Genomic DNA, 166,934 nt, shown 5'->3' with positions numbered 1-166,934 from the left:
GTGCTGATGGCGAAGCTGCTGAACCTGTGCAGTAAGAACAAAATCAACCCGCTTATCGGTTCGGCGGGGGTGTCGGCAGTGCCGATGGCGGCACGCGTATCGAACAAAGTGGGGCTGGCATCAGACCCGCAGAACTTCCTGCTGATGCACGCGATGGGGCCGAACGTGGCGGGGGGTATCGGTTCGGCCATTGCGGCGGGCGTGATGCTCAAGTACGTGCTGGCGATGTAAATCTGTTCCTTTCCCGGAGGCGGCGCGTTGCGCCTGTCCGGGCTACCGAATTGCATGGATCTGTAGCCCGGACAGATGCGCAGCATCGCCTCCGGGAATGTCCCATAAGGAGACTTTGATGAATGAAACCATAGCATTTCGTCCGGAAGGCCGGGCGTCGACAAAAGATGTGGTTGTCAATTATACGCTGGCGTCACTGGACGAGCTTGAACAACTGCACCCGGCGCTGAATCTGCTGGCGCACCCGTCAATCGTCCGTGGCAGCCATGATTTCTTTGTCCGTTGTTATGACGCGGGCGTACAGCATGCGCAGGCCGGGGCGGCTGAAACGGTAGCGGTTTTGCCTGATTCGCTGTCACAAGAACGGCAAAGGAGCGGGCTGCTGTGTGCCGCAGCAGGTCGTCTGGATGCCCTGCGCCAGCCGCTGACGCACAATCGTTTATGTGACCTGGCCAGTCAGTTCTGTGCTGGCATGGCAGATGTTGACAGCGAAACCCGCAGCGGTTTTTATACCGTGCGCAGCATATCGCTGCCGGTTTACCGGCGGCTGTTGCGGGATCAACATTCTCACAGTGTCTGCCTGCAGCAGGCTCTGCTGCACCTGCTGGCCTGGAAGAGCGATTCTCCCTGGGCGCGGCAGCAGGCGCAGCGGCTGCTCTGGCAGGGCGGCGTGCTGGGCGATAAAGGTGAGTTTGCGCTTATGACGCTGGATGATGAACTGCGGGAGCGCCAGATTGGGTGGCCCGGGCTGTGGTCGCTGCTGGCCGTCACCGGGTTTCTGGCGAAATTCCCTGCCGGACCGATATTTGCTGACTGAAAAATGAGGACTGCTGACAATTATCTGTGGTGTTGGCATTTCTGCGAGAGGCAGCTAGCGCTTTGCCTGACTTACGAAACGAGAATATCAACAGATTACGTACTTTTTGTAGGTCCGTGGTTGGAACATTGCCACCTGGTTACATTTTGTCAGCAGCCTCAAGCGTGGATGGCTCCACGCTTTTTTTGTCTATAGAAAACCCCCAGCCAGGCCCTGTCTCTTGATCAGGAGGTCTGATCAAGAGACAGGGCTATGCCGGAGGATATTTATTGGAAACCGATGAGATAGCCCACCGTGTCATCAATCGAAATATAAATAAATATATAACGAAATAATTCGGCGCTATAATTCTCCTCTGATTAATAACGTAGCCCGAACCATGACCTGTCAGGACAAATCACTTTTAGCCCCCGGTCTCGCTTCCACGCCCGTCATTCCGCGCTATCGCCAGATCATACGCAAACGGGCCGTGCTCATGTTAGCTATTGCGCTGGCGATGATGGCTTCACTGATGGTGGATGTAACCTGTGGGTCTTCTGGTTTACCGCTCAGTGCGCTGTGGCAGGCGCTTTTCCAGCCGGAAAAGGTGAATGCGGGCATACACGTTATTGTCTGGGATATTCGTTTACCCTATGCCCTGATGGCCCTACTGGTGGGCATGGCGTTAGGGTTAGCGGGCGCCGAAATGCAAACCATTTTAAATAATCCGCTGGCGACGCCGTTTACCCTCGGCGTATCGTCCGCAGCGGCTTTTGGCGCTGCGCTGGCGATTGTGTTGGGGATCGGTATTCCCGGTATTCCTGCCGCCTGGTTTATCCCGGCCAATGCGTTCATCTTTGCGCTTTTATCCGCGTTACTCCTGGACGGTATTACCCGTTGGACAGGCGTCGCCGCATCCGGAGTGGTGTTGTTCGGTATTGCGCTGGTATTCACCTTTAACGCGTTGGTCGCCATTATGCAGTTTGTGGCTGATGAAGATACGCTGCAGGGGCTGGTATTCTGGACGATGGGGAGCCTGGTCCGCGCGTCGTGGGAAAAATTGGGCGTACTGGCCGTGGTGTTTATTGCTGTGCTTTTTTGCGCGTTACGAAGCGCCTGGCAACTCACGGCATTACGTCTGGGCGAAGAGAGGGCGATGAGCTTTGGGATTCATGTCCGCCGTTTACGCCTGCTGTCATTGTTGCGTATCAGCTTGTTATCAGCGCTGGCGGTAGCTTTCGTCGGGCCGATTGGTTTTATTGGTCTCGTTGCGCCGCACATTGCGCGAATACTGTTGGGGGAAGATCACCGTTTCTACCTTCCGGGCAGCGTGCTGATAGGCGGGCTGGTGTTATCGCTGGCCTCTATTGCGGCGAAAAATAGTATTCCGGGCGTCATGGTGCCGGTGGGGATTGTCACCTCGCTGGTCGGGGTTCCGTTCTTTTTAAGCATTGTATTGCGACATCGGGGGAGTCTCTGATGCGCGGGTTAATGCTCCGCTCATTTAGCGCCGGCTATTCCACTCAGCCGGTTATTGCAGATCTCAACGTTCCCTTACTGCCGCGCGGGAAAATTACCATTTTGCTGGGGCCGAACGGCTGTGGTAAATCGACGTTACTACGTTCGCTGGCCGGGCTGAATAACGCCGACGGCGAGGCGCTGCTTGATGGCGAAGATCTCATGTCGTTATCGTTTGCCGAGCGGGCGCAGAAAGTTGTATTTTTGCCGCAGTCATTACCGCAGGGTGTACATCTGCATGTACTGGAGTCGATTATCGTGGTACTACGGGCATCAGGCGGCAGAGACAATGCGCAGGGCAGATCGCAGATACTGGCTATCCTTGAGCAATTGGGCATAACGCATCTGGCGTTGCAGTATCTCGACCAGCTTTCCGGCGGTCAGCGGCAGTTAGTGGGTCTGGCGCAATCGCTGATTCGTCGCCCTGAACTTCTGTTGCTGGATGAGCCGCTCAGCGCGCTGGATTTAAACTATCAGTTTCACGTAATGGATCTCGTGCGTCGGGATACCCAGGCGCAAAATAGGGTAACGATAGTCGTGGCGCATGACATTAATATTGCACTGCGTCATGGTGACCATGTCCTGATGCTAAAAGACGGCAGGCTGGTCGCCAGCGGCGCGCCGGAGACGGTGATTACTGCGGAGCGTCTGGCTGAAGTGTACCGGGTACGAGGACGCGTGGAGCGCTGTTCGCAGGGGAAATTGCAGGTGGTGCTGGACGGCGTGATCGCTGTTTAAGACATATTGCCTGATGGCGCTGCGCTTATCCGGCCTACCCATTGCTCGTAGGCCGGATAAGGCAGTTATACCGCCATCCGGCAAAGGTGATTACTTCGCTTTACCCTGATTCGCCACGGCAGCCGCTTTCGCAGCGATTTCGTCAGCGTTGCCCAGATAGTAATGTTTGAGCGGCTTGAAGTTTTCGTCGAACTCATACACCAGCGGCACGCCGGTCGGGATGTTTAACTCAAGAATCTCATCTTCACTCATGTTATCCAGGTATTTCACCAGCGCACGCAATGAGTTACCGTGAGCGGCGATGATCACGCGCTCACCGCTCTTCATACGCGGCAGGATGGTGTCGTTCCAGTAAGGAATAACGCGGTCGATGGTCAGCGCCAGACTTTCGGTCAACGGCAGCTCTTTCTCGCTCAGTTTGGCATAACGTGGATCGTGACCCGGATAACGCTCATCATCTTTAGTCAGTTCCGGCGGCGTCACGGCAAAACCGCGGCGCCACTGTTTAACCTGCTCGTCACCATATTTTTCTGCCGTTTCCGCTTTATTCAGCCCCTGCAACGCACCATAGTGACGTTCATTGAGTTTCCAGGATTTTTCCACCGGCAGCCACGCCTGATCCAGTTCATCCAGTACGTTCCACAGCGTATGGATAGCGCGTTTCAGTACGGAAGTGTAGGCAAAATCAAAGCTGAAACCTTCTTCTTTTAGCAGTTTACCCGCTGCTTTTGCTTCGCTTACGCCTTTTTCAGACAGGTCAACATCATACCAGCCGGTGAAACGGTTCTCTTTGTTCCATTGACTTTCACCGTGACGTACCAGAACCAGCTTAGTTACAGCCATACTCTCACTCCTATAAATCATATGTAATGATAATGATTCTCATTATATTGCCGCGAGGTGTTGGCGGCAATGCTTACGCATAACCATAGCGAAAATAGTGGCGCAGTGTAAGGTTCTTGTGAACTCAGAGTTGCGATTTTGTCTTTAAGTGGTGGAGGTTTGAGCAGGGCAATGGCGCGTAGGCCCGATAAGCTTGCGTCATCGGGCATGTAGCGGCATATCGTTAGAACGGAATAAACTGATACTCGGTCAGGCTGGCGTACTCCTCGCCAGGGCGAAGGATACAGTCAGGCTGCGGCCATTCAGGATGATTCGGGCTGTCCGGCAGCAGTTCGCTTTCCAGCGCCAGCCCTTGCCAGTCGGCATAAGGTTCCGGCCCGCGGGAAGGTGTACCCGCCAGATAATTGCCGGAATAAAACTGTAACGCCGGGGCGGTGGTGTAAACCATCATTTGTAGCTTTCCATCCTGTGACCACAGACGGGCCGCCGGCTTTTTGCCATCACCCTGCGTCTGTAGCAGGAAAGCATGATCGTAGCCTTTAACCTTGCGCTGATCGTCATCGGCGAGAAATTCACTGGCAATGACTTTTGGCATCCGGAAGTCAAACGAGGTATTGGCTACCGATTTTAGCCCCTGGCGTGGAATACCGGATTCATCTACCGGCAGATACTCATCCGCCAGAATTTGCAGCTTATGCTGGCGCACGTCGGTCCGATCGCCGTCCAGATTAAAATAGACGTGGTTGGTCAAATTCACCGGACAGGGCTTATCGACCGTTGCCCGGTAAGTGATGGAGATTCTATTGTCATCGGTCAGACGATATTGCGCCGTGGCGCACAGATGGCCAGGAAAGCCCTGGTCGCCGTCATCAGAGGTGAGCGCGAATAATACCTGGCGATCGTTCTGGTTCACAATTTGCCAGCGGCGCTTGTCAAAGCCTTCCGGTCCGCCGTGTAGCTGGTTCTCGCCCTGGCTTGGGCTTAACTGTACGGTTTCGCCGGCAAACGTATAGCGGCTATTGGCGATACGGTTCGCGTAACGGCCAATAGAGGCGCCGAGGAACGACGTCTGTTCAGGGTAGTGTTCCGGGCTGGCGCAGCCCAGCAATGCTTCCCGAACGCTGCCGTCAGACAGCGGAATACGGGCGGAAAGAAGAGTGGCTCCCCAGTCCATCAGCGTTACCACCATCCCTGCGCTGTTGCGCAGGGTTAGCAGGCGGTACGGTTGACCATCGGGGGCCAGTGCGGGCGTTTCATTTAGCACTGTCCTGCTCCTTGTGACGGTTTGCATACATAAAAGGTTTCTTTGATTCCGGTTTTCGCTTCGTACTGTTGCGCAACGGCCTGCCGAACAGCGGGAACCAGATCTTCCGGGATCAGCGCGACAACACAGCCGCCAAAGCCGCCGCCGGTCATGCGCACGCCGCCTTGATCGCCGATGGTCGCTTTGACGATGTCTACCAGCGTGTCTATCTGCGGGACGGTAATTTCGAAATCATCGCGCATTGAGGCATGGGACTCCGCCATCAGTTGGCCCATACGTTGCAAATCACCTTTCTCCAGCGCGCTTGCCGCTTCAATGGTGCGCGCATTTTCGCTCAATACATGGCGAACGCGTTTTGCGACTACCGGGTCCAGTTCGCTGGCAACGGCATTGAACGCCTCAAGGCTGACATCGCGCAGGGCCGGCTGCTGGAAGAAACGGGCGCCGGTTTCGCACTGTTCACGGCGGGTATTATACTCGCTGCCCACCAGCGTGCGCTTAAAGTTACTATTGATGATCACCACGGCGACACCTTTCGGCATGGAAACCGCTTTGGCGCCGAGCGTACGGCAATCAATCAGCAACGCATGATCTTTTTTGCCGAGCGCAGAGATGAGCTGATCCATAATGCCGCAGTTACAGCCGACAAACTGGTTCTCGGCCTCTTGTCCGTTGAGCGCAATTTGCGCGCCGTCCAGCGGCAGGTGATAAAGCTGCTGGAAGACGGTGCCCACCGCCACTTCCAGCGAGGCGGAGGAGCTTAACCCGGCGCCCTGCGGCACATTGCCGCTGATGACCATATCCACGCCGCCAAACGCGTTGTTACGCTGTTGCAGGTGTTTCACTACGCCGCGCACATAGTTAGACCACTGCTGGCTATCGTGGGTCACGATCGGCGCATCCAGTGAAAATTCGTCCACCTGATTGTCGTAATCGGCGGCAATCACCCGTACGGTACGATCGTCGCGCGGCGCACAGCTAATTACGGTCTGGTAATCGATAGCGCAGGGCAGAACAAAACCATCATTGTAATCAGTGTGCTCGCCGATCAGATTGACGCGGCCTGGCGCCTGAATCGTGTGGGTGGCAGGGTAGCCGAAAATTTCAGCAAACAGCGCGCGCGTTTTCTCTTTCAGATTCATTTTTATACTCCGGATTCGCGAAAATGGATGTCGCTGACCGCGCGCAGGCGTTCAGCTGCTTGTTCTGCGGTTAAATCACGCTGGGTTTCCGCCAGCATTTCATAGCCGACCATAAATTTACGGACGGTCGCAGAGCGCAGCAGCGGCGGGTAAAAGTGTGCGTGCAACTGCCAGTGTGCGTTTTCTTCACCGTTAAACGGCGCGCCGTGCCAGCCCATTGAGTAGGGGAAGGAACACTGAAACAGGTTGTCATAACGACTGGTCAGCTTTTTCAACGCCAGCGCCAGAGAGTCGCGCTGCTCGTCGCTTAAATCGGTAATGCGCAGGACATGCGTTTTGGGTAACAGTAGCGTTTCGAACGGCCACGCCGCCCAGTAAGGCACCACCGCCAGCCAGTGTTCGGTTTCGACCACGGTGCGGCTGCCGTCCGCCAGTTCTCGCTGGACATAATCCACCAGCATTGGCGAGCGCTGCTCGGCGAAGTAGGCTTTTTGTAAACGATCTTCGCGTTCGGCCTCATTCGGCAGGAAGCTGTTGGCCCAGACCTGTCCATGCGGATGCGGGTTCGAACAGCCCATCGCCGCGCCTTTATTTTCAAAGACCTGCACCCACGGATAGGTTTTGCCTAACTCGGCGGTCTGCGTCTGCCAGGTTCTGACGATTTCCGTCAGCGCGGGCAGGCTCAACTCCGGCAGCGTTTTACTGTGATCGGGAGAAAAGCAGATCACGCGGCTGGTGCCGCGCGCGCTCTGACAGCGCATCAGCGGATCGTGGCTGTCCGGCGCATCCGGCGTATCGGCCATCAGCGCCGCGAAATCGTTAGTAAAGACGTAAGTCCCTTTGTAATCGGGATTTTTATCGCCGGTGACACGCGTATTGCCCGCACACAGGAAGCAGTCCGGATCGTGGGCCGGCAGCATTTGCTGAGACGGCGTTTCCTGCGCCCCCTGCCAGGGGCGTTTTGCGCGATGCGGCGAAACCAGAACCCACTGGCCGGTAAGCGGGTTATAACGGCGATGCGGATGATCGATGGGATTAAATGGGGTCATAACAACGTCCTTAATCTGGGTATCCCTGCGGATGGCGTGACTGCCAGTGCCAGGTGTCCTGCGCCATTTCGTCAAGCGTGCGGGTGACGTGCCAGTTCAGCTCGCGATCGGCTTTGCTGGCATCCGCCCAATACGCCGGGAGATCGCCGTCGCGACGCGGCGCGAAGTGGTAATTAATGGGTTTACCGCAGGCTTTACTAAAGGCGTTGACCACATCCAGGACGCTACTGCCGACACCCGCGCCGAGGTTATAAATATGTACGCCGGATTTGTCCGCCAGTTTTTCCATTGCCACGACGTGCCCGTCGGCTAAGTCCATAACGTGAATGTAATCGCGTACGCCGGTGCCATCCTCGGTCGGGTAATCATTGCCGAAAACGGCGAGCGATTCGCGACGACCCACGGCGACCTGGGCGATATAGGGCATCAGGTTATTCGGAATACCTTGCGGATCTTCTCCCATGTCGCCCGACGGGTGCGCGCCGACCGGGTTGAAATAACGCAGCAGCGCAATACTCCACTCCGGCTGGGCTTTTTGCAGATCGGTGAGGATCTGTTCTACCATCAATTTACTTTTGCCGTAGGGGCTTTGCGGCGTGCCGGTAGGAAAACTTTCGACGTAAGGAATTTTGGGCTGATCGCCATAAACGGTGGCGGAGGAGCTAAAAATAAGGTTTTTAACGTTGGCCGCACGCATGGCGCTGACCAACCGCAGCGTACCGTTGACGTTGTTGTCATAGTACTCCAGCGGCCTGGCGACCGATTCGCCGACGGCTTTCAGGCCGGCAAAGTGAATCACGGTATCAATCGCGTGATCGTGCAGAATTTCGGTTATAAGCGCTTCGTTGCGAATATCGCCTTCGACAAAGGTCGGGTGCTTACCGCCCAGACGTTCAATAACGGGCAGCACGCTGCGCTTGCTGTTGCAGAGGTTATCGAGGATGACGACGTCATGACCATTTTGCAGCAATTGTACGCAGGTATGACTTCCAATGTAACCGCTACCACCTGTAACCAATACTCTCATAATTCGCTCCGTTAAGCCTATGGTATGGAATAACCATAGCATAACAAAGATGCGAAAAGTGTGACATGTAATAAATTAGTGGAATCGTTTACACACTGGTGATTTTACGCATTTATATCAATTAAATGATTACAAATCATCTGGCTTGAGAATGCTTCTGCTTTTTATCCGAAAAAAAGGCGCGTTACGCGCCTGGGAATGAAACGGACGGGGCAGGAGCTGTCAGTCTTTTTTACGCGAGAGTAGCTTCCTGGCGAGCGCCCCGACAGCGACGACGCCGATAGCGGTCACTTTCCAGAATTTAAGTAACGCGATACCGAGCATAGCAAGCAGCCCTACTTTCTTGGCCGCGATACCGCCAATCAGCGCGGCGAGCCCATACTCCGCTATTTTGTCCGTTGATTCGTTGAAGTCAGCGTAGCGTTGTCCCGGGTTGAACTTGACGGAACTGAGAATTCTTTTCGCCAGAGGGATTTCGTGGTCAACAGAACCTCTGTCGGTCACCAGATTTAAAGAAAAATAGCCTTCACGTCCCAGCAGATAGGTGTTGTAGTTCACGCCTTGTTCATTCAGTGGTTCGTTGGTGCCGATATCCTGGATGGCGGCGGACCAGATCAGACGATGATTGGTTGCATCGTAGGTAGGCTTCTCGATCCAGCCAATAATTTCTATCGGCTCAATGCCTTTTGCAATACGATCTTTATTCGCTTCTTTTGTGCCTTTGCGCAGGTTATCCATTAATTCATCGGCATCCCAGTTTTTTGCATCATCATCTTTTACATAACCAGAATCATCATATTCGATAGAAATAAATCCATTCATTTCCTTTTTAAATACGAGACCGTAAAAATATTCATCGTCAACATAGTTACCAATTTCACGCATAAATACCGCCGCTTCTTTTGCGGGTATCCAGGTAAATCCTTCCGGCAGATTAAGCGTGGCTTTATCACCTAAACTAATCTTTGTCGGACCCGCAACGGCGGCGCGACTCATGCCTTCAACAGCGACCTCAACGGCGGTTTTACGCGCTTCCTGCGCAGCGGTCGGCTTTTGCTCAGCATAACTGCCGGGGCAAAATAACATGGCTGCCAGTAAAAATAGTATTATTTGTGGAAAACGAAAAGCCATAATGAATCCCTTATATTCACATACGACATCATTGTCGAAAATTTCAGGATTATTATGACAATGAGGCGGTCAGCGATTCAAGAGATAGTAAGCTTATCGACCGTTATTATTATTCTTAATAAAAGGAGAGTGGTTCCAGAATGGCGCGCGGCGCCATTCTGATAATACATTTAATTATTGCATCGTCCGGAAACGTACTTATAACGTTCGCCCTCTGGTACAAATTCCAGCCGGTGGGTAATACAGGCAGGCGCATCCTCTGCATGATGGGAAACGAACAGCAGTTGGGTCTCTCCCTGGCGAATTAATACATCTACAAAACGGCGTACCAGTTGGCGGTTCAGCGGGTCCAACCCTTGCAGCGGCTCATCCAGAATCAACACTGTCGGATGCTTAACCAGCGCGCGCACGATCAGCGCCAGCCGCTGCTGTCCCCAGGAGAGACTGTGGAAGGGGGCATCCGCCGTACGCTTATCGATTCCCAGAATATCCAGCCACTGTTGCGCCAGTTTTCGTTGCCTGTCTGAAACGGCCTGGTAAATGCCGATAGAATCGAAATAGCCGGAGAGAATGACATTGCGCACCGTGGTACTGACGCGGTAATCCAGATGTAAACTGCTGCTGACGTAGCCGATATGTTTTTTGATATCCCAGATTGTTTCGCCGCTTCCTCGCCGCCGCCCGAACAGCGTAAGATCGTTGCTGTAGCCTTGCGGATGATCGCCAGTAATAAGGCTAAGCAACGTAGACTTACCCGCTCCGTTAGGACCGACGATCTGCCAGTGTTCGCCCGGATTGACTCGCCAGCTTAGGTGGTGGAGGATAGGGCGATCGTTATACGAGACTACGCCATCGTTAAGTACGATCCGTGGTTCGCCATCGGGTAACGCATGGCGGGCGGAAGGTTCGTCCGGTTCGGGTAATTGTACGTCGGTCAGACGCTCGCTGTGCGCGAGTTGAGCAACCAACGCCCGTTGCAGCAACTCCGCCGTCGTTCCGGTCTCCGCCAGCGTACAGTCGGCAAGCACGCCGGCAAACTGCACGAAGTCCGGGATTTCATCAAAACGGTTGAGTACCAGTGCCAGGGTCATACCCGCCTGGTTCAACGCCGTCAGGCGTTGCGCCAGTTGTTGACGGGCGGTCACGTCAAGTCCGTCGAACGGTTCATCAAGGATTAATAACTCCGGCTCAGACATCAGCGCCTGACACAGCAGCGCTTTTCGCGTCTCGCCGGTAGAAAGGTATTTAAAACGCCTGTCGAGTAAAGCGGAAATGCCGAACTGCTGCGCCAGCATCGCACAGCGGGCAGGATGGTGAACTTCATCCTGAATAATTTCCGCGGTAGTGCGCCCGGTATCGTCTTCGCCAGGACTGAGCATATCGGTGTTATTACGTTGCCACTCATCGCTGACCAGCTTTTGCAATTGTTCAAAGGACAGACGAGTAATGCGGGTAAACCGACACTGGCGCTCGCCTGTTAATAACGGCAGTTCGCCCGCCAGCGCGCGGGCGAGCGCCGACTTCCCGCTCCCGTTAGCCCCAACGAATGCCCAGCTATCGCCCGCATTGAGCGTCAGCGAATCCAGATGAAGTGTTTTTGTATCGCTCAGACGAAACGTGCCTTGCGAAATTTGCAACGATGACATTTTGCATCCCATTTTTTGCAGCGATGAATGACAGGGATACGTCTTTCGGCAACGGATGTCAATGTGCTTAGCACAACGTTGCAATAATCACTCTGTCCGCATTAAACCAGGCAATCACGTCATCGCCTTCCTTTAACGTGGCGGCATCTGAAGTCGGTATCGTGGCGCACAGCGTCTGGCCGTCCGGCAGCGCCATCAACACTTCACACTGTTCCGCGCCGCGCTCGATATGGCTGATCGTTCCCGACAACTGATTGTCAGCGGCGCGCGCAACGGCTGCATCCCGGGTAATGCCAACCCACGGCGCTTTTAGCAGGATCAGCACTTCTTTACCTTCCTCCAGGCCGAGACGCTCGCCGCTTTGCGCCGTCAGCGCGACTTTGAGCCGCGTTTTGCCGTCGGCCAGCAGCACATCGACATGCTGTTGCACCTGATCGCGATCGCGGGCGGTAATGGTGCCGAACCACTGATTTCGGGCGCTGGTTTGCAGTGAAAAGCGGGAAATAGCGGCCAGCAGACTGTCAAGCGGCAGGGCGTCATCGTCGCTTAACACATCGAACGCTTTTTGCTGAATTTGGCCCAGCAAATCGTAAAGCTGGATCAGACGCTGACCATAGCGGGTTAATACCGCGCCGCCGCCGCCTTTGCCGCCCGTTGCGCGCTCAACCAGCATATGTTCGCTAAGCTGGTTCATGTCGTTTATCGCATCCCAGGCGCTCTTATAGCTGATTCCCGCGTCTTTCGCGCCCTGACTAATAGAGCCGGAAAGCGCAATGTGTTTCAGCAGAGAGATACGTCGGGGATCGGCAAAAAGCTTTTGCTGAAGTTTCAGGGTAAGAAGGATTTCGGCCTGCATAACCAGCTCCTGGTAAAAAGACTATTGTGACTGAAAAGCGCGTCAGCGCAAAGCCGACCGCACAAAAGGGGAGTGCTTTTCTGTGTGATGCGGTTAAAATACAAAAAGGACTATATCTGGAGTTGCCCATGTTAGAGTTATTAAAAAGTCTGGTATTCGCCGTCATCATGGTACCGGTAGTGATGGCCATCATCCTCGGTCTGATTTACGGTCTGGGTGAGGTGTTCAACATTTTTTCCGGTATCGGTCAGAAAGACCAGTCCAGACAGAACCGCTGATTTCCCCAAACGCCCGCTCAGTCGGGCGTTTTTGTTTACTCAAGATCCTGCTTTTCCTGCCGATATTTTCTGTGTTTAATCGTTAATGGGTATGAATAACCGCTGGGAAACCCCTGAGATTATCGTTATATTGTCGTTTACATAACGAAACGCACAAGGAGTTACAGATGGCGCATTCCTGGTTACGCCTGGTCGCAGGGGCGACATTATCTTTCGTCATCGCTGGTCATGCGCTGGCGGATGAAGGCAAGATCACCGTATTTGCCGCCGCGTCGCTAACGAACGCGATGCAAGACATTGCGGCAGAATATAAAAAAGAGAAAAATGTGGATGTGGTCTCCTCATTCGCCTCCTCTTCAACGCTGGCGCGCCAGATAGAAGCGGGCGCGCCGGCGGATCTCTTCATCTCTGCTGACCAGAAATGGATGGATTACGCAGCCGATAAAAAAGCGGTGGATACCACGACGCGCGAAACATTGCTTGGCAATAGCCTGGTGGTGGTGGCGCCGAAAGCCAGCGAGCAGAAACCGTTTACCATCGACAACAAAACGGACTGGATTCGTCTGCTGAACGGCGGGCGTCTGGCGGTGGGCGATCCGCAACACGTACCGGCGGGAATTTATGCCAAAGAAGCGCTGCAAAAGTTGGGCGCATGGCAAACGCTTGAACCGAAACTGGCGCCGGGCGAGGATGTGCGCGGCGCGTTGGCGCTGGTCGAACGTAACGAAGCGCCTTTGGGCATTGTATACGGTTCTGATGCGGTCGCCAGCAAGGGGGTCAACGTGGTGGCGACGTTCCCGGAAGATTCACATAAAAAAGTGGAATACCCCATCGCTATCGTGGAGGGGCATAAAAATGCGACCGTCAGCGCGTTCTATGATTACCTGAAAGGACCGCAGGCCTCGGCAATCTTTAAACGTTATGGATTTACGACGAAGTAATGATACTGACCGATCCAGAATGGCAGGCTGTCCTTCTTAGCCTGAAAGTGTCTTCCCTGGCCGTGCTGTTTAGCCTGCCGTTTGGGATCTTTTTTGCCTGGTTACTGGTACGATGCCGGTTTCCGGGCAAAGCCTTACTTGATAGCGTCCTGCATCTGCCGCTGGTGCTGCCGCCGGTGGTGGTCGGCTATCTGCTGCTGGTGTCGATGGGGCGACGCGGGTTTATTGGCCAGTGGCTGTATGACTGGTTCGGTCTCACGTTTGCCTTTAGCTGGCGCGGCGCCGTGCTGGCGGCGGCGGTGATGTCCTTCCCGCTGATGGTGCGGGCCATTCGGCTGGCGCTGGAGGGGGTGGATATCAAGCTTGAACAGGCCGCCAGAACGCTGGGCGCCGGGCGCTGGCGCGTTTTTCTGACTATCACCTTACCGCTTACCCTGCCGGGCATTATTGTCGGTACGGTGCTGGCGTTTGCCCGTTCGCTTGGCGAATTTGGCGCGACCATTACCTTTGTTTCTAATATTCCGGGCGAAACCCGCACCATACCTTCCGCCATGTATACCTTGATCCAGACGCCGGGCGGGGAGAGCGCGGCGGCGAGGCTGTGCGTGATTTCGATTGTATTAGCGCTGATTTCGCTGTTGATTTCTGAATGGCTGGCGCGGATTAGCCGTGAACGGACGGGGCGCTAACCATGCTGGAGCTTAATTTTTCCCAGACGCTGGGAACGCACTGTTTAACCCTCAACGAAACGCTGCCAGCCAGTGGGATCACGGCTATCTTTGGCGTCTCCGGCGCGGGAAAAACCTCGCTGATTAATGCCATCAGCGGTTTGACTCGCCCGCAAAAAGGACGCATCGCGCTGAATGGCCGGGTGTTGCATGACGCGGAAAACGGTATCTGTTTAACGCCGGAAAAGCGCCGCATCGGTTATGTTTTCCAGGATGCGCGCCTGTTCCCCCATTACAAAGTACGCGGCAATTTGCGCTACGGCATGGCGAAAAGCATGACCGGTCAGTTTGATAAGCTGGTGTCGCTGCTGGGAATTGAAGCGTTGCTTGATCGCCTGCCGGGGAGCTTGTCCGGCGGAGAAAAACAGCGCGTAGCGATAGGCCGGGCATTGCTCACCGCCCCGGAGTTGCTGCTGTTGGACGAACCGTTGGCCTCGCTGGATATCCCGCGTAAACGCGAATTACTGCCGTACCTGCAACGGCTGGCGCGGGAAATCAATATTCCCATGCTGTATGTCAGCCATTCTCTCGATGAAATTCTCCACCTGGCGGATAAAGTCATGGTGCTGGAGGATGGACAGGTTAAAGCGTTTGGCCCGCTGGAGGAGGTCTGGGGAAGCAGCGTTATGCACCCGTGGCTGCCGAAAGAGCAACAGAGCAGTATTCTGAAAGTCAGCGTGCTGGAGCATCACCCGCATTATGCCATGACCGCTTTGGCGCTTGGCGACCAGCACCTGTGGGTAAATAAACTCAATCAGCCGCTGCAATCCACACTGCGTATTCGTATACAGGCGTCGGATGTCTCGCTGGTACTACAGCCGCCGCAGCAGACCAGTATCCGCAACGTATTGCGGGCAAAAGTGGCGAATTGCTATGACGATAACGGGCAGGTGGAAGTCCAGCTTGAGATAGGCGGCAGAACGCTGTGGGCGCGAATAAGCCCGTGGGCCAGGGATGAGCTGAATATCAAGCCTGGCCTGTGGCTTTACGCGCAGGTGAAAAGCGTTTCTATCACCGCCTGACTATAGCAGGTGGGTGTAAATAAATTTGGCGATGCTATCGGTAGTGTTATCGCCGATCACAACGTCAGCGCGCGCTTTCACCGCATCATCGGCGTTGCCCATCGCAACGCCGGTACCTGCCGCCTCCAGCATACTGATGTCGTTGTAGTTATCGCCGAAAGCGATCACATTCTTCATTGACCCTCCCTGCGCTTCTATCCACTGGGTAAGGCGCTTGCCTTTACTGTTGCCTTTGCGCGCGATATCCACCTGATCGTGCCATGACCATTCGCACTCCAGGCCAAGCGCCTGTTCAACATGCTGACCGAACCGCTGTAGCCTGGGAATATCTTCATCGGTAAGCGCAAACTTCCACACGGCATTCACGTCGCGCGCCGCCTGCGCTAACGAAGAGACCTGTGTAAAGGTCGGACGTTGCTCCGGCGGCAAGGTCTGCGCCCACCGGGAGGTACGCACGACGTGACCGGTTGGGTGTTCGTAAAGCATAGCGTCATCAACATACATCAGGCCGTGAATCTGATGCTCATCCAGTAAATCAATCAACTGCAACGCCTTATCCACGGGCATAGGATCGGCATCCAGGACAGTTTTAGCTTGATAATCATACAAATAGGTGCCGTTGCAGCAAATAGCAGGTGTTTCCAGCGCCAGCGCCTGATAAAAAGGATGAATAGCAACGTGATGGCGACCCGTGACAATGATAAGTTGAAAGCCCGCCTCTTTGGCGCGTGATAGCGCGTCAAGCGAGGAGGGGAGTAAGGTTTTATGCGGGGTTAATAACGTTCCGTCTAAATCGAGGGCAATCACGCGTGCAGTCATAATTTTTTCCAGATTAAGAGTAATAATTCCGTCTGTCGGCATGGTACACCGGGACGGTAAGCAGACAAAATTCTGCGTCTGAATTCAGCATTCGCCGTCAAAAGCGACTACGTTAAGCTGTGTCCTGTTATTGCAGCTACATGCCATATGCAAAGGAGTACTCATGAAACAAACAGTCTATACCGCCAGCCCTGAGAGTCAGCAAATTCACGTCTGGAGCCTGAACCACGAAGGGACGCTGACGCTGGTGCAGGTCGTGGATGTGCCCGGTCAGGTTCAGCCGATGGTGGTCAGTCCGGATAAACGCTACCTCTATGTCGGCGTGCGCCCGGAGTTTCGTGTCCTGGCGTATCGTATTGCGCCGGATGATGGCGCGCTGACGTTTGCCGCCGAATCCGCCCTGCCGGGTAGCCCGACCCATATTTCTACCGATCATCATGGTCGTTTTGTCTTTGTCGGATCGTATAACGCCGGTAATGTCAGCGTGACGCGCTTACAGGATGGCCTGCCGGTTGAGCTGGTGGATGTGGTGGAGGGGCTGGACGGCTGCCACTCGGCAAATATTACGCCGGATAACCGTACCCTGTGGGTGCCTGCGCTAAAACAGGATCGCATTTGTCTGTTTACGCTAAGCGATGACGGCCATCTGGTGGCCCAGGAGCCGGCGGAAGTAAATACAGTTGAAGGGGCAGGCCCGCGTCATATGGTCTTCCACCCGAATCGACAATATGCGTATTGCGTCAATGAACTGAACAGTTCGGTGGATGTCTGGCAGCTTAAAAATCCGCATGGCGAGATAGAGTGCGTACAAACCCTGGATATGATGCCCGCCGATTTTTCCGATACCCGCTGGGCGGCGGATATTCATATTACGCCGGATGGACGGCATCTGTATGCCTGTGACCGTACCGCCAGTCTGATTACCGTCTTTAGTGTCTCCGAAGACGGCAGCGTACTGAGCGTTGAAGGCTTCCAGCCGACGGAAGCCCAACCGCGCGGCTTTAATATCGACAATAGCGGAAAATACCTGATTGCTGCGGGTCAAAAATCACATCATATCGCGGTCTATGAAATTACGGGCACTCAGGGGTTGCTGACGGAAAAAGGCCGTTATGCCGTCGGCCAGGGGCCAATGTGGGTTGTGGTGAACGCGTACTAAAGCGCTGTGTGCCGGAGGGCGGCGGGCTGGAGCTCACCAGGGCAGGATGCCTGATTAATTTCGATAAACATCGCTTGCAGTAAAACCACGGGCCGCCACATCTGCTGCGGCGGCCCGTTTATAAGCCTGAACCGGAACGGCGATTACTGCTTAGGTTCCGCCACCACTTTACTGCCTACACCGCGGTTGTTGTATTCCCACATGCGGTTGTAGTTAGTGTCGTTCAGATTACGCTGCACCTCGTCTTTGTCATCCACGGTCCCCGTATTTCCGGCAAACGGACGTTTCGAGATGACCGCGTCGGCCCACGGTTTGGCAACGTTGAAGCCCTCGTTAATCACGCTGTCGCGGATCACTACCTGACCGTTGGTGTTGGCGTCGACATCCAGCGAGCGGCCAAGCTGCGCAACGCCATCGCCGGAGGCGTTAAAGCGGCTGTTGATCGCCAAAAAGCCATAGTAAATATTGGACAGCGTCGCCGGGGCGAAGACGTAGGCTTCCTGCTGTGTGCGGGAGTTGACGACCTGGAAGTTGGTGTTATCGAACACCACGGCGCCGCGTCCGGAAACCATATCCACATCGCCTTCAATATAGCTGTTCGTCACCAGCGTACGCGGCTGGCGATCGGTTTGCAGACGGTTCTGCACGCCGCTGTTGGTCACAAAGAAGGTGTTCTGGCGGCCAAGGATATTGACCTTGTTAATCTGGACTTTGTCGCCATCGGTACGCAACGCCACCGCCGGATGGTTTCCGGCATCGACGCTGTCGCCTAGCGTGTTCTCGATGGTCAGATTTTGTAGCTGCAGACCGTTATTCTGCGACCAGAACGCGGCAGAACACATTACACCGATCGTCGCGGCGTGTTTGCTTTGGCAGTTATCGAACATATACCAGGCGGGTTTACCAGGCATATATTTCCCGCCGGGATTCACCGCGCGGCGCCAGTCAGCGACACTCATTTCACCATCAATCGCCATCCCAATTTTCACATCGATCGGTTTTTCACCGGTCCCGTACAGGGTCAGACTTCCCGGCGCGGCGGGAACATACACGGTCCCCTGATAGTCGCCCGGCATAATAGCAATGTACTGGCGTTTGTTCGTGCGTTTAACCATTGCCGCATCGACCGCGGCCTGAATCGAGGTGTGCGTAACGCCTGGCGTACCTGCCGGCCCCACCACAAAGTCAGGCTGTGCGGGCAGGGTAATCGGCGACGGCGACCACGGGGCGGTATTCGGCGTCAGGGAGGCAAAATAGCGCGCCGCAACGAAGTTTTTCGCTTCATTTGCCGACAGAATGGGGCGCGAGGCGGTGCCAGTCGCGGTTTGATCGGAAGGGATCTGATCGGGTGGCGTAGAGCTACAGGCGCTCAGCGTCACGCCAAAAGCCAGTGCCAGCGCCAGACGGGAAACCGATAATGTATTCACAGGTTGCTCCGGGCTTGAAAAAGTTAAATGACATCCATTGAAGCCTGCTTTTTTATACTAAGTTGAACGAAACGGGAAGGCGAAAAGGTAAAAAGTTCCTTTTCAGGCCGGAAACACCTGTAGCATCAGATAGTTTTATCACAATTAAGCAACAACTTTCGCGCTTTGAGTTGACAATCCGGAGCAGAAAGAAAATAAATGTCTATACAACTCATGACAGGCAAGAGAGCGACAGGAATGCGGCAACTTTTACCGGGCGATACTGTCTGGCGAAACATCAGGCTGGCGACAATGGACCCGCAGCGGCAAGCCCCGTACGGACTGGTGGATAACCAGGCGCTGATTGTACGCGAAGGGCATATTTGCGATATCGTGCCAGAGACGCAGCTTCCTGTCAGTGGGGACAATATCCATGATATGCAGGGACGACTGGTAACCCCGGGACTTATCGATTGCCACACGCATCTGGTGTTTGCCGGTAACCGCGCCGCAGAGTGGGAGCAGCGGCTTAACGGCGCGTCATACCAGCATATTAGCGCTCAGGGCGGCGGCATTAACGCGACGGTATCAGCAACCCGCGCCTGTGCAGAAGAGACGCTCTACCTGCTGGCGCGCGAACGCATGATGCGCCTTGCCAGCGAAGGCGTTACGCTGCTGGAGATTAAATCCGGCTATGGTCTGGAGCTGGCGACAGAAGAAAAGCTGTTGCGCGTCGCTGCAAAACTTGCTGCCGAAAACGCTATCGACATTAGCCCCACGCTATTGGCCGCTCATGCTACGCCAGCGGAGTATCGTGACGACCCGGACGGCTACATCACTTTGGTCTGCGAGACGATGATTCCGCAGCTCTGGCAAAAAGGGTTATTTGATGCGGTAGACCTCTTTTGCGAGAGCGTCGGCTTTAATGTGGCGCAGAGTGAGCGCGTGTTGCAGACGGCGAAGGCGTTAGGTATTCCCGTTAAAGGCCATGTTGAGCAGCTTTCGCTGTTGGGCGGCGCGCAGCTGGTGAGTCGTTATCAGGGTTTATCGGCGGATCATATCGAATATCTTGATGAAACGGGCGTCGCGGCGATGCGTGACGGCGGTACTGTCGGCGTATTATTGCCCGGCGCGTTTTATTTTCTGCGCGAGACGCAGCGCCCGCCGGTAGAACTGCTGCGCCGCTATCAGGTGCCTGTCGCCGTCGCCAGCGATTTCAATCCCGGCACCAGCCCGTTTTGCAGTTTGCATCTGGCGATGAATATGGCCTGCGTACAGTTTGGTCTGACGCCGGAAGAGGCATGGGCGGGCGTTACGCGCCATGCCGCTCGCGCGCTGGGAAGACAGGCGACGCATGGGCAGATCAGGGCCGGCTACCGGGCGGATTTTGTGGTGTGGGATGCTGAACAGCCGGTAGAGATTGTGTATGAGCCGGGGCGTAACCCTTTATATCAGCGGGTATACAGAGGACAAATCTCATGACGCAATGGTATCCGGCTTCTCCGGCGCTCTGGCAGGGGCGCGATGACAGTATAGAAGCGCCGGATGCGCGGCGTCTGTTTCAGACCGTCACGCGCAGCGAGACCTTTTCCCCCGAAAACTGGCAGCAAAAGATCGCGTTAATGGGATTTGCCTGCGACGAGGGGGTAAAACGCAATGCAGGGCGTCCCGGCGCGGCAGGCGGCCCGGACGCGTTGCGTAAAGCGCTGGCGAATATGGCCAGCCACCAGGGACATGAACGGCTGGTGGATTTAGGCAATTGGGTTGCGCCGACGCCCGATTTGGAAGGCGCGCAGCAGGCCTTGCGCGATGCGGTAAGCCGCTGTCTGCGGGCCGGGATGCGCACGCTGGTACTGGGCGGCGGGCATGAAACCGCGTTTGGACACGGCGCGGGGGTGCTGGACGCGTTTGCGCAGGAAAGCGTAGGGATCATTAATCTTGATGCGCATCTGGATCTCCGTCAGACCGACCGGGCAACATCCGGGACGCCGTTTCGTCAACTGGCGCAGCTATGCGACGCGCAGAGCCGCGCGTTTCATTATGCCTGTTTCGGCGTGAGCCGTGCGGCGAATACGCAGGCGTTGTGGCGGGAAGCGCAGTGGCGGAATGTTACCGTGATGGAGGATCTGGACTGCCATGACGCGCTGGCGCAGATGGCGCAGTTTATCGACAAGGTGGATAAAATTTATCTGACTATCGATCTCGACGTATTGCCTGTCTGGGAAATGCCGGCCGTCTCCGCTCCCGCAGCGCTGGGCGTGCCGCTGATACAGGTTCTGCGTTTAATTGAGCCGGTTTGCCGCAGCGGAAAATTACAGGCGGCGGATCTGGTTGAATTTAATCCACGCTTTGATGAAGATGGCGCAGCGGCGCGCGTGGCGGCGCGGCTTGGCTGGCAAATCGCGCACTGGTGGCGTTAATCTGTCATCCGGAAAACACTATCCGCATAAGGAAGGCTTCACGCATGTATTCATCCCGCTCCCGTTCTGCGCCTGCGCCTTTTTACGAAACGGTGAAACAGGACATCTGTAAAAAAATAGCCGGCGGCGTCTGGCAGCCGCACGATCGCATTCCGTCGGAAGCAGAACTGGTCGCCCAGTATGGCTTTAGCCGAATGACCATCAATCGGGCGCTGCGTGAGCTGACGGATGAAGGGTGGCTGGTGCGTTTACAGGGCGTGGGGACGTTTGTCGCCGAACCGAAAGGCCAGTCCGCGCTGTTTGAAGTCCGCAGTATCGCCGAGGAGATTGCCGCCCGCCGTCATCAGCATCGTTGTGAGGTGCTCACGCTGGAGCGCGTGCGGGCAAACGCCATCCAGGCCAGCGCTCTCAACGTCAATGAGAGCGATGTCATTTTCCATTCCATCATGGTGCATTATGAAAACGATCTGCCGGTACAAATTGAAGATCGCTGCGTGAATGCGGATATTGCCGTGGATTACCTGACGCAGGATTACAGTCAGACCACGCCGCACGCTTATTTGTCGCGGATCGCGCCGCTAACGGAAGGGGAACATATTGTGGAGGCGGTGCGCGCCACGGCGCAAGAGTGCGCGTGGTTAACTATCAAAGAGCATGAGCCTTGTCTGCTCATTCGTCGTACAACCTGGTCCGCGTCGCGGATTGTTTCTCACGCCCGCTTACTTTTCCCCGGGTCGCGCTACCGGCTACAGGGACGATTTATCTCCTGAGCGGACTGCTGCCGGAAAACGTGATTGCTGACACAATATAACAAAATTGTATCATTTTTGTTAATTCTATTCTTGTGCTTACTTGTATAGACAAGTATATGTCTGATTCTTATCTGTGGGTCTGCGGCGGTGCCTGATAGTGGCGTTTTAGCGTTATTTGGCGATAGCAGACCGATAATAATGAGGAGTCATTGCTATGCCTGAAAGCAAGTATCGTCAGCAGACTATCCGCGCGCCCAGAGGCACGGTATTAACGGCGAAAAGCTGGCTGACAGAAGCCCCGCTGCGGATGTTAATGAATAATCTCGATCCTGACGTGGCGGAAAATCCGCATGAGCTGGTGGTCTACGGCGGGATTGGTCGCGCCGCGCGCAACTGGGAATGCTATGACGCTATTGTTGATGCGCTCACCCGGCTGGAGGCGGACGAAACGTTGCTTATTCAGTCTGGCAAACCGGTCGGCGTATTTAAAACGCACGACAACGCGCCGCGGGTATTAATCGCCAACTCCAACCTGGTTCCCCACTGGGCGACATGGGAACACTTTAACGAACTGGATGCGAAAGGGCTGGCGATGTACGGTCAGATGACGGCCGGAAGCTGGATCTATATCGGCAGTCAGGGAATCGTGCAGGGAACATACGAAACCTTTGTCGAGGCGGGGCGTCAGCACTATAACGGCACGCTGGCGGGACGCTGGGTGCTGACTGCCGGGCTGGGCGGCATGGGCGGCGCGCAACCGCTAGCCGCGACGCTGGCCGGAGCGTGTTCGCTGACGATTGAATGCCAGCAAAGCCGTATCGATTTTCGTCTGCGTACTCGTTACGTGGATGAGCAGGCCGCCACGCTGGATGACGCGCTGGCCCGCATTACGCGCTACACCCGCGAGGGGAAAGCCGTGTCCGTCGCCCTGTGCGCGAACGCGGCGGATATCCTGCCGGAACTGGTTAATCGCGGCGTGCGCCCGGACCTGGTGACCGATCAGACCAGCGCCCACGATCCGCTACATGGCTATTTACCCTCCGGCTGGCGCTGGGAGGAGTATCAGAAAAACGCGCAATCCGATCCCCACGGGACGATGCAGGCAGCGAAACGTTCCATGGCGGCGCATGTTCGGGCGATGCTGGCGTTCAGTAAAATGGGCGTGCCGACCTTTGACTATGGCAACAATATTCGTCAGATGGCGAAAGAGATGGGGGTGGAAAACGCCTTTGATTTTCCGGGATTTGTGCCAGCCTATATTCGTCCGCTGTTCTGCCGTGGCATCGGGCCGTTTCGCTGGGTGGCGCTGTCCGGCGATCCGCAGGATATCTATAAAACCGATGCCAAAGTCAAAGAGATAGTGGCTGAGGATAAACATCTGCATCACTGGCTGGATATGGCGCGCGAGCGCATTCATTTTCAGGGGTTACCGGCGCGTATCTGCTGGGTAGGCCTGGAGTGGCGGCAAAAACTGGGGCTGGCGTTCAACGAAATGGTGCGTTGCGGCGAGGTATCCGCGCCCATTGTGATTGGCCGCGATCACCTGGATTCCGGCTCTGTCGCCAGCCCTAACCGTGAAACCGAAGCGATGCGCGACGGTTCCGACGCGGTTTCCGACTGGCCGCTGTTAAATGCGTTGCTGAATACCGCCAGCGGGGCGACATGGGTATCGCTCCATCATGGCGGCGGGGTGGGAATGGGGTTTTCGCAACACGCCGGTATGGTGATTGTCTGTGATGGCACTGACGAGGCCGCCGCGCGTATTCGCCGCGTGTTACACAACGATCCGGCGACGGGCGTCATGCGCCATGCCGATGCCGGATATGATCTCGCGGTGGAATGCGCTGTTGAGCAAGGTCTGAATTTACCGATGGTTGCGGCGACGCAGGGGAAAGGCTGATATGAACACCATGACACTCACTCCGGGGCAGTTAAGTCTCTCTCAACTGTACGATATCTGGCGTCATCCGGTACAGCTTCGGCTGGACGCCAGCGCCATTGACGGCATTAACGCCAGCGTCGCGTGCGTCAATGATATCGTTGCCGAAGGGCGTACCGCCTACGGCATCAACACCGGTTTCGGCCTGCTGGCGCAGACGCGCATCGCTGATGAAGACTTGCAAAATCTACAGCGATCGTTGGTGCTGTCTCACGCCGCGGGCGTAGGCGACCCACTGGATGACGCGATGGTGCGTCTGATCATGGTATTGAAAATCAATAGCCTGGCGCGCGGGTTTTCCGGGATTCGGTTGAGCGTGATAGAAGCGCTCATCGCTCTGGTGAATGCCGGCGTGTATCCGCTGATTCCGGCAAAAGGCTCGGTTGGCGCGTCGGGCGACTTAGCGCCGCTGGCGCATCTGTCGCTGACGCTGCTTGGCGAAGGAAAAGCGCGCTGGCAGGGCGAATGGCTTCCGGCGCAGACGGCGCTAAAAAAGGCCGGACTGGAGCCTGTCGCGTTGGCGGCCAAAGAGGGGCTGGCGCTGCTTAACGGCACCCAGGCATCAACGGCCTTCGCGCTGCGCGGTTTGTTTGAGGCACAGGAGTTATTTGCCTCCGCCGTTGTCTGCGGCGCGCTGACTACCGAAGCCGTACTGGGATCGCGCCGTCCTTTTGATGCGCGCATTCATGCCGCGCGCGGACAACAGGGGCAAATTGACGTCGCGCGGTTGTTCCGGCACCTGCTGACCGATACCAGCGCCATTGCTGAATCACATCACCACTGTCATAAAGTTCAGGACCCGTATTCCCTTCGCTGCCAGGCGCAGGTAATGGGCGCTTGTCTGACCCAGTTACGTCAGACGAAAGAGGTACTGCTGGCTGAGGCCAACGCGGTATCCGATAATCCGCTGGTCTTTGCCGATGCGGGGGAGGTGATCTCCGGCGGTAACTTCCATGCTGAACCGGTTGCCATGGCGGCGGATAATCTGGCGCTGGCGATAGCGGAAATCGGCGCGCTATCGGAGCGGCGCATCGCGCTGATGATGGATAAACATATGTCGCAGTTACCGCCGTTCCTGGTGAAAAATGGCGGCGTTAATTCCGGTTTTATGATTGCCCAGGTCACCGCCGCGGCGCTCGCCAGCGAGAATAAAGCGCTGGCGCACCCGCACAGCGTGGATAGCCTGCCGACCTCGGCGAATCAGGAAGATCATGTCTCAATGGCCCCGGCGGCAGGGCGGCGACTCTGGGAAATGGCGGCGAATACCCGCGGCATCATTGCCGTGGAGTGGCTGGCGGCCTGTCAGGGGATAGATTTACGGGAAGGGTTAACCTCCAGCCCGTTACTGGAACAGGCGCGGCAGACACTGCGCGAGCGGGTGGCGCACTATACGCAGGATCGTTTTTTCGCACCCGATATTGAGTGTGCGACGGCGCTGCTGGCGCAAGGCGCGTTACAGCGTCTGGTGCCGGACTTTATGTGAATGCTGCCGGATGGCGCGGCGCTTATTCGGCTTACCCAACCCGTTGGTAGGGTAAGACGTTTACGCCGCCATCCGGCACAGCGTTTAACTGAACATCGCCGTGATCGAGGCGCTGGCGAGCGAATGGAAATGCACGTTAAAGCCGACCATCGCGCCGCTGGCGTCTTCATCAACGTCAAGACGCTCGACGTCCAGCGCGTGAACCGTAAAGATATAGCGGTGCGTTTCCCCTTTAGGCGGCGCCGCGCCGCCGTAGCCCGCTTTACCGAAATCGGTACGCGTCTGAATGACGCCGTCTGGTACGGCCACCAGGCCTGAGCCGAACCCCTGGGTCAGTACGCGCGTATCCGCCGGGAGGTTCACCACCACCCAGTGCCACCAGCCGGAGCCGGTCGGCGCGTCGGGATCGTAACAGGTCACGACAAAACTTTTGGTGCCCATCGGCACGTCGTCCCAGGCCAGATGCGGCGAAATATTATCGCCATCATAGCCCATACCGTTAAAAACGTGGCGATGAGGAAGTTTATCTCCATCGCGCAAATCGTTGCTGATAAGTTTCATGCGCTCTCCTTTTGACTCACCAGAAGTGTAGCCAGAAGCAGCATCGCTTACCGCTGATTAATGGCTAAAAAATGTTTCATTGTGTACCGCGTCATTGACCGCCTGGGTCAAACGGCGCAGTTGATCCGGACGAATAATGTAGGGCGGCATCAGGTAGATTAGCTTGCCGAACGGCCTGATCCAGACGCCTTGCCCGACGAAGAAGCGTTGAAGCGCCGCCATATTGACCGTGTGCGTGGTTTCAACCACCCCAATCGCGCCCAACACCCGCACATCCGCCACCCAGGGCGAACTTTGCGCGGGGGCTAACTCAGCTCGTAACTGAGACTCGATAGACGCCACCTGCTGACGCCATTCGCCGCTTTCCAGCAGCGTCAGGCTGGCGCAAGCGACGGCGCAGGCCAGCGGATTCCCCATAAACGTCGGGCCATGCATAAAACACCCCGCCTCGCCGTTGCTAATAGTCTCTGCAACCTGGCGTGTCGTGAGCGTTGCCGAGAGGGTCATGGTGCCGCCGGTTAAGGCTTTGCCGAGACACAAAATATCCGGCGCGATCCCGGCGTGCTCGCAGGCGAACAGTTTGCCGGTACGGCCAAACCCGGTGGCTATTTCATCGGCAATCAGCAGAATGCCTTCGCGATCGCACATGTTACGAATACGCCTGAGCCATTGTGGATGATATATGCGCATCCCGCCCGCGCCCTGAACGATAGGTTCCAGAATCACGGCGGCTATTTCATGGCGATGCGCGGCCATCAGGCGGGCAAATGGCGCGATGTCGCTTTCATCCCATTCGCCATCCATCCGGCTTTGCGGCGCCGGCGCGAACAGATTTTCCGGCAGATAGCCTTTCCACAAGCTGTGCATGGAGTTATCCGGATCGCACACCGACATCGCGCCGAACGTGTCGCCATGATAACCGTGGCGAAACGTCAGAAAACGCTGACGCGATTCGCCCCGCGCCTGCCAGTATTGCAGCGCCATCTTCATGGCCACTTCCACCGACACCGAACCGGAGTCGGCCAGAAAGACACACTCCAGCGGCTCAGGCGTTATCGCGACCAGCTTACGGCACAGATTCACCGCAGGTTGATGGGTTATGCCGCCGAACATGACATGCGACATGGCGTCAATTTGCGCTTTCATCGCCGCGTTCAATTGCGGGTGGTTATAACCATGAATGGCCGCCCACCAGGAGGACATCCCCTCAATCAGGCGTTTGCCCGAGGCGAGAACCAGCTCGCAGCCTTCGGCCCGCTCAACGGGATATACCGGCAGCGGCGAGGTCATGGAAGTGTAAGGATGCCAAATATGGCGTTTATCGAAGGCCAGATCGTCCGTTGTCATAATCGACTTGTAAACCAAATTAAAAAGATTTAGGTTTACGAGTCTACACCATATCAAAAACAAACAACATATTTTGGAGAAGCCCGATGGCTCGCCACCCACGCTGGACACTGTCGCAAGTAACCGAATTATTTGAAAAACCACTGCTGGAATTGCTGTTTGAAGCGCAGCAAATTCATCGCCAGCATTTCGATCCGCAGCAGGTACAGGTTAGTACGCTGCTGTCGATCAAAACCGGCGCCTGCCCGGAGGATTGTAAATACTGCCCGCAGAGCTCGCGCTATAAAACCGGGCTGGAAGCCGAGCGTTTAATGGAAGTAGAGCAGGTACTGGACTCCGCCCGTAAAGCGAAAAACGCTGGTTCGACCCGCTTCTGTATGGGGGCGGCCTGGAGGAATCCGCATGAACGCGATATGCCTTATCTGGAGAAGATTGTACAGGGCGTCAAAGCGATGGGGCTGGAAACCTGTATGACGCTCGGCATGTTGAACGAAAGCCAGGCGCAGCGTCTGGCTAACGCCGGGCTGGATTACTACAACCACAACCTCGATACCTCGCCGGAGTTTTACGGCAATATCATCACTACCCGTACCTATCAGGAGCGCCTCGACACGCTGGAAAAAGTCCGTGAAGCAGGGATTAAAGTGTGCTCCGGCGGCATTGTGGGTCTGGGCGAAACGGTTACCGATCGCGCCGGACTGTTGTTGCAGTTGGCGAACCTGCCGACACCGCCGGAAAGCGTGCCAATCAACATGCTGGTGAAGGTAAAAGGCACGCCGCTTGCGGATAACGATGACGTGGATGCGTTTGATTTTATTCGTACTATCGCCGTGGCGCGCATCATGATGCCGACCTCATACGTGCGTCTTTCCGCAGGGCGTGAACAGATGAACGAGCAGACCCAGGCGATGTGCTTTATGGCCGGGGCGAACTCGATTTTCTATGGCTGCAAATTGTTAACTACGCCAAATCCGGCAGAGGACAAGGATCTGCAGTTATTCCGTAAGCTGGGGCTGAATCCGCAGCAGACCAGGGTGCTGGCTGGCGATAACGAGCAGCAGCAACGTCTGGAGCAGACGCTGATGACGCCTGACACCGATGATTATTACAACGCGGCAGCCTTATGAGTTGGCAACAACGCGTCGACGATGCGCTGACGGCGCGTCGGGCGACGGATACGTTGCGCCGCCGCTATGTGGTATCGCAGGGTGCCGGACGCTGGCTGGTAGCGAACGGGCGACAGTATCTTAACTTCTCCAGCAATGATTACCTCGGCTTAAGTCAACACCCGCAGATTATTCGCGCCTGGCAACAGGCAGCGACGCGTTTTGGCGTCGGCAGCGGCGGGTCGGGTCATATCAGCGGTTATTCCGTGGCGCACCGGGCGTTAGAGGAGGAACTGGCGCAATGGTTAGGATATCCACGCGCGCTGCTGTTTATCTCTGGCTTTGCGGCGAATCAGGCGGTCATTACCGCCTTAATGAAAAAAAATGACCGGATTGTGGCCGACAGGTTGAGTCATGCTTCCCTGCTGGAGGCCGCTAATCTGAGTCCGGCGCAGCTTCGCCGCTTTATCCATAACGATACGCAGCATCTGTCGCGTTTACTGCAATCGCCCTGCGTGGGTCAGCAACTGGTGGTGACAGAAGGTGTATACAGCATGGACGGCGACAGCGCGCCGCTGGCGGAAATCCAGCACATTGCCCGCAGGCATCATGCCTGGCTGTTGGTTGATGATGCGCACGGCATCGGCGTGACTGGCGATGAGGGGCGGGGCACCTGCTGGCAACGGGGGGTGAAGCCTGAGTTGCTGGTGGTGACTTTCGGTAAGGGGTTTGGCGTCAGCGGCGCAGCGGTACTCTGCTCGGAAAGCGTCGCGGATTATCTGCTGCAATTTGCCCGTCATCTGGTTTACAGCACCAGTATGCCGCCCGCCCAGGCGCAGGCGTTAAGCGCCTCGCTGGCGGTGATCCGTAGCGATGAAGGTGGTGAACGGCGCGAAAAACTCGCCGCTCTGGTTCAGCGCTTTCGGGCCGGCGTTAACGCGTCCCGATTTACGCTACTGAATGCCCATAGCGCCATCCAGCCGTTAATCGTGGGCGATAACAGCCGTGCATTGCGCCTGGCGGAGGCGCTGCGTCAACAAGGATGCTGGGCGACGGCGATTCGCCCGCCGACGGTGCCTGTCGGCACGGCGCGCCTGCGCTTAACGTTAACGCAGGCGCATGAAGCGTGTGATATCGACCGTCTGCTGGAGGTGCTGCATGGCGCAGGTGAATAAGCAGGCTATTGCGGCGGCGTTTGGCCGGGCCGCATCGCAATATGAACAGCACGCCTCTTTGCAGCAACACAGCGCGGATGCGCTGCTGACGCTGTTGACAGGCCGCCAGTTTGCCAGTGTGTTGGACGCAGGCTGCGGCCCCGGACGTATGAGTCGTTACTGGCGAGAGCGGGGGAGCGAAGTGACCGCCCTGGATCTTTCGCTGCCGATGCTGCAACAGGCTCGCGATCGTCAGGCGGCGCATCACTATTTGCTGGCGGATATCGAAGCGATTCCCCATGACGCCGAAGTTTTTGACCTGGCCTGGAGCAACCTGGCGGTCCAGTGGTGTGGCGATTTACGCGATGCGTTGAGCGAGTTGTATCGGGTTGTACGGCCCGGCGGCGTGGTGGCGTTTACCACCTTGTGCCAGGGGTCGTTGCCGGAGCTGCGTCAGGCATGGCAGGCCGTCGATAATCGCGCTCACGCGAATAGCTTTTTGCCGGAAGAGGCCATTGACCACGCGCTGCGCGGCTGGCGGGCGTTTCGTCATACTCAGGCGATGACATTGTGGTTTGAGGATGCCCTGAGCGCAATGCGCTCGCTTAAAGGCATTGGCGCCACCCATCTTCATGAAGGGCGGGAGTCGGATGTATTAACCCGCGCCCGGCTTAGACAGATTCAACTGGCATGGCCGCAGCGGCAGGGGAAATATCCGCTGACGTACCATCTTTTTATGGGAGTGATTGAACGTGACTAAACGCTATTTTGTGACCGGTACTGATACTGAAGTCGGTAAAACGGTCGCCAGTTGCGCCTTATTGCAGGCCGCAACGCAGTTAGGTTATCAAACCGTAGGCTATAAGCCCGTCGCTTCCGGCAGCGAAATGACAACCGACGGGCTACGCAATAGCGATGCCCTGGCCTTGCAGCGTAACAGCAGCCTGCCGCAACCTTATTCCGCTATCAATCCTTATACTTTTGCCGAGCCTACCTCTCCCCACATCGTTAGCGCCGACGAAGGCCGGGCGATAGACGCGGCGGTGTTATCACGCGGATTGCGAACGCTGGAGGCGCAGGCAGACTGGGTGTTGACAGAAGGGGCGGGCGGCTGGTTTACACCGCTCTCTGCCACGCTGACGTTTGCCGACTGGGTACAGACGGAACAGCTGCCGGTGATTCTGGTTGTTGGCGTCAAGCTGGGCTGTATTAATCACGCCATGCTGACGGCGCTGGCGGTAGAACAGGCCGGATTACCACTTGTCGGATGGATAGCCAACGACATACAGCCGCCAGGCGCGCGTCATGGTGAATATCTCGCGACGCTTCGCCGCGTCATACCGGCCCCGCTGTTAGGGGAAATCCCGTGGCTGGGCATTTCTCCATCGCAGGCGGCGACAGGACAGTATCTGGACCTTAGCCCCCTGGAACGCGCCTGACCGCGCTTAAAAACCGCCTTCTTGCAGGATCTGACGATCCTGCTGTTCTTTCGCCAGACCCTCCTGACGTCGCCATGCTAAAAATGTGCAAAATGTGAGCGTCTACGCCTCAATTTTTCCCTTCTCGTTAGCCAATAATCTGCCAAAAATAGCGATAATTTTTTTTTCTCGCCCGGCGAAAACGTCAAGGGCTGATTTTGCCAGGCGGCAGGGGATACGGGCTGGAAGCAGTTATCCACTATTCCTGTGGATAACCTTGTGTATTAGAGTTAGAAAACACAACGTAAGCGAGAGGCGACGCGGCCTGCGACTAAATTGGCGCGAAAGACGGCTTGAGAAAATATCCCTTTTCAGACAGCAAGTTATATAAAATCAATGGTTGTAAAGGAAGGGAGATACGTTGACATAAAACTTTCATCATCCGACTTGACAAATGTTAAAAAAGACTCTGGTCTGGGGATAACCAGCACACTGCTGGAATTTTACCCCGCGACTGTCTATGTTTTACCTCTAAATAGCGTGGGGTATCTGCCGATAGCCATTATACACTGGAGTGTTACTGTTTTTTCATCCAGTATTTTTTATTGGCAATATTCACCGTCGAGAGTAAAATTACATCCCTGCCCGCTCACTCCTTCAGGTAGCCGCTCATGAGTAAACCGTTCAAACTGAATTCCGCTTTTAAACCTTCTGGCGATCAGCCGGACGCTATACGTCGTCTGGAAGAGGGGCTGGAGGACGGGCTGGCGCATCAGACGTTATTGGGCGTGACCGGCTCCGGGAAGACATTCACCATTGCCAACGTCATTGCGGACTTGCAGCGGCCAACGATGGTGCTTGCGCCCAATAAAACCCTGGCGGCGCAGCTCTACGGCGAAATGAAAGAGTTTTTCCCGGAAAACGCGGTGGAGTATTTCGTCTCCTACTATGACTACTATCAGCCGGAAGCGTATGTGCCAAGTTCGGATACGTTTATCGAAAAAGACGCTTCGGTAAACGAACATATTGAGCAAATGCGGTTGTCGGCAACGAAAGCGTTGCTTGAGCGACGCGATGTCGTGGTGGTGGCTTCCGTGTCCGCGATTTACGGTCTGGGCGATCCGGATCTCTACCTGAAAATGATGCTGCATCTGACGGTGGGAATGCTGATTGACCAGCGCGCGATTTTGCGTCGGCTGGCGGAATTGCAATACACCCGTAACGATCAAGCTTTTCAGCGTGGTACCTTTCGCGTGCGCGGCGAAGTGATCGACATCTTCCCGGCTGAATCTGACGACATCGCGCTACGCGTTGAGCTGTTTGATGAAGAAGTGGAACGCCTGTCGCTGTTCGACCCGTTAACCGGGCAGGTAGAGTCAACGGTGCCACGTTATACTATTTATCCCAAAACGCACTACGTGACGCCGCGCGAGCGTATTCTGCAGGCGATGGAAGAGATAAAAGATGAGCTGGCGGACAGGCGTAAGGTCTTGCTGGCAAATAATAAGCTGCTTGAAGAGCAGCGATTAAGCCAGCGCACGCAGTTCGATTTAGAGATGATGAACGAGCTGGGCTACTGCTCAGGCATTGAAAACTATTCCCGCTTTCTGTCGGGCCGCGGGCCGGGCGAACCGCCGCCAACCTTGTTCGATTATCTGCCCGCCGACGGACTGCTGGTGGTGGATGAGTCTCATGTCACCATCCCGCAGATAGGCGGCATGTACCGCGGCGACCGGGCGCGCAAAGAGACGCTGGTCGAGTATGGCTTCCGTCTGCCTTCGGCGCTGGATAACCGTCCGCTGAAGTTTGAGGAGTTTGAAGCCTTAGCGCCGCAAACTATCTATGTTTCCGCCACGCCCGGCAACTATGAGCTGGAAAAATCTGGTGATGAGGTGGTGGATCAGGTCGTGCGACCGACCGGGCTGCTGGACCCGATTATTGAAGTGCGTCCGGTGGCGACCCAGGTGGACGATCTGCTGTCCGAAATTCGTCAGCGTGCGGCCATTAATGAGCGTGTCCTTGTCACTACGCTTACCAAACGGATGGCGGAAGATTTGACCGAATATCTGGAAGAGCACGGCGAGCGCGTGCGTTACCTGCACTCAGATATTGATACCGTGGAGCGCATGGAAATCATCCGCGATTTGCGTCTGGGCGAGTTTGACGTTCTGGTGGGGATTAACCTGCTGCGCGAAGGGCTGGATATGCCGGAAGTCTCGCTGGTGGCGATTCTGGACGCCGATAAAGAGGGCTTCCTGCGCTCCGAGCGCTCCCTGATTCAGACCATAGGGCGCGCGGCGCGTAACGTTAACGGTAAAGCGATTCTGTATGGCGATAAAATCACGCCGTCGATGGCGAAGGCGATTGGCGAAACCGAGCGACGTCGCGAGAAGCAGCAGAAGTACAACGAAGAGCACGGTATCACTCCGCAGGGGCTGAACAAAAAAGTGGTCGACATCCTGGCGCTGGGGCAGAACATTGCGAAAACCAAAGCGAAGGGGAAAGGCAAGGGCCGTTCTACGGCAAAAGCCGGAATTGTCGAACTGGATATGACGCCGAAAGCGTTGCAGCAGAAAATTCATGAACTGGAAGGGCAAATGATGCAGCACGCGCAAAATCTGGAGTTTGAAGAAGCCGCGCAAATTCGCGACCAGTTGCACCAGTTACGCGAGTTGTTTATCGCGGCGTCCTGACAATGTGTCGATCTCCAGCGAGTCATCGTTACCATGGCTCGCTTTTGAGAATTTCAGTGCAATAGTAAGGGCTAAGTCAGTCAGGAATGAAAAACAGTGACAGGCTTTGACTAACGGGATTGTCGAAAAACTCAAAACATCAATGGGGTAGCTAGTTTAATCACAACTGAAGAAAATTAGCGTTGAGGCTGAACCCAACGCTAATTTTCCCTCTCTCCTCGGCTATGAAAAAAAACGCCCCGTATTATCGGTATAGCTATCCTTATGATCGTCATTTTAATCTTATATGAGTTCGTTGAAAGCGTGTCATGGCAACAGATTACATCATTCTACTTAAAAAAGAGGTGATGGAAGCGCGAGCATCTATAAGTCAAGCGCTGCAAATACTGAATGATTTGTCCGAAATAATGACGACTGTGACCTCTTATTTAAAGTTGAGAATATCCTTATCTGTTACTTTAGGTTACGTTCAGATCAGGTAGGGAAAATATGTTTAATATTACTAATATACAATCTACGGCAAGGCATCAAAGTATTAGCAATGAGGCCTCAACAGAGGTGCCTTTAAAAGAAGAGATATGGAATAAAATAAGTGCCTTTTTCTCTTCAGAACATCAGGTTGAAGCACAAAACTGCATCGCTTATCTTTGTCATCCACCTGAAACCGCCTCGCCAGAAGAGATCAAAAGCAAGTTTGAATGTTTAAGGATGTTAGCTTTCCCGGCGTATGCGGATAATATTCAGTATAGTAGAGGAGGGGCAGACCAATACTGTATTTTGAGTGAAAATAGTCAGGAAATTCTGTCTATAGTTTTTAATACAGAGGGCTATACCGTTGAGGGAGGGGGAAAGTCAGTCACCTATACCCGTGTGACAGAAAGCGAGCAGGCGAGTAGCGCTTCCGGCTCCAAAGATGCTGTGAATTATGAGTTAATCTGGTCTGAGTGGGTAAAAGAGGCGCCAGCGAAAGAGGCAGCAAATCGTGAAGAAGCCGTACAACGGATGCGTGACTGCCTGAAAAATAATAAGACGGAACTTCGTCTGAAAATATTAGGACTTACCACTATACCTGCCTATATTCCTGAGCAGATAACTACTCTGATACTCGATAACAATGAACTGAAAAGTTTGCCGGAAAATTTACAGGGAAATATAAAGACCCTGTATGCCAACAGTAATCAGCTAACCAGTATCCCTGCCACGTTACCGGATACCATACAGGAAATGGAGCTGAGCATTAACCGTATTACTGAATTGCCGGAACGTTTGCCTTCAGCGCTTCAATCGCTGGATCTTTTCCATAATAAAATTAGTTGTTTACCTGAAAATCTACCTGAGGAACTTCGGTACCTGAGCGTTTATGATAACAGCATAAGGACACTGCCAGCACATCTTCCGTCAGGGATTACCCATTTAAATGTGCAGAGTAATTCGTTAACCGCTTTGCCTGAAACATTGCCGCCGGGCCTGAAGACTCTGGAGGCCGGCGAAAATGCCTTAACCAGTCTGCCCGCATCGTTACCACCAGAATTACAGGTCCTGGATGTAAGTAAAAATCAGATTACGGTTCTGCCTGAAACACTACCTCCCACGATAACAACGCTGGATGTTTCCCGTAACGCATTGACTAATCTACCGGAAAACCTCCCGGCGGCATTACAAATAATGCAGGCCTCTCGCAATAACCTGGTCCGTCTCCCGGAGTCGTTACCCCATTTTCGTGGTGAAGGACCTCAACCTACAAGAATAATCGTAGAATATAATCCTTTTTCAGAACGAACAATACAGAATATGCAGCGGCTAATGTCCTCTGTAGATTATCAGGGACCCCGGGTATTGTTTGCCATGGGCGACTTTTCAATTGTTCGGGTAACTCGACCACTGCATCAAGCTGTCCAGGGGTGGCTAACCAATCTCGAGGAGGAAGACGTCAACCAATGGCGGGCGTTTGAGACGGAAGTAAACGCGGCAGCCTTCAGCATGTTTCTGGATCGTCTTAGCGATACGCAGAACACCCGACACCCGGATTTTAAGGAACAAGTCTCCGCCTGGCTAATGCGCCTGGCTGAAGATAGCGCACTAAGAGAAACCGCATTTATTATAGCGATGGGTGCAACGATAAGCTGTGAAGATCGGGTCACACTGGCATACCACCAAATGCAGGAAGCGACGTTGGTTCATGATGCTGAAAGAGGCGCCTTTGATAGCCACTTAGCGGAACTGATTATGGCGGGGCGTGAAATCTTTCGGCTGGAGCAAATAGAATCGCTCGCCAGAGAAAAGGTAAAACGGCTGTTTTTTATTGACGAAGTCGAAGTATTTCTGGGTTTTCAGAATCAGTTACGAGAGTCGCTGTCGCTGACAACAATGACCCAGGATATGCGATTTTATAACGTTTCGGGTATCACTGAGTCTGACCTGGACGAGGCGGAAATAAGGATAAAAATTGCTGAAAATAGGGATTTTCACAAATGGTTTGCGCTGTGGGGGCCGTGGCATAAAGTGCTGGAGCGTATAGCGCCAGAAGAGTGGCGTGAAATGATGGCCAAAAGGGCTGAGTGTATTGAAACGGATGAGTATCAGAGCCGGGTCAATGCTGAACTGGAAGCGTTAGGAATAGCAGGTGATCCTGACGCAGAGCGCATGGCTGGAATGCGGATAATGGAAGAGATCAATCAGACCCTCTTTACTGAGATCATGGAGAATATATTGCTGAAAAAAGAGGTGAGCTCGCTCATGAGCGCCTACTGGTGATAGCTGAACGCAGTTTATCAGAAGAGGGAGAGAGCCTGTTTACCCTTCGGTGTAAACAGGCTTCTGATAAGCGCAGCGTCGTCGGTAAACGGGCTTAACCCAACGCCTGTAGCGCTTTTTCCAGCGCATTGTGTAATAACTGACGATCGTGGCGATAGGGGATATCGCTGGCCTCCAGCACTTCCTGAATCACCAGCCGATCGTTCACCGCACTGACGTCAACTCGCGGCCCAACCACTACTGCGTCAATGACTTTTTTGCCAATATATTGCTCCATCATCGCCAGCTTATCGACCAGCGTTAAACTGGCGGCGGGCAGACTCAGTTCGCGACCCAGATTGCCGATATACACCATTGGCGCTGGGGTGCGCCGCAGCGCCTGCGCCAGTTCATCCAGCAGCAGGCAAGGCATCAGGCTGGTATAAAAACTGCCAGGGCCAATCAGAATCAGATCCGCGTCATTAATGGCCTGTACCGCTTCCCGCGTCGCCGGAACGTTTGGCGTTAACATGATCTCCTGCGGCGGCGTCGCTAACTGATCGATATTCACCTCGCCATAAATCTCATGCCCCTGATCGTCAATCGCCATCAGATCTACCGGTAGCTCCGACATCGGGATCAGTTGCGCGTCCACTTTAAGCAGATTACGAATTAAATTAATCGCTTCCAGAGGCCGCACGCTCAGGTGATCTAACGCCTTTAACATCAAATTTCCGAGGTTATGACCAGAAAGTTCGCCATTACCGCCAAAACGGTACTCAAACATAGCGGATGCGACGCTGGGTTCGGTAATTAACTGATTCAGACAGTTGCGCATATCGCCCCAGGCGATCCCGCCTTCCGAGCGGCGAATACGGCCAGTTGACCCCCCGTTATCTGTGGTAGTCACAATGCCGGTCAGGCGCGAACCTAATGAAGAAAGCGAGGAGAGGACGCGTCCTAATCCATGCCCTCCGCCGAGGGCAACGACACGATCAAGGTCAGCCAGCGTACGATTGCGCATAAAAATTCCTGAAGTCAAATAAGCAGCGCTACAGTAGCGCAAGTCGCGGGTTTTCAGCAATTAGCCGACCGGCTAAAAGACAATTAATTATTCCCGACTACCCCTTTATAGCGAGGGCGTTACCACGGCTAAATGATATATATCAATGTAAAAGTGTGATTTTCACGTATTCTGTCGCTAAATAGCACGATCATATCGCTATGTATATGTTTATATAGCGAAAGCGTGATGGCGAAATTGTCATTTACACGCTAGTATCGGCGTAACCACAGTAAACACTCTAGCCTCTGCACCTGGGTCATTTTTGATATGGTGCTTTGGCCGTGACAACGTTTAACGTTTGCCACCAGGGCGCAGGAAGAAATGACTCCGCCTCCCGTATTTGGAAAGGTGTACATGGCTTCACAACTTACCGATGCTTTCGCGCGTAAGTTTTACTACTTGCGTTTGTCGATTACCGATGTGTGTAACTTTCGTTGCACCTACTGCCTGCCGGATGGCTACAAACCTGGCGGCGTCACTAACAACGGTTTCCTTACCGTCGATGAAATTCGTCGCGTTACGCGCGCTTTTGCCAGTCTTGGCACGGAGAAGGTGCGTCTTACCGGCGGCGAGCCTTCATTACGCCGCGATTTTACCGACATCATTGCCGCCGTGGGTGAAAATGATGCTATTCGCCAGATTGCGGTGACCACTAACGGTTATCGACTGGCGCGCGATGCCGCGAACTGGCGCGAAGCGGGGCTGACGGGCGTCAATGTTAGCGTTGATAGTCTGGATGCGCGTCAGTTCCATACGATTACCGGTCAGGACAAATTCCGCCAGGTGATGGCGGGCATCGATGCCGCCTTTGACGCCGGTTTCGAAAAGGTGAAAGTCAACACCGTGCTGATGCGCGACGTGAATCACCATCAGTTGGATACCTTCCTTGCCTGGATTCAGCCTCGCCCCATTCAGCTACGCTTCATTGAACTTATGGAGACGGGCGAGGGGAGCGATCTCTTCCGCAAACATCATATTTCGGGTCAGGTATTACGCGACGAGCTGATTAAGCGCGGCTGGATCCACCAGCTCCGCCAGCGTAGCGATGGCCCGGCGCAGGTTTTTTGTCATCCCGATTACGCCGGTGAGATCGGTCTCATTATGCCGTACGAAAAAGATTTCTGCGCCACCTGTAACCGCCTGCGTGTTTCGTCCGTCGGTAAGCTGCATTTATGTCTGTTTGGCGACGGCGGCGTGAGTTTACGCGACCTGTTACAGGATGACGCGCAGCAATACGCGCTTGAGAAACGTATTTCCGACGCGTTGCGGGAGAAAAAGCAGACCCATTTCCTTCACCAGAGCAATACTGGTATTACGCAAAATTTATCTTACATTGGCGGTTAATCCTTAATAAGGAGATTTCAGATGAGTCAGGTCAGCGCTGAATTTATCCCGACCCGCATCGCTATTCTTACTGTTTCCAGCCGACGCGGCGAAGAAGACGACACCTCCGGTCATTATCTGCGTGATTCGGCGCAGGAGGCCGGGCATGAAGTGGTGGCGAAAGCCATCGTTAAAGAGAACCGTTACGCGATTCGCGCCCAGGTTTCCGCCTGGATCGCCAGTGATGAGGTGCAGGTCGTATTGATAACTGGCGGGACCGGTTTGACCGAAGGCGATCAGGCGCCGGAAGCGCTGTTGCCGCTGTTCGATCGTGAAGTGGAAGGATTTGGCGAAGTGTTTCGCATGCTCTCGTTTGAAGAGATCGGCACCGCAACTCTGCAGTCGCGCGCGGTAGCTGGCGTGGCGAATAACACCTTGATTTTCGCCATGCCGGGCTCCACAAAAGCGTGCAGAACCGCATGGGAGAATATCATTGCGCCGCAGCTGGATGCCCGTACACGCCCATGTAATTTTCACCCTCATTTAAAGAAATAACGATGTCGCAATTAACCCATATAAACGCCGCAGGTGAAGCGCACATGGTGGACGTTTCCGCGAAAGCGGAAACCGTTCGTGAAGCGCGGGCGGAAGCATTCGTTACCATGCGTAGTGAAACGCTGGCGATGATTGTTGATGGCAAACACCACAAGGGCGATGTTTTCGCCACCGCCCGAATTGCCGGTATTCAGGCCGCCAAACGCACCTGGGAGCTGATCCCGCTGTGCCACCCGCTACTGCTAAGTAAAGTGGAGATTCAGCTTCAGGCCGAGCCGGAGCATAACCGCGTACGTATTGAGTCTCTGTGCCGTCTGACCGGTAAAACCGGCGTCGAAATGGAAGCGTTAACTGCGGCGTCCGTCGCGGCGTTAACCATCTACGACATGTGTAAAGCGGTACAAAAAGATATGGTAATTGGTCCGGTGCGCCTGCTGGCGAAAAGCGGCGGCAAATCGGGGGATTTTAAGGTGGATGCGCATGATTAAGGTGCTTTTCTTCGCCCAGGTTCGCGAGCTTACAGGAACTGACGCGCTGGATCTTCCAGCAGATTTTTCCACCGTTGAGTCGCTGCGACAGCATCTGACGACAAAGAGCGATCGTTGGGCGCTGGCGCTGGAAGATGGCAAGCTGTTGGCGGCGGTCAACCAGACGCTGGTAAGTTTTGACCATCCGCTGACGGCGGGCGATGAAGTGGCGTTTTTCCCGCCAGTCACGGGGGGCTAACATGCACGAAACGCGAATTGTAGTCGGCCCTGCGCCGTTTAGCGTCGGGGAGGAATATTCCTGGCTGGCGGCGCGCGACGAAGACGGCGCGGTCGTCACCTTTACCGGAAAAGTGCGCAATCATAACCTGGGCGATAGCGTTAAGGCGCTGACGCTGGAGCATTATCCCGGCATGACTGAGAAAGCTCTGGCGGAGATCGTCGCAAAGGCGCGTTCCCGCTGGCCGCTGGGGCGGGTCACGGTGATTCATCGCGTTGGCGAATTATGGCCGGGCGATGAGATTGTGTTTGTCGGCGTCACCAGCGCGCACCGCAGTAGCGCGTTCGACGCCGGTCAGTTCATTATGGATTATCTGAAAACCCGTGCGCCGTTCTGGAAGCGTGAAGCCACGCCGGAAGGCGATCGCTGGGTCGAAGCGCGCGACAGCGACCAGCAGTTGGCGAAACGTTGGTAGCAGAATGTGATACGCTTTAGGGTATCATTTCCACACAGGAGTTCATCATGGACAGATTTCCACGATCTGATTCAATAGTGCAGGCGCGGTCCGGCCTGCAGACCTATATGGCGCAAGTGTATGGCTGGATGACGGTCGGACTGTTACTGACCGCGTTTATCGCGTGGTATGCGGCTAATACGCCAGCCGTCATGATGTTTGTCTTTTCCAGTAAGATCACCTTCTTTGGCTTAATTATTGCCCAGCTTGCGCTGGTGTTTGTTCTGTCGGGACTGGTGCATAAACTTAGCGCCGGAATGGCGACGACGCTGTTTATGCTCTATTCGGCGCTAACCGGATTGACGTTATCCAGTATTTTTATCGTTTACACCTACTCCTCTATCGCCAGCACGTTTGTGGTGACGGGGGGAATGTTTGGCGCCATGAGCCTGTACGGGTACACCACTAAACGCGATCTTAGCGGTTTCGGCAACATGCTGTTTATGGCGCTTATTGGTATCGTTCTGGCGTCGCTGGTCAATTTCTGGCTGAAGAGTGAAGCGCTGATGTGGGCGGTAACCTATATCGGGGTGGTGGTGTTTGTCGGTCTGACCGCCTATGACACGCAGAAACTGAAAAATATCGGCGAGCAAATAGATACCCGCGATAGCGCTAATCTGCGTAAATATTCGATTCTCGGCGCGTTAACGCTGTACCTGGACTTTATCAACCTGTTCCTGATGTTACTGCGTATTTTTGGTAATCGCCGCTAATTATAGCGATCTCTTAAAATCCTGGCCCTGCGCCAGGATTTTTTTTAGGACTTTATTTAGGGCGAAACAGCATAAATATCTTAGAAATGTTTTCCTGCGCTTGCCATTCTTATCACCGTGATCATGTGAAGAGTGATAAATGACAAGTGGGACCTCTGGCTGCAATACGTATACGGCAAATAGCATTTATTCCCGCGACAATGTTATCCCTTACCTATTGGTATACTGCGTTGGGACTATGGTGTACCGCCGGCATTATATGGTTAACGTTGTATACTCATTTTTTGATAACTCACGTTCAACCTGTTGTTGTTTTGTGGATATCAGCACTTTTGCTTGGCCTGGGGTATGGGGCCGTTACCTGTGTTTTCCGCTTTGGCACTGTTGTCGTAACGTTGATATATATTGCCATCATTACACTTACCGGCGTGTCATTAGCTTACCTTTTCTCAGGTGGCGCGACCATTTTCGTGATTGTTGGAATCATGTTTAGTCTTAATGCCTTATTTATTTTCTACCTGAATATCAGTTCTGGTCTATTCAGGCCGTTAATTTTTATGGCGGTAAGCGGGATCATCGCTGCGATAGTTGTCAATAGCCTGGTGGCCAGTAGCACTCTGGTCTGGATAGTCAGTGTGCTGACGGTATTAGTATGGACATTGATTACAGCACTAGAAAAATCGACACTTCATGGTTATGCCCGCATGTTATACCACAGCGAGTTTTCATCCCTGCCTCGTTGCGCTTTATTTGGCGCGCTGACGCTTTACCTTGGTATTATTAATGCTGTGGTTACGCTGTGTCGTTATATCATTTTGATGATTCTGGAAATACTATTATCTTTCAGGCCGTAGGCGTTGCAGGTTTTTTATTCAGGTTGGTGATGATGGGTATAATGAGTAAATTATGTGGCAAACAATTTTGGTTAGCGTTTTGTGAAGCTAAAGACGTCACTCGCGCCATTAAAAATGGCGGCGAGGATTTTAATAAGAAATGCCCACCAGCGCTGATTTCTCATTTCATTACCGGATTGTCATGGGAACATTCATTACCCAATCCTGCGCCTGTTTGCGCGTTTAGTTTTATGCTTCTTGTGGGAGGTGTGTGTAGTGCGCATTTTGCTTTCGATAAGTTTATCCTGTATTGGCCGCTAAATATAATCATTTATTTTGGCAGTGCTATAGGTATGATGCTATGTGTTATGGCTGAGGTATGGCTTATTGCCAAGGGTTATATCCTGGGGTTGCGCCTCTGCGTTTTACTGTTTTTGTTAAATATTATGCTCTGCGGTACTGGATTATTTGACGTGTTGTGCCATCAAAATAGCGAACTAAAGAGTGATCTGGTTATCGCGATTATTATGGTTGTGCTTTGCCGCTGGGTGATGAATGGCGAAACGTTTACGATGATGATTCGTTTCTGCCTGGGGCGTCGATTAGTGCGAGTCGCATTACAAAAATATCTCACCTCACAGACAAGGAAATGATAAGCCCATGAACCTGATGACGTGGCTAACAGGAAAAACACTGGCGGAGCTGGTGAAAAAAGGGCAGTTGATCCCGCCAGAAATTAAGTTACCTGTGTATCCGGCCAGCCACTACAAAAAAAACTGGTATGAACAAGGTATTCCTCACGGAGGCGTTATTGGGCTTACGGCGATTATGATGACCATGACATGGATCGTCAGTATAAACATGGTTATTGCGCAGTTTGAGCTGCACAATAAAAAGCATCTGGAGCTGGTCTTCTTCCTGGCCGTGGGCTATATCGCTTTTCTTACCCCGTCAAATCAGCTCCTGCTTAAAGGAAGAATGAGCGGGGTCATTATTTACCGCTATGCGCTATTGCTGGCCATTATTTCCGTTACGTTGGCAACGTTCTGTACCCTGTCATCAGTATTCATGGGCGAGTTTCACGAAGTGCTCCTGCTGCTGTTTAGCTGGTCATTGCTGCTTTTTTCCCGCTTACAGATGAATACGTCTTTTTTCTCAGCATATGTTTATTTTTACCGGATAAAACGCGTTGTGCTGGAAAGCGAAAACGCGTCTGCTTAAATTTATTTCGCCATCGCCCGCTCGTTTTTCGCCCGCAGCTTCTTCGCCCGGCTCTCCAGGATCAGGTAGCACACCAGCGCCAGCAACAGGGGAATAAAATAGTAAAGCACACGGTACGCGAGCAGGGCGGCGATAATCGTGCCTTGCGACGTATGTTCGCCCGCCAGCAACGCAAGGAATACGGCCTCCAGCACGCCGATGCCTGCCGGAATATGCACGATGACGCCCGCGATACTGCTCACCAGCAGTACGCCCAGCACAAAGAAATAGTTCACATCCTGACCCATCAGCAGCCAGATAATGGCGCCCATCGCCATCCAGTTCGCGCTGGAGATCGCCATCTGCGCCAGCGCGAATTTCCATGACGGCAGCACCAGTTTCTGCCCTTTAATCGTCATATGCCGCCGCTTCGCAAAGGCGCAAAACCACAGATAGACCGCGATAATCAACAATAAAACGATACCGAGAATACGTAGCGTGCCTTCATCGATATACCAGTGGTCGGGAAGCTGGACAATGCCGAAGGTAAAAATGATTCCACCAAGCAGAATATAGCCCAGCCAGTTAGTGGTAATGCTGAGTGAGAAAATACGCGTGATAGTACTGCCGGGCAACCCGAGGCGAGAGTATAGTCGGTAACGCATCCCGATCCCGCCGACCCAGGTGCTGAGCGTCAGGTTAAAGGCATAGCAGACGAACGATACCAACATCACCTGTCGCTTCGCCAGTTTATGGCCGCAATAAAGCCGTCCAAGCAGGTCGTAGCAGCCGTACAGAAGATAGCTAACGATCACCAGTCCCACAGCGCTTAAAAGCGCCGTGCGGTTATAGTCGCGGATGACGGTCCAGACATCGCCCCAGTCGACCTTTTTAGCATAAACCACCAGCAGAACGACGACCGCAATAAAAAACAGCCAGGTCAGCACTTTTTTAGCCAGCCGCCAGCGCGGATGCGATTTAGCCATTAGGGCTTCACTCCTGTATTTTCTGGATCAACGCGATCCTGGGTTTCCATTTCTGGCTGGGCAGGCGGGGGAACCTGCGCCAGATGCGGGGTATGCGCCGGTAGCCAGCCGACCAGCGCCGGGAAATGACGTAAAAAGTGGAACGCCAGCACGCTTTTGGTCAGGTTCCACCAGGTGCGTTTCGGCAGCATAGACTCATCGACCTGCTTACAATCGTTCACGATGATGCCTTGTAAGTTATCGCGCAGGGTCTGGTTAAAAGTACGATCGTGAATGATCAGGTTAGCTTCAAGGTTAAGCGACAGGCTGAGCGGATCGAGATTACTCGACCCTACCGTGGCCCAGTGATCGTCCATCAGCGCCACTTTGCCATGCAGCGGACGTCGTCGGTATTCATAAACCTGCACGCCGCCCTTCACCAGATAGTTATAGAGCAACCGCGCGCCGACTTTGACTATCGGCATGTCTGGTTCCCCCTGGACAATCAGTTTTACGCTCACGCCACGGCGGGCGGCTTTACGCATTGCGTGGAGCAAGCGATAGCCGGGGAAAAAATAGGCGTTAGCGATAATCACTTCACGCTTTGCCTGGGTCAGCATTTTCAGATAATGACGTTCGATATCGTCGCGGTGCTCTTCATTATCCCGCCAGACAAACAGCGCCTGCGCTTCGCCGGGGTGACGGTTTTCTTCAGCCTGGTGATGGCGCTTCCACCAGCGGCGCGCGGGGCTTTGCCCCGGCAGATTCTCGACTTCGAATTGCAGGATATCGGCCACTACAGGCCCTTCGACCCGTACCGCGTAGTCTTGTTTCGCCTGCGGGCCGTAATCCGACATATGTTCGGCGGAGTAGTTAATGCCGCCGACAAAGGCAATACGATCATCAATCACCACAATTTTGCGGTGCATTCGGCGGAAGATATTGGTTCGCAACCCCAGTAGACGCGGGCGGGGGTCGTAATAGCGAAAAATCACGCCTGCTGAGGTCAATTCGCCGACAAACGCGTCGCTGAGATCGGGAGAGCCGTAGCCGTCGAGTAATACTTCGGCTTTTACGCCGCGCTGTGCGGCTTTTAGCAGAGCGGCATGGAGTTTTTTACCCACCTCATCTTCAAACAAGATAAAGGTTTCCAGAATGATTTTTTGCTGTGCCTGAGCGATAGCCTCAAACACGGCAGGATAGAACTGGTCGCCGTTTTCCAGTAGCTGAATTTGATTACCTTCACGCCAGCCGCATTTCATAGATGGATCTCCGCGCTAAGGGGGGCATGGTCTGATAAATGTCGCCAGTTCCGCAGCGGTAGCGCCGTAGGAGAACTGGCGTTCGCATTCTTGACGTAAATACGATCGAGTCGCAGCAGCGGCATACTCACCGGGAATGTGCGCGCCGGTCGGCCATGGGCACGGGTGAATATCTCCTCCAGCCCGGCCGCGTTTAACGGCGGGCCGGCCTTTTGCCGCCAGTCATTAAAGTCTCCGGCCACCAGCACCGGTTCTGATTCCGGCAAGGCATTCACCCATCCCGCCAGCATGGTTAACTGTGCCTGGCGGTGGCTCTCCCGCAGGCCGAGATGTACGCACATGACGTGGATAGGGCGGTTGAGCATGGGCGGCGTAATGCGGCAATAGAGCACGCCGCGTTTTTCGCTACCGCCGACCGAGACGTCGCGATTTTCATAATGTTCAATGGGATAGCGAGAAAGAACCGCGTTACCGTGGTGGCCTTCCGGATAGACCGCATTGCGGCCATAGGCGAAATCGCTCCACATGGTGTCGGCTAAAAATTCATAGTGGGTAGTGTCCGGCCAGTTTTCGATATGCAGCGGATGCACTTCGTGCGCGCCCATCACTTCTTGCAGACAGACGATATCGGCGCCGACCGTTCTGACGGCGTCGCGCAGCTCCGGCAGGATGAAGCGTTTATTAAAGGCGGTAAAACCTTTGTGCGTATTAATTGTGAGCACTTTGAATGAAAAATTTCGCGTGTGTTGAGTCATTTTCTTCCTGTCCGCGTCACTATCCTGATTGAAATAGTGTAGTCGTCGTCACAAAAAGATGCGGTCTTACGGAATTTTCCGTAAAGTTCGGTACTCTGAATAATGAGAGAAAAATGCTTCAGGAGAAAAGCCATGAAGTGGCAACAACGCGTTCGTGTCGCAACCGGCCTCGGTTGTTGGCAGATTATGTTGCATTTACTGGTAGTGGCGATGCTGGTAATAGGCTGGATGAGCGGCACATTAGTGCGCGTCGGCCTGGGATTATGCGTGCTTTATGGCGTGACGGTACTGCTGATGCTGGCGTTGCAGCGCCATCATGAGCAACGCTGGCGCGATGTGGCGGATGTGCTGGAAGAGCTGACTACCACCTGGTACTTCGGCACCGCGCTGATTGTCCTCTGGCTGCTATCCCGCGTATTGCAAAACAATGTCTTACTGGCGCTGGCGGGGCTGGCTATCCTGGCCGGGCCCGCCGTGGTCTCGCTACTGGCGAAAGATAAAAAGCTACATCACTTTGCGTCTAAACATCGCATACGCCGCTGAACCCGTGGTGGCCGCTATCACCAGTAGCGGCCACAAACTTCCCCAGACAATCCCCAGACTCGCGTCCTTAAGATAAATTTGCTTGGTAATATCAGTAAAGTGGCGGATAGGGTTTATCCACGTCAGGTTTTGCAGCCAGACCGGCATGTTTTCCACCGGCGAGACATAACCCGAGAGCAGAATCGCCGGCATCATAAAGACAAAGACGCCGATAAACGCCTGCTGTTGCGTGGCGCAAAGCGATGATATCAGCAAGCCAAAGCCTACCAGCGACAGCCCGTAAATCACCATCGTGAAATAAAACAGCGCTAATGAACCGGCGAAGGGAATTTGGTATGCCCAAATGCCGATAGCTAGCACGATCGTGGCCTGGAAGGTCGCGACAATCAGCGCCGGCACCGCTTTGCCGACGAAAATCTGCCAGGTGGTGAGCGGAGAGACCAGCAGCTGATCCAGAGTGCCTTGTTCACGCTCGCGGGCGACGGACAGCGAAGTGACGATCATCACGCCGATAGTGGTGATCATGGCGATCAGCGAGGGCACCACAAACCACTTGTAGTCCAGATTCGGGTTATACCAGTTGCGTACCACCAGTTCGCTATTGTTGGGCTTTGGCTTGCCGTCCATCAGTGTCTGCTGATACTCCTTGACGATCTGTTGCAGATAATTGGCGGCAATTTGCGCGCTGTTGGAGTTACGTCCATCAAGAATGAGTTGCATCGGCGCAGGCTGGAAGGTATCCAGATTCCGCGAGAAATCCGCCGGGAAGCGTACCAGCAGCAGCGCTTTTTGCGTATCGATAGTCGGCTGGATCTCCTGCGGACTGTTCAGCAATAGCACATGGGTAAACGCTTTCGCGCGGGCAAAGCGCTGGGTAAGTTCTACCGAATGTTTGCCGTTATCTTCGTTATAGATGGCGATAGTCGCGTTAGTGACTTCAAGCGTCGCGGCGAACGGAAACAGGATGACCTGAATCAGCACCGGCAGAATCAGGATCGCGCGCGTTTGCGGTTCGCGTAAAAGCGATTGCAGTTCTTTGCGAATTAACGTCCATAAACGATGAAACATGCCCGTCCTCTCAGTCCAGTTTGCAGGCCTGATAAGCAAAGCGTATCAGGCATAATACCGGATGGCGGCGTGAACGCCTTATCCGGCCTACGACGACAATTATCCATACACATAGTTAATCCAGCCGTCGTTTGGTTTTTAGCCACGTCAGGCCAATAAACATCACCGCCGAGGCGATTAAAAACAGTACGTTAACGCCTAACACGACCGGAATATTGCCGGCCAGAAACAGACTTTGCAGGGTGCTAACAAAATAGCGCGCCGGAATAATATAGGTCACCGCGCGGATCACCGCAGGCATACTGTCTATCTGGAAGATAAACCCGGACAGCATAATCGAGGGTAAAAAGGCGGCGTTCAGCGCCACCTGCGCGGCGTTAAACTGGTTGCGAGTGATGGTGGAAATCAACAGCCCCATCCCCAGCGTACTCAGTAAAAACAGACTGGTGATGATAAACAGAATCACCAGCGAACCGCGATACGGCACGCCGAGAATAAACACCGATACCAGCATACAGAGCAGCATCGCCAGCATACCGAGAAAGTAATAGGGAATAAGCTTACACAGCAGCAGTTCAACACGCGTCACTTCGGTTGAGAGCAGCGCCTCCATCGTGCCGCGCTCCCATTCGCGGGCAACGACCAGCGAGGTGAGGATTGCGCCAATTACCGTCATGATAATGGTCACCGCCCCGGGAATGATAAAATGCTGACTGATCGCCGCCGGGTTAAACCAGTAGCGCGTCTGGACGTCGATGAGCGGTTCAAAGGTGTCGCCGCGATCTTCCGCCCGCTGCTGTTGCCAGATTTGCCAGATGCCTTCCACATAACCCTGAACGAAGTTGGCGGTGTTTGGCTCGCTGCCGTCGGTAATCACCTGAATCGGCGCGCTGTCACCGTCGCGCACCATTTGCTGCGCGAAATCCACCGGAATCACCACCAGTCCGCGAATGCGTCCGGCCTGCATTTTTTCAATTAATTCATGGCGGTTATCGCTAATGGTCGCGTCGATATAGGGTGAACCGGTCATCGCATGAGTGAAATCCAGCGCCTCCTGGCTTTGTTGTTCAAGCAGAATCCCCACCCGCAGTTTGCTGGAGTCGAGGTTAATGCCGTAACCAAAAATAAACAGCAACAGCAGCGGGATCACCACCGCAATCAGCCAGCTACTGGGATCGCGCACGATCTGGCGCGTCTCTTTGACGCACAACGCACGCACGCGGCGCCAGGAGAGAGACTTACTCATGCGTATGCTCCTTATCCCAGTCATTGATGAGAGTGATAAAGGCCTGCTCCATCGTTGGATCGGCCTGTTGCTCATCGGCGGCCTGCGCTTTGAGATCGTCCGGCGTACCGCTGGCGATAAGCTTCCCGCGATAAACCAGTCCGATGCGATCGCAATATTCCGCCTCATCCATAAAGTGGGTCGTCACCATTACCGTGACCCCTTTTTCCACCATGCTATTAATGTGCAGCCAAAATTCACGGCGGGTGAGGGGATCAACCCCGGACGTTGGTTCATCAAGGAATAAAATATCCGGTTCGTGCATCAGCGAGCAGGCCAGCGCCAGTCGCTGTTTAAAGCCCAGCGGCAGCGCATCGGTGGGATGCGACGCGATGCTTTTCAGACCAAACGCTTCACTCATGCGCTGAATTTTTTCATTTTGCGCGCGGCCCCGCAAACCGTAGACGCCGGAGAAAAAACGCAGGTTCTGCTCAACCGTCAGGTTGCCGTAAAGCGAAAATTTTTGCGCCATATAGCCCAGATGCTGACGGGCTTTGCCGGAGCTGACTTTCAGATCCATATCCAGCACCAGCGCCTTGCCGGACGTCGGCACCAGCAGGCCGCACATCATTTTAAAGGTGGTTGATTTACCCGCGCCGTTCGGGCCGAGCAGGCCAAAAATCTCGCCGCGCTGTACGACGAAATTAACATGGTCCGTGGCCGCGAAATCGCCAAATTTTTTCGTCAGTTCCTGCGCTTCAATCACCGTTTCGCCGGCAGTGCCTTCAACCGTATGCAGGATTGAACCCAGCGGAGACTCCGAGGTTCCCGCTCCGCCAAGCAGATCGATAAACGCATCTTCGAAACGCGGCGCGGTCTCATTGAGGGTGATTTCCGGCATCCCTTCGGCCTGACGAATATCTGCTGCGGTCGCCTCTTTTTTCAGGATCAGGCGTACCGAACGTCCCTGAATCATGCCGTCGCTCACCTGCGGCAGTCTGAGCGCTCTCTGTAGTAACTTACGGTTGTTTTCCTGTGGACTGCTCATCAGAAAGCTACGACCGGCCATCGTTTGCGTCAGCGCTTTAGGTTCGCCCTGATAGAGCAGCTCGCCTTCATTCATCAGCAGCACATCGCGGCACTGTTCGGCTTCGTCGAGGTAGGAGGTGCTCCAGAGGATTAGCATCCCGTCGCCCGCCAGCTCGTGGACCATCTGCCACAACTCGCGCCGTGAAATCGGGTCAACGCCAACGCCCGGTTCATCCAACAGCAGCACTTTCGGTTCGCCGACCAGCGTACAGGCCAGCCCCAGTTTTTGCTTCATCCCGCCGGACAATTTCCCCGCCAGACGGCCAGTGAAAGGGCCGAGGGCGGTAAACTCCAACAAACGGGCAAAGGTCTTTTCCCGTATCTCGCCGGTAACGCTGCGTAAATCGGCATAGAGATTAAGGTTCTCCATGACGGTAAGATCTTCATACAGACCGAATTTCTGCGGCATATAGCCCAGAACCGCGTGCAGCTCGCTGTCGTTTTGTATCGGGTCGAAGCCCAATACTGACGCGTTGCCGCCATCGGCTTTGAGCAGGCCCGCCAGCATACGCATCAGCGTGGTTTTTCCTGCGCCGTCCGGCCCTACCAGCCCGGTGACATAACCGGAATGAATGGTACAGTCGAGCGGCGCGACGGCGGGTTTATCCATTCCCGCAAAGCGCTTCGTCAGACCGTGCAGCGTAATAACGGCCTCACTCATGCCGTGCCTCGTCATTAAATTTCACCGTGACTGGCATCCCCTGGCGTAACGCATCGTCCGCATCGGTGACGATAATGCGCAGGCGATAGACGAGATCGGTACGCAGATCCGGCGTTTCGACGGTTTTCGGCGTAAATTCCGCGGTGGGCGAAACGAAACCAATCTTGCCGTGGTAAGGTTTGTCAGGACGACCGTCGGTATACAACAGAATGTCGCGCCCCGGTTGCGTCTGACTGAGGTTGCGTTCATCGACATAGGCGCGCACCCAGACGGGGCGGGTCAGCGAGAGCGTTAATACCGTGCTGCCGGCGTTCAGCATACTGCCAGGCTCGACCGCGCGGGTGAGCAAGGTTCCGTTGGCAGGCGCGATAAGCGTGGTGTCCTGCAAATCAAGCTGCGCCTGCGCCAGTTGGGCCTTTGCCTGTTCCAGGCTGGCTTTCGCCTGGGCGATATCCTGTTCACGATTACCGGTACGGTACTGGCTCAGTTTATCCTGCGCGGACTTCAGCGTCGCCTGCGCCTGATCGCGCGATGAGCGGGCGTTTTCCAGATCGTTAGCGGAAATGGTGCGGCTTTTCCACAATCCTTGCTGACGGTTATAAAAGTTTTGCGCGTAGTCATAGGCGGCTTGCGCCTGTCTGACGGCGGCGGCGGCCTGGGCTATCTCTTCATCGCGATAGCCTGCCAGCATCAAATCATATTGCGCCTGCGCGACCGACACGCCAGCTTTCGCCTGCATTAGCGCGTTTTCGTATGGCGCGTGATCCAGTTCGCCGAGCACCTGTCCGGCTTTGATGGCATCGCCTTCATCAACATTCAGCGACGCCAGCCTGCCGCCGACGCGAAAGCTGATATTGACGGTACGGATATCGACATTACCGTATAGCGTCAGCCCATCGTCCTGCCGACTTTGATACCACCAGGTTCCACCGGCAATCACAGCGACGATCGCTGCGATTGCCAGTCCGATAACGACAGGTTTTTTCATCAGTCCAGACTCCTTTGCGTTAAACCGTGCAGAATAAGATCGATGTGGCAGGTTACCGTCTGGTAAATCAGCTCCGCTTTTTCTTCATCAAACTGCGGCCAGCCGGTACGTAACAGAATAGTTTCTTTGCCGAGACGGAACGCCAGCACTTCGCCCAGTAAGGCATGGGTATGCAAAATCATGCGCGTATCATTGGCGTCGCAGCCGGTATAAGCGGCAACCAATCTTGTCAGATGGGTGTGCAACGGATCGATAACCTGTTCATGGACCAATTGATAGGCCGACGTGGGAGAGAGCTGCTCGCGTGAAATAAATTTGCTCAGGTTAACGGTGTCTTCCTGCGTCAGCAGCATAATCATGTTCTTGCAGGCGAGCAGAATGAGTTCGCGTATGGCGTCCCGGTCAGGGGCAGGCTGGCTAAACAGACGTTCCGCTTTTTCAGCATGGGGGCGAAATTTTTCGCCAAGAAAATCGGCAATCCACTGGGCGCAGGCGAGGTATAAATCCTCTTTTGAGCCGAAATAGTAAGTAATGGCGGCAATATTTTGCCCCGCCAGCGCGGCGATATCGCGCGTGGTGGCATGGAGGCCATACTCGCCAAACTGCGCCAGTGCGGCGGCAATGAGCTGACTTTTCGCCTGCTCGCCCTTGGTGGTCGTGGTGGAAATATTCATCACACGCCCTAAGTCTTAATCAATCGATTGATTAACTTTAGGCGCACATTTCAGGTTTGTCTACCGCCAGCTATTAGATCTGAAATCCTTCGCGGCTTAGCTCTTTGGAAACCCAATTAAAGAATATCCTCACTTTCTCTTTTTGTTCATTGTGGTGTGGCAAAACGAAGTGGTGAGCGTTAACCGGCATACTCACGTCAGTCGTAAAAACGGGCGCCAGGTGGCGTTGGCTAACGCTTTGTCCGGCCAGTAAATTGCTTTCAAGAATAATACCCATGCCCATGCGTGCAGCCTCAATGCTCATATAGGAGCGGTCAAAATTAAAAATAAAGTTTTTATTCCAGCCGCGAACCTTATGCCAGGACAGCCAGTTGCTCCAGTTGATCAGCGTGCTATCTGAATGAATAAGATCGCAACCCAGTAAATCTTCAATGTTTTGAATGCTATGACTCGCTAAATAAGTCGATGATGTATAGGGGAGCATACGTTCATTTTTTATGGTTTTGACGACCAGCGTCGGCCATTGTGAAAGGCCGTGGCGGATATCGATATCGATATTATCACGGGAGAACTGAATACTTTCGTAAGAACAGGTCAGGCTAATTTTAAGCTCAGGCCAGGCCTGGCGAAATTTATTCAGACGGGGCATCAACCATAGTAATCCAAAACTCGGTGCTGAATGTATGCGTAAATAATCCTGGTGAATATCATTTATGACCTGGTTGGTAGCCTGTCCAATAATGTTTAACGCCCCCGAAACCTCTTTTAAATATTTTTCACCAATCGCGGTCAATACGACGCCTTTACTGCTGCGCGAAAAAAGTTTCTTTCCCAGATACTGTTCCAGACTGGCTATCTGATGGCTTACCGCGGAGGCCGTAACATTGAGATTTTCAGCTGCCAGATTCAGGCTGTTGGTATCAGCCACTTCAATGAATGCCTGGATATTGCGTAAAGATGGCACAGGCAAGCTTTTATTCTGTAGTGGCTGGTTCATGATTATCTCCGGTGAATGGAATGATGATCGCCCAATTTTATTACCCCAGGAAGTAAATTCAGCGGTTACTCCCCTAATACCTGGTCAGCTTAACATAGGCGAAAAATAAGTTATGGGGTAATTCGTGATGAAGTTAACAGTTTTATCTGCCATTTCTGTCGGTCAAGCTGATTCGACAATAATTTGAATCCAGTCACGAAGCAAATTTTCCTCATTCATAATTGAGGTTTTTTGAATACCGTTTCTTTTGGGGATTGTTATATTGCAACCACAGGCCTGATAACAAGGCGCGATGCGGTAAGGTTCGCGAAAAAAATATATACCCAAAATAATTCGAGTTGCTTAAAGGCGGCAAGGGAGTGAGTCCCCAGGAGCATAGATAACTATGTGACTGGGGTGAGCGACAAATCTGCCGGGAGCAGATTTGAACGTCGCGTGCGACGGCCCGTCAGGGCGAGGCCCATGGATGGGCCGAGTATCCGTAGCCAACACATAAGCAACTTGAAGTATGAAGGGTATAAACAATAATGAGGATACCCTATGTCACGTATAGATACTGTAGTCTGTACTGACGCCAGGAAGACAAAATATCGTTTGGTGGTTTTGACGATGATTTTCCTGGTGTATGCAATAAATTACGCCGACAGAACCAATATCGGCGCGGTGCTGCCGTTTATCATTGATGAGTTTCATATCAACAACTTTGAAGCCGGAGCCATCGCCAGTATGTTTTTCCTTGGCTACGCGGTAAGCCAGATCCCGGCAGGTTTTTTTATCGCCAAACGCGGCACGCGGGGGTTAGTTTCACTATCAATTTTCGGCTTTTCCGCTTTCACCTGGCTGATGGGCACGGTAAGTTCGGTGTTTAGCCTGAAGATGGTGCGACTGGGACTGGGGCTTAGCGAAGGACCATGCCCGGTGGGGCTGGCTTCAACGATTAATAACTGGTTCCCGCCGAAAGAGAAAGCCACGGCAACCGGCGTTTATATCGCGGCCACCATGTTTGCGCCGATTATCGTGCCGCCGTTGGCGGTGTGGATTGCGGTCACCTGGGGCTGGCGGTGGGTCTTTTTCTCCTTTGCGATCCCGGGGATCGTGGCGGCGATTGCCTGGTATTTACTGGTTAAGTCAAAACCTTCAGAGAGCGGATTTGTTTCGCAAAGTGAGCTGGAGGAGATTAATGCCGGGCGTGATATCCATAAAAACACCGTACGGGAAAATATATTAATTGCCGATCGTTTCACTTTGCTGGATAAAATTATTCGGGTGAAAAAAATGGCGCCTATCGATACGGCAAAAGGATTATTCACCTCCAAAAATATCCTCGGTGACTGCCTGGCCTATTTTATGATGGTTAGCGTGCTGTACGGCTTATTAACCTGGATTCCGCTCTATTTAGTAAAAGAGCGCGGTTTTGATGTCATGAGTATGGGGTTTGTAGCCAGTATGCCGTGCATCGGTGGGTTTATTGGCGCGATTGGCGGCGGATGGATTTCGGATAAAGTATTAGGCCGTCGTCGTAAGCCAACGATGATGTTTACCGCTATTTCTACCGTGGTCATGATGTTAATTATGCTGAATATTCCGGCAAGCACCTGGGCGGTATGTGTTGGGTTATTCTTCGTCGGTTTATGCCTGAATATTGGCTGGCCCGCATTCACAGCATACGGTATGGCGGTTTCGGACACGAAAACTTATCCCATTGCCTCTTCTATTATCAATAGCGGCGGCAACCTCGGCGGGTTTGTCGCTCCGATGGCTGCGGGTTTTTTACTTGATAAGACCGGCAGCTTTAATTCTGTATTTACCTATTTCGGTATCTGCGCAGCAATTGGTCTGGTGGTTATTCTCTTCCTCGATGAGCCACAATAACGGAAATATATCCTGTTAATTAATATGACGTAATGTCATGGAGTGAAAATATGTTATTAAAAGATAAAGTCGCCATTATTACTGGCGCGGCCTCCGCACGCGGTTTGGGTTTTGCTACCGCGAAATTATTTGCTGAAAACGGCGCTAAAGTGGTCATTATCGACCTCAATGGCGAAGCCAGTGAAGCCGCGGCTGCGGCATTAGGCGAAGGTCATCTCGGGCTGGCGGCAAACGTCGCTGACGAAGTTCAGGTTCAGGCGGCAATTGAACAGATCATGGCTAAATATGGTCGGGTCGATGTACTGGTGAATAACGCCGGTATTACTCAGCCGCTGAAGCTAATGGACATTAAGCGCGCTAATTATGACGCGGTGCTTGACGTCAGCCTGCGCGGCACGCTGTTGATGTCACAGGCGGTTATCCCGGTCATGAGAGCGCAAAAATCCGGCAGCATTGTCTGCATCTCCTCCGTTTCCGCCCAGCGCGGCGGCGGTATCTTCGGCGGCCCACACTACAGCGCGGCAAAAGCCGGCGTGCTCGGTCTGGCGCGGGCGATGGCGCGTGAGCTTGGCCCCGATAACGTCCGCGTAAACTGCATCACTCCGGGGCTGATTCAGACTGACATCACCGCCGGTAAGCTGACCGATGAAATGACGGCCAACATCCTTGCCGGGATCCCGATGAACCGCCTGGGCGATGCGGTAGACATCGCGCGCGCCGCGCTGTTCCTGGGAAGCGATCTCGCGTCCTACTCCACCGGTATCACCCTGGATGTTAACGGCGGCATGTTAATTCACTAAGCGAGGCAATGAGATGAAGATGACCGAATCACAAAAAGTCGCCGCGGCGGCGTGGCGCATCCGCCGCTACGCCCTGCAAATGGGGGAAGTTCAGGGACAGGGCTATATCGGCCAGGCTCTGGGCTATGCCGATGTGCTGGCAACCGCGTTCAGCCACGCGATGACCTACCGTCCGGAAGACCCTGAGTGGGAAGGGCGCGACCGCTTCCTGCTTTCTCACGGCCATTACGCTATCGCCTACTATGCGGCGCTGCTGGAAGCGGGAATTATCCCGGAAGAGGAGCTGGAAACCTACGGTTCCGACGACAGCCGCCTGCCGATGTCGGGGATGGCGACCTACACGCCGGGGATGGAGATGTCCGGTGGTTCGCTGGGGCAGGGGCTGTCCATTGCCGTAGGAATGGCGCTCGGGCTGAAGCAAAAGAGCAGCACGTCCTGGGTTTATAACTCTATGTCGGATGGGGAGCTGGACGAAGGTTCAACCTGGGAAGCGGCGATGTCGGCAGCCCACTATGGCCTGACTAACTTGATTAACATCGTTGATGTCAACAAACAGCAGGCGGACGGCGATTCGCGCAAAATCCTCGGCTTTGAGCCGCTGCATGAAAAATGGGCCGCTTTCGGCTGGTACGTACAGCGCGTGGACGGTAACGATCTGGCCGCGGTGATTGCCGCCTTCGACAACGCGAAAAGTCATACCGGCAACCAGCCGCGGGTCATTCTCTGCGACACGTTGATGGGTAAAGGAGTGCCGTTCCTCGAAACCCGCGATAAGAACCATTTTATTCGCGTCGATGCTGACGAGTGGCAAAAAGCGATTGCGGTGCTGGACGCTAACAAACCGGAAGGAGTGCTGTAATGAGCCAGAGTAAACCACGTTTAAAAACGTCCGCGATGATTGCTTCTATCGCCGATGAAGGCCAGGCGACGATCCCTGCGCCGTTTGGCGTCGCGCTGTCAAAACTGGCGGCGCAGCGCCCGGAAATCGTCGGTATGACCGCGGACCTGTCAAAATATACCGATCTACATATTTTCGCCCAGGCTTTCCCGGATCGCTTTTTCCAGATGGGAATGGCGGAACAGCTGCTGATGGGCGCGGCGGGGGGCATGGCGAAAGAGGGATTTATTCCCTTCGCTACCACCTACGCTGCGTTTGCCACCCGTCGCGCCTATGATTTTATCCATCAGGTGATCGCCGAAGAGCATCTGAACGTGAAGATCTGCGCAGCGCTGCCGGGCCTGACGACGGGTTATGGCCCAAGCCACCAGGCAACCGAAGATCTGGCGATTATGCGCGGCATTCCCGGCATGGTTATCGTCGATCCTTGCGATGCGCTGGAGATAGAGCAGGCGGTACCGGCAATTGCTGACCATAACGGCCCGGTGTATATGCGCCTGCTGCGCGGTAAGGTGCCGCTGGTGCTGGATAAGTACGACTATCAGTTTGAGCTGGGCAAGGCGAAACTGCTGGAGGACGGCAATGATGTGCTGATTATCTCTTCCGGGCTGATGACCATGCGCGCTCTGGAGGCGGTTGAAAAGCTACGCGCCGATAATATCAGCGTGGCCGTACTGCACGTGCCGACAATCAAGCCGCTTGATGAAAAAGCGATTATTGAGCAGGCGTCGAAGCCCGGTCGCCTGGTGATGACCGCGGAAAACCATACCTCGGTCGGCGGGTTGGGGGAGGCGGTTGCCGCACTGCTGATGCGCAAAGGCGTACGCTGCGAGCTGGATACCGTTGGTTTACCTGACGAGTTTCTGCTGGCCGGCGCGCTGCCGACCCTGCACGATCGCTACGGCATCTCCACCGCGATGATGGTAGAAAAAATTAAGCATCGTCTGCGTTAATGACTTTCGCCGCCGCGTTCTGCGGCGGCGCTTCTCTGTTTCCGCTCGAGGTTTCCATGTCGATTAATTCCATTGAAGAATTAAACGCGCTGGTTGCGCGCGTCAAAAAAGCCCAGCGTCAGTACGCGAGTTTCACGCAACAACAGGTAGACAAAATCTTCCGCGCCGCCGCTCTGGCCGCCGCTGATGCCCGCATTCCGCTGGCCAAAATGGCGGTCGCCGAGTCTGGTATGGGCATCGTGGAAGACAAAGTGATTAAAAACCACTTCGCTTCCGAATATATCTATAACGCCTATAAAGATGAAAAGACCTGCGGCGTGCTGTCAGAAGACGACACTTTCGGGACCATTACGATTGCTGAACCTGTCGGTATTATTTGCGGCATCGTTCCGACAACCAACCCGACCTCTACCGCGATTTTCAAGTCGCTGATTAGCCTGAAGACCCGTAACGCCATCATCTTTTCTCCGCATCCGCGCGCTAAAGAAGCAACCAACAAAGCGGCAGACATCGTTCTGCAAGCGGCTATCGCTGCCGGCGCGCCGAAAGATCTGATTGGCTGGATCGATCAACCTTCCGTAGAACTGTCTAACGCATTGATGCACCACCCGGATATTAACCTGATCCTCGCGACGGGTGGTCCAGGCATGGTTAAAGCAGCATACAGCTCCGGCAAACCGGCTATCGGCGTAGGCGCAGGTAACACTCCGGTAGTGATTGATGAAACTGCTGACATTAAACGCGCTGTGGCGTCAATCCTGATGTCGAAAACCTTCGATAACGGCGTAATCTGTGCTTCTGAACAGTCTGTTGTCGTTGTTGATTCCGTCTATGATGCCGTTCGCGAGCGTTTTGCGAAATGCGGCGCGGTGATTCTGAATAAAAAAGAGAGGAAAGCTGTAGGCGGAGTATTGCTCAAAAATGGGGCGCTGAACGCGGCAATTGTCGGCCAGTCAGCGGCTACAATCGCAGAGATTGCCGGCATTTTTGTGCCTGAAAACAGCAAGGTTCTGATAGGGGAGGTGAGTGCAACGGACGCCTCTGAGCCTTTCGCTCACGAAAAACTCTCTCCGACGCTCGCCATGTACCGAGCAAAAGATTTTGCCGATGCGGTAGATAAAGCGGAGCAACTGGTCGCAATGGGCGGTATCGGTCATACCTCCTGCCTGTACACTGACCAGGATAACCAGCCAGAACGCGTTGCTTACTTCGGTCAGATGATGAAAACCGCGCGTATCCTGATCAACACCCCGGCCTCTCAGGGGGGTATCGGCGACCTGTACAACTTCAAACTCGCACCTTCCCTGACGTTGGGTTGTGGTTCCTGGGGTGGTAACTCCATCTCTGAAAACGTTGGTCCGAAACACCTGATCAACAAGAAAACCGTTGCTAAGCGAGCTGAAAACATGTTGTGGCACAAACTTCCGAAATCTATCTACTTCCGCCGTGGCTCTTTGCCCATCGCGCTGGATGAAGTGATTACTGATGGCCACAAACGTGCGCTCATCGTGACTGACCGCTTCCTGTTCAACAACGGCTACGCAGACCAGATCACCTCTGTGCTGAAAGCGGCTGGCGTTGAAACCGAAGTCTTCTTCGAAGTTGAAGCCGACCCGACGCTTTCCGTTGTTCGCAAAGGCGCTGAGCTGGCTAACTCCTTCAAACCGGACGTAATCATCGCGCTGGGCGGCGGTTCCCCGATGGACGCCGCGAAAATCATGTGGGTCATGTACGAACATCCGGAAACTCACTTCGAAGAACTGGCGCTGCGCTTTATGGACATCCGTAAACGTATCTACAAGTTCCCGAAAATGGGCGTGAAAGCGAAAATGATCGCCGTCACCACCACTTCCGGTACCGGTTCTGAAGTCACACCGTTTGCGGTTGTGACCGACGATGCAACCGGTCAGAAATATCCGCTGGCTGACTATGCCCTGACCCCGGATATGGCGATTGTCGATGCCAACCTGGTGATGGATATGCCGAAGTCCCTGTGTGCGTTCGGTGGTCTGGATGCGGTAACTCACGCCCTGGAAGCTTACGTTTCCGTACTGGCTTCTGAGTTCTCTGACGGTCAGGCTCTGCAGGCTCTGAAACTGCTGAAAGAAAACCTGCCGGCGTCTTACCACGAAGGGTCTAAGAACCCGGTTGCGCGTGAACGTGTTCACAGTGCAGCGACTATCGCCGGTATCGCGTTTGCCAACGCCTTCCTCGGTGTATGTCACTCCATGGCGCACAAACTGGGCTCTCAGTTCCACATTCCGCACGGTCTGGCGAACGCCCTGCTGATTTGTAACGTTATCCGCTACAACGCGAATGACAACCCGACCAAGCAGACCGCTTTCAGCCAGTACGATCGTCCGCAGGCACGCCGTCGTTACGCTGAAATTGCTGACCACCTGGGCCTGAGCACGCCGGGCGATCGTACCGCCGCTAAGATTGAAAAACTGCTGGCATGGCTGGAAAGCATTAAAGCTGAGCTGGGCATTCCTAAGTCTATCCGTGAAGCAGGCGTGCAGGAAGCTGACTTCCTGGCACACGTTGACAAACTGTCTGAAGATGCCTTCGATGACCAGTGCACCGGCGCTAACCCGCGTTATCCGCTGGTATCGGAACTGCGCCAACTGCTGTTGGCAAGTTTCTACGGCGAGGCGTTTGCTGAACAATAACGCATGGATCCCCGTCGCGGGGCGTCATTTTCCCCGCGGCTCACCGTAAGGATAATTTATGCGCCGCATCACAAAAACTGCTACACTCCGCCCCTTCATGACATTGTGGTTTTTGTCATTCCAAATTTGAGCATCTCCCTGAAAACTACACCGGCAACGGTCGGGGCGGTCCGGAGTAGTTATGTCTTTTGATTCCCTGGGATTAAACCCTGATATCCTGCGCGCCATTGCCGAGCAGGGTTACCGTGAACCTACCCCTATTCAGCAACAGGCGATTCCCGCCGTGCTGGAAGGCCGCGATCTGATGGCCAGCGCTCAGACCGGAACCGGTAAAACGGCGGGTTTTACCCTGCCATTGTTGCAGCATCTGATTACCCATCAGCCGCACGCTAAAGGTCGTCGCCCGGTGCGCGCGTTGATCCTCACGCCAACCCGCGAGCTGGCGGCGCAAATTGGCGAAAACGTCAGAGATTACAGTAAATATCTCAACATTCGCTCGCTGGTGGTATTTGGCGGCGTAAGCATCAATCCGCAGATGATGAAACTACGCGGCGGCGTGGATGTGCTGGTGGCGACGCCGGGACGTCTGCTCGACCTGGAACATCAAAATGCCGTGAAGCTGGATCAGATTGAGATTCTGGTACTGGATGAAGCCGACCGTATGCTGGATATGGGCTTCATTCACGACATTCGTCGCGTGCTGGCGAAACTGCCGGCGAAGCGTCAGAATCTGCTGTTCTCCGCCACGTTCTCCGACGACATCAAAGCGCTCGCCGAAAAGCTGTTGCGCAACCCGCTGGAAATCGAAGTGGCGCGCCGCAACACGGCCTCAGAGCAGGTGACGCAGCACGTGCACTTTGTCGATAAAAAACGCAAACGTGAACTGTTGTCGCAGATGATTGGCCAGGGCAACTGGCAGCAGGTGTTGGTCTTCACCCGCACCAAGCATGGCGCGAACCATCTGGCGGAACAGCTTAATAAAGACGGCATTCGCAGCGCGGCGATCCACGGTAATAAATCGCAGGGCGCACGTACCCGCGCGCTGGCCGATTTTAAATCCGGCGATATTCGCGTGCTGGTGGCGACGGATATTGCGGCGCGTGGTCTGGATATTGAAGAGCTGCCGCACGTGGTCAACTATGAACTGCCGAACGTGCCGGAAGATTATGTACACCGTATTGGCCGTACCGGTCGCGCGGCGGCAACTGGCGAGGCGCTGTCGCTGGTCTGTGTTGACGAGCATAAACTGTTGCGTGATATCGAAAAATTGCTGAAAAAAGAGATCCCACGCATTACGACGCCGGGCTATGAGCCGGACCCGTCGATTAAAGCGGAGCCGATTCAGAATGGCCATCAGCAGCGCGGCGGCGGCGGCGGTCGTGGACGCGGACAAAATCAGGGGGGAGCGGGGCGCAGTCAGCAGCCGCGACGTCAGGATAGTGGGGCAGCGAAGGCGAAATCAAAACCGCGCACAGACGAGGGGAAACCCGCTGGCGACAAAGCACGTCCGCCGCGTCGCCCGCGCAGAATCACGCCTGCCCAGTAAATTTTATCCGGCAACATGCCCGGTAGCGCGACGCTTACCGGGCCTACGGACTATGCAAATACGTAGGCCCGATAAGGTGCTTGCACCGCCATCCGGCAAAATACACATCGCGTTGCGAGCCGCCTTCCAGAACCGGTAAAAAAGGTACTTCCCGCCCCTGAAATGTGACACAATAGTGGCTGTTTATACAGTACTTCAGGTTTTCTCATGGCATTGACCGCTGCGCTGAAAGCGCAAATCGCCGCCTGGTATAAGGCGCTTCAGGACCAGATTCCCGACTTTATTCCCCGTGCGCCGCAGCGGCAGATGATTGCTGACGTCGCCAGAACACTGGCCGGGGAAGAAGGGAGACATCTGGCTATTGAAGCGCCGACCGGCGTCGGGAAAACCCTCTCCTATCTTATTCCCGGTATCGCCATTGCTCGGGAAGAGCAAAAAACACTGGTGGTCAGTACCGCTAACGTGGCGTTACAGGATCAGATCTTTAGCAAGGATTTGCCGCTGCTACGAAAAATCATCCCCGATCTGCGCTTTACCGCCGCCTTTGGCCGCGGGCGTTACGTGTGTCCGCGAAACCTGGCGGCGCTCGCCAGTAGCGAGCCTACGCAGCAGGATCTGCTCGCCTTTCTTGATGATGAACTGACGCCTAACAACCAGGAAGAGCAAAAGCGCTGCGCCAGGCTGAAAGGGGATCTTGACGGTTACAAATGGGATGGTCTGCGGGATCATACCGACATTGCTATTGACGACGATCTGTGGCGGCGATTAAGTACCGATAAAGCCAGTTGTCTGAACCGCAACTGTCACTATTACCGCGAATGTCCATTCTTTGTCGCCCGACGTGAAATACAGGAAGCGGAAGTCGTGGTGGCGAATCACGCGCTGGTAATGGCGGCGATGGAAAGTGAAGCCGTACTGCCGGAACCAAAGCATCTGCTGTTGGTACTGGATGAAGGTCATCATCTGCCCGATGTCGCTCGCGATGCGCTGGAGATGAGCGCGGAAATTACCGCCTCCTGGTATCGCTTGCAACTGGATCTGTTCAGCAAACTGGTGGCGACCTGCATGGAGCAATTTCGCCCTAAAACCACGCCGCCGTTAGCGAACCCTGAGCGACTTAACGCCCATTGCGAGGAGGTATACGAACTGATCGCCTCGCTCAATGCCATTCTTAATCTGTATATGCCCGCAGCGCAGGAGGCGGAGCACCGTTTTGCAATGGGCGAGTTGCCTGATGAGGTCATGGAAATCTGCCAGCGACTGGCGAAGCTGACCGAGACGCTGCGTGGGCTGGCGGAATCCTTTCTCAACGATCTCAGCGAAAAAACCGGGTCGCACGATATTGTGCGTTTGCATCGGGTGATTTTACAGATGAACCGGGCGCTGGGAATGTTCGAGGCGCAAAGTAAATTATGGCGGCTGGCTTCGATGGCGCAGTCTTCAGGCGCGCCGGTGTCCAAATGGGCGACGCGTGAAATACGCGAAGGGCAACTCCACGTCTGGTTCCATTGTGTCGGTATCCGCGTCAGCGATCAGCTGGAAAGATTGTTATGGCGCAGCGTACCGCACATTATTGTCACCTCGGCGACACTGCGCTCGCTCAATAGCTTTTCGCGCCTGCAGGAAATGAGCGGCTTAAAAGAAAAAGCCGGCGACCGCTTTGTGGCGCTGGATTCGCCGTTTAATCATGTGGAACAGGGGAAACTGGTGATTCCTCAAATGCGCTACGAACCCACTATTGATAACGAAGAGCAGCATATTGCCGAAATGGCAGCCTATTTTCGTGAGCAACTGGAGAGCAAAAAACATCATGGTATGCTGGTACTGTTCGCCAGCGGGCGGGCGATGCAGCGTTTTCTGGAGCATGTCGCTGATGTGCGCTTACTCCTCCTGGTCCAGGGCGACCAGCCGCGTTACCGGCTGGTGGAGCTGCACCGTAAACGGGTGGAGAGCGGCGAACGCAGCGTGCTGGTTGGACTTCAGTCTTTTGCCGAAGGGCTGGATCTTAAAGGCGAGCTGCTGACGCAGGTCCATATCCATAAAATTGCCTTCCCGCCGATCGACAGCCCGGTCGTGATCACCGAAGGCGAATGGCTAAAAAGCCTGAATCGTTATCCGTTTGAGGTACAAAGTTTACCAAGCGCGTCTTTTAATTTAATTCAGCAGGTAGGGCGATTGATCCGTAGCCACGCCTGTCGGGGAGAAGTGGTCATTTATGATAAGCGTTTGTTGACCAAAAACTACGGACAGCGTTTACTGAATGCCTTACCTGTTTTTCCGATAGAGCAGCCTGCCGTGCCAGACGTTATAGTAAAACCAAAAGCAAAACCTGCACGCCGCCGACGGCGTTAATGCTGTGAGCACACTTCAAGGAGCTTTCAATGGATTATCGCAAGATCATCAAAGAGATCGGGCGAGGTAAAAATCACGCCCGCGATCTGGATCTGGATACCGCGCGCGGTTTGTATACCCGAATGCTGAATGGCGACATCCCCGACCTGGAAATGGGCAGTATATTGATGGCGCTGCGTATTAAAGGCGAAGGCGAAGCCGAAATGCTGGGCTTTTATGAGGCCATGCAGAATCATACCATCAAACTGACACCGCCCGCAGATAGGCCGTTGCCGGTCGTTATTCCCAGCTATAACGGCGCGCGTAAACAGGCGAATTTAACGCCGCTGCTGGCTATCCTGCTGCATAAATTGGGCTTCCCAGTCGTAGTACACGGCGTCAGTGAAGATCCGACCCGCGTACTGACGGAAACTATATTTGAGCTGATGGGGATTATCCCCACCCTACACGGTGGACAAGCGCAGGCCAAACTGGACGGGCGCCAGCCGGTGTTTATCCCGGTGAGCGCGCTCTGCCCGCCGCTGGAAAAACAGCTGGCGATGCGCTGGCGGATGGGCGTGCGTAACAGCGCGCATTCACTGGCCAAGCTGGCGACGCCATTTGCTGAGGATGCCGCGCTGCGTTTATCAAGCGTTTCTCATCCTGAATATGTTCCGCGTGTGGCGACCTTTTTTAGCCGCATTGGCGGGCGGGCTTTGCTGATGCATGGTACCGAAGGCGAAGTCTATGCCAACCCGCAACGCTGTCCGCAAATCAGCCTGATTGATAGCCGCGGCGTGCAGGTACTGCATGAGCGCCAGAGCGACACGTACGACGAGCCGCTTTCACTGCCTGCGACTAAAGATCCTGAAATCACCGCGCGCTGGATTGAGCGCTGCCTTGCCGGCCACGAGCCGGTGCCGCAATCATTAAAAACGCAAATGGCCTGTTGTCTGGTTGCGACGGGAGAGGCGGCGACGTTAGAAGACGGGCTTGCGCGCGTCGAACAGGCTTTTAGCGAATAAAAAAAGCCCGTCCAGTGGCGGACGGGCAAATAAGGGTAACAAACAGGGTTAATGAGGGTTGGAGCAGTGGGTCTGTTAGCAAACAGACGAGGGTAATACCCGTCAGAATTCAAACAACAGCGATGTTACAGCCTGAAATCTGGCGGGCAGGTAAATTATTTATAAATCACCGCAGTGCCGCTCATTTTGTCATTACCTACGGCGGAGGTGATGTTATAAGCGCTTGCGCCAGCAGCGGCGGCTTTTTCAGCCAGTTTAGCTTCCAGGCCATCCAGCGTGGTGGCGCCATCGGCAGACACTACGCCGATTTTATGCAGGTTTTGCGTCTGAGACGCGCTAACCGGTTCTGCGGCAAAAGCGCCAAAAGAAAGGGTGGAAAGCGCGATGGCTGCAACAGCATATTTAATGGTTTTCATGATTAATCTCTCGCAGGTTATTCTGTTTATGGGACGATGTTCCGTCGATGTGATGAGTATCACGGTTTTTTGCGAAAGATAAAATCGAATAGAATTGACTGCCTTGCTCAAAATTTTTGAATGACAAATAACCTATTGATTATTAATTAATTCAACGGTTGAATTTACCTTTCTTGTCATCTGGCTTTACAGAGTCGAGGTTAACGGCACATTCTGCGACGCAGAACGCTAAAAAGCATGAGCGTAAAGGAATGGATAATACTGGCGGTTTCGGTAAAGAAAAGTCAGCGTAACTGGCTGTCTTTTGAACCTCTACGATTATATCCTGAAAATGTTGCGTTATGTAAATCTTTCTCCTGTTGGCAGGCTATGCATAACCGAACGCCCGGCACGGCTTTACGCCGCGCTTCAGGGATAGGATCGCCGCAAGATTCGCATTCATCGCGACTTTCGCCGTGGGGAAGTTCGCCGCGAGCGCGGGCAACGGCATCTTCAATGGTATTGTTGATTTGTTCATTCACTGCGTCGTCATTTGCCCAGCCGGATGCCATCACGCTCTCCTGATTTTAGGGTACCTGAGGTTAAGTGTAGCGCCGTCAGGCGAAAAAATCGCATCGCGCGATCTTTTCAGACCATGAGCAGAGCCAATGTCATTCAGATATCCGATCAAACGAGCGAGGCAGGGAATTCGCGGTGGTATATTTACCCCGTGGCGTTATACGGGTATCTTACGCCGCTGCTAAAAGGAGAATGCCATGTCCGCCCAGAAACCGGGGTTACACCCGCGCAACCGCCATCAACACCGTTATGATCTCGCCGCACTGTGTCAGACCACGCCGGAATTGACGTCCTTTCTTATCCGCACGCCCGCCGGTGAACAGAGCGTTGATTTTGCTAATCCGCAAGCGGTAAAAGCGCTCAATAAGGCGTTGCTGGCGCATTTTTATGCCGTTACACACTGGGACATTCCGCCAGGGTTTTTATGTCCGCCGGTGCCTGGTCGTGCGGATTATATCCATCATCTGGCGGATCTGCTTGGCGAAACGACAGGGAGTATTCCGGCGCAGGCAACTATTCTGGACGTGGGGGTGGGCGCCAATTGTATTTATCCGCTTATCGGCGTACATGAATATGGCTGGCGATTTACCGGTAGTGAAGTCAGCGACGCAGCGATGTCCAGCGCGCAGGCTATCATTCAGGCTAATACGGGGTTAAGCCGCGCCATTCGTCTGCGTCGGCAAAAAGATCCGGCGGCCATTTTTACCGGTATTATTCATAAAAATGAATTTTATGACGCAACGCTTTGTAACCCGCCTTTTCACGACTCCGCCGCCGCAGCCCGCGCGGGCAGCGAGCGTAAGCGCCGCAATTTGGGGCAGAATAAAGATGATGCGCTGAACTTTGGCGGTCAACAGCAGGAGCTATGGTGCGAAGGCGGCGAAGTCGCCTTTATTAAAAAAATGATTGCTGAAAGCCAATCCTTCCGCCGTCAGGTGTTGTGGTTTACGACGTTGGTGTCGCGCGGCGAGAATTTACCGCCGCTTTACCGGGCGTTGACGGAGGCTGGCGCGGTGAAAGTGGTGAAAAAAGAGATGGCCCAGGGGCAAAAGCAAAGCCGCTTTATTGCCTGGACCTTTATGGATGACGACCAGCGTCGCCGTTTTATCACCCGTAAACGCTAAATCGTCGGTTCGCGCGGCGGCAGTGAATCAGGCGGCGGGGCGCCGGCGGGGGCGGGCAGAACCTGATACGTTTGCACCGGCGCGCGCACATTAGCCAGATCAAAATGCTTTTTCACCTGGCTATCAAGGGCAAAACGCACCGTCCACTGCTTGAGCGGTAGCGTGGTGAACGACACGCGTAAAGTAAACGCCGTGTTCGTTAAACCGACAATACCGGCGAACGTGGGTTCGCCGATAATCAGCCCGCGAATATCCTCCGTCTCCATCAGCGCCGTTACCGCGTCTTTCAGCGCCTGATTCGCTTTATCCGCATCCTCATGGCGATCCACGTCATAGTTGGCGACAACAGAGCCGATACCGCGCACAAAGTTGGCGAAAGTGGTGATCGAGGACCACGGGATAATATGGTATGCCCCGGTATCCTGCCGCACGCCGACGGAACGAATCGACATTCTTTCGACCGTCCCCGTCAGCGGGCCTATGGTGACTAAGTCGCCGGTATTCATCCCGTTTTCAAACTGAATAAAGACGCCGGTAATAATATCTTTCACCAGGGTTTGCGAACCGAAAGAGATAGCCAGACCTAACGCCCCCGCGCCAGCCAGCAATGGCGCGATATTGACGCCGATTTCCGATAACACGATCATGATGGTTATGGTACTGATAATCACTGCCAGCGCATTGCGGAACAGCGTCAGCAGCGTGCGCGTGCGGGCGCTGGGTAGCGGGCGGCCATGAATATCGGAGGCCAGGCGATTCTCAATCAGACTGGCGAGAATCGTCCATCCCACGGCGGAGAAGAATAAGATTAACGCGATACGGATGAGGATATCGACCATCTTTTCCCCCGCGCCATAATGTAGCCAGTGCCAGAAATCGAATAATCCCCAGGCGTTGAGCAACAGCATAACGGCGACGCAGACGGTCAAAAAGCGTGCGACTTTTAGCGCCGAGGAGAGCCAGCCGTTAAGCCGCTTTTGTAATTCCGGGTAATTGCGCTGCGTATGGGGCGACAGGGTGATGGTTTTCGCTATCCAGCGGGTAAACATACCGGAGATAAACGCCGCGATGCCAATAATCGCCAGACTGCGCACGGTCGCGCCCATCATAAACTTCAGACTATTGCCTGGGTCGAATAACGAGAAGAAAAACAGCACGATAAAGTAGGCGCTGGCCAGCCAGTGCCACACCAGCGCAAAGGCGCGGATAAACAGGCTGAAAAAGGCTAATGATCGTTCCGCCAGGCTTAATAAATGTTGCGTAATCTCCGCTTTGTTTTTAAAGATCAGGTACAGCGCCCAGATGGTGATGCAGAGCATGATCGCCACATTAGCCATCGCGCCAACCTGAACATTCACCTGGTTGGAAATAATCGGAACGGCAACAATCAGCCCGTAGCCAATCAAACTGCTAAGGGAACTCATACGGCGATTCCAGTAACGCGCTGCCGCATCCTGAATTGCGAATGGGCGTAATTCCGGTACATTAGGGCAAAAGATAAGCCGCAGAATCGCTTTAAAGAACTCTATCAGCGCGAAGGCATTCAGGAACAGGCTTTGCTGAAAAGCGATAGTTCGACTTCCGGCATGGAAATTATCACTGAGCATCTGACCGATAAATAAGGTGAGCGCCAGTAGCAGGAGGTCGATAATAAACGCGCCGGCGATCATCGCCGGGAGCTGTAACCAGTTGCTGCGTTCACGGTTTTTCTTGCGCGCCCACAGGCCCATTTTTCGATATAACGGCAGGGCGCAAAGCCGTATCACGCTATAAAAACCAAATACCGCGACGGCCAGAAATAAAAAGTGGGTTAACGCGTTGGTGAAGGTTTGAGAGTTAAACGGCTTGTGCGGCGCATCGGTGATGTTGCGATAAAGCTGGGCGAAACGGGTAGCGAAAGCATCGCCGTACTGACGGGTAACGGTGGTGACGTTCTCCAGTACCGTTTTTTCATCTTTGGCCGCAGGCGGCGCAAGCGCTGGCGCCGGCTCGGTCGGCGGCGTGGTTGAGGCTTCGCGGAGTTGCGCTATTAATTCGTTACGTGAAGCCTCGTTCTCCAGTACGTCAGCCAGGGCCGCATAGGCCGCTTTTTTTTGTTCAGGACTGGGCTCTGGCGCTGCTTGCTGGCTGGTTGATGTCCCCGTGGTCACGCCGGGTATGGCGACCGCATGGGCAGGCGTGCCCAGTAGACAAAAAAGGATGAACAGGGTCCACCGCATGACTCCCCCAGTGAGAAAAGAGACGCAAAACACTAAGTATAGATGGCGCAGGGGAGGGAAGATGAAATGGGACTATTCCATGATGCCCTTCCTGCCGCAGGGCAGGAAGGGCGATATCTCAGGAGACGTGCTGTAAAAATTCCTGTAAACGTGGGCTTGGCGGGTTTTCGATCAACGCCTGCGGACTGCCATCTTCGGCAATACGGCCTTTATCGATGAAAATCAGCCGTGAGGCGACTTTTTCGGCAAAGCCGATTTCGTGAGTCACAATGACCATGGTCATGCCTTCTTCCGCCAGATCCTGCATGACTTTCAGCACTTCATGGCGCAGTTCAGGATCCAGAGCGGAGGTTGGCTCGTCAAAGAGCATCATTTTCGGCTTCACTGCCAGCGCTCGGGCAATGGCGACGCGCTGTTGTTGACCGCCGGAAAGCTCGGAGGGGTAGTGGTGCGCCCGTTCCGCCAGTCCAACTTTCGCTAATAGTGCTTTCGCCTGTTTTTCCGCTTCTTCTTTCTTTACGCCGCGTACGCGCAGAGGACCGAACATTACGTTTTCGAGCGCGGTCAGATGCGGGAACAGATAAAACTGTTGAAACACCATGCCGGCTTCCTGGCGAATCAGCCGTTCGTCTACTTTAGGATCGTTGACTTTCAGACCATCGACAATCAGATCGCCGGAGGTGATCTCTTCCAGTTTATTGATACAGCGTAATAACGTGGATTTACCCGAACCGGAAGGGCCGATAATCACAACCACTTCGCCCTGACGGATGTTTAAATCAATGTTATGCAGCACCTGGGTGGGGCCAAAGTGCTTGGAGACGTTTTTAAATTCAATCACAGGATTTTCATCCTTCTTTCAAGACGACGCAAAATAAAGCTCAGCACCAGCGTAATGATCAAATAGAAGACGGCCACGGCGCTCCAGATTTCCAGGGCGCGAAAGTTACCGGCAATAATTTCCTGGCCCTGACGGGTCAGCTCGGCTACGCCGATAACAATAAACAACGAGGTGTCTTTGATGCTAATGATCCACTGGTTGCCCAGCGGCGGCAGCATACGGCGCAGAGCAAGCGGTAAAATAACATGGCGGATGGTTTCCCGGCGAGAAAGGCCCAGCGCCAGACCCGCTTCGCGAAAACCTTTGTGAATGGATAGTACTGCGCCACGAGTAATTTCCGCGATATAAGCGCCGGAGTTAATCATAATTGTCACGACCGCTGCGCTGAACGGATCAATACGCAAATCATTAAATGCCATCGGCAGGGCAAAGTAGATAAACATGACCTGGACAACGATGGGCGTGCCGCGAATAATTTCAATGAAAACCAGGGCGATGTGGTTAGCGAACCAGCCGCCAAACGTACGGGCAAAACCTGCCGCCAGTCCAATAACCAGGCCGCCAGCCAGACCGAGGACCGAGATCCACAGGGTCATTTTAGCGCCCTCAAGCAAAAGCGGAATGGCGGGCCAGATGGCGCTCCAGTCAAACTGCATATGTCGTTCCTGTTACCGTGGTGTAAATAGTCAAATGCTCTATCCGGCGCGGAAATGGCGGAAAGTGTCTTATCCGTCACGGAAAGAGCTGTAGGCCCGGTGAGCGTCCTCACTACCGGGCCACAAGCCAACATCAGGTCGTTTTATTTAGGTTCTGTACCGAACCATTTTTTGTAGATTTCGTTATAGGTGCCATTCTCACGCAGCGTTTTCAGCGCGCCGTTGACTTTCTCGCGCAGTTCATCGCTGCCTTTCGGGAAGGCAACTCCGTATTGCTGTGCTTCCAGCGATTCGCCTACCGCCTTGAACTGGCCGTTGCCTGCGGTTTTGATAAAGTACAGGATGTTCGGCGTATCGTGCAGAACGGCGTCTGCGCGGTTGGTGCCTAATTCCATGTACGCGTTATCAATGTTCGGGAACTGACGCAGGTCTTTGGTTTTGATATTCGCTTTCGCGTAATCCACCGACCCGGTTCCGCTCTTCACGGCAACGACTTTGCCATCGAGGTCTTTAACGCTTTTAATATCGTTATTGTTGGCTTTCACCATCACGAGCAGACCGCTTTTGTAATAGCCATCGGAAAAGTCGATCGCTTTTTTACGCTCGTCCGTAATCGTAATACCCGCCAGCGCCAGATCGATATTTTTGGTTTGTAATGCCGGAATAATGCCGCTGAAATCCATCGGTTTCAGGGTGTAGTCCAGCTTCAGTTCTTTCGCGATAGCGTCCCACAGATCAACATCAAAACCGACGTATTTGTCGCCCTGTTTAAATTCAAACGGAACGAACGCCGTATCGGTTGCCACAACGAGTTTCTTATCCGCAGCGTGCGAAGACACCGCAAAAGCCAGGGTAAGTGCAGCCAGTGAAACTTTTAATAGAGACTTCATAGCATTTCCTTTTCTATCCACGGGGCGATCCCCTGCGAGAACATGTAGCGTAATGAAAAAATCATGCCAATTATGTAACTCATTGTTTTAACAGAAGCGTGAAACATTCCTGTGCACAATAAGTCGGGCAAAACCAGTATGCCGCACCGTTTTGGGGCACTGATTTAGTGCATGAATAACAAAGTAGAGATACAGGGTCTATTTAGCGTAAAAATCGTTGTTAAAACAATCTTTAATTAACGATTGTGTGATGTAATTATTACAAATAATTCACTTTTGTCGGAGGGGAGTACAAGACGTGTGCACTATTTAAGTGCAAAACCCCTGTGCCAGGCAGGGGTATAGGGATGACTTATATACCTGTGTACATCAAGTTGCAGGTGCGTTCGCTTCAGTGACGACGGAAGTCAGGCTTCTGCGGATTCGCTGCGTTTGTACCTTCCTGCAACTCGAAGTATTCAGGGTAGAGATAGATTTATTCGATGTTGGATTCGATAAACCACAGGAATTTATCGAGGTCGCGTGATGCGGCGGTAAAGATATCGGCAGTGTCTTCATCTTTGGCTTCACCGATAGCTTTGCGAACATCATTAGCGACAACAGCGTAGCGATCGGCCAGTTCTTTTAAGTGATCCTGCACGTTATGGATGTCGAGCGGATAGCTTTTCAGTGGAGTTTTGCTGTTGATAACTTGCGTGGTGCCTAACGCCACACCGCCAAGCTGTACGGCGCGCTCGGCCATAGTATCCAGATGATCGGTCAGTGCGGTACGGAAGCCATCCAGCATCTCATGAACGGCAATAAAGTTAGCACCGCGCATGTTCCAGTGGGCCTGTTTCGTGATAAGCGACAGGTCAATGAACTGGATCACCTGACGATTAAGCAACTCAACCGTCGCTTTTTTATCGCTCTCTGATACATCGTTACGGGTATAAAGCAGATTAGACGCTTTTGTTTTTACCAGTTTAGCGGTACTCATAATCTCATATCCTCTTGATGTTTGTGTCCCAGGTAATTAACGAAAATAAGTATAGCACCGGTTTTTAACTTTGCTTTTTTGAATTTACCTATCACTTTAATAGTACAGACAAGATTTAATATTTATTTTGATTAAAAATCAATTGGTTAGTCGGGTTTGCTGTTTGGCGGGTAATAATTCTCATTTTAATGTAAAAAATGAGAAAAAATATGACAAAAAATGACGAAGTAATAGCGCGATAATAAAAGGTGAATAACGAGGTGATATTCTGCATGATTATGCACATCATGCAGAATAAAAAACTATTTTACGTCAACTTGTTTAATTTGCGGTTCGCGGCGAATCGTTAGGGTAGATCCCATTGAAGCGGCAATGATGGCGCACAGGGCCAGGATTTGTATGCCCGTAAGCGTTTCGCCCAGAAAAATCATCCCGGAAACGGCGGCCAGCGCGGGTTCCATGCTCATCAGCGTACCGAAGGTGCGGGTTGGCAGGCGCGTCAGCGCAATCATTTCCAGTGAATAAGGCAGCGCCGTAGAAAGCACAGCGACCGCTAACCCTAAGGGAAGAATCGACCAGTGCCATAGCGCGTCGCCAGCCTGAACTGCGCCAATCGGCACGAAAATGATGGCGGCAATCAGCGAGCCTACCGCCACCGTGGCCGGACCATGTTCCGCGCCTGCTCGCTGGCCGGTAAGAATATAGACAGCCCAACAGGCGCCAGCGCCGAGCGCTAACGCGGCCCCGGTAAGATCGACGTGAGACATATCTTGCCCTAATGGCAGCAGGAACCAGAGCCCAAGCACAGCCAGTACGACCCAAATAAAATCTACCGGCCGCCGGGATGAAAACAGCGCGACCGCCAGAGGACCGGTAAATTCCAGCGCGACCGCAATACCCAACGGCACCGTCTGAATCGACAGATAGAATAGATAGTTCATCCCGCCCAGCGACAGACCATAAAACAGTAAAGGCAGCCGCTGCTCTTTGGCAAAACGCAAACGCCAGGGTTTGAAAAAGGCGATAAGGATAAGCGTTCCCAACGCCAGACGAAGCGCCGTTACGCCCGGCGCGCCGACAAGAGGAAATAACGATTTCGCCAGTGAAGCGCCACTCTGAATAGAGGACATGGCAATGAGCAAAACCAAAATGGGCAACCAGACTGGTAGTTTACGTGTTGACCCCGGCATCCTTTCTCCTGTCAAAAAATGTCAGTACGAGTAAAGGTGGCAGTGTAATGGAAATTCCCCGCGGCGGTTGAGGATTCGTTGAAAAAAAATTTCCAGGATTCCATAAAATGAACTTAAATTGATGGATAAATAGACTGTTAGTTTAGGAATAATCTGGATGAATGTATCGCGCCACACGCGCATTATTGATGCAATCAGTCGAAAAAATGATGTTAATTGAATAAGATAGCGCGTTATGGAAACGTTCTGTTACATGAAAGGCGCCCTTAGACACCGTGAATTGCAAAGAGTTTCCCATTAATTTTTGATATATTTAAAACTTAGGACTTACTTGAAGCACATTTGAGGTGGTTATGAAAAAAATTGCATGTCTTTCAGCACTGGCCGCTGTTCTGGCTTTTTCCGCAGGTACTGCAGTAGCTGCTACTTCTACCGTTACCGGTGGTTACGCTCAGAGCGACGCGCAGGGCGTAGCGAATAAAATGAGCGGTTTCAACCTGAAGTATCGTTACGAGCAGGACGACAACCCGCTGGGCGTAATCGGTTCCTTCACCTACACCGAAAAAGATCGTACTAACGGTGCGGGCGATTACAACAAAGGTCAGTACTACGGCATCACTGCCGGCCCGGCTTACCGTCTGAACGATTGGGCGAGCATCTACGGTGTAGTCGGTGTGGGTTACGGTAAATTCCAGACGACCGATTACCCAACCTACAAACATGACACCAGCGATTATGGCTTCTCCTATGGCGCTGGTCTGCAATTCAACCCGATGGAAAATGTTGCTCTGGACTTCTCTTACGAGCAGAGCCGTATTCGTAGCGTTGACGTTGGCACCTGGATTGCTGGCGTAGGTTACCGCTTCTAATCACGTCGGTGAAAATGAAAAATCCGCCTTTCGGGGCGGATTTTTTTTGCCTGAAACGTGCATTATTTTAGTGAAAAAATATCGCTGCCCAGATGGTTATAGTCCACTTTCTGTAATTTGAAATTGGTGATATAAACGGGCCCGGCTTTCTGTTCCGAAATAAATCGATAGCGATTTTTGATCTCTTTAGCGCTAATTCCTGTCCATTGCGAGAAAAAACTCAGGAAATCGTTCGCGGAACGGCGAGCTTTAATGATCCGATGCGCTTTACTGTCGCTGGATAGCACCATAAACGGCACCTGGAAGTTTTGCTGGAATTTGTCGTCATGCGCCAGGTACTGTACCGCTTTGCCGCGCTCTTTAAACGCCAGCCCGTGATCGGAGAAATAGACGAGCGAAAAACTGTCGCCGCTATGACGAAGCTGAGTATAGAGCTGACGGAGCAAATCGTCGGTTTGCGTCATGGTGTATAAATAACAAGACGTCTCTTTCGACTGGACAAACGTCGCGTATTTTCCCTGAGTACGGTCGCAGGCCTGGGGATGCGATCCCATTAAATGCAACACAATCAACTGCGGTTGCGTGCGTTCTGTCGCCAATACCTGCGCCGTCATGGTTAACAGCGCGTCGTCGCGAGTATTTTGATCCGCTTCAAAATCGCCGTTTTTCAGGAAATGCGCTTCATCGGCGCGTTTGGCGATACTGGCGATGGCCGTGTCGTATTCGCCAATTTGCCCCTGATTGGAAAACCACCATGTCTGAAAACCGGCGCGGTTAGCCAGCGTGACGAAGTTATCCTGATACTGCGGTTTGTTATCCACCACGCGATTGAGCGTTAAACCAAGCGATTTTTGCGTTGAGCCGCTGGCGGCGATGTAATCCATAAAGAAGTCGCCATTCACATGGCTGGCGAAGGGGGTATTATCCCAGTGGCCGCCGAAAGCGCCCATGGCATCCCGTCGCGCGCTTTCACCAATCACCACGACATAGATGTGATATCTGGGTTTCACCGCAGTAACCGTCCAGCTATCTTTTATGCCGGATAGCTGCGCCATACGGTGCTGCTCTTCAATGACTTCGTTGTTATTGACGATAACGTCTTTGGCGAAGCGAAAAACCGGATAGCCGGTATCAATAACCTTAAAAACGCCGCCCCACGCCAGATTTTGTACCGGCGCGACGAAAAATGCCGCGACGCTAATCAGCAGGCACAGGCTGTCGAGGCTATTCCAGCGCGGCTTGACCTCTTCTTTTCGGCGGCGAAGCGCAATAATACCCAGCGCAAAAATAAAAAGTCCGGTCAGGTAGCTATACCACGGGAAGATGGTCAGGATTTCGCTCGACTCTTCCATATTGGTGGAGTGCAGCGCCAGCAGCGTATTAAAGTTCGGCGCGCCGTAAGCCTGGCCAAAGGGAAAATAGCAAGCAGCTACCAGCGAACAGATGCCGAGCAGCGCTTTTTGTCCGCGGGGCAGGTAGCGCCAGAGCAACAGCAACAGGCAGGTAAACGCCGCGGTATAAAGCAGGCTAAAGGGATAGCCGAGCGCGAGGTTAATCAGCAGCGACTGTAAAAAGTAGAGGCCCGCCCACGGGCTTACCGCCCGACGACGGGCGAGAAGTGAATCGATAAGGGTTGAATTCATATGCCACTATTGCAAAAACGCCATGTGCTAACCCTGGCGCGAAGGGTCATTACCTGCCTGATTATGCGTAAAAAAGGTATTGGGTTCGCAACGGCGAGTCGCAAAATATTCAGGGCTGCCAGAAGATAGAGCGTGCGGGTAAGAAGGTCAACCGCCGGAAAGAAAATGTTTTGCGAAGAGAATAGCAAAACCACAAAAAAACAGGGGAAATGGGCGCCATTTCCGTTGAGGATGCAAAATAAAGCGGCGTACCGCACCGCCGCGTTATTTCGTGGAAGGGTTATCCTGTTCCGGTTTGCCGTTGATCATATCGCACAACATAGAGAGCAGCATTAACCGGACTTTAAAGGGAGAGTGACTGAACACGCGTATACACCTCTTAAATTCGTTCATATAAACCTCCTGATGTTTCTATCCCATCGATCCGTGAGGGATGTCTGCATTACATACAGATATAGCACAGGCTATGTTTTATAGCTATTGCTAAAACGTTAATTTTTTGTGCCCGGACAACTCTGGTTTACAATGAGCGCTCTGTCAGCTGACGCGTTAACGCGTCACAGAAACGAGGAAGCAAAATGGGTCGTCGCGCAGGTACGCCAACAACAAAAAAAGTGACGCAATTGGTGAACGTAGAAGAACACGTTGAAGGATTTCGTCAGGTCAGAGAGGCGCATCGCCGTGAGTTGATAGACGATTACGTTGAGCTGATTTCCGATTTAATTATTGAGGTAGGGGAAGCGCGTCAGGTGGATATGGCGGCTCGGCTCGGCGTCTCCCAGCCAACTGTGGCCAAAATGCTTAAGCGCCTGGCATCGTTAGGATTTATTCAAATGATCCCCTGGCGCGGCGTTTTTCTGACGCCGGAAGGGGAGAAGCTGGCGCAGGAAAGCCGCGAGCGGCACCAAATTGTCGAAAATTTTTTACTGGTATTAGGCGTAAGTCCGGAGATCGCGCGTCGTGATGCGGAAGGGATGGAACACCATGTCAGCCAGGAGACATTGGATGCCTTTTTGGCCTTCACGCAACAGCATGGAACATCTGCAGAATGAGTCTGGCCTTTTTACGGGCGCTGCGGCGTGACCGTTTTTTTCAGTTGTTGATCATTGTGGGGATGGCGTTAAGCCTGTTTGTTCCTTTTGCGCCCCGCGCCTGGCCTGGCGCGATTGACTGGCACACCATTATTACCCTCAGTGGGTTAATGTTGCTCACTAAAGGCGTTGAGCTGAGCGGCTATTTTGATGTGCTGGGACGCAAGATGACGCGCCGATTTCATACCGAGCGGCAACTGGCGATGTTCCTGGTGCTGGCTGCGGCGGCGCTGTCGACCTTTCTGACAAACGATGTCGCGCTGTTTATCGTTGTGCCGCTGACGATAACGTTAAAAAAACTGTGCGCGATTCCGGTCAACCGATTGATTATTTTTGAAGCGTTGGCGGTGAACGCCGGTTCGCTGCTGACGCCTGTCGGTAATCCGCAAAATATTCTGTTGTGGGGACGCTCCGGCTTAACCTTTGCTGAATTTAGCGGGCAAATGGCGCCGCTTGCCGTCATGATGATGCTGACGTTACTGCTCCTGTGCTGGTTTTGTTTTCCGGGTAGGGCGTTACAGTATCATACCGGTACGCGTTCGCCGCAGTGGCAGCCCCGTCTGGTGTGGAGTTGCCTGGCATTATATGTCGTTTTTCTTACCGCGCTGGAGCTCAGGCAAGAGTTATGGGGACTGGTGTTGGTGGCGGCTGGGTTTATTGTGCTGGCGCGCAGGGTGATAGTCAGCGTGGACTGGACGCTGCTGCTGGTATTTATGGCGATGTTTATTGATGTCCATCTGCTAACGCAATTGCCGGCGTTGCAGGGCGTTTTCAACCAGGTTGGCGCACTGTCTCACCTGGGGCTTTGGCTAACCGCTATCGGCCTGTCGCAGGTTATCAGTAATGTGCCCAGTACCATTCTCCTGCTGAACTATGTACCGGCCTCGACGTTGCTGGCGTGGGCGGTGAATATCGGCGGGTTTGGTCTGCTGCCGGGGTCGCTGGCAAATCTTATTGCTTTACGGATGGCGAACGATCGCCGAATCTGGTGGCGATTTCATTTCTATTCGCTGCCGATGCTGGCATGGGCGGCGCTGGTGGGATATGGATTATTGCAACTGATGCCGTAAGAGAAGCCCGATAGTGTCTATCGGGCTTCGCAGGCAGAGTCTGTCAGTTCAGACGAACCGGCATCCCGGAACGATCCTGAACTGCCTGTTGTACGACGGTCTGATCAACGTCAGGCTCGTTGGTGACGGCCAGGATACTCTTATTAAGCGTGATCGGCACCGCTTCCTTACCTTCAAACTGCGCTTCCGTCGTTGACAGCGGGTTATGCACCTCAATGTAACGGCTACCGTCCGGCTCGGTGGTGGCTTTTACCGGTTCATCGATAAACTGCACGCGGGTACCGACCGGCACATTTTCAAACAGGAATTTGATATCGTCGTTGCGCAGACGCACGCAGCCGTGGCTCACGCGAAGCCCGATGCCGAAGTTGGCGTTGGTGCCGTGAATAGCATACAGGCGACCGATGTACAGCGCGTACAGGCCCATCGGGTTATCCGGGCCCGCAGGTACGACGGCAGGCAGCGGCTCGCCGGCGGCGCGATATTCAGCGTGCATTTTTGCCGTAGGCGTCCAGGTCGGACCGGCTTTTTTACGTTCAACTTTGGTCGTCCAGTTGATAGGCGTGTCTTTACCTAACTGACCGATCCCAATCGGCAGGACGATAACGGTGTTTGTGCCTTTCGGGTAGTAATAGAGGCGCATTTCCGCGCTATTGATGATAATGCCTTCGTGTACGGTATCCGGCAGGATCAGCTGCTGCGGAATATTCAGCACGGTACCGCCCTTCGGCAGGAAGGTATCCACGCCAGGGTTGGCTTCCAGCATGTTGGAGAGCCCCATCTGGTACTCCGCGGCAAAATACTCCAGCGGCTGGGTATTGCCCTCCGGAACGGTGATGACCTGATTTTGCCCAATTAAACGGCTACCATCGGTAGGCAGCGGGTAAGTGACTGCTGAGGCTGTTTTACAAAAACCAACTACAGCGAAAGCCGCCGCGAAAAGCGTTGTTAATTTCATATTCATGTTATGCGAGATTCTGTGCCAAGCAGGCTAGTAGGTTGAGAATTCTGTCATGTTGGGAGCGCATTATAGGTGCATTCCAGTAAACAGGGAATTCAGATGTGTACGAAATCACGTTTTTTTCCCTTACGGTTCAGTGTAGCCCTTTGTACAGGGCGCGATCTTATTTCAGACTTGTGGCATAATAAGCGGTTTGTCACATCTTTTTTCAGGATAAGCCTGTGTTAGTTTCCAGCAACGTTACCATGCAGTTCGGCAGTAAGCCGCTGTTCGAAAACATTTCCGTCAAATTTGGCGGCGGCAACCGTTACGGCCTGATTGGCGCCAACGGTAGCGGAAAGTCCACTTTTATGAAAATCCTCGGCGGCGACCTGGAGCCGACGCTGGGCAATGTTTCCCTCGATCCGAATGAGCGCATCGGTAAGCTGCGTCAGGACCAGTTCGCTTTTGAAACATTCACCGTACTTGATACTGTCATTATGGGGCATGGCGAACTGTGGGAAGTCAAGCAGGAGCGCGACCGTATCTACGCCTTGCCGGAAATGAGCGAAGAAGACGGCTATAAAGTCGCCGATCTGGAAGTAAAATACGGCGAGATGGACGGTTATTCCGCTGAGGCGCGCGCGGGCGAACTGCTGTTGGGGGTGGGCATCCCGCTGGAGCAGCATTACGGTCTGATGAGTGAAGTCGCGCCAGGCTGGAAATTGCGTGTGCTGCTGGCGCAGGCGTTATTCTCTAATCCGGACATCCTGTTGCTCGACGAACCGACCAACAACCTGGATATTGATACTATCCGTTGGCTGGAGCAGGTGCTGAACGAGCGCGATAGCACGATGATCATCATTTCGCACGACCGTCACTTCCTGAACATGGTTTGTACGCATATGGCGGATCTGGATTACGGCGACTTGCGCGTCTATCCGGGTAACTATGATGAGTATATGACGGCGGCGACCCAGGCGCGTGAACGTCTGTTGGCCGATAATGCGAAGAAAAAAGCGCAAATTGCCGAGCTGCAATCTTTTGTTAGCCGTTTTAGCGCCAATGCCTCTAAATCGCGTCAGGCAACGTCGCGCGCGCGGCAGATTGATAAAATCAAGCTGGAAGAGGTGAAAGCCTCCAGCCGTCAGAACCCGTTCATCCGTTTTGAGCAGGATAAAAAACTGTTCCGTAACGCTCTGGAAGTGGAGGCGCTGACGAAAGGTTTTGATAACGGTCCGCTGTTTAAAAATGTCAATTTGCTGCTCGAAGTCGGCGAGAAGCTGGCGGTACTCGGCACCAATGGCGTGGGTAAATCTACGCTGCTGAAGACGCTGGTTGGCGATCTGGACGCCGATCACGGCACCGTTAAATGGTCGGAAAACGCGCGTATTGGTTACTACGCGCAGGACCACGAATATGAATTCGAAAATGACCTGACGGTGTTTGAATGGATGAGTCAGTGGAAGCAGGAAGGCGACGACGAGCAGGCAGTGCGCAGTATTCTGGGCCGCCTGTTATTTAGCCAGGATGATATCAAAAAGCCTGCGAAAGTCCTCTCCGGTGGCGAGAAGGGCCGTATGCTGTTCGGCAAACTGATGATGCAAAAGCCGAATATCCTGATCATGGACGAACCGACTAACCACCTGGATATGGAGTCGATCGAATCGCTGAATATGGCGCTGGAGCTGTATCAGGGCACGCTGATCTTTGTTTCGCACGACCGTGAGTTCGTCAGCTCGCTGGCAACCCGCGTCATTGAAATTACGCCGGAGCGCGTGGTGGACTTCAGCGGCAACTACGACGATTATTTGCGTAGTAAAGGGATTGAAAGTTAAACACTGACGCCCGGTAGCGCTGTGCTTACCGGGCCTACGTATCCTGGCCGTAGGTTCGGTAAGACGGGTGCGCCCAGGCAAAGGGCACACCGCAGGTGAGCGGGAAGGGCGGTACGACCGTCAAACGTCCATACCTAATGCCCGCTTGCCGTGAATATTCAGATCGCGCAGCGTGAAGCGCCCTTCCCAGGTGGTTTCATAGTCCTCGCGCGGGAAATCGCCCGGTGATGCGCCTGTCTCCAGCGCCGCTTTCACCTTACGCGCATAGGCCAGATTTTTCTCACACATTGGCGCGGCAGGAATGTACATCACATTGCCCCAGCCCTGCTGATTTTCGACGGGGGCGACGGAGTGGATGACATCGCAATGCCACCACACGGAATCCCCGGCTTCCAGCGGCGGAATGCTGGTTAACGCCGCCATCAGTAAAGGATGCCACTGTTCAGAAATCGGCAGCACCCGGCCCGGCGCGACGCCGCATAATTCATCTTCCGGGACATCATCCAGCAGCGGGCGCAGCAGAATATACGCCATCGCCTCCGGGATAGGGACGACATGAAGCAACCCCTGACCGGGCAGCATATCGGAGAGCGCGGTCCAGCCCTGGAAGGTGCGAAATACCGAGCATTTTGTGGTGTTATCCACCGTGTACTCTTCAACGTCGGTACGGTGCGCCGCATTCCACGGATCGTACTGCTCGACGTTGCCGTTAAACACGCTGGCGAATACCTGCTGATAGGCTGGCAGCAGCCAGCGTTCCAGCGCGCCGGAGTCGGTATGCGCTCCCAGTCCTTTGGATGTGGTGCCCGGCGGGCGGCGACGGATGCGATCCGGGTAAATGATGCTGATATCCGGATTAAACCATCGCTTGCCGTCGTGCTCTACCTGCCACAGACGGTTGAGGAACGACTGCGCCAGCGCCATCTCTTCACTTTGGCGGGCCTGCATTTGCGCCTGCGACCAGTAGACAGGATAGATTTCAGGCCGGGAGGCGCTCAGCGTACCGAAAAAATTATCCCCCGGTCCTTTATACACCTCGTCAAAATGGTTCTTGTCCAGATAGTCGAGCATCGACTGGTCCCATGCCAGCGCCTGTTCGCGTGGAAAATGACCTTTAATCACCGCGCACCCGCGGCGCTTAACCTCGGCGCGGGTGGCATCGCTAATGTTGCCCATCGCCAGTTCGCTAAAAGGGATAATTGGCCATACCGGCTGCCCCTGCGCCTTCAGATCGTTAATTTCCGCCACCCGGGCTGCTATGGTGGCGCTCAAACGGTCGAACACCGCCTGTACGTCGCCGATTTGCGCGCGTAGCGCCTGCTTCATCTGACGAATGGCCGCTTTTGGGCCGGCGGGCAGCGTTTCGTGGGTAAAAGGAGTCGTCATATCAACCTCATCATCTTTCGTTCGAAAGTAAAGTTAGTTACATCTGATACTTTAAGTTAAAATAAGGTTAATGCAAGTTTAAAATATTGCAGGAGCGCACAAGGAGAGAAGCGAGAGGAAAACGTAAGGTGGCCAGGACGCCTTAATGTCTTATGCGGCTATTCCTTTCGTTCAGCCACTTTTCATTCGAAATAAATTTGTGGTTCTGCTCACATTGTTATTAAAATGTTTCTGGTCGCAGTTACAGCCAGGAGCTTAAGTATGACCGTTAACGTTGTCGTTACAGATATGGACGGCACTTTTCTCGACGATGCCAAGCAGTACGATCGTGTACGCTTCATGGCGCAATACCAGGAACTGAAAAAACGTAATATCGAATTTGTGGTCGCCAGCGGTAATCAGTACTACCAGTTGATCTCCTTCTTCCCCGAGCTGAAAGACGAAATTTCCTTTGTCGCAGAAAATGGCGCGCTGGTGTATGAACATGGCAAGCAGTTGTTTCACGGGGAGCTAACCCGGCATGAATCGCGGATTGTGATTGGCGAACTGCTGAAGGATAAGCAGCTTAACTTCGTCGCCTGCGGTCTGAAAAGCGCTTATGTCAGCAAAAACGCTCCCGAGACTTTCGTGGCGCTGATGGCCAAACATTATCACCGCCTGCAGCCGGTAAACGATTATCACGACATTGACGATATCCTGTTTAAGTTCTCCCTGAATTTGCCCGATGAACAAATTCCGCTGGTTATCGACAAACTGCACGTATCTCTGGATGGCATCATGAAGCCCGTCACCAGTGGCTTCGGTTTTATCGACCTGATTATCCCGGGACTGCATAAAGCGAATGGCATCAGTCGTCTGTTAAAGCGCTGGAACAGGTCGCCACAGAATGTCGTCGCCATTGGCGACAGCGGTAATGATGCGGAAATGTTGAAAATGGCGCATTACTCTTTTGCCATGGGCAATGCCGCAGACAATATCAAAGCGCTTTCACGTTATCACACTGATGATAATAACCATCAAGGCGCGCTCAACGTCATTCAGGCCGTGCTTGACGGCACCGATCCCTTCTGATTAACAGGCCTGCGTAGGCCTGTTAAGCGTAGCGCCATCAGGCAGTTCGGACATATTGCCGATGGCGCCAGGGCAAATTACAGCATATGTTCGGTACGGGCGATGATATCGTCCTGCGCATCCGGCGACAGCGCGGTGAAGAAGGCGGAGTAGCCTGCCACACGCACGACCAGATCGCGGTACTGATCCGGATGTTTTTTCGCATCCAGCAGCGTTTCGCGTGACACGATGTTGTACTGAATATGCCAGCCTTTATGCACCTCAAAGAACGTCCGTAGCAGAACCATCAGTTTCTGTTTGTCGGATTCGTTTTCCAGCGTCGTTGGGTTCAGTTTCTGATTGAGCAGCACGCCGCCGAGAATGGAACCGGTAGGTAATTTGCCTACGGAACCGATCACCGCCGTCGGGCCGAGATGATCCGTACCTGATGCAGGGCTTGCGCCTTCCGCCAGCGGTGTATGCGCTTTGCGACCATCCGGGGTAGCCATAGTCGCGGCGCCAAATGGCACGTTTGCTGAGATAGAGGACGTACCGGCGTAATAGTTGCCGCCCACAGGGCCACGACCATAGCGCGGGTTATGGTATTGCTTCAGCTCATCAATATAGGTCTGATAAGCGCGCGCCAGCAGGGTATCGACACTGTCATCGTCGTTACCGTACTTCGGCGCGCCGTTAATCAGACGCTGGCGCAGCTGCTCATGGGTCAGCCCGTCAAAGTCATCGGCCAGCGCGGCGGCAAGCTGCTGTTGACCGATAACGCCCTGTTCGAAGACCAGTTTTTTCACGGCGGCGAGGCTGTTGCCCAGGTTGGCGATACCGACCTGCAGACCGGATACCCAGTCATATTTTGCGCCGCCTTGCTTGATACTCTTCGCGCGTTCAATACAGTCGTCTACCAGCGCTGAGCACAGAATATCGTGGACGTTCTCTTCCAGCATGGTGTCGACCACATACTCAATTTCGATCGATTTGCGCGTGTAGTAGCGAATTTGGGTATCCCAGGCGGCCATCACTTCGTCAAAATTGTTAAAGTTGCCTGCGGAGAGCGCCTTTTCCTGCGGCAGAAATACCTTGCCGCTGGTGGCGTCGCGACCGCCTTCCAGCGCCGCCAGCATGACGCGGGCGAAGTTAATAAAGCTCATGCCGGTGCAGCGATAACCCCATTTCCCGCCGACGGCGGTTTCGATACAGCCGATCGCCGCGTAATCGTAAGCGTCCTGCGGTTCGATCCCCAACTTGATAAATTCCGGGATGACGATTTCATCATTGTTAAACGCCGGCATCCCAAAGCCGCAGCGGATGACCTGGACGCAGGCGTCAAGGAAATCGTTACTCATTCCGGCGTGATAACGCACACTGAGGTTGGGCTGGGTAGAACGCAGACGTCCGCAGGACTCCAGAATGGCGTAAGACAGTGGATTCACTGCGTCCATTGGCTGACCGTTGATGAGATTCTGACCGCCAATGGTGACGTTTTGATACAGCGGGCTGCCCGCGGAGGCTTTAGAGTGCGAACCGGAGCGGATCTTGTTTACTTCCAGCAGTTTCAGCCAGCAGCTGTGCAGCAGTTCAATGGCGTGCTCACGATCCAGCGTCTGGTTTAGTTCGACATCGCGACGATAATAGGGGTAAAGATACTGGTCCATACGACCAAATGACACCGAGTGACCGTTAGACTCAATTTGTAGAATCAGCTGGATGAAGTAGCACAATTGCAGTGCTTGCCAGAAGGTCTGCGGCGGTTGGTGGGCGATCACCTCGCAGTTTTCGGCGATGGTAAGTAGCTCTTTACGACGGCTTTCACGGGACTCTTCGCCTGCCATCTGGCGCGCCAGCGCGGCAAAGCGCGTGATGTGCTGGCTTACCGCATCCAGCACAATATCAATCGCCTTCAGGAACTGCTCGCCATGCAGATCTTCCAGCACGGTAAGGTTGATGCGTGAGCGGCGCTCGGCGACTTTATCGCGCAGGCCATCAAGCCCTTTTTCCAGCAGCAGCGGGAAGTTCACCGCCAGGTGCGCGTCACCGGAAGTCATATTACCTTCGGCTTTGATAATGCCAGTCGCCAGAAGCCCTTTTTGTTCATCGGTAAACATGCCGTAGCAGCGATCCTGGACGGTTTGACCGCGCCACCACGGACAGACGTCGTGCAGAATACGTTTGTTTTCTTCACTTACGGAAAAACCTGCGCCGGGCCGGTCTGCCAGGTCGTCGATCTCTTTTTCAATCCACGAGACGGTATATTCCGGGAAAATCGGCGCGGCGCGGACTTCACTTGCCTGGTTGCCGACGATCAGTTCATCGTGTTTTATCCAGATAGTGCGTTCCGCCAGGTGATGGGCCAGCGCCAGCGCGCGGCGTACCGGAATCGGTTTATCCAGATGCTGCTGATACATTTCGGTATAATGCTGCGCGCGCTCGGTACAGACCGGCGGTTTCACGATATGTACCAGCGCGGTTTTGTGCGCCTTAATGCGGTCACTGAGCGTGTCCAGTTTCAGTTGGGTCATGATAATTATCCTCGTAGGGTCGCGGTTAAACCTTTTTGGCAGGCGTACTTCTGGGCAAAATCAAGTAACGCCGGCGCATCCAGTGGTTTATCCGGGGCATGATAGGGCTGACTGAGTAAGTGGTATTTATTGATGCCCAGCGTGTGGTAGGGCAGAAAATGAATTTCCCCGACGTGCAGTTCGTCGGCGGCAAAGTCGGTAATGGCTTTAATGGTCTCCTCATCGGCATTAAATCCCTGAATCAGCGGGACGCGAATCACCATTTTTTTGCCCGCGGCGGCGAGTTTCCTGAGATTTTCCAGCACCCGCGAGGCGCTGCCATCGGTCCACTGCTTAAACGGCCCGTCGGCGACATGCTTCAAATCAGCCAGAAACAGATCGATATAAGGCAGTGAGGGCGCAATGTATTTCCATGGAACATGCAGACAGGTCTCAACCGCTGTATGAATACCGGCGTCATGGCTGGCTTTAAACAGCTCTGCCGCCAGTTCCGGCTGCATAAACGGTTCGCCGCCGGAAAGCGTAAGACCGCCGCCGCTGCGATCGTAAAAAGGTTTATCGCGCAGTACCGTCGCCATGATCTCATCCACGCTTTTTATTTCGCCGCACACGGTTAACGCCTGTGTGGGGCAGCAATGCGCCAGGACTGAAAAATGGGCGTCGGTCAGTTTCTCGCGATGGATGAGCAGGCCGTTTAGCGCGCGCTCAATGACGTCCGGCGCGGCTTGCGCGCACAGGTCGCATCCTTCGAGACACAGCCGCGCGTCGTATAACAGATCCTGAGCGCGGGCGCGGCTTTCCGGGTTCTGGCACCAGCGACAGCCCAACGAACAGCCTTTGAGAAATACTACGGTACGGATACCGGGGCCATCGTGGGTAGAATAGCGCTGAATATTGAAGATCATAAACGGCCTCTCTTATTTCATATAAAGATTAAATTACTTTCGAATGAAAGTTATCTTGATGTGCGTCAACGAATGGAGAGGTTCTGACAAAGAGGCGTTAAATGAGGTACAACATCACGGTTTGAGGTTGTGGTATGGCGTTTAAGATGATGCCGCGCTGCTTGAGCCGATCGTCAGTCGGAGCTTGGGTAAGCTGCCTTTGCGTCTGATGACAGTAATTATCTGTTGATACAGCACGGCCATAAACCGTGCTTCGGTATGTTTATCCGTAAAGTGGCTACTGTCCGCAGACTTCACAGCCGGGGTTACGCATCAACTTCATTTCGCGGAACTGACAGGTCATCGCATCGTACATGACGATTTTTCCGCTGGCAGGCTGACCGTAATGCGCCAGCAGCTTAATGGCCTCCATTGCCTGTAGCGAACCGATCACGCCAATCAGCGGCGCCATCACCCCAGCTTCTACACAGGTCAGAGCGTTTTCGCCAAACAGACGGCTCAGGCAGCGGTAACAGGGTTCGTTTTCCCGATACGTAAAGACGGTAACTTGTCCTTCCATACGAATGGCCGCGCCGGAGATTAGCGGCACTTTCGCGGTATAGCATCCGGCGTTAAGTTGATTACGTACGCTAACGTTATCAGTACAGTCCAGTACCAGCGAATGCCCGGCAATCAGGCTGGTCATAGCGTCGTCGTCCAGCCGCGCGTTAACGGGCGTAATGGTAATATGCGGGTTGATTCGCGCCAGCGCGTCGCGGGCGGACTTAACCTTTGGCTGCCCGACCGTGGCGTCGCTGTGCAAGGTTTGACGCTGGAGATTGGAAACGGAAACGGTATCAAAATCGAGTAGCGTCAGTTGCCCGACGCCAGCGCCGGCCAGATACTGCGTTGCCGCGCAGCCGAGTCCGCCCAGCCCGACCACTAATACCCGCGCATCTTTTAACGCTTCCTGCCCTTCAAAATCGAAGCCGCGCAGAATAATTTGTCGGTTATAGCGCAGCATCTCCTGGTCGCTAAGTTCCGCCATTACAGGCCTCCGAACAGAGCATTAAACGGCTCGACTTCCACCCATTCTCCCGGCTCAACATTGCCGCGTTCACGCTCCAGCACAATAAAGCAGTTGCCCAGACTAAACGAGCTGAAAATATGTGAACCCTGGTGTCCGGTGGTCGTGACCTCCAGTTCGCCGTTGGCGCTACGTTGCAGGATGCCGCGCTGGAAATCGAGACGCCCCGGCGTTTTCTTCAGGCGAGATGTTGTGCGTACACGCTGGCGCGGCGGCACAGCGCTTGCCGTATTGCCGCCAAGCTTCGCCAGTAAGGGCTGAACCAGTTGATAAAACGTGAGCGCCGCAGAGACTGGATTCCCCGGCAGGCCACAGAACCAGCTATTACTGAGCTTGCCGAAGGCAAACGGTTTGCCTGGCTTGATAGCCAGCTTCCAGAAGGCGATTTCGCCCAGCTCCTCAAGGATGGTTTTGGTATAGTCCGCTTCACCAACCGAGACGCCGCCGGAGCTTATCACTACATCGGCCTGGCTGTCGGCGTCGATAAATGCGGCGCGAAGCTTACCAGGATCGTCAGGAATAATGCCTAAATTGATCACTTCGCAGCCAAGCTGTTGCAGCATCAAATGTATAGTTAGACGGTTAGTGTCATAAATTTGTCCCGCCTCCAGCGGCTGGCCCGGAAGCTGGAGCTCGTCGCCGGTCGAGAACAGCGCTACGCGCACTTTACGTACAACCTGCGCATCGGCAATTCCCAGCGACGCCAGCACCGGCAGTTCGGCAGTAGTCAGGCGCGTACCGGCCGGAAAGACCACCGCATCCTGGCGAATATCCTCGCCGCGGCGGCGGATGTTTTGTCCGCAACGAACATCGGCGGTAAAACGCACGCCGTCATCGGTTTGTTCCGTCTGCTCTTGCATAACTACCGCCTCGCAACCTGTCGGCACCGGGGCGCCGGTCATAATGCGAATGCAGGTGCCCGCAGGCCACTCTCCCTGGTAAGGCTGACCGGCAAATGCTTTGCCGGCGACGGGCAGCGGCTTATCGGCGGACAAATCCGCCATACGTACCGCATAACCATCCATAGCTGAATTATCAAAGCCGGGGACATCGAGGGGAGAAACGATATCGGTCGCCAGGATGCGGCCAAAGCAGTTCACCAGCGGCAACGTTTCTACAGCGGTGAGCGGGGTTATACGTGAAAGCATCTGGGTCAGCGCCGTTTCAAGCGGCATTAATCCGGCGGAAAATTCCATGAACATACTCCTGCGAGGCAAAATCGAATCCGGCTATTATGTCAGAAAACAGTGGCGGGCAGTATGCTACCTCGGTCTTAGAGACGGCCTTGCGCCTTTACATACCTTACGCATCTTTCTATATTCAAAAATCGAATGAATAACTCACAACAATTCTGATAGTTATAGTAAAAGTTGTGTGCCACCGTAATGGACCCTAAAAATGAATAAAGCAGTGATTGCGATTCACGGCGGCGCAGGCGCGATTGCTCGCGCGCAAATGAGCCATGAGCAGGAGCTACGCTATATCCAGGCGTTGTCAGAGATTGTTGAAAGCGGGCAAAAGATGCTGGAAGCGGGTGACAGCGCGCTTGATGTAGTGACGGAAGCGGTGCGTCTGCTGGAAGCGTGTCCGCTCTTCAATGCGGGTATCGGCGCGGTCTATACCCGAGACGGGACTCATGAACTGGATGCCTGCGTGATGGACGGCAATACCCTGAAAGCCGGAGCCGTCGCGGGCGTGAGTCATGTTCGCCATCCTGTGCTCGCCGCCAGGCTGGTGATGGAGCGCAGCCCGCATGTACTCATGGTGGGGGAAGGGGCGGAAAACTTTGCCTTTTCACAGGGGATGGCGCGCGTTTCGCCGGATATCTTTTCCACCCCGGCGCGTTACGAGCAATTGCTGGCGGCGCGTGCGGCGGGCGAAATGGCGCTCGATCACAGCGGCGCGCCGCTGGACGAAACGAAAAAAATGGGTACAGTCGGCGCGGTGGCGCGGGATAAATTCGGCAATCTGGCGGCGGCAACGTCTACCGGCGGGATGACCAATAAATTGCCCGGGCGCGTCGGCGACAGCCCGCTGGTCGGCGCCGGGTGTTATGCCAACAACGCCAGCGTCGCCGTTTCCTGTACCGGAACGGGAGAGGTCTTTATTCGCACGCTCGCGGCTTACGATATCGCCGCATTGATGGAATATGGCGGACTCAGCCTTGCCGACGCCTGTGAGCGCGTGGTGATGGAAAAATTACCGGCGCTGGGCGGCAGCGGTGGATTAATCGCCGTTGATCACGAAGGTAATGTCGCGTTGCCGTTTAACAGCGAAGGGATGTATCGCGCCTGGGGATATGCCGGGGATACGCCTACCACAGGAATTTACCGGGAATAAGGAGCCGCAGGTGCCGCACAGCGATGAACTGGATAGCCGCGATGTTCTGTCCGTCAGTGGCCTGAATATCGCGTTTCACCACGAAGGGCAACAGGTAGACGCCGTGCGTAATGTGTCATTACGCCTGAAGCGTGGAGAGACTCTGGCGATTGTCGGCGAGTCGGGCTCGGGAAAATCGGTGACGGCGCTGGCGTTAATGCGGCTGATTGAGCAGTCGGGCGCGAACGTGCGCTGCGGCGAAATGCTGTTGCGTCGGCGTAATCGCCAGGTGATTGAGCTGTCTGAGCAGAGTGACGCGCAGATGCGGCGTGTGCGCGGCGCGGATATCGCCATGATTTTCCAGGAGCCAATGACCTCGCTCAACCCGGTATTTACCGTTGGCGAGCAAATTGCCGAATCTATTCGTTTGCATCAGGGCGCCAGCCACGAAGAGGCGCTGGCGGAAGCGAAACGTATGCTCGATCAGGTACGGATCCCGGAGTCGCAGGCGATTTTATCGCGTTATCCGCATCAGCTTTCCGGCGGGATGCGCCAGCGAGTCATGATCGCGATGGCGCTATCCTGCCGTCCGGCGGTATTGATTGCCGATGAACCCACCACGGCGCTGGATGTCACTATCCAGGCGCAAATTCTGCAACTTATCAAAGTGTTGCAGCAAGAGATGTCGATGGGCGTGATTTTTATCACCCACGACATGGGCGTCGTGGCGGATATTGCCGATCGCGTGCTGGTGATGTATCAAGGCGAGGCCGTGGAAACCGGCAGCGTAGAGCAGATTTTCCATGCGCCGACGCATCCTTATACCCAAACGTTGCTGGCCGCCGTCCCTCAGCTTGGCGCGATGCGCGGCCACTCGCTGCCACGCCGTTTCCCGTTGATTTCCGCTGACGAACCGGCCCTTTATGAATCGCAGATTGAGCAAGACACGGTGGTGGAAGGCGAGCCTATTCTTCAGGTTCGGGGGCTGGTGACGCGATTCCCGCTGCGTAGCGGTCTCTTTAACCGCATTACGCGTGAAGTTCATGCCGTTGAGAATATCAGTTTCGATCTCTGGCCGGGCGAAACGCTATCGCTGGTGGGCGAGTCCGGTAGCGGAAAATCGACGACCGGACGCGCGCTGCTGCGGTTGGTTGAATCCCGGCAGGGGGAGATTATCTTTAACGGCCAGCGTATTGACACGCTGTCTGCGGGTAAACTCCAGCCGTTGCGCCGCGATATTCAATGTATTTTCCAGGACCCTTACGCCTCGCTCGACCCGCGCCAGACCGTGGGGTATTCCATTATGGAACCTTTACGGATTCATGGCCTGGGGCAGGGGGACGCTGCGGCAAAGCGCGTGGCCTGGTTGCTTGAGCGTGTCGGATTACGTCCTGAACATGCCTGGCGTTATCCGCATGAGTTTTCCGGCGGTCAACGTCAGCGCATCTGCATAGCTCGCGCGCTGGCATTGAATCCTAAAGTGATTATTGCTGATGAGGCGGTCTCCGCGCTGGATGTTTCCGTTCGCGGACAGATTATTAATTTACTGCTTGATTTACAACGGGAAATGGGGATCGCCTACCTGTTTATTTCGCATGATATGGCGGTCGTGGAGCGAATTAGCCATCGCGTGGCGGTGATGTATCTTGGTCAAATTGTTGAAATGGGGCCGCGGCGCGCCGTTTTTGAAAATCCGCAGCATCCTTATACGCGTAAATTGATGGCGGCGGTGCCGGTTGCTGATCCCTCCAGACACCGGCCGCGGCGCGTTCTGCTATCAGATGATATACCCAGCAATATTCATAAACGTGGCGAAGAGACGCCCGCCGTTTCATTACAGTTGGTCGGGCCGGGACATTATGTTGCGCGGCCGCTGCAGGATAATGCGCTCTCGCGCTTATAACATTCAGACAGGCAGGGTTTCAGGAGAACAACATGACGCAATTTATTACGCATAAATGGCTGGCGGCGCTGGGACTGGCCTCATCCATTGCGGCTTTTCCGGCCCTGGCGGCCAAAGATGTGGTGGTGGCGGTAGGGTCTAATTTCACCACGCTCGATCCGTATGACGCCAACGATACACTCTCGCAGGCGGTGGCGAAGTCATTTTATCAGGGGCTGTTTGGCCTGGATAAAGACATGAAGGTAAAAAACGTCCTGGCGAAAGGCTATACCGTTTCTGATGACGGTCTGACCTACACCATTACCCTACGGCAGGGGGTGAAATTTCAGGACGGCGCGGATTTTGATGCGGCGGCGGTGAAAGCGAATCTCGATCGCGCCAGCAATCCGGATAACCACCTCAAGCGTTATAACCTGTATAAAAATATCGCAAAAACGGAGGTCGTCGATCCGGCAACGGTAAAAATTACCCTGAAACAGCCGTTCTCCGCTTTCATTAATATTCTGGCGCACCCGGCGACGGCGATGATCTCGCCGCAAGCGCTGGAAAAATATGGCAAGGATATTGGTTTTCATCCGGTCGGTACCGGTCCATACCAGCTTGAAACCTGGAATCAGACCGACTTTGTCAAAGTGAAGAAGTTCGCCGGTTACTGGCAGCAGGGCTTACCCAAGCTGGATTCTATTACCTGGCGTCCGGTTACTGACAACAATACCCGCGCGGCGATGCTGCAAACCGGCGAAGCGCAATTTGCTTTTCCTATCCCTTATGAGCAGGCCGCGTTACTGGCGAAAAATAAAAACCTCGAACTGGTCGCCAGCCCGTCCATTATGCAGCGTTATATCAGTATGAATGTGACGCAGAAGCCGTTTGATAATCCTAAGGTGCGTGAGGCGTTGAATTACGCTATCAATCGTCAGGCGCTGGTTAAAGTGGCGTTTGCCGGATACGCCACGCCGGCGACGGGCGTGGTGCCGCCGTCGATAGCCTATGCGCAAAGCTATCAGCCGTGGCCCTATGATCCGGCTAAAGCGCGCGAACTGTTGAAAGAGGCGGGGTATCCAGACGGTTTCAGTACCACGCTGTGGTCATCGCACAACCATAGCACCGCGCAAAAAGTGTTGCAGTTTACCCAACAGCAACTGGCGCAGATTGGCGTTAAAGCCCGGATAACCGCGATGGACGCCGGCCAGCGCGCCGCGGAAGTCGAGGGCAAAGGGCAAAAAGAGAGCGGCGTGCGAATGTTCTATACAGGCTGGTCGGCGTCGACGGGCGAAGCTGACTGGGCGTTATCGCCGCTCTTCGCATCACAAAACTGGCCGCCGACGCAGTTTAATACCGCTTTTTACAGCAACAAGCAGGTCGACAGCGATTTGGCGGCGGCCTTAAAGACCAACGATCCGCAGGAGAAAACACGATTGTACAAAGAGGCGCAGGATATTATCTGGAAAGAGTCGCCCTGGATACCGTTGGTGGTGGAGAAATTGGTTTCTGCGCACAGTAAAAATTTGACCGGTTTCTGGATTATGCCGGATACCGGTTTCAGCTTTGACGATGCGGATTTGAAGTAAGTAATGCGATGGGGCTGGATGGCGCGCGCGTTGTCCGCCATCCGGTAAAAGGTTCGTGTGATGCTTAACTATGTTCTCAAGCGCCTGCTGGGATTAATTCCTACGCTGTTGATTGTGGCAGTGCTGGTGTTTTTATTTGTTCATTTGTTGCCCGGCGACCCGGCGCGGCTGATAGCCGGACCGGAAGCCGACGCGCAGGTGATCGCGCTGGTTCATCAGCAGCTGGGGCTTGATCAGCCGCTTCATGTCCAGTTTTGGCATTACATCACCCATGTTTTACAAGGCGATTTCGGGACGTCAATGGTTTCCCGCCGCCCGGTTTCTGAGGAGATCGCCAGCCGCTTTTTGCCGACGCTGTGGCTGACGATAACCAGTATGATATGGGCGGTGCTGTTTGGCATGGCGATCGGCATCGCCGCCGCCGTGTGGCGTAATCGCTGGCCTGACCGGGTAGGAATGACGCTTGCCGTGACCGGCATTTCTTTCCCGGCTTTTGCGCTGGGAATGTTGTTAATGCAGATTTTTTCCGTGGATCTGGGCTGGCTACCGACCGTGGGGGCGGATAGCTGGCAACATTATATTTTACCCTCCCTGACGCTTGGTGCGGCGGTGGCATCAGTCATGGCGCGTTTTACGCGCTCCTCGTTTGTCGATGTGCTGAGCGAGGATTACATGAGGACCGCGCGGGCGAAAGGCGTCAGTGAAACGTGGGTGGTGTTAAAACATGGCCTGCGCAATGCAATGATCCCGGTCGTCACCATGATGGGACTGCAATTTGGCTTCCTGCTTGGCGGATCGATCGTCGTTGAAAAAGTGTTTAACTGGCCGGGGCTTGGGCGATTACTGGTCGACTCCGTCGACATGCGCGACTACCCCGTGATTCAGGCGGAAGTGCTGCTGTTTTCTCTGGAATTTATTCTTATCAACTTAGTGGTGGATGTCCTCTATGCCGCCATTAATCCGGCTATCAGGTATAAGTAAGGATGCGATTATTTAACTGGCGCCGTCAGGCGATTTTACATGCTATGCCGGTGGTAAAACCCGACCAGATACGCACGCCGTGGCGGGAGTTCTGGCGTCGTTTTCGCCGCCAGCATGTCGCGTTGGTCGCCGGGGGATTCGTACTGGCGTTAATTCTGGTGGCGATTTTTGCCCGTTGGCTGACGCCCTACGATGCGGAAAACTATTTTGACTACGATAGCCTGAACAATGGCCCCTCTTTGCAGCACTGGTTTGGCGTTGACTCGCTGGGAAGAGACATCTTTAGCCGGGTTCTCGTTGGGGCGCAGATCTCACTGGCGGCGGGCGTGTTCGCGGTATTTATCGGCGCGATAATCGGTACGGTGTTGGGATTGCTGGCGGGATATTATGAAGGCTGGTGGGATCGTTTTATTATGCGCATTTGCGATGTGCTGTTCGCCTTCCCCGGCATTTTGCTGGCGATTGCCGTTGTGGCGGTGTTAGGCAGCGGTATTGCTAATGTGATCGTTGCGGTGGCGATTTTCTCTATTCCGGCGTTTGCTCGTCTGGTGCGCGGAAATACCCTGGTCTTAAAACAGCAGACGTTTATTGAGTCTGCCCGCAGTATCGGCGCCAGCGACACGACGATTTTGTTTAGCCATATATTGCCGGGAACGGTCTCGTCAATTGTGGTTTTCTTTACGATGCGTATCGGTACGTCAATTATTTCCGCGGCAAGCCTGTCATTTCTCGGATTAGGCGCGCAGCCGCCAACGCCGGAGTGGGGAGCGATGCTCAATGAAGCGCGGGCGGATATGGTCATCGCGCCGCACGTAGCGCTCTTCCCGGCGGTGGCGATTTTCCTGACTGTGCTGGCGTTTAACCTGTTAGGCGACGGGTTGCGCGATGCGCTGGACCCGAAGATTAAGGGGTAAGCCAGCCCGGTGGCGTTGACGCCTGGCGGGCCTGGAACGGTCTCGCCAGGCGGGATAACACATCCGGCACCCGCGCCGGGGGAGGTGGCGTTAAACCCGACTGCCCCACAAATCATATTCGTCGGCGTTTTCCACTTTCACGCGCACGATATCGCCCGGCTTGACGTTGGTTTCGCCGTTCAAATAGACCGCGCCGTCAATTTCCGGCGCATCCGCCATGCTACGCCCGATAGCGCCTTCTTCGTCAACCTCATCAACGATCACCAGAATTTCGCGGCCCACTTTTTCCTGCAAGCGCTCAGCGGAGATTTGCTGTTGCAGTTGCATAAAGCGGTTCCAGCGCTCTTCTTTCACCTCTTCCGGCACCTGATCCGGCAGCTCATTCGCGCCTGCGCCTTCCACCGGGCTGTACTTGAAGCAGCCTACACGATCGAGGCGCGCCTCTTTCAGGAAGTCGAGCAGCATCTGGAAGTCTTCTTCCGTTTCGCCGGGGAAGCCGACAATAAAGGTGGAGCGTAGGGTCAGTTCCGGGCAGATTTCGCGCCACTGCTTAATGCGCGCCAGCTGGCGGTCAACGGAACCAGGACGTTTCATCAGTTTAAGAATCCGCGGGCTGGCATGTTGCAGCGGAATGTCCAGATAAGGCAGGATTTTGCCTTCCGCCATTAGCGGAATCACATCATCAACGTGTGGGTAGGGGTAGACGTAGTGCAGACGTGTCCAGACGCCCAGTTTTGATAACTGTTCGCACAGGCTCACCATACTGGTTTTCACCGGTTCGCCATTATGGAATCCGGTGCGGTGCTTCACATCTACGCCGTAGGCGGAGGTATCTTGCGAAATCACCAGAATCTCTTTGACCCCGGCATCAACCAGACGTTTCGCTTCGCTTAATACGTCGCCAATCGGACGGCTGACCAGATCCCCGCGCATCGACGGGATGATGCAGAACGTGCAGCGGTGATTACAGCCTTCAGAAATTTTCAGATACGCATAATGGCGCGGCGTCAGTTTTACACCCTGTTCCGGTACGAGGCTTAAAAATGGATTGTGCTTCGGCTTCGGTACGTAATGATGTACGTGCTGCAGAACTTGCTCATAGCTATGCGGCCCGGTGATTTCCAGTACTTTCGGATGCACTTCGCGGATCTGATCTTCTTTTGCGCCCAGGCAGCCGGTGACGATTACCTTACCGTTTTCGTTCAGCGCTTCGCCAATGGCTTCCAGCGACTCTTGTACCGCGCTGTCAATAAAGCCACAGGTATTAACGATAACCATATCCGCATCGTCATAGCGTGGCACAACGTCATAGCCTTCGGTACGCAGCTCAGTCAGGATGCGTTCCGAATCAACGAGGTTTTTCGGACAGCCCAGGGAAACGAAGCCGATCTTTGGCTGGTGGGTTACATTACTCATAGCTTAAAAAGTGTTCATTTATTGGAATGGTCAGGGCAGGGATTCTACAGATATCCGAACAAAAATTGTATCGCAATCTCATCGGGAGCGGCGGCATCAACCGTTGTGGTTATCAGCAAAAGGTGAAAAAGGGCAATTCTAAGAAAATTCTTGATCTCTGACACCCATTTGTCTAAAAAACGACCATACTATTAAGTTGAACCCTGGTAGAAAAGAGGAGGAAAAAAGGTATGGTCGTTGACAGACTGAGAACCGATCTTCTCAACAAGCTGATAAACGCGCGTATCGATCTTGCCGCTTATCTGCAATTGCGAAAAGCGAAGGGGTATATGTCAGTCAGCGAAAGTGACTCTCTGCGTGACAATTTTTTTGAACTGAATCGCGAGCTCCACGATCAATCCTTACGGCAGGGACTGCATCTCGATCAGGAAGAGTGGAACGCGCTGCGCCGTGCCGAAGGCGCGCTTGCAGCCGCCGCCGTTTGTTTAATGAGCGGACACCATGATTGTCCGACCTTTATTGCCGTCAACGCAGATAAACTTGAAAACTGTCTGACAACTTTGACGCTGAGTATTCAGAGTCTGAAAGCACATTCACCGCTTACACAGGTCTGAACAAGGGGAGGCGACTCCTGAGGAATCCCCAGCAAACCAAGACAGGCATAGTGTTATGTGATCTAATTGATTGCGCTAACACTTTCAAGGAAATCATCACTATGCCTGCTCGTTCATTATGCCAAAAATCCTTTAAAAATATACTGGAGCCTTTGCACCTTTACCGCCGTCAATCTCTGATTGAGGCTACCAGTGTAGTGATTAACGGTGCATCTCTTACACTTATTCAGTATTGGGCGTGATTTGTCAGGAGTAGCATCGGTCAGGCACAAGATAAAACGTATCGATCGACTTCGGGGAAAGTCTCACTTGCAGAATGAAGTTTCAGATACTTTTTCAGCGTGTTACTAAAAAATCACGGAGGGAATGACCCGGGTTGTCATGCTCTCCTATATGCCAGCCTGTTTTCCGCCAAAGGTGACTAAATTCGGTTCACCAGACAATCGTTGATGTTCTTAGGGAACGGTATAGTCGAATTCACTCCTGAAACAGGTACGGAATGTCGGCCGTTTACTATTCTGAAACGTTATTTATATCAAATAATTAAATTTTATTTTTATCTTTGTTATTGTAACAATAAATTACATGTTTCTTTCTGTTATCAGCGAACCTGAACCAATTTTAATGGGGGGTTAGATAAAAGCTAATTCAGAAAATTATTTTTTTAAGATATATTGAATTATCAGATGCTCCATTCAAATGAGAGACGAGAATGCAAACGTTAGAACGGTTTTTTCTTTTCGTTACGGGGGACCAACCTGAACGATTTGAAAAAGCAAATAGCAGTTGTGCTGATAGCGTAATCCTTGATTTAGAAAATGCGGTGTCATCTGAGAAAAAAATAATTGCCAGAGAAAATGCTCTGAATTTCATGAGTAATGATGAAAAAGTACTGATTGCTGTACGTGCAAAAATTGTAATAACTTCACGCCTGGCTGGATCATATCCTTCTGTTGACGGTATCACAACTGAATTTATGAAAAACGAGTTGACAATACAAAATGCTATTCACTCCTGTAAAATGGGGTTCAGTGGCAAGGTATGTATTCACCCTCCACAAATTTCACATGTAAACAGAGCATTCAGCTATTTAAAACAAGAAATCGAGTGGGTTCCCCAGATTATGCGACTGGCTCAATATCCCCATGGAGCGTTCAGTCATGAAGGGCAAATGGTGGATAAACCGTTACTGGAAAAAGCAAAAAGGATTTTGGCTCATAGCATTTAGTAAATATATGAAGGAGTCACCAATGAAAGCTTTAGTTTGTGTAAAACAAGTTGTCGATCATAACGTTAGAATTAGAATAAAGCGAGATCATTCTGATGTTGATATTTCTGATTCAAAACTCAGTATCAATCCATTTGATGAAATTGCAGTTGAAGAAGCAGTACGTTTAAAAGAACGGGGATTAATCAGTGAGGTTGTTGTAGTGTCTATAGGAAACACAGGTGTAGGGGATGTATTGCGTACAGCACTGGCAGCAGGGGCAGACAGGGCAATACACATATTAACAAAAAACTCTCTTACACCACTAATTGTGGCCAAAACTATCACCGCTATTACCCGGAATGAAAAACCCGATATTATATTATTAGGCAAGCAAGCTATTGACGATGATTGTAATCAGGTAGGCCAAATGCTGGCAGCATTACTCGATCTTCCCCAAGCCACTAATGTTAGTAAAATTACTATTTCTGATAATTCATTAACTGCTGTTCGTGAGGTTGATGGAGGATTAGAAACGTTAAATTTATCCCTGCCTGCAGTACTCACTACAGATCTACGTCTGAATACACCGAGGAATATCAGCTTGCCGAATGTTATTAAAGCCAAAAAGAAACCTGTTAAGGAGATAGATTTCGATTCACTTGGTATTAACCCGTCATCCAGATTGACTATTATTAAAGTTGATGAGCCAGCAAGAAGGAAAGCAGGCATAATCGTTCCAGATATTAACACGCTGCTAGATAAATTAAAAAACGAAGAAAAAGTAATTTAAGGAGGAAAATATGGCTTCTTTAGTTATTGCTGAACATAACGGCAATACTCTTTTACCTTCAACACTCAGTACTATCACTGCGGCAAAAGCCATTAATAGTGATATAGATATACTTATGTTAGGATATGGTATAGAAAGTATTGCAGTTAAAGCCAGTCATATTCAGGGGATATCCACTGTATTTGTTGCTGACAGCCCACTATTCGAACACCTTCTGGCAGAGAATGTGGAAAAACAGATCAGCTATTTTTTGAATAGTGGGAAAAATCATTATCAGTCCATTCTTTTTCCTGCAAGCTCTTTTGGAAAAAACTGTGCGCCACGCTTAGCAGCAAAACTTGATGTATCTCAGATTAGTGATATTACGCGTGTCATTGATCAACATACCTTTGAACGTCCAATCTATGCGGGTAACGCTATTGCCACAGTACACAGTGATGATGAATATAAAGTGATAACTGTTCGTCCTACCTCATTTGCGGCTGCGGTTGCGGAAGATGAGGGAAAAGCCCCCATTGAATTTACAGAGGTTGTTCTTGGTTCAGATCAGGTAAAATTTATTAGCCAACATGTTAATAAAAGTAACCGTCCAGACTTACAATCCGCCAGAGTTGTAGTATCAGGTGGACGAGGAGTAGGAAGTGCACAGGCATTCAAAGAACTTGTTGATAACCTGGCAGATAAATTAGGCGCTGCCGTGGGGGCAAGCCGGGCTGCTGTAGATGCTGGTTATGCACCAAATGATTATCAGATTGGCCAGACCGGAAAAATCGTTGCGCCTCAACTTTATATTGCTCTGGGAATTTCTGGCGCCATACAACATCTTGCCGGGATGAAAGAGTCAGGCGTCATTGTCGCTATTAATAAGGATCCTGACGCTCCTATCTTTTCTATTGCGGATTATGGTTTGGTAGCTGATATTTTCAAAGCTGTACCTGAACTTATCGATAAATTATAAATCATATTTTTTCCTCCTTAAAGGTAACTTTTATGCAATATACTGATATTCAAATTTGGCAGCCTGGCATTCTGCGCAACACCGATTATCTTAACCCCGGTCCCGCTAAGCTGCTGGCCGCCACTCTGGATAAAGACATCAAAATCTTTAAAGAGGGGGGGCGTTCTGCCAGAATTATGGCACTGGCTCTATTTTCTTCCTGTCGACCGCCAGTCAGATCTATCTGCTGATGGTCATCCGATAAAAGGTCATTTTCTACCCCCTGTTGGCGCTGGTTTATTGAGGAAAAAATTATGAAAAGTATTGAAAAGGATAAATATCAGGATATTCGTCATGCGGTTCGTTCATTATGTAGTGAATTTGATGATAAATATCACCGTAAGATAGATGAAGCAAAAGCCTATCCTGAAGAGTTTGTTAATAAACTAACCAAAGCTGGTTGGCTGGCTGCGCTCATCCCGGAGGAATTTGGAGGGTCAGGGCTTGGTTTAACTGAAGCATCTATTATCATGGAAGAGATCAATAGATCGGGTGGAAACTCTGGAGCCTGCCATGGTCAGATGTATAACATGAATACGTTGTTACGTCATGGATCCGATAAACAGAAAGAATTCTGGCTGCCACGGATAGCTACTGGTGAATGGCGCCTGCAGTCGATGGGCGTCACAGAACCCACAGCAGGTACAGATACCACCAGAATTAAAACTACAGCTATAAAAAGAGAAGACCGGTATGTGATAAACGGACAAAAAGTCTGGATTTCACGTGTTCAACATTCAGACTGGATGATTCTTCTGGTTCGAACTACTCCGCTTGCAAATGTAAAACGTAAATCCGAAGGGATGTCTATTTTCATGGTTGATATTAAAGAAGCTATGAAAAATGGAATGACAGTACGACCTATTCCCAATATGGTCAATCATGAAACCAACGAGCTCTTTTTTGACAACCTGGAAATTCCCGAAGAAAATCTTATTGGTGAAGAGGGTATGGGTTTTCATTACATACTTGATGGTTTAAATGCAGAGCGTACCTTGATTGCGGCAGAATGTATAGGCGATGGATATTGGTTTATGGATCGTGTTACCCGCTATACCTGCGAGCGTGAGGTTTTTGGTCGTCCCATTGGTCAGAACCAGGGGGTGCAGTTTCCTATTGCAGAAGCATTTATTGCAGTGGAAGCGGCTAATCTGATGCGTTTTAAAGCGTGCGAGCTTTTTGATCAGCATCTTGATTGTGGAGCACAGGCTAATATGGCGAAATACCTTGCTGCGAAAGCCAGCTGGGAAGCAGCCAATGCCTGCCTGCAATTTCATGGTGGATATGGTTTTGCCTGTGAGTATGATATCGAACGAAAGTTTAGAGAAACACGTTTATATCAGGTTGCTCCCATATCTACCAACCTGATCCTGAGCTATATCGCTGAGCATGTGCTGGAGATGCCACGTTCATTCTGATGTCAAATCAATTGGAAAAATATTATGAAACAGTTACCTCTGTCCGGAGTCATTATAGTCTCGATTGAACATGTCATTGCCGATCCCTTCTGTACCCGACAGTTGGCTGATTATTTCTCGCGGGTAACTATAATAGAATGCCAAGAAAATAGGGACTTTTCCTGCAATTATGATGAACGGCTTAAAATGATTTGTGTATATTCTTTTTCATCTGAGGGAGAAAGATAAATATAAATGTTATGGAATGCTTCATCATCACCGACATTTTTTTATAGTTGATAACTGGCTATATAGTCTTATAGGCACCTTTTTCTAAGGTTGAACATTCCTATACCATTTCATCTGTTTTATCACTATGATATTTATTTCATTGGTTACAATATGAATGCAATTTTATTTACATAATATAGCTGTTCCTACGGTGCTGAAAAATTAAGGAGTTAATAATGAACGATACACTTTCTAATACCCAGCAATCACGTGAGACAATAGAATGTGATGTTCTTATTGTGGGAGCAGGACCCGCCGGATTATCTGCAGCTCTTAAACTTAAATTACAGGCAAATGACGCAGGAAAAGAACTGTCCATTATCGTCCTTGATAAAGGAGCTGAGCCTGGTTCTCATATTCTCAGTGGGGCAGTCATGGATCCCCGAGCGCTGAATGAACTAATTCCTGATTGGCAGGAAAGAGGCGCACCCATTAAACAGCCTGTTACTCAGGATAAATTACTGTTACTGACGAATGAAAAATGTATTAATTTGCCGGATGCATTGATTCCTGATAATTTTCGCAACCATGGAAACTTTATCGTAAGCCTCGGTAATCTCATTAAATGGCTCGCCGGTCAGGCAGAAACGTCAGGCGTGGATATTTATGCAGGCTTTTCGGCAACTGAGATACTGTATGATCAGGATACTAACATTATCGGTGTAGTAACTGGTGATATGGGACGTCATCGGGATGGCAGCAAGAAAGAGGGGTTCCTGAGTGGAATAGAAATTCTGGCAAAATATACAATTTTTGCCGAAGGGGCCCGCGGTAGTCTGGCTAAAGAACTGATCAAAAAATTTCATCTTGATACAGGCAAAGCACCCCAGAGTTTTAGCATAGGCATAAAAGAGTTGTGGGAGGTTCCATCAGACCAGTCCCATCCGGGGCTTGTAATTCACACCACAGGTTGGCCTCTGGATAAAGAGTCGTTCGGGGGTGGGTTTCTCTATCATCTTAATGATAATAAAATTGCACTAGGTTTGGTTGTGGGACTTGATTATTCTAATCCCTGGTTAAGCCCTTTTCAGGAAATGCAGCGCCTGAAAACACACCCTTCTATACGCAAATACATTGACCGGGGTAAGCGTATTGGTTATGGCGCAAGAGCAATCAATAACGGCGGGATTGCGTCTATGCCTGATCCCTGTTTACCTGGTGGTCTGCTGATTGGTTGTAATGCCGGTACGCTCAATGCAAGTAGAATCAAGGGCATCCATACAGCTATCAAAAGTGGCATGATAGCGGCTGACGCTATATTTAATGCTTTGCTGGACAACAGGAAAAACGACATACTGACAGAATATCAAACATTACTGCGACAGAGCTGGCTTTGGCAGGAACTGGAAAATGGTAGTAATTTCAAACCCTGGTTTAAAAAAGGGCGTGTGATAGGTTTTATCATGACTGGCATTGAGCATTGGCTGCTTCCCCGAATGGGTATAAAAAAAATCCCCTGGCGTGTAAAAAATAACCGACCGGACAATATCACTCTGCAACCGGCCAACAAAAGCCAGAAAAAACTGTACGACAAACCTGACGGTAAACTGACGTTTGATATTTTGTCATCCGTCTATCTCAGTAACACCTGGCATGATGACGACCAGCCAGTACATTTGAAAATCAGTGATCAGAATATCCCTATATCAATTAATCTGGATATTTATGGTGGCCCCGAAGAACGATATTGCCCTGCCGGAGTATATGAATTTTTACAGGATAGTGAAACACAAAATATGCGTCTGCAAATAAATTCACAGAACTGTATTCACTGTAAAGTTTGTGACATTAAAGATCCTAAACAAAATATAACCTGGACTACGCCTGAAGGTGGCAACGGACCAAATTATACAGGGATGTAACGCTATCACTCATTCTGAGCTGTGAGCATAGTAACCAGTTTTTGTGTGAAGCCGGGTAATTTGTCAAAGCTTCTGGCGCAGATTTGTAATTTTCTTAATGACCAAAATTCATCAAGATCAATAATCGAAAATTCATGCAACTGACGCAAACGGGATGCAGCAGAGTGAGGCATTATACCAATGCCCACTTTTGCTTCAACCATACGGCAAAATGTTTCAAAGTTGCCGACCTGTATTCTAATTTTCAGTTTAGATGGTACTAGTTCTGCCTTTTTTCGGATAAATTCAAACATTCCTGTCCCTTCAGGCAGGCTGATTTGTTCATATTGAATTAATTCATGAAAGGTCACGCTTTTTCTGTCAGCAAAGGGATGGTCTGTCGCGGTGATAAGCACTAGCCTATCAGTACGGAACGGCAGTATTTCAAGATTATCTGTTGTAATATTACCAGCAACAATTCCGAGATCAGTTTTCCCCTCAATAACAGAACGTACAATTTCCGGACTTGGATACTCCCTGAGATCAATATTCACATCGTTATATAGTGTAAGGAAATGGCTCAACAACGGGGGGAGATACTCTGCAATAGCAGTTATACTGGAAAATATTCTGACATGTCCTTTGATGCCTTTAACATGCTCCTGCATATCGCTACGTAACATTTCTATCTGATTCACAATAAGGCTGGCGTGGTGTTTAAATGTTTCACCAGCAGAGGATAACGTTATCCCCTTGCTACTACGATACAGCAATCTCAGATTGATACTCTGTTCAAGATTACGTATACGCACGCTACCAGATGCGGCAGACATGTAAGTTTTTTCCGCTCCACGTGTTAAGCTCCCTTCTTCACTGATAGCAAGGAATAATTTTAAATCTTTTATATCAAAGTGCATCGTTGTGGCTCATAATTAACGTATAATACAGTGTGCTGCTTTTTTATAGACTCAGTCAGACTGAGTATTTCGGCCTATCCGAATTCCTGTCACGTCGAGATAACTACAAAATGTAGGCTGACGGTGTCACCGCCCTACCATGATCCGGGGCGGATCTGGTAGGACGCTGGTGACCGCTGACAGGGGGTCAGGTCAGACATATTGTCGGAACCGTTGTAACGTAGATGCTAATACCTGCTCCCCGTGGTCATCAGGTTAACCCGTTTACAGCGGTTTTTTCAGCCCCGGCAGATTTATCATAAACTGATCACCGTAAATATGTGGAATCAGCCAAGTAAAGAACAGATTGGCAAACGCCACCACAAACAATGATACGCCTCCATAGGTCAATAAAGCGCATACAAAAATAATCATCGGCATGGCTTTGTTCTGGCCCACCATACAGGTCACAGCACTGACAATTGAGTAGTAAAAACCAGCAAATTCAATCAGCTTGCCAAATACTGCACCCAGCAGAAAGACAGGAAAATAAAGTTTTACAAAACCGATCAACTTATCCATAAATATATCACTGAAAACCGGGGCGACCGTCACTGGACGGGTGAACAGAACTGCGCCAAGTGCTACCAGCGGAGCAAAAAGGATCACACTGTAACCACGATAAGCGACCAGCATCAGTAATGAATACATTCATTGTCTTATCTCGCTTGCATGACTACCCATTTTATCCATATTATGCAACAGCTTGTGTCATATTTTTCTGATCTCCATTTTAGATCAGACAGGCTATTACTCAGGGATTCCGGCGCGAAGAATGGAACATACTCTAAAAAGTACTTGGCGGATTCAAGTCGGTATCACTCCGTTAATAATCTTTATTCTCGACCCGCTGCATGTTGATTTTACGGTTAAACGCCGTTCTCTTATTCATCGCAGGAGTAAACCATCATGACATGCAGTGAAATCCCCAGAAAACGATCATGTATTCAATCGGTGATTATCGTTTCGAATATCGACTTTTATCGCAGGATTTATGATGGCTAAAGTCGATGTGAAATGCCCGTTTTGCGCGCAAACGGCATCCGTTAAAAAGTATGGTCCGGGGAGTGCAGGGCACCAGCATTACCGCTGTCAGGCATGTTGCCGCAGCTTTCAGGTCGACTATGAATACCGCGCCTGTCAGCCCGGCATGAAAGAGCAGGTTGTTGATCTTGCCATGTACAATGCCGGTATTCGTAATCCGCAGGGACTGGCAGTCAATCCCTGGAGCGGCGCGCTATGGCTGCATGAACACGGTCTGCGCGGTGGCGATGAAATTAACATACCGAAAAAAGGCAAAAATTATGGCTGGCCGCTGGCCACATGGGGCGTCAACTATAGTGGTCTGAAAGTGCCGGAAACCAAAGGTGAAATTGTCGAAGGAACGGAGCAGTCGGTTTACTACTGGAAGGATTCTCCGGCAATTAGCGGGATGGCCTTTATATCAGCGACGTTTTTGTGCCGTGACGGCATAAACTGTTTATCGGCGCGCTAAAAGATAAAGAGGTTATTGTGATGCGCGTCAATGGCAATACGGTGACGGAAGAAGACTGTATTTTGAGTGACAGAAAGCAACGTATCTACGATGTGCATGTCGGACCTGACGGCTACTTATATGTGTTAACCGATGAGTCCGACGGGCAGTTACTCAAGGTAAGTCCTGCAGCCACGCGTTAGGTCACCGGGATCATCACCACTTTGCGAAAAGCTGGGCGCTCGGTAAGCTGCTGATACCAGCGCTCCAGATTCGGGCGCGGCGTCCATTTCAGACCCACGTTCAGCAGGTTATAGACGAAAGGCGCAATAGCGATATCGCCGGTGCCAAAGTTATCCCCTGAGAACCACGGCTGGTGGGCCAGCGCATCATCAAGAAGCGCAAACAGGCTATCACACTTTTCGATACCGGCTTCAATTGCCGCCTGGTCGCGTTTTTCCGGCGGGGTTCTGACCAGTCCCATCAGGATCACACGGTGCGCCGGGCTTAACGTTTGATTCGCCCAGTCCATCCATTTTTCGCCCTCCGCACGCCGCGCCGGATTATCAACCCATAGCCGGTTCTGGCCGTATTGCGCCGCCAAATAGCGGACAATGGCATTGGATTCCCACAATAACAGGTCGGTTTCATCATCTTTAAGCAGCGGCACCAGCCCATTAGGATTCATCGCCAGATAGTCGGCATCCTGGTTAACGCCGAATTTTCCGCCTGCCAGAATTTGATCGTATGGCAGTTCCAGCTCTTCAAGCGTCCACAACACTTTTTTAACATTAGTCGAGTTGTTCCGGCCCCACAGCGTAATCATATTAACCCCTTCCGTTTTATCAGGATGATGACAGTAATCGGCCTACCGTGAGATAAACCTAACATTTACACAATGGTCTGTAAAAAAATCGTTATGAAGGAAGCGTAACGGGATGTTATTGCATAAACTTTAAAAACTTTACCAAGTTACGGTTTCTTTAACGTCGTGAGTGCGTTATTACTCACCGCACTTATTACACGGTGGTGTGACGTGTGTTTTTGGAATGGATACTCGGGTGGTACTATGACGCAATACGCTTCTTCCCTTCGTAGCCTCGCGGCAGGTTCGGTTCTCTTATTCCTTTTCGCTTCGCCTGTAAAGGCAGAGGAACAAACGATCGCGCCGCCGGGCGTTGATGCGCGAGCCTGGATCTTAATGGATTACGCCAGCGGTAAAGTACTGGCGGAAGGCAACGCCGATGAGAAACTCGACCCTGCCAGTTTGACAAAAATTATGACCAGCTACGTGGTGGGCCAGGCGCTGAAGGCAGGGAAAATCAAGCTGACCGATATGGTGACGGTGGGCAAAGATGCCTGGGCGACGGGGAACCCGGCGCTACGTGGGTCGTCGGTGATGTTTCTGAAGCCAGGCGATCAGGTGTCGGTTGCGGATCTTAATAAAGGCATCATCATTCAGTCAGGTAACGATGCCTGTATCGCGCTTGCCGACTACGTCGCCGGAAGCCAGGAGTCCTTTATCGGCCTGATGAACGCCTATGCGAAACGATTGGGGTTAACCAATACAACCTTCCAGACGGTACACGGTCTTGATGCGCCAGGGCAGTTCAGTACCGCTCGCGATATGGCGTTGCTCGGCAAGGCCTTGATTCACGATGTGCCTGACGAATACGCCATTCATAAAGAAAAAGAATTTACTTTTAATAATATTCGTCAACCGAACCGCAACCGCCTGTTGTGGAGCACCAATCTGCATGTCGACGGCATGAAAACGGGGACAACGGCTGGCGCTGGGTATAACCTTGTCGCCTCCGCCACTCAGGGCGATATGCGCCTGATCTCTGTCGTGCTGGGGGCGAAAACGGACCGTATTCGTTTTAATGAGTCAGAAAAACTGCTGACCTGGGGTTTCCGCTTCTTTGAAACGGTCACGCCGATTAAACCTGACGCGACATTCGTGACGCAGCGGGTCTGGTTTGGCGATAAGCGTGAGGTCAATTTGGGGGCGGGCGATGCGGGGTCTGTGACGATTCCGCGTGGGCAGCTTAAAAACCTGAAGGCCAGCTTTACGTTGAACGAACCACAGCTCACGGCGCCGTTGAAGAAAGGGCAGGTTGTCGGCACCATCGATTTCCAGCTTAACGGAAAATCCATTGAGCAACGCCCGTTAATGGTGATGGAAAACGTCGAGGAGGGGGGATTTTTCAGCCGGATGTGGGATTTTGTGCTGATGAAACTCCATCAGTGGTTTGGCAGTTGGTTCTCGTAAAATAACTCCGTTGCCGGGTGCGCGTCGCATCCGGCAAACCTGCGGTTAATACATCAGAGTAATTTGTTGCGCTTTAGCGTAGGCCACAAAGGCCTCATCGGGACGGCGGTCGCTGATAATCGTATCAAAGCGTGATAATTCCCCCATCCGCGCCGGACGTACCTTGCCGAATTTACTGTGATCCACCACCAGTACATGGCTCTGTGCCATTGTCATGGCCCAATGTTTTACCGGCAGCTCTTCCAGATTAAAGCAGGTAGCGCCTTTACTGGTATGAACGCCGGCGGCGGAATAAAACGCGATATCCGGACAAATATTGTTTAACGTTTCATGGAAATCAAGCGGTTTGAAAATGGCGTTGCTGGCGTGAAACTCCCCGCCGCTGAGGATAGCGCGGCAATGGGGTTTGTCCTGCAGCGCCAGAAAGGTATTAAGTGAATAGCACACCGCCGTAAAGGGAAGGTCATTATCAATGGCTTCAATGATCCACGGCGTGGTGGTGCCGCAGTCAATAAATACCGTCTGATGCGCTTGTACCAGGCCCGCAGCCAACTGAGCGGCTCGGCGTTTTTCTTCCACCAGACGAGATTTTTGATCGCTTAACAGATAATGACTGGCGCTGCGGGGCTCCAGTACGATATAGCCGCCCAGCAACACGACAGGCGCGCTTTTATGGTTCAGGTCGCGACGAATGGTCATTTCAGAGACGCCCAACAGGGTCGCGGCTTCTTTTAGATGAAGTTTATCGCTGCGTTTTAAGGCCTGCAGCAATTGACCAATACGCTCGTCGCGTCGCGTTTCCATAGTTCCCCTGGAGAGTTAAATAAGCGCTCCGCACCATACAGAGCGCTTAATATTACTCTTTTTTTCGCTGGTTAGTCACGTACCCAGCCTTTTCGAATGGGCAATGCGAAACAGAAACGGTAACAACGTTGCAGCGCCTGGTAGAGCGGCGCGCCGTACCATTGCCAGATCAGCTGTGCGCTCAGGCAGCCAAGCATCGCTACCAGCAGCGCGCCAATCATATCTAACGGCCAGTGTACGCCGAGATAGACGCGCGACCAGGCGATGGTCATGGCTATCGCCATCATCACGATGCCTGACCAGAGGCGGTGCCAGAACAAAAACGCCAGCGCAAAGGTAAAAATCACCGTACCGTGATCGCTGGGGAACGAGTCATCGGCGGCATGATGCAGGAAGTTATAGCCGATATGATCGACAAACGGACGGTCATGCGGGAAAAGGTGTCCCATTGTCCAGGAGACCGCCAGACTGATAATCAGCGCGATGCCGATTTTAACGATCAGCTGGCGCTGGGCGCAGACCCGATCGCGGGGTCCCCACAGCCAGAGTACAACGGCTAAGAGCGGGACGATGTTGATGACATCTTTGGCGATAAAGATAGCGAGCGAAATTATCCACTGCGCGGAATCAGGCGTGGCGTTAATAAAATAAAACAGCGAGTTGTTAAGGTTTTCCAGCATAACATCCAGGCTCGGAGCAATGAAATCAAAAGGGATAGCCAGCTCATCCCCGTGCAAACTGAGCATAAATGCAGCGTAACAGGGAGGAAAAGCAGTATTGTCTTATTTGGCGGCAACATGAAGAGATTTAAGACAATGGCATAAAATAACGTTGATGATAACGGCGCAAACTTAAATTAACCTTAAAGTACGCAAGCGCTAAGCGGCTTTCTGTAAAAATGTGCGCTATTTCCCTTGCAGCCTCATAATTCGCTATCTCAGTTCCCCGACTTTCATTACACTCTGCGCGGTTTTTATTGGCGAAGAGATGGTATGCAGAATCGTTTACAATCAGGCGGCAGGCTGGGACGTCAGGCGCTGCTTTTTCCTCTCTGTCTGGTGCTGTACGAGTTTTCTACTTATATTGGCAACGACATGATCCAGCCGGGTATGCTGGCGGTGGTTGAGCAGTATCAGGCGGGCCTGGACTGGGTTCCGACGTCCATGACCGCTTATCTGGCGGGCGGTATGTTCTTACAGTGGCTGCTTGGCCCGTTGTCTGACCGGATTGGCCGTCGTCCCGTGATGCTGGCAGGCGTCGTGTGGTTTATTATCACCTGCCTGGCGACGTTACTGGCGAAAAACATCGAACAATTTACCTTCCTGCGTTTTTTGCAAGGGATTAGCCTGTGTTTTATCGGCGCTGTAGGGTATGCCGCGATTCAGGAATCCTTTGAGGAAGCGGTGTGTATAAAAATTACCGCGCTGATGGCGAACGTGGCGTTAATCGCGCCGCTACTGGGACCACTGGTTGGGGCGGCATGGGTGCATGTTCTGCCGTGGGAGGGGATGTTTATTTTATTTGCCGCACTGGCCGCTATCGCCTTTTTCGGGCTACAGCGCGCAATGCCGGAGACCGCCACGCGGCGGGGCGAAACGCTGTCATTTAAGGCGCTGGGCCGTGACTATCGGCTGGTGATAAAAAACCGGCGGTTCGTCGCAGGGGCGTTAGCGCTGGGATTTGTCAGCCTGCCGCTGTTGGCCTGGATTGCGCAGTCGCCGATTATCATCATTAGCGGCGAACAGCTCAGCAGCTATGAATATGGTCTGCTGCAGGTGCCCGTTTTTGGCGCGCTCATTGCCGGTAATCTGGTGTTGGCGCGTTTAACCTCCCGACGTACGGTTCGCTCGCTGATCGTGATGGGCGGCTGGCCTATCGTCGCGGGGCTGATCATCGCCGCGGCGGCGACGGTGGTTTCATCCCATGCTTATTTATGGATGACGGCGGGATTAAGCGTATACGCTTTTGGCATTGGGCTGGCGAATGCCGGACTGGTGCGTCTGACGCTCTTCTCCAGCGATATGAGTAAAGGAACGGTCTCGGCGGCGATGGGAATGCTACAAATGCTGATTTTTACCGTTGGCATTGAAGTAAGTAAACACGCCTGGTTAAGTGGCGGCAATGGGCTATTTAGCCTGTTTAATCTGGCAAACGGTATTCTTTGGCTACTGCTGATGCTGGTCTTCTTAAAAGATAAGCGGACGGGGAATTTGCAAACAGTCTGAGAGAGCGGCTACGCCTGATAAGCTTTCTGTTATCAGGCGTAGAGAGGCATCCGCTAGACGTTGAACGGCGGCTCGTTGTTTAATACGCTGTCGATGATATCCAGCACGCCTTCCTGATTGTTCGATCCGGCGCGGTATTTCGCCGCCGCCGCGACCGCTTCGCTGGCGTGCGACATGGCAAAACTAAACCCGGCCTGACGCAGCATCTCAATATCGTTGCCGCCGTCGCCGAATACCACCACTTCACTATCATGAATGCCCCAGCGCTGCTGTAACAGACGCAGGCCGTTGGCTTTATGCACGCCGGGAATTATTAAATCAATACTGCCATAGCCGGTATGAACGGGGACCATGATATCGCCAATAGCGTCGTGCAGTGCCGCCTGTACTTCCGGTATCCGATCATCGGTAATATTAAGGCCGAATTTGAAAAAGATATCGTTGATATTATTAAAATTATCCACAAACTCCAGACGATGATAATACATTGCCGCAACGGCTTTTAACGCATCGTCGTAGCGTTTCAGCGTGTAGGCGCTGTTTTTTCCACAGGCGATGATCTCCACATCGGCGCGTGTGAGCAGGTGTTCGACAACCGCCTGGAAGTCGGCTTTTGTCAGCTCGCCGTTAAAAATATCCTCGCCTTCGCTGACCACCCAGCCGCCGTTTTCCGCGACAAAAGCGATTTCGTGCGCAATTTCCGGAAAGAACGAGATTAACTGGTAATACTGGTTGCCGCTGGCCACGACAAAGCGAATGCCTTGCCGCTTCATTTGTTGGTACTGCGCCATAAACCGGTCACGGTTATAGGTTTTTTGATCGCTCAGAAACGTGCCGTCCATGTCGACGGCGATTAATTTAATACTCATGCGTTATGCTCCATCACCGGTTGCGGAGTCGATACAGGTTTGGCGACGGCCTTCGCCACCAGCGCCGCCAGAATAACCAGCGCCAGCACAACCATCATGGCGCTGCGTAATCCATAGTGCTCTCCCAGATAGCCCAACAGCGGCGGCCCGACCAAAAACGCCAGATAGCCGGTCGTGGCGACAACGCTCACACGCGTCGGCGCGTCGGGACCGGTATCGCTGGCGGCGGAAATGGTCAGCGGGAAGCCGAGCGAAGCGCCCAAGCCCCAAAGAATGACCGAGACGCCGGCAACCCAGTCGCTATCGACAAAAATAATCAGGCCAATGCCCAACGCTCCCATCAACGCGCTGGCGCGAACAACCGTCACCCGGCTATAGCGGTCAATAAACCAGCCGCCGGTAAAGCGGCCAACGGTCATACCAAGCGTGAAACCGGCGTAGATCAGAGAGCCGGAGGTTGGGCTAAAACCGTGTCCGTCTACCATCAGTAGCGGTAGCCAGTCATTCGCAGATCCTTCGGCGAATGCCATTGCCAGCACCACCACGCCAATAAGCAAAAGCTGGATGTCCCGATAAAAAGGTAATCCTTTTTCCTGAAGGTGAGCATCTTCCGATGCGTTTTTACCCGTACCGTCAGGGATCGCCCGAATGGCGATGAAAATGGGCGCGATCGCCACGGCAGCCGCGAGGATGATATGGATGTTAGCCGGGACGCTTAATGCGGTTAACGCCATGCCGACACCAGCGCCCGCCAGCGTGCCGAAACTGTAAAAACCATGCATCATCGGCAGAACGGTTTTATTCAGCTCGCGTTCGACCGCCGCGCCTTCGACATTAATCGCCACTTCGGCGGCGCCAAAACTGGCGCCGAAAACGGCTAATCCAAGGGCAAAAATCAGCGGCGAGGCGCACCACAGCGCGACGCTAAGAATAACCATCCCGCCTACTGCGCAGGTCATCGTCGTGCGAATAACCTTCCGGGTGCCAAATCGTTTCACCAGCCAGGCGGAACAAAGAATACCGCTCATTGAACCGATAGAAAGCCCGAATAAGACCGCCCCCATTTCCGCGGTAGAGACGGAAAGAATATCCCGAATAGCAGGCGTTCGGGTTGCCCAGGAGGCCATCAGCAGTCCGGGTAAAAAGAAGAACATAAACAGCGCCCAGGTACGGCGTTTTAAGGCGTTACGTGAGGAGAGGACGGTCATAGCGTCAGGCCAGAAAATAGAAGCGAGAGGTAAACATTAGCAAGCTTGTGTACATTTGTACATATCATCGTCATACTTCATTGTGCAGACAGTTTTTACTGTCTGTTTTTTCAGCGTAAGCGGCAGGCTACTATCGCCTGCATCCTGAATGAGATGTGGAACTCATCATGAAAGAAAATGCCGTAAGACGCGCCAATGATCCTAAGCGACGGGAAAAAATAATTCAGGCCACACTGGAAGCGGTAAAGACCTATGGCGTTCATGCCGTGACGCACCGGAAAATCGCCGCTATCGCTCAGGTGCCGCTTGGCTCGATGACCTACTATTTTGCCGGTATGGATGCGTTATTGAGTGAAGCTTTTACACTTTTCACCGAGAACATGTCGCGTCAATACCAGGACTTTTTTGCGCAGGTGACGGATGCGGAGGGGGCGTGCCAGGCGATAACGGAAATGATTTACGGCTCGCAGGTTACGACGCCGGATAATATGGCGTTAATGTATCAGTTATATGCCTATGCCAGCGATAAGCCGGCGTTAAAAATAGTCATGCAAAACTGGATGCAGCGTAGCCAGAATACGCTGGCGCAGTGGTTTGACGCACAGACCGCCCGAGCGCTGGATGCGTTTATCGAGGGGATGACGCTGCATTTTGTAACGGATCGAACGCCGCTGGCGCGTGAAGCGATTTTACAGATGGTAAAGCGAATCGCCGGAGTGTCAATGTCGTGTCACTCTGCGTTGGGCAACAAAAAACCCACCAACCTTGAACCGAAATGGCGGGGTTGATGGGCTCCACAAAATGGGGACATCAAAGAAAAGCAGTGGCAATAGGTATGACTGATGCTTTAACGAAAAGTTCGACCTATTGGCAAAATTTTTTCACTTAAAGGCAAACTTCAGTTTTATCCTAATCCCGGCCAGATGATGACAATAAGTGTCCCCGCCAGCGTTAGCAGAACGTTGGCGATGGCGTAAGTCCCCGCATAACCCAGCGCTGGAATATTGCTGCGTGCCGTATCGCTAATGATTTCCATCGCCGGGGCGCAGGTACGCGCGCCCATCATGGCGCCGAACAGCAGCGCCCGGTTCATGCGCAGCACATAAGCGCCAAACAAGAAGCAGATCACCACCGGTACCAGGCTGACGACAAGCCCGGCGATCAGCATTTGTCCGCCGACCGCGCCCAGACCGTTGCTGATACCGCTGCCGGCGCTTAAACCAACGCCTGCCATAAATACCATCAAGCCGAATTCTTTCACCATGTTAAGCGCGCCCTGCGGAATATAACCAAAGGTAGGATGGTTAGCGCGCAGGAAACCGAGCATGATCCCGGCGAACAGCAATCCGGCCGCGTTGCCGATGCCGAAACTAAAATTGCTGAACTGGAAGGTAATCATCCCGATCATTAACCCGATGATAAAAAAAGCGCAGAAGGCGAGCAGGTCCGTCACCTGGCTATGGATCGAAATAAAACCAATGCGATCGGCGATGGTTTTTACGCGTCTGGCGTCGCCGCTCACCTGTAACACGTCGCCTTTATTCAGCACAACGTTATCGTCGATAGGCATTTCGATCTGGCTGCGGATGACGCGGTTAAGGAAGCAGCCATGATCGGTCAGCTTGAGCTGAGCGAGGCGGCGACCGACCGCATTGTGGTTTTTCACCACAATTTCCTCCGTCACGATGCGCATATCAAGCAGATCGCGATCAAACACTTCCTTACCATTACGAAAGCTGGGATCGAGCCTGGCGTGCGCGTCCGGATAGCCGACCAGCGCAATCTCATCGCCCATTTGCAGCACCGCATCGCCATCCGGGTTCGCCAGAATACCGTTACGACGAATACGTTCGATATAGCAGCCTGTCTGGCGGTAAATACCCAGCTCGCGCAGGTTTTTGCCGTCAGTCCAGGCCACCAGTTCCGGACCAACCCGATAGGCGCGGATAACCGGCAAATAAACCTTGCGATTAGCATCGGTATCCAGACCGCGCTCGCGGGCAATTTGCTGGGCGCTGGTTTGCAAATCCTGATGCTGTAGTTTAGGCAAGTAGCGCGCGCCCACGATCAGACTGACCAAGCCAATCAGATAGGTCAGGGCATAGCCCAGGCTCAGATTATCAAGAGCGGAGGAGAGTTGCGTGCTGGCGATGCCGGAATGTCGCAGGGTATCGCCTGCGCCAACCAGCACGGGCGTGGATGTCATTGAGCCGGCCAGCATACCGGCCGTCAGGCCGATATCCCAGCCGAATAGCTTACCAAGGCCTAAGGCGATTAGCAGAGCGCTACCGACCATGACCAGGGCAAGCATCAGATAATTTTTACCGTCGCGAAAAAAAATCGAAAAAAAGTTGGGGCCAGCCTCGACGCCGACACAAAAAATAAACAGCATAAATCCCAGATTTAGCGCGTCGGTGTTAATACTGAAGTGTTGCTGCCCTAATAATAGAGAGACCACTAAAACGCCAATGGAATTACCAAGTTGGACTGAACCCAGACGTAACTTGCCAAGACACAGGCCAAGAGCCAGGACCACAAATAATAACAGGATGTAATTCCCATTTAACAAATCTGCGACGTTTATATTCACGGAGACTAACTTCTTGTTTACGAGTAAGCTGTTGAAAGAAATGGTAATTTACGCTACTGTTTTTATCATGAATTAAGGGTGCAATCGTATTGCATACAGCATCCAAATAAAAACAACACAACAATATATCCTGCTAGTTTAATCTTATTGCGTACTAACGGCTATAAGAATCGTGCAGGTGTGTTTTTGGCATGGAATGCCACATGACTTTATCTGACTGGATGCCTCACGGCGGAAAGCGTGTTCGATAGAGAGTGTCAGGAGGAACGATTGAAACATAAACACGGGTGGGCAAGCGTTGTCTGCTGCTTTGTACTCTTTATTGTGGTGTGTCTTTCATTAACTATGCATGTACAAGGCGCTTTTCGCGCGGCAGGGCATCCTGAGATTGGACTGTTATTTTTTACGTTGCCTGGTGCGGTGGCCAGTTTTTGTTCTCACCGGCGCGAGGTGATCCGACCGCTGATCGGGGCGATGCTGGCGGCGCCGTTTTGCCTGGTGTTAATGCGCGTGGTATTTATGCCTACCCGATCGTTTTGGCAAGAACTGGCGTGGTTATTTAGCGCCGTATTCTGGTGTGCGTTAGGCGCGCTCTGCTATTTGTTTATTAGCAGCCTGTTTAGCCACCGGCGAAAAAAACGCCGATAGCGCCCTCCGGTAGAGGGCGTTGCCAGAGCAATCAGGCGAAAAGATTCAGATTTTCTTTTGCCCATGCTTCAAAATCCGTACAGCCGCCGATATGTTTTTGATCGACAAAAATCTGCGGTACGGTTTCTACAGGTTTACCTACGGTTTTTTCCAAATCCGCTTTAGTAATGCCTTCAGCATGGATATCAATATAGCGGTAGTTGAAATCGTCGCGTTCTTTGCTCAGTTTTTCCGCCAACTCTTTTGCACGCACGCAATAAGGGCACCCTGGACGGCCAAAAATAACAGTAAACATATCTCTCCTCGAACATAAAGCCAGACGGCGAACAGGTGTTATCATGCCGCGATTTACGGCAGATGAAAAGCAGGTTACGCCTGTTCCTTTGATAACCCAGGGCTATATCTGTTAAGCACGCCGGACCAGAACGTTCTACACTGTGCGTCAGTTAACCGGGAGGCTTGATATGCGCACGATTGGCGTGTTACCCAAAAGCGTACTGATACTGGAATACCTCGGTATGATTTTGCTGGCGCTTGCTCTGCTATCGCTTAATCATTACCTTACGCTGCCCGCGCCGTTCAATACGCCGCTGGCTGGCGTATTGATGGTTTTCCTCGGCGTCGTGTTGATCCTCCCCGCCGCGGTGGCGATGATGTGGCGTATTGCGCAGTTACTGGCGCCGCAGTTGATGAAACGTCCACCCGACATTTCTTCCCGTTCAGATAGAGAAAAGCATAATGAGTCCGACCATTGAACTTCTTTGTGGCCATCGTTCTATTCGCCATTTCACCGATGAACCCGTGACTGACGCGCAGCGAGAGGCCATTATTGCCGCCGCGCGCAGCACGTCCAGTTCCAGTTTTTTACAGTGCAGTTCTATTATCCGTATTACCGATCGGGCGCTGCGCGAGGCGTTAGTGCCCCTGACGGGCGGGCAAAAGCATGTGGCGCAGGCCGCTGAGTTCTGGGTATTTTGCGCCGATTTTAATCGTCATTTGCAGATCTGTCCTGACGCGCAGTTGGGGCTTGCCGAACAACTGCTGCTCGGTGTCGTCGATACGGCGATGATGGGGCAAAATGCGCTGACGGCGGCGGAATCACTGGGGTTAGGCGGCGTGTATATCGGCGGCATCCGTAATAATATTGAATCTGTTACCGAACTATTAAAATTGCCGAAGCATGTATTGCCGCTCTTTGGCCTGTGTTTGGGATGGCCTGCGGATAATCCGGATCTGAAACCGCGCCTGCCTGCCGAGCTTGTGGTTCATGAGAACCAGTATCAACCGCTTGATGAAAAGCTGCTGGCGCGCTATGACGAGCAGTTGGCTGAGTATTATCTGACCCGCGGCAGTAATACGCGACGCGATACCTGGAGCGATCATATCCGTCGCACCCTGATTAAAGAAAATCGCCCATTTATCCTTGAATATTTGCATAAACAGGGCTGGGCGACGCGCTAAAACCTGCGGGCCAGTGTATGATACGCGAGCTTTTCAGGGTTTTCAGCGAGGTGCAGGGTGAAAATTGCCATATTGTCCAGGGATGGAACGCTCTATTCTTGCAAACGTCTGCGCGAAGCGGCGATGCGGCGCGGCCATCTGGTCGAGATACTCGATCCTCTTTCCTGCTATATGAATATTAATCCGGCAGCGTCGTCGATCCATTACAAGGGGCGTCGTCTGCCCCATTTTGACGCCGTTATTCCCCGTATTGGTTCGGCCATTACCTTTTATGGTACCGCTGCGCTACGTCAGTTTGAGCTACTGGGTAGCTATCCGCTGAATGAATCCGTCGCTATTACCCGCGCGCGCGATAAGCTGCGATCGCTACAACTTCTGGCGCGCCAGGGGATCGATCTTCCCATTACCGGGATCGCCCATTCGCCGGATGATACCAGCGATCTTATTAAGATGGTTGGCGGGGCGCCGCTGGTCGTGAAGCTGGTAGAAGGCACGCAAGGGATCGGCGTGGTATTGGCGGAGACGCGTCAGGCTGCTGAAAGCGTTATTGATGCGTTTCGGGGGCTCAATGCCCATATCCTGGTTCAGGAATACATTGCCGAAGCTAAAGGATGCGATATTCGTTGTCTGGTCGTCGGCAATGAGGTTGTGGCGGCGATTGAGCGGTGCGCGAAAGCCGGTGATTTTCGCTCCAATCTTCATCGTGGCGGGGTGGCCAGCATCGCGACGATCACGCCCCGTGAACGGGATATCGCCATCAAAGCCGCACAGACGCTGGGGCTGGATGTGGCGGGTGTCGATATTTTACGCGCCGCGCGCGGGCCGCTGGTGATGGAGGTGAATGCCTCGCCGGGACTGGAAGGTATCGAAAAGACTACGGGCGTGGATATCGCGGGGCGAATGATTCAGTGGATAGAACGTCACGCTACGCCTGAATTTTGCCTTAAAATCGGCGGCTAATCGCAATCGTGGATTCCGCCGTAGTACGAAGCACGCTTTTTGCGTAAGCTGTGCCGGTAATTTTTTCATCGTCATCGTAAGAGGTAGCACATTATTATGATATCACTGGTCGTTCCCACTCTGGATACGTTGCGTCAATGGCTCGACGACCTGGGCATGAATTTCTTCGAATGTGATACCTGCCAGGCGCTGCATTTGCCGCATATGCAGAATTTTGACGGCGTCTACGATGCTAAAATCGATTTGGTGGACAACACCATTCTTTTTTCCGCGATGGCGGAGGTCAGGCCTTCCGCGTTGCTGCCGCTGGCGGCCGATCTCTCTGCTATCAACGCCAGTTCGTTGACGGTAAAAGCCTTTCTCGATATGCAGGATGATAATCTACCAAAACTGGTTGTGTGCCAGTCTTTATCCGTTATGCAAGGAGTCACCTACGAACAGTTCGAATGGTTTGTTCGCCAAAGTGAAGAGCAGATTTCTATGGTGATCCTTGAGGCCGGGGCGCATCAGCTTCTGTTTAACGCGGAAGAAGACGCGCAAAAAAACAGCGCGGTTGACCATTTTCTTCACTGATCCCTCCCGATAATCAGGCAGTCGCTGCCAGCGCGGCTGCTGTTTACGTTTTTTTATGCTGCCGTTAACCTTTATTTAAAGAATTATTCACCTCCTTTCTGACCATTTCGCTTTATCACATAGACAAAACCTGCATAAAAAATTGATAAAAGGCGTTTTTTAATCTGGGCTATAGCCTCAAACCTTAGCTAAAGTTATTCTTGCGAAGCTTCTATAGCGAGCTTGATGGCAGGGAGGGTGACCTCTCTTCTTCATTTGTATCAAATGAAAAGGTATGCACATTTCAGGCATGTTTTAAACCACGCCTAATGGGTTCATTTGTTAACGGATTTCAGAAGGAAAGCGATGATGACCGCCTTAAAGAAAAAATGGCTATCGGGTCTGGTTGCGGGTGCTCTGATGGTCGTCTCTGTCGGCACGCTCGCTGCCGAACAAAAAACGCTGCACATTTATAACTGGTCAGATTATATCGCGCCGGACACGGTGGCGAACTTTGAAAAAGAGACCGGGATTAACGTTATCTATGATGTCTTTGACTCTAACGAAGTGCTGGAAGGCAAGTTAATGGCAGGCAGCACCGGGTTCGATCTGGTGGTGCCATCGGCCAGTTTTCTTGAGCGCCAGCTCACCGCGGGCGTTTTTCAGCCGCTGGATAAAAGCAAACTTCCCGGCTGGAAAAACCTCGATCCTGAACTGTTGAAACTGGTAGCGAAGCACGATCCTGACAACAAATACGCCATGCCCTATATGTGGGCCACGACGGGCATTGGCTATAACGTTGATAAAGTGAAAGCGGTGCTGGGGGATGATGCGCCAGTGAATAGCTGGGATTTAGTCCTCAAGCCGGAAAATCTGGAGAAGCTAAAAAGCTGCGGTGTCTCTTTCCTTGATGCGCCTGAAGAAATTTTTGCCACCGTGCTGAACTATCTGGGTAAAGATCCGAATAGCAGCAAAGCGGATGACTACACCGGCCCGGCAACCGATCTGTTGTTGAAGCTACGGCCAAACATTCGCTATTTCCACTCCTCGCAATACATTAACGATCTGGCTAATGGCGATACCTGTGTGGCCATCGGCTGGGCGGGCGATGTCTGGCAGGCCGCTAACCGAGCGAAAGAGGCGAAAAATGGCGTCAATATCTCTTTCTCGATCCCCAAAGAGGGGGCAATGGCGTTTTTTGATGTGTTTGCCATGCCGGCTGACGCCAAAAATAAAGACGAGGCCTACCAGTTCCTTAATTATCTGCTGCGCCCTGATGTGATTGCCCATATTTCCGATCACGTTTTCTACGCCAATGCGAATAAAGAGGCGACGGCGCTGGTCAGCCAGCAGGTGCGCGATAACCCGGGAATTTATCCGCCGGCGGATGTGCGGGCCAAGTTGTTTACCCTGAAAGTGCAGGAGCCGAAGATTGATCGCGTCCGCACCCGCGCATGGACGAAGGTGAAAAGCGGTAAGTAATTTATTAACGGTATGGCCTGATAAGCGTGCGCTATCGGGCATTCCACCGTTTGTATCGTTTGATTGTGTTATGCCGGAGAGCGCCTTGTGAATGATGTCCCCCACCGCCCGCAGGTGAAAACCCGTAAAGCGCTGACGCCGCTTCTGGAAATTCGCAACCTGACGAAGTCATTCGACGGGCAACATGCTGTCGATGATGTCAGTCTGACTATCTATAAAGGCGAGATTTTTGCCCTGCTGGGCGCGTCAGGTTGTGGAAAATCGACTCTGCTACGGATGCTGGCAGGTTTTGAACCGCCGAGCAGCGGGCAAATTATGCTCGACGGCGTCGATCTGGCGCATGTTCCGCCGTATCAGCGTCCGATTAATATGATGTTTCAGTCCTATGCGTTGTTTCCGCATATGACGGTAGAGCAGAACATCGCTTTTGGTCTGAAGCAGGACAAACTGCCGAAGGCGGAGATTACCAGCCGCGTCAATGAGATGCTGGGTCTGGTGCACATGCAGGAGTTTGCAAAACGTAAGCCGCATCAGCTTTCCGGCGGTCAGCGCCAGCGCGTGGCCCTGGCGCGCAGCCTGGCGAAACGTCCTAAGCTGCTCTTGTTGGATGAACCGATGGGCGCGCTGGATAAAAAATTACGCGACCGGATGCAGCTTGAAGTGGTGGATATCCTTGAGCGCGTCGGCGTGACCTGCGTCATGGTGACGCACGATCAGGAAGAAGCCATGACGATGGCGGGGCGCATTGCCATCATGAACCGTGGAAAATTTGTGCAAATTGGCGAACCGGAGGAGATTTACGAGCATCCGACGACCCGCTACAGCGCCGAATTTATCGGATCGGTAAATGTTTTTGAGGGCTTACTGAAAGCGCGTGAAGAGGACGGTCTGGTCATTGACGCGCCCGGTTTGGTTCATCCGTTAAAAGTCGATGCAGATGCCTCTGTCGTTGATAATGTGCCGGTATATGTGGCGCTACGTCCGGAAAAAATCATGCTGTGTGAGTCGCCGCCTGCCGATGGCTATAATTTCGCCGTCGGCGAAGTGGCGCATATTGCGTATCTCGGCGATCTGTCTATTTATCATGTGCGGCTAAAAAGCGGGCAGATGATCAGCGCTCAACTGCAGAATGCGCACCGTTACCGGAAAGGGTTACCGACCTGGGGCGATGAAGTGCGTTTGTGCTGGGAAGCGGATAGCTGCGTGGTCCTGACGGTATAAGGGGGAAACATGAGCACACTTGAACCTCCGGCACGCATCAGTAAACCTGGCGGCGCGGCGCTATGGTTGGCGCGAATGCAAATGAAACATGGGCGTAAGCTGGTTATTGCTTTGCCCTATATTTGGCTCATTCTGCTGTTTTTACTGCCGTTTCTTATCGTCTTTAAGATAAGCCTGGCGGAAATGGCGCGGGCGATCCCGCCGTATACCGATCTGCTGGAATGGGCTGACGGTCAGTTGTCGATTACGCTCAACCTCGGCAATTTTTTGCAACTGACCGACGATCCGCTCTATTTCGAAGCCTATCTGCAATCGTTACAAATTGCCGGTGTTTCCACGATCTGCTGCCTGCTGCTGGGCTACCCGCTGGCGTGGGCGGTGGCGCATAGCAAGCCCTCCACGCGCAATATCCTGCTGCTGTTGGTGATCCTGCCCTCGTGGACGTCTTTTTTAATACGCGTCTATGCCTGGATGGGCATTTTGAAAAACAACGGCGTGCTGAACAATGTGTTGCTGTGGCTTGGGGTTATCGATCAGCCGCTGACGATCCTGCACACTAACCTGGCCGTCTATATCGGCATTGTTTATGCGTATCTGCCGTTTATGGTTCTGCCCATTTATACCGCATTGACGCGTATTGATTATTCGCTGGTGGAAGCGTCGCTGGATCTCGGCGCCCGACCGCTGAAAACATTTTTTAGCATCATTGTCCCGCTCACCAAAGGCGGAATCATCGCCGGCTCGATGCTGGTTTTTATCCCGGCGGTGGGCGAGTTCGTGATCCCGGAACTGCTTGGCGGGCCGGACAGTATCATGATTGGTCGCGTCCTGTGGCAGGAGTTTTTCAATAACCGCGACTGGCCGGTTGCTTCTGCGGTCGCCATTATTATGTTGCTGCTGCTGATAGTACCGATCATGTGGTTCCATAAACATCAGCAAAAAAGTGTGGGGGAGCACGGATGAATAACTTACCGGTCGTTCGCTCGCCCTGGCGCATTCTGATTCTGGTGCTGGGGTTTACTTTTCTCTATGCGCCGATGTTAATGTTGGTGATTTACTCGTTTAACAGTTCGAAGCTGGTGACGGTGTGGGCGGGATGGTCGACGCGCTGGTATGGCGAGCTCTTTCGGGATACCGCCATGATGAGCGCAGTGGGACTAAGCCTGACAATTGCCGCCTGCGCGGCGACGATGGCGGTGGTGCTCGGTACTATCGCCGCGGTGGTGATGGTGCGATTTGGACGATTTCGCGGCGCAAACGGCTTTGCGTTTATGATCACCGCGCCGCTGGTGATGCCGGATGTGATTACCGGGCTGTCGCTGCTGCTGCTGTTTGTCGCGCTCGGTCATGCTATCGGCTGGCCCTCCGATCGCGGGATGCTGACCATCTGGTTGGCGCACGTCACGTTCTGTACCACCTACGTGGCAGTGGTGATCGCTTCGCGATTACGCGAACTGGATCGTTCGATTGAAGAGGCGGCGATGGATCTTGGCGCGCCGCCGTTGAAAGTCTTTTTTGTCATTACGTTACCGATGATCATGCCAGCAGTGATCTCGGGCTGGCTGTTGGCCTTTACGCTCTCTCTTGACGATCTGGTGATTGCCAGCTTTGTTTCCGGTCCCGGCGCCACCACGCTACCGATGCTGGTTTTCTCCAGCGTGCGCATGGGTGTGAACCCGGAAATCAACGCGCTGGCGACGTTAATCCTCGGCGTGGTAGGAATCATCGGATTTATTGCCTGGTACCTGATGGCGCGAGCGGAAAAACAGCGGATTCGCGATATCCAGCGTGCAAGACGCGGCTGAAGCCACTAAAATCTTCCACTATGGCAATGCGTTGCCGCGCGGGTCGCGGCATCATTTTCAGGGAAGACATTCATTGGGATTTATAAAGCAATCAACCTCATCACATGCCCGTTTAAATGTGCCTACGCTGGTGCAGGTTGCGGCTATGGCGATTATTTTGATTCGTGGTCTCGATGTGCTGATGATTATGAATACCCTCGGCATACGCGGGATGGGCGAGTTTATTCATCGCAGCGTGCAGACGTGGAGCTTAACCCTGGTCTTTCTGGCCAGCTTAGTGCTGGTCTTTATTGAAATTTATTGTGCGTTTTCGCTGGTGAAAGGCCGTAGCTGGGCGCGCTGGGTGTACCTGGCGACACAAATTATTGTGAGTGGGTATCTGTGGGCGGCGTCGTTAGGCTACGGGTATCCGGAGTTGTTTAGCATCGCGGGAGAATCGAAGCGTGATATCCTGCATTCCCTGGTCATGCAAAAACTCCCCGATCTTTTAATTCTGTTTCTGCTGTTTATTCCCGCTCCCAGCCGTCGGTTCTTCCGGCTGCAATAATGTGTATAATCGTCGCCCCGGATAATATGAAGGTTTTTTGGTATGCAGTGCGCACTCTATGACGCGGGTCGCTGCCGTTCCTGTCAATGGATTACGCAGTCGGTTAACGAACAACTTTCCGCAAAAACAGCCGATTTACATCGTTTGCTCGCCGGGCTGCCTGTTGAACAGTGGTGCGCGCCGATTGGCGGCCCGGAACAGCATTTCCGCAACAAAGCGAAAATGGTCGTGAGCGGTAGTGTAGAAAAACCGCTCTTCGGGATGCTGCATCGCGACGGTACGCCGGTCGATCTTTGCGGTTGCCCGCTGTATCCCGCCTCCTTTGCCCCCGTATTCAGCGCGCTAAAACCTTTTATTGCCCGTGCCGGACTCACGCCTTATAACGTGGCGCGAAAACGCGGCGAACTGAAATACCTGTTGCTGACGGAAAGCCAGTTCGATGGCGGTATGATGCTACGCTTCGTGTTGCGTTCAGAAACCAAACTTACGCAACTGCGCGCGGCGTTACCGTGGCTGCGCGCGCAACTGCCGCAGCTCAGAGTGATCACCGCAAATATCCAGCCGGTACATATGGCGATTATGGAAGGGGAGACGGAAATCTACCTGACGGATCAGCAGGCGCTGGCGGAACGTTTTAACGATGTGCCGCTGTGGATTCGCCCGCAAAGTTTCTTTCAGACCAACCCTACGGTCGCCAGCCGATTATATGCAACGGCGCGCGATTGGGTAGGACAACTGCCGGTACGCCATATGTGGGATCTTTTTTGCGGAGTGGGCGGATTCGGCCTGCACTGCGCGACGCCGCAGATGCAATTAACCGGTATTGAGATCGCGCCGGAGGCGATTGCCTGCGCGAAGCAATCCGCTGCCGAGCTGGGATTGACCCGCCTTCATTTCCAGGCGCTGGATTCCACCCAATTCGCCACCGCACAAGGCGAAACGCCCGACCTGGTATTGGTGAATCCTCCCCGCCGCGGCATTGGCAAGCCGTTGTGCGATTACCTTGCACAAATGGCGCCGCGTTTTATCATTTATTCAAGCTGTAACGCGCAGACGATGGCGCAGGATATTCGTCATCTGCCGAACTACCGTATTCAACGTGTTCAGCTTTTCGATATGTTCCCGCATACCGCGCATTATGAGGTTTTAGCGTTACTGCGCAGGCTGTAGCGCCAAAAGCCAGACATACCAAATATCTATATTAACTATCTAATTATCCATAAATAATAATAACCATGATCGATCGATAAAAAACTCCGATCGATCATGGTTATATATTACCCTATTTTTGCAAATCAAATCACAAATAATCACTTTAAATCTTTTAATGACTAATTTTGATTATTACAGTGCGTGTAAGGCAAAATTAGACAAGGTGGTTTATCGGGTAACTTTCAATAGCATCAGCGAAGCAATACGTAACGTCAGTAAAGGGGTCAATCATGACAACGAATAGGCACGCTTATGGAGGGCGTTCAGACGATGTTTGCCAAATTTATAGATGTTATTCAAACGTTTTTAACTGAACCGGCAATATTAATTGGGATATTAGTCGGTGTTGGCTATGCGCTGGATAAAAAGACGCCTATAAAAATTATCACCGGTATGATCAGCGCGATGGTCGGTTTGATGATGGTGTTATTTGGCGGCTTTCAATTTTCAGCCACTTTTAAACCGGTTGCAGAGGCAGTCAGCAAAGCTTATGGCGTGCATGGATACTTAATGGATTCATACGCCATGAAAGCCGCGACGCAAATAGCGCTGGGCGATAATTTCGGCTATGTAGGATACGTTTTTGTACTGGCGTTTTTTACTAACCTGTTATTAGTTTTATTTGGCCGTTATACCGGCGCAAAAGGTATATTTCTTACCGGTAATACCGGGGTCTCTCATTCACAGGCAGTACTGTGGTTAATCGTCTTCTGGCTGGGGTTCGGTTGGGTACAATCCATTGTAATTGCCGGGGTATTGACCGGGGTCTTTTGGGCGTTTTCAACTACACTTATTGTTAAACCCATCGCCAAAGTGACCAATAACGCCGGTTTTACCATTGCGCATAACCAGATGCTGGGACTGTGGTTTTTCTCGAAATTCGCGCATAAATTCGGCGATCCGGAAAAGCATGACGCCGAAAACCTGAAACTTCCCGGTTGGTTAGCCATTTTTAACCACAACGTGACGGCAATCGCCATTGTGATGACGCTCTTCGTTGGCGGTTTTCTATTGGCGACAGGGATCGATAACGTACAGTTAATGGCGAAAGGCAAACCCTGGTATGTCTATATCATCAATCTGGGCCTGCAATTCTCTATGTATATGGTCATCTTGCTGCAGGGCGTGCGGATGATGGTTGGTGAAATTAACGGTTCGTTTAAAGGATGGCAGGATCGCTTTATTCCTAACGCCATACCGGCTGTGGATGTTGCTGCTTTATTACCTTTTTCGCCTAACGCGGCCACGCTGGGATTCGTCTTTTGTACTTTCGGCACGATTTTTTCCATGGGCATTCTGCTGCTCATCCATAGCCCTATTATGGTACTGCCTGGTTTTGTTCCGCTCTTCTTTTCCGGCGGTCCCATCGGCGTATTAGCCAACCGAATGGGGGGATATCGTTCCGTTATTATTTGTACTTTCCTGTTAGGGATTATTCAGACTTTCGGTACGGTATGGGCCATTCCTTTAACCGGGCTGGCAAAAGAAGGTGTGGGCTGGACGGGAATATTTGACTGGGCGACTCTGTGGCCTGCAATTTGTGAATTACTGAAATTTATTGCTTCAACGTTCCATCTTGGTCCTTATTCCATTTAATTGATTCGGTTTATATAAAGGATTTTATTATGAAAGATTCTGTAAATATTTTATTCGTATGCGGTTATGGTGTAGGCAGTAGCGTAATGTTACAGACTGTTGTTAAAAAAGCGTTAGCAAAATATGACTTCTCTTTTGATATGGAGCATACGGCAGCGGGAGAGGTCGGTGGATTTACCGACTGGGCAGATATTTATGCGATTTCGAAAAAATTGCTTGATGTTGTTAGCCTCGATCCTAAACACGGACAATATCTCATTCCCATTGAAAATATCATGGATGGCGAATCAATAGGCAAACAGATTTACGATGTGGTAGAGAAAAATTTTCCGCACCTGCTCAACAAATGAGGGTGAGTCATGAAAGCGATTATTCTGCTGTTTGACAGTCTGAATAAAAACTATTTGCCGCCCTATGGTGATTTGCTAACGAAAGCGCCTAACTTTCAACGCCTGGCGGCACATGCCGCCACCTTTGACAATAGTTATGTCGGCAGTATGCCCTGTATGCCAGCCCGTCGGGAACTGCACACCGGGCGCTATAATTTCCTGCATCGTGAGTGGGGCCCGCTGGAACCCTTTGATGATTCCATGCCGGAATTATTGAAAAAAGCGGGGATCTACACCCATCTTATCAGCGATCATCTGCATTACTGGGAAGACGGCGGCGGTAACTACCATAACCGCTATAGCTCCTGGGACGTAGTACGCGGTCAGGAGGGCGATCACTGGAAGGCGAGCGTTGGCGAGCCGCCCATTCCGGAAGTACTGCGCGTTCCACAAAAACAAACCGGAGGCGGCGTTTCCGGGCTATGGCGTCATGACTGGGCGAACCGCGAATACATCCAGCAGGAAGCCGATTTTCCCCAGACGAAAGTTTTTGACGCCGGGTGCGATTTTATCCATAAAAATCATGCCGAAGATAACTGGTTATTGCAGGTTGAGACGTTCGATCCGCATGAGCCGTTTTATACCACCGAGGAATATTTATCGCTCTATGACGATGAGTGGCAAGGCCCGCATTATGACTGGCCGCGCGGCAAAGTCAGTGAAAGCGAGGAGGCGATAGCGCATATTCGCTGTCGTTATCGGGCCCTGGTTTCCATGTGCGACCGCAATCTGGGACGTATCCTTGATCTGATGGATGAACACGATCTCTGGCGCGATACGATGCTGATTGTCGGTACCGATCACGGCTTCTTGCTGGGGGAGCACGGTTGGTGGGCTAAAAATCAAATGCCCTATTATAACGAGGTGGCGAATAACCCGCTGTTTATCTGGGACCCGCGCAGCGCGGTATGCGGAGCGCGACGGCAGTCGCTGGTGCAGATGATTGACTGGGCGCCAACGCTACTGGATTATTTTCAGCAACCTATTCCCGCAGATATGCAGGGCCAACCGCTGGCGAAAGTCATTGCCAGTGATGAACCCGTCAGGGAAGGCGCGCTGTTTGGCGTGTTTAGCGGACATGTTAATGTTACCGACGGACGCTATGTTTATATGCGGGCCGCGCAGCCGGGGCGTGAGCATGACATTGCGAACTACACGTTAATGCCGATCAAGATGAATGCGCGTTATGACGTGGATGAACTGGGAAAATTATCTCTGGCGCCTCCGTTTAACTTTACTAAAGGGCTTCAGGTATTACGTATTCCGGCCAGGGAAAAATATAAAGGTGTAAATAGCTTTGGTCATCTCTTATTTGATCTCAGAGACGATCCGCAGCAGCAACATCCTATTCATGATGAGGCCATCGAAGCAAGGATGATCAACTTACTTATCCGTTTGATGAAAGAAAATGATGCTCCGGCGGAGCAGTATCGCCGTCTGGGTCTGGATGTTGTCTAAAAACGTAACAATGTTGTAAGCCGGGTACGCGTCAGCGTCACCCGGCAAGTATTAGTCCGAATCGCCTGTTGATGCAGGCGTTTGAGACTGATGACAAACTGTAGAATGCTCAATGGCGCTGCGCTTATCAGGCCAGGATAGTTTCCGATGGCGGCCCGTGGGCTGAATAAGGTATTTATACTGCCATTTCGCAACACGGTGGGCTAATCACATACGTCTTACTGCGGGAACCACTGATCGCTGATTTTCTGATAAGTGCCGTCCGCTTTAATGGCGGCCAGCGCATTATTCAGTTTTTCCAGCAACGCCTTATTGTCCGGGCGCACCGCGATGCCAAGTCCGGTACCGAAGTATTGCGGATCGGTCACTTTCTCTGTTGCCGGACCCAGTTGCGGATTCGTTTTCAGCCACTCATTGACCACTGCGGTATCGCCAAAGACGCCGTCAATACGGCCATTTTTCAGGTCGATAATCGCATTCTGGTAGCTGTCGTAGGCCACGGTTTTGACCTCCGGATGTTTATCCTGGAGATATTTTTGATGCGTGGTGCCATTTTCCATACCGATACGCTTACCTTTTAGATCGGTAAAGGTTTTATAGGTGTCTTTTTTAGCAATCACCAGCGCGGAGTTCGCATAATAGGGATTGCTAAAGGCGACCTGCTTACTGCGCTCCGGGGTAATGTCCATTCCGGAAATGACGGCATCATATTTTCTGAATTTCAGCGCCGGGATAAGACTATCGAAAGCATGATTGGTAAAAGTACATTCTGCCTGCATTTGCTTGCATAATGCGGTTGCCAGATCGATATCGAAGCCCACAATTTTATTACTCGCATCCAGGGATTCAAACGGGGGATAGGTGGCGGAAACCCCGAAATTGATTTTTTCAGCGGCGATGCTGCCAGTGGCGAAAGAGGCGAGTAATGCAGCCAGAACTAACTTTTTCATGATGTCACTCCCGTAATCTTATGATTATGCGCCGTGTCTGCGGCATAGATTTACAATGCCATCAATTGAATTTGTATGCAATAAAAATGAGTAAATATTTTGAAATGGATAAAAAAAGACGGACAGGTTAACCACTTGCCCGTCGGGTTTATTCAATATTATGCATCGTAGGCTTGATAAGCGCAGCGCCATCTGACCATTGTCGAACGGCGGCGAGAATGCCTTATTCTGCCGGGTTAATTGCGCCGCTCAAACGCCAGAGCTTTACGCTCAATCAAACGCATCATCAGCGTCAATAGACCGTTGACGACCAGGTAAATTACGCCTGCCGCGCCAAATACCACCACATCGTAGGTACGACCATAGAGCAACTGACTGTACCCCATGACTTCCATCAAGGTGATGGTATAGGCCAGCGAGGTACTTTTGAAGACCAGTACCACCTCATTAGAATAGGAGGAGAGGGCGCGTTTAAACGCATAGGGCAACAAAATCGCCAGCGTATCTTTCTTACTCATCCCCAGCGCGCCGCAGGACTGCCACTGACCTTCCGGAATCGCGCGAATCGCGCCATAAAATAGCTGCGTGGTGTAAGCGGCGCTGTTTAGCGACAACGCGATCAGTGCGCACAGCCACGGTTCAGACAGTAGATGCCAGAGTAGCGGATACTCTTGCAGTGTCGGGAATTGACCGGGTCCGTAGTAGATCAGGAAAATTTGCACCAACAACGGCGTACCGGTAAACAACGTGATATAGCCGCGTACCAGCCACACCACGAACGGCGTTTTTAGCGTCAGGATAATGGTAAAAACTAACGCCAGCACCAAAGCGACGGCAATAGAAGCCACGGTCAGCGTCAGGCTGGTGTGTAGCCCTTTTAGCAGTTCAGGTAAGTACTCAAGCATTAGTCCGGCCTCCGCTCAAAACGTGTCGCGCGCAGGTCTATGCGTTTGAGAATGTACTGACTGATCAGCGTAATGACCAGGTAAATAGCCGCCGCAATAATGTACCAGTTAAACGGTTCCTGGGTGCGTGTGGCAATACTTTTGGTCTGCAACATCAGATCGTTAACGCTGATAAGGCTGACCAGAGCCGTATCTTTTAGCAACACCAGCCACTGATTACCCAGCCCTGGCAGGGCGTGACGCCACATCTGCGGCATCACCAGACGGAAAAAAATCGCCGTCTTTGATAATCCCAGTGCCTGACCCGACTCCCACTGACCAGACGGAACGGCTTTCAGCGCGCCGCGTAGCGTCTGCGACGCATAGGCCGCATACAGCAGGGACAACGCAATCACGCCGCACAGGAACGGACTGACGTCAAAGTTCTCAATCTCCATTTGCACCGGGATCTGCGTAAAGCCGAGATGGAGGGTAAACCCGTCAGACAGCGTAAGCAGGAGTTGCGAGGAGCCGAAATAGATAAACAGCACCACCAGAATTTCCGGCAGGCCGCGCAAAATAGTGACCAGCGCGGAGCCTATCCAGGCAATCGGGCGCCATTTTACGGACTCCCAGACGGCAAAGAACATGGCTAACGCGAGGCCAATGATCAGCGCACAGACGGCAAGGCCGACGGTCATCCCGGCGGCGCTTGCTAAAGGAAAAAATTCGTTCATCAAAGATTACTTCTGGAACCATTTGTTATAGATGGTCTCGTAAGTCCCATCTTTCTTCACTTTTTCCAGCGCAGTATTGAATTTCTGCTGCAGCTCGGTGTTGCCCTGACGTACCGCGATACCCAGGCCGGTGCCGAAATAATCTTTATCGGTGACTTTATCGCCGACCGGCGCCAGCTTAGGATTGGCTTTCAGCCATTCGGTCACGACCGCCGTGTCGCCGAAAACAGCGTCGATACGGCCATTTTGTAGATCCAGCTTCGCGTTCTGATAGCTGTCATACGGTACGGTGGTGATTTCCGGATGCTTATCCATGATGAATTTCTGGTGCGTCGTACCGTTCTGTACGCCGACTTTCTTGCCTTTCAGTTGATCAACGCTGGTGTATTTGCCCTGCTGACCCACGAACAGCGCGGAGTTGTCGTAATATGGCGTGGTAAACAGCACCTGCTTTTCACGTTCCGGCGTGATATCCATTCCCGCCATTACAGCGTCGAAACGGCGGAATTTCAGGCTGGGGATCAGGCTGTCGAACGCCTGATTGGTAAAGGTACAGGAGGCGTCGATCTCTTTACATAGCGCGTTGGCCAGGTCGACGTCAAAGCCGACAATCTTGTTATTAGCATCCATCGATTCGAACGGCGGATAGGACGCTTCGGTCGCAAAACGAATGGTCTGGGCTGCTGTAGCGGAAAGGCTAAAGCCTGCAATTAGCGCGGCAATCAGAACTTTTTTCATTGTCATTGTCCCGAATCTTAGTGAGAGAGATAGTTTTTGAACGCTTCGGTCTGAGGGTGGGCAAAGCAACCCGCATCACCGTGCTCGACGATGTGACCATTTTCCATATAAATCACACGACTGGCGGTCTTACGCGCCACTTCGACTTCATGCGTAACGATCACCTGAGTAATGTTCGTTTCCGCCAGCTCATGAATAATGCTGACGATTTGAGCGGTAATTTCCGGGTCCAGCGCGGCGGTCGGTTCATCAAACAGCAGCACCTGCGGCTCCATCATCAGCGCGCGGGCAATCGCGACGCGCTGCTGCTGACCGCCGGAAAGGTGCAACGGATAACGATCGCTATATGGCTTCAGACGTAGACGCTCCAGCAGCTTTTCTGCGCGCGCCAGCGCCTGATCTTTTGTCAGACCCAGTACGCGGCAGGGCGCTTCAATCAGATTCTGCACAACGGTGAGATGCGGCCAAAGATTATATTGCTGAAAGACCATTCCGACATTTTGACGTAGCTCACGAATCGCCTTATCGGACGGCGTTTTCGTAAAGTCAAAATGGTTCCCGGCGATAGTCAGAGTGCCGGAGCGCGGCATCTCAAGCAGATTGAGTACACGCAGCAGCGAACTTTTACCCGCCCCGCTTGGGCCAAGCAACACCAGCGTTTCGCCTTCGGGGCAATCCAGCGTGATATCGAAAAGCGCCTGATGCGCGCCGTAAAAGCAATTAATGCCGTTTAATTGAATACTCATTGACACTCGTATACAGGCAGTCTGATAGCTATTGAAGCCGCAGATAGTACCTTTCGCAGAATAGTTATGCAATATTTATGCGTTAAAAGTTAAATATATCCCACATTCTTCCCTAAACATAGCACAAAATAGCAGGAGGAATAGTAGGTAAGAAGAATTGTCGGCATCCCGGGCAGAATGCCAGACAATTTACGGGGTTATGGGTGCAAAAGCGGGGGAATACTGTCTGTTAACGGTTTTCTATTGACTGGCGCAGCGTACCGGCAGGGGCATGGACATCTCCGCCCAGATAGCGAACGTCGTCAATCACCCAGCATGAGCCTTCGTGAATCATAAGCACTTCATCCTGCCAGCTTTGATCGCCCTGTTTTAACGCTACCCGCAGAGGAATGTTGCGCGCATCTCGGTTCGGAATGGTTGATGCGCTGGCGACGTTGGCGCTATCCGGCAGCGTAGCGCGGCTGGAGAACAGATCGCCGCTCATCAACTGGCGGTGCTCCGTATCGCGGCTGGCGTCGGTCAACAATTTCGCCAGGTTATCACTCAAGTAGGGGCGAAGCGCGGCGATATCATTGCTGTGGTGTTGAATACGGTAGTCGTAAAATTGTTGAGCCACGCTGTCCGGGCCGCCTTCCACACACGCGCCGATACGCGGGCCATTATCTTTGTAGGCGGGAGTGACGGTCGTACAGGCGCTAAGCAGAAGCGCGCACGGGATGAGCAAAGAGAGTTTAGAATAGCGCATGATGATTTCCTTATAGGCGATCGAGCAAAAACCGATCTACGATAATCAATTATATCCTTTCAATGATAGCGTATCAGCTTGATAATGCGTTTGAGATCGTGTGCTTAGCTAACCCGGGAGATTCACTATGCAGTTTTCAACAACCCCAACGCTGGAAGGACAAAGCATCGTGGAGTATTGCGGTGTGGTGACGGGCGAAGCCATTTTAGGCGCCAATATTTTCCGCGATTTTTTCGCCGGCATTCGGGATATCGTCGGCGGACGTTCCGGCGCGTATGAGAAAGAGCTGCGTAAAGCGCGTGAAATCGCTTTTCAGGAACTTGGCGAGCAGGCTAAAGCGTTGGGCGCCGATGCGGTGGTAGGCATCGATATTGATTACGAAACTGTCGGCAAGGATGGCAGTATGCTGATGGTCAGCGTCAGCGGAACGGCGGTGAAAACGCGCCGATGAGAGCGCTACTGTGGCTGGTGGGTCTCGCGTTGCTGTTAACAGGCTGCGCGAGCGAAAAAGGAATTATCGATAAAGAGGGATATCAGCTTGATACCCGACATCGGGCGCAGGCGGCCTATCCGCGCATTAAAGTCCTGGTGATTCACTATACGGCGGAAAACTTTGACGTTTCGCTGGCGACGTTAACGGGTCGCAACGTCAGTTCGCATTACCTGATTCCCGCAACCCCGCCATTATATGGCGGTAAACCGCGCATCTGGCAACTGGTGCCGGAACAGGATCAGGCCTGGCATGCGGGCGTCAGTTTCTGGCGAGGCGCCACGCGTCTCAATGATACGTCTATTGGCATTGAGCTGGAAAATCGCGGTTGGCGAATGTCCGGCGGGGTGAAATCTTTCGCGCCGTTTGAATCCGCGCAAATTCAGGCATTGATTCCGTTAGCGAAGGATATTATCGCGCGCTATAACATCAAACCGCAGAATGTGGTGGCCCATGCGGATATCGCGCCGCAGCGTAAAGACGATCCCGGCCCGCGCTTCCCGTGGCGCGAGCTGGCGGCGCAGGGGATTGGCGCCTGGCCTGACGCCCAGCGTGTGGCGTTTTATCTGGCTGGACGCGCGCCGTATACGCCAGTCGATACCGCAACGGTGCTTGCGTTACTCTCGCGCTATGGCTATGAAGTCAAAGCCGATATGACGGCGCGCGAGCAGCAGCGGGTGATTATGGCGTTCCAGATGCACTTCCGTCCGGCGCAATGGAACGGTATCGCAGATGCCGAAACGCAGGCGATTGCCGAAGCATTACTGGAGAAGTACGGCCAGGATTAACGCGGTAAATTTCCGTGATCGCGCAGCCAGGCGGCGGTGCGCTCAATGCCTTCGTCCAGCGTGACGATGGGCTGGTAGCCCAGCTCGTCCTGCGCGCGAGTCGTATCGAGCGTAAAATCAAAATTCAGTTTTGACACGCCGTAATGCGTTAGCGGGGGCTCTTTGGCGGATTTTTTGCCGAAGCGCTCCATACTGCGGGCGATCATATCCAGCATTGGGTAAGGCACAGAGCGAATGCGGCAGTCGATAGTCAGTTCATCAATTAACTTTTGTACGATGCTGCGTAAGGTGCGGTTTTCGCCGTTAGTGATGTTATAAGCGCGGCCAGAAGGCAGATGATCGCAGCCCGGCTGGCTGGCCAGCCACATGGCGTGGATCGCATTTTCATAGTAGGTCATATCGACCAGCGCGCTGCCCCCGTGCGGTAATAAGACGCTACCGTAATGGTGCATCATATGCGCCAGACGTGGGATAAATACTTTATCGTGCGGGCCAAACAGGCTTTGTGGACGCAATACCGTAAAACGTGTTTGCGGATTGGCCTGCGCCAACAGATTAATCACCTCTTCGCCGGCGGCTTTACTGCGGGCGAACTCATTGGCAAACCGATGCGGGCGGAAATCTTCTTTGATATCACGGTGATGGTGGTAATCAAAATAGAGCGAGGGAGAGGAGATATGAATAAAATTGCGCACGCCCCAGGCGACCGCCCATTCTCCCAGACGGCGGGTGGCGCGAACATTCGCCAGATCGAAAGCCTGTTGGGTTCCCCAGGGCGAGGTAAAGCTGGAGCAGTGCCACAACGTGTCGATCCCGGCGAGCATCACTTTAGCCTGCGAGGAGACCAGTTCGGTTAAATCCGCATGGACGAATTCCGCGCCCATTTTTTCAAGCAGCTTGCCCATCGCTTCATTGCGACCCGTCGCTCTGACGCTGATGCCTTTATTGCGCAAAAATTCAACCGCGTTTCGACCTAAGCCGCTGGTGGCGCCGGTAACCAGTACCTTCATATCAATCCACTGTGTTTAATAAACCGTCGTGCGCATTCTTCCGTGAATTACGTCGGTATGCAATGGGAAACACGAAAGAATACAGCAACTTTTTCTCATTTTTCTGTGATTTGTTCTGCAAGTCGGGCAATACGCCTTGCCATTCCCCGGAAAATAAACAGGTGCGCCGGGATCATCAGTAGCCAGTAAATCAGGCCCGGCATTCCGTGTGGATGCCACCAGGCGCGCACGTCAATTTCGCGGTAGCGGCCTTTATCGTGCAGCGTGAAGCTAAGCCGCCCCAGGCCCGGCGCTTTCATGCCAAACAAGAGCGTGAGCTGTTTTTCTGGTTCGACAATGATCACTTTCCAGCTATCTACCGTATCGCCAGGCTTGAGCAAGGTATGCGACGGGCGGCCTTTCGCCAGTTTATGCCCCACCAGACGGTCCATCGCGGCGCGCGTCTGCCACAAAATATTGCCGAAAAAATAGCCCTCTTTGCCACCCAGCCGATTTATGACCTGCCATAGCGCCGATAGGCTGGCCGGGGTCTGCGCGGTAAAGCCCGCCTGCTTTGGAAAATAGCCGTATTCGGGACGCCAGCGGGCGAAGGCCAGCGCGTCGTAGCCCCAGTCGCTGGAGTTCACCAGTTTTTCTTCTTCTTTCAGCGTGCGGCGAACGGCGTCATCAAAGGTGATAAGCGTTTGGGGGATCAACTTTTTTAACGCGGCGTCATCGGCCAGCAAATCGTGCCTTAATCCCTGGATTAACGCTTTTGCGGTAGTTGGCGGCACGGAGGTAATGACGTTTAAAAACCAGACCGAAATCCAGCGGGTCGGAAAAGGCACCGGGATCAGCGGACGCCGTTTACCGCTGACGGCCATAAAACGTTCAAACTGCTGCTGATAACTTAATACCTGCGGCCCGGCGGCTTCCAGAATACGATGCTCGCGAGCAGGGTGGTCCAGTAAGCCGACCAGGTAGTAGAGTAAATTTTCCAGAGCGATGGGCGTGGTGCGCGAACGCACCCAGCGCGGCGGCGTGAGTATTGGCAGGTTGTAAACCATGTCGCGCATGACTTCGAAGGCGGCGGAGCCTGCGCCGACGATGATCCCGGCGCGTAATTCCGTCACCGGTACGCCTGCGTCGCGCAGCGTGTCAGCCGTAAGCTGGCGGGCGCGCAGGTGATCGGATTGCTCATGCGCCGGTGCCTGCAGTGAACTGAGGAAAATAAGTTGTTTAACCGGCGTCTGGCGCAGCGCGTCGCGCACGTTGAGCGCCGCCTGACGCTCATGGGCGATAAAATCGCCGCCTTCGCCCATGCCGTGTACCAGATAGTAAACGGTATCAATGTCGCGAAGCAGCGCGGGTAAATTTTCCGGCCAGTGCAGATCGACCTTATGACAACTGACGTTGGCGAGGCGCTGTTTTTCCAGACGTTCCACGCGCCGCGCCGCCGCCCGCACCTGATGTCCTTGCTGACTTAGCGCAAAGACCAGGTGCTGGCCGATATAGCCGCTGGCGCCGAGAACCAGAATGCGTTGCGCCACGTTGCTCTCCTTAGCGGGCTAAAAAGGCGCGCCAGTGGGCGACGACGTCGGTAAGCTGTTCGCGAGAGACATCCAGATGCGTCACCAGACGCACAATCGGCGCGGCGTTAATCAGGATATTCCGTTCCCGCAAATAGTCGCCAAGCGCGGCGGCCTGTGCTTCGCCAACGCGAACAAACAGCATATTCGTTTCGTGGCGCATGACCTCCGCGCCCGCTTCCCGAAGCTGCTGCGCCAGCCAGGCGGCGTTATCATGATCCTCTTGCAGACGCGCCACGTTATGCTTCAGCGCATACAGTCCGGCCGCTGCCAGAATCCCGGCCTGACGCATTCCGCCGCCGACCATTTTACGCCAGCGCGTCGCGCGTTTAATGTAATCGCGGTTGCCGACCAGCAGTGAACCGACCGGCGTTCCGAGACCTTTTGACAGGCAGATGGTAAAAGAGTCGCAATACTGCGTAATCTCTTTTAACTCACAGCCGTAGGCAACCACCGCGTTAAAAATTCGGGCGCCGTCAACGTGCAGCGCCAGTCCACGTTCGCGGGTAAATGTCCAGGCGTCTTTCAGATACGCGCGCGGCAGCACTTTCCCGTTATGCGTATTTTCCAGACTGAGCAAGCGCGTGCGCGCGAAGTGGATGTCATCCGCTTTAATCTTCGCCGCCACGTTCTCCAGCGGCAGCGTACCGTCCGCGGCGGCGTCGATGGGCTGCGGCTGAATGCTGCCGAGCACCGCCGCGCCGCCAGCTTCATAGAGATAATTATGCGCGCCCTGACCAACGATATACTCTTCGCCGCGTTCACAATGGCTAAGCAGCGCGACCAGATTGGCCTGGGTGCCGGTGGGTAAAAAAAGCGCCGCTTCTTTACCGGAAAGGTCGGCGGCGTAGCGCTGAAGGGCGTTAACGGTAGGGTCATCGCCGTATACGTCGTCCCCGACCGGAGCGGTCATCATCGCCTCGAGCATGGCACGGCTCGGTCGGGTAACGGTATCACTGCGTAAATCAATCATGGCACATCCCTGGATTTTAAAAGGTGATGTGCACTGTTTTACCTTAGCCAGTTCGTTTTCGCCAGTTCGATCACTTCATCGCCGCGGCCGCTAATAATGGCGCGCAGCATGTACAGGCTAAAGCCTTTCGCTTGTTCCAGTTTGATCTGCGGCGGGATCGCCAGCTCTTCTTTTGCCACGACCACGTCAACCAGTACCGGGCCGTCAATGGAAAACGCGCGCTGTAGCGCTCCGTCCACGTCTGCGGCTTTTTCCACGCGAATACCGGTAATGCCGCAGGCTTCGGCGATACGCGCGAAATTGGTGTCGTGCAGTTCGGTACCGTCGGTAAGGTAGCCGCCAGCTTTCATTTCCATCGCCACAAAGCCCAGCACGCTGTTATTAAAGACGACGATTTTTATCGGCAGCTTCATCTGTACCACCGAGAGAAAATCGCCCATCAGCATACTGAAGCCGCCATCACCGCACATCGCGATAACCTGCCGACCCGGCGCGGTGGCCTGAGCGCCGAGCGCCTGCGGCATGGCGTTGGCCATTGACCCGTGGTTAAACGAACCCAGCAGGCGGCGCTTGCCGTTCATTTTTAGATAGCGGGCCGCCCAGACGGTCGGCGTGCCGACATCGCAGGTAAAAATAGCGTCGTCAGCGGCGAAATGGCTAATTTGTTGCGCCAGATATTGTGGATGGATGGCTTTGTCGCTGAGTTTGGCTAAGTCATCAAGTCCCTTACGGGCGTCCCGATAGTGCTCCAGAGCTTTATCGAGGAATTTACGATTGCTTTTTTCTTCCACCAGCGGCAGCAGGGCGCGAAGCGTGGCTTTAATATCGCCCACCAGCGCCATGTCGACTTTGCTGTGCGCGCCAATACTGCCCGGGTTGATGTCAATCTGAATGATTTTGGCATCGCTCGGATAAAAGGCGCGGTAGGGGAACTGGGTGCCGAGCAGGATCAGCGTATCGGCGTTCATCATGGTGTGGAAGCCAGAAGAGAAGCCAATCAGGCCGGTCATTCCCACATCATAAGGGTTATCGTACTCAACGTGCTCTTTGCCGCGCAGGGCATGAACGATTGGCGCTTTTAGTTTTGCCGCCAACGCGACCAACTCCTCATGCGCGCCCGCGCAGCCGCTACCGCACATCAATGCGATATTGCTGGAGTAGCGCAGCAGTTGCGCCAGTTTTTTCAGCTCTTCCTCCGCCGGCGTGACGACGGGGTGCGGGGCATGGTACCAATGGGTGACGGCGTTTTCAGGCGCGGGTTTCAGCGCCACGTCACCCGGAAGTACGACCACGGAGACGCCGCGATTTAGCACCGCTTTGCGCATGGCGATGGCGAGTACCTGCGGGATCTGCTCCGGGCTGGAAACCAACTCGCAATAGTGGCTGCATTCACGAAACAACTCCTGCGGGTGGGTCTCCTGGAAATAACCGCTGCCGATTTCACTGGACGGAATATGGGCGGCGATCGCCAGAACAGGGACGTGGTTACGGTGGCAATCAAACAGGCCATTGATCAGGTGCAGGTTGCCCGGTCCACATGAACCGGCGCACACTGCCAGCTCGCCGGTAAGCTGCGCTTGTGCGCCGGCGGCGAAAGCGGCGACCTCTTCGTGGCGGGTTGGCATCCATTCAATGGTTCCCATACGATTAAGACTATCGCTCAGGCCGTTCAGGGAGTCGCCAGTGACGCCCCAGATTTGTTTTACGCCAGCCTGTTCCAGCGTTTTGGCGATAAAAGCAGCAACGGTTTGTTTCATGGTTCTCCATCTCCTTAAATGTGATAACGGTTACAAGTTTAGTTGAAGATGACGATGACGTTTTTCTTTGGCGGAGAGAGGGGCGAAAGGATGAAGCGAGTGGTAAATCGCCCGGTGGCGCTAACGCTTACCGGGCCTATAATGGAGCGTTTACCGATTATGCGAGAACAAGATCGCCCTGCGGATGGCAGGAGCAGGCCAGTACGTAACCTTCGGCAATCTCCGCCTCGCTCAGCGTCATGGTGCTGCTCACCGTATAGTCGCCGGAAACGACTTTGGTTTTACAGCAGCCGCAAACACCTGCCCGACAGGCAGCGGCAACCGGTACTTTATTACTCTCCAGCGCCTCCAGCAGCGTCGTACCGATCGGGGCATAAAATTCCTGCGCTGGCTGTAGCTTGGTGAATTTCAGGCCGCTGGTTGCCGTTTCCGCCACCGGCGTGAAGAACTTCTCTTTAAAGAAGCGCGTTACGCCAAGCGCTTTCACTCCCTGTTCGACGAAATCCATATAGGGCGCCGGGCCGCAGGTCATGATGGTGCGCGATGCCAAATCCGGTACGCGCTGTAATAATTCCGTGGTCAGACGGCCCGCGATAAAACCTTCTGTGGCATGATTTTCCGCCACTAGCGTGACCGGATACTGTCGCCACTCGTCGGCAAAAATCACACCATCCGGCGAACGGACGTTAAAGATGACCTGCACATCGGCCTGCGGGCGGTATTTCGCCAGCCAGCGACGCATCGACATGATTGGCGTTACGCCACAACCGGCGGCGAGCAGCAGAAACTTATCTTCTGTTTTATCGTCACAGGTAAAATCGCCCATTGCATCAGACAGCCAGATGTAATCGCCGCGCTTGATGTCATGGGTTAACCACTGTGAACCCGTGCCATCGTCAATCCGACGAACGGTCAGCGTGATATATTCACTGACGCCCGGCGTAGACGAAAGGGTGTAGGCGCGCAGCGTTTCCGCTGAATTACGCACGCTCACCAGCGCATACTGCCCGGCGCGGTAAGGGTAGTAGTCATGGCATAATAGCGCAATTGTCCATACATCCGGCGTCTCCTGACGGATGTGATGCACCTGCATTCGCCAGGGACATTGTGAGGTTGGCATCGTCATCATTGACCTCCTTACGCGCTCAGCAATTGCTTCATGTCTTCTTCAACGGTGGTCACGGAACGCAGACCGAACTTCTCGTTGAGGATAGCCAGCAGATCCGGCGTGAAGAAGCCCGGCGCGGTCGGCCCGGTGATAATATTTTTCACGCCTAATGACAGCAGCGTCAGCAGAATCACGATCGCTTTCTGCTCAAACCAGGAGAGCACCAGCGATAGCGGCAGATCGTTGACGCCGCAGCCCAGTTTTTCCGCCAGCGTCACCGCCAGGATAATCGCGGAGTAAGCATCATTACACTGACCGGCATCGACCAGACGCGGCAGCCCTTCGATGTCGCCGAACTCCAGTTTGTTGAAACGGTATTTACCGCACGCCAGGGTCAGGATCAGGCAGTCATCCGGTACGCTGGTGGCGAAATCGGTAAAGTAGTTACGCTCGCCGCGCGCGCCGTCACAGCCGCCGACCAGGAAGATGTGGCGCAGTTTTTCACGGCTGACCAGATCGATGAGCGTATCGGCAGCGCCGAGCAGGGTCTGACGGCCAAAACCGACGGTGATGAGATGCGGAATTTCGCTATACGGGAAGCCCGCCATTTGCTGCGCCTGGGCAATGACCGGCCCGAAGTCATCGCCTTCAAGATGGCTAACGCCCGGCCAGCCGACGATGCTACGGGTCCAGATACGGTCGTCATAGCTGCCCACGGTCGGGTCGATAATGCAGTTAGAAGTCATCACGATTGGGCCAGGGAAGCGGGCGAACTCGACCTGCTGATTCTGCCAGCCGCTGCCGTAGTTACCGACCAGATGCTTGAATTTACGCAGTTCCGGATAGCCATGTGCGGGCAGCATTTCACCGTGAGTGTAGACGTTAACGCCGGTGCCTTCGGTCTGCTCCAGCAGGTTGTAGAGATCTTTCAGATCGTGACCGGAGATCAGAATGCACTTGCCTTCAGTCGCTTTGACGTTGACCTGAGTCGGCGTAGGGTGACCGTATTTGGTGGTTTCACCGGCGTCCAGAATGCTCATCACTTTGAAGTTCATCTGGCCGATTTCCATTGCGCACTCCAGCAGCGCGTTCATGTCAGCAGGCCAGGTGCCCAGCCAGGCCATGATTTTGTGGTACTGCGCGTAAATGTCGTTGTCGTATTGACCGAGAACGTGCGCGTGCTCCATATACGCCGCCGCGCCTTTCAGACCGTACAGGCACAGCAGACGCAGGCCGAGGATGTTCTCGCCAATGGCGGCTTTGTCTTTATTCGGGGTAAATTCCGCCGCCTGACGTTGCAGGTCGCCCAGATCGTCGCTGACCAGTTGCAGATCGGCCATCGGATTGTCGCAATGCGCATTGGCATCCACGCTCAGGCACTGCGCTTTCAACGCTTCACGCAAGGCAATCGCTTCACGGGCGTAGCCGACGATACGCGGAGAGTCGAAGTTAACGTTGGTCAGCGTGGAGAAAAACGCGCGCGGCGCAAAGTTATCAACGTCGTGATTAATGATGCCATATTCACGGGCCTTCACCGCCCAGGCAGACAAACCTTGCAAAGCCGCAATCAGCAGATCCTGCAGATCGGACGTTTCAGCTGTTTTACCGCACATTCCCTGCGCGTAGGAGCAGCCGTTTCCGGCTGGTGTACGGATGGTTTGTTCACATTGCACACAAAACATGGTCACACCTTTTAAAGTTATATTTAATATACATGTTTAAGGTTATGCCTGTGAACAAAGGGATAAAAGGGATTTCTGCCATAATGTGCAGGGAGATTGATTTAGCGCAATTTTGGCGGCAGATGCCTACCGCCAAAGAGGTATCAGGCCGAGAAGAACGCCATTAAGAGGGGGACCAGCAGGCTGAGGATAAAGCCATGTACGATAGCCGCCGGAACAATCTCTACGCCGCCGGAGCGCTGTAATACCGGCAACGTAAAGTCCATTGAAGTCGCTCCGCACAGGCCCAACGCCGTTGAACGGCTGCGGCGAACCAGACCGGGAATAAGCATAATGGCTAAGAGCTCGCGGGCCAGATCGTTAAAAAATGCCGCGCTGCCGATAACCGGTCCAAACGACTCCGTCAGCAAAATACCGGAAAGAGAGTACCAGCCGAAACCTGACGCCATCGCCAGGGCGGTTTTTAGCGGTAAGTCCAGGATAAACGCATTAATCACGCCGCCCAGTAATGAGCTTGCCACGACAACGACCGCGACCATCATTCCCCGGCGGTTAAGCACAATTTGCTTTAAGGTCATGCCGCTATTTCGTAGCTGAATCCCCACCAGGAACAATAAAAAGATCAGCGTATATTCACTGGCTTCGGTGGCGTGCTGTAAAACAGAGAGTCCGCTCAGGCCGATAACAAACCCCAATACCACTACGCCGCACAGTTGCAGCGACTCCAGCGCCATGGCAATACGCGAAGGCAGTTTTTCCTGCTGATGATGGTGACGCCACGGGAGGATACGTTCCAGCCACAATAAGGCGGCGATATTACACAATAAAATAATCGTAATACTGACGGCGGAATAATGAAAAATCGCCACCAGATTACTGGCGAGGTTATCCAAAAACGCCAGGCTTATTCCCATAAAAAAGAGAATAAGATACACGATCCAGCTCAGTAGCCGGTTAATGAGTTGTAATGCGGCTTTATGTCGCAGTGGAATGAGATAGCCCACAATCAGTGGAACCAGAATGATTAAAAGTCCTGAAAACATGAACAGCCGGGCCCTTTTTTATTGTTTGAATAGCGTACATGACACTACCGAATTCCAGACTATCAGTAAAGCGACACCGTCAGCCGTACATTTATCAGACATTTGCCCCAGGCAAAGGGGGGGAATATCACGCCTGGCGGACGCATTTGCCGTTATACTGCGGTGAATTTTATGGAGTGATGACGTTTTTCTGGAGGAAGCATGATTCTCGAACGCGTTGAAATAGTAGGATTTCGCGGTATCAACCGACTGTCGTTGATGCTGGAGCAAAACAACGTGCTGATTGGGGAAAACGCCTGGGGAAAATCCAGCCTGCTGGATGCGCTGACTCTGTTATTGTCGCCGGAACTCGATCTTTACCATTTTGTCCGTGAGGATTTCTGGTTTCCGCCTGGCGACATAAAAGGACGCGAGCATCACCTGCATATTATTCTGACTTTTCGCGAAACGCAGCCAGGGCGGCATCGGGTACGTCGTTATCGAGCGCTGGAAGCATGCTGGTCGCCTTGCGAGGATGATTTTCACCGTATTTTTTATCGGCTAGAGGGCGAATGCGGCGCCGATGGCAGCGTGATGACGCTGCGCAGTTTTCTCAATAGCGATGGGCAGCCATTGCCGGTGGAAAATATTAACGATCAGGTGCGCCACCTGGTTCGTCTGATGCCAGTGCTACGTTTGCGCGATGCGCGCTTTATGCGACGTATTCGCAACGGTACGGTGCCCAATGTGCCGGATGTTGAAGTCACGGCCCGGCAACTGGATTTTCTGGCGCGTGAGCTGGCGACCCGGCCGCAAAATTTAACCGACGGGCAGATTCGCCAGGGACTGTCCGCGATGGTGCAACTGCTTGAACACTATTTCTCAGAGCAGGGCGCAGGACAGGCGCGTCACCGACTCATGCGCCGACGTTCGCAAAATGAGCAGCGTAGCTGGCGCTATCTGGATATTATTAATCGGATGATCGACAAACCGGGCAGCCGGTCGCATCGGGTGATCCTGCTGGGGCTTTTCTCCACGCTGTTACAGGCGAAAGGGACGCTGCGGTTACATAAAGACGCGCGACCATTACTGCTGGTGGAAGATCCGGAAACCCGTTTACATCCCATTATGCTTTCAGTCGCCTGGCAATTGCTCAATCTGTTACCGCTACAGCGGATAGCGACAACCAACTCAGGCGAACTGCTCTCGCTAACGCCGGTGGAGCATGTCGTACGGCTGGTGCGCGAATCTTCCCGCGTCGCCGCCTGGCGTCTGGGCCCGGGCGGGTTAAGCGCGGAAGATGGACGGCGCATCGCCTTTCATATCCGCTTTAATCGCGCGTCGTCGCTGTTTGCGCGTTGCTGGCTACTGGTGGAAGGCGAGACGGAAACCTGGGTTATTAATGAGCTGGCGCGTCAGTGTGGACATCATTTTGATGCGGAGGGTATTAAAGTCATTGAGTTTGCTCAGTCTGGCCTGAAACCGCTGGTGAAGTTCGCCCGCCGTATGGGAATCGAGTGGCATGTCCTGGTGGATGGCGACGAAGCGGGGAAAAAATATGCCGCGACGGTCCGCAGTCTGCTTAATAACGATCGGGAAGAAGAACGCGAACATCTCACGGCGCTGCCTGCGCTGGATATGGAACATTTTATGTATCGTCAGGGCTTTGCCGATGTTTTTCACCGGGTTGCGCAGCTTCCGCCTAATGTGCCGATGAATACCCGGAAAATTATCACTAAAGCTATCCACCGCTCGTCAAAGCCGGATTTGGCGATTGAAGTCGCGATGGAAGCCGGGCGGCGGGGAATTGACGCCGTGCCGCCGCTGTTCAGAAAGATGTTCTCGCGCGTGGTTTGGCTGGCGCGGGGCCGGGCGGATTAACGTTTGAATGTGGCCGGAACCTGTTCGACGACGCTATCGAGTAACGCATAGCGGCGGCGATACTCGGCCCGTTTCTTACTGGCGATCTCCGATTCGCTTTTTCGGGCGATCGCCAGCGGTAGCGCATAGTAATTTCCTTTAATTCTTTCACCGCCTAACGATTCCCAAAACGCGTCATAGTCGGCATGCATTTGCGTCTTTTTATCCATGTATCGCCAGCTACGGTAAACGTGCGCATCGTTACTCACGGCTATAATCTTTTCTGCCTGAAAGACTTGCGCAAACTGACAGAGAGCCTCCATCACGATGCGTTTGGGAAAAAGACCATGGCAGGCTTTGGTCGCCTGCTGGATAATTTCGTGAGGGACGTCGTTTGCCGCGCCCTGTAATCCGCCGATAAATAGTGTGCGTTGTTGGTTAAAGCGACACAGGGTAAATGTGATCTCTGCCAGAATACGTAACTGTGCGTCGCGAACAACAATAGTGCTTTCACCTTCTTTATCCAGTGAGACCAGACTGACTAAATCAAGTTGAAACAACTCGCCGGTTTTAGTTTCAAATTTAGCAAGATTCAGGCCATACTGACTTAAATAGCTAACCTGTTGTTCCCGCGATAAAAGTTGGCGCATCTGTTGATAATGAAAACACAGAGCGTCTAAGGCGAAATCGCGTTTAATATTTACAGCCATATAAGGACGATGTAGCCGAATAGGCAAACGCGGCTGACGAGCAAGTAACGTATTTAACTCCGGCCATTGGGTGAGATTGGTCAGTAATTGGCTGGTCGCACGCGGCATGACTAATGAGCGGATTAAAAACTTGCGACGAAAGCTGGCTTTACGCCAGAATTTTCCTGGCTGTAATTGCCCGCGCGTCAGACGAATAAATAATTGTAAAGGAGAGATGTAATCTGAAGTGTACCAGGTATTATCTGTAAGCTGTGTCATGATCGTAATCCGCGACATAAGATTGTCGAGATTGAACCACAGGAAACATTAACCAATCGTCAATACAGCCGGCGCTATCTTTATTGCATCAGGTTTGTTTAGATACGGTTTACTTTCTGGTTAAAATTTTGCCGTCAGGGTTTCTATGCGTGCTAAGGGAAAGAAATTTAAAAAGCGTTATCTGGTCATTATTTTAATTCTTTTAGTGGGGGGGATGGCTGGCTGGCGAATGCTAAATGCGCCGCTGCCAACTTATCAGACATTAATCGTGCGGCCAGGCGATCTTGAACAGAGTGTACTGGCGACTGGAAAACTGGACGCGTTGCGTAAAGTGGATGTCGGCGCGCAGGTGAGCGGCCAGTTGAAAACGCTGCTGGTCTCCATTGGCGATAACGTTAAAAAAGATCAGCTACTCGGCGTGATTGACCCAGATCAGGCGGAGAACCAGATAAAAGAGGTTGAGGCCACCCTGATGGAGCTGAACGCGGAGCGTCAGCAGGCAGCCGCTGAGTTAAAGCTGGCGCGGGTTACGCTGGCGCGCCAGCAGCAGTTAGCTAAGACTCAGGCGGTATCGCAACAGGATCTGGATACCGCGGCGACGGAGATGGCGGTTAAACAGGCGCGTATTGGCACCATAGATGCCCAGATCAAACGTAATCGGGCCTCGTTGGACACCGCGAAAACCAACCTGGAATATACCCGTATTGTCGCCCCCATGGCGGGGGAAGTGACGCAAATCACTACCCTGCAAGGACAAACGGTGATTGCAGCTCAGCAGGCGCCCAATATTCTGACGCTGGCGGATATGAGCACCATGCTGGTAAAAGCGCAGGTCTCGGAAGCGGACGTGATCCATCTTCGGGCGGGGCAGAAAGCATGGTTCACCATTGCAGGCGATCCGCAAACGCGCTATGAAGGCGTTTTAAAAGATATTCTGCCGACGCCGGAAAAGATCAACGACGCTATTTTTTATTACGCCCGGTTTGAAGTGCCGAATCCCAAAAGAATCTTGCGTCTTGATATGACCGCACAGGTTTATATTCAACTCATGGATGTCAAAAATGTGCTGATTATTCCTCTCGCCGCGCTTGGCGAACCGGTGGGCGGCAATCGTTATAAAGTGGCGCTGTTGCGTAACGGCGAAAAACGTGAGCGCGAAGTGGTCATTGGCGAGCGTAACGATACAGACGTGGAAGTGGTTAAAGGTCTGGAAGCGGGCGATGAGGTGATCATCGGCGAAAGCAGGCCAGGAGCGACGCCATGACGGCATTGCTTGAACTGTGCAATGTGAGTCGTAGCTACCCCTCCGGAGAAGAGCAGGTGGCGGTGTTGAAAGATATCTCCCTGCAAATCCACGCCGGGGAGATGGTGGCGATCGTCGGCGTTTCCGGTTCTGGAAAATCAACGCTGATGAATATCCTCGGGTGCCTGGATAAACCGACCAGCGGCACTTATCGGGTGGCGGGGCGGGACGTCTCGACGCTGGACCCGGACGCGCTGGCGCAGCTGCGGCGTGAGCATTTTGGCTTTATCTTTCAGCGCTACCATCTGTTGTCGCATTTAACGGCAGCGCAAAATGTTGAAATCCCCGCCGTCTACGCCGGCATTGAACGCAAAAAACGCCAGGCGCGCGCCAGAGAGTTGCTTTTGCGGCTGGGATTAAGCGATCGCGTCGATTACCCACCTTCACAGCTTTCTGGCGGACAGCAGCAGCGTGTCAGTATTGCCCGCGCTCTGATGAACGGCGGACAGGTGATTCTGGCAGATGAGCCGACCGGCGCGCTGGATAGCCATTCCGGCGAAGAGGTGATGGCGATTTTGCGCCAACTGCGCGATCGCGGACATACGGTGATCATTGTGACGCACGATCCGCTGATTGCCGCCCAGGCGGAGCGGATTATTGAAATTCACGATGGCAAGATTGTCCATAATCCGCCCGCGCAGGAAAAGAAACGCGAACAGGGCGTTGACGCTGCCGTAGTTAATACGGCTCCCGGCTGGCGGCAATTTGCCAGCAGCTTTCGCGAAGCGCTGTCAATGGCGTGGTTAGCGATGGCCGCTAACAAAATGCGTACTTTACTGACCATGCTGGGAATTATTATCGGTATTGCGTCGGTGGTGTCGATTGTGGTGGTCGGCGACGCCGCAAAACAGATGGTACTGGCGGATATCCGCGCTATGGGCACTAACACGATTGATATTCATCCAGGCAAAGATTTTGGCGACGACAACCCGCAGTATCGACAGGCGCTGAAATATGACGATCTGGTGGCTATTCAGAAACAGCCGTGGGTTAACTCTGCGACGCCCAGCGTTTCAAAGAGCTTACGTCTTCGCTATGGCAATATTGATATTGCCGTAAATGCTAATGGCGTCAGTGGCGATTATTTTAACGTTTACGGCATGTCCTTTAGGGAGGGGAACACCTTCAATGCTGTACAGCAACAGGATCGCGCGCAGGTGGTGGTGCTGGATGCCAACACGCGACGCCAGCTATTTCCAAATAAAGCGAATGTCGTAGGGGAAGTGGTGCTGGCGGGTAATATGCCGGTTATTGTTATTGGCGTGGCGGAAGAGAAACCGTCCATGTACGGCAATAGCAATCTGTTGCAAGTTTGGTTGCCCTATAGCACGATGTCAGATCGCATAATGGGTCAGTCATGGCTTAACTCGATCACCGTTCGTGTGAAAGATGGCGTTGATAGCGATCAGGCTGAACAGCAGCTTACCCGCCTGCTCACCTTACGCCACGGTAAAAAAGACTTCTTCACCTGGAATATGGACAGCGTCCTGAAAACGGCTGAAAAAACCACCTATACTCTTCAGTTATTTCTGACGCTGGTGGCCGTCATTTCGCTGGTTGTCGGCGGCATCGGTGTTATGAATATTATGCTGGTTTCCGTCACCGAGCGAACGCGTGAAATCGGCATCCGTATGGCGGTAGGCGCGCGCGCCAGCGATGTGCTACAGCAGTTTCTTATTGAAGCGGTGCTGGTTTGCCTGGTTGGTGGAGCGCTGGGGATTAGCTTGTCGATGTTCATCGCATTTATGCTACAGCTTTTCCTGCCCGGCTGGGAGATCGGTTTTTCACTGACTGCGCTGGCGAGCGCGTTTTTATGTTCGACATTTACCGGGATACTGTTTGGCTGGCTACCGGCGAGAAACGCGGCGCGACTGGACCCGGTGGATGCGCTGGCAAGGGAGTAATCTCGCTGACGTCATTTGTCGGCCTGATAAGATGCAACAGTGTCGCTATCAGGCACTGGCGTTAAATAAAAATGCCAGCCGATCGGGCTGGCATTTTGCCTCCTGGATGTACACAATGAGACAGAGGAGCTATGCAACGGCCTCTGCTTCGATGGGCACGATGACGCTGGCGTGATTGCCTTTTGGCCCCTGGTGGACATCAAACCGGACAGACTGTCCGGCTTTAAGCGTTCTGTAACCATCCATTTGAATGGTGGAATAATGGGCGAAAATATCCTCGCCGCCGCCTTCAGGGCAGATGAAACCAAACCCTTTGGCATTGTTGAACCACTTTACAGTACCCGTTTCCATGCTTCGACATCCTTCGTAAATCTTATATAAGTAAGATGGAATGAACCGGTGACGGAGTGGGGGCTGTTCAAAACCTCACCAACTCTCGACATTACAATTTAGAGAAATCAGGCGAGGCGTCAAGCATCAGGCAGGGGGGATCGGGTAAAAATGAATCAAAAATTTGAAGCAGTTAACGCTATTGCCGGGAATGTGACAGATGTCGCGGATGGTACTGATAGATGTTAGTTATCTATCAATTGAGGTAGATTGATTGTGTGCATAGACTCTGGTCAGCGGCAGATTTTCCTGCCGACAACCGTAACCGATAATGACGACTGACAATGGGTAAGACGAACGATTGGCTGGATTTTGACCAGTTGGTGGAAGATAGCGTGCGCGACGCGCTAAAACCGCCATCTATGTATAAAGTGATATTAGTCAATGATGATTACACTCCGATGGAGTTTGTTATTGACGTGTTACAAAAATTCTTTTCTTATGATGTAGAACGTGCAACGCAATTGATGCTTGCAGTTCACTATCAAGGCAAAGCTATCTGCGGCGTGTTTACCGCCGAGGTGGCGGAAACCAAAGTGGCGATGGTGAACAAGTATGCAAGGGAGAACGAGCATCCGTTGCTGTGTACGCTGGAAAAAGCCTGAATGCAGGTATAAAAATTGGGGGAGGTGCCTATGCTCAATCAAGAACTGGAACTCAGTTTAAACATGGCTTTCGCCAGAGCGCGCGAGCACCGTCATGAGTTTATGACCGTCGAGCATCTGTTGCTGGCGCTGCTCAGCAACCCATCGGCTCGCGAAGCGCTGGAAGCATGCTCCGTGGATCTGGTGGCGCTCCGTCAGGAACTCGAAGCCTTCATTGAACAAACCACACCCGTACTGCCTGCCAGTGAAGAAGAGCGTGATACGCAGCCGACGTTAAGTTTCCAGCGTGTCCTGCAACGTGCCGTCTTCCACGTTCAGTCTTCCGGGCGTAGTGAAGTGACTGGCGCGAATGTGCTGGTGGCTATCTTTAGCGAACAGGAATCACAGGCGGCTTATCTGCTGCGCAAGCATGAAGTGAGCCGTCTGGATATCGTGAACTTTATTTCTCACGGGACGCGAAAAGACGAACCGAGCCAATCTTCCGATCTCGGCAATCAGCCAACTGGCGACGAACAAGCTGGCGGGGAGGAACGTATGGAAAACTTCACGACGAATCTTAACCAACTTGCTCGCGTGGGCGGCATCGATCCGCTGATTGGTCGTGAAAAAGAACTGGAACGCGCGATCCAGGTCTTGTGTCGTCGCCGTAAAAATAACCCGTTGCTGGTAGGGGAATCCGGTGTCGGCAAAACGGCGATTGCCGAAGGGCTGGCCTGGCGTATCGTGCAGGGCGATGTGCCGGAAGTGATGGCCGATTGTACTATTTACTCTCTGGATATCGGTTCGCTGCTGGCGGGCACCAAATACCGCGGCGATTTTGAAAAACGGTTTAAGGCGTTGCTGAAACAGCTTGAGCAGGATACCAACAGCATCCTGTTTATCGATGAAATCCATACCATTATCGGCGCTGGCGCGGCGTCGGGCGGACAGGTGGATGCGGCAAATCTGATTAAACCGCTGCTTTCCAGCGGCAAGATCCGGGTGATCGGCTCAACGACCTATCAGGAATTCAGCAATATTTTTGAGAAAGACCGCGCATTAGCACGCCGTTTCCAGAAAATTGATATTACCGAGCCTTCGGTGGAAGAGACGGTGCAAATTATCAACGGCTTGAAACCTAAGTACGAAGCGCACCACGACGTGCGTTATACCGCGAAAGCGGTGCGTGCGGCGGTCGAGCTGGCGGTAAAATATATCAATGACCGCCATCTGCCGGATAAAGCCATTGACGTGATTGACGAAGCGGGCGCTCGGGCGCGTCTGATGCCGGTGAGCAAACGTAAGAAAACGGTCAACGTGGCGGATATTGAGTCCGTAGTGGCGCGAATTGCGCGAATTCCTGAAAAGAGCGTCTCGCAGAGCGATCGCGATACGCTGAAGAACCTGGGCGATCGTCTGAAAATGCTGGTCTTCGGCCAGGATAACGCGATTGAGGCGCTGACCGAAGCTATTAAGATGAGTCGTGCGGGTCTGGGCCATGAGCATAAACCTGTCGGCTCATTCTTGTTCGCCGGGCCAACTGGCGTAGGGAAAACTGAAGTTACGGTACAGCTTTCAAAAGCGCTGGGTATTGAGCTGTTGCGCTTCGATATGTCCGAATATATGGAACGTCATACGGTGAGCCGTTTGATCGGCGCGCCTCCGGGATACGTCGGTTTCGACCAGGGCGGGCTGCTGACGGATGCGGTGATTAAGCATCCTCATGCGGTGCTGCTGCTGGATGAGATCGAAAAAGCGCACCCGGATGTCTTTAACCTGCTGCTGCAGGTGATGGATAACGGTACGCTGACCGATAACAACGGCCGTAAGGCGGATTTCCGCAATGTGGTGCTGGTGATGACCACCAACGCCGGCGTGCGAGAAACCGAACGTAAATCTATTGGTCTTATTCATCAGGACAACAGTACCGATGCGATGGGCGAGATCAAGAAAGTGTTTACGCCGGAGTTCCGTAATCGTCTCGACAACATTATTTGGTTCGATCATCTGTCTGGCGAGGTGATTCATCAGGTTGTCGATAAGTTTATCGTCGAGTTGCAGGCTCAGTTGGATCAGAAAGGCGTCTCCCTGGAAGTCAGTCAGGAAGCGCGCGACTGGCTGGCGGAAAAGGGCTATGACCGGGCGATGGGCGCACGACCAATGGCACGTGTGATTCAGGATAACCTGAAAAAACCGCTGGCCAATGAGTTGCTGTTTGGATCGCTGGTTGACGGCGGACAGGTCACCGTCGCGCTGGATAAAGAGAAAAATGCGTTGACGTATGGCTTCCAGAGTGCGCAAAAGCACAAGCCGGAAGCCGCGCATTAATCTTCGTTTCACTGCCGTACAAACCGGGCCTTAGCGCCCGGTTTTTTTACGCCGGCTAATAGTTAGCCTGATGGCGTTGTGCTCGCGGTAGGCGGACAAGGCGCTTGTAAATTGCGTCATCATCCGGTAATCGACGGGTCAAATGCGAAAAAAAAGCCCGACCCGCTGCGTGAAAAGGGATGCTGAAGCCGCTGTTACCAATGCCAAAAAAACTAATCCTCTTCTCTGAAAAGAGTAGTCTTACACTTAGCACAAAGAATTCTTCTGTGATTATCCCATACCTGTATCAAACCAACATCGCTGAATTTCTCGTGACCACAACTGTAGCAGGATATTTTGCTCATATTGTGTTTTTTAATATATTCATCTTTGGTGGGAAGTTGCTTCCAGTAGCCTATCAGTCCGGGCATAACCTCTCCTTGAGTGGGTTATGTAATTTGCAAATTATGATAATAATTATATAAGAAATAGTTCAGTATGAAATTATTACTTATCACATTTTCGAAAGCGAATGCTATTAGCATCACACTTTCTACGTTGTTATCAACGATAATGCTTTCGTACAGGTAGCTTAGCTGTTGGCAGTGCTATACCCCGTCCAATCATCCATCAACGCCACCCGTTTAGGCCATAACGTCCCACGCTGATACGCTGCTTCAGCCTTATCTGCCAACTGGTGCGCCAACGCATGTTCAATAACCTCACGTTGATAATCCGTTGCTTCACCAGCCCACTCACGGAAAGTAGAACGGAAGCCATGTTGCGTTAAGTCGATATATCCCATTCGTTTCAATACAGCCAATAACGACATATCAGAAAGTGTTTCAGCGCGAGGGGCAGGGAATACATGATTGTTATCTTTTAATCGTGGTAAATCTTTTAACAAATCAACAGCAGCATCAGACAGAGGAACTCGGTGCTTTTTTACTACCGAGAGATACTTATGCAAACTTTTCTAAAGCGTTTCAGGTAGGGAAGTAGGGCTGTTTTACACAATCTATAGTAAGTTTGGTGTAGCAACCAAAGGTCCAAAAACAAACCTTTCATCAGGAAAATCACAGTAAAAACAAGAAGTTTAGATACAAAAGCCCGTACTTTCGTACGAGCTCTTTCTTGAATATGGCGGTGAGGGGGGATTGACTCGCTTTGCTCGCCCCTTCGGGCAGTCTTCTCGCAGGCTCGTCGTCTGTCCAACTGGCTGCGCCGCTACTCAGCCCATCCCTGGGCCTCGCCCCTTCGGGGCCAGAGCAAGCTCTGTTCAAAAACGCTCCCGGCGTTTTTGTGTCGAACCCCGGTCGGTGGTTCTCATCCCCCCTTAGTTTGGGGGATATATATAAGCAAAAAGCCCGTACTTCTGTACAGGCTCTCAACTTGAATATGGCGGTGAGGGGGGGATTAACTCGCTGCGCTCGCCCTTCGGGCAGTCTCCTCGCAGGCTCGTCGTCTGTCCAACTGGCTGCGCCAGTTGTCGAACCCCGGTCAGTGGTTCTCATCCCCCCTTAGTTTGGGGGATACATATAAGCAAAAAGCCCGTACTTCTGTACAGGCTCTCAACTTGAATATGGCGGTGAGGGGGGGATTCGAACCCCCGATACGTTGCCGTATACACACTTTCCAGGCGTGCTCCTTCAGCCACTCGGACACCTCACCATATTGTATTGCTGCCTGACCTCTTGGGGGGGCAACGGGGCGCTACTATAGGGAGTTGCGCTAAAACGGTCAAGCAGAATTTACATATTCACTGTCGTTTGCTCATGCAATAGACATAATCCCCGCCCAAACTGGCGCGGGGAGGCAAATTAACGCTGTGAATCCAACATTTCGTTGTTTTTCACCACATCCTGCGCTTTGCTGTAGCTTTCGATCAGCAGTTGATAGGCCGGGAATACCTGAGTATAAACGTCGGCCCACGCGGCGGCGTCTTCACGGTTCCAGGTGCTTTGCAGCTCAGAGGCGACTGCGGCAGTATCCATCGGTACGACGCCAGCCTGTACGATACGCGCCAGAGTGATTTCCTGCGCCATCTTACTGTAGGTGCCGGATGCGTCGATCACGGCAAATACCTTATAGCCTTCCGCTACCGCGCTAATGGCCGGGAATGCCATGCACACGCTGGTAATCGTCCCGGCAATGATCAGCGTCTTACGACCCGTCGCTTTTACCGCCTTAACGAAATCTTCGTTATCCCAGGCGTTAATTTCACCTTTGCGCGCAATGTACTGCGCATGTGGCGCATTAGCGTGGATCTCCGGGATCAGCGGGCCGTTCGGACCTTGCGGTACGGATGCCGTGGTAATGACCGGCATTTTCGCTAACGTCGCCATCTTCGCCAACGCCGCGGCGCGAGCGCGTAATTCCGGCATTGGCATATCGCCTACGGTCTGGAAAAGACCGCTTTGATGATCGATTAAAAGCATCACGGAATCGTTAACATCAATTACCGGGCGCAAACCATTAAAATTAGCAGGACTTGACATCGTGTTCTCCTTCATGTTTTCAGATTTGGCCAAAACGGCCGGAGTTGAAATCGCGGACTGCTTCTGCGATCTCTTGTTTCGTGTTCATAACAAATGGGCCGTAACCCACAATCGGTTCATTCAGTGGCTCGCCTGATAACAGCAATACGCTGGCGTCGCTGCTGGCCTCAAGGTGCAGCGTTTTCCCTTGCTGGCTCAATACCACCAGTTGCGCTTCGTTGACCGGCGTCGTGCCGTTCACCGTGATATTGCCTTTCAGTACCACCAGCGCGGTGCTCCATCCTTCCGGCTGTGCCAATGTAAGCTGGCGATTGCGTTGCAGGCGCATATCCCAGACATTGAGCGGCGAGAAAGTGTGCGCCGGGCCTTTTGTCTCTTCATAACGCCCTGCAATGACCCGCACGACTCCGGCGTCATCCGGTAACGTAACGGTCGGGATAACATCGTGGGTAATGCTTTGATAACCCGGGGTGGTCATTTTGTCCTTCATTGGAAGGTTAACCCACAACTGCACCATTTCCAGTTCGCCGCCCCGACGGGTAAACGCGTCGGAATGGAACTCTTCATGCAAAATGCCTGCGCCTGCGGTCATCCACTGAACGTCGCCCGGGCCGATAACGCCGCCGCGACCGGTAGAGTCCCGATGCTCGACTTCGCCACTATAAACAATCGTCACGGTCTCGAAACCGCGGTGTGGATGCTCCCCAACGCCGCGTTTTTCATTACCCGGCGTAAATGTGTGCGGCCCGGCATAATCCAGCAGCAGGAAGGGACTCAACTGCTGCGCATATGACTGATAAGAAAAGAGTGAACGAACCGGAAATCCATCGCCAACCCAGTGCGGGCGAGGTGCGGTATAGACGCCTGTAATCTGTTTCATGGTGTTCTCCTCAGTGGCGTTGTCTTGATGTGAATAAGCTTATATTCATGACAAAAGGTTCGGTAGTGGCTAAAATGGCTCATACCGTTCCATTAATAGGACAATGTAATGATAAAAACGGATCTCAATGATTTTGCGTGGTTTGTGCATGTGGTCGAAGAGGGTGGGTTTGCCGCGGCGGGGCGTGCGCTTGATGAACCAAAATCAAAACTGAGCCGGCGTATTGCGCAACTGGAGGAACGGCTGGGCGTGCGATTGATTCAGCGAACTACCCGGCAGTTTAACGTTACCGAAGTGGGACAAACATTCTATGAGCACTGTAAAGCGATGCTGGTGGAAGCTCAGGCGGCGCAGGATGCCATTGCCGCATTGCAGGTAGAGCCTCGCGGTATCGTGAAGCTGACCTGCCCGGTGACGCTGCTGCATGTACACATCGGCCCAATGCTGGCGAAATTTATGGCGCGTTATCCTGATGTTTCGCTACAGCTTGAAGCGACCAATCGTCGGGTGGACGTCGTAGGGGAGGGGGTGGATGTGGCGATTCGCGTCAGGCCGCGCCCGTTTGAAGATAGCGACCTGGTGATGCGCGTCCTGGCTGACAGAGGGCATCGCCTGTTTGCCAGCCCGGATCTTATCGCACGGATGGGAATCCCTTCCGCGCCGGCGGAGTTGAGCCATTGGCCAGGGCTAAGTCTTGCATCCGGCAAGCATATCCACCGCTGGGAACTTTACGGCCCGCAGGGCGCGCGTGCGGAAGTCCATTTTACCCCGCGTATGATTACTACAGACATGTTGGCGCTACGCGAGGCGGCGATGGCGGGCGTGGGGCTTGTGCAGCTACCTGTCTTAATGGTGAAAGAACAACTGGCCGCCGGTGAACTGGTCGCGGTGCTGGAAGAGTGGGAGCCCCGGCGGGAGGTTATTCATGCTGTGTTCCCATCCCGGCGAGGATTATTACCTTCCGTACGTGCGTTGGTCGATTTTTTGACGGAAGAGTATGCGCGAATGGTGGAAGAGTAACCTGCTCGTCATTCATCAACTTAATGGACGCAAAAAAGGCCGGTTAAACCGACCTTTTATCCAGCCGCCCTTCAGGGCGTGAGGAGACAATTAGCGACTACGGAAGACAATGCGGCCTTTGCTCAGGTCGTACGGGGTCAGCTCAACGGTCACTTTGTCGCCCGTCAGGATGCGGATGTAGTTCTTACGCATTTTACCGGAGATGTGTGCAGTAACCACGTGACCGTTTTCTAACTCTACGCGGAACATGGTATTAGGTAACGTTTCGAGAACGGTACCTTGCATTTCAATATTGTCTTCTTTGGCCATCTAATCCTCTGGGGTATCACTACCATAATTTGAACCGGCAAGATAATGCCGAACTTCTTTTGATAAGTAAAGATTTGTGCGTTTAAAACACAGCAAACCAGGTTTAGCACATGATTCCGCGACACACGACAACGCCGCGTTATACACTTTTTCCCTGATACTACCGCCTGATGTATCGACATAAGCGCAACATATAAGGGAACGGTGAAATAAACGATGGGCGTTACCTGACAACGGGCTGCGGGATAATGAGCTAAACCAATTCTGCGGCAGCAATTATAACACCCCAATAAAAAATGTGCCGAAAACATTCACTTCCGGGGCAAAAATAATGTCCGCGGCACCCAAAAACGGGAGGCCAGCGGCTGTTGGCGTAAGGCCGCGAGGTGATCGAGGTAGTCACGACGTGGAATTTCAATGGCGCCGAGCGAGGCGGTATGATTATTAAGTACCTGACAATCAATAAGTTTACCGCCGTGACGGATAAATTCAGCGCAAAAAACCAGCAGTGCGGTTTTAGAGGCATTCTCCTGGCGGCTAAACATCGATTCGCCGCAAAATAGCGCCCCCTGCGAGACGCCATACATCCCGCCGACCAGTTCCCGATCGCGCCACACTTCAATGGAGTGCGCGTGGCCCAATTCATGTAATCGGCGATAGGCTTCCTCAATACCACGCGTTATCCAGGTGCCTTCGTCACGGTGATTGGCGCATCCATCAATGACCCGGTCGAAAGCGTAATTGAGCGTCACGCGGTAAGGGGATGCGTTGTGAAAGCGCTTCATGCTGCGACTGAGGTGAAACTTTTCAGGCCACAGCACGGCGCGCGGATCGGGCGACCACCACAGAATCGGGTCGCCCGGCGAAAACCACGGGAAAATCCCGTGCTGATAGGCCATTAACAACCGGGCAGGGCTGAGATCGCCGCCCAGCGCCAGTAAACCGTTAGGCTCGCGTAAAGCGCCTTCCGGCGAAGGGAAGGCGATAGAATGTCGGGAAAGCTGAACCAGACGCATGACGGCGAAACTCCAGTACGCAAGTCGGATCGTTCAATAATAGCTTACAGACGTTGTTTAAACTGATAATAGCGCCCTTGTCCGGCTAACAATTCTGCATGAGTGCCTCGCTCAATGATGCGCCCGTCGTCCATTACGATGATTTGATCAAAACGGGCCAGGCCGCGCAAACGGTGAGTCACCATCAGGATGGTTTTCTCGCGCATCACATCGGCAAGTAATTCCAGCATTTCGCTCTCGGTGGTCGCATCCAGCCCCTCAGTAGGCTCATCCAACAGCATCAACGGGGCATCGTGCAACAGCGCGCGGGCGATGGCCAGGCGACGAAGTTCGCCGCCGGATAGCAGACGACCGCCTTCGCCGAGCCAGCTATTAAGCCCACTATCTTCGAGCAGATTTTCGAGGCCGACGCGACGCAGCATGTCGGAAAGGGCTTCGTCGCTGGCATTGGGTGCCGCCAGTAATAAATTATCACGCAGCGTGGCGCTGAACAGGTGGACACGCTGCGGCACCACGCTGATAGTCCGGCGTAAGGCGGATTCGCTCAGCGAGGATAGCGGAAGATCGTTGAGCAGAATTTCGCCTTGTTGCGGGTCCCAGGCGCGGGTGAGTAGCTGCAACAGCGTTGATTTTCCGCAGCCGGTACGCCCCAGAATAGCGACATGCTCGCCAGGATTAGCCTGTAATGAGAGGGCATTGAGCGCATTAATCGGCTGGTCGGGATAACGAAACGAAACGTCCCGCAGGGTGAGTGTGACCTTTTCCGGCGCGGGAGTTTCTGCTTGCGGAAAGGTCACCTCCGGTTTTTGCTCCGTTAATTCAGTGATACGAAGCGCAGAGGCGATAACCTGCCCCAGATGCTGGAATGCGCCGGTAACGGGCGCAAGCGCCTCGAAAGCCGCCAGCGCGCAGAAGACAAACAGCGCGATGAGCGCGCCGGGCTGCGTATTGCCGCCAACGCCGCCGGAGGCCATCCACAACATTAACATCACCGCCAGCGCACCAATCAGCAGCATTAACGCCTGCGATAAGGCGGTGAGTTCAGACTGTCGGCGTTGGGCCTCATGCCATTGTAATTCGGTGGCTTCCATTTGCGCCCGATAGCGTTTGCTGGCGCCAAAAATGGTGAGTTCCGCCTGGCCCTGTAACCATGACGTGAGCTGCTGGCGATACTGACCTCGTAGATGCGTCAGATTTTGGCCGGTATTTTTGCCGGCGCGATAAAACACCGGCGGCATAATAAACAGCGTCAACAGCATAATGCCGCCCAGCGTGATCGCCAGCGTCACGTCGAGAACGCTAAGCCCCAGGGTGACAATCATAATCACTACAAAAGCGCCGACCAGCGGGGAGATGACGCGCAAATAGAGATGGTCCAGCGTGTCGACGTCGGCAACGATGCGGTTCAGCAGTTCACCTTGCTGATATCGCGCCAGACCCGCGGGGGAGAGCGGTAAAAGTTTGCTAAAGGTATAAATACGCAGATGTTGCAGCACGCGGAACGTGGCGTCATGACTTACCAGACGTTCAAAATAACGACCAGCGGTACGGGTAATGGCCGCGCCGCGCACGCCGGCTGCCGGGAGCATATAGTTAAAACTGTAAATTCCCGCGAAGCCTGCGATAGCGGACGCGGACAGGAACCAGCCGGAAAGCGTCAGCAGCCCGATACTGGCAAGCAGGGTCAGGATTGCCAGCGCAATTCCCAGCGTTAGCATCCATTTATGGCGTTTATAAAGCGTCAGATAAGGGAGTAGCGCGCGCATTTAAATATCCTCCTGACGGTGAGCCAATAACGTCGCAAAAGCGCCGTTGGCGGCGCTGAGTTCGGCATAACTGCCTTGTTCGACAATCGCGCCATCTTGCATAACCCAGATAGCGTCCCAGTCGGCGAGATCTTCCAACTGATGCGTCACCATTAATGTGGTCTGGCGTTTTGACGCCGCTTTTAACGCCTGCATGACGCGTTGCTCGCTGTGAGCGTCCAGGCTTGCCGCCGGTTCATCCAGCAGTAGCAGTTGACAGGGATTAAGTAGCGCACGGGCGACCGCTACACGCTGTGCCTGGCCGACGGAAAGTCTGCTGGCATGATTGCCGAGCGGGGTGTCTACTCCTTGCGGCAGCAGCGGTAAAAACTCGCTTACCCATGCGGCGTCAAGCGCGGCATAAAGTTCCTGCTCGCTGGCCTCCGGGCGCGCCAGTAATACATTTTCGCGTAGCGTCGCCGCAGGTAATTGCGGGTTTTGCCCAACCCAGGAGAGATGCTGGCGCCAGGATTCCGGCGAGAGATCGCGAAGCTCGACACCGTTAATACGCAAAGATCCCTGATAGGAGAGAAAACCGGATAATACATTCAACAGAGAGCTTTTACCGGAACCGCTGCGTCCTACCAGGACGGCGCGTTCTCCTGCCGCTAATGAGAAATTCAGCGGCCCGGCAAGCGTTTTGCCTTCTGGCGAGGTGATAATAAGATTGACTGCGTCAATGGTTACAGGTTCGTTTTCCGCCAGCTCAACTTCGCCGCGCGCCGGGTGGGCGAGGGGGGTTTCCAGAAACGTCTTCAGACTATCCGCCGCGCCAACTGCCTGCGCCTTAGCATGATAAAACGTGCCGAGGTCGCGTAACGGCTGGAAAAACTCCGGCGCGAGGATCAAGGCGAGGAACCCGGCGGCGAGCGTCACACCGGTACCGTAATGACCAAAGTTCAGCTCGCCCAGGTAAGAGAAGCCAAAATAAACGGCGACCAGCGCAATAGAAAGCGAGGTGAAAAACTCCAGCACGCCGGAAGATAAAAAGGCGAGGCGCAGTACTTCCATCGTGCGCTGACGAAAATCCTGCGATGCTGCGCGAATGCTCTCGGTTTCCGCTTCTCCACGACCGAAAATTCGCAGCGTTTCCATCCCGCGCAGACGGTCAAGAAAATGGCCGCTTAGCCGGGCAAGCGCCAGGAAATTGCGGCGGTTGGCGTCAGCCGCGCCCATCCCCACCATCGCCATAAATAGGGGAATGAGCGGGGCGGTGCCCAGCAGAATCAGCGCCGCCGCCCAATTTGACGGGAAAATCGCCGCCACGATTAAGAGCGGTACGCAAACGGCAAGCGCCATTTGCGGCAGATAGCGCGCATAATAGTCATGCATATCGTCAATCTGTTCCAATACCAGCGTCGCCCAGCTACCGGCGGGCTTGCCCTGAATCCAGGCTGGGCCGGCTTGCTGCAGACGATCCAACACCTGACGGCGGATCTCAAAGCGAATATGTTGTCCGGCATGAAAACCGACGCGCTCGCGCAACCACATCACCCAGGCGCGGAGGACAAAGACCAGTATCAGCAGGATAAAAGGGAGCAACAGCGCTTCCCGTGGAATGTTCTCCATGATCATATGTTGCAGGATACGCGCCATGATCCAGGCCTGAGCGACAATTAATACGCCACTCATGAACCCCAACAGGCGGGAAATATTCAACCACCGTTGGGAGATTACGCTTTGCTGTTTTAACCAGCGGGTCAGCTCTTTTTGACGGGTTTTATTCATTGCACGCTTAGCAGGTGAGTTATTAGAATTTCAGGCAGGGGCAATGTTACAACGACGCAAAAATAAAGGCGACTTATAGTCGCCTTTTTTACTTTTGTTACTGATTTGTAAAAACTATTTGCTTGCGTCGGCCAGACCATCGAGATAGCGTTCAGCATCCAGCGCCGCCATACAGCCCGTACCTGCAGAGGTGATCGCCTGACGGTAAATATGATCCATGACGTCACCCGCCGCGAATACGCCAGGGATGCTGGTTTGTGTGGCGTTGCCATGGGTGCCGGACTGAACTTTGATATAACCATTTTCCAGCTCAAGCTGGCCTTCGAAGAGCGCCGTGTTTGGGCTATGACCGATGGCTACGAAAAGTCCGGCGATGTCCAGCGTCTCGATATTATCGCTCTGCTGCGTGTCGCGAAGACGCAGACCGGTGACGCCCATCTGATCGCCGGTCACTTCTTCCAGCGTCCGGTTGGTGTGCAGAATGATATTGCCATTTTCGACTTTATCCATCAGGCGCTTAATGAGGATTTTTTCAGCGCGGAAACCGTCACGGCGATGGATAAGGTGCACTTCCGAAGCGATGTTGGACAGATAAAGCGCTTCTTCAACCGCGGTGTTGCCGCCGCCGATCACCGCCACTTTCTGATTGCGGTAGAAGAAACCGTCGCAGGTTGCGCAGGCGGAAACGCCGCGCCCTTTAAAGGCTTCTTCCGATGGCAGCCCCAGATAGCGCGCGGAAGCGCCGGTCGCAATGATCAACGCATCACAAGTGTACTCTGCGCTGTCACCTGTCAGACGGAACGGACGATTTTGCAGATCCACGTTGTTGATGTGATCAAAGATTATCTCAGTTTCAAATTTTGCCGCATGTTCATGCATGCGTTCCATTAGCAGCGGGCCGGTCAAATCGTTTGGATCGCCGGGCCAGTTTTCCACTTCCGTCGTGGTAGTCAGTTGACCGCCTTTTTCCATACCGGTAATGAGTACCGGCTGTAAATTTGCGCGTGCGGCATACACCGCCGCGGTATATCCCGCCGGTCCTGAGCCCAGAATAAGCAGCTTACTGTGTTTGGTCGTGCCCATGAGATCCCCATAGTTGTTGGCAGACAATGAGCAGAATTGTAGGGAATTTACAGACGTAAAAAAAGAGCATAACGATTTTGTTAACAATATGTGTAATAGCATGAACCGATGAACGACCGCGACAGCGGCGTTATCATCACAAACTTTAATTAAAATCGGTAACTTATAAGGTGACGAAATGACAGTTTACCGCCCTCTCTAATGAATAACTGGCATGTTGTACTAAAAATCGATGTTTTGCTTTGACAATCACCTGCTGTTTTGCGAAAACATTCGAGGAAGAAAAAAACTGTGTTATGTATGTGCTGCATAATCATGCATGTAAATACCATGTTTACCGGGCTAGTGAAATCTACGCATGGCGTGGACAGACGCCATTCGTGATGTCGATAGCTGCCGTGAGGCAACGGTCTTCTCACCATAGACCAGGCATTGCGCGCCGTTAATCCCTCTGGGTTTCGGTCTATTGTGATGGGCAGCGACTCTGAACAGTGATGTGAGTAGAGTCAGGCAGGAGTAGGGAAGGAATACAGAGAGACAATAATAATGGTAGATAGCAAGAAGCGCCCTGGCAAAGATCTCGACCGTATCGATCGTAACATTCTTAATGAACTGCAAAAGGATGGGCGTATTTCCAACGTCGAGCTTTCTAAACGAGTAGGACTTTCGCCGACACCTTGCCTTGAGCGTGTGCGTCGGCTGGAGCGACAGGGGTTTATCCAGGGCTATACGGCGCTGTTGAACCCGCATTATCTGGATGCGTCACTTCTGGTATTCGTTGAGATTACCTTAAATCGCGGCGCGCCGGATGTGTTTGAACAGTTTAATGCCGCCGTGCAAAAGCTTGAAGAGATTCAGGAGTGTCATTTGGTTTCCGGCGATTTCGACTACCTGTTGAAAACCCGTGTACCGGATATGTCAGCGTATCGAAAACTATTGGGAGAGACGTTGCTGCGCTTGCCTGGTGTGAACGACACCCGAACTTACGTAGTGATGGAAGAGGTAAAACAGAGTAATCGTCTGGTTATCAAGACACGCTAACACGGAACAGGTGCAAAATCGCCGTAGTTTGATTACACTCCTGTTAATCCATACAGCAACAGTGCCGGGGCAACCCGGTGCTGTTGTCCGTTTTAGCATCGGGCGGGAAAAGCCTGGAACCTGGAGAGCCTTTTTTGAGCCAGGAATATACTGAAGACAAAGACGTCACATTGACGAAGTTAAGCAGCGGGCGCCGACTTCTGGAAGCGTTGTTGATACTTATTGCCCTTTTTGCCGTCTGGTTGATGGCGGCCTTGTTGAGCTTTAACCCTTCGGACCCCAGTTGGTCGCAAACCGCCTGGCATGAACCCATCCATAATTTAGGCGGCGCGCCGGGCGCGTGGCTGGCCGATACACTGTTCTTTATTTTTGGCG

156 protein-coding genes, 1 tRNA gene, 1 other RNA gene, 4 pseudogenes and 1 riboswitch (1 of these 163 only partly in view) are annotated in these 166,934 nt (G+C 53.0%); of the genes and pseudogenes, 88 read left to right on the top strand and 74 right to left on the bottom strand.

Going from position 1 to position 166,934, the window contains the following annotated elements; translation table 11 throughout:
* The 4 genes from ACLJNW_RS07490 to ACLJNW_RS07475 all read left to right on the top strand — a co-directional run.
* The coding region (locus tag ACLJNW_RS07490; protein WP_410961054.1) for a sodium ion-translocating decarboxylase subunit beta at positions 1 to 231 on the top strand (231 nt) is incomplete at its 5' end.
* Between the two features lie 118 nt (positions 232 to 349).
* Positions 350 to 1,048: a triphosphoribosyl-dephospho-CoA synthase gene (locus ACLJNW_RS07485; RefSeq protein ID WP_001005998.1), complete on the top strand. Its 699-nt coding sequence runs from the start codon at positions 350 to 352 to the stop codon at positions 1,046 to 1,048.
* 379 nt (positions 1,049 to 1,427) lie between these two features.
* Positions 1,428 to 2,507: a FecCD family ABC transporter permease gene (locus ACLJNW_RS07480; RefSeq protein WP_000128339.1), complete on the top strand. Its 1,080-nt coding sequence runs from the start codon at positions 1,428 to 1,430 to the stop codon at positions 2,505 to 2,507.
* The gene (locus tag ACLJNW_RS07475; protein WP_021000081.1) at positions 2,507 to 3,283 is read left to right on the top strand and encodes an ABC transporter ATP-binding protein; all 777 of its coding nucleotides are present in this window, start codon (positions 2,507 to 2,509) and stop codon (positions 3,281 to 3,283) included. The genes ACLJNW_RS07480 and ACLJNW_RS07475 overlap by 1 nt, the downstream gene beginning before the upstream one ends.
* Before the next feature lie 90 nt (positions 3,284 to 3,373).
* Here the strand turns inward: ACLJNW_RS07475 and gpmA are convergent, their stop codons facing one another.
* From gpmA to modE, 8 genes are all read right to left on the bottom strand, one after another.
* Complete coding sequence (gpmA, locus tag ACLJNW_RS07470) at positions 3,374 to 4,126, bottom strand: 2,3-diphosphoglycerate-dependent phosphoglycerate mutase (protein WP_000301556.1); 753 nt, start codon at positions 4,124 to 4,126, stop codon at positions 3,374 to 3,376.
* Positions 4,127 to 4,349: 223 nt separating this feature from the next.
* On the bottom strand, positions 4,350 to 5,390 hold the full coding sequence (galM, locus tag ACLJNW_RS07465; RefSeq protein ID WP_000931428.1) for a galactose-1-epimerase: 1,041 nt from the start codon (positions 5,388 to 5,390) through the stop codon (positions 4,350 to 4,352).
* Complete coding sequence (gene galK, locus ACLJNW_RS07460) at positions 5,384 to 6,532, bottom strand: galactokinase (protein WP_023203949.1); 1,149 nt, start codon at positions 6,530 to 6,532, stop codon at positions 5,384 to 5,386. Before galK ends, galM begins: the two co-directional genes overlap by 7 nt.
* Positions 6,533 to 6,534: 2 nt before the next feature.
* On the bottom strand, positions 6,535 to 7,581 hold the full coding sequence (galT, locus tag ACLJNW_RS07455; RefSeq protein WP_000187473.1) for a galactose-1-phosphate uridylyltransferase: 1,047 nt from the start codon (positions 7,579 to 7,581) through the stop codon (positions 6,535 to 6,537).
* Positions 7,582 to 7,591: 10 nt separating this feature from the next.
* Entirely contained in the window at positions 7,592 to 8,608 is a 1,017-nt protein-coding gene (gene galE / locus ACLJNW_RS07450) for a UDP-glucose 4-epimerase GalE (protein ID WP_001265463.1), read from the bottom strand.
* 222 nt (positions 8,609 to 8,830) lie between these two features.
* Positions 8,831 to 9,739: a DUF2167 domain-containing protein gene (locus ACLJNW_RS07445; protein WP_023203950.1), complete on the bottom strand. Its 909-nt coding sequence runs from the start codon at positions 9,737 to 9,739 to the stop codon at positions 8,831 to 8,833.
* 170 nt (positions 9,740 to 9,909) lie between these two features.
* Positions 9,910 to 11,385 (bottom strand): molybdate ABC transporter ATP-binding protein ModF, encoded by a 1,476-nt coding sequence (modF, locus tag ACLJNW_RS07440; RefSeq protein ID WP_000096940.1) that lies wholly within the window; start codon positions 11,383 to 11,385, stop codon positions 9,910 to 9,912.
* Between the two features lie 67 nt (positions 11,386 to 11,452).
* A complete protein-coding gene (gene modE / locus ACLJNW_RS07435; protein ID WP_001147418.1) occupies positions 11,453 to 12,241 on the bottom strand; it encodes a molybdenum-dependent transcriptional regulator in 789 nt (262 codons plus the stop codon).
* A 128-nt stretch (positions 12,242 to 12,369) separates the two neighbouring features.
* Here modE and ACLJNW_RS07430 point away from each other — a divergent pair, with 128 nt between their 5' ends.
* From ACLJNW_RS07430 to modC, 4 genes are all read left to right on the top strand, one after another.
* On the top strand, positions 12,370 to 12,519 hold the full coding sequence (locus ACLJNW_RS07430; protein ID WP_000891513.1) for an AcrZ family multidrug efflux pump-associated protein: 150 nt from the start codon (positions 12,370 to 12,372) through the stop codon (positions 12,517 to 12,519).
* A 167-nt stretch (positions 12,520 to 12,686) separates the two neighbouring features.
* Positions 12,687 to 13,460, top strand: coding sequence for a molybdate ABC transporter substrate-binding protein (modA, locus tag ACLJNW_RS07425; protein WP_000951416.1), 774 nt, complete (start codon positions 12,687 to 12,689; stop codon positions 13,458 to 13,460).
* The gene (modB, locus tag ACLJNW_RS07420) at positions 13,460 to 14,149 is read left to right on the top strand and encodes a molybdate ABC transporter permease subunit (RefSeq protein WP_000604026.1); all 690 of its coding nucleotides are present in this window, start codon (positions 13,460 to 13,462) and stop codon (positions 14,147 to 14,149) included. Before modA ends, modB begins: the two co-directional genes overlap by 1 nt.
* Positions 14,150 to 14,151: 2 nt before the next feature.
* Positions 14,152 to 15,210, top strand: a complete 1,059-nt coding sequence (modC, locus tag ACLJNW_RS07415) for a molybdenum ABC transporter ATP-binding protein ModC (protein WP_000891710.1) — start codon at positions 14,152 to 14,154, stop codon at positions 15,208 to 15,210.
* On the opposite strand, the gene ACLJNW_RS07410 is transcribed toward modC, so the two are convergent.
* Complete coding sequence (locus tag ACLJNW_RS07410; RefSeq protein ID WP_023203951.1) at positions 15,211 to 16,029, bottom strand: pyridoxal phosphatase; 819 nt, start codon at positions 16,027 to 16,029, stop codon at positions 15,211 to 15,213.
* A gap of 163 nt (positions 16,030 to 16,192) precedes the next feature.
* Between ACLJNW_RS07410 and pgl the strand changes: the two genes are divergently transcribed.
* Positions 16,193 to 17,188 (top strand): 6-phosphogluconolactonase, encoded by a 996-nt coding sequence (pgl, locus tag ACLJNW_RS07405; RefSeq protein ID WP_000815468.1) that lies wholly within the window; start codon positions 16,193 to 16,195, stop codon positions 17,186 to 17,188.
* Between the two features lie 143 nt (positions 17,189 to 17,331).
* On the opposite strand, the gene ACLJNW_RS07400 is transcribed toward pgl, so the two are convergent.
* The gene (locus tag ACLJNW_RS07400; protein ID WP_024154798.1) at positions 17,332 to 18,615 is read right to left on the bottom strand and encodes a putative acyl-CoA thioester hydrolase; all 1,284 of its coding nucleotides are present in this window, start codon (positions 18,613 to 18,615) and stop codon (positions 17,332 to 17,334) included.
* Positions 18,616 to 18,852: 237 nt separating this feature from the next.
* On the opposite strand from ACLJNW_RS07400, the gene hutI reads away from it, so the two are divergent.
* From hutI to hutH, 5 genes are all read left to right on the top strand, one after another.
* A complete protein-coding gene (gene hutI, locus ACLJNW_RS07395) occupies positions 18,853 to 20,076 on the top strand; it encodes an imidazolonepropionase (protein ID WP_024154797.1) in 1,224 nt (407 codons plus the stop codon).
* Positions 20,073 to 21,014, top strand: a complete 942-nt coding sequence (gene hutG / locus ACLJNW_RS07390; RefSeq protein ID WP_023204622.1) for a formimidoylglutamase — start codon at positions 20,073 to 20,075, stop codon at positions 21,012 to 21,014. Before hutI ends, hutG begins: the two co-directional genes overlap by 4 nt.
* Positions 21,015 to 21,058: 44 nt before the next feature.
* Entirely contained in the window at positions 21,059 to 21,784 is a 726-nt protein-coding gene (locus ACLJNW_RS07385) for a histidine utilization repressor (protein ID WP_000287416.1), read from the top strand.
* Positions 21,785 to 21,980: 196 nt separating this feature from the next.
* The gene (hutU, locus tag ACLJNW_RS07380) at positions 21,981 to 23,666 is read left to right on the top strand and encodes a urocanate hydratase (RefSeq protein ID WP_001115209.1); all 1,686 of its coding nucleotides are present in this window, start codon (positions 21,981 to 21,983) and stop codon (positions 23,664 to 23,666) included.
* Between the two features lies 1 nt (position 23,667).
* Entirely contained in the window at positions 23,668 to 25,188 is a 1,521-nt protein-coding gene (gene hutH, locus ACLJNW_RS07375) for a histidine ammonia-lyase (protein ID WP_023204623.1), read from the top strand.
* 84 nt (positions 25,189 to 25,272) lie between these two features.
* On the opposite strand, the gene ACLJNW_RS07370 is transcribed toward hutH, so the two are convergent.
* Together ACLJNW_RS07370 and bioA are read right to left on the bottom strand one after the other, a co-directional pair.
* Entirely contained in the window at positions 25,273 to 25,749 is a 477-nt protein-coding gene (locus ACLJNW_RS07370; protein WP_000767403.1) for a kinase inhibitor, read from the bottom strand.
* Positions 25,750 to 25,806: 57 nt separating this feature from the next.
* A complete protein-coding gene (bioA, locus tag ACLJNW_RS07365; protein WP_000205519.1) occupies positions 25,807 to 27,096 on the bottom strand; it encodes an adenosylmethionine--8-amino-7-oxononanoate transaminase in 1,290 nt (429 codons plus the stop codon).
* An 86-nt stretch (positions 27,097 to 27,182) separates the two neighbouring features.
* Here bioA and bioB point away from each other — a divergent pair, with 86 nt between their 5' ends.
* The 7 genes from bioB (at position 27,183) to slrP (ending at position 36,221) form a co-directional block, all read left to right on the top strand.
* Positions 27,183 to 28,223, top strand: coding sequence for a biotin synthase BioB (bioB, locus tag ACLJNW_RS07360; RefSeq protein WP_000090729.1), 1,041 nt, complete (start codon positions 27,183 to 27,185; stop codon positions 28,221 to 28,223).
* Entirely contained in the window at positions 28,220 to 29,377 is a 1,158-nt protein-coding gene (gene bioF / locus ACLJNW_RS07355) for an 8-amino-7-oxononanoate synthase (RefSeq protein WP_023195570.1), read from the top strand. Before bioB ends, bioF begins: the two co-directional genes overlap by 4 nt.
* Positions 29,361 to 30,116, top strand: coding sequence for a malonyl-ACP O-methyltransferase BioC (bioC, locus tag ACLJNW_RS07350; protein ID WP_000079909.1), 756 nt, complete (start codon positions 29,361 to 29,363; stop codon positions 30,114 to 30,116). The genes bioF and bioC overlap by 17 nt, the downstream gene beginning before the upstream one ends.
* Positions 30,109 to 30,795 (top strand): dethiobiotin synthase, encoded by a 687-nt coding sequence (gene bioD / locus ACLJNW_RS07345; protein WP_001616933.1) that lies wholly within the window; start codon positions 30,109 to 30,111, stop codon positions 30,793 to 30,795. The genes bioC and bioD overlap by 8 nt, the downstream gene beginning before the upstream one ends.
* Before the next feature lie 650 nt (positions 30,796 to 31,445).
* Positions 31,446 to 33,467 (top strand): excinuclease ABC subunit UvrB, encoded by a 2,022-nt coding sequence (uvrB, locus tag ACLJNW_RS07340; protein WP_000042502.1) that lies wholly within the window; start codon positions 31,446 to 31,448, stop codon positions 33,465 to 33,467.
* A 308-nt stretch (positions 33,468 to 33,775) separates the two neighbouring features.
* Entirely contained in the window at positions 33,776 to 33,949 is a 174-nt protein-coding gene (locus tag ACLJNW_RS07335) for a hypothetical protein (protein ID WP_001616936.1), read from the top strand.
* Positions 33,950 to 33,956: 7 nt separating this feature from the next.
* Positions 33,957 to 36,221: an SPI-1 type III secretion system effector E3 ubiquitin transferase SlrP gene (gene slrP / locus ACLJNW_RS07330; protein WP_023193983.1), complete on the top strand. Its 2,265-nt coding sequence runs from the start codon at positions 33,957 to 33,959 to the stop codon at positions 36,219 to 36,221.
* 94 nt (positions 36,222 to 36,315) lie between these two features.
* On the opposite strand, the gene yvcK is transcribed toward slrP, so the two are convergent.
* Positions 36,316 to 37,224: a uridine diphosphate-N-acetylglucosamine-binding protein YvcK gene (gene yvcK / locus ACLJNW_RS07325; RefSeq protein WP_001246033.1), complete on the bottom strand. Its 909-nt coding sequence runs from the start codon at positions 37,222 to 37,224 to the stop codon at positions 36,316 to 36,318.
* 264 nt (positions 37,225 to 37,488) lie between these two features.
* A riboswitch (molybdenum cofactor riboswitch) is annotated at positions 37,489 to 37,633 on the top strand.
* Between yvcK and moaA the strand changes: the two genes are divergently transcribed.
* From moaA to ACLJNW_RS07280, 9 genes are all read left to right on the top strand, one after another.
* Complete coding sequence (gene moaA / locus ACLJNW_RS07320; protein WP_023204624.1) at positions 37,621 to 38,610, top strand: GTP 3',8-cyclase MoaA; 990 nt, start codon at positions 37,621 to 37,623, stop codon at positions 38,608 to 38,610. It overlaps the preceding riboswitch by 13 nt.
* Before the next feature lie 21 nt (positions 38,611 to 38,631).
* Positions 38,632 to 39,144 (top strand): molybdenum cofactor biosynthesis protein B, encoded by a 513-nt coding sequence (moaB, locus tag ACLJNW_RS07315; protein ID WP_000084604.1) that lies wholly within the window; start codon positions 38,632 to 38,634, stop codon positions 39,142 to 39,144.
* A gap of 2 nt (positions 39,145 to 39,146) precedes the next feature.
* Complete coding sequence (gene moaC / locus ACLJNW_RS07310; RefSeq protein WP_000080894.1) at positions 39,147 to 39,632, top strand: cyclic pyranopterin monophosphate synthase MoaC; 486 nt, start codon at positions 39,147 to 39,149, stop codon at positions 39,630 to 39,632.
* Positions 39,625 to 39,870, top strand: coding sequence for a molybdopterin synthase sulfur carrier subunit (gene moaD / locus ACLJNW_RS07305; RefSeq protein ID WP_000598597.1), 246 nt, complete (start codon positions 39,625 to 39,627; stop codon positions 39,868 to 39,870). The genes moaC and moaD overlap by 8 nt, the downstream gene beginning before the upstream one ends.
* Position 39,871: 1 nt before the next feature.
* Positions 39,872 to 40,324 carry a molybdopterin synthase catalytic subunit MoaE gene (gene moaE / locus ACLJNW_RS07300; protein ID WP_000545202.1) on the top strand — a complete coding sequence of 151 codons (453 nt, stop codon included), beginning with the start codon at positions 39,872 to 39,874 and terminating at the stop codon, positions 40,322 to 40,324.
* A gap of 47 nt (positions 40,325 to 40,371) precedes the next feature.
* On the top strand, positions 40,372 to 41,076 hold the full coding sequence (locus ACLJNW_RS07295; protein ID WP_000373611.1) for a Bax inhibitor-1 family protein: 705 nt from the start codon (positions 40,372 to 40,374) through the stop codon (positions 41,074 to 41,076).
* 146 nt (positions 41,077 to 41,222) lie between these two features.
* On the top strand, positions 41,223 to 41,930 hold the full coding sequence (locus tag ACLJNW_RS07290) for a Bax inhibitor-1 family protein (protein ID WP_024154795.1): 708 nt from the start codon (positions 41,223 to 41,225) through the stop codon (positions 41,928 to 41,930).
* 23 nt (positions 41,931 to 41,953) lie between these two features.
* Entirely contained in the window at positions 41,954 to 42,562 is a 609-nt protein-coding gene (locus ACLJNW_RS07285) for a hypothetical protein (protein WP_077910383.1), read from the top strand.
* A 7-nt stretch (positions 42,563 to 42,569) separates the two neighbouring features.
* On the top strand, positions 42,570 to 43,130 hold the full coding sequence (locus tag ACLJNW_RS07280) for a hypothetical protein (protein WP_001052196.1): 561 nt from the start codon (positions 42,570 to 42,572) through the stop codon (positions 43,128 to 43,130).
* Between the two features lie 2 nt (positions 43,131 to 43,132).
* On the opposite strand, the gene ACLJNW_RS07275 is transcribed toward ACLJNW_RS07280, so the two are convergent.
* Genes ACLJNW_RS07275 through ACLJNW_RS07265 form a run of 3 tightly spaced genes read right to left on the bottom strand, consistent with a single transcriptional unit; the run spans position 43,133 to position 46,091 of the window.
* Complete coding sequence (locus ACLJNW_RS07275) at positions 43,133 to 44,095, bottom strand: YbhN family protein (RefSeq protein ID WP_001129817.1); 963 nt, start codon at positions 44,093 to 44,095, stop codon at positions 43,133 to 43,135.
* Complete coding sequence (gene clsB / locus ACLJNW_RS07270; RefSeq protein ID WP_000649639.1) at positions 44,095 to 45,336, bottom strand: cardiolipin synthase ClsB; 1,242 nt, start codon at positions 45,334 to 45,336, stop codon at positions 44,095 to 44,097. Before clsB ends, ACLJNW_RS07275 begins: the two co-directional genes overlap by 1 nt.
* Positions 45,333 to 46,091: an endonuclease/exonuclease/phosphatase family protein gene (locus ACLJNW_RS07265; protein WP_000192039.1), complete on the bottom strand. Its 759-nt coding sequence runs from the start codon at positions 46,089 to 46,091 to the stop codon at positions 45,333 to 45,335. The genes clsB and ACLJNW_RS07265 overlap by 4 nt, the downstream gene beginning before the upstream one ends.
* Before the next feature lie 132 nt (positions 46,092 to 46,223).
* On the opposite strand from ACLJNW_RS07265, the gene ACLJNW_RS07260 reads away from it, so the two are divergent.
* Positions 46,224 to 46,634: a YbhQ family protein gene (locus ACLJNW_RS07260; RefSeq protein WP_000871970.1), complete on the top strand. Its 411-nt coding sequence runs from the start codon at positions 46,224 to 46,226 to the stop codon at positions 46,632 to 46,634.
* Here the strand turns inward: ACLJNW_RS07260 and ACLJNW_RS07255 are convergent.
* The 6 genes from ACLJNW_RS07255 to ACLJNW_RS07230 form a co-directional block, all read right to left on the bottom strand.
* Positions 46,596 to 47,702, bottom strand: coding sequence for an ABC transporter permease (locus tag ACLJNW_RS07255; protein ID WP_000469050.1), 1,107 nt, complete (start codon positions 47,700 to 47,702; stop codon positions 46,596 to 46,598). The two genes, ACLJNW_RS07260 and ACLJNW_RS07255, sit on opposite strands and share 39 nt — an antisense overlap.
* Positions 47,703 to 47,817: 115 nt before the next feature.
* Positions 47,818 to 48,948 carry an ABC transporter permease gene (locus ACLJNW_RS07250; protein WP_023204643.1) on the bottom strand — a complete coding sequence of 377 codons (1,131 nt, stop codon included), beginning with the start codon at positions 48,946 to 48,948 and terminating at the stop codon, positions 47,818 to 47,820.
* The gene (locus ACLJNW_RS07245; RefSeq protein WP_001287612.1) at positions 48,941 to 50,677 is read right to left on the bottom strand and encodes an ATP-binding cassette domain-containing protein; all 1,737 of its coding nucleotides are present in this window, start codon (positions 50,675 to 50,677) and stop codon (positions 48,941 to 48,943) included. Before ACLJNW_RS07245 ends, ACLJNW_RS07250 begins: the two co-directional genes overlap by 8 nt.
* Positions 50,670 to 51,665: a secretion protein HlyD gene (gene hlyD / locus ACLJNW_RS07240; protein WP_000743431.1), complete on the bottom strand. Its 996-nt coding sequence runs from the start codon at positions 51,663 to 51,665 to the stop codon at positions 50,670 to 50,672. The genes ACLJNW_RS07245 and hlyD overlap by 8 nt, the downstream gene beginning before the upstream one ends.
* On the bottom strand, positions 51,665 to 52,339 hold the full coding sequence (gene cecR, locus ACLJNW_RS07235; RefSeq protein ID WP_001027526.1) for a transcriptional regulator CecR: 675 nt from the start codon (positions 52,337 to 52,339) through the stop codon (positions 51,665 to 51,667). The genes hlyD and cecR overlap by 1 nt, the downstream gene beginning before the upstream one ends.
* Before the next feature lie 73 nt (positions 52,340 to 52,412).
* Positions 52,413 to 53,336 carry a LysR substrate-binding domain-containing protein gene (locus ACLJNW_RS07230; RefSeq protein WP_001075547.1) on the bottom strand — a complete coding sequence of 308 codons (924 nt, stop codon included), beginning with the start codon at positions 53,334 to 53,336 and terminating at the stop codon, positions 52,413 to 52,415.
* Positions 53,337 to 53,876: 540 nt separating this feature from the next.
* Here ACLJNW_RS07230 and ACLJNW_RS07225 point away from each other — a divergent pair.
* From ACLJNW_RS07225 to ybiB, 8 genes are all read left to right on the top strand, one after another.
* Positions 53,877 to 55,208 carry an MFS transporter gene (locus ACLJNW_RS07225; RefSeq protein WP_001518324.1) on the top strand — a complete coding sequence of 444 codons (1,332 nt, stop codon included), beginning with the start codon at positions 53,877 to 53,879 and terminating at the stop codon, positions 55,206 to 55,208.
* Positions 55,209 to 55,258: 50 nt separating this feature from the next.
* Positions 55,259 to 56,008: an SDR family NAD(P)-dependent oxidoreductase gene (locus tag ACLJNW_RS07220; RefSeq protein ID WP_000924697.1), complete on the top strand. Its 750-nt coding sequence runs from the start codon at positions 55,259 to 55,261 to the stop codon at positions 56,006 to 56,008.
* Positions 56,009 to 56,021: 13 nt separating this feature from the next.
* Positions 56,022 to 56,867, top strand: coding sequence for a transketolase (locus ACLJNW_RS07215; RefSeq protein WP_000784292.1), 846 nt, complete (start codon positions 56,022 to 56,024; stop codon positions 56,865 to 56,867).
* On the top strand, positions 56,867 to 57,859 hold the full coding sequence (locus tag ACLJNW_RS07210; RefSeq protein ID WP_000083414.1) for a transketolase family protein: 993 nt from the start codon (positions 56,867 to 56,869) through the stop codon (positions 57,857 to 57,859). The genes ACLJNW_RS07215 and ACLJNW_RS07210 overlap by 1 nt, the downstream gene beginning before the upstream one ends.
* A gap of 56 nt (positions 57,860 to 57,915) precedes the next feature.
* Entirely contained in the window at positions 57,916 to 60,528 is a 2,613-nt protein-coding gene (gene adhE / locus ACLJNW_RS07205) for a bifunctional acetaldehyde-CoA/alcohol dehydrogenase (RefSeq protein ID WP_130576509.1), read from the top strand.
* A gap of 181 nt (positions 60,529 to 60,709) precedes the next feature.
* Positions 60,710 to 62,074, top strand: coding sequence for an ATP-dependent RNA helicase RhlE (gene rhlE / locus ACLJNW_RS07200; RefSeq protein ID WP_024154770.1), 1,365 nt, complete (start codon positions 60,710 to 60,712; stop codon positions 62,072 to 62,074).
* Positions 62,075 to 62,281: 207 nt separating this feature from the next.
* Entirely contained in the window at positions 62,282 to 64,426 is a 2,145-nt protein-coding gene (gene dinG, locus ACLJNW_RS07195; RefSeq protein WP_001218630.1) for an ATP-dependent DNA helicase DinG, read from the top strand.
* Between the two features lie 29 nt (positions 64,427 to 64,455).
* Complete coding sequence (ybiB, locus tag ACLJNW_RS07190) at positions 64,456 to 65,430, top strand: DNA-binding protein YbiB (RefSeq protein WP_000386477.1); 975 nt, start codon at positions 64,456 to 64,458, stop codon at positions 65,428 to 65,430.
* A gap of 155 nt (positions 65,431 to 65,585) precedes the next feature.
* Here the strand turns inward: ybiB and ybiJ are convergent, their stop codons facing one another.
* Both ybiJ and ACLJNW_RS07180 read right to left on the bottom strand, forming a co-directional pair.
* Positions 65,586 to 65,846: a DUF1471 family protein YbiJ gene (gene ybiJ / locus ACLJNW_RS07185; protein ID WP_000849089.1), complete on the bottom strand. Its 261-nt coding sequence runs from the start codon at positions 65,844 to 65,846 to the stop codon at positions 65,586 to 65,588.
* A 284-nt stretch (positions 65,847 to 66,130) separates the two neighbouring features.
* Positions 66,131 to 66,397, bottom strand: a complete 267-nt coding sequence (locus ACLJNW_RS07180; RefSeq protein WP_000146330.1) for a DksA/TraR family C4-type zinc finger protein — start codon at positions 66,395 to 66,397, stop codon at positions 66,131 to 66,133.
* 204 nt (positions 66,398 to 66,601) lie between these two features.
* Between ACLJNW_RS07180 and rlmF the strand changes: the two genes are divergently transcribed.
* Positions 66,602 to 67,528, top strand: coding sequence for a 23S rRNA (adenine(1618)-N(6))-methyltransferase RlmF (gene rlmF / locus ACLJNW_RS07175; protein ID WP_001275962.1), 927 nt, complete (start codon positions 66,602 to 66,604; stop codon positions 67,526 to 67,528).
* On the opposite strand, the gene ybiO is transcribed toward rlmF, so the two are convergent.
* The 6 genes from ybiO to rhtA all read right to left on the bottom strand — a co-directional run bounded on the left by ybiO (position 67,525) and on the right by rhtA (position 74,303).
* Positions 67,525 to 69,747, bottom strand: coding sequence for a mechanosensitive channel protein (gene ybiO / locus ACLJNW_RS07170; protein ID WP_023204033.1), 2,223 nt, complete (start codon positions 69,745 to 69,747; stop codon positions 67,525 to 67,527). The two genes, rlmF and ybiO, sit on opposite strands and share 4 nt — an antisense overlap.
* 118 nt (positions 69,748 to 69,865) lie before the next feature.
* A complete protein-coding gene (gene glnQ / locus ACLJNW_RS07165; protein WP_000569093.1) occupies positions 69,866 to 70,588 on the bottom strand; it encodes a glutamine ABC transporter ATP-binding protein GlnQ in 723 nt (240 codons plus the stop codon).
* Positions 70,585 to 71,244 (bottom strand): glutamine ABC transporter permease GlnP, encoded by a 660-nt coding sequence (gene glnP, locus ACLJNW_RS07160; RefSeq protein WP_001159076.1) that lies wholly within the window; start codon positions 71,242 to 71,244, stop codon positions 70,585 to 70,587. The genes glnQ and glnP overlap by 4 nt, the downstream gene beginning before the upstream one ends.
* A 143-nt stretch (positions 71,245 to 71,387) precedes the next feature.
* Positions 71,388 to 72,134 carry a glutamine ABC transporter substrate-binding protein GlnH gene (glnH, locus tag ACLJNW_RS07155; protein ID WP_000838671.1) on the bottom strand — a complete coding sequence of 249 codons (747 nt, stop codon included), beginning with the start codon at positions 72,132 to 72,134 and terminating at the stop codon, positions 71,388 to 71,390.
* A gap of 475 nt (positions 72,135 to 72,609) precedes the next feature.
* Entirely contained in the window at positions 72,610 to 73,113 is a 504-nt protein-coding gene (gene dps, locus ACLJNW_RS07150; RefSeq protein WP_000100805.1) for a DNA starvation/stationary phase protection protein Dps, read from the bottom strand.
* Positions 73,114 to 73,415: 302 nt separating this feature from the next.
* Entirely contained in the window at positions 73,416 to 74,303 is an 888-nt protein-coding gene (gene rhtA, locus ACLJNW_RS07145) for a threonine/homoserine exporter RhtA (RefSeq protein ID WP_001119554.1), read from the bottom strand.
* Between the two features lie 353 nt (positions 74,304 to 74,656).
* Between rhtA and ompX the strand changes: the two genes are divergently transcribed.
* Positions 74,657 to 75,172 (top strand): outer membrane protein OmpX, encoded by a 516-nt coding sequence (gene ompX, locus ACLJNW_RS07140; protein WP_000716763.1) that lies wholly within the window; start codon positions 74,657 to 74,659, stop codon positions 75,170 to 75,172.
* 62 nt (positions 75,173 to 75,234) lie between these two features.
* Here ompX and ACLJNW_RS07135 read toward each other — a convergent pair whose 3' ends face one another.
* Both ACLJNW_RS07135 and mntS read right to left on the bottom strand, forming a co-directional pair.
* Entirely contained in the window at positions 75,235 to 76,815 is a 1,581-nt protein-coding gene (locus tag ACLJNW_RS07135) for a phosphoethanolamine transferase (RefSeq protein WP_023204035.1), read from the bottom strand.
* Positions 76,816 to 77,079: 264 nt separating this feature from the next.
* Complete coding sequence (mntS, locus tag ACLJNW_RS07130; protein ID WP_001001755.1) at positions 77,080 to 77,208, bottom strand: manganase accumulation protein MntS; 129 nt, start codon at positions 77,206 to 77,208, stop codon at positions 77,080 to 77,082.
* Between the two features lie 185 nt (positions 77,209 to 77,393).
* On the opposite strand from mntS, the gene mntR reads away from it, so the two are divergent.
* Both mntR and ACLJNW_RS07120 read left to right on the top strand, forming a co-directional pair.
* Positions 77,394 to 77,867 carry a manganese-binding transcriptional regulator MntR gene (gene mntR / locus ACLJNW_RS07125; RefSeq protein WP_000533542.1) on the top strand — a complete coding sequence of 158 codons (474 nt, stop codon included), beginning with the start codon at positions 77,394 to 77,396 and terminating at the stop codon, positions 77,865 to 77,867.
* Positions 77,864 to 78,976 (top strand): anion transporter, encoded by a 1,113-nt coding sequence (locus ACLJNW_RS07120; RefSeq protein WP_000050089.1) that lies wholly within the window; start codon positions 77,864 to 77,866, stop codon positions 78,974 to 78,976. The genes mntR and ACLJNW_RS07120 overlap by 4 nt, the downstream gene beginning before the upstream one ends.
* 43 nt (positions 78,977 to 79,019) lie before the next feature.
* Here ACLJNW_RS07120 and ldtB read toward each other — a convergent pair whose 3' ends face one another.
* On the bottom strand, positions 79,020 to 79,940 hold the full coding sequence (ldtB, locus tag ACLJNW_RS07115; RefSeq protein WP_001056404.1) for a L,D-transpeptidase: 921 nt from the start codon (positions 79,938 to 79,940) through the stop codon (positions 79,020 to 79,022).
* Between the two features lie 218 nt (positions 79,941 to 80,158).
* Between ldtB and ACLJNW_RS07110 the strand changes: the two genes are divergently transcribed.
* A complete protein-coding gene (locus ACLJNW_RS07110; RefSeq protein ID WP_000961480.1) occupies positions 80,159 to 81,754 on the top strand; it encodes an ABC-F family ATPase in 1,596 nt (531 codons plus the stop codon).
* Between the two features lie 120 nt (positions 81,755 to 81,874).
* On the opposite strand, the gene ACLJNW_RS07105 is transcribed toward ACLJNW_RS07110, so the two are convergent.
* Complete coding sequence (locus tag ACLJNW_RS07105; RefSeq protein WP_024154769.1) at positions 81,875 to 83,140, bottom strand: DUF1479 domain-containing protein; 1,266 nt, start codon at positions 83,138 to 83,140, stop codon at positions 81,875 to 81,877.
* A gap of 261 nt (positions 83,141 to 83,401) precedes the next feature.
* Here ACLJNW_RS07105 and ACLJNW_RS07100 point away from each other — a divergent pair, with 261 nt between their 5' ends.
* Positions 83,402 to 84,211: a Cof-type HAD-IIB family hydrolase gene (locus ACLJNW_RS07100; RefSeq protein ID WP_000217910.1), complete on the top strand. Its 810-nt coding sequence runs from the start codon at positions 83,402 to 83,404 to the stop codon at positions 84,209 to 84,211.
* Between the two features lie 77 nt (positions 84,212 to 84,288).
* On the opposite strand, the gene ACLJNW_RS07095 is transcribed toward ACLJNW_RS07100, so the two are convergent.
* From ACLJNW_RS07095 to moeA, 4 genes are all read right to left on the bottom strand, one after another.
* Entirely contained in the window at positions 84,289 to 86,721 is a 2,433-nt protein-coding gene (locus ACLJNW_RS07095) for a glycyl radical protein (protein WP_000192661.1), read from the bottom strand.
* A 5-nt stretch (positions 86,722 to 86,726) separates the two neighbouring features.
* Entirely contained in the window at positions 86,727 to 87,626 is a 900-nt protein-coding gene (locus ACLJNW_RS07090) for a glycyl-radical enzyme activating protein (RefSeq protein ID WP_000576954.1), read from the bottom strand.
* A gap of 277 nt (positions 87,627 to 87,903) precedes the next feature.
* The gene (moeB, locus tag ACLJNW_RS07085; protein WP_023204037.1) at positions 87,904 to 88,653 is read right to left on the bottom strand and encodes a molybdopterin-synthase adenylyltransferase MoeB; all 750 of its coding nucleotides are present in this window, start codon (positions 88,651 to 88,653) and stop codon (positions 87,904 to 87,906) included.
* Positions 88,653 to 89,888, bottom strand: a complete 1,236-nt coding sequence (gene moeA / locus ACLJNW_RS07080) for a molybdopterin molybdotransferase MoeA (protein ID WP_000395782.1) — start codon at positions 89,886 to 89,888, stop codon at positions 88,653 to 88,655. Before moeA ends, moeB begins: the two co-directional genes overlap by 1 nt.
* 202 nt (positions 89,889 to 90,090) lie before the next feature.
* On the opposite strand from moeA, the gene iaaA reads away from it, so the two are divergent.
* From iaaA to gsiD, 5 genes are read left to right on the top strand one after another with little or no spacing between them, the layout of a single operon-like run.
* Entirely contained in the window at positions 90,091 to 91,032 is a 942-nt protein-coding gene (iaaA, locus tag ACLJNW_RS07075; protein ID WP_001030503.1) for a beta-aspartyl-peptidase, read from the top strand.
* Positions 91,033 to 91,042: 10 nt separating this feature from the next.
* Positions 91,043 to 92,914 carry a glutathione ABC transporter ATP-binding protein GsiA gene (gsiA, locus tag ACLJNW_RS07070; RefSeq protein WP_001120589.1) on the top strand — a complete coding sequence of 624 codons (1,872 nt, stop codon included), beginning with the start codon at positions 91,043 to 91,045 and terminating at the stop codon, positions 92,912 to 92,914.
* A gap of 32 nt (positions 92,915 to 92,946) precedes the next feature.
* Entirely contained in the window at positions 92,947 to 94,485 is a 1,539-nt protein-coding gene (gsiB, locus tag ACLJNW_RS07065) for a glutathione ABC transporter substrate-binding protein GsiB (protein ID WP_000191440.1), read from the top strand.
* 60 nt (positions 94,486 to 94,545) lie between these two features.
* On the top strand, positions 94,546 to 95,466 hold the full coding sequence (gene gsiC, locus ACLJNW_RS07060) for a glutathione ABC transporter permease GsiC (RefSeq protein ID WP_024154768.1): 921 nt from the start codon (positions 94,546 to 94,548) through the stop codon (positions 95,464 to 95,466).
* A gap of 2 nt (positions 95,467 to 95,468) precedes the next feature.
* Positions 95,469 to 96,380: a glutathione ABC transporter permease GsiD gene (gene gsiD, locus ACLJNW_RS07055; protein ID WP_001236024.1), complete on the top strand. Its 912-nt coding sequence runs from the start codon at positions 95,469 to 95,471 to the stop codon at positions 96,378 to 96,380.
* A gap of 90 nt (positions 96,381 to 96,470) precedes the next feature.
* On the opposite strand, the gene rimO is transcribed toward gsiD, so the two are convergent.
* Positions 96,471 to 97,796, bottom strand: coding sequence for a 30S ribosomal protein S12 methylthiotransferase RimO (gene rimO / locus ACLJNW_RS07050; RefSeq protein ID WP_000073317.1), 1,326 nt, complete (start codon positions 97,794 to 97,796; stop codon positions 96,471 to 96,473).
* A 230-nt stretch (positions 97,797 to 98,026) separates the two neighbouring features.
* On the opposite strand from rimO, the gene bssR reads away from it, so the two are divergent.
* The 8 genes and pseudogenes from bssR to ACLJNW_RS07010 all read left to right on the top strand — a co-directional run bounded on the left by bssR (position 98,027) and on the right by ACLJNW_RS07010 (position 104,957).
* Positions 98,027 to 98,410: a biofilm formation regulator BssR gene (bssR, locus tag ACLJNW_RS07045; protein WP_000259648.1), complete on the top strand. Its 384-nt coding sequence runs from the start codon at positions 98,027 to 98,029 to the stop codon at positions 98,408 to 98,410.
* A gap of 101 nt (positions 98,411 to 98,511) precedes the next feature.
* Positions 98,512 to 98,797, top strand: a pseudogene (locus tag ACLJNW_RS07040) (IS4 family transposase); the annotation flags it as partial.
* A gap of 325 nt (positions 98,798 to 99,122) precedes the next feature.
* The gene (locus ACLJNW_RS07035) at positions 99,123 to 99,638 is read left to right on the top strand and encodes a CoA ester lyase (protein WP_001521476.1); all 516 of its coding nucleotides are present in this window, start codon (positions 99,123 to 99,125) and stop codon (positions 99,636 to 99,638) included.
* Positions 99,639 to 99,660: 22 nt separating this feature from the next.
* A complete protein-coding gene (locus ACLJNW_RS07030) occupies positions 99,661 to 100,410 on the top strand; it encodes an electron transfer flavoprotein subunit beta/FixA family protein (RefSeq protein WP_023193875.1) in 750 nt (249 codons plus the stop codon).
* 10 nt (positions 100,411 to 100,420) lie between these two features.
* On the top strand, positions 100,421 to 101,368 hold the full coding sequence (locus tag ACLJNW_RS07025) for an electron transfer flavoprotein subunit alpha/FixB family protein (protein ID WP_000157776.1): 948 nt from the start codon (positions 100,421 to 100,423) through the stop codon (positions 101,366 to 101,368).
* 32 nt (positions 101,369 to 101,400) lie between these two features.
* Positions 101,401 to 101,598 carry a hypothetical protein gene (locus ACLJNW_RS07020; protein ID WP_001200424.1) on the top strand — a complete coding sequence of 66 codons (198 nt, stop codon included), beginning with the start codon at positions 101,401 to 101,403 and terminating at the stop codon, positions 101,596 to 101,598.
* A gap of 63 nt (positions 101,599 to 101,661) precedes the next feature.
* The gene (locus tag ACLJNW_RS07015; RefSeq protein ID WP_023204038.1) at positions 101,662 to 102,825 is read left to right on the top strand and encodes an acyl-CoA dehydrogenase family protein; all 1,164 of its coding nucleotides are present in this window, start codon (positions 101,662 to 101,664) and stop codon (positions 102,823 to 102,825) included.
* 446 nt (positions 102,826 to 103,271) lie between these two features.
* Positions 103,272 to 104,957 (top strand): electron transfer flavoprotein-ubiquinone oxidoreductase, encoded by a 1,686-nt coding sequence (locus ACLJNW_RS07010; RefSeq protein ID WP_001000303.1) that lies wholly within the window; start codon positions 103,272 to 103,274, stop codon positions 104,955 to 104,957.
* Positions 104,958 to 104,962: 5 nt separating this feature from the next.
* Here the strand turns inward: ACLJNW_RS07010 and ACLJNW_RS07005 are convergent, their stop codons facing one another.
* A complete protein-coding gene (locus ACLJNW_RS07005) occupies positions 104,963 to 105,853 on the bottom strand; it encodes a LysR family transcriptional regulator (RefSeq protein ID WP_023204039.1) in 891 nt (296 codons plus the stop codon).
* A 264-nt stretch (positions 105,854 to 106,117) separates the two neighbouring features.
* A complete protein-coding gene (locus ACLJNW_RS07000) occupies positions 106,118 to 106,543 on the bottom strand; it encodes a GntP family permease (RefSeq protein ID WP_023204040.1) in 426 nt (141 codons plus the stop codon).
* Between the two features lie 346 nt (positions 106,544 to 106,889).
* On the opposite strand from ACLJNW_RS07000, the pseudogene ACLJNW_RS06995 reads away from it, so the two are divergent.
* Positions 106,890 to 107,093 (top strand): annotated as a pseudogene (locus ACLJNW_RS06995) (IS1 family transposase); the annotation flags it as partial.
* A pseudogene (locus ACLJNW_RS06990) lies at positions 107,079 to 107,569 on the top strand (PQQ-dependent sugar dehydrogenase); the annotation flags it as partial. The pseudogenes ACLJNW_RS06995 and ACLJNW_RS06990, both read left to right, overlap by 15 nt.
* Here ACLJNW_RS06990 and ACLJNW_RS06985 read toward each other — a convergent pair.
* Positions 107,566 to 108,192, bottom strand: a complete 627-nt coding sequence (locus ACLJNW_RS06985; RefSeq protein ID WP_000631907.1) for a glutathione S-transferase family protein — start codon at positions 108,190 to 108,192, stop codon at positions 107,566 to 107,568. The pseudogene ACLJNW_RS06990 and the gene ACLJNW_RS06985 sit on opposite strands and share 4 nt — an antisense overlap.
* A 243-nt stretch (positions 108,193 to 108,435) precedes the next feature.
* On the opposite strand from ACLJNW_RS06985, the gene dacC reads away from it, so the two are divergent.
* On the top strand, positions 108,436 to 109,638 hold the full coding sequence (gene dacC / locus ACLJNW_RS06980) for a serine-type D-Ala-D-Ala carboxypeptidase (RefSeq protein ID WP_000195712.1): 1,203 nt from the start codon (positions 108,436 to 108,438) through the stop codon (positions 109,636 to 109,638).
* Between the two features lie 45 nt (positions 109,639 to 109,683).
* On the opposite strand, the gene deoR is transcribed toward dacC, so the two are convergent.
* The gene (gene deoR / locus ACLJNW_RS06975; protein WP_000450106.1) at positions 109,684 to 110,442 is read right to left on the bottom strand and encodes a DNA-binding transcriptional repressor DeoR; all 759 of its coding nucleotides are present in this window, start codon (positions 110,440 to 110,442) and stop codon (positions 109,684 to 109,686) included.
* Between the two features lie 71 nt (positions 110,443 to 110,513).
* On the bottom strand, positions 110,514 to 111,122 hold the full coding sequence (ybjG, locus tag ACLJNW_RS06970; protein ID WP_001520197.1) for an undecaprenyl-diphosphate phosphatase: 609 nt from the start codon (positions 111,120 to 111,122) through the stop codon (positions 110,514 to 110,516).
* A gap of 312 nt (positions 111,123 to 111,434) precedes the next feature.
* Between ybjG and ACLJNW_RS06965 the strand changes: the two genes are divergently transcribed.
* A complete protein-coding gene (locus ACLJNW_RS06965; protein WP_023204041.1) occupies positions 111,435 to 112,667 on the top strand; it encodes an MFS transporter in 1,233 nt (410 codons plus the stop codon).
* Between the two features lie 53 nt (positions 112,668 to 112,720).
* On the opposite strand, the gene ACLJNW_RS06960 is transcribed toward ACLJNW_RS06965, so the two are convergent.
* Together ACLJNW_RS06960 and ACLJNW_RS06955 are read right to left on the bottom strand one after the other, a co-directional pair.
* The gene (locus ACLJNW_RS06960) at positions 112,721 to 113,536 is read right to left on the bottom strand and encodes a Cof-type HAD-IIB family hydrolase (RefSeq protein WP_001617070.1); all 816 of its coding nucleotides are present in this window, start codon (positions 113,534 to 113,536) and stop codon (positions 112,721 to 112,723) included.
* On the bottom strand, positions 113,533 to 114,744 hold the full coding sequence (locus ACLJNW_RS06955; protein WP_000217418.1) for an MFS transporter: 1,212 nt from the start codon (positions 114,742 to 114,744) through the stop codon (positions 113,533 to 113,535). The genes ACLJNW_RS06960 and ACLJNW_RS06955 overlap by 4 nt, the downstream gene beginning before the upstream one ends.
* A gap of 167 nt (positions 114,745 to 114,911) precedes the next feature.
* Between ACLJNW_RS06955 and ACLJNW_RS06950 the strand changes: the two genes are divergently transcribed.
* The gene (locus ACLJNW_RS06950) at positions 114,912 to 115,532 is read left to right on the top strand and encodes a TetR/AcrR family transcriptional regulator (protein WP_000661875.1); all 621 of its coding nucleotides are present in this window, start codon (positions 114,912 to 114,914) and stop codon (positions 115,530 to 115,532) included.
* A 116-nt stretch (positions 115,533 to 115,648) separates the two neighbouring features.
* On the opposite strand, the gene ACLJNW_RS06945 is transcribed toward ACLJNW_RS06950, so the two are convergent.
* Positions 115,649 to 117,334, bottom strand: coding sequence for an aspartate:alanine antiporter (locus tag ACLJNW_RS06945; RefSeq protein WP_001024853.1), 1,686 nt, complete (start codon positions 117,332 to 117,334; stop codon positions 115,649 to 115,651).
* A 270-nt stretch (positions 117,335 to 117,604) separates the two neighbouring features.
* On the opposite strand from ACLJNW_RS06945, the gene ACLJNW_RS06940 reads away from it, so the two are divergent.
* On the top strand, positions 117,605 to 117,982 hold the full coding sequence (locus ACLJNW_RS06940) for an inner membrane protein YbjM (protein WP_000680850.1): 378 nt from the start codon (positions 117,605 to 117,607) through the stop codon (positions 117,980 to 117,982).
* A gap of 31 nt (positions 117,983 to 118,013) precedes the next feature.
* Here the strand turns inward: ACLJNW_RS06940 and ACLJNW_RS06935 are convergent, their stop codons facing one another.
* Positions 118,014 to 118,277: a GrxA family glutaredoxin gene (locus ACLJNW_RS06935; RefSeq protein WP_000495513.1), complete on the bottom strand. Its 264-nt coding sequence runs from the start codon at positions 118,275 to 118,277 to the stop codon at positions 118,014 to 118,016.
* A gap of 169 nt (positions 118,278 to 118,446) precedes the next feature.
* Here ACLJNW_RS06935 and ACLJNW_RS06930 point away from each other — a divergent pair, with 169 nt between their 5' ends.
* From ACLJNW_RS06930 to ACLJNW_RS06870, 13 genes are all read left to right on the top strand, one after another.
* Positions 118,447 to 118,737, top strand: a complete 291-nt coding sequence (locus tag ACLJNW_RS06930; protein WP_001259137.1) for a YbjC family protein — start codon at positions 118,447 to 118,449, stop codon at positions 118,735 to 118,737.
* The gene (gene nfsA, locus ACLJNW_RS06925) at positions 118,721 to 119,443 is read left to right on the top strand and encodes a nitroreductase NfsA (protein WP_000075300.1); all 723 of its coding nucleotides are present in this window, start codon (positions 118,721 to 118,723) and stop codon (positions 119,441 to 119,443) included. The genes ACLJNW_RS06930 and nfsA overlap by 17 nt, the downstream gene beginning before the upstream one ends.
* A gap of 57 nt (positions 119,444 to 119,500) precedes the next feature.
* Positions 119,501 to 120,403 carry a 30S ribosomal protein S6--L-glutamate ligase gene (rimK, locus tag ACLJNW_RS06920; protein ID WP_000684361.1) on the top strand — a complete coding sequence of 301 codons (903 nt, stop codon included), beginning with the start codon at positions 119,501 to 119,503 and terminating at the stop codon, positions 120,401 to 120,403.
* 96 nt (positions 120,404 to 120,499) lie between these two features.
* Entirely contained in the window at positions 120,500 to 120,976 is a 477-nt protein-coding gene (locus ACLJNW_RS06915; RefSeq protein ID WP_000624809.1) for a YbjN domain-containing protein, read from the top strand.
* 348 nt (positions 120,977 to 121,324) lie between these two features.
* A complete protein-coding gene (gene potF, locus ACLJNW_RS06910; protein WP_000125769.1) occupies positions 121,325 to 122,437 on the top strand; it encodes a spermidine/putrescine ABC transporter substrate-binding protein PotF in 1,113 nt (370 codons plus the stop codon).
* A gap of 87 nt (positions 122,438 to 122,524) precedes the next feature.
* Positions 122,525 to 123,658: a putrescine ABC transporter ATP-binding subunit PotG gene (gene potG, locus ACLJNW_RS06905; RefSeq protein ID WP_001000698.1), complete on the top strand. Its 1,134-nt coding sequence runs from the start codon at positions 122,525 to 122,527 to the stop codon at positions 123,656 to 123,658.
* Positions 123,659 to 123,667: 9 nt separating this feature from the next.
* Positions 123,668 to 124,621 carry a putrescine ABC transporter permease PotH gene (gene potH, locus ACLJNW_RS06900; RefSeq protein WP_001813011.1) on the top strand — a complete coding sequence of 318 codons (954 nt, stop codon included), beginning with the start codon at positions 123,668 to 123,670 and terminating at the stop codon, positions 124,619 to 124,621.
* Positions 124,618 to 125,463, top strand: a complete 846-nt coding sequence (potI, locus tag ACLJNW_RS06895) for a putrescine ABC transporter permease PotI (RefSeq protein ID WP_024154767.1) — start codon at positions 124,618 to 124,620, stop codon at positions 125,461 to 125,463. Before potH ends, potI begins: the two co-directional genes overlap by 4 nt.
* A 73-nt stretch (positions 125,464 to 125,536) precedes the next feature.
* A complete protein-coding gene (locus ACLJNW_RS06890) occupies positions 125,537 to 126,010 on the top strand; it encodes a YbjO family protein (protein ID WP_001668047.1) in 474 nt (157 codons plus the stop codon).
* A 42-nt stretch (positions 126,011 to 126,052) separates the two neighbouring features.
* Positions 126,053 to 127,180 carry a 23S rRNA (uracil(747)-C(5))-methyltransferase RlmC gene (gene rlmC / locus ACLJNW_RS06885; RefSeq protein ID WP_001149775.1) on the top strand — a complete coding sequence of 376 codons (1,128 nt, stop codon included), beginning with the start codon at positions 126,053 to 126,055 and terminating at the stop codon, positions 127,178 to 127,180.
* 294 nt (positions 127,181 to 127,474) lie between these two features.
* On the top strand, positions 127,475 to 128,818 hold the full coding sequence (locus tag ACLJNW_RS06880) for a PTS sugar transporter subunit IIC (protein WP_024154766.1): 1,344 nt from the start codon (positions 127,475 to 127,477) through the stop codon (positions 128,816 to 128,818).
* Positions 128,819 to 128,847: 29 nt separating this feature from the next.
* Entirely contained in the window at positions 128,848 to 129,168 is a 321-nt protein-coding gene (locus ACLJNW_RS06875) for a PTS sugar transporter subunit IIB (RefSeq protein WP_000655399.1), read from the top strand.
* A gap of 9 nt (positions 129,169 to 129,177) precedes the next feature.
* A complete protein-coding gene (locus tag ACLJNW_RS06870; RefSeq protein ID WP_000644020.1) occupies positions 129,178 to 130,665 on the top strand; it encodes a sulfatase in 1,488 nt (495 codons plus the stop codon).
* A 218-nt stretch (positions 130,666 to 130,883) separates the two neighbouring features.
* Here ACLJNW_RS06870 and artJ read toward each other — a convergent pair whose 3' ends face one another.
* The 6 genes from artJ to ACLJNW_RS06840 all read right to left on the bottom strand — a co-directional run bounded on the left by artJ (position 130,884) and on the right by ACLJNW_RS06840 (position 135,465).
* The gene (gene artJ / locus ACLJNW_RS06865; RefSeq protein WP_000737538.1) at positions 130,884 to 131,615 is read right to left on the bottom strand and encodes an arginine ABC transporter substrate-binding protein ArtJ; all 732 of its coding nucleotides are present in this window, start codon (positions 131,613 to 131,615) and stop codon (positions 130,884 to 130,886) included.
* A gap of 236 nt (positions 131,616 to 131,851) precedes the next feature.
* Positions 131,852 to 132,520 (bottom strand): arginine ABC transporter permease ArtM, encoded by a 669-nt coding sequence (artM, locus tag ACLJNW_RS06860; RefSeq protein ID WP_000895396.1) that lies wholly within the window; start codon positions 132,518 to 132,520, stop codon positions 131,852 to 131,854.
* Complete coding sequence (gene artQ, locus ACLJNW_RS06855) at positions 132,520 to 133,236, bottom strand: arginine ABC transporter permease ArtQ (RefSeq protein ID WP_001001677.1); 717 nt, start codon at positions 133,234 to 133,236, stop codon at positions 132,520 to 132,522. Before artQ ends, artM begins: the two co-directional genes overlap by 1 nt.
* A 6-nt stretch (positions 133,237 to 133,242) precedes the next feature.
* A complete protein-coding gene (artI, locus tag ACLJNW_RS06850; protein WP_000756586.1) occupies positions 133,243 to 133,974 on the bottom strand; it encodes an arginine ABC transporter substrate-binding protein ArtI in 732 nt (243 codons plus the stop codon).
* A 17-nt stretch (positions 133,975 to 133,991) separates the two neighbouring features.
* Positions 133,992 to 134,720 (bottom strand): arginine ABC transporter ATP-binding protein ArtP, encoded by a 729-nt coding sequence (gene artP / locus ACLJNW_RS06845; RefSeq protein WP_000027186.1) that lies wholly within the window; start codon positions 134,718 to 134,720, stop codon positions 133,992 to 133,994.
* Between the two features lie 229 nt (positions 134,721 to 134,949).
* On the bottom strand, positions 134,950 to 135,465 hold the full coding sequence (locus ACLJNW_RS06840) for a lipoprotein (RefSeq protein WP_001270724.1): 516 nt from the start codon (positions 135,463 to 135,465) through the stop codon (positions 134,950 to 134,952).
* Positions 135,466 to 135,592: 127 nt separating this feature from the next.
* On the opposite strand from ACLJNW_RS06840, the gene ACLJNW_RS06835 reads away from it, so the two are divergent.
* Together ACLJNW_RS06835 and ACLJNW_RS06830 are read left to right on the top strand one after the other, a co-directional pair.
* Complete coding sequence (locus ACLJNW_RS06835; RefSeq protein ID WP_001160725.1) at positions 135,593 to 135,916, top strand: heavy metal-binding domain-containing protein; 324 nt, start codon at positions 135,593 to 135,595, stop codon at positions 135,914 to 135,916.
* Complete coding sequence (locus ACLJNW_RS06830; RefSeq protein WP_023203679.1) at positions 135,913 to 136,743, top strand: N-acetylmuramoyl-L-alanine amidase; 831 nt, start codon at positions 135,913 to 135,915, stop codon at positions 136,741 to 136,743. Before ACLJNW_RS06835 ends, ACLJNW_RS06830 begins: the two co-directional genes overlap by 4 nt.
* Here ACLJNW_RS06830 and ACLJNW_RS06825 read toward each other — a convergent pair.
* The 7 genes from ACLJNW_RS06825 to ACLJNW_RS06795 all read right to left on the bottom strand — a co-directional run bounded on the left by ACLJNW_RS06825 (position 136,740) and on the right by ACLJNW_RS06795 (position 145,884).
* Positions 136,740 to 137,753 (bottom strand): NAD-dependent epimerase/dehydratase family protein, encoded by a 1,014-nt coding sequence (locus ACLJNW_RS06825; protein ID WP_000866904.1) that lies wholly within the window; start codon positions 137,751 to 137,753, stop codon positions 136,740 to 136,742. The genes ACLJNW_RS06830 and ACLJNW_RS06825 overlap by 4 nt on opposite strands.
* 95 nt (positions 137,754 to 137,848) lie before the next feature.
* A complete protein-coding gene (locus ACLJNW_RS06820) occupies positions 137,849 to 139,282 on the bottom strand; it encodes an SDR family oxidoreductase (RefSeq protein ID WP_024154765.1) in 1,434 nt (477 codons plus the stop codon).
* A 10-nt stretch (positions 139,283 to 139,292) separates the two neighbouring features.
* Positions 139,293 to 140,294 carry a low-specificity L-threonine aldolase gene (ltaE, locus tag ACLJNW_RS06815; protein WP_000566422.1) on the bottom strand — a complete coding sequence of 334 codons (1,002 nt, stop codon included), beginning with the start codon at positions 140,292 to 140,294 and terminating at the stop codon, positions 139,293 to 139,295.
* 38 nt (positions 140,295 to 140,332) lie between these two features.
* Positions 140,333 to 142,051 (bottom strand): ubiquinone-dependent pyruvate dehydrogenase, encoded by a 1,719-nt coding sequence (poxB, locus tag ACLJNW_RS06810; protein ID WP_000815309.1) that lies wholly within the window; start codon positions 142,049 to 142,051, stop codon positions 140,333 to 140,335.
* 157 nt (positions 142,052 to 142,208) lie between these two features.
* Complete coding sequence (gene hcr / locus ACLJNW_RS06805) at positions 142,209 to 143,177, bottom strand: NADH oxidoreductase (protein WP_024154764.1); 969 nt, start codon at positions 143,175 to 143,177, stop codon at positions 142,209 to 142,211.
* An 11-nt stretch (positions 143,178 to 143,188) separates the two neighbouring features.
* Positions 143,189 to 144,841, bottom strand: coding sequence for a hydroxylamine reductase (hcp, locus tag ACLJNW_RS06800; protein WP_023203818.1), 1,653 nt, complete (start codon positions 144,839 to 144,841; stop codon positions 143,189 to 143,191).
* A gap of 143 nt (positions 144,842 to 144,984) precedes the next feature.
* A complete protein-coding gene (locus ACLJNW_RS06795; RefSeq protein ID WP_000491118.1) occupies positions 144,985 to 145,884 on the bottom strand; it encodes a lysine exporter LysO family protein in 900 nt (299 codons plus the stop codon).
* A gap of 201 nt (positions 145,885 to 146,085) precedes the next feature.
* On the opposite strand from ACLJNW_RS06795, the gene ACLJNW_RS06790 reads away from it, so the two are divergent.
* Entirely contained in the window at positions 146,086 to 147,744 is a 1,659-nt protein-coding gene (locus ACLJNW_RS06790) for an ATP-dependent endonuclease (protein ID WP_000599770.1), read from the top strand.
* On the opposite strand, the gene ACLJNW_RS06785 is transcribed toward ACLJNW_RS06790, so the two are convergent.
* Complete coding sequence (locus tag ACLJNW_RS06785; protein WP_001617140.1) at positions 147,741 to 148,691, bottom strand: VirK/YbjX family protein; 951 nt, start codon at positions 148,689 to 148,691, stop codon at positions 147,741 to 147,743. The two genes, ACLJNW_RS06790 and ACLJNW_RS06785, sit on opposite strands and share 4 nt — an antisense overlap.
* A 145-nt stretch (positions 148,692 to 148,836) precedes the next feature.
* On the opposite strand from ACLJNW_RS06785, the gene macA reads away from it, so the two are divergent.
* Together macA and macB are read left to right on the top strand one after the other, a co-directional pair.
* Entirely contained in the window at positions 148,837 to 149,955 is a 1,119-nt protein-coding gene (gene macA / locus ACLJNW_RS06780; protein WP_023202044.1) for a macrolide transporter subunit MacA, read from the top strand.
* Positions 149,952 to 151,898, top strand: coding sequence for a macrolide ABC transporter ATP-binding protein/permease MacB (gene macB / locus ACLJNW_RS06775; protein ID WP_000125877.1), 1,947 nt, complete (start codon positions 149,952 to 149,954; stop codon positions 151,896 to 151,898). Before macA ends, macB begins: the two co-directional genes overlap by 4 nt.
* Positions 151,899 to 152,027: 129 nt before the next feature.
* Here macB and cspD read toward each other — a convergent pair whose 3' ends face one another.
* Positions 152,028 to 152,249 carry a cold shock-like protein CspD gene (cspD, locus tag ACLJNW_RS06770; RefSeq protein ID WP_000447499.1) on the bottom strand — a complete coding sequence of 74 codons (222 nt, stop codon included), beginning with the start codon at positions 152,247 to 152,249 and terminating at the stop codon, positions 152,028 to 152,030.
* Positions 152,250 to 152,399: 150 nt separating this feature from the next.
* Between cspD and ACLJNW_RS06765 the strand changes: the two genes are divergently transcribed.
* The 3 genes from ACLJNW_RS06765 to clpA all read left to right on the top strand — a co-directional run bounded on the left by ACLJNW_RS06765 (position 152,400) and on the right by clpA (position 155,200).
* Positions 152,400 to 152,477: a hypothetical protein gene (locus ACLJNW_RS06765; RefSeq protein ID WP_212742690.1), complete on the top strand. Its 78-nt coding sequence runs from the start codon at positions 152,400 to 152,402 to the stop codon at positions 152,475 to 152,477.
* A 95-nt stretch (positions 152,478 to 152,572) separates the two neighbouring features.
* Positions 152,573 to 152,893 carry an ATP-dependent Clp protease adapter ClpS gene (gene clpS, locus ACLJNW_RS06760; RefSeq protein ID WP_000520789.1) on the top strand — a complete coding sequence of 107 codons (321 nt, stop codon included), beginning with the start codon at positions 152,573 to 152,575 and terminating at the stop codon, positions 152,891 to 152,893.
* A 30-nt stretch (positions 152,894 to 152,923) separates the two neighbouring features.
* A complete protein-coding gene (gene clpA, locus ACLJNW_RS06755) occupies positions 152,924 to 155,200 on the top strand; it encodes an ATP-dependent Clp protease ATP-binding subunit ClpA (RefSeq protein WP_000934064.1) in 2,277 nt (758 codons plus the stop codon).
* 212 nt (positions 155,201 to 155,412) lie between these two features.
* Here clpA and ACLJNW_RS06750 read toward each other — a convergent pair whose 3' ends face one another.
* From ACLJNW_RS06750 to ACLJNW_RS06725, 6 genes and pseudogenes are all read right to left on the bottom strand, one after another.
* Positions 155,413 to 155,610 (bottom strand): hypothetical protein, encoded by a 198-nt coding sequence (locus ACLJNW_RS06750; protein ID WP_001117984.1) that lies wholly within the window; start codon positions 155,608 to 155,610, stop codon positions 155,413 to 155,415.
* Positions 155,611 to 155,771: 161 nt separating this feature from the next.
* Positions 155,772 to 156,125, bottom strand: a pseudogene (locus ACLJNW_RS06745) (tyrosine-type recombinase/integrase); the annotation flags it as partial.
* Positions 156,126 to 156,578: 453 nt separating this feature from the next.
* Positions 156,579 to 156,714: non-coding RNA, RtT sRNA (locus ACLJNW_RS06740), on the bottom strand.
* Between the two features lie 48 nt (positions 156,715 to 156,762).
* A tRNA-Ser gene (locus ACLJNW_RS06735) sits at positions 156,763 to 156,850 on the bottom strand.
* A gap of 149 nt (positions 156,851 to 156,999) precedes the next feature.
* Positions 157,000 to 157,677, bottom strand: coding sequence for a hydrolase (locus ACLJNW_RS06730; protein WP_000097895.1), 678 nt, complete (start codon positions 157,675 to 157,677; stop codon positions 157,000 to 157,002).
* Positions 157,678 to 157,696: 19 nt separating this feature from the next.
* A complete protein-coding gene (locus tag ACLJNW_RS06725) occupies positions 157,697 to 158,557 on the bottom strand; it encodes a pirin family protein (RefSeq protein WP_023203805.1) in 861 nt (286 codons plus the stop codon).
* A gap of 108 nt (positions 158,558 to 158,665) precedes the next feature.
* On the opposite strand from ACLJNW_RS06725, the gene ACLJNW_RS06720 reads away from it, so the two are divergent.
* Entirely contained in the window at positions 158,666 to 159,577 is a 912-nt protein-coding gene (locus ACLJNW_RS06720; protein WP_000597928.1) for a LysR family transcriptional regulator, read from the top strand.
* Positions 159,578 to 159,667: 90 nt separating this feature from the next.
* On the opposite strand, the gene infA is transcribed toward ACLJNW_RS06720, so the two are convergent.
* The 5 genes from infA to trxB all read right to left on the bottom strand — a co-directional run bounded on the left by infA (position 159,668) and on the right by trxB (position 165,518).
* A complete protein-coding gene (infA, locus tag ACLJNW_RS06715) occupies positions 159,668 to 159,886 on the bottom strand; it encodes a translation initiation factor IF-1 (protein ID WP_001040187.1) in 219 nt (72 codons plus the stop codon).
* Positions 159,887 to 160,197: 311 nt separating this feature from the next.
* Entirely contained in the window at positions 160,198 to 160,902 is a 705-nt protein-coding gene (aat, locus tag ACLJNW_RS06710; RefSeq protein ID WP_001241648.1) for a leucyl/phenylalanyl-tRNA--protein transferase, read from the bottom strand.
* A gap of 44 nt (positions 160,903 to 160,946) precedes the next feature.
* Positions 160,947 to 162,668: a heme ABC transporter ATP-binding protein/permease CydC gene (cydC, locus tag ACLJNW_RS06705; protein ID WP_001202253.1), complete on the bottom strand. Its 1,722-nt coding sequence runs from the start codon at positions 162,666 to 162,668 to the stop codon at positions 160,947 to 160,949.
* Positions 162,669 to 164,435 carry a heme ABC transporter permease/ATP-binding protein CydD gene (gene cydD / locus ACLJNW_RS06700; RefSeq protein ID WP_023203919.1) on the bottom strand — a complete coding sequence of 589 codons (1,767 nt, stop codon included), beginning with the start codon at positions 164,433 to 164,435 and terminating at the stop codon, positions 162,669 to 162,671.
* Positions 164,436 to 164,549: 114 nt separating this feature from the next.
* Positions 164,550 to 165,518 (bottom strand): thioredoxin-disulfide reductase, encoded by a 969-nt coding sequence (trxB, locus tag ACLJNW_RS06695; protein WP_000537407.1) that lies wholly within the window; start codon positions 165,516 to 165,518, stop codon positions 164,550 to 164,552.
* Positions 165,519 to 166,064: 546 nt separating this feature from the next.
* Here trxB and lrp point away from each other — a divergent pair.
* Entirely contained in the window at positions 166,065 to 166,559 is a 495-nt protein-coding gene (gene lrp, locus ACLJNW_RS06690; protein ID WP_000228469.1) for a leucine-responsive transcriptional regulator Lrp, read from the top strand.
* Positions 166,560 to 166,693: 134 nt separating this feature from the next.
* A protein-coding gene (gene ftsK, locus ACLJNW_RS06685; RefSeq protein WP_001674651.1) for a DNA translocase FtsK crosses the window boundary here: on the top strand, positions 166,694 to 166,934 show its 5' portion. The gene runs 3,764 nt beyond the window's last position; 241 of the gene's 4,005 nt are visible here — the first part of the coding sequence; its start codon is at positions 166,694 to 166,696; the stop codon falls past the right edge of the window.

The organism is Salmonella sp. SAL4457 (genome assembly GCF_046548235.1).
Lineage (GTDB): Bacteria > Pseudomonadota > Gammaproteobacteria > Enterobacterales > Enterobacteriaceae > Salmonella > Salmonella enterica.
The sequence above is the reverse complement of the archived record's forward strand: the minus strand, read 5'-3'. Positions and strand labels throughout refer to the sequence as shown.

Bases quoted from the DNA above. Each gene is read 5' to 3' on its own strand.
- ACLJNW_RS06930 (WP_001259137.1), top strand. From the start codon at position 118,447: ATGCGCACGATTGGCGTGTTACCCAAAAGCGTACTGATACTGGAATAC.
- mntR (WP_000533542.1), top strand. From the start codon at position 77,394: ATGGGTCGTCGCGCAGGTACGCCAACAACAAAAAAAGTGACGCAATTG.
- potI (WP_024154767.1), top strand. From the start codon at position 124,618: ATGAATAACTTACCGGTCGTTCGCTCGCCCTGGCGCATTCTGATTCTG.
- ompX (WP_000716763.1), top strand. From the start codon at position 74,657: ATGAAAAAAATTGCATGTCTTTCAGCACTGGCCGCTGTTCTGGCTTTT.
- rhlE (WP_024154770.1), top strand. From the start codon at position 60,710: ATGTCTTTTGATTCCCTGGGATTAAACCCTGATATCCTGCGCGCCATT.
- rimO (WP_000073317.1), bottom strand. From the start codon at position 97,796: ATGAGTAATGTAACCCACCAGCCAAAGATCGGCTTCGTTTCCCTGGGC.
- moaB (WP_000084604.1), top strand. From the start codon at position 38,632: ATGAGTCAGGTCAGCGCTGAATTTATCCCGACCCGCATCGCTATTCTT.
- ybiO (WP_023204033.1), bottom strand. From the start codon at position 69,747: ATGCGGTGGACCCTGTTCATCCTTTTTTGTCTACTGGGCACGCCTGCC.
- ACLJNW_RS06985 (WP_000631907.1), bottom strand. From the start codon at position 108,192: ATGATTACGCTGTGGGGCCGGAACAACTCGACTAATGTTAAAAAAGTG.
- ACLJNW_RS06965 (WP_023204041.1), top strand. From the start codon at position 111,435: ATGCAGAATCGTTTACAATCAGGCGGCAGGCTGGGACGTCAGGCGCTG.
- aat (WP_001241648.1), bottom strand. From the start codon at position 160,902: ATGCGTCTGGTTCAGCTTTCCCGACATTCTATCGCCTTCCCTTCGCCG.
- clsB (WP_000649639.1), bottom strand. From the start codon at position 45,336: ATGAAATGCGGCTGGCGTGAAGGTAATCAAATTCAGCTACTGGAAAAC.
- cydD (WP_023203919.1), bottom strand. From the start codon at position 164,435: ATGAATAAAACCCGTCAAAAAGAGCTGACCCGCTGGTTAAAACAGCAA.
- pgl (WP_000815468.1), top strand. From the start codon at position 16,193: ATGAAACAAACAGTCTATACCGCCAGCCCTGAGAGTCAGCAAATTCAC.
- ybjG (WP_001520197.1), bottom strand. From the start codon at position 111,122: ATGCTGGAAAACCTTAACAACTCGCTGTTTTATTTTATTAACGCCACG.
- infA (WP_001040187.1), bottom strand. From the start codon at position 159,886: ATGGCCAAAGAAGACAATATTGAAATGCAAGGTACCGTTCTCGAAACG.
- artM (WP_000895396.1), bottom strand. From the start codon at position 132,520: ATGCTTGAGTACTTACCTGAACTGCTAAAAGGGCTACACACCAGCCTG.
- glnP (WP_001159076.1), bottom strand. From the start codon at position 71,244: ATGCAGTTTGACTGGAGCGCCATCTGGCCCGCCATTCCGCTTTTGCTT.
- dacC (WP_000195712.1), top strand. From the start codon at position 108,436: ATGACGCAATACGCTTCTTCCCTTCGTAGCCTCGCGGCAGGTTCGGTT.
- ACLJNW_RS06875 (WP_000655399.1), top strand. From the start codon at position 128,848: ATGAAAGATTCTGTAAATATTTTATTCGTATGCGGTTATGGTGTAGGC.
- artJ (WP_000737538.1), bottom strand. From the start codon at position 131,615: ATGAAAAAGTTAGTTCTGGCTGCATTACTCGCCTCTTTCGCCACTGGC.
- modC (WP_000891710.1), top strand. From the start codon at position 14,152: ATGCTGGAGCTTAATTTTTCCCAGACGCTGGGAACGCACTGTTTAACC.
- ACLJNW_RS07100 (WP_000217910.1), top strand. From the start codon at position 83,402: ATGACCGTTAACGTTGTCGTTACAGATATGGACGGCACTTTTCTCGAC.
- gsiC (WP_024154768.1), top strand. From the start codon at position 94,546: ATGCTTAACTATGTTCTCAAGCGCCTGCTGGGATTAATTCCTACGCTG.
- ACLJNW_RS07475 (WP_021000081.1), top strand. From the start codon at position 2,507: ATGCGCGGGTTAATGCTCCGCTCATTTAGCGCCGGCTATTCCACTCAG.
- galT (WP_000187473.1), bottom strand. From the start codon at position 7,581: ATGACCCCATTTAATCCCATCGATCATCCGCATCGCCGTTATAACCCG.
- uvrB (WP_000042502.1), top strand. From the start codon at position 31,446: ATGAGTAAACCGTTCAAACTGAATTCCGCTTTTAAACCTTCTGGCGAT.
- adhE (WP_130576509.1), top strand. From the start codon at position 57,916: ATGTCGATTAATTCCATTGAAGAATTAAACGCGCTGGTTGCGCGCGTC.
- hutH (WP_023204623.1), top strand. From the start codon at position 23,668: ATGAACACCATGACACTCACTCCGGGGCAGTTAAGTCTCTCTCAACTG.
- moeA (WP_000395782.1), bottom strand. From the start codon at position 89,888: ATGGAATTTTCCGCCGGATTAATGCCGCTTGAAACGGCGCTGACCCAG.
- ACLJNW_RS07265 (WP_000192039.1), bottom strand. From the start codon at position 46,091: ATGACTCAACACACGCGAAATTTTTCATTCAAAGTGCTCACAATTAAT.
- ACLJNW_RS07020 (WP_001200424.1), top strand. From the start codon at position 101,401: ATGCAATATACTGATATTCAAATTTGGCAGCCTGGCATTCTGCGCAAC.
- ybiJ (WP_000849089.1), bottom strand. From the start codon at position 65,846: ATGAAAACCATTAAATATGCTGTTGCAGCCATCGCGCTTTCCACCCTT.
- ACLJNW_RS07295 (WP_000373611.1), top strand. From the start codon at position 40,372: ATGGACAGATTTCCACGATCTGATTCAATAGTGCAGGCGCGGTCCGGC.
- ACLJNW_RS07105 (WP_024154769.1), bottom strand. From the start codon at position 83,140: ATGACGACTCCTTTTACCCACGAAACGCTGCCCGCCGGCCCAAAAGCG.
- ACLJNW_RS07220 (WP_000924697.1), top strand. From the start codon at position 55,259: ATGTTATTAAAAGATAAAGTCGCCATTATTACTGGCGCGGCCTCCGCA.
- lrp (WP_000228469.1), top strand. From the start codon at position 166,065: ATGGTAGATAGCAAGAAGCGCCCTGGCAAAGATCTCGACCGTATCGAT.
- moaC (WP_000080894.1), top strand. From the start codon at position 39,147: ATGTCGCAATTAACCCATATAAACGCCGCAGGTGAAGCGCACATGGTG.
- bioC (WP_000079909.1), top strand. From the start codon at position 29,361: ATGGCGCAGGTGAATAAGCAGGCTATTGCGGCGGCGTTTGGCCGGGCC.
- ACLJNW_RS07370 (WP_000767403.1), bottom strand. From the start codon at position 25,749: ATGAAACTTATCAGCAACGATTTGCGCGATGGAGATAAACTTCCTCAT.
- bssR (WP_000259648.1), top strand. From the start codon at position 98,027: ATGGTCGTTGACAGACTGAGAACCGATCTTCTCAACAAGCTGATAAAC.
- ACLJNW_RS06830 (WP_023203679.1), top strand. From the start codon at position 135,913: ATGAGAGCGCTACTGTGGCTGGTGGGTCTCGCGTTGCTGTTAACAGGC.
- clpS (WP_000520789.1), top strand. From the start codon at position 152,573: ATGGGTAAGACGAACGATTGGCTGGATTTTGACCAGTTGGTGGAAGAT.
- ltaE (WP_000566422.1), bottom strand. From the start codon at position 140,294: ATGATTGATTTACGCAGTGATACCGTTACCCGACCGAGCCGTGCCATG.
- mntS (WP_001001755.1), bottom strand. From the start codon at position 77,208: ATGAACGAATTTAAGAGGTGTATACGCGTGTTCAGTCACTCTCCCTTT.
- galE (WP_001265463.1), bottom strand. From the start codon at position 8,608: ATGAGAGTATTGGTTACAGGTGGTAGCGGTTACATTGGAAGTCATACC.
- ACLJNW_RS06790 (WP_000599770.1), top strand. From the start codon at position 146,086: ATGATTCTCGAACGCGTTGAAATAGTAGGATTTCGCGGTATCAACCGA.
- ACLJNW_RS06795 (WP_000491118.1), bottom strand. From the start codon at position 145,884: ATGTTTTCAGGACTTTTAATCATTCTGGTTCCACTGATTGTGGGCTAT.
- poxB (WP_000815309.1), bottom strand. From the start codon at position 142,051: ATGAAACAAACCGTTGCTGCTTTTATCGCCAAAACGCTGGAACAGGCT.
- ACLJNW_RS06725 (WP_023203805.1), bottom strand. From the start codon at position 158,557: ATGAAACAGATTACAGGCGTCTATACCGCACCTCGCCCGCACTGGGTT.
- ACLJNW_RS07230 (WP_001075547.1), bottom strand. From the start codon at position 53,336: ATGAACCAGCCACTACAGAATAAAAGCTTGCCTGTGCCATCTTTACGC.
- cspD (WP_000447499.1), bottom strand. From the start codon at position 152,249: ATGGAAACGGGTACTGTAAAGTGGTTCAACAATGCCAAAGGGTTTGGT.
- macA (WP_023202044.1), top strand. From the start codon at position 148,837: ATGCGTGCTAAGGGAAAGAAATTTAAAAAGCGTTATCTGGTCATTATT.
- hcr (WP_024154764.1), bottom strand. From the start codon at position 143,177: ATGACGATGCCAACCTCACAATGTCCCTGGCGAATGCAGGTGCATCAC.
- ACLJNW_RS07210 (WP_000083414.1), top strand. From the start codon at position 56,867: ATGAGCCAGAGTAAACCACGTTTAAAAACGTCCGCGATGATTGCTTCT.
- modB (WP_000604026.1), top strand. From the start codon at position 13,460: ATGATACTGACCGATCCAGAATGGCAGGCTGTCCTTCTTAGCCTGAAA.
- ACLJNW_RS07245 (WP_001287612.1), bottom strand. From the start codon at position 50,677: ATGAGTGAGGCCGTTATTACGCTGCACGGTCTGACGAAGCGCTTTGCG.
- ACLJNW_RS07025 (WP_000157776.1), top strand. From the start codon at position 100,421: ATGGCTTCTTTAGTTATTGCTGAACATAACGGCAATACTCTTTTACCT.
- cecR (WP_001027526.1), bottom strand. From the start codon at position 52,339: ATGAATATTTCCACCACGACCACCAAGGGCGAGCAGGCGAAAAGTCAG.
- ACLJNW_RS07005 (WP_023204039.1), bottom strand. From the start codon at position 105,853: ATGCACTTTGATATAAAAGATTTAAAATTATTCCTTGCTATCAGTGAA.
- ACLJNW_RS07095 (WP_000192661.1), bottom strand. From the start codon at position 86,721: ATGACCCAACTGAAACTGGACACGCTCAGTGACCGCATTAAGGCGCAC.
- ACLJNW_RS07215 (WP_000784292.1), top strand. From the start codon at position 56,022: ATGAAGATGACCGAATCACAAAAAGTCGCCGCGGCGGCGTGGCGCATC.
- ACLJNW_RS07010 (WP_001000303.1), top strand. From the start codon at position 103,272: ATGAACGATACACTTTCTAATACCCAGCAATCACGTGAGACAATAGAA.
- ACLJNW_RS06785 (WP_001617140.1), bottom strand. From the start codon at position 148,691: ATGACACAGCTTACAGATAATACCTGGTACACTTCAGATTACATCTCT.
- ACLJNW_RS07000 (WP_023204040.1), bottom strand. From the start codon at position 106,543: ATGTATTCATTACTGATGCTGGTCGCTTATCGTGGTTACAGTGTGATC.
- ACLJNW_RS07030 (WP_023193875.1), top strand. From the start codon at position 99,661: ATGAAAGCTTTAGTTTGTGTAAAACAAGTTGTCGATCATAACGTTAGA.
- moaE (WP_000545202.1), top strand. From the start codon at position 39,872: ATGCACGAAACGCGAATTGTAGTCGGCCCTGCGCCGTTTAGCGTCGGG.
- moaD (WP_000598597.1), top strand. From the start codon at position 39,625: ATGATTAAGGTGCTTTTCTTCGCCCAGGTTCGCGAGCTTACAGGAACT.
- iaaA (WP_001030503.1), top strand. From the start codon at position 90,091: ATGAATAAAGCAGTGATTGCGATTCACGGCGGCGCAGGCGCGATTGCT.
- dps (WP_000100805.1), bottom strand. From the start codon at position 73,113: ATGAGTACCGCTAAACTGGTAAAAACAAAAGCGTCTAATCTGCTTTAT.
- deoR (WP_000450106.1), bottom strand. From the start codon at position 110,442: ATGGAAACGCGACGCGACGAGCGTATTGGTCAATTGCTGCAGGCCTTA.
- ACLJNW_RS07335 (WP_001616936.1), top strand. From the start codon at position 33,776: ATGGCAACAGATTACATCATTCTACTTAAAAAAGAGGTGATGGAAGCG.
- ACLJNW_RS06935 (WP_000495513.1), bottom strand. From the start codon at position 118,277: ATGTTTACTGTTATTTTTGGCCGTCCAGGGTGCCCTTATTGCGTGCGT.
- ACLJNW_RS06840 (WP_001270724.1), bottom strand. From the start codon at position 135,465: ATGCGCTATTCTAAACTCTCTTTGCTCATCCCGTGCGCGCTTCTGCTT.
- ACLJNW_RS06720 (WP_000597928.1), top strand. From the start codon at position 158,666: ATGATAAAAACGGATCTCAATGATTTTGCGTGGTTTGTGCATGTGGTC.
- gsiB (WP_000191440.1), top strand. From the start codon at position 92,947: ATGACGCAATTTATTACGCATAAATGGCTGGCGGCGCTGGGACTGGCC.
- bioF (WP_023195570.1), top strand. From the start codon at position 28,220: ATGAGTTGGCAACAACGCGTCGACGATGCGCTGACGGCGCGTCGGGCG.
- hutI (WP_024154797.1), top strand. From the start codon at position 18,853: ATGCGGCAACTTTTACCGGGCGATACTGTCTGGCGAAACATCAGGCTG.
- ACLJNW_RS07385 (WP_000287416.1), top strand. From the start codon at position 21,059: ATGTATTCATCCCGCTCCCGTTCTGCGCCTGCGCCTTTTTACGAAACG.
- ACLJNW_RS06915 (WP_000624809.1), top strand. From the start codon at position 120,500: ATGATATCACTGGTCGTTCCCACTCTGGATACGTTGCGTCAATGGCTC.
- ACLJNW_RS06960 (WP_001617070.1), bottom strand. From the start codon at position 113,536: ATGAGTATTAAATTAATCGCCGTCGACATGGACGGCACGTTTCTGAGC.
- ACLJNW_RS07410 (WP_023203951.1), bottom strand. From the start codon at position 16,029: ATGACTGCACGCGTGATTGCCCTCGATTTAGACGGAACGTTATTAACC.
- trxB (WP_000537407.1), bottom strand. From the start codon at position 165,518: ATGGGCACGACCAAACACAGTAAGCTGCTTATTCTGGGCTCAGGACCG.
- yvcK (WP_001246033.1), bottom strand. From the start codon at position 37,224: ATGCGCAATCGTACGCTGGCTGACCTTGATCGTGTCGTTGCCCTCGGC.
- ACLJNW_RS07180 (WP_000146330.1), bottom strand. From the start codon at position 66,397: ATGGCATCCGGCTGGGCAAATGACGACGCAGTGAATGAACAAATCAAC.
- nfsA (WP_000075300.1), top strand. From the start codon at position 118,721: ATGAGTCCGACCATTGAACTTCTTTGTGGCCATCGTTCTATTCGCCAT.
- ACLJNW_RS07260 (WP_000871970.1), top strand. From the start codon at position 46,224: ATGAAGTGGCAACAACGCGTTCGTGTCGCAACCGGCCTCGGTTGTTGG.
- gpmA (WP_000301556.1), bottom strand. From the start codon at position 4,126: ATGGCTGTAACTAAGCTGGTTCTGGTACGTCACGGTGAAAGTCAATGG.
- ACLJNW_RS07255 (WP_000469050.1), bottom strand. From the start codon at position 47,702: ATGTTTCATCGTTTATGGACGTTAATTCGCAAAGAACTGCAATCGCTT.
- dinG (WP_001218630.1), top strand. From the start codon at position 62,282: ATGGCATTGACCGCTGCGCTGAAAGCGCAAATCGCCGCCTGGTATAAG.
- ACLJNW_RS06955 (WP_000217418.1), bottom strand. From the start codon at position 114,744: ATGACCGTCCTCTCCTCACGTAACGCCTTAAAACGCCGTACCTGGGCG.
- ACLJNW_RS07445 (WP_023203950.1), bottom strand. From the start codon at position 9,739: ATGGCTTTTCGTTTTCCACAAATAATACTATTTTTACTGGCAGCCATG.
- ACLJNW_RS07015 (WP_023204038.1), top strand. From the start codon at position 101,662: ATGAAAAGTATTGAAAAGGATAAATATCAGGATATTCGTCATGCGGTT.
- ACLJNW_RS07090 (WP_000576954.1), bottom strand. From the start codon at position 87,626: ATGATCTTCAATATTCAGCGCTATTCTACCCACGATGGCCCCGGTATC.
- ACLJNW_RS07135 (WP_023204035.1), bottom strand. From the start codon at position 76,815: ATGAATTCAACCCTTATCGATTCACTTCTCGCCCGTCGTCGGGCGGTA.
- ACLJNW_RS06750 (WP_001117984.1), bottom strand. From the start codon at position 155,610: ATGCCCGGACTGATAGGCTACTGGAAGCAACTTCCCACCAAAGATGAA.
- ACLJNW_RS07430 (WP_000891513.1), top strand. From the start codon at position 12,370: ATGTTAGAGTTATTAAAAAGTCTGGTATTCGCCGTCATCATGGTACCG.
- modE (WP_001147418.1), bottom strand. From the start codon at position 12,241: ATGCAGGCCGAAATCCTTCTTACCCTGAAACTTCAGCAAAAGCTTTTT.
- ACLJNW_RS06730 (WP_000097895.1), bottom strand. From the start codon at position 157,677: ATGTCAAGTCCTGCTAATTTTAATGGTTTGCGCCCGGTAATTGATGTT.
- slrP (WP_023193983.1), top strand. From the start codon at position 33,957: ATGTTTAATATTACTAATATACAATCTACGGCAAGGCATCAAAGTATT.
- artI (WP_000756586.1), bottom strand. From the start codon at position 133,974: ATGAAAAAAGTTCTGATTGCCGCGCTAATTGCAGGCTTTAGCCTTTCC.
- ACLJNW_RS06835 (WP_001160725.1), top strand. From the start codon at position 135,593: ATGCAGTTTTCAACAACCCCAACGCTGGAAGGACAAAGCATCGTGGAG.
- ldtB (WP_001056404.1), bottom strand. From the start codon at position 79,940: ATGAATATGAAATTAACAACGCTTTTCGCGGCGGCTTTCGCTGTAGTT.
- ACLJNW_RS07120 (WP_000050089.1), top strand. From the start codon at position 77,864: ATGAGTCTGGCCTTTTTACGGGCGCTGCGGCGTGACCGTTTTTTTCAG.
- clpA (WP_000934064.1), top strand. From the start codon at position 152,924: ATGCTCAATCAAGAACTGGAACTCAGTTTAAACATGGCTTTCGCCAGA.
- hutU (WP_001115209.1), top strand. From the start codon at position 21,981: ATGCCTGAAAGCAAGTATCGTCAGCAGACTATCCGCGCGCCCAGAGGC.
- macB (WP_000125877.1), top strand. From the start codon at position 149,952: ATGACGGCATTGCTTGAACTGTGCAATGTGAGTCGTAGCTACCCCTCC.
- galK (WP_023203949.1), bottom strand. From the start codon at position 6,532: ATGAATCTGAAAGAGAAAACGCGCGCGCTGTTTGCTGAAATTTTCGGC.
- moaA (WP_023204624.1), top strand. From the start codon at position 37,621: ATGGCTTCACAACTTACCGATGCTTTCGCGCGTAAGTTTTACTACTTG.
- glnH (WP_000838671.1), bottom strand. From the start codon at position 72,134: ATGAAGTCTCTATTAAAAGTTTCACTGGCTGCACTTACCCTGGCTTTT.
- artP (WP_000027186.1), bottom strand. From the start codon at position 134,720: ATGAGTATTCAATTAAACGGCATTAATTGCTTTTACGGCGCGCATCAG.
- bioB (WP_000090729.1), top strand. From the start codon at position 27,183: ATGGCTCGCCACCCACGCTGGACACTGTCGCAAGTAACCGAATTATTT.
- cydC (WP_001202253.1), bottom strand. From the start codon at position 162,668: ATGCGCGCGCTACTCCCTTATCTGACGCTTTATAAACGCCATAAATGG.
- ACLJNW_RS06825 (WP_000866904.1), bottom strand. From the start codon at position 137,753: ATGAAGGTACTGGTTACCGGCGCCACCAGCGGCTTAGGTCGAAACGCG.
- rlmF (WP_001275962.1), top strand. From the start codon at position 66,602: ATGTCCGCCCAGAAACCGGGGTTACACCCGCGCAACCGCCATCAACAC.
- hcp (WP_023203818.1), bottom strand. From the start codon at position 144,841: ATGTTTTGTGTGCAATGTGAACAAACCATCCGTACACCAGCCGGAAAC.
- ACLJNW_RS07280 (WP_001052196.1), top strand. From the start codon at position 42,570: ATGAACCTGATGACGTGGCTAACAGGAAAAACACTGGCGGAGCTGGTG.
- potF (WP_000125769.1), top strand. From the start codon at position 121,325: ATGACCGCCTTAAAGAAAAAATGGCTATCGGGTCTGGTTGCGGGTGCT.
- moeB (WP_023204037.1), bottom strand. From the start codon at position 88,653: ATGGCGGAACTTAGCGACCAGGAGATGCTGCGCTATAACCGACAAATT.
- ACLJNW_RS07275 (WP_001129817.1), bottom strand. From the start codon at position 44,095: ATGGCTAAATCGCATCCGCGCTGGCGGCTGGCTAAAAAAGTGCTGACC.
- ybiB (WP_000386477.1), top strand. From the start codon at position 64,456: ATGGATTATCGCAAGATCATCAAAGAGATCGGGCGAGGTAAAAATCAC.
- hutG (WP_023204622.1), top strand. From the start codon at position 20,073: ATGACGCAATGGTATCCGGCTTCTCCGGCGCTCTGGCAGGGGCGCGAT.
- rhtA (WP_001119554.1), bottom strand. From the start codon at position 74,303: ATGCCGGGGTCAACACGTAAACTACCAGTCTGGTTGCCCATTTTGGTT.
- rlmC (WP_001149775.1), top strand. From the start codon at position 126,053: ATGCAGTGCGCACTCTATGACGCGGGTCGCTGCCGTTCCTGTCAATGG.
- ACLJNW_RS07035 (WP_001521476.1), top strand. From the start codon at position 99,123: ATGCAAACGTTAGAACGGTTTTTTCTTTTCGTTACGGGGGACCAACCT.
- ACLJNW_RS07225 (WP_001518324.1), top strand. From the start codon at position 53,877: ATGTCACGTATAGATACTGTAGTCTGTACTGACGCCAGGAAGACAAAA.
- gsiD (WP_001236024.1), top strand. From the start codon at position 95,469: ATGCGATTATTTAACTGGCGCCGTCAGGCGATTTTACATGCTATGCCG.
- bioA (WP_000205519.1), bottom strand. From the start codon at position 27,096: ATGACAACGGACGATCTGGCCTTCGATAAACGCCATATTTGGCATCCT.
- ACLJNW_RS07480 (WP_000128339.1), top strand. From the start codon at position 1,428: ATGACCTGTCAGGACAAATCACTTTTAGCCCCCGGTCTCGCTTCCACG.
- modF (WP_000096940.1), bottom strand. From the start codon at position 11,385: ATGTCATCGTTGCAAATTTCGCAAGGCACGTTTCGTCTGAGCGATACA.
- ACLJNW_RS06870 (WP_000644020.1), top strand. From the start codon at position 129,178: ATGAAAGCGATTATTCTGCTGTTTGACAGTCTGAATAAAAACTATTTG.
- ACLJNW_RS07485 (WP_001005998.1), top strand. From the start codon at position 350: ATGAATGAAACCATAGCATTTCGTCCGGAAGGCCGGGCGTCGACAAAA.
- artQ (WP_001001677.1), bottom strand. From the start codon at position 133,236: ATGAACGAATTTTTTCCTTTAGCAAGCGCCGCCGGGATGACCGTCGGC.
- ACLJNW_RS06880 (WP_024154766.1), top strand. From the start codon at position 127,475: ATGGAGGGCGTTCAGACGATGTTTGCCAAATTTATAGATGTTATTCAA.
- ACLJNW_RS06950 (WP_000661875.1), top strand. From the start codon at position 114,912: ATGAAAGAAAATGCCGTAAGACGCGCCAATGATCCTAAGCGACGGGAA.
- hlyD (WP_000743431.1), bottom strand. From the start codon at position 51,665: ATGAAAAAACCTGTCGTTATCGGACTGGCAATCGCAGCGATCGTCGCT.
- potH (WP_001813011.1), top strand. From the start codon at position 123,668: ATGAGCACACTTGAACCTCCGGCACGCATCAGTAAACCTGGCGGCGCG.
- ACLJNW_RS07250 (WP_023204643.1), bottom strand. From the start codon at position 48,948: ATGAGTAAGTCTCTCTCCTGGCGCCGCGTGCGTGCGTTGTGCGTCAAA.
- ACLJNW_RS06765 (WP_212742690.1), top strand. From the start codon at position 152,400: ATGAATCAAAAATTTGAAGCAGTTAACGCTATTGCCGGGAATGTGACA.
- modA (WP_000951416.1), top strand. From the start codon at position 12,687: ATGGCGCATTCCTGGTTACGCCTGGTCGCAGGGGCGACATTATCTTTC.